Origin of the sequence: Bacillus jepli, assembly GCF_047238305.1 — a bacterium.
Taxonomy (GTDB): domain Bacteria; phylum Bacillota; class Bacilli; order Bacillales; family Bacillaceae_L; genus Ferdinandcohnia.
In genome coordinates this window covers 3,574,690-3,805,375 of sequence record NZ_JBDFMO010000001.1, presented here as the reverse complement: position 1 = coordinate 3,805,375, position 230,686 = coordinate 3,574,690, and the positions used below count along the sequence as shown (strand labels likewise).

Sequence of the window (230,686 nt, the reverse complement as noted above, 5' to 3'; positions counted from 1 at the left end):
AACATGTTAGTAGGCCCAATTAGATGATCTCCTTCAACGTAGATGCTACCAAGTGGAGGGGTAATCAGTGGACCGAAAAATGGAATTTGGATTTGGCCACCATGACTATGACCCGATAGTTGCATATGTGCTCCCACTTCTTCAGCGCGCTCGGCAATATCCGGCTCATGCGCAAGCAAAATAGTAAAACTAGAAGAATCCACATTCTTAAAGGCTTGTTCAAAATTAGGGCGACCAAGCATGACATCATCTAGCCCAACAATTGTAATCTTAGACTCCTCTACAAAAATTTCCTCCGAGCTATTCATTAAAAGGGTAAAACCAGTTTGAGCCATCAGCTTTTTATATATTTCCGAACCAAAGCCACCATGGTCATGGTTCCCGTAAATGGCAAACTTTCCAAGTGGTGCTTCTAATCGTTCAAGAATTGGAATAAGGTGATTGGTAGCAGCGTATTTATTAGGCTCATCCATTAAATCACCAGTAAAGAACAGTAGGTCAGGTTTGAGATCATTTATTTTATCGACTATATGATTCAATTGCTTCAAAGAAAAATAGTGCCCAACATGTGTATCACTAAATTGAACTATTTTTATTTGATCGAATTTTTTCGGAATGGTAGGATGCTCGATGATGTGACTCGAAACTTCTAGCTGCCTCGGTTCAATATAGCGGGCATAGCCATACCCGATTGAAGAAGCGATAATAGCTGTTGAAGTAGTCGCTAATGCTCTTTTTAAAAATTGTCTTCTTGTATATTTCTTAGACATCCTAACCGCCAACCTATCTATTAAATCATTTGAAGTCATGAGACTAGTGTAGCATATTCATATTCAAATAATTTTTAAATATGTATTACACATGTTAAAATGGTATAATAAAAAATGAATAGTCATTCACTTTTTGGAGGGGATAGGATGAAGGGGAAAGTTGTAATTGTTACAGGGGCATCAAGTGGTATGGGAAAATATATGGCAAAGAGGTTTGCTAGCGCCGGGGCGTTTGTTGTTATTACAGGGCGGACTCTTGAGAAATTGGAAGAGACGAAAAAAGAAATTGAAACCTTTCCAGACCAAGTTCTTATTGTTCAGATGGATGTAAGGGAGCCGGAGCATGCCGAGCATATGGTTAAGATAACCAATGAAGCATTTGGTCGGATTGATTTTCTTGTAAACAATGCTGCAGGGAACTTTATATGTCCTGCTGAAAAGCTATCGGTGAATGGGTGGAATGCTGTCATCAATATTGTATTAAATGGAACATTTTATTGCAGTTCGGCAGTTGGAAAGTATTGGATCGAAAAGAATATCAAGGGAAGTATAATTAATATGGTCGCTACATATGCTTGGGGTGCTGGTGCGGGGGTGATTCATTCTGCAGCAGCAAAAGCGGGTGTGTTATCCATGACGCGTACACTTGCGGTTGAATGGGGAAGTAAATATGGAATTCGTGTGAATGCAATTGCACCTGGGCCGATTGAACGAACAGGCGGAGCGGAAAAACTTTGGGAATCAGAAGAAGCGGCAAAACGAACGCTTGGAAGTGTGCCATTAAGACGATTAGGAACACCTGAAGAAATCGCAGAACTCGCCTATTTTTTATTGTCCGATCATGCAGCCTATGTGAATGGGGAGTGCATTACGATGGATGGCGGTCAGTGGCTAAATCAGCATCCATTTTAATAGATTCATAAATGATTAAAAAAGATCACAAACTTGTGGTCTTTTTTTAGAATGTAGTATTCTTGTCAAAATTCTTTCTTTTTTTCACTTGGTCATTGAATGAATTGTTTGTATAACGTTTATTGTGTCAAAATATGCAACTATTTAACGAACGATTCATACACACCAGAAACAGAGAAATTGTTAAAATGGTGGTACTTGTACAATGAAAGACTAGCAAGGAAGGGATGATATTTTGAACAAGCGAATCGTACTACTACTCATAATCATTTGTTTACTCGGACTCGTTACTGTTCCAGCGGCTACAGCATCATCAAATCAACCTTTATCAAAAGAACAAGTGTTTACACTTCTACAAGAAGCCTTTCAAGCTCAATCTTCACTGACATTAGAATTTCGTACATATGATGAGGTAGAGCAAATTCTCGCACCTTATTTTCATGAGGACTATGCAGCAACCTTTTTAGAGGAGAACTTGATCAAGGAAGAAGAGGGCTATATTGTATATGGCTCCGATTTTGCAATATACTTTGTTCCGTTTTATTCCTATACAGACGAAACGAAAATTCTATTTGATCAGGAAAAAAATAAAATGTACGTCTATGAATTATTCAAAGCTCCCGATTCAGGACCAGTTTCGTATAAAGATCATTATGAAGTCATCACGCTTGAAAAAATGAATTCAAATTGGGTGATTACTGAACTAGCTATGGAAGATGAGCCCCCTTCTGTAAAAAAGGCTACCGAAAAGAAAAATGAAGCGGCTAAAACGGATACTTCGTTTCTAACTTGGAATCCGTATAAAACGACGATTTATTCCTTGCTTGAAATGGACAATCGCACCCCGTTACAAGCTGGCTGCTTCAATGGAATATTTTGAAATCCTAAAAAATAGAAATCCCAGATGGGATTTCTATTTTATTTTTAAGAGGTAATCAACAATTCCCATCGAACATATATCAAGGTCAAGTCCAATTATTTCGTATACGTCATGATTCCTTGGCACATTCCGTTCATCAAGATAGGAGGTAACCTCATTAAGAATCAGTTCCTTGATTCTTTTTTTATGCTCAATTGGACTTGCTGATGGATGTTCAGCAAATGATTGTTTCCCAGCATTAACAAAAATAGGTAACCAAAACGAGAGTTGTTTATATACTTCATTCACATTTGTAGTCATCCCATAATGACCAAAATAAATAGTTGTAACTCCTAGCGATTTTATTTTTTCAGCAGATTCTATCATGGCATCAGGTCGGAATTGATTAGGTGTGGTAGATGGTAAAATGAGTTCAATATCATCTTTTACAAGCTCATGATAATAAACACCGATTGTATCACCAGTAAAAATACCGTTACTAACAGGGTCAAAAATGCTGAAATGATGATTAGCATGGCCTGGTGAATCATAAAAAACAAGTGTGCAATTTGATCCAATTGTAAGTTCTTCCTGATCTTCTTTCACAAAAAGCTTTTCCTCAGGAATTGGTAAAATTGGATTAAATAACGTATCAAAGTCCTCTCCATAAACCGCTCTGGCACCTGCAATTAAACGGCTGGGATCAGCTAAGTGCCTAGCTCCTTTTGGATGAACAACCACCTTTGCATTTGGGCAATGCTGTAAGAGGAGTCCAGCACCTCCTGCATGGTCTAAATGAATATGAGTGACAATAATATATTCAACTTCATATGGGTGGATTTCAAGTTCTTTTAACCCCTCTAAAATGTAAGGGATGGATGGGCTTGCACTCGTTTCAACTATTGTAATTTTTCCCTCTTTTATTATGTAAGAACCAGTTCGTGCTTTTCTTCCCAAATCATGTGCATCAATTAAAAATATTCGCTCATTTAGTTGCGTAAGATTTGACATGTTTTCCTCCCACTTTTTTATTGTTTCATAGCTAATTTTATTGTATTGTTACATAGTAGTTATGTAAAGGTATTGAATACAATATTCTGATAATATTGCTCCGTTCGAAAAATGTGGATAGAAGAATGGATATTGCTCAATCCTAAAATGAAATAGGCTTTATGCATACGAAAGGAGAGGCACTTATGTCACAGTTGCAAGGAATTATTTCTCGCCTTATAAGTCTTCAGGAAAATGCAAATGGTGGGGAGCCACCTCAACGTTTTTTTGAAGTGAATGGTGAAAGAAAGTGCAGTGTAAAATATTTTAACAAAACAAGTACTTTTGAACTTGAAGTATACCAGCAAGGGGAAAAACCCAAAACATATCAATTCGATAATATCGATATGATCGCAATCGAAATTTTTGATTTAATTAGCTAAAACATCACCGTAAAGGTTCGGCGCATTGCCGAACCATTTTTTTTAGCAACCTTTCATAATACCCAGTTGCAAAATAATACAAGTTATCCATATTAAATTATGGTAAAATAGAGGTGGAGCATGAATAATAGAAATCTGGGAACATATGAAAAATAATTACGATGTGAGGTTGTGAGGCTTACATGTTTGGTCTTCAAAGTGAAAATTTGTTTGAAACAACAATTAATAACATGCTTATTCCTGCAGATAAAGTTGCGCACGTTCAAATTGGAAATAACCTAGAGCACGCACTTTTAGTCCTTACGAAAACCGGTTATACCGCCGTTCCAGTATTAGATCCAAAATATAAACTACACGGATTAATCAGCTCAACTCATATCCTAGACTCAATCCTTGGATTAGAACGAATTGAATTTGAACGTCTAGAGAAAATGAAAGTTGAAGAAGTAATGAATAGGGAAATTCCACGGTTGAACCTTAATGACAATGTTTTAAAAGGTCTTCATTTAGTCATTGATCACCCATTTGTATGTGTGGAAAATGATGAATTAGTATTTGAGGGTATTTTTACCCGTCGTGCAATCTTAAAACAATTGGATAAACAACTTAAAATCAAATAAAGTTTCAAAAACCTCCATATTGAAAATGGAGGTTTTCTTCTGTTATTAATGAAATTTAGCGTTATATAAATTATACTATAAGTAAAACTTATACCTGTAGTCAGGGAGGAACAAGTGTGCAATTTTCCGAATTTCAATTATTAGTTGTACTATCATCTGAATTAAATATGCGAAAAGCTTCTGAGCGTTTATTTGTAACACAGCCAGCGCTATCTCAACGTCTTCAAACGATTGAAAAAGCGTGGAATACAAAGATTTTTATTCGTTCCCAGAAAGGGCTAACGCCCACACCTGCGGGAGAAAAAATTATTGATTTTGCAAAAGAGGTTGTAGAAAAAGAGGAGAAAATAAGGGAGCAGCTTCAAGGATTAAATCAAGAAGTGCATGGGACTTTAAAAATTGCGTGCGCATCCATCATCGGACAAAATTGGCTTCCCAAGGTTTTAAAGAAATATGTAAATAAATATCCACATGCAAAAATTTCGTTAATTACTGGCTGGAGTAGTGAAATTTTAAAAAACCTTTATGATGACACTGTACATATAGGAATCATTCGTGGTAAACCTGACTGGAAGGGTGCAAAACACCATTTATTAACAGATACCATGTATATGGTCGATAAAGAGATCCAAAAAATTGAACAGGTATGGGAAACCGATCGGCCGTTTATACAATTTAAAAGTGACTCAACCTATTATCAAGAAATTCAAGAATGGTGGCATCGAACCTTTCAGTCAACACCACGCCGAACAATAGTGGTTGATCAAATTGAAACATGTAAACAAATGACTTTAAATGGAATTGGCTATGCGATCTTGCCGTCAGTCACTTTAAATGATGAGGAAACGAAAAATATCTATAAAATTCCGTTAATGAACGAAAACAATGAACCAATGAAACGGGATACATGGCTCGTTGGTTATGATTATGCATTTGAACTTAAACAGGTTCAAGCCTTTGTGGAAATGATCAAGGAAAACGTAGATACTTTATAAATTTGCCCTTACTATGAATGCAATCTTCAAATATGTGTAGAATAATCACAGTGTGATTGTGACAAATTACATATATGAGGAGGTGGATGATTAATGGCGAAAATTGGAGTTGAAGGCTCTCTAACAAATGTTCAGCAAGCTCTTCAAGAAAAAGGCTATGATGTTGTTCAGTTAAAACAGGAAAGTGATGCACAAAACTGTGACTGTTGCGTTGTTACAGGTTTAGATTCGAATGTGATGGGTATGGCTGATACTGTTATGAAAGGTCCGGTTATTGAAGCAAATGGCCTATCTGCTGATGAGGTTTGTCAGCAAGTGGAGAGTCGTTTAGGACAAGCGTAAATGACAATTATAGAAGAAGAAAACAAGACTAGGTACATCACCTAGTCTTTTTAATGAGGTTTTTTGTAATTTTAAAAAGCTTGTTAAGATTAATTAATTTTTAAAATACGACAACATATTGGTTGAATCGACAGCGGTTTCTTTGTTAACACTTATCATGTTTAATCCAAGCCTTATTTGGTTATACAAGATATGGATATGGACGTTATCAATCTACTTATAAAAATAGTTGGAGGTCTTACATATGGCAGAACGTATGGTAGGTAAACAAGCACCGCGTTTTGAAATGGACGCTGTTATGCCAAACAAAGAATTTGGTAAAGTAAGTCTTGAAGAAAATATGAAAAATGACAAGTGGACTGTATTATTCTTCTATCCAATGGATTTCACTTTCGTCTGTCCAACAGAAATCACTGCAATGTCTGATCGCTTTGACGAGTTTGATGATTTAGATGCAGTTGTTATTGGCGCTTCTACTGATACAATTCACACACACTTAGCTTGGATTCACACAGACCGTAAAGACAATGGCTTAGGTGATCTTAATTATCCATTAGCTGCTGACACGAACCACGCTGTTTCTAAAGAATATGGCGTTCTAATCGAAGAAGAAGGTGTTGCACTTCGTGGTCTTTTCATCATCAGCCCAGAAGGTGAAATGATGTATTCAGTCGTAAACCACAACAACATCGGTCGTGACGTTGACGAAACTTTACGTGTTCTCCAAGCTCTTCAAACTGGTGGACTATGCCCAGCTAACTGGAGACCAGGTCAAGCTACACTAAATGTGTAAGGGTACCGTTAGCATGGACTAACATTCTGTTAAGCCCTTTATTCCATAAGTTTGGAGGAAATAAGCTATGAAATTACGTGAACAAATGCCTGAGCTTGAAGGTGCAAAGGCTTGGTTTAACGGTGATGTCAGTAAGTCTGACCTAGTTGGTGATAAGCCTACGCTCATTCATTTCTGGTCAATCAGCTGTGGTCTTTGTAAAGAAGCTATGCCGCAGGTCAATGAATTCCGCGACCAATATAAAGATAAATTAAATGTTGTTGCTGTTCACATGCCAAGATCTGAAAATGATCTTGATTTAGATGAAATCAAGCAAGTAGCCCAACAACATAACATCACCCAGCCCATTTTCGTTGACAGTGAGCTTAAACTAAATGATAAATTTGAAAATCAATATGTTCCTGCTTATTATGTGTTTGATAAAGAAGGTAAGCTTCGTCACTTCCAAGCCGGTGGTAGTGGAATGAAGATGCTAACAAAACGTGTTAATCGTGTTCTAGAGGAAACTTAAGAAGGCAGACCAAAAATAATAATAGCAAACAAGACCAAGATTTTTTGACTTGGTCTTGTTTTTTTATCTCTTTATAGAAAAAATTTAAGATTTTCAGATAATACACTAGTAATTTATTTCGAAAACCGATATATTATATGTTACGTAGTTTTTTAACATTTTCTTCATGTTTTTGTAAACAGCAAGGGGGGAGTTTAATGGAGACCTTTAAGAAATTAAGGGGGTTTTATTGGCCGTATCGAAAGTATTTTTTCTGGTCATTATTTGCAATGATTTTTGTGACAGGAATTACAGTTGTGTATCCAATTGTGCTTCAGTTAACCATTGATGAAGTTTTCCGAGCAGGCAACTATCAGCTTGTACCATATCTTGCTCTAGGTTTCATTGCCATTATGGTTATTAAGGGGGTAGCTACATATTTCAACCAATATCTAGGGGATTTATTTGGAATAACTACTGTATATAAGGTAAGAAATGCATTATATGAAAAGCTTCAACGATTATCGTTTAGCTACTATGACAATGCGAAAACAGGGGATCTCATGTCACGCTTAACAGCAGATGTTGAAGGGTTTCGATTCTTCCTATCATTTGGATTTGCGGAATTACTTCGCTTTACACTTTTAATTGTCTTCAGCTTAATGGTCATGTTTTCCTACTCTGTTCCACTCACTTTCGTAACAATTATGGCATTGCCATTTTTAGCGATTGTTGTCTATCGCTTTGACAAACGTGTTCACCCAGCTTTTCGAAAGGTTCGAAAAACCTTTGGGCGCTTGAATACAAATGTCCAAGAAAATATTAGTGGAATAAATACAGTTAAATCATTATCACGTGAAGAGTTTCAAATCAATAAATTTAATCAATCTAACGAGGGATATCGCGATGTTTCACTTGCAACTTCTAAGATTTGGGCGAAATTCTTCCCATTAATGGAGTTTATCGGTAATGTCTGTGTCGTTGCACTTCTTTCATATGGAGGATATTTAGTTATTGATGGTGCAGTTTCACATGGTGAACTTGTCGCCTTTTTTAGTTTAGTGTGGTATTTACTTAATCCAATCATGAACCTTGGATTTATTATCAACATGTTTTCCCAAGCAAAAGCTTCAGGAGAACGCCTTTTAGAAATTCTTGAGGTCGATGAGAAAATTGTTGACGGTGAAGATGTGCTCACGCAAGAAAAATTACAGGGTCATGTTGAATTTAAAGATGTTACCCTAAAATACACTGAGGATGATGAGACAGCCCTTGAGTCCATTTCCTTTACAGCTGAACCAGGTAAGGTAGTTGGCTTAATTGGGGCTACTGGCTCTGGAAAAACAAGTATTACTCAGCTGATGACGAGATTTTATGAACCGGTACAGGGGCAAGTATTAATTGATGGTAGAAATATAACCGATTATTCCATTCACACCTTACGAAGTAATATTGGTTTTGTAATGCAAGAATCGTTCTTATTCTCGTCAACAATCCGTGCTAATATTGCCTATGGAAAGCCGAATGCATCCATGGAAGAAATTATTGATGCAGCAAAACGAGCACAAGCACATGAGTTCATCATGGAGCTACCAAATGGTTATGATACGATGTTAGGTGAACGCGGTATGGGATTATCAGGAGGACAAAAGCAACGGATTGCAATTGCTCGTTCCATTTGCATTGATCCAAGTATTTTGATTCTAGATGATGCCACAAGTGCGGTCGATATGGAAACAGAATTCAAGATACAGCAAGACTTAAAGGAAGTTATGAAAGGACGCACAACCTTTATCATTGCTCATCGAATCTCTTCTTTGAAACATGCTGATGAAATTTTAGTATTAGATAATGGGGTCATCGTGGAACGTGGAACACACGAAGAATTATTGAAAAATGAGGGACCATATCAACGTATTTATGAAATTCAATATAAGGATCAAAAAGTGGTCCTAGAGTCACAAGTCGGATAGGTAGGTGAGATGAAATGTCCCAGGAAGAAAAACAAGATATAAAACATCGCTTCCATTATTCAAGCGATACAGTAATTGAAAAACCGTTTAACTGGAAGCAAATGCTTCGATTACTAGCGTATATGAAACCATATTCTAAGACTTTATTACCACTCGCTATTATCATGGTATTACTTACAACTGCGGTAAGGTTAATTGCCCCGATTTTAATCGGTAAGTATACAATCGACCATGCAATTGCAAATAAAGATACGAATTTATTAATTATCTTAGTTGTGACGATTACTGGCTTATATGCAATCAATTATGTAGCCAATATTTATAGAATTAAATGGACGAATATGTTAGGTCAAAATATCATTTACGATTTACGAAAACATCTCTTTACACATGTCCAAGGACTTTCACACCGCTTTTTTGACAAGCGATCAGCGGGTTCTATATTAGTGCGAATCCTTAATGATGTAAATTCCCTTCAAGAATTATTCACCAATGGGGTTATCAATCTATTAATGGACTTTGTTCTTTTATTTGGTGTTATTTTTATTCTTTTTGGATTAAGTCCAAAACTTACACTGGCTATCTTGATTATTCTACCTTTGATGGTCTTAATCACAACAAAATTAAGAAGAAATATTAGAAGATCATGGCAGACAGTGCGGATAAAACAATCTATGCTTAACTCCCATTTGAATGAAAGTATTCAGGGGATACGGGTAACACAAGCGTTTACGCAGGAAAGAGAAAATATAGAATTCTTTGATGGTATTAACAATGAAAACTTTGAAAGTTGGAGAATGGCAACTCAGAAAAACGCAATGTTCCGTCCGTTTGTTGAAATGACGAATGCGGTTGGAACAGCGATTCTCATTTGGTTTGGGGCAATGTTGATTCAGGACAATGGATTAACTGTTGGGGTTTTCGTTTCTTTTGCCTTTTACTTAGGGATGTTCTGGGAGCCGATTTCTCGTTTAGGTCAAGTGTATAATCAACTATTAGTAGGGATGGCTTCATCTGAACGCATTTTTGAATTTATCGATGAAAAGCCAATCGTTGGTGAAAAAGAAAATGCGATTCACCTAACCGATATGAAAGGAAAGGTTGAATTTAATAATGTTGAATTTTCATATGACGATAGCCGAAAAGCGTTAAAAGGTATTTCTTTAACGATGGAAGCGGGTCAAACAGTTGCTCTAGTAGGACATACCGGATCGGGTAAAACAACAATAGCCAATTTAATAAGCCGTTTTTACGATGCGACAAGCGGGGAAGTTCGAATTGATGGAATTGATATTAAAGAACTATCGCTTCAAAGTGTTCGTTCCCAAATAAGTGTTGTACTTCAGGATACATTTATTTTTTCAGGTACAATTAAAGATAATATTCGCTTTGGTCGACCAGATGCAACCGATGAAGAGGTTATCGAAGCTGCAAAAGCAGTGGGAGCTCATCAGTTTATTGAGAAGCTTATTAATGGGTATGATACAGAAGTTGAGGAGAGAGGAAATATCTTATCAGTGGGTGAACGACAATTATTATCTTTTGCCCGAGCACTTCTAGCAGATCCGAAAATATTAATACTAGATGAAGCTACAGCTAGTATCGATACAGAAACTGAGGTGAAAATCCAACAGGCTCTGAAGCAACTATTAAAGGATCGGACGGCAATTATTATCGCCCATAGACTTTCAACGATTCGTGAAGCTGACAATATTTTTGTATTAGACCATGGCGAAATTATTGAACAAGGAAACCATGACGAACTTATGAAACAACAAGGAGAATATTTCGGTTTAGTCAAGGCGCAATTTAAGATGCTTGAAGCAATATAAACAAAAGAATGAAAGGACGATAAAAATTGTCCTTTCATTTTTTTAACTTGTGGATAAGGGAAGGAATATATGGTGCTTCCACAATAGTAAATAATTATGTTACAATCAATGGTATCATCAAATTGATGGGGGAATAGTAGTGAATAAAAAGGAATTTGCGGTCATTGGCCTAGGGCGTTTCGGAGGAAGTATATGCCGGGCATTAAGTGAAGAAGGCATGGAAGTTATGGCCATGGACATTGATGAAGATAAAGTGAACGAGTATTCAACAATCGCCTCTCATGCGGTTGTAGGGGATTCCACCGATGAAACTGTCCTCAAAAGCATTGGGATTCGTAATTTTGACCTTGTCATTGTGGCAATCGGGGATAACTTAAAGGCAAGTATATTAACTACCATTATCCTAAAAGAATTAGGGGTTAAACAAATTTGGGTAAAGGCACAAAACGATTACCATGAGAAAATCTTAAGTAAAATTGGTGCAGATCGAATTGTCCACCCAGAACGTGATATGGGGAAACGAATTGCTCATAATATCATTTCAAATAATGTACTAGATTATTTAGAGCTTTCAGATGAGCATAGCATTATTGAAATTGTTGCAGGGCAGAAAATTGATGGGAAATCTTTAATTGAATTAGATGTTCGTGCAAACTATGGGGTAACCATCGTAGCGATGAAAAGAGGAAGGGATATTATTGTTTCTCCTCAAGCAACCGAACAAATTCATAAAGGAGATATTTTAATCATTATCGGAGCTGATACAGACATCAGTCGTTTCGAAAAAAACTTAATCGAAGAATAAACGTCTCATTTGAGGCGTTTTTTTTATTTAAAAACCCACTGAGGATACCTCAGTGGGAGATCAACATTGAATATAAGGGTACATGAAAACGAATTAAACTTCCATAATGATTGGTAATATCATCGGACGGCGTTTTGTCTTTTCATATAGGAAAGGAGCAAGAGTATCTGTGATTTCATTTTTAATCTCAGACCATTGTGTTGTACGGCGCTCCATTACTTTGTTTAAATGCTTAGATATCAAGCTTTGCGCATCATTGATTAAATCTCCAGATTCACGCATGTACACAAATCCACGAGAAATTAAATCAGGACCTGCTGCAATCTTAAAGTCTTTCATATTAATACTTACCACAACAATAACAAGACCTTCTTCAGAAAGGATGCGGCGGTCGCGTAAAACGATGTTACCAATATCACCGATTCCACTACCATCTATATACACATTGCCTGAAGGGATTTTACCAGCTACAGACGCTTCATTCTCGCTTAGCGCAAGAACTTCACCATTATCCATAATGAAGCAATTTTCCTTAAATACACCACAATCTACAGCGGATTTTGCATGCATGATTTGCATACGATATTCGCCGTGAATTGGCATAAAGTATTTTGGTTGCATGAGACGAAGCATTAATTTTTGCTCTTCCTGCCCTCCGTGTCCGGATGTATGGATGTCGCTAAGCGGTCCATGAATCACATCGGCTCCTGCACGATAAAGCATATTAATGATACGACTAACACTCAATGTATTTCCAGGAATAGGGGAGGATGAAAATACAACTGTATCCCCAGGATTGATTTGAATTTGTCGGTGAGTACCATTTGCAATTCTTGAAAGGGCTGCCATTGGTTCACCTTGACTTCCTGTACATAGAATAACCACTTTATTAGCAGGAAGGCGGTTGATTTGGTTTGCATCTACAAAAGTGTCTTTTGGGCATTGGATATAACCGAGATCGTACCCAATTGTGATTGCCGATTCCATACTTCTTCCGAAAACCGCAATTTTTCGGTCGTTTTTAACCGCAGCTTCAACCACTTGTTGAAGACGATGAATATTGGATGCGAAAGTCGCAAAAATGATCCGACCATCAACCTTACGAAAAATATCTTGAATACTTTCGCCCACACGTCTTTCAGACATCGTGAAATTAGGAATCTCCGCATTCGTACTATCAGACAGTAAACATAGAACCCCATCCTTACCTATTTCCGCCATTTTTTGGAGGTTTGCAGGTTCCCCGACAGGTGTGAAGTCAAACTTGAAATCTCCTGTATGTACGATTTGTCCAGGAGGAGTTTTTACCACAATCCCGTAAGAGTCAGGAATACTATGAGTTGTTCTGAAAAAAGTAACCGATGTTTTACGGAACTTTATGATGTCATCCTCTTTAATCTCGATTAGCTTTGCCTGACGGAGTAGCCCGTGCTCTTCTAATTTGTTTCGAATTAAACCGAGGGCAAGCTTTCCACCATATATGGGTATATTTATTTCACGTAGTAAATAAGGAATACCTCCAATATGGTCTTCATGACCATGAGTAATAAATAAACCCTTAATCTTTTCTTCGTTCTTAACAAGATAGCTGTAATCAGGAATCACATAGTCGATTCCCAACAGCTCGTCCTCTGGAAACTTAATTCCAGCATCGATCAGGATAATTTCATCCTGGAACTGCACGCCATAAGTGTTTTTACCGATTTCCCCAAGTCCACCTAAGGCGAAAACAGCTGTTTGATCGTTCTTAACAAATTTCATCATTCATCAAATCTCCAATACTTTATAATCTTCATTTAGTTTTTCATATTCAAGAAAGGCCCCTTCCACCCGTTGAATATATTCAATGTTAATTTTCCGTTCCTTTAATTTTTGGCGAACCTCAACTTGTGATTCTGCTTCAATAAACATTGTTTTTGTATTTTCTCTTACAGGAACTTCATAAGCATCTTCTTGGTAGTAAACTTTAAATATCATTGCCAAATCTCTCCTTAATTTCCGAAAGTTAGAGTAACTTTTTCTATTATATAAAAATATAACATGATTTTCATGTTTTTTCTTTCTTTTCCTAAATATTTCTTATCAAATGTATACCTGATAGGTAAATAGAGGATGTAGCTTAGGGGGAAAGACTATGAATTTTCGAATAAAACTAATTGGAAATCGAAGATTTAATCCACCGTACACCTAAAAATATATTATATCATTAATATTAATTGTAGTACATAACAAGCCCTCCGAAACACGAAGGGCTCTATTGTCTTTCTCTTTAATGAAGACTCATTTCTAAAAGATTGTTGCTTTTAAAACGTAGGGTGATTTCCGCTCCTGGTACTCGCTTTCCGCGGGCGATCCGCAAGCCTCCTCGCTTCACTGCGGGGTCTCGCTTGGCTCGCTATTCCCGCAGGAGTCTCGTACCATCCGCTGAAATCACAGGAAGGTCATTAATTACTGTGTCCCTTCGCACAATCATATCCAAAAACAACAAAGTTTACGAAAATAGCCTTTATGAATTACGCAATTGACTTCCTTTTTAATAAATCCTGCCATTGCTTTATTAATTTTTTCCGTAACTTTTTAAGCATGACTATCATCTCCTTTTTTCTCAGACTTTAAACATTTCAAAAACGATGCGATGGTTTTAAAGTTTGTCTTTAGTATGTGGAAAAAAAGGATGTTTATCATGGAAAAATACTGGAAGTGAACAAAAAAACATCGACATGCTTGGCATATCGATACTTCAAATTAACGTTCAATTGGAATTGCATTTTCTGGTTCTGCAAAAGGATTTTCCATATTAATATGATCATAAAACATAACACCATTTAAATGATCAATCTCATGTTGAAAACAAATGGCTGGAAGACCTTTAAGCTCTACAATAATTTCTTCGCCATCTAAACTAGTTCCTTTGACCTTAATTTTTGCGTAACGGGGAACATAGCCTGGTACAGCACGGTCAACGGATAAGCAGCCCTCACCGGCTGTTAAATAACTCTTTTTAACTGAATGACTGATAATCTTTGGATTGAACAAAGCAATGCTATAAAGCACTTCATCTTCTCTTAAATGTACGGCAATCATACGCTTTGACACATTAATTTGTGGTGCTGCAAGCCCAATTCCAGGTCTTAAGCCATATTTTTCTGCCATTTCTGGGTCCTGACTGTTTTTTACATATTGGAGTAGTTCTTCCAAAATTTTTCGGTCATCAGGTGATGGAGGTAAAGCCACTTCTTTTGCGATTTGACGCAATGTTGGGTGTCCTTCACGGATTATATTATCCATTGTAATCATTGTAATCACTTCCTGCTCTTGATGCTTTTTGTAGTATTAGTTTAACAAAGGTCTTAGGATTTTGAAATAAAAAAGAAGAGGACAACCTTGTTCTAAAGCTTTCGCGACTAAATATAATTAAAATATATGCAAACCCAAAATTTATGTTATGAAAACCTATTATTATATAGTATATTGTAAGTAGCTAAGGGGGAACAGATCGTGAAAAATAAAACGTTTAAATTGTCATTTGTTTTACTTTGTATGATTTTTCTCTTAATGGGATGTGTAAATGGACCATCACCTGAAGAACAAATTTATGAGGCCTTAGAAAAAGTTGTCACAGTTGAGAAGGACTTTGAAGAACAACAAGAACCATTAGTCGAATTAGAGAAAAGAGAAAAAGAGCTTTATGATGAAATTTTAACATTGGGAATGAAAGAATTTGATCAAATTGTTACGTTATCTAAAGAAGCTCTAGGTATTGTGTCTGAACGTGAAACAAGAATTAACAATGAACATGAAAGCATCAAGGCATCTAAAAAAGAGTTTCAAAAAGTGGATTCTTTTATTTCTGAGATAAAGGAAGAAAGTGTTAAGGAAGAAGCAGATGATTTAGTTTCGGTTATGAATCAGCGGTATGAGAGCTATGAGGAATTGTACTCATCTTATACAGAAGCCATTGGATATGATAAAAAATTATATGAAATGTTTCAAAATGAAGAATTGACATTAGATGAGCTAGAGCAACAAATCAATCTCATTAATGAGACCTATGAAAAGGTGGTTGCGGCAAATGAGGCTTTTAATAAACTCACTGACCAATACAACAACACAAAGGTTTCATTTTATAAAAATGCAGGACTAGAGGTTGTTTTTAAAGAGAAAGAATAAGATACTGTGTGAAAGGGCTACCAATGTTGGTAGTCCTTTTTCTTAGGGCGTTTTTAGAATTTTAAGGTGGGAATTTCATTTTTTATGATACAGATGACAAATGTGTACTGGTACAGTTTTTAAAAATGGATAATAATCCCAAAATATATTTTTTTGTGGACAAGAGATAAAACAGTAAACAAACAATTTGACGACTCTCTTACATTGTTGTAAACTTGGAAATGGATAAAGAGCAGTTGTATTAATTGCTTTACCAAAATAATTAATACAGCTTCATTTAGGAAACAGAATATCCTTTTCGAGCATTACTGAAAGTCATTACATCTAAAGACCATGTCCATTCGGATAAAAAATGTCTTTGAAAAGATATATTTTTGGGTAACCTAATGCTGTATGTTTTGTATCATTCATAACTTTATAAATGGTTTTTCACCATAATAAAGTTGCAGCACCTTGGTGTTAGGCACAAAGGCGCATTCGAATAAGAAAATAGGGTAAGAAAGGAAGCGAGAAGAAGATGGCTGTTAAAGCGAATGTCTTTGATTTACAAGGGCAACTGAATAAGGTTGCTGAAAACTTTCCTATGTTTCAGATCTTAAATGAAGAAGGAGAAGTGGTAAATAAAGCTGCTGTTCCTGATTTAAGTGATGATCAATTAAAAGAATTAATGAGAAGAATGGTCTATACACGAATCCTTGACCAACGCTCTATTTCATTAAACCGTCAAGGGCGCTTAGGTTTCTATGCACCTACTGCTGGTCAAGAAGCATCTCAACTTGCATCTCAATATGCTTTAGAAAAAGAAGATTTCATTTTACCAGGTTACCGTGATGTACCTCAAATCGTTTGGCATGGATTACCATTATACCAAGCATTCTTATTCTCACGTGGACATTTCCATGGGAACCAAATGCCTGAAGGAGTAAATGTAATTTCTCCACAAATTATCATTGGCGCACAATACATACAATGTGCTGGTGTAGCATTGGGAATGAAAAAACGCGGTAAGAAATCAGTTGCGATTACTTATACTGGTGACGGTGGAACTTCACAGGGTGATTTCTATGAAGGAATTAACTTTGCTGGAGCATTCAAAGCACCTGCAATATTTGTGGTTCAAAACAACCGTTTTGCAATTTCTACACCTGTTGAGAAACAATCAGCGGCACATACTTTAGCTCAAAAAGCTGTAGCAGCTGGTATTCCTGGAATTCAAGTTGATGGAATGGATCCACTAGCTGTTTATGTAGCTGTTAAAGAAGCTCGTGAGCGCGCAGTTAATGGTGATGGTCCAACATTAATTGAGACTATGACTTACCGTTATGGTCCACATACAATGGCTGGGGATGACCCAACTAGATATCGTACTTCAGAGCTTGACAATGAATGGGAAAAGAAAGATCCACTTGTTCGTTTCCGTAAGTATCTTGAAGGAAAAGGAATTTGGAACGAAGAAATTGAAAACCAAGTCATTGAAGAAGCAAAAGAAGACATCAAGAACGCAATCAAAAAAGCTGACGAAACACCAAAGCAAAAGGTTACTGACCTTATTTCACATATGTTCGAAGAGCTTCCTCAAAATTTAGAGGAGCAAATGGAAATCTATAAAGCGAAGGAGTCGAAGTAAGCCATGGCGCAAATGACTATGATTCAAGCAATCACTGATGCGTTACGCACAGAATTAAAAAATAACCCAGATGTCTTAGTTTTCGGTGAAGACGTTGGAGTTAACGGCGGCGTGTTCCGTGCTACTGAAGGTCTTCAGGCTGAATTCGGTGAAGATCGCGTGTTTGATACACCACTTGCTGAATCAGGTATTGGTGGACTTGCAGTTGGTTTAAGCTTACAAGGCTACCGTCCAGTACCAGAAATCCAATTCTTCGGATTTGTATACGAAGTAATGGATTCAATTAGTGGTCAATTAGCTCGTATGCGTTATCGTTCAGGTGGTCGTTACACTGCTCCTGTAACGATTCGTTCACCATTTGGTGGAGGGGTACATACTCCAGAACTTCACGCAGATAGCTTAGAAGGTTTAATTGCTCAACAGCCTGGTGTGAAGGTTGTTATTCCATCTACACCATTTGATGCAAAAGGACTTTTAATTGCTTCCATTCGTGATAATGACCCAGTTGTATTCCTTGAGCACATGAAGCTTTATCGTTCATTCCGTCAGGAAGTTCCTGAAGGTGAATACACAATTGAGCTTGGAAAAGCTGAAGTGAAGCGCGAAGGTACTGATCTTACTATGATTTCGTATGGTGCAATGGTACATGAGTGCTTGAAAGCTGCAACTGAATTAGAAAAAGAGGGCGTTTCTGCAGAGGTTATTGACCTACGTACTGTTAGCCCATTAGATATTCCAACAATCATTGCTTCTGTTGAAAAAACAGGACGCGCAATCGTTGTTCAAGAAGCTCAAAAACAAGCTGGTATTGCAGCAAACGTAGTAGCTGAAATTAACGATCGTGCCATTTTAAGCTTAGAAGCACCAGTATTACGAGTAACTGCACCTGATACTGTATATCCATTCTCACAAGCAGAATCAGTTTGGTTACCAAACTTCAAGGATGTATTGGAAACAGCTAAGAAAGTATTGAACTTCTAATTAGACAAGGGAATAATATCCCTTATTAATAAACAGCCTTTGGTGTACGAGAGAAGAATGATTACATCATATGTATAGCCGTACACCAGGGCATATTTAACTTTATTCAGAAAAGATCTCTCTTTTTTACGAAAGGGAGAATCATGAAATTAATTTTGTAGGAGGCGAAAACCGTGGCATTTGAATTTAAGTTGCCAGATATCGGTGAAGGTATCCATGAGGGTGAAATCGTAAAATGGTTTGTAAAACCAGGCGATGAAGTAAATGAGGACGATGTTCTTTGTGAGGTTCAAAATGATAAAGCAGTAGTAGAAATTCCTTCTCCTGTAAAAGGAAAAGTACTTGAAGTACTAGTTGAAGAAGGTACTGTTGCAATTGTAGGAGATACACTTATTAAATTTGATGCTCCTGGATATGAAGACCTTCAATTTAAAGGTAGTGAATCTGAGGAAGCTCCTAAAGAAGAAGCTCAAGCTGAGCAAGCTACAGCGACTGCACCGGAAGTAAATGCACCTGCTGCAGAAGTTGATGAAAACCGTCGTGTTATCGCAATGCCTTCTGTTCGTAAATATGCACGTGAAAAAGGCGTGGATATCAAAAAGGTTGCAGGTAGCGGTGATAATGGTAGAATAATGAAGTCGGATATTGATGCGTTTATTTCTGGCGGTGCACCAGTTGCTGCAGAAACACAAGCAACCGAGGCTCCAGCTACGGCTACTCAAGAAGCAGAAAAAGCTCCTGCAAAACAACCAATTCCTGCTGGCACATATCCAGAGACTCGTGAAAAGATGAGTGGAATCCGTAAGGCAATTGCAAAGGCAATGGTAAACTCAAAACATACTGCTCCTCACGTTACATTAATGGACGAAGTAGATGTGACAGAGTTGGTTGCACACCGTAAGAAATTTAAAGCTGTTGCAGCTGAAAAAGGTATTAAGTTAACATATCTACCATATATCGTTAAAGCTTTAACAGCAGCGTTACGTGATTTCCCTGCGTTAAATACATCACTTGATGATGCTACTAACGAAATTATTCATAAGCACTACTTCAATATTGGTATTGCTGCAGATACAGAAAAAGGTCTACTTGTTCCAGTTGTCAAAGATGCGGATCGTAAATCTATCTTCAATATCTCAAATGAAATCAATGAATTAGCAGGTAAAGCTCGTGACGGTAAGCTTGCACCAGATGAAATGAAAGGTGCTTCATGTACAATCAGTAATATTGGTTCTGCTGGTGGACAATGGTTCACTCCAGTAATTAATCACCCTGAGGTTGCTATCTTAGGAGTAGGACGAATTGCTGAGAAGCCGGTTGTTAAAAATGGTGAAATTGTTGTAGCTCCAGTTCTTGCTTTATCATTAAGCTTTGACCACCGTATGATTGATGGTGCTACTGCACAAAACGCACTCAACCAAATCAAACGTTTGTTAAATGATCCACAATTATTATTAATGGAGGCGTAATTCAACATGGTAGTAGGAGATTTCCCGATTGAAACAGACACAATAGTCATTGGTGCTGGACCTGGTGGGTATGTTGCAGCTATTCGTGCGGCACAACTAGGACAAAAAGTTACCATTGTAGAAAAAGACACAGTTGGTGGTGTTTGTCTTAATGTTGGATGTATCCCATCTAAGGCATTGATCTCCGCAGGACACCGTTTTGACACAGCTAAACATTCTGATTCAATGGGAATCAAAGCTGAAAATGTTACACTGGATTTTTCAAAAGTTCAAGCATTTAAAGATGGTGTTGTTAAAAAGTTAACTGGTGGAGTTGCCGGACTTCTTAAAGGTAACAAAGTTGATGTTGTTAAAGGCGAAGCATATTTCGTTGATGGAAACTCTTTACGTGTGATGAGTGAAAACTCTGCACAAACTTACAATTTCAAAAATGCAATCATTGCAACAGGATCTCGTCCAATCGAGATACCAACTTTTAAATATTCAAAACGTGTACTTGATTCAACAGGTGCATTAGGGCTTAAAGAAGTACCAGAAAAAATCGTTATTATCGGTGGCGGTGTTATCGGTATTGAACTTGGTGGCGCTTATGCAAACTTTGGAACACAAGTAACGATCTTAGAAGGAGCAGATGACATCCTTCTTGGTTTTGAAAAGCAAATGACTACACTTGTGAAGAAGAACCTAAAGAAAAAAGGTGCAGAAATCATCACAAAAGCATTAGCTAAGGGTGTAGAAGAAACAGATACTGGTGTAACAGTGAAGTATGAATCAAAAGGTGAAGAACAATCAATTGATGCAGATTATGTATTCGTAATGGTTGGACGTCGTCCTAATACTGATGAGCTTGGTTTAGAGCTTGCTGGTGTTAAAATGAATGAAAGAGGCGTAATTGAGATTGATAAACAATGCCGTACTAGCGTAAGTAATATATTCGCAATCGGTGATATTGTTCCAGGACCTCAATTAGCACACAAAGCATCTTATGAAGGTAAAATTGCAGCAGAAGCAATCGCTGGTCACCCATCTGAAATTGACTACTTAGGAATTCCTGGAGTTGTGTTCTCTGAACCTGAACTTGCAACTGTTGGTTACACTGAGCAGCAAGCTAAAGATGAAGGAATTGAAATTGTAGCAGCTAAGTTCCCATATGCTGCAAACGGTCGTGCCCTTGCTCTTGAAGCAACTGATGGTTTCGTGAAGCTCATTACTCGTAAAGAAGATGGACTTCTAATCGGTGCTCAGGTAGCTGGTGAAAGTGCGTCAGATATTATTTCAGAATTAGGTCTAGCTGTTGAAGCTGGAATGACAGCTGAGGATATCGCTATGACTATTCATGCTCATCCAACACTTGGTGAAATTACAATGGAAGCAGCAGAAGTTGCTTTAGGAACTCCAATTCATATTGTAAAATAATGAATAGAATGAAAATCGCCCCATTTTAGGGGCGATTTTTTTGAACTTTTTTTGTTATCTAGTTATTGGAAGTTGTAGAAGAGGATAGTATGCTTTCTAGAGGGGTGATGATTTCGTCTTTGTCCACATTCCCTTCAATTTTTTGAAGAATTTTATCTTCCTGGACGACTAATAAAGATGGATATTTCTCAATCTGGTATTTCGTATAAAGTCTATTTTCGTCAGAAGAAACAACTTTCATGTTTTCAATTTCAGTCGGAAATTTATTTTTAAGTTCTAATAAAGCATCATAGTAGCTGCTTTCATTACGAAGATTATCCTCATCCGAAAAAAAGATAATTTGCTTTTCATCGGTTTCCGGTATAAGCGGCTGCGCCTTGTACGAAGAACACGAGGAAAGTATAAAAAAAGAAAGTATGATTAGAGTATATGCTTTCATTTTTATAATCACTCTTCCATAAAATAGTTAAATGTATAGGTCTTTACAGCTAATAAAACTAATACAAAACACCTATTTTTTCATTCCAGTTTATTTTATCATGTATTCGAAAAATTCTTTCCGATGTAATCGATTTGTTACATAAATGAAAAATACTACCATCTAACTGTGCATATTAATTAATATAGTAAATAGAAATTTATAGAAGACAAGCTTATGCTCGCGCCAAATGGGGTAAAAAGACGTTGCAACTTGAGAAACTGCTTTCTTAGTTTATGTTCTCTTATTGTAAATAAAGGAGAGTTTTCTAATGAGGGTATATGTAATTGGGTTGATCCAGGTTTTAATTTGGAGTACTTTTTCTTTAGTGACATGGTTGTCAGGATCTGATAGCCTACTTGCGAGAGGCGTATTATTGATTATTTTTTGTTATGTCGCTTTCGTAATCGCAACGAAAATCGGTTTGACGCGAAAAGGATCCATACTGATAACAGCTATCTCATTTTTTTGTTTTTTCTCGTTTGAAAGGGTGTTTTGGTTCCTTACGTAAAAATAGACCACATCTAACCGATATGGTCTATTTTTATTTTACCTATTTTCGTTTGTAAAAGTACATAATCCGTCCATTGAATAAATGTAATTCACCTTCCAGTTTTTTTGCTAAAAACTTACAAAATTCATTTGCTTTGCCTTTGTCTCCTGCAGTTGAAATTTCGGGAAGAGTGACTTGGATATAGCTTTGATCTGTGTTTTCACCAGTTTCGCTTACGATATTCTCCTGACCCACACCTACTATGATGCCCTTGTATTTTTGATGATCAGATTTTAAGTAAAACCAATTCTTTTCATGATTCACTTCTTTTATTTGGTAGGGAAATGCAGCGTTATCGTAATCCCAATTAAGCTGTGTGCCTGTTTTACCAGTGATTTCTTTGTAATAGTTAAAGAGGTCTTTGACATCATCAAGTGAAATATGTTGTGCATTTGAATTAGTAACAAGTTTTATGTATGCGTTTTCCAAACTTTTCACTCCTACTCCAGTAAGTATTCGGTATTTATCTCTTATTCTATGTAAATTCACTTCTATTCTAGCATTTAATCGATAAGACTTACAACTTCATATTGTTTGTGATACATGTATACATTCTTTAATATGGGATCATAAAAACAAATAAAAAATTAATAATGTTACACAATTAACCATTGACTAATTAAATGTGACATACTATTATATAAATAACATATCATAAAACGTTTTCATCGAAGGAAAAATCTACTTTTCGAAAGGGGCTTTGAATAATGGGTACAATCATCTGTCAAAACTGCAGCGAGACAATTGAGCACTTTGAATACGAGAAGGTTACAACACTTTATTCAACATGCGACCACTGTGAATGTAATCACGAAGAGAATTAATCCTTATTAAAAAATATGAAAAAAGCATGCAGATTTTGCATGCTTTCTTTTTTTGCTGTTAGCGAATTGCTCTGTGTTCTTTAATGACACGTAGGAATTTTAACTCATAATCCTCAGGTCCTTGGACAGGGAGGCCTGCTTCAATATTTGTTTGAATATAGGTTAAGTTCTCCTCAGTAATAATTTCTCCCGGGATAAAGATGGGAATACCTGGTGGGTATACCATTACAAATTCTGCGATTACACGACCTGCAGATTCTTCAAATGGAATTACTTCCGTTTCAGAGTAAAATGCATCTCTTGGTGATAAAGCGAGAACAGGAATGTCTGGAAGTAATACTTCAGGTATGATTCTTGATTCTGATAGATGGGATACTTCATCAGACAGATTAGCAAGTGCCTCAATCAGTAGATCGGCCTCTTTTTGGGAATCACCAGGCGTGATAATACATAGGATGTTATAGAGATCGGACATCTCCACTTCTATATTGTATTTTTCGCGTAGCCAAACTTCTGCATCAGATCCTGTAATGCCAAGATCTTTTACAGAAATGATTAATTTTGTTGGGTCAAAATCATATGTCGCTTTGGAACCTAAAATTTCTCGTCCGACACAATAAAGTTTTTCGATTTCGTTAATTTTATCTCGAATATAGTTGGATAAGGCAATCGTTTTTCCGATAAGGTCATGGCCTTCTGTTACTAAACGCTTTCTAGCAACGTCTAAGGAAGCCAATAATAAATATGATGTAGACGTTGTTGTAAGCATACTTAAAATCGATTGCACTCTGTTCGCCGATACTAAACCTTCTTTTACATTTAAAATTGAGCTTTGTGTCATGGAACCGCCAAGTTTATGGACACTTGTGGCTGCCATATCTGCACCGGCTTGCATAGCTGATAGGGGAAGTTCTTCGTGAAAGTGAATATGAACACCATGTGCTTCGTCAACAAGAACCGGAACTTCATAGGAATGAGCAATATCTACAATTCTTTTTAAGTCTGCAGCTATCCCAAAATAGGTCGGATTAATCACAAGCAAACCTTTTGCATCTGGATGCTGGTCAAGTGCTTTTTCAACGGAGTCAGTTGTGATTCCATGAGAAATTCCTAATGTATTGTCAATTTCGGGATGGATGAAAATAGGAACTGCCCCGGAAAAAACAATGGCTGACATAACTGATTTATGGACGTTTCTAGGTACAATGATTTTATCACCAGGGCCACAGACAGCCATGACCATTGTCATGATTGCTCCACTCGTCCCTTGAACTGAAAAAAACGTATGATCAGCACCAAATGCTTCTGCAGCGAGGTCTTGTGCCTGTTTAATAATACCTTTAGGTTGATGTAAATCATCTAAAGGTCCAATATTGATTAAATCGATGGATAGGGCATTATCACCGATAAAGTTTCGAAATTCGGGATCAATCCCAGCTCCTTTTTTATGTCCAGGAATATGAAATTGGGTTGGATTTTTTTTTGCATGTTCAACAAGACCAGTAAATAATGGTGTTTCATTTTGCGACAATTGATAACCACACCTCTTTATTTAAATAATTTTCCTTATTTCAAAATGTCTTTTTTGCATAAAACAAGAGAATTATAGCACTACTTTTACAGTTTGCATATAAAAATATTTCTTTCTTTTAAAGTGTCACAGGTAGTGGATTATTAAACATTTTTAAGGTTGTTAAACTTTACTGTATATTACATGAGACGAGATGTAAAAAAGAGGAGTTTTAGGTTGTCATCTCGAAATGAATATTTGAAAGGTGGGAGTTTAATGAATTGGGAAACAAGAGTGTCAACTTTATTAGGAATTAAATATCCAATCATTCAGGGAGGACTTGCTTATTTAGCTTATTCTGAGCTTGCGGCAGCTGTTTCAAATGCAGGAGGATTGGGTCAAATTACAGCAATGTCACTTCATTCACCAGAAGAACTTCGGAATGAAATTAAAAAAGTAAAAGAATTAACTAAAAATCCATTCGGGGTTAACTATGCAATTGGACAGCATGGTAGACCATTTTCTGACATGCTTGAAGTTGCGATTGAGGAAGAAGTACCTGTTATTACAATGACTGGAGGAAACCCTGCACCCATTTTTGAACAATTAAAAGGGGTTAATACGAAGAAACTCGTTCTTGTTGCAGCAAGAAGGCAAGCGCAAAAAGCCGAAGAACTAGGAGCAGACGCTGTGATGGTAGTTGGTCAAGAGGGTGGAGGTCACCTTGGAAGACAGGATATCGGAACAATGGTTCTTATTCCGCAGGTAGTTGATGCGGTGTCTATTCCGGTTATCGCATCTGGTGGTATTGGTGATGCACGTGGTTTAATGGCAGCATTAAGCTTAGGGGCTGAAGGAATTGAAATGGGTACACGTTTTATTGCCACGAAAGAATGTGTCCATGCCCACCAAGGCTATAAAGACGCATTGATTAAAGGAACTGAAAATGATACAGTTGTGATTAAACGATCACTTGGAGCCCCAGGTCGAGCGATTTCGAATGAATGGACCTCGAAAATTCTTCAGTTGGAAGAAGAGAACACTGCATATGAGGGATTGAAAGAATACATAAGTGGTCAAGCTAATATAAACTATATTTATGATGGGAAAGTAGATGGTGGATTTGCCTGGGCGGGTCAGGTTATGGGCCTGATTAAAGATGAACCAACAGTTGCTGAGCTTTTTGAGCGGATGATTACTGAGTCCGAGCAAATCCGAAACAGGTGGAGCAAATAGGGGTGAATAAATTGGATTATCAATATCCTATTTCTTTTGATTGGAGCACAGATGAAGTAGTTGATGTAATCTCCTTTTTTGAATGTGTTGAAAAAGCATATGAGAAGGGAATTGCAAGGGAAAGAATGATGCAGGCTTATAAGCGTTTTAAAGAAATTGTTCCAAGTAAACTAGAGGAAAAACAGGTTTGTGGGGAATTTGAGGAAACAAGTGGATATTCTGCATACCGTGTTATCCAAAAAGCAAAAGAAAATAAGGAAATCATCAAAATGTAGATTAAAAGGATGTCTTATCATGAATAGGACATCCTTTTAGCTTGTCGAAAAATGCTTCTATTTCAAAACTTACTTTGAACTTTTTTGCGCTAGCTGATATAATGGAAGTAACTTTCTGAAAGTTCCATCAATTGTTTGTATTAATTCTTCGCCATTCATATTAACTACTTTATCTCGAGAAATGTTAATTCCACAAAGAATTTCAGCCTTTTTGACTGATTGTAGTCGTGTGAACATCGATTCAAGTTCTTGGTAGTTCAACTTATGATGAATACTGGTATCTGGTTTTGTATGATCGACTGACCATAAAAAGTGGTTTGGTACACTTTCTCTAATTTGTTTCGCATGCTCCAATAAAATGTTTCCGAACTCAGCTTTAATTGGTGCTTCATATATCACTGCAAACCAAACGAAAAGATGAGTATTCCACAATCCGATTTGAAAATGAGGAAGCATTTTATATCCACGCTTATTATTTGCAAAAGCAACCCAAGTATCTTTAGGTGGATTGATTGTCCTTCTCGCATGTTTTGCGACATGTGCAAACATCTCGTCTCCTGTTAGGCTTGAAAGTGTAGGTGCAAAATAATTCCCTAAATCCTCAAATTTAGGCCGAACATGTGAAATTAATGCATTCATTCGATTTTCAAGACCATCTATTGTAAACACATCAAAGTCTTCGTTTGTAAACCCTGTAAAAGTCATTATGTATCCTCCTATTGATATTCCTATAGTCATTTTACCAAAAACATAAGAAATTCTGTACTAGTCTGCTTTGAATAGATCCGATGCTTCTAGGTATACGCACATATTTGTTACAATGCTCCCGCTTTTTCATAAGATAGTTGTAACAAGTGGAATTGTTATTTTAGGGAAAGTGAAGGATTGAAATAAACGAAAGGGGTGCGAAAATTGAAACAAGTGATAAATGATTTAAAGCGAAAAGACGGAGAGAAACGCTTAGCAGTGTTACGTCTAGAAGTAGACTATGAATTGGCAACCCTTTATGATGCGATGATTGAAAATGATGAAGTGAAAAAAGCAGAATGTAAAAAGAAACTACAAAAACTAAGCAAAGAAATAATTAAACTTGAAGCATAAAGGAATAAAACGAAAAGCGCTGACTTGGAAACACCTCTTAAATATCCATAATGATCATTTCCTAGAACAGCACAAAGGCGAACCAAACTTGGTTCGCTTTCCTTATTGCTTGCATTTCAGTAAAAAAGTGAAGTAAGCTTTTAAAGAATAATACTTAGCGTATACTATCCGATGAGATAAAAAAGTGAGGTACTTACAATGATAAATTGGAATGAAATAGAAGACTACGCCAAACATTGGATAAGAGAAGCAGGGGAACGGATAAGAGATTCGTTTCAAACAAAGCTTGTGGTTGAGACAAAATCAAATCCTGATGATTTGGTGACAAATATGGATAAAGAAACTGAACAATTTTTTATCGGAAAAATACATAAAACCTTTCCTTCACACCAGATTCTTGGAGAAGAAGGCTTCGGAGATAAACTTCAGTCATTAAAAGGGATCACATGGATTATTGATCCGATCGATGGCACAATGAATTTCGTTCATCAACAGCGCAATTTCGCGATTTCCGTTGCTGTATACGAAGATGGAGTAGGGCAAATTGGCCTTATCTACGATGTCGTCCATGACGAACTTTATCATGCACGTAAAGGTCAAGGTGCCTATTTGAATTCGACAAAAATTGAACCATTAGGGGATGTCCCTCTCGAAAAAGCCATCGTCGCGATAAATGCTACATGGGTTACCGAGAATAGACGAATTGATCCAAAAATTTTGATTCCAATCGTCAATGCTGTTCGCGGAACGCGTTCATATGGTTCTGCTGCTTTGGAATTGGCTTATCTCGTAACAGGAAGAATTGATGTATACATCACCATGCGCCTATCGCCGTGGGATTTTGCAGCAGGAGTTGTCCTTTTACAGGAGGTTGGGGGAGTGATCACGACACTTGATGGGGAGCCCTTAAACTTTTTGAAGGAAAACAGTATTTTTGTTGCAAGACCTAATTTACATAAAGAGATTTTTACCAAATTTTTAAAAAGAAAATAAAAAAGCGTGAGAAGGCAGAATCAGAGCCTGCCATTCTCACGCATTTTTTTCTTTGTCGTAAATCCTAAACCTGTAACAATAATTACTGCAATAATAGACAAAATAATACCTAATAGACTTTTTTCAGCTATTGATACACCAATCAGCATAATACAAACAGCTGTGGCAATCGCAAATAGAAGCATTGGGATATTCACGTTTTTCAAAGTAATTTGCCCCTTTCCATAATTTATTTTACAGATAAATATATATTATTTCTAGACTTTGGTATATAATATTTTAGTTGCGACTCTTTTCGGAAGTAAAAAAATGTAAAAAGAAATTAAAATCCTTAATTTGATAATAGGAGATGTGAAATAGTGACAACACGTAATGACTTACGAAATATAGCGATTATTGCACACGTAGACCATGGAAAAACAACCCTTGTAGATACTCTGCTTCATCAATCAGGAACATTCCGCTCAAATGAGCATGTAGATGAACGTGTAATGGACTCAAATGATATTGAACGTGAACGTGGTATCACCATTCTTGCCAAAAATACAGCAATTAATTATAAGGATACCCGTATTAATATTATGGATACTCCAGGACATGCTGACTTCGGTGGAGAAGTTGAACGTATTATGAAAATGGTTGATGGAGTACTATTAGTTGTCGATGCTTATGAAGGCTGTATGCCACAAACTCGCTTTGTATTGAAAAAAGCATTGGAGCAAAATCTTACACCGATTGTAGTTGTAAACAAAATTGACCGTGACTTTGCAAGACCTGAAGAAGTTGTTGACGAAGTAATCGACTTATTTATCGAGCTAGATGCTTCTGAAGAACAATTAGAATTTCCGGTTGTATATGCATCTGCAATCAATGGAACAGCAAGTACAGACCCACATCAACAAGATGAAAACATGGAATCTTTATTCCAATGTATTATCGAGAACATTCCTGCTCCAATCGATAATAGTGAAGAGCCATTACAATTCCAAGTAGCGTTACTTGATTATAACGATTATGTTGGAAGAATTGGAATCGGACGAGTATTTAGAGGAACCATGCATGTTGGACAGCAAGTTGCGTTAATGAAATTAGATGGCAGTGTAAAACAATTCCGTGTTTCAAAAATCTTTGGTTTCTCAGGATTAAAACGAATTGAAGTCCAAGAAGCAAAAGCGGGAGACCTTGTTGCTGTATCCGGTATGGAAGATATCAATGTTGGTGAAACAGTTTGTCCAATCGAACACCAGGATGCTTTACCAATTCTTCATATCGATGAGCCAACTTTACAAATGACATTTTTAGTAAATAATAGCCCATTCGCTGGCCGCGAAGGTAAATATATCACATCACGTAAAATTGAAGAACGTCTTCGTGAACAGCTTCATACCGATGTAAGTTTACGCGTGGATAATACAGATTCTCCTGATGCATGGATTGTTTCAGGACGTGGTGAGCTTCATTTATCAATATTAATTGAGAATATGCGTCGTGAAGGCTACGAGCTTCAGGTTTCTAAGCCAGAGGTTATTGTAAAAGAAATTGATGGAGTTCGTTGTGAACCAGTTGAACGAGTTCAAATCGATGTACCTGAGGAACACACTGGTTCCATCATGGAATCTATTGGTGCACGTAAGGGTGAAATGTTAGACATGATTAACAATGGGAATGGTCAAGTCCGACTTATTTTTATGGTCCCTGCACGTGGACTTATCGGTTACACAACAGAATTTTTAACGTTAACAAGAGGTTTCGGTATTATTAATCATACCTTTGATAGTTACAAGCCAATGGCACAAGGCCAAGTTGGTGGACGAAGACAAGGTGTGCTTGTTTCGATGGAAACTGGTAAAGCAACTCAATACGGAATTACTGGTGTTGAAGACCGTGGTACGATTTTTGTTGAGCCTGGTACAGAGGTTTATGAAGGAATGATCGTGGGTGAACATACCCGTGAAAATGACTTAACGGTTAATATCGTGAAAGCCAAACAAATGACAAACATGCGTTCAGCCAATAAAGACCAAACAACAACGATGAAAAAGCCACGCATTATGTCATTAGAAGAATCACTGGAATATTTAAACGATGATGAGTACTGTGAGGTTACTCCAGAATCTATCCGTTTACGTAAAAAGGTTCTCGATAAAAATGAACGTGAAAAAGCAGCAAAACGAAAAAAACTTGCTGAAGTAAATCAATAAGGTTGTGAACCTTGTCCCTTTCTGATACTTTTATGATAGATGTGTGAGAAAGAGGGGTATAAATAGTTATGGATGTCTATGAACACATGTGGCCGATTGCAAGAACAATCTATAGTTCGACAACACCTAATGTCGGGTCAAATATATTGTATGCAGTCATTTTACTCCTAACGATTATCGTGTTTCGTTTAGGATTTGCGAAAAAACTGCCATTGTTAAAAAATATTGTTATTTATGTATGTCTTGCCTTAGGCTGCACCATTTTAACGTTTTTAGGCGCATTCTTACCGATTGCGGAAGGATTAGCGATTACCGCAGGAATATTGCTTATTTATAAATTACGTCTTCACCAGACAAAAAAACGGGAAGCGTAAGGAGGTAATCTGATGAAATCCCTACAGGATGCGATTTATAATTGGTTAACGATTAAAATTGTAGCTGAAGCAAGACCTGATGATAAAGCAGCTAAGGAAACATTCGATTTATTTGAAGATATTCTGGTTAATGAGTTTAAGTTGAAGGACATCAATATTCAAAAAGATGAAGTGATGTATCTTGTGAACTATACGATTGATGGGGAAGCGAAAAGTGCCAGGTTTCCGACAGAGTTAATTGAAGTCATGCACAACCAAATTAATCAACATCCAGAGAGATATCAGAATTACGAATAAAACAAAAAGCCGAGCGTACGAGCTCGGCTTTTTTATTTTTTTTTCTGGCGTCTGAATTTACCACCAATCGTCCTCAGTTTTCTTTTTGCGATAGAGCTTGAATTTATTTGTTGCGATTCTTTCGTTTGTCCTCGTTTCAATTCGATCATGGCAATCTTGACACATATATGTATGGATTGGGCGGTTTCTTAGTCGTTTAGCGAGGCTGGATTCATCCTCAATGTCCTCAATCTTATCACAAATTACACACTTTACTTTCATTTTTTATAAACCCCTCAAATGTTATCTAGTATCTATTTTTCCATTATACAACATTACTTACTTTTCTGACAAAGTTTGTCTTTTTAAGAGGAATATTTAAACACAAAAAACAGCGCAGGACACCTTGATGTATCCGTACGCTGAACAATAACAGTAAGTAATATTTTATTTATTACCCATCTTACCATTTGACTGATCTTGTTGTTCTTTATCTATTTTTTGTTGTTCTTTTTGATTTAGCTGCTTATCATTTGTCTTGGTTGGTTCAGTGTTTTGATTGTCAATTAAATCACTTGGAACATCTGGTACTAGTCTCCCGACGATTTGAGCCAATTCATCTAAAATACCTGTAACAGGTCTTCCGTCTTCAATTTGTTTCTTCATTTGCTTCAAACGTTCAAATGTATCGGCATCAGCGATTACAATTGCGTTAGCGCCATGAGGGTCATGCTGTAAACTCTCAGCAACCGAATATTTAATCGTCTGTACCCTTGAACGCTCCAATTTTGAATCAACATCAATGCCAACGACGGCAAACTTTCCTAGTACAACAGCTGTGGCATCATTTACCTTAGGTACACTACTTGCAAGTTCGACAAGATGACTCGCGATTTCTTGCCCTGTTTTTCTGTCAATATTGTTTTCCACTGTATTTTGAACCTTTACACGAGTATCTTTTTCATTTTCACTGGCATTATTGTTGCCACCACAACCAGAAACCAAAAATAGTATACTTGAGAACAGAAGGATATAAATATGTCTCACCGTTTTGCCTCCCATCGTTCTATATGTTTTCTTTTTTTATTGTTTAATTATTCTTCTATCTTTATTCATTCCTACATATATTTTTATCAATGGTCGTCCTTACACGAACAAAAAATGGGATTGGCTAATATAATATAAAAAAATTCTCGTACGAAAGGATTATCCTGTTTCACTCCTAAAACAAAAATTGAAACCCACTTGAGTAGGAGGCGTGATTTTGGGGAAAATTTATGTATTAGACACAAATGTATTACTGCAAGATCCTAGATCAATTTTTTCATTTGAAGATAATGAGGTTGTTATACCCGCAGTAGTGTTAGAAGAGGTTGACTCAAAAAAACGTTATATGGATGAAATAGGAAGAAATGCGAGGCATGTATCAAAGCTTATCGATAATTTACGACAAACTGGAAAGTTACACGAAAAAATTCTGCTTGAAACAGGTGGAAGCCTGCGGATTGAATTAAATCATAGATCCTTTCATGAACTACAAGAGATCTTTGTTGAAAAAACAAACGATAACCGCATTTTAGCAGTTGCCAAAAATCTCTCATTGGAAGAACAATCAAAAGAAAATGGGAAACAGGTCATTTTAGTTAGTAAGGATGCATTAGTTCGTGTAAAGGCTGATGCATTAGGGTTACAGTCTGAAGATTTTTTAAGTGATCGTGTTGTTGAGGTTGACCATATATATTCGGGGTTTCTCGAAATTTATATAAACCGTAACCTTCTTGATCTCTTTTATGAAAAAGGAGAACTTCACGTAACAGAGTTAGTCAATCACCCATTCTATCCAAATCAATTTATTCTCTTAAAAGATGCATTAGGAGGCTCATCATCTGCGATTGGGATTGTTGATAAGACAGGTAAAGTGGTAAAAAAGCTCCATTTTAAACAGGATCATATTTGGGGTATAAAACCAAGAAATGTACAGCAAACAATGGCATTTGAGCTGTTATTAAGAGATGATATACCATTGGTGACATTAATAGGCAAGGCTGGGACAGGAAAAACATTATTAGCTCTTGCAGCTGGACTTATGCAGACGGAAGATTTAGGGCAATATAAAAAGCTTTTAGTCGCCCGTCCAATTGTCCCAGTAGGAAAAGATATAGGCTTTTTACCTGGAGAAAAACAGGAAAAGCTCAGGCCGTGGATGCAGCCAATCTTTGATAATCTAGAATATTTATTTAATACGAAAAAGCCTGGTGAATTGGATGCGATCCTAGCTGGAATGGGCTCAATCGAGGTTGAGGCTCTGACCTATATCAGAGGGAGAAGCATACCAGAACAATTTATCATTATTGATGAGGCTCAAAACTTAACCAAGCATGAGGTTAAAACCATACTCACGAGAGTCGGGGAAAAGAGTAAAATCGTATTTATGGGAGATACCGAACAAATAGACCACCCATATTTAGATGAATACAATAATGGGTTAACGTATGTGGTAGAGAAGTTTAAGGACCAAAAAATTGCTGGCCATATTCGATTAGTAAAAGGAGAACGGTCAGGGCTTGCACAATTAGCGGCCGATATTCTGTAAAAAAATGAGCCTGTTGCTAATCCGATAAAGGGTTAGTTACAGGCTCTATACTCAAGTTATTCGATGATAAAACGATCGATGTTTTTTATAGGATTCTCCCGATTAGAGCCATCTCCGAAATAGAAATGGACAGGTCCGTCTTCACGTAAAGGCTTACCTTCTTTTGAAAATCCAAGAACAGCCTCATATGCTTCGCTAAGAGGAACTAATGTTTCTTGATCCTTATGTAAGATCTTTAATGTAGTAGCTTCTTCAAAGGGTTCAGCATTTTTAATGAAATCCGATAATGGGATTCCAAATGTACCAGTTAATACCTTTTCTTTTAAAAACTTTTTCTCTGTTTTTAATGTAGGAGGGTAAATCGCACCTTCACGAATTTCGCGATCCCAATGCTTGGAAACGGATTTTGTGTATTCGCTTAAGTCTTCCTGGGTGACTTGATCTGACTCAAAATATGTAAGTAAATCCACTCTACGATCATCAAAAATCCACACACTTGGATCAAGTGTAATTTTATACTTTGTCTTTCCTTCAATCTGAATAATTGAGTTCATCGATGCATCAATCCTTTCATTCATATTATAGTGCTTTTGAAACATAATAGGAAGTATAAGCTCAATTATTGTCTATATTAACGATTTTTTTAAGGAAATCGAAATTAAAGAATAATAGTCTTATCTATTTATTCTTGCAATTTTATTGTATACAGGTTAATATTTATAGATAGGATTAGGTATCGCTTCTGAACGGAGGGGTTATAAATTGACTTCAGAGATTTCGATTAATCATCGTGAAAAGGCATTATCTTTACTACAAGCAGATGCTGAAAAAATATTAAAACTTATAAAAGTTCAAATGGATAATTTAACCATGCCTCAATGTCCACTGTATGAAGAAGTACTTGATACGCAAATGTTCGGATTATCCAGGGAGATAGATTTTGCAGTACGATTAGGCTTAATAGACGGGCTTGAAGGAAAAGAGCTCCTAAACCAACTTGAGCGTGAATTATCCGTTCTTCATGAAGCTTCAACTCGAAAATAGGTAACCTATAGATAAATCAACTCAAATTATCCGGTCAATAGGATAATTTGAGTTTTTTTATAAGAAGGGTTTACAGCATTTCTTTTTTACTGTAATTTTATAAAAAGGTTTTTATGTTGTAGATATTAAATACACCTAAATAGGTTGAAAGATTTGAAGAAAAATGCAGGACTTTTACGATATAATCCGAAAAAATATAGTACAATGAATAATTATATCCTGTATTTAGAGGAAGATGCCGATGCTTAAGAAAATTTTAAAATCATATGATTACACCCTAGTTGTTGCTATGTTTCTTTTATGTTCCTTTGGACTCGTCATGGTCTATAGTGCAAGCATGGTCATTGCCTCAGCCCCAAAGTTTGGAGAAAACCCGTCCTTCTTCTTTGATAGACAGAAAGTAGCTTTACTCGCTGGTACAGCTGCATTTTTCGTTACCATGATCTTACCTTATAAAATATATGCATCTAAAAAAATTCTACTCACTATTGTTTTAAGTTCAGTTGCAATGCTCTTATTAGTATTTGTTGTAGGTCATACAGCAAATAATGCACAAAGTTGGATTATGGTAGGGGCAAGGGGAATTCAGCCCTCTGAGTTTACTAAACTTAGCGTTATCATTTATCTTGCTGCCGTTTATTCGAAGAAACAAGCGTATATCAACCAATTTGGAATAGCAGTCATGCCACCTATCATTTTTACCCTTGCCTTATGTATGACAGTAGCGATACAACCAGACTTCGGAACAGCCTTTATTATAGGGTTAATTGCATTGACCATCATTTTATGTTCAGGTATGGGGATTAGAAGCCTTGGAAAACTTATCTTACTGGGCTTTGTAACAGCGGTACTTTTATCACCGTTACTATACATATTATCAGGTGGGATCCTATCTGAGGGCCGTATGGGGCGTTTTTTAGGGTTTATGAATCCTTTTGAAGATGAAAAGAATGGCTACCAATTAGTTAACTCCTATATAGCTTTAGGTGCTGGTGGATGGAAGGGCCTGGGCTTAGGACAGAGTATACAAAAGTTTAATTATCTTCCAGAAGCCCATACAGATTTCATTATGGCAATAATTGCTGAAGAATTAGGTTTATTTGGAGTCTTATTTGTATTATTATTGTTAGCATATATTGTTTTGCGAGGATTCCAAATTGCAAGAAAATGTACAGACCCTTTCGGAAGTTTGCTTGCGATTGGCATATCCTCCATGATCGCCATTCAAACCTTTATAAATCTAGGAGGATTAACGGGGTTAATTCCGATCACAGGGGTTACCTTACCTTTTATCAGCTATGGAGGCTCATCCCTATTGTTATTAATGGCTTCTATGGGAATCCTAATAAATATTTCTATGTTTACAAACTATCAATCTATGTATCTCACAAAAGAAAAACAACCGCAAAGCCAACCGGCTAGGTCTTTTCAAAAAAACTATGTCTCTTATAGATAAAAATATCTATATGTTGATGATAAAATGTATTATACTTTTTAAACTATGTAATTATTAGAAGGAGGATTTATATGGACAAGCACATCAAGAAGGTACTAGTTGCCAATCGTGGTGAAATCGCGATACGTGTTTTCAGGGCATGTACGGAGTTGCATATTCGTACAGTTGCCGTCTATTCCAAGGAAGATGCAGGCTCTTATCATCGTTATAAAGCGGATGAGGCTTACTTAATTGGTGAAGGAAAAAAACCGATAGATGCCTATTTGGATATTGAAGGAATTATTGAGATTGCAAAAGCAAATGATGTAGATGCCATTCATCCAGGTTATGGTTTTTTATCTGAGAATATTGATTTTGCTAGAAGATGTGAAGAAGAGAATATTATTTTCATCGGTCCTAAAACTGACCATCTCGATATGTTTGGTGACAAGGTAAAAGCAAGACACCAAGCAGAAAAAGCAGAAATTCCGGTCATTCCTGGTAGTGATGGGCCACTAAAAAGCTTAGAAGATGCAGTGCGATTTGGTGAAGAACACGGTTATCCTGTTATCATCAAGGCATCACTTGGTGGTGGTGGACGCGGAATGCGTATTGTTCGCAATAAGGCGGGAATTAAAGAATCGTACGAACGTGCTAAATCAGAAGCGAAGGCTGCATTTGGTAGTGATGCAGTATATATTGAAAAGTTAATTGAGAATCCTAAACATATTGAAGTCCAAATTATTGGTGATAGTCATGGAAATATCGTTCATCTCTATGAGCGTGATTGTTCTGTTCAAAGACGTCATCAAAAAGTGGTCGAAGTAGCACCTAGTGTTTCTTTATCTGAACAATTACGTCAAGACATTTGTGATGCTGCGGTAAAATTAATGAAAAATGTACAGTATGTGAATGCTGGAACCGTTGAATTCTTGGTAGCCAATGATGAATTCTACTTTATTGAAGTAAACCCACGTGTACAGGTTGAACATACAATCACAGAAATGATTACGGGCATTGATATTGTTCAAACACAAATCCAGGTTGCAGAGGGTCTTTCATTACACAGTAATGAAATCGGTATACCGGCACAGGAAGATATCAAAACTCATGGATATGCAATCCAATCCCGTGTAACAACAGAAGATCCATTAAATAATTTCATGCCTGATACTGGAAGAATTAGTGCATATCGAAGTGGTGGCGGATTTGGTGTTCGACTAGACGCAGGAAATGGATTCCAAGGTGCGGTTATTACACCATATTATGATTCATTACTAGTGAAACTTTCTACACAAGCTTTAACCTTTGAGCAAGCTGCATCAAAAATGGTCAGAAACTTGAAGGAATTCAGAATCCGCGGAATTAAAACAAACATTCCTTTCTTGGAAAATGTTGTAAAACATGATAAATTCTTATCTGGTGAATATGATACATCTTTTATTGATTCATCACCTGAATTGTTTATTTTTCCTAAACCAAAGGACCGTGGAACGAAGATGCTTTCCTATATTGGAACAGTAACAATCAACGGTTTCCCAGGTGTTGAAAAGAAAAGAAAGCCAGTATTTGATAAACCATTCTTACCTAAAGTAAGACATGATGAGCCAGTCCCAACTGGTACAAAACAAATTTTAGATCAACATGGACCTGAAGGGGTAGTGGATTGGGTAAAAGAACAAAAACAAGTTCTTTTTACTGATACAACATTCCGTGATGCTCACCAATCACTACTTGCAACAAGAATTAGAACAAATGATATTAAACATATTGCAGATCCAACCGCTAGATTATTACCAGAGTTATTCTCACTCGAGATGTGGGGTGGAGCAACATTTGATGTGGCATACCGTTTCTTGAATGAGGATCCTTGGGAGCGTCTAGCAACATTAAGAAAACAGGCTCCAAATATTCTATTCCAAATGCTACTTCGTGCTTCAAATGCAGTAGGTTATAAAAACTATCCGGATAATCTGATCCGTGAGTTTGTGAAAGAATCAGCACAATCTGGAATTGATGTATTTCGTATCTTTGACAGCTTGAACTGGGTAAAAGGGATGACACTAGCAATTGATTCTGTTCGTAACAATGGAAAAATAGCTGAAGCGGCCATTTGTTATACAGGTGATATTAGTGATCCAGCACGAACAAAGTATGATTTGCAATATTACAAGGACCTAGCAAAAGAACTAGAGCAATCTGGTGCACATATTCTGGGAATCAAGGATATGGCAGGCTTACTAAAGCCTCAAGCAGCATATGCATTAATTTCTGAATTGAAAGAAACAGTTTCAATTCCAATTCACTTACACACACATGATACCAGTGGCAATGGGCTATTCACTTATGCTAAAGCAATTGAAGCAGGTGTAGACATTGTTGACGTAGCGGCGAGCTCTATGGCAGGTCTAACATCTCAACCAAGTGCAAACTCATTATTATATGCATTAGAAGGTTCTGAAAGAAAGCCTGAACTTTCAGTTAAAGCATATGAAGAGATTGCGCGATACTGGGAAGGTGTTCGTAAATATTATCAAGATTTTGAGAGTGGTATGAATGCACCACATACTGAAGTCTATCAGCATGAAATGCCAGGCGGACAATATAGTAATCTTCAGCAACAGGCAAAAGGAGTTGGCCTTGGCGCAAGATGGGAAGAGGTTAAAGAAATGTATCGTCGTGTAAATGATATGTTCGGCGATATAGTCAAGGTAACACCGTCTTCAAAAGTTGTCGGTGATATGGCATTGTACATGGTTCAAAATAACCTAACGGAAGATGATATTTACGAAAGAGGAGAAACGCTTGATTTCCCGGATTCTGTAGTCGAGCTATTTGAAGGATATTTAGGTCAACCACATGGTGGATTCCCTAGAGAACTTCAACGTATTATTTTAAAGGGACGCGAGCCGATTACCGTTCGTCCTGGTGAATTACTAGAGTCTGTTGATTTCAGTGATGTAAAAGATACCTTAACTCACAGTCTAAATCGTGAGGTAACGAATAAAGATATGGTTTCTTATGCGTTATATCCTAAGGTATTCTTGGACTACCAGAAAACATTTGAACAATTTGGCAACATTTCTGTGTTAGATACACCAACTTTCCTATACGGAATGAGACTTGGCGAGGAAATTGAAGTGGAGATTGAACAAGGGAAGACATTAATTGTTAAACTTGTGTCAGTTGGTCAAGCTCAGCCGGATGGTACAAGGATTATCTATTTTGAATTGAACGGACAACCTCGTGAAGTGATCGTTAAGGATACAAATATTAAATCAACCGTTGTTGCGAAGCTAAAAGCAGATCGTGATAACGAAAACCATATTGGTGCTACCATGCCAGGTACAGTGATTAAGGTATTAGTAGAAAAAGGCGATAAAGTAAATAAAGGGGATCATCTCATGATTACAGAAGCAATGAAGATGGAAACGACTGTTCAAGCGCCATTCTCAGGTGTAGTAAAGGATATTCACGTCGCAAACGGTGAAGCAATCCAAACTGGTGACCTTTTACTAGAACTTACAAAATAAATACCTTGAGCCCCAAAAGCGAAAGCTTTGGGGCTCTTTTATGCCAAAAAAAAACCCGAGGAACAGCTTCCTCAGGTTTAGTGTTTTATCGAATTGGGACTGTTCGACTTGAACTAATTGGTTCCTCGTTTGTGTTTTGTGCTTCTGCTTTTAATGCCAATTCATTTTTATTACTTCTAGAAGATAATAAAATAAAGTAACTAAAAACGCCAAATAGGCAAGCGATAAATAAAGCATGTGCAAGAGCGATATAAAGATTTATCTCTGATAAAACAACAATGGCACCTGAAATAACTTGCAACGAGATGAAGCTTAATGCAATCATCCAACCATGATAAAGAACTTTTTCGTGCTTATAATGCTTGTAAATTTGTACAAAAAGTAACAATACCCAAATAAATAATATGCCTGCTAACATCCTATGCCCCATTTGAATCCATTCGTGCATTTGAGTGGGAAGACCAATATTATTATATGTACATACTGGCCAATCAGGGCAGGCGAGTGAAGCACCAACGTGCCGAACCAAAGCGCCCGTATAGACAACAACTAAACTATAAATTGTTATGGCGTAAAACTGTGTTCGTAGTTTTTTGTCTATTACTAGTGAATCAGCATCAAATTTTTTATCCACTTCAAAAATAAGCAAAGTCAATAACAAAACAGATGCAAAGGAGATGAGTGAAATTCCGAAATGAAGAGCTAGTACGAGATCAGATTGTCCCCACATAACTGCTGCCGCACCAATCAGTCCTTGTAAAACTAAGAAAAAGAATGATATAAAGGCCAAAAACTTCGTTTCTCTAATATGACCGATTGCTTTCCAAGACCAAATTGAAAGTGCTAGAACTAAGATTCCAACAACTCCGGAAACGACCCTGTGGCTAAGTTCAATCACAAGTTCAAACGTTATCTTATCAGGGATCAATTGGCCGTGACAAAGTGGCCATGAATCTCCACATCCAGCACCTGATTCAGTTTTTGTTACAAGTGCCCCACCGATTAACACAAACAGCATACCGATCGTAGTTAGAACCGATAACCATTTTAATAGACGGTTCAAAAAATCACCTTCTTACTAATTAAAACGTTATTTCTATTTTTCATGTTAAATTTCTTGATATTGATCTTATCTAAATAATAGATAAAATTCAAAGAAACGCTCTCCTCGATATTACACAATTTACGAATTGTTTACAACCCACTTGAATTTGAAAAAAATTTATTATTGTAGTAAAAAAGGTTGAATATTATGAAGGAGTTTGCTAGAAATAGATAGGAGGGATGAAATGAATTTTAACAACTTCCCCAAAACAAAGGTTTAACACTATTATTATAGTGAAAATAGTATTTATATAGCGGTTTTGATGTTGGTGTAAGGTCACAAAATAGTCATAAATTCTTAACAAAATGTTCACAAAAAATATAAAAAATGTGATTTAATATACAGAAAGGATAGTTTTTAATATAATTTATAATATATACAGTATAATAACCTTGATAAGATAAAAATGTTCTCATCTTACATACTTCGTAACCCGAAAACGCTTTATTTATATGATTGCGTTTTTTAACGCTGATATTAGTGAAAAATGGTTAAAGAGGATTACTTTTTACATATACAGAATGAGGTTGAGCAGGTTCCTGTATTCAAGCGATATATTGTAATGTATTTGAATGGATGTACGAAAATGATAAGGAGGCTTCTCGATGACGACGACAAGGTCTGTACTTGGTACAGATGAAAAAATACAAAATAAAGAAATTCGTGATCAGGAAAATGTAACGACTGCCTATAAGGATTTCCTTGCACTTATTAAAATTGGGATTGTCAATTCCAATCTAATAACTGCTTTTACTGGTGTTTGGCTTGCTTTGTTTTTTACAGAAAAAAGCTTTTTGCAGGAAATAGATATCGTCCTATATACGCTTATAGGTTCAGCGTTAGTAATAGCTGGTTCCTGTGCAGTGAATAACTACTATGATCGTGATATTGATCATGTAATGGAACGTACTAAAGTACGCCCGACAGTAACTGGTAGGATCAATCCAAAACATGTTTTAGGATTGGGAATAATACTAATACTAATAGGAACTGGATTTTTACTCCTAACTACAGTTACAGCTGCTGTAATTGGTTTAATTGGAGTTTTCTCCTATATATATTTATATACAATTTGGTCAAAACGCAGATATACAATTAATACCGTAATCGGAAGTATATCCGGGGCTGTACCTCCACTTATCGGTTGGGCAGCGATTGACCCAGAATTACACGTAATCGCGTGGCTCTTGTTTTTGATTATGTTTATCTGGCAACCCCCTCACTTTTTAGCACTTGCAATGAGGAGGGTTGAAGAATACCGTGCAGCAGGAATTCCAATGCTGCCAGTTGTTCACGGGTTTGCGATGACAAAGAGACAAATCATGATTTGGGTTCTTTGCTTGCTTCCACTTCCTTTTTATATGTTTTCTTTAGGAGGTATATTTGTTTCAATCGCTACTCTCCTAAACCTCGGATGGTTAGTCCTTGGATTTAGGGGATATAAAACGAACGATGATATCAAATGGGCAAAACAAATGTTTGTTTACTCGCTTAACTATTTAACGATTATGTTTGTAACAATGATTATCGTTACATTAGTATAAGTGGGTTTCAAAATATACATAATTCTTCTATTTTCAAGTAGGGGGATTTAATATCTTTTTCATAAAGATAGTAGCAAAATATTATTGAAAGAGGGGTTTGAATAAGCTATGAAAAAATGGCTACCAAAAGTGCGCTTGTTTACACTGTTTAGTTTCATGGCGCTGCTGTTAGCGGGGTGTGGGGAACCATTCGTATCTGCACTAAGTCCGGCAGGGGAAGTTGCAAAAATGCAATATGACTTAATGATTCTCGCAACATTAATCATGGTAATCGTAATTGCAGTTGTTACAATTATCTTTATCATTGCCTTAGTCAAGTTTAGACGCACAAAAGTTGGTGAGGACAAAATTCCAAAGCAAGTTGAAGGAAATCACACCTTAGAAATCATTTGGACTACTATTCCAATTCTTTTGCTTTTGATACTTGCAATTCCAACAGTATCGGCTACATTTAAATTAGCTGATGTAAAAGCGATGGAACAAGATGAAGATGCAGTTGTTGTCAATGTTACTGCAAACCTATATTGGTGGGAATTTGAGTACCCTGATCAAGGGGTTGTAACTGCACAGGAGTTAGTTGTTCCTATGGATGAAAAAGTCTATTTTAACCTAATAGCTGCAGATGTAAAGCACTCATTCTGGATCCCAGCAGCTGGTGGGAAAATGGATACGAACACAGATAACGTAAACAAATTCTGGTTAGAGTTTGACTCAGAAAGTACTGAAAAAGCAGGTGGTTTACTATATGGTAAATGTGCTGAGCTTTGTGGACCTTCACATGCTTTAATGGATTTTAAAGTAAAGCCAGTTCCACGAGCTGAATTTGATCAGTGGATGGACAAAATGGTAGCTGCTAAAGACGCTGAACATGTACCAGCAAACGATGTTGCTAAAGCCGGTGAAGAATTATTTACTTCTAATGGCTGTATCTCATGTCACGCAATAAACCCTGGTGAAAAGCGTCCGACTGCACCAAGTTTAGCTAATTTCGGTGATCGCTCAAGCATTGCTGGTAAATTAGAATTTAGTGAAGATAATTTAAAAGATTGGTTGAAGGATCCTGAATCAATTAAGCCAGGTAATAATATGACTGGAACTTATGATAATAAAGGTTTATCCGACAAAGACTTGGATGCTTTAGCTGAATATCTAATGGGACTTAAAATCGAAGAGTAAGATTAAGGAATAAGGAGGTCACATTGTGAGTACTTTAACTCAGAAAAAAGGGTTTGGTGCTGTTTTATGGGATTATCTAACTACTGTTGACCATAAAAAGATTGCTAAACTTTATATAATGGCTGGTGGCTTTTTCTTCCTACTTGGTGGAATCGAAGCCCTCATTATCAGGATTCAGCTTGCTATACCTGATAATAACTTTGTAAGTGCTGGCTTTTTTAATGAAATTTTAACGATGCATGGTACAACCATGATTTTCTTGGCAGCCATGCCGCTTTTACTTGGATTTATGAATGCCGTCATGCCACTTCAAATTGGTGCACGTGACGTTGCATTCCCATTTGTTAATGCTTTAGGTTTCTGGTTATTCTTCTTCGGAGGAGTATTTCTGAACTTAAGTTGGTTTATGGGTGGTGCACCTGATGCAGGTTGGACTTCTTATGCATCACTTGCATTACATTCAGAAGGTCATGGTATTGATTTCTATGTACTAGGTCTTCAAATTTCAGGTATTGGTACTTTAATTGGTGGTATTAATTTCTTAGCAACAATTATCACAATGAGAGCACCAGGAATGACTTATATGCGTATGCCATTATTTACCTGGACTACTTTTGTGGCATCAGCATTAATTTTATTTGCATTCCCTCCATTAACAGTAGGGTTATTATTAATGATGTTTGACCGTATCTTTGGTACAGCATTCTTCGTTCCTTCAATGGGCGGAAACACAATCATTTGGGAGCACTTATTCTGGATTTTCGGTCACCCAGAAGTATATATCTTAATTCTCCCAGCGTTTGGTATTTTCTCAGAGATTTTTGCTACATTCTCAAGAAAAAGACTTTTCGGATACTCATCAATGGTATTCGCTACCGTATTAATTGGTTTCTTAGGATTCATGGTGTGGGCTCACCACATGTTTACTACAGGTTTAGGTCCAATTGCGAACTCTATTTTCGCCGTTGCTACAATGGCAATTGCCGTTCCAACGGGTATTAAAATCTTTAACTGGCTCTTCACAATGTGGGGCGGGTCCATGAAATTTACTACACCTATGTTATATGCAGTTGCATTTATTCCATCTTTCATCATGGGTGGGGTAACTGGTGTTATGTTAGGTTCTGCTCCAGCAGACTATCAGTATCACGATTCGTATTTCGTAGTTGCTCACTTCCACTACGTTATTGTCGGTGGAGTTGTATTAGCAGTATTTGCGGCTACTCACTACTGGTGGCCAAAAATGTTTGGTAAAATGCTAAACGAAACTTTAGGAAAAGTTACTTTCTGGTTGTTCCTAATTGGTTTCCATTTAACATTCTTTATTCAGCACTTTTTAGGTCTAATGGGAATGCCACGTCGTGTGTTCACATTCTTACCAAACCATGGATGGGAACTTGGAAATTTAATCAGTTCAATCGGTGCTGCATTTATGGCTGCAGGGGTACTCGTTCTTCTATATAACGTTGTAATTACATCTATTAAAGGAGAAAAAGTTACTGGAGATGCATGGGGAGATGGCCGTACACTTGAGTGGGCAATTTCATCACCACCACCAGAATATAACTTTAAGCAATTACCTTTAGTTCGTGGCTTAGATGCGTTTTGGGTAGAAAAAATGCAAGGCAAAAAAGAAATGACTCCTGCAGAACCACTTGGAGACATTCATATGCCGAACAGTTCTTTCTTACCTTTCATGATTTCTTTAGGACTTTTTGTTGCTGCATTTGGTTTCTTACACCATCCAGATGGTGTAAGTTGGTCAGTTCCAGTGATGATTATTGGAGGAATCATTACTTTCGGTTCTATGTTCTTACGTTCTATCATTGATGATCATGGATACCACATTCACAAAGCAGAATTAATGGATGATGATGACAAGAAAGGGGTTGAGGCATAATGCACGTGGAAGAAAAATTAACAGCTGAAACATTTCCTGCAGAGCCTGAAAAAGCGACCCTAGAAGGAAAAAATAAATTTATTGGTTTTTGGCTCTTTCTTGGAGGCGAAACCGTATTATTCGCTTCCCTTTTTGCAACATATTTAGCATTAAACAAAAGCAATGGTACGGGTCCATCATCACAGGATTTGTTCGAAATACCACTTGCTTTTGCAATGACAATGATCCTGTTAACTAGTTCATTAACTAGCGTGTACGCAATGTATCATATGAAGAATTTTAATTTCAAGAAAATGCAACTTTGGTTAGGTCTAACTGTATTACTTGGTGCTTCTTTCTTAGGATTAGAAATCTATGAGTTTCAACATTATGTACATTTAGGACATACAATCACAGGAAGTGCATTTGGATCTGCATTCTATTTATTAGTTGGGACACACGGTGCTCACGTACTATTTGGATTATGTTGGGCTCTTACACTTATGATTCGAAATGGAAACCGTGGTTTAGACTTATATAATGCACCTAAGTTTTATGTCTTTAGCCTTTACTGGCACTTTATTGACGTAGTATGGGTGTTCATCTTTACTGTTGTATATCTAATGGGAATGGTGGGATAAACACATGGCAAATAATTCGAATAACACTAATGTTGATTTAGCCTATCGTAGAAAAAAAAGTGCGGAAGAAATGAAACATCATGTTATTTCTTTTGCTCTCATGATTTTTCTTACTATCATTGCCTTTATTGCAGTTGGATCTGAACAATTTTCACCTTGGTTTGTAGTACCATTTATTCTACTTCTAGCTGTGATTCAGGTTATCTTACAATTGTATTACTTCATGCACATGAATCATAAAGGACATGAAGCACCCAAAATGTTCATGTTTTCAGGAGTATTAATTGCTTCTGTAACAGTTCTATGCTTTATGACAATTATTTGGTGGTAAGGTTCAGAAAAAGTCGGTGTAAAAGCCGGCTTTTTTCAATTTCTAGTATTTTTTTATTTAGACAAGAAATGTTCATAATTGGTTTGTTTGCAAGGCTATTTCCCGAAGAGTATAATTAATAGTATCTGTATAATGACTATATTACTAAAAGGGGTGAGATGGAGATGTCTATAGATATCTTTGGTTTTCGGGCATTATGGAGTCCCTATTTTTTAGCTTCACTATTAATCATAACGATTTTATATTTTATGATTGTTGGTCCATGGAGACATCGATTTGCTCATTCTGAACCTACATCGTTTAAAACGAAAATATTATTTGTAATTGGGATGATCTTACTTTATACATGTAAAGGAAGTCCGATTGATCTATTAGGTCATATGACCATGACCGCTCATATGACACAAATGGCGATTCTTTATTTAATTGTACCGACATTTTTCATTTTAGGTGTCCCAAATTGGTTATGGAGAAAGTTCATAAATCTCAAAGGAATAAAACCAATTTTTAAATTTCTTACAAAGCCATTAATTGCTTTAGTTCTGTTTAACGGTTCATTTTCTATGTATCACATACCACTCGTTTTTGACTATGTTAAAACTGGTGTATATATACATGCTGCAACGACAGTTTTTATTTTTATAGCTGCCTTCTTTATGTGGTGGCCATTAATCAATAAACTAGAAGAGTGGAACACTTTGAGTGGTCTCAAAAAAGTTGGGTATATCTTTGCAGATGGAATGTTATTAACACCTGCATGTGCGCTCATCATTTTTGCAGATACAGCTATGTATGCAACCTATACCGAGCTGGGGTCGTGGATGAATGCACTTGCACTTTGTGTACCTGAATCTATGTTGTCAAGTATTAACCTAACAGGTCCGGAGATGTTTAACTTTATGCCACCGCTTGAAGACCAACGTACTGGTGGTGTCATTATGAAAATTATTCAAGAGTTCGTATATGCGATTTTACTAGGCAAAGTATTCTTTGAATGGGTTCGTAAAGAACGTGAAGATGAAAAATTACTAGATGAACAATTGCTAAAACCACAAACAAATTAAAGAAGAGAAACTGTGAGAGAGGTTTAACATGAATTTACCGATTCTGCCTACTATAAGCACCACTTTTATCGTATTAAGTGCAGTAACTGTTGCCATAGGTTGGTATTTAATCAAACAGAAAAAAATTGAGGCTCATAAAAAAGCGATGACAACTGCTGCGATTTTTGCTTTGATTTTCTTCATTATTTATATGTCAAGAACAGTGTTTGTCGGAAATACTTCATTCGGTGGTCCTGACGATGTGAAAGTCTACTACACGATTTTCTTAATCTTTCATATCTTTTTGGCAACCACTGGTGCGATATTTGGAGTGATTACATTATATCTTGGCTTTAAAAATAATATCGCAAAGCATCGCAAGCTTGGACCGATTACAAGCATCATTTGGTTTTTTACAGCTATAACAGGTGTAGCAGTATACTTCTTACTCTATGTCTTTTATAAGGGTGGGGAAACAACATCCATGTTAAAAGCAATATTAGGCTTTTAACAAACGACAAATAGGATTGTTTGTAATATGTATAAGGTGTTCTAGAATACAATATTCTAGAGCACCTTTTTATTTTGTAATTCGTTTCACATAATTAACACCTTAGCCATTTTTCATTTTCGTAAGAGGGGAGTGTTAAGGATGATTGAAATCTTTACAGAAAACTTATTATTGGTTCCATGTTCGTTGGATATTGCCAAATCGTTAGTATTTCATCGCATAGAACTTGAAAAACGATCACCTATAACGATTCCACAAAACTGGCCATCTCCATTAATAACAGGTATTCTTCCGTTTTATATAGAGAAGCTTGAGAAGGATGAGAGTTATTATGGATGGGGATTATGGCTAATCATTAATTACGCTGATAAACGGATTATTGGCGATATTTATCTTCATGGCAAACCTGATAAAAAAGGAAATGTTCAATTGACGTATACGATGAATCGAGATTACCAGAAGTCAAATTTAACTTATGAAGCCGTTGATGCTTTAATTGATTGGTTAGTTACCCAAGCCGATGCGAAAAAGGTATTAATGGAATGTAGTGATAGTAATTATCAATCTATTCGATTGTTTGAAAAACTGGGGATGAGATGTACGAGGAAGGATGGTAGATTTTTAACTTGGGAGCTTCGTAAGGTCATTTAATAAGTGATTATTGTAAAGAAATTTTCTAGACTAGTGCCCAATTCAGCTCTTCTTGCATATGGTAGGAGTAACCTTTGTGGCTTTGAAAATGAGAAGGAGTGTGGTTGGGGTGGTTCGTAAATCATTGGAAAATGGCTCTCTTTATATTAAGAATGATGTGTTGGCAATGATTGCATCCATATGTGCTGAGGAAACAGAAGGAGTAACAATTGTTTCTGGATTGAAGGATGGTGTTTCCGGCATTCTGAATCGAAAATTCCATAAAAACGGGATAACGGTTATTGAAGAAGAGGAAGGGATTGCCCTTGAGGTTAAAATTGCCGTTGAATACGGTTTAGAAATTAGAAAGACCTGTGAACAATTACAACAAGCAATTTTACATGAGATAAAAAGTATGACTGATATTAGTGTTTCAAGTCTAACTATAAAGGTAGAAGGACTTACAAATTCAAAAATACTTGTGACAAACTAACAAAAAAGGAACAGCAACGGCTGTTCCTTTTTTGTGCATTCTTGTTTAGCTCCACCACTTGTTAGGGTTAAGCAAAGTGCATGCGTTTTGCTTTTATGCGTTTACAACTGCGTCAACATCTTCTTTTACTTTTGCAAGGATGCGGTTGCATTGATCAACTAGGGTAGTAGGGAAGTTTTCATCTTCACCATATTCAACTCCATGTGGGTAATAGTACTTACCAACAAATGGAGTAAGTAGTTTAATGACTGCATCTTTTGCATTTTCTTCGATAATTCCTTCAACCGCATAACCTTGAACACGAAGGTAATAAATATCCCCTTTGATTTCAAACTTACGGTCGTATGTAATTCTTTCATAATCCCACTGACCTGCGAGAATAAATCCTTGTGATCTCATTATGTCAGTTAATCTTGGTAATTCGATTGTGACGTTCTCAATCCCCGTTTTTTCAAATCTCATATAAAAAATCCCTCCAAAAACCGTCAAGCAACGATTTATATGTTCTCAGTATAATAATAGTACGAAAAGATACAAGTTGCAACGTTTGACATTAATATGTCACGAAAAATAAAAAATATTTTGGTGAAATTTTTCTATTTTGGTCAAACTAACATCGAAAGGAGGGACAAGATTGAAAAAAATACTTATTATTTTTATGAGTTTAATGTTTGTTTTAAGTCTACCATTTATAGCGCATGGACAAGGAACAACTACATACACCGTACAGCGAGGGGACTCGCTATGGAAAATTGCTGTACGCTACCAGGTTGGTTTGTCAGAAATTATTTCAGCGAACCCGCAGTTTAAAAATCCCAACCTGATCTATCCTGGTCAAAAAGTTACGATTCCAATCTTAGATAATGTCAAAAGTATTGAAAATCAGGTTATTTCATTAACCAATCAACAACGTACCAAATATGGTTTGCCGGCATTAAAGACTGATTGGGAACTGTCACGCGTAGCACGCTATAAATCCATAGATATGAGAGATCGAAACTATTTTGAACATACTTCACCAACATACGGTTCTCCATTTACAATGATGCGAAACTTTGGTATTTCATATCGTACGGCTGCAGAAAATATTGCTGCTGGACAAAGAACACCACAAGAAGTTGTGAATGCTTGGATGAACAGCCCAGGACACCGTGCGAATATTTTAAAGCGAGATGTTACACATATCGGTGTTGGATATGCAGAAGGTGGTTCAAAAAGACATTACTGGACACAAATGTTTATTGGAAAATAGGAGGTTACAATGGATTCTGTACGCGATGTAATGAGCACTGATGTTGAATATTGTACGCCCCTTGATAATGTTTATGAAGTAGCTGTAAAAATGAAGGATTTAGATGTCGGTGTGATTCCAATCTTAGAAGATAAAAAATTAATTGGAATGATCACTGATCGTGATTTAGTGGTTCGTGGATATGCAGAAAAAAGATCTGGATCAAATAAAGTGACAAATGTGATGAGTGATGACTTAATTACATGTACACCGGATACTTCTCTAGAGGAAGCATCTCAGCTAATGGCGAAACATCAAATTAGACGCTTACCAGTTGTAGAAAATGACCAATTAGTTGGAATGTTATCACTTGGTGATTTATCAACGAATGAAACATCTGATAACTTTGCAGGTGAAGCTTTAAGTGATATTTCCGAACAAGATCAACTTCATTAAACGCAGGCACCAGATGGGTGCCTGTTTATTTTTTCCCCAACAACGCATAACTCTAGCAAAGTTTTAATATACATAGTAGAAATACCTTCGATGTTAGGAAGTGGTTATTCTGAAATTGACTAAGATTGCAGTAACCATCTTACTATTGGCTTCTAGCTTTTATTATATTTCTATCAATCATGGAAGAACAGGACTAGTGAACGGTGTTGAGCATACACCAACCAAACTAAAAGAGACAAGCATAGCGAAACAAAATATCCCTCTTCAAAAAGAAATTCACCAATATAATGGCCTATTCTCTTTCATTGGTATGGATAGCACGCAAATAAAAGAAAAATTAGGGGAACCCCATCGCATTGATCGCTCATCCTATGATTATGAATGGTGGGTGTATAACACAAATTCTCAAAATTATATCCAGGTGGGAATTGAAAATGGTAGAGTTGTTACCGTATTTGGAACGGGCAATGACGTTCTCGTTGAACCCTTTGCAATTGGACAATCGGTATCGGAAATCCAATCAAAAGGGCTAATTAAGCCTAAAATTTCATTAAACGTTGATAAGAATCCTTATCGATTTGAGCTAACAGACAAGGAAATGGAAGTAAGACCATTAATCGCAATGGGAAATGTCTATGTTCAACTATACGTGGATACATTCACGGACAAAATATCAAGTATTCGTTTTTTAGACGGGAGAACTTTAATCAAACTTCGTCCCTATGAATTAGCCTACCGAGGAGAATTACTCTCCGCAAAAGAGATCACTCCAGCAGAGTGGAAAGAAATTGAACAGGGTAACAAAGCGCAAATCCTCGATATTACGAATGTCATCCGGATAAGACATGGAATAAAACCATTAAAAAGCGACGAACAATTAGCTGAAGTTGCTTATTTACATAGTAAAGATATGCGAGCAAATCAATATTTTGACCATGTTTCCCCAACAAAAGGTGGTCTTGCGGACAGACTAGAAGATGGGGAGGTAAGGTATCAATTGGCAGGAGAAAATATTGCAGCAAAATATGTGGACGGAATTGCTGCTGTCGAAGGCTGGCTAAATAGTGAAGGTCATCGTGAAACCCTTTTAAATGAAGAATACAATTACCTAGGGGTTGGGGTGTATGAAAAATACTACACACAAAACTTTATACAAGCATGGGACGAAGAAGACCAGTAAGCGATCCTGACAAGGTTTCGCTTACAGGTCTTTTATATCGTGTTTAATTTGTTGCAGGTCGATCAATAATAAAGAAACTTCCGGTCGCATGTGCGATTAATCTTCCGTCATCACGGTATACCTTTCCTTCGGTTACACATATTTTTGTTCCTTTATGAATCATGTGTGCTACACATCGTAATTCTTTTCCGATTCCTGGTGCCACGTAATTTATTTTCATTTCGGTTGTTACAGCGGCTTTTTCTCGAGGGAGGACATGGTGTACTACCGAACCCATTGCAGAGTCAAGTAAAGTGGCAGTGATACCACCATGGACAATTTGTAATGGATTTTGAATAAGTTCCGTATTTGGAATAATAATTTCATAGGTTTCGTCATCAACAACACGCCGGTTTGTTTGCAATAAGGCTCCAATATAGGAGCCATTTTCTTTTGTTTGTTTACGAATCACCGCATCGATTACATGTTCCATTGTTTGTTTTTCTTTTTCATCTGCTTCTAGGAAAAATGTTTGTAATTTATGCAAAATCCGATCTTCCATTATCATAACCTCAAATCCATAATATTTTTATTATTCTCATTTTATCAATATACATATCGTTTTGGCAATTTGGGCGAACCATTCAATTTAATAAAGATAAACTATAGTAGGCAATTGTATGAATATCGAGGTGATTTATATGGGGAGAAAACTTCATCCAACCGTTCAGGAATTTAAAGCCTTCGTCAAAAAACATCCTTTACTTGTTCAGGAAGTGAGAAAAGGAACACTTAAGTGGCAGGAAGTATATGAAGACTGGTATATACTCGGTGAGGAAGATGAGAAGTGGAAAAAGTTTAAAGATAAAGATAGTAAAAAAGAGGATAGTGGAAAAGGAGATTTTATTGGAAAAATATTTTCATCCATCAAAAATGCTGATATGGATAATCTCCAGCAGACTATCACAAATGTTGGCGAAGCCATTTCCACCATTCAGGCTGTTATTCACCAGTTTCGTGGGGATGAAAATCAACAGCAAGTGAACCCTACCCAAAAGCATCAACATCCTTTTGCTTTTCGCAAAGATTAGGTGAGAAGGGAGTTTAGGATGCGACAAGAAACATACGAATACCTCAAATCCAAAAAACAATTACAAGCGTTTGTCCGTCAAAATCCAGTTTGGTACCGTAAATTAACGAGAAATCCAAGAGACTTTCACATCTTGGAAAATGAGGCAAAGGCTTATTTCAAACAAACCATTCCACATAAAGTACAAAAAATAAACCAGTCTTTAGAGATGGCCTCATTTATGCTACAGATGTATCAAGGGATGCGACAAAGTGATTAAGGATGGAGCCGCACGATTTTTGGGCTCCTTCTTTTTAATGCTCAAGGATATTTAAAGGGTTCAAGGAAAAACTAGGAAAAAAGGAGTTGAAGAATGTGTGCAAGTTTTTTTTACTTTTTTCTTTTCTATGCTCCCTGATTCACATAAATGAAATATCCGTTGCAGCCGAGAACATTAACCAACCCTATTTCAGCGAAACCAGTGAGGTGGAAATCGAGCGATCCTTTGAAGTTGAGCATCAAGTTAGAGGTAATGATGTATATCTAGAGTGCATAATTTCGAATTTTACATTTAAACAAAGTGGTGGACAAAAAAGAGATGGAGAGGGTCATCTTAATGTCATGGTCGATGGGAAGAGGATAGAAAAAATTTCGACAGCAGCCTTTATTATTCGAGGTCTTTCTAAGGGAGAACATACATTAACGATTCAAGTTGTACATAATGACTTAACTAAATATCCTCTTGAACATAAAATTCATGTCCAAATTTACTAAATTTTATTAGCTTTTCGTTTTTGCAGTAGATGCGATTCGTAAAAATTCGTGGTATAGTGAATATGGAGGTGTTAATTTTGATTGCCACAATTGAAAAAATTGAAATTCTTGACGAGGCTCAAGAAATTTCATCAATGATTCTACATTCAGAACTAGCAGAGGAATACCGAAGCTGTTTATATAATTTACAACAAGATAGAGAAGCACAAAAGTTAATCGCTGATTTTCAAAGAATGAAGGAAAAATATGATGAGGTTCAACGATTTGGGAAATACCATCCTGATTTTCGAACAGTTTCAAAGGAGACTAGGGAATTAAAAAGAGAGCTTGATCTTCAAGAATCCATTGCTAATTTTAAAAAGGCTGAGGATAATTTACAAAAGGTGCTTGATGAAATTAGCGTACTACTAGGTGGAGCTGTATCAAAGCATATTAAAGTCCCAACTGGGAATCCTTATTTTGATTCCATCTCGAGCTGTGGTGGAGGCTGTGGAAGTGGTGGAGCTTGCGGTTGTAAATAATGCTATTAAAAATAGCACATGCTAAGGTCATTTTCAGAAAAAGGTAAGTTTTCTACTTTATTTCATATTGTAAAATTTTAACTTGTTATGCTACACTATTAAATAATCTAATGTAATCTAATGAAATAAGGAGAAAACACAATGATTGGACAACGCCAAGGAATTATCGTTTGGCTACATTCGCTCAAACATTCAAAAATGCTGCGTAAATTTGGCAATATTCATTATGTGTCTAAACGACTAAAATACGTGGTCCTCTATAACGATATGGAAAATACGGATTCAATTGTAGAAAAATTAAATTCACTTGCCTTTGTAAAAAGGGTGGAGCCGTCTTATAAACCATTTTTGAAGATTGAATTTGAGAATAAAAAACCAGATCGTGCAAAGGAATACGACTATAAGATTGGTTTATAAAAAAGCTTATCAAAGGCATCTTGCTTTTGATAAGCTTTTTTTGCTTATTTCATCGGCGGGAGATAGCGGTTCATTCGTAAAATCCCGATTAAATGCTGATAATAGAGTTCTTTTTCATGGAACATCGTAGAAGGCTTTACTTCTAGTGTGATGATTTGTAAATCTAGTTTCTTCGCTACCTCCTCAAAAAGAGTGTAGCGTTGATTTGGTTTGACATCAGGATTTGGAATTCCTTCTCTACAAATATAGACCGCTTGGAAATCCCCAGGAATTGTCGGTTGAAATGCCACAGCCAAAGAGGTAACCTGTTTATCCTGGATAGTTGTGTGAAATGCAAATAGCTTAGAAACTCGGTGCCTATTTCCTCTTATAAGCTCAAGGAGTTCATATATATCTGAGTATCCTTCACCTATCTCAATAAAACGTTGTATCATACTAAATTCCCCTCAAATTCATATTTACCATGTCTACTTTATCATGAATAGATTTGAATTAACAATTAAAACAAAAAAACCCTGCAAGTCTGCAGGGTCCTTCCATTCCATGTTTTTCGTTACCGTTCACATGGAAGAAGGCAAAGGGAGAGGAGAAACCGGAGGAAGAACTTATGGGGAAACGTAAGTCTTCTCCGCGGTTGGCAACAACATCCTCGAATGATGTTGTTATTACTAATTATGACCAATTGAAAATTGTGTATACATCATGTTACATATTTTTATTATCCGAGTAAAATTTTTGCTAGACATAAGACCTAGAATTTTTCGTATTTCATTAACAAACGTTTACGTTTATGATAGGATTATGATATTCAATTTACATAGACAGTGGTGATAGAAGTGAGAGTCGTATCCGGGTCGAAAAAAGGTATTCACTTGAAAGCGGTACCAGGGGTGTCTACTAGACCAACAACAGACAAAGTGAAAGAAGCCATCTTTAATATCATCGGGCCATATTTTGATGGAGGGAATGGACTTGATTTATTTGGAGGAAGCGGAGGACTTGGAATTGAGGCTCTAAGCCGTGGAATCGATAAGGTCATATTTGTTGACCGTGATCAAAAAGCAATTCAAACGATTAAAGGAAATTTAGAAACATGCCGACTTGTTGACCATGCAGAGGTGTATCGAAACGAAGCCTTCCGAGCATTAAAGGCCATTGTAAAACGGGATATTCAATTTAATGTAATCCTTTTAGACCCACCTTATAAACAACAAAAATTAACAGAGTTAATTGAAGAAATTAGCAAACATCAGTTGTTAACGAAACAAGGTTATATTGTAGCGGAACATGGGTCAGATGTTTTGTTAGAGCAATCCATTGGCAACCTCCGTTTAGTTCGTCATGAAGTGTATGGAATCATTGGGGTATCTATATATAGACATGAAGAGGAATAGAAAGGGGAAACGAAATGACTAGAATTGCCGTCTGCCCAGGGAGTTTTGATCCAGTAACAAATGGGCACCTCGATATTATCAAAAGAGGAGCAAGGGTGTTTGATAAAATGTATGTGTGTGTATTAAATAATTCTTCTAAACAACCTTTGTTCACAGTAGAAGAACGAATACAACTGCTACAGGAAAGTACGAAAGATTTACATAATATTGAAGTTGAATCCTTTTCAGGCCTATTGATGGACTATGCGAGCCAAAAGAATGCGAATGCAATTTTACGAGGCCTTCGTGCTGTTTCGGATTTTGAGTACGAAATGCAAATAACTTCAATGAATCGTATCTTAAATGAAGAAATTGAAACTTTTTTTATGATGACAAATAATCAATATTCCTTCTTAAGCTCAAGTATTGTGAAGGAAGCTGCTAAATATCATGGAGAAATTTCCGAACTTGTACCAAAGCCCGTTGAGTTGGCGCTCAAAGAGAAATTCAAAAGCCCTGCAAATTAAATGCGAGGGCTTTTCATTTTGGTTGAGTATACGACAATATAACCTAACAACGAAATAATCGTCACGAGTGGTCCGTACGTTAATAACCCGTTCCATAACGATTCGATCCAAACGGAAGTCTGTTCCGAAACGAATGGAGAGAAAACACCGAGAGTTTCCTCTGAGCCAGCATTTTTTGCGTAAAGTGGATCCCATAAAAGAAATGTAAGGACCCCTGCTAAAAATCCGTGCATAATTCGCGCAATAAAAAATGGTTTAAACCTAACATCTGTTTCTGCTAAAATGCTTGCAACCTGTGCTTGAACAGAAAGTCCACAAAATCCTAGGATAAAACTTACTGTAATTACTTTAGGGAGTAAGTCAATATGTTCCAATTTACTTGTCATCATTGAACCAGTGGTTATTTCAAAAATTCCAGAAATAAGTGGGATGCTAAGTTCTGTAGGCAATTGAAAGAGTTTTAATAAAATGGATAGTCCAGCCCCAACTAATGCAATCACATTAATGAGTGAAAGGAGCTTGTTAAAAACAGAAAATAGAATGATAAATCCGCCGATCATTAACAATGTATGAATAGAGGTAGTTACAGCGTCACCTAATAATTGACCAAATGGTCTTTTTTCCTTTAGTCTGGTTCGGTGAAGCTCCTGTAAAGCTTTTACAATGATGCTTTTCTTATCTTCATCTTTAGGTGTTTGTTCATCCCCTTTTTTACCATGGAATCTCATGATTAAACCCACACAAAAATTGCCAACATAATGGCTGACTGCAAGTAAGATGCCTAACTCTGGATTTTCAAAAAAACCGACGGAAATAGCGGCAAATATAAAAAGGGGATTTGAAGCATTTGCGAAGGAAACAAGTCTTTCTGCTTCAACCCTCGTAATCTGTTTCTCCTGTCTTAGTCGTGCAGCCAATTTTGCTCCTGCCGGAAATCCTGAAGCCATCCCCATAGCCCAGGCAAATCCACCCACACCCGGGACTCGGAATAGAGGTCTCATTAATGGCTCAAATAGAACGCCGATGAATTTAACAATCCCAAAACCAATTAATAACTCTGATAGTATTAAGAAAGGGAGTAAGGAAGGAAATACAATCTTCCACCACATTTCCAGACCAACCCTCGAAGCTTCCAGTGATTCTTTTGGAAAATAAATAAGTGCAATTGTTAATAATGAAATTCCTGCTGCAATTGTTACTGTTTTAAATCTAGAACGTATCAATGGTACTCCTCCTACTGAAGTCTTCTTTTTATACAGTGAGATCATATAAGTGATAGATTAAAAGAGCCCACAATTTTCACAATCCCCTATAGTTTTCTAGAATGCTCATTAGAAAAAATGAAAAATGCAAAAACAACCGTATGGTTTGTGCATCTATTTAAATATACGTGGACAGGTAGCAAATTTAGACCAAAAGAATGTACAAGTTTTCAATTCTTTTTTCATATAATGATATCAATTTAATAAAATTCACTCAGGGGATGATTCGAATGAACAAACCTATAATTGGATTGGCACTTGGGTCGGGTGGTGCAAGAGGATTCGCCCATTTAGGTGTCATTAAAGTACTTTTAGAAAATAAAATTCCAATCCATCTTATTGCAGGAACAAGCATGGGTTCATTGGTTGCAAGTTTCTATGGAGCGGGATTAGATATCGATCGACTGTATAAGCTTGCACTTGCTTTTAAGCGGAAGTATTATTTGGATTTCACTGTACCGAAGATGGGTTTTATTGCAGGAAAAAGAGTAAAGGAATTAATTCGTGTCTTTACCCATGGGAAAAACATCGAGCAACTAGATATTCCTATAGGTATTGTTGCAACTGATTTATTGACTGGTGAAAAAGTAGTGTTTCGAGATGGACCTGTCGCAGATGCAGTTCGAGCAAGCATTGCCATCCCCGGAATTTTTGTTCCTGAAAAAATAGAGGGTCGAATTCTTGTAGATGGTGGTGTAATTGATCGGGTTCCTATTTCCGTGGCAAAAGATATGGGAGCTGATATAGTTATTGCGGTTGACGTCTCACATGTTAAAATAAATGAAGAGGTTACTTCAATTTTTGATGTGATTTTACAAAGTATTGATATTATGCAAAAGGAGCTTGTGAAGTATGGTGAATTTTCTTCTGATATTATGATCCGACCACATGTTGGACATTATAGTGCACGTGCTTTCACAAATATTGAGGACATTATCCTAGCTGGGGAAGAAGAAACGAGAAAACATCTTCCCGCAATCCAAGAGGCAATTTCAAAGTGGAAGGAGTCTTTGTTGAATGAAGAAAAAGAGAAATAAGGCTTATTTAAAAGCTCTTGCAGTTGGGGTGGTGCTAGCGATTCTAGGCACCTTTATCCAACTCCCATATTACGTGACTAAGCCTGGAATGGCGACAGAGCTTGCTCCAATTATTGATGTGGAAAATGGCTTTAAAGATGAAGGTGAATTCATGTTAACGACGATTCGCATGGGGCAAGCAAATATTTTTAGTTATGGATTTGCGAAGTTACAAAAGTATCATGAAATTTTACCGATTAATCATGTAAGACGTGAGAATGAAAGTGATGAGGAATATACCAATCGACAACTGTTTTATATGGAGGACTCACAGGAATCAGCAATCACTGTTGCTTATCAGCATGCAAACAAGCCTGTAACTGTCAAAAATCATGGAATTTACATAATGGGAATCGTTGAAGGGATGCCTGCGGAAAAAGAACTAAAAGCAGGTGATCGAATTTTTGAAGTGGATGGAAAGCCAATCGAAGAACATACAGAATTTATGGAGTATGTAGCCGGAAAGAAAGAAAATGAAGTCATTAAAATCTCAGTCGAACGAAATGGAGAAGAGAAAACAGTTTCTGTTCCACTTGCTCCATTTCCAAAAAATCCTGATAAAATTGGAATTGGAATTGAATTAATTACAGATATTGAAGTGGTGACCGACCCGAAAATCGAAATAGATACCAAAAAAATTGGAGGTCCTTCTGCCGGACTTATGTTTACTCTTGAAATCTATAATCAATTAACTGAAAAGGACCTAACCCACGGATTGCGTATTGCAGGTACAGGTACAATTAATATCGATGGACAAGTTGGTCCAATCGGTGGAATAGGTCAAAAAATCGTAGCTGCCAATAATTCCGATGTGGATATTTTCTTTGCACCAAATGAAAATGGGGCAGCAGATTCAGATTATCGCCAAGCCTTAGCGACGGCGAAGGATATCAAGAGTGATATGAAAATCGTACCTGTTGATACATTTGAAGACGCACTCCACTATTTAGAGAATCTTGATAAGAATAAATAATGAAAAAAACAGTCGCTTCCAATTGGTGCGACTGTTTTCTTTTTATAGGTATATCTGTTGTTCTTCATTAAATCGTATTGGTGGTTTGGCGTAGTCCTGTCGTAGAAGTTGGGTGCGAAGAGGTTCAGGGAAAATAGCTAAATAGGTTTGTGCAGCCTTCTGGTCAAGTGTAAAGAGGTCATCAGAAAAGCCTGTCGCCTTTGAGAGAATGGGTAGTTCAACATCCTTCTTTACATGATTTAAAAAGCTCTGTCCTTTTTGGGACATCCCAAGCAAACGAATATAGGTTGCAACAGGGTTTTCATTGATCTTTTTTAGCTGTTCCTTTGTTGTATTTGTTAAGATATGTACGCATAATCGTTGTAATCTGGTCCATGTGTAGCGTTTTGTTTTAATTTTTTCCATAAAGTCTTGGAAAGAAGTTGATTCTGAAATAAATGCAAGCAGCCTATTTTCAATTCCTTCTTCTGCTTCATAAATATTTGCCAACTCGGATGGTGTAGATGTGAGAAGTTTGTATTTTAATAATGTAAAATATTCCTCCCACCGATGGAAAAGCTTATACTCCTCGAAATAAGCTGAAAGCCATTTGGTAGTGGACAGGGGGAGATAGTTTTGGATTTCTTTGATGTTCTTTTCAGCAGAAAATAATGATTTGCGAATGCTAGTTGCACTAGCAATGGATTCGTGTGAAAAACTTTCGTCATGATAGCCAGCAGATGACCTCATGATGGTTTCTGCTTTTAGTGAACTATTTTGGTCGTGGATGGCTTTAACGTAATGATAGCCCAAAATATTATTTGGTTTTGATAAATCCACATATGTATCATGATTGGTAAGTGAAGAATAAGCAAGCGATGCTGATTTTGGATAGCTATATCCTTCTTTCAAGTATTGTCGGGTGGTGTGGTCATAGACTTGTTGATTCCTTTTCATAAATGAAACAGTAGATGTAAAGTCGTCGATCGTTCCATTTTCACTGCCGAAACAAACTTCATCACAGTGAAGTGCACTCAAAAGTGATATTGCTCCGTTTGCAAAGGTTTCTGCTTTTTGAGTCGCAAATGCATATGGTAATTCAATAACAATATCAATGCCAGCTTCCAATGCCATTTTCGTTCTTGCCCATTTCGAAACTAAGGCAGGCTCTCCACGTTGTAGAAAGTTTCCACTCATTACTGCAATCATACAATCCGGGTTTGTCTTCCTCTTCGTTTCATCAAGATGGTACTTATGTCCATTATGGAATGGATTATATTCAACAATTACACCAACTGCCTTCATTATTTCACCTATTCATCCTTTATTATTAAAATCTTACTTTTAAATATCATTTTTTCCCGCATTAACGGGCAGTAAGTCCCCACCTCAAAACTTTAATATAAATAAAAAATTTAGTTAGGTGACGACAACTGCCCGTAAAAGCCCGATTGCCCCAACTAACAATCAGTGGGGTTAGCGATACTAAAAGTGTGACGTCTAGTCGCAAAGTCTAATTAGCGCTTCTTTTATTTTAAAAAAACCACTGATTGAAGTTTCACTTTAATGGAAAAGCTGATATAGTAGAAAAGTAACTTACACTAAGTATAGTGTAAAGAAAAAATATTGACAAATGTAATCTGCAAAGCTATAATTACCTTTGTTGCGCTTCGAGGTGATTTCAATTGAAATGGACAATTAATCAATTAAATCAGTTGGCTCGAAAAGGCCTAACGATTGATGAAACTGTTGATGTACAAGACATAATGGAGCTTGAAAAAACGATACGAGACATTTCGCCGGTGCAAGTAACCGGTCGTGCTGATCTTAGTTCTACAAAAGCGAGCTTTCATATAACAATTTCAGGATCAATGATTCTGCCTTGTTCTCGAACATTGGTTGATGTAAAATTTCCATTCGAGATCCGAACAACTGAAACGTTTCTACTCAAAGATACATCTGTTTATGACCTAGAGTCGGACGAGGATGTTCATCAAATTCGAGGCGAAGTAATTGATTTACTTCCGATAATCAAGGAAAATATTTTACTTGAAATTCCGATGCAGATTTTTTGTGATGATTCGAACTCAGAAGATGCTGCGCCACAATCAGGACAAGATTGGGAAGTTATCACCGAAGATGACCAAAAGAACAAGATTGATCCTCGATTGGCAGGACTAGCAAAATTCTTTGAAGACGAATAAAGTCCATCTTTATCTATTCATTTTTTTAAGGAGGTGGGAATAATGGCTGTACCTTTTAGAAGAACATCTAAGACAAGAAAAAGATTACGTCGTACACATTTCAAATTACAAGTGCCAGGTATGGTGGCTTGCCCAAACTGTGGTGAAATGAAATTAGCACACCGCGTATGTAAAGAATGCGGTACTTACAAAGGAAAAGAAGTTGTTAGCAAATAATTTTTGTTAACAAGTTAAAAGCGTATGAATAACAATGTTATTCATACGCTTTTTAATTTGTCTAAGTTGCGAATTCTTGATTTTTACCAGTACAATTAGTGTAAAAGGGATAAAGGAGAATACGATGTCTAAATACATAGTTAACCGGGATGCACAAGGGGTTGTTTGGTTTACTATCAATCGTCCTGAAAAATGGAATGCAATTGATTATGACGTAATGGATGGACTTTTACAGACGATTACAGAGGTAGAAGAGAGCAAGGATGATCGGATTTTCGTAATAACAGGAGCAGGGCACAAAGCGTTTTGTTCAGGCGGGGATTTATCGGTTTTTCAAAACCTTCAAACGGTAGAAAAGTCATATCGAATGCTTAGCAAGATGGGCATGATCTTATACAAACTTGCAACATTGTCCAAACCTACGATTGCTCTATTGAATGGACTAGCAATTGGTGGGGGATGTGAGCTTGCAACAGCCTGTGATTATAGACTAGCATCCCGTCAAAGTAGATTTGGTTTTGTTCAAGGGAAGCAAGGGATCACGACAGGGTGGGGTGGTGCAACACTCCTACTAGAAAGAGTATCTATTGATAAAGCATATCATCTTCTTATGACTGGAGAAGTTATTTCTGCTGAAGACGGAAAAGAGCTTGGCTTTATTCAACACGTCCTATCAGGCGACAATGTGATGAAGGATTGTGAAGAATATATATCAAAAGAATTCTTGCATACTACAAAAGTAGTAAAAGCTTATAAAAAGGTAGTGATTAGAAAATGGTTGGCAACAGGATTGAAGGAGAGAATGCTTAAAGAAATTGAGGAATGTTCAGCTTTGTGGGTAACGGACGAACATTTTGAGGCGGTTCGGAAAATCATGCGTAAAGAATAATTATTTTCTTACTAGAGTGAGAGTAGTCTATCTTTTCTACTACATGCATATGTATAAGTAAAAAAGTATAGGAGGGAAAGATATGACTTCAACACGTCAAGATGCATGGACTCAAGATGAGGATTTATTACTCGCTGAAGTAGTATTGCGCCACATCCGTGAAGGAGGAACTCAATTAGGCGCTTTTGAAGAGGTAGGTCGTACACTTTCACGTACTGCGGCTGCCTGTGGTTTTAGATGGAATTCGTATGTGCGCAAACAATATAAATCAGGAATTGAACTTGCGAAAAAACAGCGTAAAGAATTAAAAAAGCAAAATAATGGTGAACAGCTTCAGGAAAAACAAGCAGAACCTGAAACTACTGAAATCACTAACAGCAAATCATCTGAGCTACAACTAAGGGACGTCATCCGTTTCCTTGAGGAATATGAAAAAACAGAAAAAGAGCTCCAGGCTGTTGTTAAAGAAAATCAGAGCTTAAACAACCAAATAAGCAAACTCCAAGATCAAGTGAAGGCCTTGAAGGCAGAAAATCATACATTAGAAAATAATATTCAATTAATTGAAGAAGATTATAAGGCATTAATTGAGATTATGGAACGTGCCCGCAAAATGGTGGTTCTTCAAGAAGATGAACGAAGTAAAAAGGTACAATTTCAAATGGACAGAAATGGAAATCTTGAAAGAGTTGAAAAATAAAGAAAAAAACAGCTGACATGATGTTCAGCTGTTTTCTTATTTTAGCATCTAGCTAGAGGTCCATTTGTTTAGTCGATTTCATGTACACCTTCAGGAAACCAAAGTAGTGGATTTTCCCCAAGGTCACGTTCCATATTATATGCTGCAGGTATAAAACCCATTTTCTCCCAAAACTCAGAAGATTTTACACGTGGATTTGTTTTGATCGGTAGATTATAGGATTTTGCATAATCCACTAGTGCCTTACCAAAGCCTTTTTTCTGATAATCAGGAAGTACTTCAAGTTTCCACAGTTCTAAGTAGTCCTGTGCGGGTTCAAAGTATTTGTTGAATTTTTTATCAACACGATAAAGGCTCATCCGTGCCACTAATTTATCACCAAAGAATATCCCATAAAAAGGTGAAACGCTATCATTTTCAATAATATTTGATTCAAGGTCTTCTAGCATAGAAAGCTCCTGAAGACCGTATTCCTTAAAAGCTTTAAATTCTTCAAGAGTTTTATAGTTTACTAATAATTTTTCAACCTTTGCCGTATACATTTGATATCCCCCTTGCGATTCTACTATAAAAAACTGTTTTATTTTAATCTTACATTCATTATATAACAAAAAAACAAAAAATTCTGTAGAAAAATATAGAAAGCGTTTTCGATTCGGTGCAGGAATATGTAGATGTGTGTAGAAATTATATATTGCACCTTTTAACTAATGGCGAAAGGGGAAATGGGCTTGAAAAAAGTGTTGGTTGCAAACAGAGGCGAAATCGCATCAAGGATTATAAAAACATGCCATGAGATGGGGATTGAAACAGTCGCTGTCTATTCAGATGCGGATCAAGAATTACCGTTTGTAAAAAAAGCAACTGTAGCTCATCGAATCGGCGAGCCGCCGGTTATGAAATCATATCTTCAAATGGATAAGATTATTGAAATTGCAGAAAAAGAGCAAGTTGATGCAATCCATCCTGGCTATGGATTTTTATCCGAGAATGCAACCTTTGCAAAAGCAGTAGCTAAGAAAGGGATTGTTTTTATTGGACCACCTCCCGAGGTCATCTCCTTAATGGGGGATAAGGTAAAAGCAAGACAAACCATGATTGATGCAGGTGTACCTGTAGTGCCAGGCAGCGAAAAGGACGTTCAGACCTTAGAGGAAGCCTTGAAGCTTGCAAAAGGATTTGGTTATCCTGTCATGTTAAAAGCAAGTGCTGGTGGAGGCGGAATTGGAATGGTTTGTTGTCAATCTGAAGAAGAATTACAGAAAGCCTTTCAAACAACAAAGACAAGGGCGAAATCGTATTTTGGAAATGATGACATGTTTATTGAAAAATTCATCCCGAATGCAAGACATATCGAGGTCCAAATTTTTGGTGATCAGCATGGAAATATTGTCCATCTTTTTGAAAGAGATTGTTCCATACAACGCCGCAACCAAAAAGTGATTGAAGAAACACCATCTCCTTTTCTTACGGAAGCGGCACGTGAAAAAATCTGTCATGCTGCAACAATGGCTGCAAAATATGTAGGCTATACAAACGCCGGAACAATCGAGTTCATTGTGGATGAACAGGAAAATTTCTATTTTTTAGAGATGAATACGAGGCTTCAAGTTGAGCATGCGATTACAGAGATGATTACCAATCTTGATCTAGTAAAATGGCAGTTGCTTGTTGCACGGGGAGAAAAGCTTCCATTGGCCCAGAGTGAAATCATGCCATCAGGGCATTCAATTGAATTTCGCTTGTATGCGGAAGACCCGATAAAGTTTTTACCTTCCCCTGGGAAAATTGAGGAATTTACGTTGCCTGAAAACAAGAAAGGTGTCCGAATTGATAGTGGTTATGAAGCAGGGACAACGGTTACACCATTTTACGACCCAATGGTTGCCAAAATAATTGTGAAAGCAGACAATCGTCCAGAAGCAATTCAATTAGCTAAGGAATATTTTAATGAAATTATGATAAAAGGAATAAAAACAAATATCCCTTTAATTCAAGAAATTATAGATGAAGTATTTTATACCAAAGGCGAATATAACACGAACTACATTTCTTTGATGAAAAAACACTAGGAGGAATGAAAATGAATGAAATCACAGCAACCATGGCAGGGACTGTTTTACAGGTATTAGTTTCAGAAGGTGATGAGATTTCAGAAGGTCAAGTAGTTGCCATGCTGGAATCAATGAAAATGGAAATTCCTATTGAAAGTGAGCTAAACGGAAAGATAGCTAGAATAAAAGTAAATAGTGGTGATTTTGTAAATGAGGATGATGTATTACTTGTACTAGAATAAACAAAAAGGAGGGTAATCATGCTTCGCACTACTAAGGATTTAGACCAAAAGCTCGTTGAAAAAAGTAAAGAAATCGAAGCAGGAGGACATCAAAAATACCATCAAAAGCTGAAGGAACAAAACAAATTATTTGTTCGTGATCGTCTAGCACTTCTATTTGATAATGGAGTTTACCAAGAAGATGGAAAATTTGCGAACAATATAGCAGGAGACCTTCCGGCTGATGGTGTCGTTACCGCGATTGGAGATATAAATGGACAAAAAGTATGTGTGATGGCGAATGATTCCACCGTAAAGGCGGGATCATGGGGCGCACGTACAGTTGAGAAAATTATTCGAATCCAAGAAACGGCAGAAAAGTTACGCGTACCACTATTATATTTAGTAGATTCAGCTGGGGCGCGAATTACAGACCAACTTGAGATGTTCCCGAATCGACGCGGAGCGGGGAGGATTTTTCATAATCAGGTAAGATTATCAGGTATGATTCCTCAAATCTGTATTTTATTTGGTCCATCAGCAGCGGGTGGAGCCTACATACCTGCCTTTTGCGATATAGTCATCATGGTTGAAAAAAATGCATCCATGTATTTGGGATCCCCACGGATGGCTGAAAAGGTCATTGGTGAAAAGGTTACGTTAGAGGAAATGGGTGGTGCTAGAATGCACTGTACCGTTAGTGGATGTGGTGATGTGCTTGCTGAAAATGAAGAGCAAGCAATCCAGAGTGCGCGGGATTATTTGAAATTTTTTCCTGCTAACTATTTGAACAAACCGGTGATTACAGATGCAGTTTCACCAAAGGAAGGAAAGAGCCTACAAGAAATAATTCCTGTTAATCAGAATGCTCCTTTTAATATGTATGAAGGGATTGATGCCCTCATTGACGAAGGAAGTTTCTATGAGATAAAAAAACTATTTGCCCCTGAAATGATTACAGGTCTTGCTCGTATTGATGGTAGACCAGTCGGAATCATTGCAAATCAGCCTAAGGTGAAGGGTGGCGTCTTGTTTGTAGATTCAGCAGACAAAGCAGCTAAATTTATCACTTTATGTGACGCGTTCCATATCCCTTTAGTGTTTTTGGCAGATGTTCCAGGATTTATGATTGGTACAAAGGTTGAAAGAGCAGGAATCATTAGACATGGTGCAAAGTTAATTGCAGCTATGAGCTCTGCAACTGTTCCGAAAATCTCAGTCATAGTCAGAAAAGCATATGGTGCAGGTCTTTATGCAATGGCAGGTCCTGCATTTGAACCTGATTATTGCGTTGCGCTACCAACTGCTCAAATTGCGGTTATGGGGCCAGAGGCGGCGGTGAATGCCGTTTATTCAAATAAAATTAATGAAATTGAAGATCCGAAAGAACGCATTGCTTTTGTACAGCAAAAGCAACAAGAGTATAAAGAGACAATCGATATCTATAAATTAGCCTCCGAGCTTATCATTGATGATATCGTTCCGGCTGCTGAACTGAGGAATGTCCTCATTAACCGCTTGTCTATTTATGAAACAAAGGAACTCAATGTGACACAAAAGAAACACCCTGTTTATCCGGTTTAGACAATTGGTACAAAACCCCAAAGAAGGAACTTTGGGGTTTTGTCATGTTAATACGTTTTTACACATTTATTTTTATAGTCGATGTACTAGGCATTTTGTCGGACTTTTTGGTAAAATAAAGGGAGAACAAACTATGGAGTTGGGGCAATGAAAATTGGAATCATTGGTGGTGGGTCCATCGGATTGCTTTTTGCGGGATATTTGGCAGAACAACATGAAGTAACCATCTATACACGAACCGAACACCAAGCAAACGAAATAAACCAAAATGGTGTAACCATTGATCAACAAAATACGTCAAAAACATATAGAGTACAAGCTGTTACAAGCTCAACATCTGTAATACAAGAAGACATGGTTATCTTTGCAGTAAAACAATACATATTAGAAGAAATTTTATCAAAAACCCTGGACTTAGAGAAAGTACATACGGTCTGCTTCCTTCAAAATGGAATGAGCCACATCGACATCGTTGAAAAATTGAGGAACCCTAGGATTCTTGTGGGTGTTGTTGAACATGGAGCACTAAAAGTAAGTGAAAACCGAGTCATCCACACAGGTGTCGGTCGGACGAAAATAGCTGCAATTAAAGGTGAAAATAAGGCATTCAGCCTTAACCTCAATGAGTTTTTAATTGAATACCATGACAATTGGTATGAGATAGTAACATCGAAGCTAATTGCAAATGCTGTCATCAACCCATTAACGGCCATTTATGGTGTTAAGAATGGGAGGTTGCTAGAAAATACTTATTTTCAGAACCAAATGAAAGCATTATTCGATGAAATCATCTCTGTCATACCTTCTAATCATGAAAAAATGTGGAAACTTGTGAAGACGATTTGTGAAAATACAGCCCAAAACAAATCATCCATGCTGCGCGATATTGAAGAAGGAAGAAGAACAGAAATAGATGCCATTCTAGGTTATGTTTTAGCAGAAGCAGTAAAAAAGAACGTGGAAGTAGCGATTACACAATTTTTATATTATTCTATAAAAGGTTTTGAAACTGAAGGGGGATAAGGAATGGTCGACTTTTTTGCCGGAATAGCTGCGACGTTTGTAACAATTCCACTACTAGGATTCATCCTAGTCTATTTGATTAGTAGATTCATTATAAAAAACACCCGAAAATCTTTTTTTCTATCGGTTGATGTTACGACCGTATTTTTTCTTATTGCAGTGCATTATTTATTACTTGTGATTGTTGGCAAAAGCTTGCTTTGGCTAATCCTCTTAATCCTCCTTATGACCGTTTTGTTTATTGGCTATATTACTTGGAGGAAAAGCCATGCAATTGAAACAGTGAAAGTGTTAAGGAAGTCTTGGCGTTTCGTTTTCCTTGCTTCCACGGTTGCGTATTTTCTTTTACTACTTATCGGACTCGTTCAACGAATTTTTGTGACAGCATAAATTTACAAATCATTGAGCAGTAATTTTTGGATTCTCAAAAAAGCGTGCTATACTCAACTAAGATATAAACTGGATAGGAAAGGAAGAACAAGAATTTATGGAGGTTTTGGATCTCTCATTGCCATCTTCAAATCGATTAGTGAACGATTATCTTTCTAATAAAATGGATATACATAAATTTTTTGATTGCGATATCCAATCTCCCCTTATGTATGAGGTGAGAAAAAAAGAGTTAGAAAAGAGACATTTTGAACGTGAGAAACTAGTAGAGCATTTAGTTTCTTTTAATAGACGATTAAATTATCATCCGAATACGATAGAGAATATACACAAGCTATTAGACCCACAGAGTGTTGTGGTGATTGGCGGACAGCAAGCAGGTGTATTGACTGGCCCGTTATATACGATACATAAAATAGTTTCTATTATTAAGCTTGCAAAAGAACAAGAGGAAAAATTAAATGTGCCTGTTATACCGGTATTTTGGATTGCTGGAGAGGACCATGATTTTGCAGAAATCAATCATCTCTATGTCAATCTTCAAAGTGGCATTCGAAAAAGAGCAGTTCCACAATATCACAACCGTAAGACAATGGTCTCTTCAATAGAAATTGAACAGAATGGCTTCATGGAATGGATTGAAGAAGTGTTTGAGACGTACGGTGAAACCAATCATACGAATCGTCTTTTAGAACTTTTGAATGGATTTGTGGAAAAATCAAAGACATACGTTGATTTTTTTATACAGATTATCAATGAACTTTTTGGAGAAGCCGGACTGGTTCTTGTGGATTCAGGTACAAAAGAAATTAGAGCCCTTCAATCACCTTATTTTAAAAAGATGATTGAAAAAAACAGAGAGATTCATGATTCATTGTTAGTGCAACAGGAAGTTTTATCAACTTATCAATACCCTAAAACAATTGATATGAATGAATCCAGTGCAAACCTTTTTTATACGCAAAATGATGAACGGATTTTGCTTGAGTACAATGTGGAACATGATATTTTCAGTGGGAAAAATAATGAGTGTATCCTTTGTGGCAACGAATTGCTTGAAATTGCGAAAGAAAAACCGGAATTACTAAGCAATAATGTAGTAACAAGACCAGTTATGCAGGAGTTCTTATTTCCAACACTTGCTTTTATTTCAGGACCCGGTGAAGTATCTTACTGGGCAGAACTTAAAAAGGTATTTGAAGTGATGGAAATAAAGATGCCACCTGTCGTTCCACGGTTAATGATGACAATCGTAGAAAGAGCAATTGAATCTAATATAGAAGAAATTGGCTTGACAATTCAAGCGGTGTTGTCAGGGGAGCTTGCAAAAGCGAAAGAAACATGGATGGAAAAACAAACAGCTGATGTCGACGGGATCATCTCAGAAGCAAAAAAAGAAGTCGAGCAAATTCATAAAAAGGTTAGAAATGTGGGGCTAGAAGTGGATCCTGGGCTGGCCGATCTTTTATTAAAGAACGCCCAGAATATTCAATCACAATTAGATTTCCTAAAAAAAACATTCAGCCGAAGTATTTTAAAACGTAATGAAATTGAATTGAATCGTTTTGAACGAATTGAAAAATCACTTCTACCACTTGGCTCCCCACAGGAGAGATTATGGAATGTTTTTTACTATTTAAATAAATATGGCGACGATTTTATCAAAGATTTATTAGCTCTTCCGTTTGAATTTAACGGAAAACATAAAGTGATAAAGATGTAGTTCGTATTGAAAATCCTCGGAATTTCCGGGGATTTTTTTTATTTGGTAAAAAATTATAAAAACTGGTGGTGGAAAGTGGGGGATTGTGGTAAGATAAATACAGAAAGTGGGGACAATGGATATGTTCATGGGAGAATACCATCATACTGTTGATATGAAAGGCCGAATGATTATACCTGCTAAGTTCCGAGACAATCTTGGTGAAACATTTGTCTTAACGAGAGGGCTTGATCAGTGTTTGTTCGGTTACCCACAATCAGAATGGAAAATACTTGAAGAAAAGTTAAAGACACTCCCTTTAACTAAAAAAGACGCCCGTGCTTTCACACGATTTTTCTTTTCTGGAGCCATTGAATGTGAACTTGATAAACAAGGAAGAGTGAATATTGCATCACCCCTTCTTTCATATGCAGGACTTGAAAAGGAATGTGTGGTTCTAGGAGTATCAAACCGTATAGAAATATGGAGTAAGGATAAGTGGGAAGAATATTTCGCCGCTTCTGAGGAATCTTTTTCTGATATAGCTGAAAATATGATCGGTTTTGATATATAATTATTCTTTGTGAAATGCTAGTAAGGATATTACACAGATGATTATAAGAGGTGCTAACATGTTCGAACACAAAACTGTTCTATTAGAAGAGGCTGTAAATGGATTAAAGATTGACCCAGATGGCATTTATGTAGACTGCACACTTGGTGGAGCAGGACATAGCTCATACATAGCTTCAAAGCTTTCAACCAAAGGTAAGCTATATGCGTTTGATCAAGATGATATTGCGATCGAAAATGCAAAGGACAAGCTTGCGAAATATGGTGATATTGTTACGATCATCAAAAGTAATTTTGCAAACATAACTGAAAAATTACATGAACAAGGTGTAACAGCTGTTGATGGCATTTTGTTTGATTTAGGTGTTTCATCCCCACAATTGGACACCCCGGAAAGAGGATTTAGCTATCACCACGATGCCCCACTTGATATGCGCATGGATCAAGATGCAGCATTATCTGCGTATGACATCGTAAACCATTGGTCATATGAGCAAATGGTAAGGATCTTTTTTCAATACGGTGAAGAGAAGTTTTCAAAACAAATTGCTAGAAAAATAGAGGCTGCACGAGAAAAGAAAACAATTGAAACCACTGGAGAATTGGTGGAATTAATTAAAGAAGGTATTCCGGCTGCAGCAAGAAGAACTGGTGGACATCCGGCAAAAAGGATTTTTCAAGCAATTCGAATTGCGGTTAACGATGAGTTGAAAGTATTTGAAAATGCGATTCAACAGTCAATTGAACTACTTGCAACAGGAGGGAGAGTGAGTGTTATTACTTTTCACTCACTAGAGGACAGAATTTGTAAAGTTACTTTTAAAAAGGCAAGTGAAGGTCCGCCCCTACCACCTGGGATTCCGATTATTCCTGATGAATACAAACCGAAATTAAAACTTATTACAAGAAAGCCGATATTACCTACAGAAGAAGAAATTGAGGCGAACAAGAGGGCTCGTTCTGCAAAGTTAAGAATCGCGGAAAGGCTTTAAACAATATATTACGATAGGTACTTGAGGAGGGATATGATGGGTAATTTAGCATACAAAGTAAGGCAAACAGAAAACTACCAACCAGATCAGACACCGAAGACACGACCAACAATTAGAAAGAAGTTTCGATTTACGTTAGGAGAAAAGGTATTAGGGATTATATTCTCCGCAGCTGTAATGTTCTGCGCAATTCATATCATATCTAATCAAGTATCGATCTATCATACAAACATCGAAATCCAACAAATCGAAGCATCAATTAGTCAACAAACAAAAACAAATAATGACCTTTATGTACAAGTCCAAGAATTAAGTGAATACGAACGTCTTTGGGAAAAAGCGAGAGAACTTGGCCTTGTTTTAAATCAAAACAATGTGAAAGTTGTTCAAGGGAACTAAACCATGAAAATGAAGGTTAAAAATAACAATATAAATAGAGGAGCAGCATTTATTAGTATAATATTTGCTTTGCTCTTTTTTACATTAATAGCAAGATTTGTGTATATCCAAGGTACTGGTAAGGTTGATGGTGTAGTTTTAGCGGCGTTAGCAGAGGAAAAGTACACGAAACAAAGAACAATTGAAGCACAGCGAGGAACGGTTTTTGACCGTAACGGAAATCCAATTGCTGAGGATACTTCTTCTTACACTGTTGTCGCGATCCTTGATAAAGATTTAACCGTAGATAAAGATAACCCACAACATGTTGTTGATCCTGAAGAAACGGCTCGCAAACTTTCACCTCTCTTGAATATTGATGAGAATGAGATGTATAAAATATTAACAAAACCCGAAAGAAAACAAGTTGAATTTGGGACTTTTGGCCGTGATATTAGTACATCACTCAAACAGGAAATTGAAAGTTTAGAATTACCTGGTATTGCGTTTAGAAGAGAATCAAAACGCTACTATCCGAACGGAACCTTTGCCTCACATGTTGTTGGCTATGCTCAGATGGTGACTGATCCCAAAACGAAAGAGACGGAAACGGTCGGAAAGATGGGGATTGAACAAAGTCTTGATAAGTACCTTCGAGAAAAAGATGGTTACATGAAATTCCAGAGTGATACGAAAGGCTTTAAATTACCGGATGCAAAAGAGCAGATTGTCGCTCCTGACAATGGAAGTGATGTTTATTTAACAATTGATCAAACAATTCAAACGTTTTTAGAGGACGCCATGAACACGACTATGAAGGAATATGAACCTGAAAAAATCATTGGCGTTGTTGCAAATCCAAAAACGGGTGAAATCTTAGCAATGTCGTCCAGACCGAGCTTTGACCCAAATGTTCGTAACATCGAAAACTACTTGAATGATGTGATTGCCTATCCGTTTGAACCGGGTTCAACGATGAAAATCTTTACCTTAGCAGCAGCGATTGAAGAAGGAGTATATAATGGGAATGCACCCTTTGCTTCAGGAAGCTATACGGCTGGAGGAGAAACAATTCGTGACCATAATAGGAGAGGTTGGGGAACAATTACCTATGATGAAGGTGTTCTTAAATCCTCAAACGTTGCGTTTGCAAAGATAGCTAATGAACAATTAGGAACGGATAAATTATTGGAGTATTTGGGACGTTTTGGACTTGATCGACCAACCGGCATCGATTTAGCAGGTGAAGTTCAAAACACGATCAATTTTAAATGGGAGATTGATAGAGTCTCAACTGCATTTGGTCAAGCATCCTCTGTTACTCCAATTCAGCAGATTCAAGCAGCAACCGCAATCGCTAATGGCGGTAAGATGATGAAACCATATGTTGTTGATAAAATCGTCGACCCTGATACAGATAAAACAGTTTCTGATCACAAGCCTCAAGTCGCGGGACAACCTGTTTCCGCAGAAACGTCTAAAAAAGTGTTGAATTTATTACGCCAAGTTGTAACAGATGGTACAGGAAAAGCCTATGATCTTGAAGGCTATCAAGTTGCTGGGAAAACAGGTACTGCCCAAATACCAAGTCCACATGGTGGGTACTTATCGGGAAGGGGTAACTTTTTATACTCATTCCTAGGTATGGCACCGATGGATGACCCAAAATTAATAGTGTATGTAGCTGTAGAGAAGCCTAAGCTTAAAGATACAGACATTGGTCACGAACCTGTTGTGATGGTATTTAATCATGTGATGAAAAACAGCTTACAATATTTAAATATACAACCAATTGAGCAAAAAACAGAAAATAATGTGAATGTAGATAAAGAAGTTGAAGTTGATTCTTATGTAGGAAAGTCAATTGAAGAGGCTAAAGCTTCAATAGAAAAGCTAAAGCTTAAAGCAACTGTTATTGGTAAAGGTAAGAATATTATCGCTCAAAGTCCAAGTCAAGGTGAAAAAATACTACCTAACGAGCAGGTCATTCTACTTACTGATCAGGAAGCGACCTTGCCAGATATGACAAATTGGTCAATTAGAGATGTTATGAGAATTGCTGATTTAACAAATATTAAAGTTTCATATAGTGGTAATGGGTATGTCGTACAACAAAGCTTAGAACCAGGGGCTATCATTAAAGACGGTGATACATTATCAGTCAAATTAGAACGACCGTACACTCCACAAAAGGAAACAGCAGAAGAACCAGCAGATGAAGAGAATAGTGAGAAGGAACAAGAAAGGAACTGATTTTTCAGTTCCTTTTTTTATGGCCAAGTAATCTAATATCGATACGATCGTTCTATTCATTCTTGTACAAGCATATATTTAGACGAGCCTTGATTTGTAAGTTTAATAGGAGGTACATCTATATGCGTGTTTCGAATGTTACTGTACGAAAAAGACTCTCATTAGTACTATTTATAGGGTTTTTATTATTTTTGATTATTGATGTTCGACTGGGATATGTTCAATTTTTCGTTGGGAATAAGCTAACGGCACTGGCAAAGGATTCATGGAGCCGGGATATTCCATTTGAGCCGGAGCGAGGAAAAATCATTGACCGAAATGACGTTGTCCTTGCAACGAACCAGAGTGCACCAACTGTTCTAGTCGTTCCTCGGCAAATTGAAAATCCTGCAGAAGCAGCAGAAAAACTTGCTGCTGTTTTGAATATGTCAAAAGAAAAAGCGTATAAAAAAATAACTGAAAATGAATCAAAAGTCTATATCAATCCAGAGGGAAGAAAGATTTCTCACGAAAAAGCGAATGAAGTTCGAGCACTTGGAATTAAGGGTGTATACATAGCTGAGGACTCGAAACGTCATTATCCATTTGGTAGCTATCTTTCGCATGTATTAGGTTTTGCTGGGATTGATAATCAAGGGCTAACAGGACTGGAGAAAAGTTATGATGAAGAGTTAAAGGGTGAAAAAGGAAGTGTGCAATTCTATTCCGATGCAAAAGGAAGAAGAATGCCAGATATCGCTGATGACTATATACCGCCTAAGGATGGTCTTGACTTAAAGCTAACGATTGATACGAGAATTCAATCCCTTATTGAACGTGAACTCGATAATGCCGAAGCACAATACAATCCAGATGGGATCATTGCGATTGCCATGAATCCCAATAATGGTGAAATCTTAGGAATGTCTTCAAGACCTGATTTTGATCCAGCAAACTTTCGAAATGTTCCACAAGAAGTATACAACCGTAATCTCCCTGTTTGGAGCACCTACGAGCCAGGATCTACCTTTAAGATCATAACTCTAGCTGCTTCATTAGAAGAAGGGAAAGTAAATCTAGATAATGATCATTTTAATGACCCAGGTTTTGTAAAGGTCGGGGGAGCTACACTTAAATGTTGGAAACGAGGCGGACATGGCCATCAAACATTCCTAGAGGTTGTTCAAAACTCTTGTAACCCTGGTTTTGTCGAGTTAGGAACAAGATTAGGGAAAGATACATTGTTTAAGTATATTCGTGATTTCGGATTTGGACAAAAAACAGGCATTGATCTTCAGGGAGAAGGTACTGGAATCCTCTTTAAACCAGAAAATGTAGGTCCAGTTGAATTAGCAACAACGGCCTTTGGTCAAGGGGTGTCCGTAACGCCGATTCAACAGGTAGCAGCGGTTTCTGCAGCTGTAAATGGTGGAACCTTATACCAGCCATATGTCGCGAAGGAATGGATCGATCCTATTTCAGGAAAAGTGGTGAAAAGTAATTCTCCTATTGCGAAACGCAAAGTCATTTCCGAAGAAACGTCTAAACAAGTAAGATATGCACTAGAAAGTGTTGTAGCAAGAGGTTCTGGAGGAGGCGCATATGTGGATGGATACCGTGTAGGTGGAAAGACTGGTACAGCTCAAAAATCCAAAAAGGGTGGCGGCTACCTTCAAAATAACCATATTGTATCATTTATTGGCTTTGCACCTGCAGATGACCCGCAGATTGTCGTCTATATAGCTGTTGATAATCCGAAGGGTACTGTTCAATTTGGTGGGGTTGTTGCAGCACCAATCGTTGGAAATATCATGCGTGAAAGCCTACCGTTGCTAGGAATTGAGAAGAGAGATAATCAGATTGAAAAAGAAATCAGATTGTGGACGGATAAAAAATATCTCGAGGTTCCAAATGTAATTGGATTAACAAAACGGGAATTACAGCAGCAATTAATGAATATCAAATTAGATATAAGTGGAGAAGGAAATGTGGTTGTTGACCAGGCACCAAATGCAGGAGAACGGGTTCAAGAAGGGACAACATTACGGATCCACCTTGGCGAAGCAACAGACCAGAAAGAAACAAAAGAAAATAACTAAGAAGTTCGGAGGGATTTCCCCCTTTCAAGCTTCTTTTTTCTGTAAAAAGGAATACCTTTAATATAGAAGAATAAAATTTTTGGTAAGGTGTCCTTTTTAACCAATTGATTTATAGGAAAATAGGGTACTAGACAACACACGGGGACTAGCGTATTATGTTAATCTGATACAATTCCTGAGTGAATTTTTCGAGAGGGAATGGTAAAATTCATGATGAAATTACAGGACTTATTAGCGAACCTGCATGATTTTACGGAAAAAGGTAATGCCAATCCTTTTATCACATCTCTTGAAATGGACTCGAGGGAGGTAGAAAAGGGAAGTTTATTCTTTTGTGTAAAAGGTAGTACATTCGATGGTCATGCATTTGCATCAGATGCTGAATCAAAAGGTGCAGTTGCAATCATCGCTGAAAAAGATGTGGGGGTATCCATTCCTGTTATCAAAGTGAAGGATACAAGAAGAGCAATGGCTGTAATGGCAGATGCTTTTTATCAGCAGCCGACACATAAACTCCAGCTAATAGGGGTTACCGGGACAAATGGGAAAACATCAATTAGCCATATTGTTGAAAAAATTTTTAAAGAGGCAGGCGAAAAAACTGGTCTCATTGGAACGATGTATACGAAAATCGGAGAGAAAACAATTGAAATGAAGAATACGACTCCGGAATCAGTAACACTCCAAAAGCTTTTTCATCAAATGGTGTCTGATAACGTAACTAGGGCTGTAATGGAGGTCTCTTCCCATGCCCTCGATATTGGCAGGGTACACGGATGTGATTTTAACATTGCGGTGTTTTCGAATTTGACACAGGATCATTTGGATTACCATCGAACAATTGATGAGTATCGAAGAGTGAAAGGTTTATTGTTTGCTAGTTTAGGTAATCGCTTTGATAAAGATAATCCGAAATACGCGGTTTTGAATAGTGATGACACTGCTTCAGAGGAATACACAAGATCCACTTCAGCAACAATCGTTACATATGGAATCCGACAGACGGCAGATATTATGGCTGCTAACATTCGTATGACTGCCTCTGGGACAGAATTTGATTTAAAAACGCCGATTGGTTCATATGAAGTGAAGATGAATTTAATTGGACAATTTAGTGTTTATAACGTATTGGCGGCAGTTGCTACTTGTATCGTGTCTCGAATCCCGATTTCAACAATCATTCGTGCAATCAAAAAGGTAAAGGGTGTACCTGGAAGGTTTGAAATCGTAAACGGAGGGCAAAATTTTACTGTAATTGTAGATTATGCACACACGCCTGATAGCTTAGAAAATGTATTAAAAACGGTTAAACAGTTCGCGAAAGGGAAAATCAACGTAATTATTGGATGTGGTGGAGACAGAGACCGTTCAAAGCGTCCAATCATGGCCAAAATTGCAACAGATTTCGCGGATGTCCCCATTTTTACATCTGATAATCCTCGCTCGGAAGACCCTCTCGAAATTCTAAAGGAGATGGAAGCGGGGGTAGAAGGAAAATTTTATATCACCATCCCGGATCGTGAAAAAGCCATTTTTTATGCTATTTCAAATGCGGGTGAGAATGATATAATAATCATTGCTGGAAAAGGACATGAAACCTATCAAATCATTGGGAATAAAACTCATTCATTTGATGACCGCCTTGTTGCTGCTCGTGCAATTAAGGAGTTGAATTAATTGTTATCGAATCAAGATATGTGGACTCTTTTTGAAGAAGCGTACGGGTTTAATCATCAGAATTTTGATTTTGAGGAAGTGATAACTGACCCAAAGATTGTAACGAAAAGAGGACTTTATATTTCAATTGAACAAGAAAAAAGGGATGAATTTTTAAAACTAGCACTTTATAATGGTGCTGTTGCAACAGTTTGGCCAAAGAATGAAAAATTACCCCTGTTTCTTCCCAATCATTTCCCTGTATTCATAGTAAAAGATCCACTACCAGCACTCAATCAAATCTTGGAATTCTATCTTAAAAAAATCGAAGAAAATGGGTATGATACAATGACAAAATTTAAACTATTTACAAACGAAGTTAAAAGTATGAAGCAAAACGATCAAACAGTAGAACAAATAAAAATGATTGTAAGAAAATTAGCAACGCTCGAAAAAGGGAGGGGATAAAGATGATCGAAGAAGTAGTCATATATTCGATTGCCATAGGGTTTATCATAAGCGTCATTCTCTCCCCCATTTTTATCCCTTTCTTACGTAGATTAAAATTTGGACAAAGTATCCGTGAGGAAGGTCCTAAATCGCATCAAAAAAAGTCGGGAACACCTACGATGGGTGGAATCATTATTTTAGTGTCGATTTCACTAACGACGATTTTAGTGTCGACTCGACTTGGGGAAATGTCGGTTACGACGTATTTACTATTATTTGTAACATTGGGATACGGGGTATTAGGTTTTTTAGATGATTTTATTAAAGTAGTACTAAAGAGGAATCTCGGTTTGACCTCCTTACAAAAATTGCTTGGTCAAATCGTCATTGCCATCATTTTTTATTTTATTTTTAAACAGAATAATTTCTCGACTGCCATTTCAATTCCAGGGACAGATTTTGAATTTGATTTAGGAATTCTATATGTCTTCCTTTTAATTATTTGGTTAGTTGGATTCTCCAATGCTGTCAATTTAACAGATGGTTTAGATGGATTAGTATCGGGGACAGCTGCAATAGCGTTTGGTGCGTTTGCCGTATTAGCTTGGAATCAAGCCCAATATGATGTTGCCATCTTCTCTGTGGCTGTGGTCGGGGCAGTACTTGGGTTCCTTGTATTTAATGCAAACCCAGCAAAGGTATTCATGGGTGATACGGGTTCACTTGCACTTGGTGGGGCGATTGCAACGGTTGCCATTACCCTAAAGCTTGAAATCTTACTGATTTTAATTGGCGGTGTTTTTGTAATTGAGACATTGTCTGTTATTATTCAAGTTATCTCTTTTAAAACAACGGGTAGACGTGTCTTTAGAATGAGTCCTTTACATCACCACTATGAATTGGTGGGATGGTCTGAATGGCGGGTTGTTGTTACATTTTGGACGGTAGGATTATTATGTGCGATTCTTGGAATTTATATCGAGGTGTGGATTTAATTGAAAAATGTAAATAAATTTTCTAACAAACATATTTTAATACTTGGTCTTGCCAAAAGCGGCTTCGCTGCAGCTAAGGTTCTTTATAATATTGGCGCACGCCTGACAGTGAATGACCAGAAGCCATTTGAAGAAAACGAGCCCGCACAGGAACTCGAAAAATTGGGAATAAAGGTAGTATGTGGAGGTCATCCAATCGAAATTTTGGATGATCATTTTGACTTTATTGTTAAAAATCCAGGAATCCCATACAGCAACCCCCTTCTTGTAAAGGCGAAAGAAAAAGGAATTCCCGTCATTACGGAGGTTGAACTTGCCTATCATATTACTCCTGCAGAGTTTATTGGAATTACAGGATCCAATGGAAAGACAACTACAACGACATTGATTTTCGAAATGTTAAAGTATGGTGAGAAATCTCCTTTAATCGCTGGAAACATTGGAACAGTGGCCTGTGAGGTCGCACAAGGTTCAAAGAAGGAAAATATGATTGTGACTGAACTATCCTCATTCCAATTAATGGGAATTGAAAATTTTGCACCAAAAATTGCCGTTATACTAAATATTTTTGATGCGCATCTTGATTATCATGGAACGAAGGAAGAATATGTGAAAGCAAAGGCAAGAATCTTTGAAAATCAAACGGAAGATGATTACAGTGTGATCAATGTTGATGACAAAGATGTTCTATTTGCAGCAGAGGGTAGCAAAGGTAAGAAAATACCATTCTCCACTACGAAGGTATTACAAACGGGTGCCTATATGAAGGAGCAAAGTATTTATTTTGATGAAGAAAAAATCATTGAAATTAAGGATATTGTTTTACCTGGCGTCCATAATCTTGAAAATATTTTGGCTGCTGTTGCGGTTGCGAAGCTTGTCAATACACCAAATAGTGCCATTACCCATGTGCTAACAACCTTTACGGGGGTAAAGCATCGATTACAATATGTTACTTCGATTCAGAATCGCAAATTTTATAATGATTCTAAGGCAACTAATATCCTAGCAACGAAAAAGGCAATATCCGCTTTTGAACAACCGATTATATTGTTAGCTGGCGGGCTAGATCGAGGAAATGAATTTGATGAACTCGTTCCTGAACTAACCCGTGTGAAAGCAATGGTTCTGTTTGGTCAAACAGCGAAAAAGCTTGAACGCGCGGGGAGACTTGCCGGAATAGAAATGATAAAACTGGTCGATAATGTTGAAGCAGCGGTTAAAGAAGCTTATACTCTTTCAAATGAAGGTGATGTCATTTTATTATCACCTGCATGCGCTAGCTGGGATCAACATAAAACATTTGAAGAAAGAGGAGACATTTTTATAAACGCCGTGCATAAGCTTAAGTAAGGGCTTGGACAATCTAGAGCTCTGAATCTAGAATGTAGAGGTGTTTTGATTGTGACCCAAAGAACGACTCCGGATATTATCTTAATTATTACTACTCTTACACTTTTAGCAGTTGGATTGATCATGGTATACAGTGCCAGTGCAGTATGGGCTACATATAAATTCGATGATTCATTTTTCTTTGCTAAAAGACAGCTCCTGTTTGCGAGTGTTGGAGTCATTGCAATGTTTTTCATTATGAATGTAGACTATTGGACATGGAGGACGTGGGCGAAAGTCTTAATCATCATTTGTTTTGTATTATTGGTAGCTGTATTAATTCCTGGAATCGGTATGGAACGTAATGGTTCCCAAAGTTGGATTGGAGTCGGTGCATTTTCCATTCAACCTTCCGAATTTATGAAATTAGCGATGATTGCGTTTTTGGCCAAATTCCTATCTGAAAATCAAAAGAAAATCACATCCTTCAAAAAAGGTTTAATGCCCTCACTGTCTATTGTTTTTTTAGCATTTGGAATGATCATGCTGCAGCCAGATTTGGGGACAGGAACGGTTATGGTAGGTACTTGTATTATCATGATTTATGTGGCTGGAGCAAGAATCTCCCACTTTGTTGGTTTGGGTCTAATTGGTGTGGCGGGGTTTGTTGCCTTAATTTTATCAGCTCCATATCGTATTAAACGAATTACATCCTTTTTAGATCCGTGGGAAGATCCGTTGGGAACGGGGTTTCAAATCATTCAATCGCTTTATGCAATTGGTCCTGGTGGATTATTCGGTTTAGGATTGGGGCAAAGCAGGCAGAAGTTTTTCTATTTGCCAGAACCACAAACTGACTTTATTTTCGCTATCCTAGCTGAAGAATTGGGCTTTATTGGTGGTTCGTTTGTCATCATATTGTTTAGTATTCTACTATGGAGAGGCGTACGAATTGCTTTGGGTGCACCTGATTTATATGGAAGTTTTCTTGGGATTGGAATTATTGGAATGATTGCAATCCAAGTTATTATTAATATCGGAGTTGTTACAGGTCTAATGCCAGTAACTGGAATTACCCTTCCATTCTTAAGTTATGGAGGTTCTTCCTTAACCTTAATGCTTATGGCGGTCGGAGTCCTTTTAAATATTAGCAGGTATTCAAGGTATTAACCCAAAATCACATGAATATATGTTATACTATAAAATGGTTTAACCCTGTTTACATGAACAGGGTTAAACTACTTTTAACGATAAACTTCCAAATGGGAGGAAAAAAACCTTGAAGATTGTAGTAAGTGGTGGAGGTACAGGAGGTCATATTTATCCTGCACTTGCCTTAATCAAAGAAATAAAAAAGGTTAACCCTTCAGCTGAGTTTCTTTATATCGGTACCGAAAAAGGGCTAGAAAGTGGAATTGTGGTTCGTGAAGGGATTCCTTTTAAAACGATTCATATCACAGGGTTTAAACGAAAGCTCTCCTTTGATAACATTAAAACAATCACACGTTTTTTAAAAGGAGTAAATCACAGCAAAAAAATAATCAAGGATTTCAAACCTGATGTGGTGATTGGTACAGGCGGGTACGTTTGTGGACCCGTTGTATATGCAGCATCAAAATTACATATCCCAACCATTATTCATGAACAAAATAGTATTCCAGGACTTACCAATAAATTTTTAAGCCGCTATGTTGATAAAGTGGCAATCTGTTTTGAAGAAGCTGAAGGCTTCTTTCCTAAGGAAAAAGTTGTTCTAACAGGAAATCCAAGGGCTTCTGAAGTCATTGGTAAGGATGGTCGAGCAGGCAGAGAATCTGTTGGGCTTAACAGTTCCCAAAAGTCCGTTTTATTAGTGGGAGGAAGTAGAGGGGCTAGACCGTTAAATGACGCTTTTTTACATGCTTTATCTGAAGTAAAAGAGAAGGATTATCAATTCCTTTATGTAACAGGTGAGGTTCATTATGAAAATGTACTTAAAAAGGTAAAAGCAGTTGGAAATCCTGATAATGTCATCATTAAGCCGTTTATTCATAATATGCCAGAAGTATTAGCGGGTGTAGACCTTGTTGTTGCCCGAGCAGGTGCGACAACATTGGCTGAATTAACTGCTCTGGGCATGCCAAGTATTTTGGTACCTAGCCCATATGTGACAAATAATCACCAAGAGAAAAATGCGAGGTCCTTAAGTGATAAAGGGGCTGCAATTTTACGACTTGAAAAGGACTTAACTGGCCCTCAGCTTCTTGAGGACATTGACTCAATCCTTTTAAATCAAATCAAACTTGAAGAAATGAAAAAAGCATCTTCTCAAATAGGTATCCCAGATGCCGCAAGACGGTTGTACGATGTTATGAAGGATTTAATGTAGAAAAGATGTTTTTGTACACTTTAAGAAACTAAGTCAAATATAGGCAAATGTACCATGAAGCATACGTGGAGCATATACTACATTATATTTTGTTCCAAGTGGAAATGCTGATAAAGGAGGTTAATATGGACAATATTGTAAAGGAACTTCAAGAGGCAAATGTTGGCAAGGTTTTAGTGAATGAACCTTTATCAAAGCATACAACAATAAAAATTGGTGGTCCGGCTGACGTATTCATTGAACCAGATAGTATTGAATCATTAAAAAAGACGCTTGAAATTATTAAAAAGCATGGCATCAAGTGGCGTGCAATCGGTAGAGGATCGAATCTCCTCGTATCTGATAAAGGAATTGAGGGTGCTGTCATTAAAATTGGCAATGGCCTTAACCATATGGAACTTGATGGTACCACACTTACTGTTGGGGCAGGGTATTCAATTGTAAGTCTTGCTGTTCAAATTGCAAGAAAAGGATTATCAGGACTTGAATTTTCGAGCGGGATTCCTGGTTCCATCGGTGGAGCTGTTTATATGAACGCCGGGGCACATGGTTCTGATGTATCTAAAGTTTTAACAAAGGCTCATATATTATTTGAGGATGGTACCTTTGAATGGTTATCAAATGAGGAAATGGAATATTCATACCGCACCTCTATTCTACAAAAAAAGCGACCAGGGATTGTGGTTGAAGGAACATTTCAATTAACAGAAGGGGATAAAGCAGATATCTCGGCAGTTATGAAGAAAAATAAAGAGTATCGAAGAGATACACAACCATGGGATCTTCCATGCGCCGGAAGTATTTTCCGTAATCCACTTCCAAATTACGCAGGACAGTTAGTTGAAAAATCGGGCTTGAAAGGTCATTCTATCGGTGGAGCGAAAATTTCTGAAATGCATGGGAATTTTATTGTCAATGCTGGCAATGCAAAAGCTCAGGATGTGCTTGACCTGATTCAATTTGTAAAAGAGAAAATCTATACTTTACATGGTGTACGAATGGAAACGGAAGTTGAAATAATTGGTCGAATCTAGACAGTTTCTACACCCATTTCTTAGGAAAATATGATATAATACAATAACATGTATGTGTTACTGTACTGGTTGAATAAACGGCATGTATACATGCCGTTTATTCTTTCGTTCTACCCATTTTTTTATAATTGGAATAATGACTAATTTAACATACATACGATTTTATTTTTATAGGCTCTCATAGAGCGGGGTGAATGTATTTGGCGAAGCAAAAGGTTGTTACAATAGAAGACCGAATTCCAAAGCTTAAGCAGAGGAGAAAACAAAAGGCGAATCGACGACTGATTATGTATATTACGTTTTTCTTTTTTTTGCTTTCAGGAATACTTTATTTCCAATCTCCTTTTAGTAAAATTGGCGAAATTACCATTACTGGCAACCAAAATATCATTTCCGATCAACTTTTAAAGCTTAGTCAATTAAAAGTTGGGACAAGCTTTTGGAAGGTCAATCAAGATATAGTAATCCAAAATATAAAAAAACACCCTGAAATTAAGGAAGTATCGATTGAAAAAAGACTACCAAATCATATTAAGTTAAATGTTAGCGAATTGAAAAGGGTAGGATATATAAGTGGGTCTACTACTTTTTATCCGATCCTTGAAAATGGTGAAATTATCGAAAAACCACAGGAGTACGGTTCAAAGGCGATACCAGTTGATGCACCAATCTTAGTTGACTGGAAGGATGAAGCATTAACAATGCTCGCAAAGGAACTTAATAAAGTTCAACCGTCAATTTCAAAACTTATCTCTGAAATTCATCATACACCCACAGAATATGATCCTCTACAGATGACACTGTATATGGTTGATGGGTATGAGGTGAAAGCAACGGTAAGAAATTTCGCGAAAAATATAACGGCTTATCCAACAATCATTAGTGAATTGGATCCGTCTCTTAATGGATATATTGAACTAGATGTTGTACCAACATTTATTCCATACGAATACGAGAACACCAATGAAGATGAGGAGATGGTAACAGATGAAGGTGAAGGGTAAGCACGTCATTCTTTCATTTGTTTGCTTAGTCCTGGGCTTTATGATTTCATTCTCGTACCAATTTACTAAGGAACAATTGGAATCAAATCAGGTGACTGAACAACAATGGAATGAAGAAGCTAAAATTCGAACAGAGTTGAATGAACAGAATGAAAAGAATAACGAACTTCAATTAAAGTTAAAAGAAAAGCAAAATCAAATTCAAGCAATTGAAGAAGAGCTCGCAAAAGAAGAACAGGAACAAATTTATTTCAATCTCGTCGAGGAAGTCGAAAAATACCGTATGGTTGTTGGCGAGATTAGTGTCAAGGGTCCGGGAGTTGTCGTTACACTTGAAGATGCCTCTTACGTACCTTCGGGGCAGGATGTGAACAATTATTTAGTTCATGAGAGCCATTTATTCAAGGTTATTAATGAACTTTATGTATCTGGTGCCCAAGCTGTTTCTATTAATGGTAAAAGACTTCAGTCTAATTCTTATATTTATTGTAATGGTCCTGTTGTTGTTGTAGATGGTGCTCCTTTTCCTGCTCCATTTGTAATTTCAGCAATCGGTGACCCAGATGTACTGGTGCCTGCCTTAAATATGAATGGAGGAATCACTGATCAATTGATACAGGATAATATTGTTGTGAAAATTGAAAACAAGGCACAAATTGAAATGGATCCATTAATTAACGCGAAATAGGTGGTTTTATTGGACAAAAAAACAGGCATTAGCTTCACGGTCATTACGTGTATAATAGGGTTTATGGTTGCTGTCCAATTCCAAACCATTAAAGAACCTGAAGTGCGTGATACCCGTGATTTATGGGAGTTGCGAGAGGATTTAAAACAATCCCAAGAATTATATACGGATCTTTTAACAAAAATTTATACATACGAGGCAAAGGTAGAGCAATACGAAAGTCAACGTGATGATAGCAAAATAATGATCCTTAAGGATACCCTTGATGAGTTAAAGAAAGAGGCTGGGCTTACACAAGTTTCAGGTCCTGGAATCACGATAACAGTTGAACAATCGTTCAATGAGGTTGGCAAACAAGCAACAACCATCACCCCTAGTTTGTTGAGATGGTTAATAAATGAATTAAATTCTTATCAAGCAAAGGCGATTTCAATTGATGGTCACAGGGTGATTGCCACCACAGTGATTCGGGAAATTCAAGGAAGACCGAAAATTGATTCATATTCAATCAGTCCATTGCCAATTGAAATAAAAGTTATCGCTGATGATGCAGAACGACTTTACAATAAGTTAAAAGCATCGGAAGCGGAACGGCAATTTTTCATTGATAATTTACGCTTGAAAATTTCAAAGCCAAGTAAAGTCGTAACAATACCTGCGTATGACGACCCAATTAGGATTACGGAAATGCAACCTAATATGGAACCAGATAAAAAGTGATAAAGGTGGAACATAGATATGTGGCTCCCAATCTTCGGTCTTATAGTCGGAATCATTCTCGGACTGCTATCGGAATTTAAAATTCCGGCAGAGTATTCAAATTATTTATCAATTGCGGTATTGGCAGCACTTGATACATTGTTTGGTGGCATTCGTGCACACCTGCAAAATATTTATGATCAGTCCGTCTTTGTTTCTGGTTTCTTTTTTAATATTTTATTGGCAGCAAGTTTAGCTTTTCTAGGTGTACATCTTGGTGTAGACTTGTACTTGGTAGCCGTTTTTGCATTCGGAGTAAGGTTATTCCAAAATATTGCGGTTATCAGACGAATAATTTTATCCAAATGGAGCCTTTCTCGTGATAAAATAGAAAAAAATTGATTTTTTATAAAGGGAAAATCCCTATGATTGTTGAATATTTTTCATATGTGAAAATTCATATGAAAATAGCAGTTGTTGTTCGAAATGATATTTATGTGTTTATGTAAAAAAGGGAGGTGCCACAGAATGAACAGCAATGAAATATGTGTTAGTCTTGACATCGGTACATCCAGTGTTAAGGTGATTATCGGGGAAATGGTTGATGATTCCCTTAACATAATAGGTGTGGGTAATGTTAAATCAGAAGGTTTGAAAAAAGGTTCAATTGTAGACATAGATGAAACCGTTCATTCTATTAAGAAGGCAGTTGAGCAAGCAGAAAGAATGGTAGGCATTTCTATTAATCAAGTAGTCGTATCTGTTCCTGCGATTAACGTACAGTTACAGGATGCCCACGGCGTGGTGGCAGTTTCTACTGAATCTCGTCAAAATCGTGAAATTAGCAATGAAGATGTTCTACGTGTAATCGATGCCGCACAATTTATTTCTCTACCTCCAGAAAGAGAAATTATCGATATGATTCCTAATCAATTTATTGTGGATGGATATGATGAAATTAGTGATCCGCGTGGTATGTTAGGTGTTCGACTTGAAGTGGAAGGTACGATTATTACTACTTCACGTACAATCTTACATAACCTGCTTCGTTGTGTAGAAAAAGCAGGACTTGATATCACAGCAATTTCTTTACAACCTCTTGCATCGGGTTCAATCTCTTTATCTGATGATGAGAAAAATCTAGGTGTTGCTCTCGTTGATATTGGTGGAGGTTCTACGACCGTTGCTCTTTTTAATAATGGTTATTTGAAAGCAACAAGTGTTGTACCTGTTGGTGGAGACCATATTACAAAAGATTTGGCAATTGGATTGCGATCTTCTACTGAAGATGCAGAGAAAATTAAAATTAAACATGGACATGCCTTCTATGATGATGCTTCTGACGAAGAAGTATTCAATGTTTCAATTATTGGCAGTGATCAACAAGAACAATTTACCCAATTACAAATTTCTGAAATCATCGAAGCAAGATTAGAAGAAATTCTACTATTAGTTCAAAAGGAAATTAAGAAAATGGGTGTAGGAGATCTTCCTGGTGGCTTTGTTCTTACAGGTGGAGTAGTTAATATGCCTGGAGTATTGGAGTTATCTCAACTTGTATTACGTAGCAATGTTAGAATTGCAAAACCTGACTATATTGGAGTTAGAGAACCTCAATATGCAACAGGTGTAGGCCTATTGCAGTTCGCTTATGAACAAGCAAGAGTTCAAGGAAGAAAAATTAGCACGACGGTCCAAGTAGAAAATGCTGAGAAAAGACCGTCAAGACAGCCTCAAGCGAAAAGTCACCATAAAAACTCAAAAGAAGAACAAAATATTGGGAATAAGGTTAAGAGGTTTTTTGGTCTCTTCTTTGAATAACACACAGTTACAAGAGTAGTATATTTGCAAATTAGGAGGATCTTATAATGTTAGAGTTTGATACAAATGTTGATCAATTAGCTACAATAAAGGTAATAGGTGTAGGTGGCGGTGGGAATAACGCGGTTAACCGAATGATTGAACATGGTGTTCAAGGTGTCGAATTTATCGCAGTTAATACCGACGCTCAAGCTTTAAATCTTTCAAAAGCAGAAATTAAAATGCAAATCGGTGGGAAATTAACCCGTGGTTTAGGTGCTGGAGCAAATCCAGAAGTAGGTAAAAAAGCTGCGGAAGAAAGCAGAGAACAAATCGAAGAAGCTCTTAAAGGGGCAGATATGGTATTCGTAACAGCTGGTATGGGCGGTGGAACAGGTACAGGTGCTGCTCCTGTGATTGCACAAATTTCAAAAGATTTAGGTGCTCTTACAGTAGGTGTGGTAACAAGACCGTTCACATTCGAAGGCAGAAAGCGTCAAACACAAGCAGCTGGTGGTATCGCTGCAATGAAAGAATCAGTAGACACTTTAATCGTCATTCCAAACGATCGTCTTCTTGAAATTGTGGATAAAAACACACCTATGCTTGAGGCTTTCCGTGAGGCTGATAATGTATTACGTCAAGGTGTACAAGGTATTTCTGATTTAATCGCTGTTCCTGGATTAATCAACCTTGACTTTGCTGACGTTAAAACAATTATGTCTAATAAAGGTTCTGCACTTATGGGTATCGGTGTTGCAACAGGTGAAAACCGTGCTGCAGAAGCAGCTAAAAAGGCAATTTCAAGTCCATTGCTTGAAACATCTATTGATGGTGCACAAGGTGTCCTTATGAACATCACGGGCGGAACAAATTTAAGTCTTTATGAAGTTCAAGAGGCTGCCGATATTGTTGCATCAGCTTCAGACCAAGAAGTTAATATGATTTTTGGATCTGTTATTAATGAAAACTTGAAAGAAGAAATTGTTGTTACTGTGATTGCTACAGGCTTTAAAGAGACTGAGCTAGACCCAACTCGTCCATCTCGTCCTTCTTTTAATGTTAAACCACAACCACAGGTTCAGGCTGCACCAAGAAGAGAAGTAAAGCGTGAGGAGCCAGTACAAGAAGTAAATACACGTGGCGCAGTTCATGTTGAAGATGAAATCGATGTACCAACATTCTTACGTAATCGTAAAAGAAGAGGTTAATCAATACACTTATTCAAAATCAAAAGGCATTTGACAACAAGATTGTCGAATGCCTTTTTTTGCGGTCAAGTCTAGCTCCAGCGCCTAGCCCCTCGAGGTCATAAGCAAATCTGTCAAGAAGGATAAAATACATCCTTCTCGCCATCTTTTCTTATGCTAGTCGGACTTGCACAGGACAAGGAAAACTTCGACAGCATAATCATCGCACGAAGAAAATGCATTGCATTTTCGAGGAAGTGCTGACTTCGACGTTTGCCACAGGACGTGGCAGTAGTTAGTCGATGTTCCAATTTCAAGGCGCTTACGCTTTTTAATATTCCCTCGTTTTATTCCACACTTTCCTCATATACAGGGGAACTGACAAAATAAGATCTAATCTTTCAAAATTTCTCTTTTATTATCGGCATGAAGTGACAGACTCCATATAAGATGTACTATATACTATTTTTTAAGCTAACTAGTTTACGTTAATTGCGTTGAAAAAGAGCAGTGACTATTGGTGAAAGGAGAAATAGGTTGTCCATTTATTTAGATGTAATCTGGTTATTAAACTTTTTCTTTGACACCTTGTTATTACTTTTAACAGCGCTAATACTTAAGCGTAAAATTGTTAAATGGCGCATCTTAGTAGGTGCTTTTATCGGATCTTTAGTAGTCCTGATCGTGGTTTCTCCTTTTGCGGTTATCGGGTCACATCCTCTTACAAAACTCCTTTTTTCAATCGCAATCGTAGGAGTAGCTTTTGGGTATAAACGATTCAAATATTTTATACAGGGGCTATTAACCTTTTATTTTGCTACTTTCATGATTGGAGGTGGAATGATAGGGGTCCATTATTTCTTAGAATTTGATGTTCAAGCATTTGATGGTACAATCCTTACGCAATCTAGAGGTTTTGGTAATCCAATTAGTTGGGGATTTGTATTAATTGGGTTTCCTCTTTTATGGTATTTTTCTAAAAATAGAATAGCTGACATCGAAACGAAACAAGTTTTCTATGACCAGATTGTCGACGTGAAGCTTGAAATAGATGATGTTACCCTAAGATTAAAAGGTTTGGTTGACAGTGGAAATCAATTATTTGATCCGATTACAAAAAGCCCGGTTATGATTTTAGATACGACGAAATATGAGGAGCTATTTCCTAAATCATTAATCGAACAGTCTAAAAATATTGAGTTATTAACCAATGATACTACAACTGAATCCCATAAATGGGAAAGCCGAGTAAGGCTTATTCCATATCGGGGCGTTGGACAAGAGCACCAATTTTTACTTGCAATTAAACCAGACCGAATAACGATTTTCCAAGGAAATGAAGAAAACATCGTGAAAAAAGGCCTTGTTGCATTCAACCATACAACATTGTCTACTGATGGAGAATATGATTGTATCGTCCATCCGAAAATGCTTATTTCATCCTCCATTAAGTCAGCTTCATGATGGGGAAAAGGAACGATTACATTCCTATAAATATCATACTCACACTTTTTACAAATTAGAAGGGAGAACTTACCTGTGGCTAAATTAAAATTAAAACTTACATATTGGTGGTATAAACTTTTAATAAAATTAGGCTTAAAAACGGATGAGATCTATTATATTGGTGGGAGTGAGGCATTGCCACCGCCCTTATCTAAGGATGAGGAAGAAGTCCTATTAAATAAGCTTCCTAGCGGCGATAAGGCAGCAAGGTCAATCTTGATTGAAAGAAATTTAAGACTTGTGGTATACATTGCTCGAAAATTCGAAAATACCGGGATTAATATAGAGGATTTAATTAGTATTGGAACAATTGGTTTAATTAAAGCAGTGAATACATTTAATCCTGAAAAGAAAATTAAACTCGCTACGTATGCTTCAAGATGTATTGAAAATGAAATTTTGATGTATCTACGTCGTAATAATAAAATTAGGTCTGAGGTGTCATTTGATGAACCATTAAATATCGATTGGGATGGCAATGAATTATTACTATCTGATGTTCTAGGTACAGAGGATGACATCATTACAAAGGATTTAGAAGCAAATGTTGATCGTAAATTATTAGTAAAAGCTCTCCATCAGCTTAATGATCGTGAGAAACAGATTATGGAGCTTCGATTCGGACTAATTGGTGGTGAGGAAAAGACACAAAAAGACGTTGCTGATATGCTTGGAATTTCACAGTCCTATATTTCAAGATTGGAAAAGCGAATCATAAAACGTCTTCGAAAAGAATTTAATAAAATGGTGTAAAAAATTTTTTATACTTTGTAGTTATTGATTTATCTGTTTTTTTGCATTTGTTTTGGAAATAGCTGTGAATTCAAAATGCATATTTTTCCCTCTAACGGAGATACTTAACTTTGTACAGCAACTCCTGTTAGGAGGGAAAGAATTGACTCGAAATAAAGTAGAGATTTGTGGTGTTGATACTTCAAAGCTTCCAGTATTAAAAAATGAAGAGATGCGGGAATTGTTTAGACAAATGCAAAGTGGAAATGATTTGTCAGCCCGTGATAAGCTTGTAAATGGAAATTTACGACTTGTTCTCAGTGTAATTCAACGTTTCAACAACAGAGGAGAATTTGTGGACGATTTATTTCAAGTTGGCTGTATCGGCCTAATGAAATCAATCGATAATTTTGACCTCAGTCAAAACGTAAAATTCTCCACCTATGCAGTTCCGATGATCATCGGTGAAATTCGGCGCTATTTACGAGACAACAATCCTATCAGGGTGTCGCGCTCACTAAGGGATATTGCTTATAAGGCCTTGCAGGTAAGAGAGCGTTTAATGAGTGAAACCTCGAGGGAACCCACAGCAGAGGAAATCGCAAAAGTCCTAGAAGTGCCACACGAGGAAATCGTCTTTGCACTTGATGCAATTCAAGACCCTGTATCATTATTTGAGCCAATATATAATGATGGCGGGGATCCTATTTATGTGGTGGACCAATTAAGTGATGAGCGAAATCGAGATTCAAATTGGATTGAAGAGATTGCATTAAAAGAAGGAATGAGACGATTAAATGATCGCGAGAAACTCATTCTTCGGAAACGATTTTTTCAAGGGAAAACACAAATGGAGGTTGCTGAAGAAATCGGTATCTCTCAAGCCCAAGTTTCACGTCTTGAAAAAGCAGCCATTAAACAAATGAATAAGAATATCCAAAATTAATAATGGGGGGTAAACCCATTTTGTGGACAAGTAATTGTCCAAAGAGAAGATAAAATAACTAGACATTCGTATGATTCGAATGTCTTTTTTTCGTTATTGCTCTTATGTATTCCACTCTCTCTATTTTTTGTCACATAAAACGTAATGAGACAGTCATATAGTTAGTATAAGGAGGCGGAGGACATGGTGAAAATTTCTGATTTTCAGGCAAAGGATGTTGTAAGTGTTGTTGACGGAAAAAGACTTGGCAATATTGGTGATATCGATATTAACTTAACAACTGGTAAAATCGATTCCATTATTATTGGCGGCTATGGAAAAGTATTAGGTTTATTTGGTCGTGATGAAGAGGTAGTGATTCCATGGAGAAATATTATAAAAGTCGGTAAGGATGTTATTTTAGTTAGAACACAAAATAATATTGAATAAACACGGCTAAATTTTGACATTTTTCCTAACATATTCTCCTTTCTTTTGCTAAGATGTGATAAAATAGGCAGGAGAAGGGTTCATTTTTCGAAAAAAATAATCTATTGTCAGCCTTATCGCAGATATGGTTGAAATATGTATAAAGGATGTTGTTATGAAGCTTGAACCATTTATTGAGGATACAAAACAGGTTTTAATGGCCCGAGCTTGGAGCCAGTACTCCGAAAACCTAGTTGTAGGGTTTTCAACCAAAAATGGGGGAGTAAGTGAAGAACAATTTGAATCCCTAAATCTAGGGCTGCATGTACATGATGAATCCGACTCTGTTATCTCAAATCGAAAAAAACTTGCAGACATTCTTCATTTTCCACTAGAATCCTGGGTATGCTCTGAACAAACACATAAAAATAAAATTGCTAAGGTCACTAAAAAGGATCTCGGTGCAGGGGTTTTTACATATGAGGAAGGCATCAAAGATACTGATGGATTATATACCGATGAGAAAAATATTCTGTTAACCCTTGGTTTTGCGGACTGTGTTCCACTCTATTTTTTTGCACCGTCAAAACAACTGATTGGAATTGCGCATGCGGGCTGGAAGGGAACTGTTCAGGATATTGCAGGTGAGATGGTTCGGGCTTGGGAAATAGAAGATGTCAATCCAAATGAAATCCAAGCTATCATCGGACCTTCTATTGGTAAATGCTGCTATATCGTTGATGATTATGTTATGAATTTCGTCAAAGATTTGGACAATGTAGATTCAAAGCCATATGAGCAAATAGGTGATAATCAGTATCGATTGGAGCTAAAAGAGCTCAATTATCAACTAATGATAAGAGCAGGAATTCCTCCTGAAAATATACAAGTTTCCTCGTATTGTACATCTTGTGAGAAGCAGCTTTTCTTTTCGCATCGAAGGGATAACGGGAAAACGGGTAGAATGATGAGTTTTATTGGGTTAAAGGAGGACTAATTTTTAAATGAGTGTGAAAGAAAATCTTTTAAACATACAAGAAAAGATAGAACAAGCATGCACGCGGGTAAACCGTTCTGTTGCTGATGTTTCGATCATTGCTGTTACCAAATATGTAAGTGTTGAAACTGCGAAAGAAGCGATAAATGCAGGAGTTCAGCATATTGGAGAAAATCGTGACGACGGTCTAATAAAGAAACGAGAGGAACTTGGAGATGAGCCGACTTGGCATTTTATCGGTTCACTTCAAACAAGAAAGGTAAAAAACATTATTGATAAGGTGGACTACATTCACTCGCTTGACCGCATTAGTTTAGCTGAGGAAATACATAAGCGGGCAAGTGGAAAAATAAAATGTTTTGTACAAGTAAATGTCTCAGGAGAAGAGTCCAAACATGGAATGTTACCCGAACAACTTGATCCTTTCATTAAGGATTTAGAAAAATTTCCTTTGATTGAGGTTGTCGGATTAATGACGATGGCGCCATTAACTGAAGACAAAAACATTATTCGTAAATGCTTCCAAAGACTTCGAAAGCTAAGAGATGATGTACAAGCCCTTGGATATTCATATGCACCATGCACAGAGTTATCTATGGGAATGTCTAATGATTACGATATCGCAATAGAAGAAGGAGCAACGTTCATTCGGATAGGTACTTCGCTAGTCGGAAAAGAATTCTAAAAAGAGAGGTGTTATAAATGAGCATAAAGTCAAAATTTAAAAGTTTTTTTGCATTAGAAGATGAATATGATTATGATGAGGAAGAATATTTTGAAGAAGAGGAAGTTGAACCTACAAGGCCTACAAGATCTGCTGCAAAGCAAAATGTGGTAAGCTTGCAAAGTGTTCAAAAATCATCGAAGGTTATTTTATTCGAACCTCGAGTGTATGCAGAGGCTCAAGAAATTGCAGATCATTTAAAAAACAGACGAGCAGTCGTTGTTAACCTACAACGAGTTCAACATGATCAAGCAAAACGAATTGTTGACTTTTTAAGTGGAACTGTATATGCAATCGGTGGAGATATTCAACGCATAGGATCAAATATTTTCTTATGTACTCCTGACAATATTGATGTCTCTGGAAATATCTCTGAGATTGTTTCCAACGAAGAATACGCTGAAAAGGGGTGGTAGTCGAAAATGAGTATTATTTTCGGGATTATCGGTAATGTGATCGTACTTTATTCGTATGCACTAATCATTTATATATTAATGTCGTGGTTTCCAAATGCACGTGAATCAGGAATTGGACAATTTTTAGCAAGAATTTGTGAACCCTATCTAGAACCTTTCCGCAGATTTATTCCGCCATTAGGGATGATTGATATTTCTCCAATCGTCGCAATCTTAGTTCTTAATTTTGCGGGTAGAGGAATTGACGCACTACAATTCATGTTCTAAGAAAATTGGACCTCTTTTGCTAGGTCCCTTTCTTATTTCAACTTGAGGTAATATACATATGAATTTATATCAACATTTTCGAAAAGAAGAGCATGCATTTATTGATCAAGTTTTGGAATGGAAGCAGGCTGTAGAGAACCAATATAGTCCAAAAATAACGGATTTTCTTGATCCACGTGAACAAGAAATTGTAAAACAAGTGATTGGAACAAATGGAGAAATCCTTGTTGATTTTTTTGGTGGTAAAGAAGGACTTGAACGAAAACGAGCACTATTGTATCCGACTTATTTTGAACCCAATGAAGAAGAGTATAATCTTGCCTTTTTTGAAGTGAAGTATCCAGTAAAATTTGTTACAGTCGATCATCGGAAAGTACTCGGTTCATTAATGTCTCTTGGTCTAAAACGTGCCAAATTTGGCGATATTTTAACACAAGATGAGCGGATTCAAATTGTAGTAGCAAGCGAAATTGCAGACTACGTACGTATGAATTTAACGGCAGTTGGAAAAGCATCTATTTCACTTTCAGAAATAATATCGACTGATTTGCTAGAGGTAAATGAAGAATGGACAGAGCAAACCGTCACTGTTTCTTCCTTACGATTAGATGTGGTTCTGTCTTCCATTTTGAATTTGTCCAGACAAAAGGTTCAAGTCTTAATTGAAAATGGTCTTGTAAAAGTGAATTGGAAAAAAATCGAACAAACTTCATTTGAATGTAAGGAATCGGATGTCCTCTCAGTTCGAGGATATGGAAGAAGCAAACTTCATTCAATTGAAGGAAAAACGAAAAAGGAAAAATGGCGAATTAATGTTGGAAGACAAAAATAATTGAAAAGAGTGCAGGATTTTCTTCTTTTTTGTCGAATTGTAAAGTATCATACATATAGGTAATGATTTCTAATTTTAATAATTTACTAATATTTGGAGGTGGCATTCGTGCCTTTAACGCCATTAGATATTCATAATAAGGAATTTAATAAAGGGTTTCGCGGCTACGATGAGGACGAAGTAAATGAGTTTCTCGATCAGGTCATTAAAGATTATGAAATGGTTATACGCGAGAAAAAAGAACTTGAATCAAAACTTTCAGAGCTCAATGAAAAACTAGGACATTTTACTAATATTGAAGAAACATTAAATAAATCCATTTTAATTGCTCAAGAAACAGCAGAAGAAGTGAAACGTAACGCTTCAAAAGAAGCAAAGCTCATTATTAAAGAAGCCGAGAAAAATGCAGATCGTATTATTAATGAATCTTTAGCTAAATCTAGAAAAATAACAATTGAAATCGAAGAATTGAAGAAACAATCAAAAGTCTTTAGAAACCGATTTAAAATGTTAATTGAAGCACAATTGGATATGCTTAATAATGATGATTGGGATCATCTTATGGAATACAATATCGAGCCAGTATTTGCAGAATCAGATGAAAACTAACTTCTAGACTTGACTCTTTTGTTTAATACGCATATAATTTTAAAACAACTAATTAAACTTAAATAATTACAAGCAGCTATGAAGGGGACAGTAGTTCTTAAAGACTTATAAAAAGGTGTTTAATAAGGAGAATGAACCGTACTTTTTAAACAACCTCTAAAAGCGAGTCAGGGATGGTGGAAGCCTGATATAAGTGTTAAGAATGAAGATCACCCCGGAGTTCGGTGCTGAACACATATAAATGGTTAAAGGTTGTCTTTTAATCATTTCTAAGTAAGCATACCGCGAATTATTCACGTTACGAATGTCGAGTGGACGAAAGAGAAATCTTCGTCTATAAGGGTGGTACCGCGAGAGACCTTCTCGTCCCTTTCTGGGATGAGAAGGTCTTTTTTGTATTATATGATTAACGGTAGCCGCATACTGTAAGAAGCTGCAATTAAGTTGGAACTATTATTAGGAGGAAATGGTAATGGAATACAAAGACACGTTATTAATGCCAAAAACGGATTTTCCTATGCGTGGGAATCTCCCAAACCGAGAACCACAGATTCAAGAAAAATGGAATGAAATGAATATTTATCAAAAAGTTCAAGAACGTACAAAAGGGCGTCCACTATTCATCCTGCATGATGGACCACCATATGCCAATGGAGATATTCATATGGGGCATGCTCTAAATAAAATTATCAAGGATATGATTGTTCGTTTTAAGTCAATGAATGGCTATTGTGCACCATATGTGCCAGGTTGGGATACGCACGGACTGCCAATTGAAACAGCCCTTACAAAGAATAAAAAGGTTAATCGTAAGACGATGAGCGTTGCAGAATTCCGTAAACTATGTGAGGAATATGCATATGAGCAAATCAATAACCAAAGAGAACAATTTAAACGTCTTGGTGTTCGTGGTGACTGGGAGAACCCATATATCACATTAAAACCAGCATATGAAGCACAGCAAATCAAAGTATTTGGAGAAATGGCTAAAAAAGGCTATATCTACAAAGGACTTAAACCTGTTTATTGGTCTCCGTCAAGTGAGTCAGCACTTGCAGAAGCTGAAATTGAATATCAAGATAAACGTTCACCGTCTATCTATGTTGCGTTCCCTGTTAAGGATGGCAAAGGTGTATTAGAGGGCGACGAAAAAATTATCATTTGGACAACAACACCTTGGACAATTCCAGCTAACCTTGGAATTAGCGTACACCCAGATCTTGAATATAGTGTAGTCAGTGTTGACAATCAAAAATATGTCGTGGCATCCGCACTTTTAGAGGCGGTAACAAAAGAAATCGGCTGGGAAGATGTTTCAGTAGTGAAAACGTTCAAAGGTCGTGAATTAGAAAATGTTGTTGCAGCCCATCCAATCTATGGACGTGACTCATTAGTGATGCTTGGTGAACACGTTACAACGGATGCAGGTACTGGATGTGTTCATACAGCTCCAGGACATGGGGAAGACGACTTTATCGTTGGTCAAAAATACGGAATCGGCGTTCTTTGTCCGGTTGATGAAAAAGGATATATGACAGCGGAAGCAGAAGGGTTTGAAGGCTTATTCTATGATGAGGCTAATAAACCTATTACAGAAAAATTAAATGAAGTAGGAGCACTTTTAAAACTTTCCTTCATCACTCACTCCTATCCACATGATTGGCGTACTAAGAAACCTACCATCTTTAGAGCAACAGCTCAATGGTTTGCGTCAATTAAGGATTTTAGAAATGAGCTAATGGAAGCTGTGAAAGAAACGAAATGGGTTCCAGCATGGGGAGAAACTCGACTATATAATATGGTTCGTGATAGAGGAGATTGGTGTATTTCACGTCAACGTGCATGGGGTGTTCCAATTCCGGTCTTTTATGGTGAAAATGGTGAACCAATCATCACAGACGAAACCATTAACCATGTATCTGAGTTATTTAGAGAATATGGGTCAAACGTTTGGTTTGAACGTGAAGCGAGAGATTTATTGCCTGAAGGATTCACGCACGAATCTAGCCCAAATGGCCATTTTACAAAAGAAGTAGATATTATGGATGTATGGTTTGATTCTGGTTCTTCCCACCAAGCTGTTTTATTAGAAAGAGACGACTTACAACGTCCAGCAGACCTATATTTAGAAGGTTCAGACCAATATCGTGGCTGGTTTAACTCGTCATTATCTACTGCAGTAGCGGTAACCGGAAAAGCGCCATATAAAGGCGTACTAAGTCATGGTTTTGCACTAGATGGTGAAGGTCGTAAGATGAGTAAGTCACTTGGTAATGTTGTTGTTCCTGAGAAGGTTATGAAACAACTTGGAGCAGACATTTTACGTCTTTGGGTAGCTTCAGTTGATTATCAAGCAGACGTTCGTGTATCTGATGCAATCTTAAAACAGGTTGCTGAGGTGTACCGTAAAATTAGAAATACATTCCGATTCTTACTTGGAAACTTAAATGATTTTAATCCAGAAACGGATGCAGTTTCTGTAAACGAATTACGTGAAGTAGATCGTTATATCCTTGTTAAGTTAAATAAATTAATTGATAAGGTCAAAACATCCTATGAGAATTACGAATTTGCGGGTGTTTATCACTCCGTTCATAATTTCTGTACAATCGAGTTAAGCTCTTTCTATCTAGATTTTGCGAAGGATATTTTATATATCGAACCAGTTAATCAACATGATCGCCGTTCGATTCAAACAGTGTTATATGAGGCATTATTAAGTTTAACTAAGCTTGTTACTCCAATTCTTCCACATACAGCAGACGAGGTATGGTCTCATATCGATTCTGTTAATGAAGAGAGTGTTCAATTGGTTGATATGCCTAATTCGGTTGAAATTCCAAATGCTGATCAAGTAGAAGCAAAATGGGATTCATTCATGGAGCTACGTGATGATGTTCTTAAAGCACTAGAAGCAGCAAGAAATGAGAAAGTAATTGGAAAATCGTTAGCTGCTAGCATTACACTATATCCAAATAAAGAAACAAAAGCCCTTTTAGATTCTGTTGAAGAAAACTTGAAGCAATTGTTCATTGTATCAGGTTTTGAAATTGGTGGCTCATTTGAAGAGGCACCAGAAAATGCACAAGCTTTTGAACAAGTAAAGATCGTTGTAGGTGTAGCAGAAGGCGAAACATGTGATCGTTGTTGGGTTGTAACACCAACTGTTGGCGAAGACAAAGATCACCCAACTCTTTGCTCACGATGTGCAACTGTTGTAAAAGAAAATTACGAAAACTAAGTTAGGAAAAATGCCATGAATCTTGAGGTTCATGGCATTTTTTTGCGGTCTAAAGCCCATCTTGAAATATTCCATTAATATAACTGTAAACTGAAAAATGGCTTGCCAACCGTCAATTCTATATAAGAAAAACGTATTATGTAATTAGAAACAATCAATAAAATATTGAAATAGGATGGAATTATGAGCGTCATTTTTTTAACCTACAGGAAAAAGTTGTTGGCTTTAACACAAACCTTTATCGGTAACACTAACTTTACTACCTTATAGAAATAGAAATGTTCTTATGCATTTAATCAAAAGCATGATGAAGGAGGCGTTCCAATGAACGGTCAGTATGCAGAGATTAAAGCGGAGTTAGAATTAACGAAGAAGGAACTATTATCAAGGTTGAGGCAGTCAACACAATATGAGGTAAGTCAAGAATTTCTCTTTCAGAATCAGCAATCTGAAAAAGAAAAAATTATCATCAATCATATAAAAGAAGACCTATATGATGTCGAAAGAGCATTAAATAAAATGAATTCCGGAAGCTTTGGAATCTGTGAAGAAACAGGTGCTGAAATTCCAATTGAAAAATTAAGGATTCTTCCAACAGCTCGAACCATTTTTGAATTTTCCTTCACTGATTTATATGACAGAAATAAAGTCATATCTCCTCAACGTGAAAACCATCTATATTTAGTGTAGCAGAAGTGAAGGGTCACCTTCTGCTTCTGCTTGCGTTATCCCTCAAAAAATTGTACAGCCGTCCAATCATGTGCTAAAATGCAGAAAGGTAAAGTTTGTTAACATGGGGGCGTTTACGTGTATTATTATTTAATAGCTTTGTTTGTGATTTTATTAGATCAGGTTACAAAATGGGTAATTGTCCGTTTTATGGAACTTGGAGACTCAATTGAAATTATTCCAAACTTTTTGTACATAACCTCGCATCGTAACCGTGGTGCAGCGTGGGGGATTTTACAAGGACAAATGTGGTTTTTCTATATTATCACCATAGTCGTTGTTGTTATGCTCGTTCTGTACATTCGACGTCTCAAACCAAACCAGCGTTTATTTGGCATTGCGCTTTCATTGATGCTAGGAGGTGCAATTGGTAATTTTATCGATCGTATCTTTCGTAAAGAAGTTGTCGACTTTGTAGATACTTACATTTTTACATATAACTTCCCAATATTTAATATTGCCGATTCCGCACTCGTTATAGGTGTTGGTTTAATCCTAATATTAACATTGTTTGAAGGGAAATTAGAAAAGGAGAAATCAAATGAATCAATTCGAACTAACGATTGAGGAACATCAGCAAAATGACCGAATTGATAAAATTGTCTCTGCCTTTAATTCAGAATGGTCAAGAACTCAAGTTCAGACTTGGATTAAGGATGGAAACATCACGGTTAATGGAAATAAAACAAAACCCAATTATAAGGTAAATCTTGATGATGAAATTCAAATTGTCATCCCAGATCCAGAACCACTTGATGTGGTTCCGGAAGAGATGAATTTAGATATTTATTATGAAGATGCGGACGTTCTTGTCGTCAATAAACCGAAGGGGATGGTCGTCCATCCTGCTCCAGGTCATGTCAGTGGAACACTTGTAAATGGTCTTATGGCGCACTGCAAGGATTTATCGGGAATCAATGGCGTTCTTCGTCCGGGGATTGTCCATCGGATTGATAAAGATACTTCAGGTCTGTTAATGATTGCAAAAAATGATGTTGCCCATGAATCTTTAGTAAATCAATTAGTCGAAAAAACGGTAACTCGTAAATATAAAGCAATTGTTCATGGAGTCATACCACATGACCAAGGAACCATTGATGCACCAATTGGAAGAGATAAAAAGGACCGTCAAAGCATGACAGTTACAGATGAGAACAGTAAAGTAGCTGTTACTCATTTTAATGTTCTAGAGCGTTTTGAAGATTTTACCTTTATTGAATGTCAGCTTGAAACAGGAAGGACCCATCAAATTCGTGTGCATATGAAATATATTGGATATCCGTTAGCAGGTGATCCAAAGTATGGACCTAAGAAAACACTTGAACTTGGCGGACAAGCATTACATGCAGGACTACTAGGCTTTGTTCACCCAAGAACGAAAGAGTATCTTGAATTTGAAGCACCACTACCTGCTTATTTTGAGGAGCTTCTTGAAAAGCTTCGTCATTAAAATTTTGTCACATAAAAGGATTGACAAAATTCGATATGAACATTAGAATTAACTTAATTAAATGAGCCCCTTTAAAATCAGTCCCGTGAGGCTGAGAAGGAAACGGAAATTACATTGGGATATTTATAGCTATATCTCTGTGTAAAAATCTCTTTGTCCTCTCACTAGCGGTGAGAGGACTTTTTTCGTTATAAAAGGGAGTTATCAATGTAAGTGAGGTGGAACAAATGGCGGATACTGAAAAAGCTGTAGTATTAGACAATCAGGCAATTAGAAGAGCATTAACAAGAGTAGCTCACCAAATCATTGAAAAAAATAAAGGAATCGAGGATTGTGTGATCGTTGGAATCAAGACTAGAGGAATTTACTTGGCGAAGCGTATTGCAAGTCGTATCGAACAAATTGAAGGTAAAAAGATTGCCATCGGTGAACTTGATATTACATTATACCGAGATGATTTAACAACAAAGACAGCAGATCGAGAACCGATTGTCAAAGGGTCTGATATACCAGTTGATATCACCAATAAAAAAGTCATCCTCGTTGATGATGTATTATATACTGGGAGAACAGTACGAGCTGCATTAGATGCACTAATTGATATCGGACGGCCCGCACAAATTCAACTAGCCGTTTTAATTGATAGAGGTCATCGAGAGTTCCCAATTCGAGCTGATTATGTTGGAAAAAACATTCCAACGTCCAACTCAGAAAAAATAGTGGTGGAACTAGAAGAAATTGATCAAACAGACCAAGTAACCATTCATAAAAAATAAAATGAAATGCGTAAGCGCCTTGTTCAGAAACGAGAAAACTGGAGACTCCGACAAAAGAAGCGTTCTTTGCTTCTGAAGGAGGAGTTAAGTTTCTCGAGTTTCTAGGCGCTGAAGCTAGACAAATAAATACCCTTTAATTGTAGTCCAGAGAGGCTAACAAAGGGGTTACATTCCTTCTCTACATGTAAGGATTTGTGTACCTCTTTGTGTAAAAAACACAAAGATTTTTTTGTTTTGGGTATGTTAAAAATGAGGAGGAAATAAGGTAATGAATAATAACCAAAAGGTTGTTTTAGGCATAAAAGAAAAACCATCAGCAGGTCTCTTCGCAATACTTAGTCTGCAACATTTATTTGCAATGTTCGGTGCAACAATTCTGGTACCGTATCTAGTAGGAATTAGTCCTGGGGTTGCGCTAATCTCCAGTGGATTAGGTACACTCGCATTTTTACTTATTACAAAGGGTCAGGTTCCTGCATACTTAGGATCTTCCTTTGCTTTCATCATCCCACTTCAAACAGCAATCGCAGCTGACGGTCCAGGCGCTGCAATGATGGCAAGTTTACTAGCTGGTTTAGTATATGGGGTTGTAGCACTCATCATTAAAGCAACAGGACATAAATGGCTTGTCCGAATACTACCACCTGTGGTTGTTGGTCCGGTCATTATCGTTATCGGATTAAGCCTAGCGGGTACAGCAGTAGGAATGGCAATGAATGATGCAAGTGGCGCATATAGCCTACAGCATTTTTCAGTAGCCTTAGTTACATTAGCAATCGTGATTATCGCAACCATCTTCTTTAAAGGTTTCTTTAATTTAATTCCAGTGTTAATCGGAATTATCGGTGGATATGTATATGCACTGGCAATTGGATTAGTTGATTTTACAGCCGTAAAACAAGCAAAATTGTTTGAGATGCCAGATTTTATTATCCCGTTTGTTTCATACACACCACATTTTTCAATGGACATGATTGCCTTAATCGTTCCAGTGGCAGTTGTGACCTTGTCAGAGCATATTGGACATCAAATGGTGTTAAGTAAAGTAATTCAAAAAGACTTGATAAAACAGCCGGGGTTACATCGCTCGATTATGGGGGATGGAGTCGCAACAATGATTGCATCACTTCTTGGTGGCCCGCCAAACACAACTTATGGGGAAAACATTGGCGTCCTTGCGATCACTCGTGTATTCAGTGTTTATGTAATCGGTGGTGCAGCGGTTGTCGCGATTTTCTTCGGATTCAGTGGAACAATCAATGCGTTAATCAGTTCGATACCAACTCCGGTTATGGGAGGAATTTCCATCCTGTTATTCGGAATCATCGCTTCCTCAGGTTTACGAATGTTAGTGGATAGCAAGGTAGACCTTAGTGAAAACAGAAATTTAGTCATTTCTTCAGTCATCCTTGTCGTTGGAATTGGTGGAGCCTTCATTGAAGTGTTAGGTTTTGAAATTCACGGTATGGCACTGGCTGCAATTATTGGTGTGTTACTAAACGTCATTCTTCCTGGTGGAAAAGTGAAGGAAGACGAAGATATTTATGAGACTCATCTTGAGGATGATGACTCTGTTGCATAATGCAACACCTTTTAAAATAACCCAGAGAGGTTATTAAGGGTGTAAGGTTTTGCGAAGGAGGGGTATCATTTCTGTACCCTTTTTTAACCAAAACCAGATTTCATACACCCTTACCTGATATAGGTAAGGGTGTTTTTTTATAGAATCGGACTTAATTAGGAGGAGAGAGAATGACTCATTTACTTACGATGACCGAATTAAGTATTGAAGATATTGACCGTATTCTTTTTGATGCAGAGCTGTTTGCCCAAGGGAGTAAATGGAAGCTTGAAAAACAAACATTTGTAGCTAACCTTTTCTTTGAACCAAGTACGCGCACACGCTTTAGTTTTGAAGTTGCAGAAAAACGATTAGGTGCAGATGTATTACATTTAGAGGCAATGACCTCAAGTGTTCAAAAAGGTGAAAGTCTTTATGACACCGTAAAAACACTTCAATCAATCGGTGCTAATGCAGTGGTGATTCGTCATCCAAACGATGAATATTTCAACGAACTTAAGACTGGAATCACCATTCCAATCATTAATGCAGGTGATGGATGTGGTCATCACCCTACACAATCTCTCCTCGATTTATTAACGATTAAACAAGAGTTTACTAGATTCAAAGATATAAATGTTCTAATAGTAGGTGATATTCGTCATAGCCGGGTTGCAAGATCAAATGCGGAAACATTAACAAGACTTGGTGCAAAAGTTAATTTTTCAGCTCCATTAGAGTGGCAGGATCATACAAATCCATATGGTGAATATGTGGACCTTGACGAAGGCCTTAAACAAGCCGATGTCGTAATGCTTTTACGGATCCAGCACGAACGTCATCAATCGTCCATGGGCCTAACGAAAGAAGAATACCATGAACAATACGGTTTAACGCTAAAACGGGGCAAAAACTTGAAAAAAGGAAGCATCATCATGCATCCAGCACCAATTAATCGGGGTGTTGAAATGGCAAGTGAATTAGTCGAAGCGAAAGAATCGAGAATTTTTAAGCAAATGGAAAATGGTGTATTTGTAAGGATGGCCGTACTTAAAAAAGTTTTACAGCAGGTAGAAGGAGGAATTTTAATATGAGCACATTACTAAAAAACGCAAAGATTCTAAATGAACATGGTGAGTTAATAGCTGCAGATATCAAAATCAGAGACGGTTTAATTGAAGCAATTGGTATGGATCTAGATCAAACCAATTGTGAGGTTATTGATGTAGAGGGGATGTTTGTATCAGCTGGACTCGTTGATGTCCATGTTCACCTTCGCGAGCCTGGTGGGGAACATAAAGAAACAATTGAAACAGGAAGCCTTGCAGCTGCAAAAGGTGGGTTTACAACGATTGCGGCAATGCCAAATACAAGACCAGTTCCAGATACAGTAGAGCAAATGAACTGGCTACAACAAAGAATTAAGGATACGGCTTATGTTAATGTCCTTCCATACGCGTCTATCTCCATTCGTGAGCTTGGTGAAGAGTTAACAGATATGAAAGGGTTAAAAGAAGCTGGAGCATTCGCATTTACAGATGACGGTGTTGGAATTCAATCAGCAGGAATGATGCTTGAAGCAATGAAGCAGGCAGCAGCTATTGATATGCCAATTGTTGCTCATTGCGAAGAGAATACGCTCATTAATAAAGGGGCTGTTCATGAAGGTGAATTTTCGAAAATGCATGGAATTAATGGAATTCCTTCTGTGTGCGAATCTGTACATATTGCAAGGGATGTCTTATTGGCTGAAGCTGCAGGCTGTCACTACCATGTATGTCACGTAAGTACAAAGGAATCTGTACGAGTCATTAGAGATGCGAAGCGAGCAGGAATTCATGTAACGGCTGAGGTTACTCCACATCACTTACTGCTATGTGAAAACGATATTCCAGGCCTTGACACAAATTATAAAATGAATCCTCCATTGCGTGGAAAAGAGGATTTGGAAGCACTTATTGAAGGTCTTCTTGATGGAACAATCGATTTTATTGCAACCGATCATGCTCCACACTCTAGTGAGGAAAAGGCACAAGGGATGGCCTTAGCACCATTTGGCATTGTTGGCTTAGAGACAGCTTTCCCACTTCTTTACACTCATTTTGTCGAAACGAATAAAATCACTTTAAAACAATTAGTAGACTTTTTAACTAGCAAACCAGCAAACACATTTAAGCTACCATTTGGAAGCTTAGAAATTGGGAAAAGTGCAGATTTAACTATCATTGATTTAGATGCAAAAGAAACAATTAATCCTGATAACTTCGTATCAAAAGGTAAGAATACACCATTTGTAGGTTGGGAATGTAAAGGTTGGCCAGTCATGACATTCGTAAATGGCAGCATTGTTTGGCAGAAAGGAAGTGTTCTAGCATGAAACGACAACTAATCTTAGAAGACGGAACCATTTTGGTTGGAGAGGGATTTGGAAGCGAGGAAGACACATTTGGAGAGATTGTTTTCAATACTGGCATGACAGGGTATCAAGAAATTTTATCTGACCCATCCTATTGTGGACAAATCGTAACCTTAACGTATCCCTTGATTGGAAACTACGGCATAAATCGGGATGATTTTGAATCAATCAATCCAGCTATAAACGGTTTTATCGTAAATGAAGTGTGTGACCACCCTTCAAATTTTAGGAGTCAATTTAGTCTAGACGATTATTTTAAATTAAAAAACATTCCAGGTCTTTCAGGAATTGATACAAGAAAACTGACAAGAATCATCCGTCAATATGGAACATTAAAGGGATCCATTTGTGGAATGGAAGTCAATGTAAATGAAGTTATCAACCAATTAAAAGATAGAGCATTACCTACTGATCAGGTGAAACAGGTTTCTACAAAAGGCTCTTATCCTAGTCCAGGTAGAGGACAGCGTGTTGTATTAGTTGATTTCGGAATGAAACATGGAATTTTACGAGAATTAAACAATCGCGATTGTGATGTAATTGTCGTTCCTTATAATGTGACAGCAGAAGAAATTCTCCGCTTAAATCCTGATGGAATCATGTTAAGTAACGGCCCTGGGGATCCGAAAGATGTCCCTGAAGCAATTACAATGATTAATGAGGTTTTAGGAAAGGTTCCGCTCTTTGGGATTTGTTTAGGACATCAATTATTCGCGTTAGCATGTGGAGCGGACACTGAAAAAATGAAATTTGGACATAGAGGCTCTAACCATCCAGTTAAGCACCTAGCTTCGGGCAAGGTTGCCATTACCTCTCAGAACCATGGATATACAGTAAAAGAAGAATCATTAGCATCTACTAGACTTGAAGTAACACATCTAGCACTTAATGATGGAACTGTAGAAGGACTGCGCCATTTGGATTATCCAGCTTTTACAGTTCAGTATCACCCTGAGGCTTCACCGGGACCAGAGGATGCAAATAGCTTATTTAACGACTTTTTACAGATGATTGAAAACTTCAAGAAAGAAGGCGAAGAGCTATGCCAAAACGTTTAGACATTAACTCTATATTAGTAATCGGTTCAGGCCCAATCATCATTGGGCAAGCAGCAGAATTTGATTATGCAGGAACACAAGCCTGCTTAGCACTCAGGGAAGAAGGTTATAAGGTTATCTTAGTTAACTCAAACCCTGCAACCATTATGACAGATGTTGAAATTGCAGATAAGGTTTATATAGAGCCATTAACTTTAGAATTTGTAAGTAAAATTATTCGAAAAGAAAGACCTGATGCAATCCTACCAACACTCGGAGGGCAAACGGGTTTAAATATGGCTGTAGAGCTTTCAAAATCAGGGGTACTAGAAGAGTGTGGGGTAGAAATATTAGGAACGACTCTTTCAGCAATTGAGCAAGCTGAAGATCGTGATTTATTCCGTAGTTTAATGAATGAGCTTAATGAGCCAGTCCCAGATAGTGAAATCATCCATAATTTAGAAGAGGCATATGGGTTTGTTGAACAAGTTGGCTACCCCGTAATTGTAAGACCAGCCTTCACATTAGGAGGCACTGGCGGCGGAATTTGTAATAACGAAGAAGAATTGATTGAAATTGTATCAAGTGGTTTAAAAAATAGTCCTGTAACCCAATGTCTTTTAGAAAAAAGCATTGCAGGCTATAAAGAAATTGAATATGAAGTAATGCGGGACTCGGCTGATACTGCGATCGTTGTTTGTAATATGGAAAACATCGACCCGGTTGGTATTCATACTGGTGATTCAATTGTTGTCGCACCAAGTCAAACATTGAGTGACCGTGAGTATCAGCTTTTAAGAAATACATCCTTAAAAATCATTCGTGCATTAGGGATTGAAGGGGGCTGTAATGTGCAGTTAGCCCTTGATCCTCACAGCTTTAATTACTATATTATCGAGGTAAATCCACGTGTAAGCCGTTCTTCGGCTTTGGCTTCTAAAGCAACTGGTTATCCGATTGCAAAGCTTGCGGCAAAAATTGCAGTAGGGTTAACACTTGATGAAATGATTAACCCAGTTACAGGAAAAACATATGCTTCTTTCGAGCCTGCACTAGACTATATCGTTACAAAGATTCCACGTTGGCCATTTGATAAGTTCGAGTCAGCAAATCGAAGACTAGGGACACAAATGAAGGCTACTGGTGAAGTAATGGCGATTGGAAGAAATTTTGAAGAATCCATTTTAAAAGCCGTGCGTTCTCTTGAAGCAGGCGTGTACCATGTAGAACTTGAAGATGCAACAAATGCTGATATAGCTACAATTGAAAAAAGAATTCGCAAAGCAGGAGATGAACGTCTATTCTATCTTGCAGAGGCCATTAGACGAGGGATCACGATCCAACAAATTCATGAATGGTGTGAAATTGATTTATTCTTCCTGCAAAAATTTGAAAATATTATTAAGCTTGAAGCCACTTTACGTCAAAATGTTGGTGACCTAGAAACATTACAACTTGCGAAAAAGAAAGGCTTTGCTGATGCCATCATTGCAAAGCTTTGGAATACGACGGAAATTGAAATATATGAAACCCGTAAACATGCTGGAATCCTTCCAGTTTATAAAATGGTGGATACATGTGCAGCTGAGTTTGAATCTGCAACCCCTTATTATTACGGAACGTATGCAGATGAAAATGAGTCAATTGTTACGGAACGTAAAAGTGTCATCGTTCTTGGTTCTGGACCAATCCGGATTGGTCAAGGTGTGGAGTTTGATTATGCAACAGTTCACTCAGTTTGGGCAATTAATCAAACAGGCTATGAAGCAATCATTATTAACAACAACCCTGAAACAGTATCAACGGATTTCAGTATTTCAGATAAGCTTTATTTTGAGCCACTCACAATCGAAGATGTCATGCACATCGTTGACCTTGAACAACCTGAAGGAGTGGTTGTCCAGTTTGGTGGTCAAACGGCTATCAATCTAGCAAGTGCTTTAGCTGAACGTGGCGTTAAAATTTTAGGTACATCATTGGAAGATCTAGATCGTGCAGAAAACAGAGATAAATTTGAACAAACGGTTATTTCACTTGGGATTCCGCAGCCAAAAGGAAAAACTGCAACATCAGTAGAAGAAGCAGTAGTGATTGCCGAAAATATCGGTTACCCTGTACTTGTAAGACCATCCTATGTTTTAGGTGGAAGAGCAATGGAGATTGTATATCAAACAGAAGAGCTCCTTCACTATATGGAAAATGCGGTCAAGATTAATCCGCAGCATCCGGTCCTTATTGATCGCTATTTAACGGGTAAAGAAATTGAAGTGGATGCAATTTCTGATGGGGAAACAGTGTATATTCCAGGAATCATGGAACATATCGAACGTGCTGGAGTCCACTCTGGTGACTCTATTGCTGTATATCCACCTCAAACATTATCTGAGCATGTAAAACAACAAATCATTGACCATACAATCGCACTTGCAAAAGGTTTAAATATTATCGGTCTATTAAACATACAATTTGTTGTTTATAACGAAGAAGTATTCGTAATCGAAGTAAATCCAAGATCCAGCCGTACAGTTCCATTTTTAAGTAAAATTACCGGTGTACCAATGGCAAATATCGCAACAAAGGTTATTCTCGGCAACTCCTTACCTTCATTAGGATACAGAACTGGATTACACCCTGAAAGTGAAGGAGTGTACGTGAAAGTTCCAGTCTTCTCATTTGCGAAGCTTCGCAATGTGGATATTTCCCTCGGTCCTGAAATGAAGTCGACAGGGGAAGTAATGGGTAAAGATTATACGCTAGAAAAAGCACTATATAAGGGGTTAGTAGCATCAGGCATCACAATTCCAACATACGGATCTGTGTTATTAACGGTTGCAGATAAAGACAAGGAAGAAGCTCTTGAAATCGCGAAACGATTCCATACGATTGGTTATCAACTTCTCGCAACAAGTGGTACTGCTAGCTATTTACAAAAGGCAAACATCCCAGTTACGGTTGTGAATAAAATTGGTTCAGAAAAACCAAATTTAATTGATGTCATCCGACAAGGAAAAGCACAATTCGTCATTAATACATTAACGAAAGGTAAGCAGCCTGCAAGAGATGGCTTTAGAATTCGCCGTGAAACCGTTGAAAATGGAGTTGCATGCTTAACTTCATTAGATACAGCAAAAGCAATTGTGAAAGTGTTAGAATCAATGACATTTTCAAGTGAATCAATGGGTTCTCACGTGCAAAAGCGTGAGGTGGTACACTCATGATTAAAAAGGAACAAATGAAAGTTGTAAGCCACACACAAATTGCAGAGGATATTTTTGAGCTTACATTAGTGGGAGATTTGGTGCAGGAAATGGGCGAACCAGGGCAATTTGTCCATGTAAAGGTAAGCGATGGAATTGACCCATTGCTAAGAAGACCGATTAGCATTGCAAATATTAATCCTCACAGCCAGGAATGCACACTTATTTACCGAAAGGAAGGACTCGGCACAAGAGTCCTTTCTGAAAAAAAGAGCGATCAATCAGTCGATGTTCTAGGTCCCCTTGGACATGGTTTTCCGGTAGATGAAGTCAGAAAAGGTGAGACCGCATTGCTTGTCGGTGGAGGAATTGGTGTTCCACCTCTTTATGAATTATCAAAGCAATTAGCTGCAAAAGGTGTAAATGTCATCCATGTCCTTGGATTTCAATCAAAATCTGCAGTCTTTTATGAAGAAAAATTTAATAAATTAGGAAAAACTTATATTGCCACAGTCGATGGGTCCTTCGGCACTAAAGGGTTTGTGACAGATGTTATAAATAATTATGGAATCACATTTGATACTCTTTATTCCTGTGGACCGACACCGATGCTTAAGGCACTTGAAAATAAATATCCAGATCGAAATGCATATATCTCTTTAGAGGAACGAATGGGCTGCGGTATTGGCGCTTGTTTTGCTTGTGTTTGTCATCTTCAAAGTGATCCTGACGGGTCTTCCTATAAAAAGGTTTGCAGTGATGGTCCAGTATTTAAGGTGGGAGAGGTTGTACTATGAATAGACTTCAAGTTGAACTACCAGGTTTATCATTAAAAAATCCCATTATGCCAGCATCTGGTTGTTTTGGATTCGGAAAAGAATACTCAAAGTTTTATGATCTAAGCAAGCTAGGTGCGATTATGATCAAAGCAACAACCGTTGAACCACGATTCGGAAATGCAACTCCACGAGTAGCAGAAACGAGTGCAGGAATGTTGAATGCCATCGGATTACAAAATCCAGGGCTTGAAAAGGTATTGTCTGAAGAGCTGCCATGGCTTGAACAGTTTGATGTACCAATTATCGCCAATGTTGCTGGTTCACAAATTGAAGACTATGTCGAAGTAGCAAAAGAAATTTCAAAAGCACCTAATGTTCATGTAATTGAATTAAATATTTCGTGTCCGAATGTTAAAACAGGAGGAATCGCCTTCGGTACGATTCCAGAGGTTGCGTCAGAGTTGACGAAATATGTGAAAGAAGCATCCAGTGTACCGGTATATGTAAAATTATCTCCAAATGTTTCAAATATTGTTGAGATGGCAAAAGCAATAGAAGAAGCGGGGGCAGATGGTTTAACGATGATTAATACATTAATTGGAATGCGAATTGACCTTAAAACGGGACATCCGATTTTAGCGAATAAAACAGGTGGATTATCAGGTCCAGCAATCAAACCAGTTGCCATTCGAATGATTCATGAAGTAAGTCAGGCAGTGTCTATTCCGATTATTGGAATGGGAGGGGTTCAAACAGCTGAAGATGTACTAGAATATTTCTATGCTGGTGCAAGTGCTGTTGCAGTAGGTACCGCGAACTTCGTTGATCCATTTGTTTGCCCTACAATCATTGAAGAGCTTCCAAGTTTACTAGATAAATATGGAATTAATCATATATCTGAAAGTAAAGGAAGGAGCTGGAAATAATGCAACGACCACTCATAATCGCTCTTGATTTTCCAAGTCTATCAGTTGCGAAAGATTTTCTAGCAGACTTTCAAGATGAACAGCTTTTCGTTAAGGTTGGAATGGAATTATTTTATCAAGAAGGCCCATCAGTGATTCATTTTTTAAAAGAGCAAGGCCACTCTATTTTTCTTGATTTAAAGCTTCATGATATTCCAAATACGGTATATTCAAGCATGAAGCGTCTTGCTGGTCTTGGTGTTGACCTAGTCAATGTGCATGCTGCAGGTGGAAAGAAGATGATGGAAGCAGCTAGAGAAGGACTTGAAGCGGGAACATCCATTGGGCAATCAAGACCTAAGTGCATTGCCGTCACTCAACTTACAAGTACAACTGAAGACGTAATGAGAAACGAAATATTAATAGAACGTAATCTACTAGATGTAGTTGTTGAATATGCCACATTAACGAAAAGAAGTGGATTAGATGGAGTTGTCTGCTCGTCTCTTGAAGTTCCAGTCATCAACAACCATCTAGAAAACGAATTTATGACAGTCACACCAGGAATTCGTCAGGCATTTGATGAAGTTGGTGATCAAGCACGGGTTGTTACACCTGAAAAGGCACGAGAATTAGGAGCTTCTGCAATTGTTGTCGGTCGTTCGATCACAAGAGCGAATAACCCATTACAAGCATATAAACAAATGAAAGCAGCATGGGAAGGGGTACAAGTATGAGTAAAGAAATAGCTGGACATTTATTAGAGATTGGTGCAGTATTTTTACAGCCAAATGAACCATTCACGTGGTCTTCAGGACTGAAATCTCCTATTTATTGCGACAATCGTATGACCCTTTCATTCCCACATGTTCGTAGAGAAATAGCAAAGGGATTATCCGAATTGATTCAAGCTCACTATCCAGATGTGGAAGTAATAGCTGGAACTGCAACAGCAGGAATTCCTCACGCAGCCTGGGTAAGTGATTTATTACATTTACCGATGTGCTATGTTCGCAGTAAAGCAAAAGCACATGGCAAAGGAAATCAAATTGAAGGCAAGGTAATGAAGGGACAAAAAGTAGTGGTGATTGAAGACCTTATTTCAACTGGTGGAAGTGCGATTACTGCAGCTGAAGCCCTTCGTGAAGCAGGATGTGAAGTAGTAGGTATTGTGGCTATATTCTCGTATCAGCTTCCAGCAGCTGCAGATCGTTTACAAGCAGCAAAACTTTGCGCACATACATTAACGGATTATCCTACATTAATCGAAGTAGCATTAGAAAAAAATGTCGTAACTGAAAATGATATCGACAGTCTTCAAAGCTGGAGAGAAAACCCGGTTGAATGGAATACAAGTAAAGGCTAAAAAGAACCCTAGGAATTCGTTCCTAGGGTTTTCTAAGTTTTAGTATTACATCCTCTTCTGGAGTTACATATACAGTTTGTTGATTGTCATAGATTACATAGCCTGGCTTTGAGCCATTAGGTTTTTTGACATGACGAACCAATGTGTAATCTACCGGTACGGAGGATGAATTTTTTGCCTTGCTGAAATACGCTGCAATGGTTGCAGCCTCTAGGATCGTTTCATTTGTTGGTTGCTTACTTCTAATAATGACATGTGAACCTGGAATGTCTTTTGTATGAAGCCAAATATCGTCTCTAGCTGCTAATTTATTGGTTAAATAATCATTTTGTTTATTATTTTTACCAACGAGGATGTCGGTCCCATCACTCGCTTGATAATGCTCAATGGACGGTTTCGTCGGTTTTACTTTTTTATGCCCTTTTTGTTGTTTGTTCTTAAGGTAGCCTTCCTCCATAAGTTCCTCACGAATTTCCTGTAAGTCCTTTGGTGCAGCAGATTCAATTTGTTGTAACAGAGAGTCAAAATAAGCAATTTCTTCGTTTGCTTTTTCTATTTCATGCATTACATACGCAACAGCATTCTTTGCCTTCTGGTACTTTGAAAAATAGCTTTGAGCATTTTCAGATGGCGTTTTTTGCGGACTTAAAGGGATTGTGACCATCTCATTTTCTTCGGAATAGTAATTTAACACTCGTGCTTCCTTGTCGCCCCGAGAAATTGCATACATATTGGCAGTCAATAGCTCACCAAATAGTTTATATTTTTCAGCTTTTTCGGATTCCACTAAAGTTGCTTCAAGCTTTTTAATCTTCTTTTCATTTTTCGATTTTTCATTCGCGATAAACCGTTCCAAATCGTTTCCTTGCTGCTTTACCCTATCTCGTTCTGCCTTTCCAAAATAATAACGATCAAGCATTTCACTAATTGAAGCGAATTCTTTAGCTTCACCGCCAATATGCTGTAAAGGAAGGATATAGAAAAAGTCCTTCTGACCTTTTGTAATGATTTGTGGAGTAATTTGATGTTGCATTAAGGCAGCAATCATCGATAAAAATGGTCCAGGCAATGTTTTACGATTGGCGATCCCAGCTCGAAATACGACTTCTTTAGCAAATAGCGGAGAAATGCCAGAAAACTTATTCACAATTTGCTGATCTAATTTACCAGCATTAAAATCGATTTTTGACAAAAATAACTCTTCGTCGACTGTATAAGGATCAGTCTTTTCTTGTGCTGGTGGTGCAACATATGTATACCCAGGTAACACAGTACGGTGTCGATTGACCGCTGGTGAAACATGCTTGATGCTATCTAAAATGGTTTGTTTTTGGGCATCAACAAGAATGATATTGCTATGTCTACCCATAATTTCAATGATAAGTTGTTTAAATGAAACATCACCAAGTTCATTTCGACCCTTAATATCAAAGATGATAATTCTGTCCATGTCTACCTGACGAATATTTTCGATGATGCTACCCTCAAGATGTTTACGCAGTAGCATACAGAACATCGGTGGTTCATGTGGATTATCGTATAATTCATTTGTCACATGAATACGCGCGTAACTAGGGTGAGCTGAAAGCAATAGCTTTTGATTCCTACCATTTGAACGAACCTGAAAAATTAATTCATTTTTATACGGTTGATAGATTTTTGAAATTCTTCCGTTTTCTAGTGTTTGTTGTAATTCATTCACGATTTGATTAGTGAATATCCCATCGAATGTCATCTCAATATCCTCTTTTCTATATCAATAGAAGGCCGACCTTCTACATCTCATTAACAATTGTACCAACAAAACGGTAACTTAGAAAAAGTATAGCATTTTTTGGGACGAGACTGAATAAGCTTTCATAGATAGAACATTATTCATCAGAAGTTTTCCACTTCTAATGATTTTGTTCAAGCCTCCGGCGGATGCCACGATTTTTCAAAGGAAATTTTTCAATCGTAAGACCAAAGACTAGGAACGCCACTTCCTGTGGCAACGTCTTTGTGACCCACATCGTGTGGGCCGAAAAAAATCGGGCGGCAAATACGCCAAGGCGCATTTGATTTATTGTGAGGGGTGTGTAAAAGACGGATGAAGTGGTATGAGCTTAGGTCAGAAGAAGTCGAAAAAAAAGTTAATACAAGCCTTTCCAGCGGTCTTTCCGACCAAGAAGTGAAACAGCGACAAAAGCAATTTGGATATAATGAATTGAAGGAAGCAGAACGCCCTTCAGCACTTTTGCTTTTTTTAGCTCAGTTTAAGGATTTCATGGTTCTTGTATTACTTGCTGCAACCCTTGTTTCCGGGTTGTTAGGGGAATACATCGATGCTATTGCTATAATGGCGATTGTCTTAATCAACGGGTTTTTAGGTTTTTTTCAGGAACGAAAAGCAGAAAAATCGCTTGAAGCCTTAAAGGAGCTTTCAGCACCTCAAGTGAATGTATTCCGAAATCATGAATGGGTACGAATTCTTTCTAAAGAACTTGTGGTAGGGGATATTATCAAATTCACTAGTGGCGACCGGATTGGTGCAGATATCCGATTAGTGAATGTGAAAAGCTTAGAAATTGAAGAATCTGCATTAACAGGGGAATCTGTTCCAGTTACAAAACACGTTGAACCTATTCGTGATGATGATGACGTTTCACTCGGGGACCAAGAAAATATGGCGTTTATGGGTACAATGGTAACGCGTGGTAGTGGTGTCGGAATTGTAGTGGGTACAGGTATGAATACCGCAATGGGTCAAATTGCTGAGCTTCTTCAAACAGCACAAGGGATGATCACGCCATTGCAAAGAAGATTAGAGCAGTTAGGGAAAATCTTAATAACAGTTGCATTATTTTTAACTCTTTTAGTCGTCATTGTAGGTGTGATAAATGGACATGAAGTTTATGAAATGTTCTTAGCGGGAGTTTCATTGGCTGTTGCTGCTATACCTGAAGGACTTCCTGCAATTGTTACGGTTGCCCTTTCATTAGGTGTTCAACGGATGATTAAGAAAAATGCAATTGTCCGTCGTTTACCAGCTGTTGAAACATTAGGCTGTGCATCCGTCATTTGCTCCGATAAGACAGGAACAATGACACAAAATAAAATGACGGTTACACATTTATGGTCTGGCGGCAAAACGTGGACCGTTTCAGGTACAGGCTATGATATAAATGGAAAATTTTTTGCAGGAGAAACCGAAACCAAACCTTCCGATCATAAAACTCTACAACAATTATTAACTTTTGGAGTTTTATGTAACAACGCTTCATTAAAACGAACGGGTGATGACATTATTGTTGATGGTGATCCGACTGAAGGAGCTCTTCTTGTAGCGGGTATTAAGGCTGGGTTCTCGAATGAATTTTTAGCAAACCAATTTGATATCGTTGAAGAATTCCCATTTGATTCTGCAAGAAAAATGATGAGTGTCATTGTTAAGGATCGTTCAGGAAATCAATTTGTGGTGACAAAAGGTGCACCAGATGTCTTACTTGGTGTAAGTAAATCGGTCCTTTGGGACCATAAACAACAAATATTATCACGAGATTACGAGAATAAGATTAAAGATGCGATTGAAGGACTAGCTTCAAATGCACTTCGTACAATTGCGGTTGGTTTTAAACCACTACGTCCAAATCAACAAATAGTATCTGAACGCGAGGCAGAAAGGGATTTAACCTTTATTGGAATTCAAGGGATGATTGACCCTCCACGTCCAGAAGTAAGAGCAGCTGTTAAAGAGTGTAAGGATGCAGGTATAAAGACAATCATGATCACAGGTGACCATCTCATTACAGCTAAAGCAATTGCTACTCAGCTTGGAATTCTACCAGCAGGTGGTCAAGTGCTAGATGGAAATGCTCTTTCAAAAATGGATGTTGAAGAGCTAGAGAACATTGTTGATGATGTCTACGTATATGCAAGGGTATCTCCTGAACATAAACTAAAAATTGTTAAAGCGCTTCAAAGCAGAGGTCATATTGTTGCAATGACGGGTGACGGGGTAAACGATGCTCCTGCAATTAAAGCTTCTGATATCGGAATTGCGATGGGGATTACCGGAACAGATGTTGCGAAAGAAGCTTCATCACTAGTATTGCTTGATGATAACTTCGCAACCATTCGTGCAGCGATTAAGGAAGGTAGAAATATCTATGAAAATATTAGAAAGTTTATCCGATATTTATTAGCTTCAAATGTTGGGGAAATTCTAGTAATGTTGTTTGCGATGCTAATGGCTCTTCCATTGCCACTCGTACCAATTCAAATTCTTTGGGTCAACCTTGTGACAGATGGATTACCAGCGATGGCTCTTGGACTTGACCAACCAGAGGGTAATTTAATGAAACATGGTCCCCGACATCCAAAAGAAGGAGTATTTGCAAGAGGCCTAGGTTGGAAAATCATAAGTCGCGGTTTCTTAATCGGTATTGCTACACTAGCTGCCTTTATGGTAGTGTATCATCGAGACCCTAATAATCTGGGTTATGCACAAACAATCGCGTTTGCAACACTTGTCCTGGCTCAGTTAATCCATGTATTTGATTGTCGAAGCGAGCGTTCTATTTTTCATCGAAACCCATTCCAAAATATGTATTTAGTATGGGCGGTTATCTCATCTATTCTTTTAATGTTAATTGTCATTTATTATCCGCCACTACAACCAGTTTTCAAGACATATGCGATCGAACCAAGAGATTGGCTTCTAGTAATTGGAATGTCTGCAATACCAACATTCCTACTTGCAGGATCGTTATTAACAAGCAAAAGGTCCGAAGCTCGTGCATAAATTCGAGCAAGACTTGGAATTTAAACATAAAACTGTGTTATAATTCATGAGGTGATGGAGTTCAAACTCTATTACCTTTTTTCATTGGTTTAAAACTATTCGCTTTTAAAAAACAATGGTAAAATAAAAATTGTTATGATGAACGTGTACATATAAAGAAATACCTGTTATGAAGGAATGGATGTGATATGATGATTGCAAGTATGACAGGTTTTGGACGTGCCATAAAAGAATCCAATGCATTTTCCGTACAGGCTGAGTTGAAATCTGTAAACCATCGATTCTGTGAAATCAATGTAAGATTACCTAGACAACTACTGTTCCTTGAGGATAAAATAAAAAAAGCAATAGGCGAGTATGTAAAAAGAGGGCGTGTGGAGGTATTTCTTACAATCGAAGGTGAAGGACTTGTTACAAAAACAGTCTCCATTGATTGGGAATTATTAGAAGCCTTAGTAACATCAACAAAGCAAATCCAAGATAAATACCAGCTTACTGATCAAATCACAACCGGGCAGCTGCTTTCAAATGAAGATATTCTCTCCATTGAAGAAAAAGAAACGGAAAACCAGGAACTGGAAACCGTCGTTCTAGAGGTTATTGAAAGTGCAGCACTGCAGTTGAGACAAATGAGAGAAGTTGAAGGTAAGGCGTTAATCGAAGATATTTTTTTATTTCTTGGGCAAATTGAAGAGAACATACATACGATCAAAGAATATGCACCAAACGTAGTTTCTCATTATCGTGACCGTATCGAAAAAAGAATTAAAGAGTATATCGGTAATGAATTTGATGATAATCGAATTCTTACAGAAGTTGCATTATTTGCGGAAAAAGCGGATATCAGTGAAGAATTAACACGACTTGAAAGCCATATAAGTCAATTCAGGGAAACTGTCCAAACAAATGAGCCTATTGGTAGAAAGCTTGATTTTATCGTTCAGGAAATGAATAGGGAGATCAATACAATTGGTTCAAAAGCAAATGATTCTTTAATTGCAAAACATGTAGTGGAAATGAAAAGCTTATTAGAGAAAATAAAAGAGCAAGTTCAAAATGTTGAATAAGCTTGATTAGTAAGCCATTTTCGCGGCAAAAATAGAGGGGTACATAATGGGGGAGATTAAGTGCAAATCAAATTAATAAATATCGGATTCGGGAATATTGTCTCGGCCAACAGAATTATTTCTATTGTTAGTCCTGAATCTGCTCCGATTAAGCGAATTATTCAAGATGCAAGGGATCGAGGGATGCTCATTGATGCTACATATGGAAGAAGGACTCGCGCTGTTATGATTATGGATAGTGACCACATTATACTATCTGCAGTCCAGCCTGAGACAGTTGCACAAAGACTATCAAAAGAAGAAGAGCTAACAGACGAAGGGTAGGGTTAAGGACGAATGAAAGAAAGAGGTTTACTAATTGTTCTATCAGGGCCATCTGGTGTGGGAAAAGGAACTGTTCGAAAAGCCATTTTTTCACAGCCTGATACAAAATTTCAATACTCCATTTCAATGACCACGAGAAAACCTCGAGAAGGTGAAGTGGATGGTGTCGATTATTTCTTTAAATCGAAAGAGGAGTTTGAAGAATTAATCAAAAATAACAAGCTTCTTGAATGGGCAGAGTATGTGGGGAACTATTATGGAACTCCAATTGATTATGTCGAATCAACCTTACAAGAAGGGAAGGATGTATTTCTAGAAATTGAAGTTCAAGGTGCACTTCAAGTAAGAAAAGCGTTCCCAGAAGGTTTATTCATTTTCTTAGCTCCACCTAGTCTGAAAGAATTAAAGAACAGAATCGTTACGAGGGGTACTGAAACTGATGATTTAATTCTTAACAGAATGAAGGTTGCAAAAGAAGAAATTGAAATGATGGACGCTTATGATTATGTGGTTGAAAATGATCAAGTTGAGCTTGCCTGCGATCGGATTAATGCAATCGTTACTGCTGAACATTGTCGACGCGACCGTGTGGCAAGACGCTATAAACAAATGCTGGAGGTTGATTTTTAATGTTAGACCCATCTATTGACTCATTATTAAATAAATTAAATTCCAAATATACGCTTGTGACAGTTGCTGCTAAAAGGGCAAGAGTCATGCAAGAAAAAAATGATGGAATGGTACAGAATCCTGTATCCTTTAAGTCAGTTGGTAAAGCACTAGAAGAAATCGATGCGGGTCTTCTTTTTTATTCAACTGATAAGAAGACTGATGTTGATACAACACCAACAATTAATGAATAACCGAAAATAACAACCTCTCTTGTAGGTTGTTATTTTTTTACAAAATATGCTTTTTGTTAAGGGGGATTCAAATGCTCAATAAAAATATACTACTCTGTGTTAGTGGTGGGATTGCTGTATATAAAGCTGCAGCATTAACAAGCAAGCTAACTCAAGCTGGGGCTAATGTAAAAGTGATCATGAGTGAATCTGCAATGAAATTTGTCACTCCGCTAACATTCCAAGCACTATCAAGAAGTGATGTGTACTTTGATACCTTCGATGAAAAAAATCCTGCAGTTATTGCTCATATTGACCTTGCTGATTGGGCTGATCTTGTCGTTGTTGCACCTGCAACAGCAAATTCAATCGGTAAGCTTGCAAATGGAATTGCAGATAATATGATTACTACCACATTGCTTGCAACCACGGCTCCTGTCTGGATTGCTCCGGCGATGAATGTCCATATGTATGACCATCCAGCAGTAAAACGCAATATCGAAATTTTAGCTAAGGATGGGTATCAATTTATTGAACCGTCAGAAGGTTATTTAGCCTGTGGATATGTTGGAAAAGGGCGACTTGAAGAGCCAGAAAAAATAGTCGAACTCATAACTGCTCATTTTTCGGAGCTACCATTACTTCAAGGTAAAAAGATCTTAATTACGGCAGGACCAACTCGCGAAAGGCTTGACCCCGTTCGTTTCTTTACAAATCGTTCTACTGGAAAAATGGGTTATGCCATAGCTGAAGCAGCAAATAATATGGGTGCAGAAGTAACCTTAATTTCTGGTCCGACTACTCTTCCGGCACCCCCTAATGTAAGAGTTATTCGTGTTGAATCTGCAGAAGAGATGTTTACACAAGTCATGGCCTTTTATAAACAAAGTGATATTGTCATTAAATCAGCAGCTGTTGCAGATTATCGTCCAAAGCAAGTCTATGATGGGAAAATGAAAAAAAAGAGCGGGGATCTCGTTTTAGAGCTTGAAAGAACAACTGATATTTTAAAAACATTAGGTAAACAAAAGGAACACCAATTTTTAGTCGGTTTTGCAGCGGAGACAGACAATATTGATGAATATGCAAAACGGAAACTATCATCCAAAAATCTTGATATGATTGTTGCAAATAATGTAACCACACAAGGAGCGGGATTTGGTACGGATACAAATCTTGTAACAATCTACAAAAAGGATGGAACCTTCAAAGAACTTCCGTTGATGACAAAGCTTGATGTTTCTAAAGCATTACTTCGTGAAGTGAAGTTGATGATGGATGGCGAAATATAATGAAAATTGCTAGCATTATAGTCGATGTTCCTGCCATGCAAACAGATAAACCATATGATTACATCGTTCCTGACAAATGGAGTGACATGATTGTGCCTGGGATGAGGGTAGTCGTGCCATTTGGTCCTCGTAAAGTACAGGGGTTTGTTATGAGTCTATCAAACAAGGCCGAAGTAAATAAGCTGAAGGAAATTCACACCGTGCTTGACCTCACACCTGCTTTGAACGAAGAGCTTCTTCATATTGGCAAATGGTTAACGGAAAAAACACTATGCTTTACAATATCTGCTTTACAAGCAATGCTTCCATCCGCCATGCGGGCGAAATATGAGAAGGAAATAAGACTTCTTGACTCATCAAAAAGACAGGATTTAGATCCGGCGATTCAGGCTTCTTTTGAAAAGAATGATGAGGTTCATTGGGAAGAGGCTGAAAAAAATGATTTATTGCATATTTACCAAAAAGATATTAAAAAAGGACTTCTCGAGGTTGTCTACAAGGTAAAAAATCGTAGCAATAAGAAAACAATGAAACAGGTGCAGCTATCACTCTCGATAGAAGAAACTGAAAATGTGGTCCAGGAGCTACCGGCGACAGCAAAAAAACAAAAACAAGTACTTGAATTTTTTCTGAAAAATAATCAGCCAATCTTTTTAAAGGAACTTTTGCAAGAGGTTGGTGTAACGGACAGTACAATTCGAACAATGGTGAAGAAAGGGTATATTTCCGAACAAAATGTTGAAGTTTATCGAGATCCTTATGCGGACAAGCATTTTGAGCAAACGACACCAATGCCCTTGACAAGTGAACAGCAAAAGGCCATCTCTCCGGTTCTTGCTTCAATCGAAGATGTCCTCCATAAGGTATTTTTAATGTATGGTGTTACCGGAAGTGGAAAGACCGAGGTTTATATGCAGGCTATTGACGCTGTCCTAAAAAAGGGAAAAGAAGCGATTGTCCTTGTTCCTGAAATTTCCCTAACGCCACAGATGGTAAGTCGATTCAAGGGACGCTTTGGTTCCCGCGTTGCTGTGATGCATAGTGGACTCGGTATTGGCGAGAAATACGATGAATGGCGAAAAATTTATCGTAAGGAAGTAAGTGTTGTAGTTGGAGCAAGATCTGCGATATTTGCTCCGTTTGAAAATATTGGGATCATTATCATTGATGAAGAACATGAGTCAAGCTATAAGCAGGAAGATAATCCAAGATACCATGCGAGAGACGTCGCGATTTTTCGTGGTCAGTTGCATAATGCTCCTGTCATTTTAGGAAGTGCAACACCCACTCTTGAATCCTTTGCACGTGCTTCAAAAAATGTCTATGAACTTCTTACATTAAAGGAGCGAGTCAATCATAGACCGTTGCCGACTGTTGAAATTGTCGATATGCGTGAGGAGTTACGTAATGGAAATCGTTCGATGTTTTCAGGTGCCCTTTTTGAAAAATTAACAACAAGACTTGAACGAAACGAACAGTCGGTTTTATTTTTAAATAAACGTGGACACTCTTCTTTCGTTATGTGTAGAGATTGTGGCTATGTCGCAAATTGCCCGCATTGTGATATTTCATTAACTTATCACCGACCACATCACCGCTTGAAATGTCATTATTGTGGCTATGAAACATTCATGCCTAATACATGTAATGAATGCGGTAGTGAACATATCCGTTTTTTTGGAACGGGTACGCAAAAGGTCGAAGAAGAACTTGCAAAAGTTTTACCTGAAGCAAGGGTAATCCGAATGGACGTCGATACAACGAGTCGAAAAGGGTCCCATGAGAAATTATTGAAGGAATTCGGTGAAGGAAGAGCGGATATTTTATTAGGAACACAAATGATTGCAAAGGGATTAGATTTTCCGAATGTCACATTAGTTGGCGTACTCACTGCAGATACGATGCTCAATCTACCCGATTTTCGTTCCTCAGAAAAAACATTTCAGCTTCTCACACAGGTTAGTGGAAGAGCGGGACGCCATGAGTTACCTGGTGAGGTTGTCATTCAAAGCTATACACCTGAGCATTATAGCATCGAACTTGCAAGTCATCATAATTATGATGGATTCTATCAAAATGAAATGCGCATAAGGAAGGCTCATGCTTATCCACCTTTTTACTATTTGGCATTAGTCACAATAACTCATCCCGAGCTTACGAAAACGGTGGATGTTGCTGAGAAAATTGCAATCTATTTAAGAAATTCTTTATCCAATCAATCCATCATCTTAGGTCCGGTGACCTCACCGATTGCCCGAATTAATAATAGATATCGATATCAATGCATGATAAAATACAAAAATGAGCCAAATCTGAATAAGCTTTTAAAAGGGATTTTGGATCGTTACCAAAGAGAAATTGCACAAAACTCACTCACATTATCAATTGACTTAAACCCATATATTATGATGTAGTTTAAAGTTGAGAAAAAAGAGAGAGACTAGTAAAAAAGTAGAATGTTGGAGGAACTCGCTTGTCTTTATTACCAATTGTTAAATATCCAAATGAAATACTCGAAGTAGAATGTGAAAAGGTGACAACCTTTGATCGAAAATTATCGAAATTAATCAAAGATATGTATGATACAATGCTTGAGGCGGACGGTGTTGGCTTAGCAGCTCCTCAAGTTGGAGTTGCAAAACAAATCGCGATCGTTGATATAGGAGACGAGAGTGGACTCATTGAATTGATAAATCCCGTGATCCTTGAGCAAAAAGGGGAACAGGTTGGTCCAGAAGGCTGTCTAAGTTTTCCGGACCTTTTTGGTGAAGTAACCCGTTATGATTACATTAAGGTGAGAGCTCAAAACCGAAGAGGAAAAATATACGTATTTGAGGCAAGAGATTTCTTAGCTAGAGCCATTCAGCATGAAATTGATCATCTTCACGGTATTTTATTTACCTCAAAGGTGAACCGTTTTTATGAAGAAGGAGAAATTGAAGGGTAGGTAATGATATGGAACGTATTGTATTTATGGGTACCCCGGACTTTTCAGTACCTGTTTTACGTCAAATAATAGAGGATGGCTACGAGGTTGTAGCTGTTGTGACACAACCGGATAGACCAGTAGGAAGAAAAAGAGTGTTAACACCACCACCTGTTAAAGTTGAGGCGTTAACACATAATATCCCAGTCCTACAACCAAATAAAATAAGAGAACAACAAGAAATCGAACAAGTGTTAAGCTATAAGCCCGATTTAATCATAACTGCGGCATTTGGGCAAATCCTTCCAAAAGAACTACTGGAAGCTCCTAAGTATGGATGTATAAATGTACATGCATCTTTACTACCTGAGCTAAGAGGAGGAGCGCCGATTCATTATTCACTCCTTCAAGGAAAGAAAAAAACAGGTGTTACCATTATGTATATGGTTGAAAAGCTTGATGCAGGGGATATTTTAACACAAGTAGAAATCCCAATTTTAGAGACAGACCATGTTGGTTCATTACATGACAAATTAAGTGTGGCTGGTTCCAAGCTTTTATCGGAAACCCTGCCTTTACTTTTAGATAATAAAATCACGCCGATAAAGCAGGATGATTCCAAGGCAACATTTGCTTCAAACATTAAACGCGAACAGGAAAAGATAGATTGGACTAAAGATGGAGAGGATATTTATAACCATATCCGCGGGCTCCACCCTTGGCCTGTTGCATATACCACATTACATGGAGAGGTCATGAAAATCTGGTGGGGAGAAAAGATACCATCCTCTACATCAAAACCCTGCGGTACTGTTGCTTCAATTGAAAAAGATGGCTTTATTGTTTCGACTGGGAATACTACTTTTATAAAAATCACTCAACTCCAGCCTGCCGGAAAGAAAAAGATGACTGCAGCGCAATTTTTAATGGGGGCAGATTTACAGGTAGGGACTCAGTTAGGAGACAACGATGACGAAGACTAATGTTCGAAATGTAGCACTTGAAATATTATTACAAATTGAGAAAAACCAGGCATATAGCAATATCCTCTTGAACCAAATGATTAAAAAGCATGAGGTAAAAGGGAAAGATGTAGGGCTGCTCACCGAGATTGTTTACGGTACGATCCAACGTCGCGATACACTCGATTATTATTTAGCTCCATTTTTAAAGAAGAGTAAAAAGCTTGATCAATGGGTAAGAATCCTATTAAGGCTTTCCCTCTACCAAATGGTTTTTTTAGACAGAGTACCAGAACGGGCGATCTTTTTTGAAGCGGTCGAAATCGCCAAAAAAAGAGGACATAAAGGAACGGCTTCACTTGTAAATGGAGTGCTACGTTCCGTCCAACGCGAGGGTTTGCCTTCACTAGATCAACTTAAAGATGATGTGGAACGACTCGCAATTGAAACGAGTCACCCACTATGGCTTGTTAAGCGATGGGTCCGGCAAATTGGAATGGAAGAAACTCGAAAAATGTGTGAGATCAATTGTACTCCTCCAGAACAAACTGCCCGTGTCAATCGTGTATTGACAACGCGAGACGAGCTTATTCAAATGCTTAAAGAAGATGGAATCGAAGCGGAAGAGGGTACCGTTTCTGTTGATGCTATTAAAGCTACTCGAGGAAATCTAGTCCATGCAAAAGCCTTTAAGGAAGGCTATCTTACCATCCAGGATGAAAGTTCCATGCTTGTGGCCCGTGCTCTTGGTGTTGAAAAAGACGATCAAATTCTTGACAGCTGCGCTGCACCTGGTGGTAAAACAACACATATTGCTGAATTACTGGACAATACAGGTAAGGTTTTTTCGATAGATCTCCATAAACATAAAGTTAAATTAATAAATGAAGCCGTAAACCGCTTGGGGCTTGAAAATGTGGAGACAAAAGCACTTGATAGTAGAAACGCAAGCGAAGTTTTCAAAGCACAACGTTTTGATAAGATTCTCGTTGATGCCCCTTGTTCAGGTTTTGGGGTTATTAGAAGAAAGCCAGACATAAAATATGCAAAATCAGAATTAGACAATGGAAACCTTGCAAAAATACAATTAGACATTTTAAATGAGGTTTCAACTTTATTAAAAAAAGATGGTATACTCGTGTATAGCACATGTACAATAGAGTACGAAGAAAATGAAGGTGTCATTAAAGCCTTCCTTGAACAAAATGGAGATTTTATGTTAGATGAAACAATAGAAAATTACCTGCCTGAAATAGTGAAGCCATATCTTAAAAATGGACAACTTCAGCTTTATCCACATTATTTTGGAACGGATGGATTTTATATTGCAAGATTAAGAAAGCGGGTGTAAAGTATTGGAAGAAGTACAAACAACTAGAAGAAAAAAACAAAACTTACCAAATTCGAAACCATCCATTTATTCTCTTCAATTAGAAGAAATCGAAAACTGGCTCATTGAAAACGGTGAGAAAAAATTTCGAGGAAATCAGATTTTTGAATGGCTCTACACAAAGCGGGTAACATCATTTGATGAGATGACTAACTTATCAAATGTACTAAGACAAAAGCTTGCTGAACATTTTACAATAACAACACTTAAAACAATCATCCAGCAAACATCGGCTGATGGAACGATGAAGTTTTTATTTGAACTACATGATGGATATTCGATTGAAACAGTTCTTATGAGACATAGCTATGGGAACTCAATTTGTGTGACAACACAGGTTGGTTGCCGTATCGGCTGTACCTTCTGTGCGTCAACATTAGGTGGCCTAAAGCGAAATCTTGAGGCTGGCGAAATTGTTGCCCAAGTGGTAAAGGTTCAAAAAGCATTGGATGAACTTGGTGAGCGAGTAAGTCATTTAGTCATTATGGGTATTGGTGAACCATTTGATAATTACGATCAAATGCTTTCATTCCTAAAAATTATTAATCATGATAAAGGACTAAATATTGGGGCACGTCATATTACCGTTTCTACAAGTGGAATCATCCCAAAAATCTATAAGTTTGCAGATGAAAAATTACAAATAAATTTTGCAATCTCTTTACATGCACCTAATACAGAAATTAGAAGCAGATTGATGCCAATTAATCGCGCATATAAACTGCCAGATCTAATGGACGCAGTACGCTACTATATTGAAAAAACAGGGAGAAGAATTAGCTTTGAATACGGGTTGTTTGGTGGTGTCAACGATCAAGTTGAACATGCTGAGGAACTTGCGGAGCTATTAAAGGGAATTAAGTGTCATGTTAATTTAATTCCCGTCAATTATGTTCCTGAACGCGATTATGTGAGAACACCAAGAGAGCAGATCTTTGAATTTGAAAAGACATTAAAGAAGCATGGTGTGAATGTCACAATTCGACGTGAACAAGGTCATGATATCGATGCTGCCTGTGGTCAATTACGAGCAAAGGAGCGTAAAGAGGAGACGAGGTGAACCAAATGAAGTCGTTCTTTTTGACAAACCGGGGAAAAGTAAGGCAAATCAATGAAGATAGCTGTGGTGTTTACCATAATAAGGATGGACAAATATTAGCGGTTGTAGCTGATGGTATGGGCGGGCATTTAGCTGGTGATGTTGCAAGTCATATGACAACATCACAGCTCCAGTCCTACTGGGAAGCAAGCGAAAAGCTCACCACATCCGAATTAGCTGAAAGATGGCTAGAAGAGCATATCTTAAAAATTAATTCCAACCTATTCACACATTCCCAAGAAAATGAGGAATGCAAAGGTATGGGAACGACTATTGTTGCTGCAATATGTACGGACCTATTTACCACAGTAGCTCATATCGGTGATAGTCGTTGCTATTGTTTGAATAGTCATGGATTCCAACAAATTACGGAAGATCATTCACTCGTGAATGAACTTGTTCGTTCAGGTCATATTTCTAAAGAAGATGCAGAGCATCATCCACGAAAGAATGTTGTTTTACGTGCATTAGGTACGGAAGCAAATGTCCAAATGGATTTAAAAACATTAATATTAGAAGAAGGCGATATGCTTTTAATCTGCTCAGACGGTTTGTCTAATAAAGTCTCGGAAGTGGAATTAAAAAGTATTCTCGAAAGTGACGATTCAATCGAAAAAAGATGCGAAAAACTTGTTCAATTGGCCAATGACAATGGCGGAGAAGATAATATAACACTCGTAATCGTCGATTACACGTCTGAAAGTGAGGGAGAATAATCCTATGCTTATTGGTAGACGATTAAGTGGCCGTTATAAAATTCTCGAAGTCATTGGTGGGGGCGGAATGGCAAATGTCTATCTTGCACGTGACGTAATTCTCGAACGAGATGTCGCCATTAAAGTTCTCCGGTTAGATTTTTCAAATGATGAAGAATTTATCAAGCGCTTTAGACGAGAAGCCCATGCGGCTACAAGTTTGGCTCATCCAAATATTGTAAGTATTTACGATGTTGGTGAAGAAGAGGATATTTATTATATCGTAATGGAATATGTTCCAGGCCAAACCTTAAAACAATACATACAACGAAATGCACCGCTTCATCCAAAAGAAGCAATAAATATTATGTTGCAGCTTACTTCTGCAATCACACACGCACACCAAAATCAGATTGTTCACCGTGACATTAAGCCTCAAAATATCTTAATTGATCACGACGGCACAGTAAAGGTAACTGATTTTGGGATTGCAGTTGCACTTAGCTCAACAACGATAACCCAAACAAATTCTGTGCTAGGTTCAGTTCATTATTTGTCACCAGAACAAGCAAGAGGCGGCATGTCAACCCGAAAGTCCGACATCTATTCTCTAGGTATTGTGATGTTTGAGCTCTTAACAGGTCGTGTTCCTTTTGAAGGTGAATCTGCTGTATCGATTGCACTCAAGCATTTGCAAACAGATACTCCGTCACCAAAAAGATGGAATGCTACAATCCCACAGAGTGTTGAAAATATTATTTTAAAAGCGACTGCAAAAGACCCATTCCATCGCTACGATACAGCTGAAGAAATGGAAGAAGATTTGCAGACAGCGCTTTTCCCTAATCGTTTAAACGAAGAAAAATTTGTTATACCCGATATGGATGATGAAGTGACAAAAGCTATTCCAATTATCAAGGAAAATAGCCCATTATCAACTGAAACACTAGTCAGAGACTCTCAGAAGAACAATAATCAGACTGAGAAGGACGAGCCAAAACCAAAGAAAAAGAAGAAAAATAGGCTTTTAGTAACACTTGCCATCATCTTTTTCTTTATCATAGGCGCTGGTGTAGCAGCAGTTACGGTTTTTCCAGCTTTATTTTTACCGAAGGATGTTGAAGTACCTAACGTTTCAAATATGGATTATGATCGAGCCGTTACCAAATTGAAGGAAGCTGGATTTACGATTGGTGACACCATTGAAATCAGTGATCAAGACATCCAAGAAGGATATATTGTTCGGACAGACCCCGAAGCAGGAGCTTCTGTAAAGGAAGGCGCCACGATTGATTTATACGAAAGTACCGGCAAAAAGAAAGTGGCATTTAAGGATTATATAGGTAAAGATTTCGAGGAAGTTAAGGCCAAATTAGATAAAGAAAATTATTTTTATGTAAAAAAGGAAGAAGAATTTAATGAGAGTGCTCCTGGAACCATTCTTAAACAATCAATTGAAGCAGGAGAAGAAGTTGTTCCAGAAGAAACTGAGGTTACCTTTACGATAAGTAAAGGACTCGAAACTATTAAACTTGCTGATTTAACATATTATCCAACAAAAGCACTTGATGAATATTCAAGGACAACGGGGCTCAATATTGACTACAAAGAAGAACAATTTTCAAATGATATTCCAGCAGGTCAAGCGATTTCTCAATCACCAGAACAAGGGGCAGAGGTAACGAAGGGCGCTAAGGTCAAAGTAATTATGTCAAAAGGTCCTGAACCTAAAAAGCCGGCAACGGTTAAACGTACTTTAACAATTGAATATACACCTGATGAAGAAGGCAATCCACAGTTGGTGAAAATTTATATTGAGGATGCAGATCATAAAATCACGGAAGTATATAAACAGATTGAAATCAAGGAAACACAAAAAATTGATATTAATTTTGTCATTAATCCAGGAGAAACTGCAGAATACCTGGTGTATATTGATAATGAACCTTCTATGAAAGAGGAAATTCCTTATCCAGAAGAATAGGTTGAAAATGGGTTGCGTACATTGAGTTCCCTGATATGTCGAAACGAATGAAATGAAAACAAGGAGTGAAACTATGCCAGAAGGCAAAATTATTAAAGCATTAAGCGGTTTTTATTATGTTCAAGACGAAAATGGAGAACTGATTCAATGTCGTGGTAGAGGGGTCTTTCGCAAAAATAAAGTCACCCCATTGGTAGGCGATCATGTTCTATTTCAGGCAGAAAATAGCACGGATGGCTATATTTTAGAAGTGTTGGAACGGAAAAATGAATTGGTTCGTCCGCCAATTGCAAATGTTGATCAAGCTATTTTAGTTTTTTCAGCGATTAAACCCGATTTCAGTCCATTGTTGTTAGATCGCTTTCTGGTTTTAGTTGAATCCAACGATATAGAACCTATTATTTGTATTAGTAAAACGGATTTAATATCGGATGAGGCGGTTCAAGAAATAAAAGAATATGCAAGAAACTATCGAGAAATCGGTTATCATGTCCTATTAACGTCGACGAAGGAAAAAGAAGGGCTTGACCAGCTTCTACCGTTATTGGAAAATCGAATTTCAGTATTTGCTGGTCAATCCGGTGTAGGGAAATCTTCCTTGTTAAATTCGCTTCGACCAGATTTAGAACTAGAAACAAATGAAATTTCAATGTCATTAGGCAGGGGGAAGCATACGACAAGACATGTTGAATTAATTGAAATCGGCAATGGGCTTGTTGCAGATACCCCGGGATTTAGTTCGTTAGAGTTTCTTACAATTGAAGCTGAGGAACTTGCATATTGCTTCCCGGAAATATATGAAGTAGGTGCAAATTGTAAATTTCGTGGTTGCACCCATATTTCTGAGCCGAAGTGTGCTGTCAGACAAAGCGTAGAGGATGGAAGTATCGAACAATTTCGGTATAACCACTATGTAAGTTTTTATGAGGAAATAAAGGAAAGAAAGCCGAGGTATTAATCATGATTAAAATTGCACCATCCATTCTTTCAGCAGATTTTGCAAAGCTTGGAGAAGAGATCAAGGATGTTGAAAATGGGGGAGCAGACTATATTCATGTAGATGTCATGGATGGTCACTTTGTTCCAAATATTACAATCGGTCCACTTATCGTAGAAGCGATTAGACCTATTACGAAATTACCATTAGATGTTCATTTGATGATTGAAAATCCCGATCAATATATTCCAGCTTTTGCAAAAGCTGGCGCGGACTTTTTAACGGTTCATGTAGAGGCATGTCCACATCTGCATCGCACCATTCAGCTAATTAAATCTCATGGTGTAAAGGCTGGTGTTGTTTTAAACCCAGCCACCCCTGTTGATTCGATTAAGCATGTGATTGAGGATATTGATTTAGTGTTATTAATGACAGTAAACCCTGGATTTGGTGGGCAAAAATTCATCCATTCTGTCCTTCCTAAAATTGAGGAAGTTGCACAGATGGTCAAAGAAAAGAATTTGAATGTAGAGATCGAAGTTGACGGAGGAGTCAATCAAGAAACGGCAAGACTTTGTGTCCAGGCAGGTGCAAATGTTCTTGTTGCTGGATCAGCAATCTATGATCAAGAAGATCGGAAGGCAGCAATCGAGAAAATACGTAGTTTGTAGAAAGAGCAGAAATTCCTGCTCTTTTTTTTATGCTTGGTTGTATATTGATTCTAAGTGAAACCGATGTTTTAGTAATAATCTTCAATTGAATTGTACTTTTTTTCATCGAAAGGGCATAAGAATGTTTTAAGAGGTTTCCATGAAATTGCTTTTATTTATATGTACTTTGGTACTATTTTTTTTCATTTGAATATTAATAATAAGGTAGACCGTGTGAATTCAAAGAAAGTACGTGGATATTGCATTGAGGAGGGAAAGTATGAAATTTTATACAATTAAGTTACCAAAGTTCTTAGGCGGTATCGTCCGTGCGATGTTAGGTTCATTTAAAAAAGGATAAAAAAAGCACCGTCCATAGGTGCTTTTTTTGTGCGAATTTTTAGCTCTTACGATTTGTAAGAGCTAATGCGCTTCTTTATTGTCTGGCTCCAGGCACCATTGGCTCACGGGTCTAAGCCAAGCCCTTCGGAAGGCAAATAACGCCTTCGGTCAGGTCTTTTCTTATGCTTGTCGCCGATAGACGGGCGCCTTGCGCTTTTCTTTATTACACGCGTTCTACTTTACCAGATTTTAATGCTCTTGCAGAAACGTATACGCGTTTTGGTTTACCATCAACTAAAATACGAACTTTTTGTAGGTTAGCTCCCCATTTACGTTTTGAAGCGTTCATTGCATGGGAACGAGCGTTACCAGTAGTAGTTTTTCTACCTGTGATTACACATTTACGTGCCATTCTATTTCCCTCCTAACTTACATAGCAACAATCTAACATATCGCTTTCTTCATAGAAATACTTATATAATTTATCATAACTGATGGGATATTGCAATACTTCAAAACCTGCGTTTAAAGGAAAAATACTTGTCATGACATAGATATTTTTAAAAGTTATATACTAAATCATAATGAATCCATAATAGAACCCGACGAATTACTTTTAAAATATGCGATATTATAGTAAAATGACTGTAGCCAAGGTGAACAATTATAAGGGGGAGTCTCTCATGTCCATCGAATTAAAAACAAAGTACGGACAAATTGATATATCAAACGATGTAATTGCAACAGTTGCTGGTGGAGCTGCTATCGATTGTTACGGTATCGTCGGAATGGCGTCACGAAAGCAAATAAAAGATGGTATCTCTGAGCTTTTACGAAAAGAAAATTTTGCCCGTGGTATTGTTGTTCGTCAAGAAAATGATGAAGTGCATATCGACATGTACATAATTGTAAGTTATGGCACGAAAATTTCTGAGGTTGCCCACAATGTTCAATCTAAGGTGAAATATACATTAGACCAAACAGTAGGACTTGCTGTAAGCTCGGTTAATATTTACGTGCAAGGAGTTCGTGTTACGAACCCATAAAGAGGAGGAAAATTGCGTGTCAATTACTACATTAGATGGAAAACGTTTTGCAAAAATGGTGTTATTAGGAGCTACTCATTTATCTAATAACGCAAAAATGGTAGATGCCCTTAACGTTTTCCCTGTTCCAGATGGTGATACCGGAACGAATATGAATCTTTCCATGACATCTGGTGCAAAGGAAGTAAAAAATAATGTTACCCCACATATTGGTAAAGTCGGAGCATCATTAGCGCGAGGATTATTAATGGGTGCCCGTGGTAACTCTGGGGTTATTCTATCTCAGCTTTTCAGAGGCTTTTCCAAGGCTATCGAACAAAAGGAAACGTTGAATGCTAATGAATTTGCCCATGCTTTTGAAATGGGTGTAGAAACAGCATATAAGGCTGTTATGAAACCTGTGGAAGGAACGATTCTAACAGTTGCAAAAGATGCTGCTAAACGTGCGGTTGCAGTTGCGAATAACGAGTCTGATATCATTATTGTGATGGACGAACTTTTAAAAGAAGCAAAGGCGTCATTAAATCGTACACCTGATCTATTACCTGTATTGAAGGAAGTTGGGGTTGTCGATAGTGGCGGACAAGGATTAGTCCTTGTTTACGAAGGATTCCTATCAGAATTAAAGGGTGAAACAATTGAGAACATGTCAATTGCAGCACCATCAATGAATGAACTTGTTAATGCAGAACATCATAAAAGTGTTCAAAGTCATATGAATACTGAGGATATCGTATTTGGTTACTGTACAGAATTTATGGTGAAGTTTGAAGAGGAAAAAACGAGCAAACATCCATTTTCTGAAGAACAGTTCCGAAATGATTTAAGTCGTTTTGGTGATTCTTTATTAGTGATCTCTGACGATGATATTGCGAAAGTACATATCCATTCCGAGCAGCCTGGTGAGGTTTTATCCTATGGCCAACGTTATGGAAGCTTAATCAAAATGAAGATAGAAAATATGCGCGAGCAGCATACGGCTATTCTAAATGAAGATGAAGCACATGCTCCAGTACAGGAGAAACCTAACAAAGAAAAAGAGAAATTTGCGATCATCACTGTTGCTATGGGTACGGGAATTACCGAGTTGTTTAAGAGTATCGGTGCACATGTTGTGATTGAGGGTGGCCAAACGATGAATCCAAGTACTGAGGATTTTGTAAAAGCAATTGAATCAGTACATGCGGAAAACTTTATCCTTCTGCCTAATAACAAAAATATCATAATGGCAGCTGAACAGGCAGCTTCTGTCGTTGAAGGAAATGTGATTGTTGTTCCTTCACGCACCGTGCCTCAAGGGATGTCTGCATTACTTGCATTTAACCCATCGGGTGAATTAGATGCAAATAAAGCAACTATGACAAGTGCATTAAGCAATGTAAAGACTGGTCAAATCACATATGCAGTACGTGATACGAATATAGATGGAATCGACATTGCCAAAGATGATTTCATGGGAATTGCAGATGGAAAAATTGTCGTTACCGACAAGGATAAGTTAAAAGCGGCTAAAGACCTTTTAGCAAAGATTATTTCTGATGATGACGATGAAATTGTAACTATTATTTATGGTCAGGACGCTTCAGAAGATGAGGTACATGCAATTGTCCAATATCTTGAAGAAGAGTATGAGGACATAGAGGTTGAAGCACATAATGGTGAGCAACCACTTTACGCATTTATTTTCTCAGTTGAATAAAGGTACAAAATAGAAGGGATTTATCCCTTCTATTTCAATGTCTGGGGACAATTTCCTGTAGATAAAAAAGTCACAGACAAATAGAGTAATATGTAGGAACATAGTTTTGCCTTACTCCATATAAATTATCGTAAGTAAGGGGGAGAGTAGATGAAATTTAGAAGTGTTTTTGATATTATTGGTCCGGTTATGATTGGTCCTTCAAGCTCGCATACAGCAGGTGCGGCTCGTATCGGGAGGGTGGCTAGAAGTTTGTTTGGGCGTGAACCTAAATGGGCAAACATCTCATTTTATGGATCTTTTGCCGAGACGTATAAAGGCCACGGTACAGATGTGGCGATCATTGGTGGTTTGCTTGATTTTGACACATTTGATGAAAGAATAAAGACATCATTGGAAATTGCCAATGATGCAGGTATTAAGATAAAGTTTGTTGAAGAGGAAGCTATTCCAGAACACCCTAATACCGCACGAGTTTCAATCGGTGATGATGAAGGGGAATTGGAGCTTGTTGGAATTTCTATAGGTGGCGGAAAAATTGAAATTACTGAATTGAATGGGTTTGAGCTTCGTTTATCTGGAAATCATCCAGCCATACTTGTCGTTCACAATGACCGCTATGGTGCTATTGCTGGTGTTGCAAATGTGCTTGCGAAATTTGCCATCAATATTGGACATATGGAAGTGGCGAGGAAAGAAAAAGGAATGCAAGCTCTTATGACAATTGAAGTGGATCAAAACATCGACGAGCATGTTTTAGATGAACTTTCTACCTTACCCAATATCTTAAAGGTTACTAAAATTGTCGAATAGGCACCATTTATAAAACGTTTGCACGTTATCAATGTCTAGCTCCAGGCGCCATCGGCTCACGGGTCATAAGCCAATCGCTTCGGAAGGTAAAATGCACCTTCTGTCAGCGCTCGTCTTATGCTTGTCGCCGATAATCGGGCACCTTGCACTTTTCTGACAGGAGGTTTTTATATGTTTCGTAATGTTGCTGAGTTAGTAGAACTTGCTACAACTAAGAAAATGAAAATAGCAGATGTGATGATTGAACAAGAGGTTGAAGTAACAGGAAAAACTCGTGAAGTAATCATTGCTCAAATGGAACGTAATCTAGAAGTAATGGAAAAAGCTGTTGAAAGAGGGTTAGCCGGTGTTTCATCTCATTCTGGTTTAACAGGTGGAGATGCGGTTCTCTTACAAAATTATATAAAAAAAGGTAACTTCTTAACTGGTAAAACCGTTTTAGATGCTGTCAGTATGGCTGTTGCAACAAACGAGGTCAATGCTGCAATGGGAACGATATGTGCAACACCTACTGCTGGTTCTGCTGGTGTTGTGCCAGGGACTTTATTTGCGGTTAAGGAGAAATTAAATCCGACAAAAGAGCAAATGGTTCAGTTTTTATTTACTGCTGGGGCCTTTGGATTTGTTGTTGCAAACAATGCCTCGATTTCAGGTGCTGCAGGTGGCTGCCAAGCAGAAGTTGGTTCTGCTGCTGGAATGGCTGCAGCGGCAATTGTTGAAATGGCAGGAGGATCTCCACAGCAATCTGCTGAAGCCATGGCGATTACATTAAAAAACATGCTTGGACTCGTTTGTGATCCAGTTGCTGGGCTTGTCGAGGTGCCATGTGTAAAGCGTAATGCAATGGGAGCAGCAAATGCGATGGTAGCTGCAGATATGGCATTAGCAGGTGTTACCAGTCGAATCCCATGTGATGAAGTAATCGATGCAATGTATAGAATAGGTCAAACCATGCCGACGGCGTTAAAAGAAACAGCACAGGGAGGGCTAGCGGCAACTCCAACAGGTCGTGCCCTTGAGGCAAAGATCTTTGGGATTTCGCTAAACAAAAGTGAATAGTCATTTACAGCAGCCTGTCACTGAAATAAAAGGAATCGGTGAAGAGACAGGTCTACAGCTTAATGAGATGCATATTTTCACTATTTCAGACCTACTTTTATACTTTCCATATCGATTTGAAGATTATAGTTTGCGAGACCTTGCGGAGGTCAAGCATGAGGAGAAAATTACGATTGAAGGTAAGGTTCATAGCGAACCACTGTTAACCTATTATAATCGGAAACGATCTCGCTTAACCTTCAGGGTCTTAGTAGGTCGCTATTTAATAACAGCGACCTGTTTCAATCGCCCGTACTATAAAAACAAAGTCTCCTTAAACGATACTGTAACGATAACAGGAAAATGGGATCAGCATCGGCAAACCGTAACTGTAAGTGAGATTGTTTTTGGTCCGATGATAAAAGATAACCGAATCGAACCGGTCTATTCAATTAAAGGAAAAATCACGATAAAAGGAATGAAGCGTTTTATTGCGCTTGCCCTTGGACAGTTTGGCGATCAAATTGAGGACAATCTTCCTGAACAATTATTAGCGACATATCGGCTTTTACCTAAGAAAGATGCAATTAAAATTATGCATCATCCAACTAGTCATCAGGATTTAAAACAAGCGAGACGGCGTTTTGTGTACGAAGAGTTTCTGCTTTTTCAATTAAAAATGCAAGCATTAAGAAAGTTTGAGCGAGAACAATCTGCTGGTGCAGCCATGGAGTTTCAGGTGGATAAATTAGAAGATTTTATGAATAGACTGCCATTTCCGTTGACAAATGCCCAAGATCGAGTTGTTACTGAGATTATGAATGACTTACGTTCTCCGTATCGAATGAATCGATTACTTCAAGGTGATGTTGGGTCAGGGAAAACTGTAGTAGCCGCTATCTCTTTGTATGCTGCCATCCTTTCGGGGTATCAGGGAGCATTAATGGTGCCTACAGAAATTTTAGCTGAACAGCATGCTCAGTCACTTGTTGAGCTTTTCTCGGATTATGGGTTAAATATTCAACTGCTAACAAGTTCTGTAAAGGGTAAACGAAGAAGAGAAATACTTGAACAGCTTGAAGCGGGAGATATTCATATTTTAGTAGGTACACATGCTCTTATCCAGGATGAAGTCAATTTCCATAAGCTTGGGCTCGTTATAACGGATGAGCAGCACCGCTTTGGTGTTGAACAACGGAGGATTTTAAGGGAAAAAGGTGAAAGTCCTGATGTCCTTTTTATGACTGCAACCCCAATCCCAAGAACACTTGCAATTACGGTTTTTGGTGAGATGGATGTTTCGGTAATCGACGAAATGCCAGCAGGACGTAAGAAAATTGAAACGTATTGGGTAAAGCATGAGATGCTTGAGCGGATTTTGGCATTTATTGAAAAAGAACTTGCTAAAGGGAGACAAGCCTATGTCATTTGCCCACTGATTGAGGAATCCGATAAGTTGGATGTTCAAAATGCAATCGATGTTCATACCATGCTCTCTTTTCATTTTCAAAACAAAGCGAAAGTTGGCTTAATGCATGGTCGATTATCAGCGGATGAAAAAGAAGATGTAATGCGACAATTTAGTGAAAATAAAGTTCAAATTCTCGTCTCCACAACTGTTGTTGAGGTAGGTGTGAACGTCCCAAATGCGACTATGATGGTCATTTATGATGCAGAACGTTTCGGTCTTTCACAGCTACACCAATTACGAGGACGTGTCGGAAGAGGTAGTGAACAGTCCTATTGTATTCTTCTCGCTGATCCAAAGTCTGAGGTTGGGAAAGAAAGAATGCGGATCATGACAGAGACAAATGATGGCTTTGTTCTTTCGGAAAAAGACTTGGAGCTTCGTGGACCTGGGGACTTCTTCGGTCGTAAACAAAGTGGTGTTCCTGAATTTAAGGTAGCAGATATGGTTCATGATTATCGTACCTTAGAGGTAGCGCGAAATGATGCTGCGAAATTAATTAATTCTAAGGCGTTTTGGGAGGATTCCTCTTACAAACACCTACGGGACGATTTGTTACAATCCGGTATTTTAGATGGAGAAAAATTGGATTAAACCATTTGTATTTAGAGGTGGATTGTAAGGATATTTTTTCTTGCAATCTGCTTTTTTTAATTATATACTTACTATTAGTACCTAGTCATAAGAGTGCGGACGGTGTATTTTTAATGAGAAGAAATAAAAAAGAACGGCAGCGACTGCTTCAGGAAACGATCGAGATGAATCCATTTATTACCGATGAAGAGTTAGCCGAAAAATTTAAGGTCAGTGTTCAAACGATTCGTTTGGACCGATTGGAGTTATCGATTCCTGAACTTCGTGAACGAATCAAAAATGTTGCCGAGAAAAAACTAGATGATGAAGTAAAAGCTTTGCCAATTGAAGAAGTCATTGGTGAAATTATAGATATTGAACTAGACCAAAGTGCTATTTCAATCTTTGATGTTACAAATGAGCATGTATTTAAACGAAACCAAATTGCTCGTGGGCACCATCTTTTTGCTCAAGCAAACTCATTAGCGGTTGCTGTGATTAATGATGAACTTGCGCTTACTGCTAAAGCTAATATTCGGTTTACGAGACAGGTAAAAGTAGGGGAACGGGTCATCGCGAAAGCAAAAGTGAAGGGCACCCAAGAAAAAGATAGAACAATTGTAGATGTAAATAGCTATGTTGGTAACGAACTCGTATTTTCCGGTGAATTTACAATGTATCGTTCTAATAAACAAGTTAAAACTGATTGATAATAGAGAACGAAACGTGTAGACAACTACCTAATAGCAAACAAAGGAATGAGACAAGATGAGACTTGCAATAGATGCAATGGGTGGGGATCATGCCCCAGAGGAAATTGTTAATGGTACAATGACTGCATTAAAGCATTATAAAGACCTTGAAGTAACTCTAATTGGTGATGAAGAAAAAATTCGTCAATACATAACGGAAGAAGATAGAATTACGATTATACATACAACCGAAGTAATTGAAGGCACAGATGAACCTGTTCGGGCTGTAAGACGGAAAAAGAATGCATCCATGGTCTTAATGGCGAAAGAAGTTAGTGAGGGGCGTGCTGATGCATGTATTTCAGCTGGAAATACAGGAGCTCTCATGACGGCAGGCCTTTTTATCGTCGGTAGAATTGAAGGAATTGACCGTCCAGCATTAGCACCTACTCTTCCTACTTTAGATAAAAAGGGTTTTCTTATGTTGGATGTGGGCGCAAATGTGGATGCGAAGCCTGAGCATTTGCTTCAATATGCGATCATGGGATCCATCTATTCGGAAAAGGTTCGAGGAGTGGTAAATCCAAGAGTGGGTTTATTAAATGTCGGTACGGAAGATAAAAAAGGAAATGATCTTACTAAGCATGCTTTTGAATTAATCAAAGCTACAAATCTCAATTTCGTTGGGAATGTAGAGGCAAGAGATTTACTAGACGGAGTGGCAGATGTAGTTGTTACAGATGGATTTACAGGAAATGTAGCCTTGAAAACAATCGAGGGTACTGCTCTTTCCATGTTTAAAATGCTCAAAACCGCTTTTACAAGCAATCTAAAAAGTAAAATTGCGGCAGGGCTTTTAATGCCAGAGTTAAAGGTTTTAAAAAAGACGCTCGATTACTCAGAATATGGTGGAGCCGGATTATTTGGCTTAAACGCACCTGTTATTAAAGCACATGGTTCTTCAGATGCCAATGGGATATTTAGTGCAGTTAGACAAACATACGAGATGGTTGAAAAAGATGTTTCAGGAACAATACGTAAAACACTAGAGGATATCAATCCAAAAGTAGATGAATAGGGGGAATATAGAATGAGTAAGATTGCATTCGTTTTTCCAGGACAAGGATCTCAAGTTGTAGGAATGGGGAAGGAATTAGCTGATTCTTCAGAGGTAGTTCATGATATTTTTACAAGAGCTGACAAAGCATTGGAAGAGGAGCTTTCCTCTTTGATTTTTAACGGACCACAGGACACGCTCACATTAACGGTGAACGCACAACCGTCTCTGTTAACAACAAGTATTGCCATTCTAGAAAAATTCAAAGAAGCAGGTATAACACCTCAATATGTTGCTGGTCATAGTCTTGGTGAGTACACAGCATTAGTCGCTTCTGGTGCACTAAGCTTCGAGGATGCTGTACGTACGGTTCGTAAACGCGGTGAGTTTATGGAGGAAGCCGTTCCTGCAGGTCAAGGAACAATGGCAGCAATCCTTGGAATGGGTAGCGATGACTTACAAGCAGTAACAGATGAAATTTCAGCAGCAGGACATCCTGTTCAGCTTGCTAATATCAATTGTCCAGGTCAAATTGTGATCTCAGGTGCTGCCGAAGGTGTTCAGCAGGCTTGTGAGTTGGCCAAGGAAAAAGGTGCGAAACGCGCGATTCCACTCGAGGTTAGCGGACCATTCCATTCATCATTAATGGAGCCTGCAGCTGAAAAGCTACGTTCGGTACTCAATCAAATTGAAATTAGTGATGCATCTATTCCTGTTGTAGCAAATGTGAATGCTACGGAAATGACATCTGCTGAACAAATCAAAGAAAATTTAGTGAAGCAATTATATTCTCCTGTACTATGGGAAAATTCAGTTCAATACATGCTTGATCAAGGAGTAGACACCTTTATCGAAATTGGACCTGGTAAGGTTCTCTCTGGATTAATAAAGAAAGTAAATCGCAGAGTTACCACATATGCAATCAGCGATTTAGGAACACTCGAAGCAACCATTCAAGCGTTAAAGGAGGGACAATAGAATGTTAAATGGAAAGGTAGCATTGGTGACCGGCGCTTCACGTGGCATCGGACGTACGATTGCAATTGAACTTGCAAAAGCAGGTGCGAAGGTAGCGGTAAACTATTCCGGTAGTGAGCAAAAAGCGAATGAAGTAGTTGATGAAATCAAAGCATTAGGACAAGAAGCGTTTGCGATTCAAGCGAATGTATCGGATGCAGATTCAGTTGCGACAATGGTGAAAGAAGTTATAGCAACATTTGGTAGTCTTGATATCCTTGTTAATAATGCAGGAATTACACGCGACAATTTATTGATGAGAATGAAAGAAGAAGAATGGGACGATGTTATTAATATCAACCTAAAAGGTGTATTTCTCTGTACAAAAGCTGTTACAAGACAAATGATGAAGCAGCGTTCTGGTAAAATTATCAATGTCGCCTCTATCGTAGGGGTTAGTGGTAATCCTGGACAAGCTAATTATGTTGCAGCTAAAGCAGGTGTGATCGGATTCACCAAAACTGCTGCTAAAGAATTAGCGAGTCGCAATATTAACGTTAACGCAGTTGCACCAGGGTTTATTACGACAGATATGACGGATAAACTTCCTGAAGATGTAAAAAACGAAATGCTAAAATTAATTCCTCTTGCAAGATTCGGTGAAACAACTGATATTTCTGGAGTTGTTTTATTCCTAGCATCCGACCAAAGCAATTATATGACAGGTCAAACCCTTCATATTGACGGCGGAATGGTTATGTAAAAAAGAAAAAGCGCGAAATTGATATCCTTTTGGCTAAACGTGCTTGCGCTTTTCTAGTAAAACCAAATATAATACCTTGAGGGGAGGTGAATGGAAATGGCAGATGTTTTTGAGAGAATTACAAAAATCGTGGTTGACCGCTTAGGTGTTGAAGAATCAGCAGTTAAATTAGAGGCTTCTTTTAAAGATGATCTTGGAGCGGATTCACTAGACGTTGTTGAACTAGTTATGGAACTTGAAGACGAGTTTGACATGGAAATTTCAGACGATGAGGCTGAAAAAATTTCTACAGTTGGTGACGCTGTTAATTACATAAAAAGCCAGCTATAATTCTTAAAATGCAAAAGTCCCGTTATATAGACGGGGCTTTCTCCTTGGGAGGTTACGTAAGGTGAAGCGGATAAATAAAGACAAAGGCAATAAGTTTACGCCAAAATTTAAAGCTTTTCAGGAGCGACTAGGGGTTCATTTTCATAATGAAAGTCTACTTATTCAAGCATTTACACATTCATCTTATGTGAATGAGCATCGAAAAAAGCCGCATGAAGATAACGAACGGCTTGAATTTTTAGGAGATGCTGTTTTAGAGCTAACCATTTCCCAGTTTTTATTTAAAAAGTTTCCAATTATGAGCGAGGGTGAATTAACAAAGATGCGGGCAGCTATTGTATGTGAACCGTCTCTAGTTACATTTGCAAATGAGCTGAATTTTGGGGAACTTGTTTTACTTGGAAAAGGTGAGGAAATGACTGGTGGGAGAGAACGACCAGCCCTGCTTGCAGATGTGTTTGAAGCATTTATCGGGGCATTATACCTTGATAAAGGCTTAGAGGTAGTTAACCAGTTTTTAGATGAAACAGTAATTCCTAAAATTAATGCGGGTGCTTTTTCTCATGTGATGGATTATAAGAGTCAGCTACAAGAGCTCGTGCAACGAGATGGGACCGGAATTATCGAATATAAGGTGCTTCAAGAAAAAGGACCTGCCCATAGTCGTGAATTCATTTCGAGGGTATCCCTAAATGGTGAGGAACTAGGGACAGGTACAGGTAGATCGAAAAAAGAAGCTGAGCAGCATGCAGCAGAAATTGCTTTGAAAAAGTTAAAAAGCAAACAACAATAAGCTAGTGTACCCCACGTTTTCGTGGGGTTATATTTTTGCCAAAAAGTTATGCTGTAAAAAGTAATCCAATAAACAGTAGTTTGTGTTAAAATATGTAGGACTTGAATTTCGAATTGAGGGGGAAGCTTATGTTCCTCAAACGTTTAGATATAGTAGGATTTAAATCGTTTGCTGAAAGAATTGCGGTAGATTTTGTACCTGGTGTGACGGCTGTCGTTGGACCAAATGGAAGTGGGAAAAGTAATATTACCGACGGGATTCGTTGGGTTCTTGGAGAACAGTCTGCAAAATCACTGCGTGGTTCGAAAATGGAAGATATCATTTTCGCGGGAAGTGACAGCCGGAAAGCATTGAATGTGGCTGAAGTAACATTAACATTGGATAATGAGGACCACTTTTTACCAATCGATTATCATGAAGTGAGCGTAACACGCCGCGTCTATCGGTCTGGTGAAAGTGAATTTTTTATAAATAAACAAGCATGTCGACTAAAGGATATTGTAGATTTATTTATGGATTCCGGACTTGGTCGTGAAGCTTTTTCAATCATCAGTCAAGGGAAAGTAGAAGAAATTTTAAGCAGTAAAGCTGAAGAACGAAGAAGCATATTTGAAGAAGCAGCAGGCGTTTTAAAATATAAAACCCGTAAAAAGAAAGCAGAATATAAGCTTGCTGAAACACAGGAAAATTTAAATCGAGTTAATGACATTATTCATGAACTTGCATCGCAAATTGAACCATTGCAAATGCAGTCTTCGATTGCAAAAGACTATTTGGAGAAAAAAGAAGAGCTGGAAAAAATTGAAGTCGGCTTAACTGTATTTGAAATTGAAGATCTTCACGATAAATGGGAGAAACTTGCTCAGGTTGTTGAAGAGCATAAAGAACAGGAACTTGCTTTAAACACAAAGCTACAAAGCAAGGAAGCGAAAATCGAGGAGCTGAGAAGTGGAATCGAGGCGACAGATTCATCGATTCATGAGCTCCAACAGCTTCTTTTACGTACCAGTGAGGAACTAGAAAAGTTAGAAGGTCGAAAAGAAGTCTTAAAAGAACGCAAAAAAAATGCGACGCAAAATAAAGGTCAACTTGAAAACTCAATTTTTGAGTTGTCGCAAAGGTTAGAGAGCCTGAGCGAGAAAAAGCAAACTGAGCAACATGAACTAACAAAACTTAGTGAAGAAGTAAAAAAGCTTGAACAAGAGCTGAAAGAGAAACAAATTTTACTTGCTTCGTATGATCAAAACATAGAAGAAAAAATTGAGAATTTAAAAAGCGATTATTTTGAGTTGTTAAATAAGCAAGCCTCATATCGTAACGAAACGGGCTATATAAAGGAACAATTAGCACAGCAAGATGCGAAAGTAAATCGTTTAAATGAATCAAATCAAAAATATCTTATGGAGCGCAAGGAAATACTTGATGAAAAAGTACTACTCCAAACAAAACTTTCTGTTATTGAGCAGGAAATTAACCATCAAATTGTTTCATTTAGAGAAATACAAACAAAGCTAGAGAATAATAAGAAAAACTATCAGAAGCAAGAGAGTATGCTTTACCAGGCTTATCAATACCTACAACAAACGAAATCAAGGAAAGAAATGCTAGAAGAAATGCAGGATGATTATTCTGGATTCTTTCAGGGTGTTAAGGAAGTTTTAAAAGCAAGAAACGACCAACTTGAAGGTATTGAAGGGGCAATTGCAGAACTTATTCATGTGCCAAAGGAATATGAAACCGCGATTGAAATTGCATTAGGTGCAGCAACACAGCATATTGTTGTGGATAATGAAAAAAATGCAAGAACAGCGATCCAGTATTTAAAGAAAAATTCTTTTGGTCGCGCGACATTTTTACCAATGAATGTGATTAAGGAACGTTCGATTTCGGCAACACAGCTTGTTTCGATCAAAGGGCATCCAGCATTTATTGGTGTAGCTTCTGAATTAGTTACCTTTGAAGGAAGATATCGCTCGATTATCGCAAATCTGTTGGGAACCATTTTGATTACGACAGATTTAAAAGGTGCGAATGAACTTGCTTCCCTTGTAGGACACAGGTATCGAGTTGTTACCCTTGAAGGTGATGTTGTCAATCCAGGTGGTTCAATGACCGGTGGAGCTGTTAAACAGAAATCAAATTCTTTACTAAGCCGTGGTAGGGAGCTTGAGACCATTACAGAGAAGCTTTCTGATATGGAAGCGAAAACTGCTGAACTTGAAAAAACAGTCAAGGATAAGAAAAAGCAAATCGCAGAACAAGAAAGCATGCTTGAAAGCTTGCGTCAAGCTGGTGAAACATTACGTTTAAAAGAACAAACCATTAAAGGTGAATACCGTGAAGTGGCTTTAAAAGAGCAAAATGTGAATGAGCATTTGGAATTGTATGATGATGAAAAGCAACAGTACCAAGTTGATAAGGAAAGAATGACTGGTCGACTAGAAGAGTTAAAATCTGAATTAGCCACTCTTGAAGAAGAGCTCAACACATTGGATGAGACCATCAATCAGCTTAATTCCAAAAAATCTGACCAACAGACTTCACGAGAAACGGTCCAAACAGAAATTACAGATCAAAAGGTTATTTTAGCAAGAAAAAAACAAGCGCTTGAACATCAACAAGAGAAAATGAATCGGATAGAAGAAGAAGTGACTGAAGGGCTTGCTAAGCTAACAGATTTGAAAGAAGATTTATCGCTTCTGGATAATGAAATGACCTCAAGTAATTCTGGAGAAATGGAACTCGAAGAAGCAGCAAAACAAAAATTTAATGATAAAAATAATACAATTCAAATGATCAGCAATAAAAGAGAGAATCGCCTGAAACTACAAACGACACTTGAAGATCTTGAACGTGAATTAAAGGAATCAAGACGTCAACATAAGCAACTTGTAGATATTTTAAAGGATGAAGAAGTCAAAGTGAATCGTTTGGATGTTGAATTGGAAAATTGTTTAACTCATCTTCGTGAGGAATATTTATTAACCTATGAAGCTGCAAAAGAACAATTCCCACTTCAAATTGAAGTTTCCGAAGCTAGAAAGAAGGTAAAACTAGTAAAGCTTGCAATTGAAGAACTTGGTACAGTGAACCTTGGCGCAATTGATGAGTATGACAGAGTTTCGGAGCGTTATACATTCTTAACTGAACAGCAAAATGACTTGCAGGAAGCGAAGGATACTTTGTTCCAGGTCATAGACGAAATGGATGACGAAATGAAAAAAAGGTTTGAAACAACTTTTACAAGTATTCGCTCACATTTTGAAACTGTTTTTCAAGCGCTTTTTGGTGGTGGACGAGCAGACCTTCGCCTAACAGACCCAAATGATCTTTTAAATACAGGTGTTGAAATTGTCGCACAACCACCAGGAAAAAAATTGCAAAACTTAGGACTTTTATCTGGTGGAGAAAGGGCATTGACGGCAATAGCGTTGTTATTTTCAATCCTGAAAGTTCGACCGGTTCCATTCTGCGTATTGGATGAGGTTGAAGCAGCGCTTGATGAGGCGAATGTATTCCGATTTGCGCAATATTTAAAGAAATATAGTAAAGAAACTCAATTTATTGTGATCACTCACCGAAAAGGTACGATGGAAGAAGCAGACGTATTATATGGTGTGACCATGCAAGAATCAGGCGTTTCTAAACTTGTTTCAGTTCGCCTTGAAGAAACAAAAGAATTGGTTACCCAAAACTAGATTGAAAGGGGATTTACATGAGCTTTTTTAAGAAATTAAAAGAAAAGATTACAAATCAGACGGATGCGGTTACTGAGAAATTTAGGGATGGTTTATCTAAAACACGTAATTCCTTTTCCGAACGAGTGAATGATTTAGTTGCTCGCTATCGTAAGGTTGATGAGGACTTTTTCGAAGAACTCGAAGAAATTTTAATTGCAGCAGACGTCGGTGTTTCAACTGTTATGGAACTAATTGATGAATTAAAGATGGAAGTAAAGAAAAGGAACATTCAGGACACAAAAGAGGTCCAAGGTGTCATTTCGGAAAAACTCGTCGAAATTTACCAAGGTGGTGAAGAAAAATCACCAAAGCTTAATATTCAGGATGAAGGACTCACAGTCATTTTAGTAGTCGGTGTTAATGGTGTTGGTAAAACGACATCTATTGGAAAAATTGCAAATCGCTTGAAAAATGAAGGGAAATCAGTCCTATTAGCAGCAGGAGATACCTTCCGTGCCGGTGCAATTCAGCAACTTGAAGTGTGGGGCGACCGTGTGGGTGTCGATGTGATTAAGCAATCGGAAGGGTCAGATCCTGCAGCGGTAATGTATGATGCGGTTCAAGCGGCAAAATCTCGTAATGTTGATGTATTAATATGTGATACAGCAGGACGTCTTCAAAACAAAGTGAACCTAATGAAAGAGCTCGAAAAAGTAAAACGTGTAATCGAACGTGAATTACCAGGTGCTCCGCATGAAGTGTTGCTTGTTCTTGATGCCACAACTGGACAAAACGCTTTAACACAAGCGAAAACATTTTCGGCGGCTACAAATGTAACAGGTATTGTATTAACAAAATTAGACGGAACTGCTAAGGGCGGAATTGTCCTTGCGATTCGAAATGAACTAAATATTCCTGTAAAACTGGTTGGATTAGGAGAAAAAGTTGACGACCTCCAAGAATTCGATGCACAAAACTACGTCTATGGTTTATTCGCAGATTTAGTCGAAAAAACAGAAGAATAATACGTTTTAAAAAGAGCCTTCGCCAAAGGCTCTTTTTTAAGTAAAGTAAATTAGCTTGACAACGCTTTGTAAAGTAGGTAAACTATTGAATTGTAAAGGTATTTCACTTAACAAGGGGGAGATACTATGATTGAAAAAACAATGAGAATGAACTATCTCTTCGATTTCTATCAATCGTTGTTAACACCAAAGCAACGAAACTATATGTCTTTATATTATTTAGATGACTTTTCCCTTGGTGAAATAGCAGAGGAATATGAGATTAGTCGTCAAGCAGTCTATGACAACATCAAGCGTACAGAGACGATGCTTGAAGAGTATGAGGAAAAACTGTTACTATTTCATAAATTTCAAGAGCGCAGAAAACTGTTTGCTGAGCTTAAACGACTTTCACATCAATATGATGATAGCGTAGAGCTTCAAAATGTGATACAGTTGCTTGAGAAATTAGAATAGGAGGCGGCAAGAATGGCATTTGAAGGATTAGCCGACCGACTGCAAGGAACACTACAGAAAATTCGCGGTAAAGGAAAAGTATCAGAATCCGATGTAAAGGAAATGATGCGTGAGGTTCGTCTGGCCTTGCTTGAAGCAGACGTTAACTTCAAAGTTGTTAAGGATTTTGTAAAGCGTGTTAGTGAAAGAGCCGTTGGACAAGAAGTGATGAAAAGTTTAACTCCGGGACAGCAAGTTATTAAAGTCGTTCAGGAGGAACTTACTGCATTAATGGGTGGCGAGCAAAGTAAAATTGCGGTTGCCAAAAGACCGCCAACTGTTATTATGATGGTTGGTTTACAAGGTGCAGGTAAAACAACTACTACTGGTAAGCTTGCGAATCTATTACGAAAAAAACATAATCGTAAACCGTTTCTTGTGGCTGCAGACATCTATCGACCAGCTGCGATTGATCAACTGCAAACTTTAGGAAAACAACTGAATATGCCGGTCTTTTCTCTTGGAGACAAAGTGAGTCCTGTTGAAATTGCAAAGCAGGCAATTGAAAAAGCAAAAGAAGAGCATCATGACTACGTAATAATCGATACAGCCGGTCGTTTACACATCGATGAAGAACTGATGGACGAGCTCAAGCAAGTCAAAGAAGTTGCTCAGCCTGATGAGATTTTCCTTGTTGTGGATGCAATGACGGGACAGGATGCAGTCAATGTGGCACAAAGCTTTAATGATTTATTAGGTTTAACTGGCGTTGTTTTAACAAAGCTTGATGGAGATACCCGTGGTGGTGCAGCGTTATCTGTTAAGGCTGTTACAAATACACCAATTAAGTTTGTGGGTCTTGGTGAAAAGCTAGATGCGCTAGAAGCATTCCATCCAGAACGTATGGCTTCACGTATTTTAGGGATGGGGGATGTTCTGTCACTCATCGAAAAAGCGCAAGCTTCAGTTGATGAAGATAAAGCAAAAGAGCTTGAAAAGAAATTTAAGTCCATGTCTTTCACATTCGATGATTTCCTTGAGCAGTTAGCACAGGTGCGTAAAATGGGGCCTCTTGATGAGATCCTCGGTATGCTACCAGGCGCTAACAAAATGAAGGGATTGAAGAATGTTCAGGTTGATGATAAACAGATTGGCCATGTTGAAGCGATCATTCGCTCGATGACAAAAGTCGAAAGAGAACAACCTGAAATCATTAATTCAAGTCGTAAAAAGCGAATTGCAAAAGGTAGCGGACGAACTGTGCAAGAAGTAAATCGTCTATTAAAGCAATTTGAAGACATGAAAAAGATGATGAAGCAAATGACAAACATGTCAAAAGGTAAGAAAAAAGGATTTAAGTTTCCTTTTATGTAAATTAAAAACTCAAGGAAAACCATGTTTTTACTTGATTAAATGTAGTAATAATAACCATTTCACAGATGTAAAGAAAAAACACTTTACAAACAGATGTGGAACAGTTAATATTATATCTTGTTGAAATATTTTCGGAGGTGCTATTTAAAATGGCAGTAAAAATTCGTTTAAAACGTATCGGAGCAAAAAAATCTCCTTTCTATCGTATCGTTGTAGCTGATTCTCGTTCACCACGTGATGGACGTCAAATCGAAACAGTTGGAACTTATAATCCAGTTGTTCAACCTGCAGAGGTTAAAATTGATGAAGAATTAGCATTAAAATGGTTACAAAATGGTGCAAAACCATCTGATACTGTTCGTAACTTGTTCTCAAAACAAGGTATTATGGAAAAATTCCATAACGCAAAAAACGGTAAGTAATGGGTAACTCACAGATGAAAGAGTTAATTAAAACAATTGTGCAGCCGCTTGTTGATCATCCTGAAGACGTCGAAGTCACTGAGACTTCTGACAACCGTAATATCACCTATTTGCTAAGTGTAAATAAAGACGATATGGGTAAAGTAATCGGGAAACAAGGCCGTGTCATTAAGGCGATTAGAACTGTTGTCTATGCAGCAGGAACAGGCCATAATAAACGAATTCATCTAGAAATTAACGAATGAAAAGAAAAGTGAAGGCGGCTTGGTCAGAAACGAGAAATCTGGAGACTCCGACGAAGAAGCGTATTTTGCTTCTGCTGGAGGAGTTGAAGATTCTCGAGTTTCTAGCCGCTGGAGCTAGACAGAGTAGAGGAAAAGGGAGAGGGTAACCTCCCCTTTTTTTCTGTATAAATGATCAACACTTTTGCAAAGTCCTATGAATTATATGGTGAGGGTTGTGTGGTGTGTGAAAATCATCCAGACAGTTGAAGTGAAACAAATTTTAACGGAAAATAGTAAAGCAAAGCTCATTGGTTCTTTACAAACAAACAAAGACCAGCTTCTCAAAGAGTGTGACCAGCTTAAATTTGAACATAAAAAGATGGAAAGACAGAAGAAATTCGATTCAGCTAAAATCAAACTATATTTTACAAATGAAATTGACCTCAGACAGGAAAAAATCAAACATCTCGAGTTTCAAATTGAACAAATACATATGCTACCATTAGGCATTGAAATAAAAGAAAAGGAAGTCCAATCCCTTATTGACATAAATGTAGGAGACAACTGGGACGAAGCAACATCTGCACGAACAATCGTAATCAAAGAAGGTATAGTTGAAGAAATTCGTTAGGGGTGAACAGAAATGGATAAATGGTATAATGTCGGAAAAATTGTGAATACACATGGAATCAAAGGTGAGGTTCGCATTATCTCAAGAACGGATTTTCCTGAGGAACGCTACAAGATAGGAAACACATTATATATCTTTATGGAAGATAAAGACCCGATTGAGGTGAAAGTCCAATCATACCGAACACATAAAAATTTTGATTTAGTTACCTTTAAGGGCTATGAGAACGTAAATGAAGTAGAACGATTTAAAGGTGCACTAGTTAAGGTTCATGAAAGTCAGTTAGGGGAATTAGATGACGGAGAATACTACTTTCATGAAATTATCGGCTGTATGGTTGTAACAGAAGAAGGCGAAGAATTAGGTGCAATCAAAGAAATCTTAACACCAGGTGCAAACGATGTTTGGGTTGTTAAGGGAGCAAAAGGTAAAGACATTTTAATTCCGTATATTGATGAGATTGTGAAGGAAATTGATGTGGAGGATAAAAGAATTACCATTCACCTCATGGAAGGATTAATTTAACATGAAAATTGATATCTTAACTTTGTTCCCTAACATGTTTAATGGTGTACTTGGTGAATCTATTTTAAAAAAGGCTCAAGAAAAAGAAAAGGTTTCGTTCCGAGTTGTTAATTTCCGTGAATACGCGGATAACAAACATCAAAAAGTTGACGATTATCCATATGGTGGCGGGGCTGGAATGGTATTAATGCCACAGCCGATTTTTGATGCGGTTGAGGATTTAACGACACATACCGAATCTAAGCCGAAAGTGATTCTTCTTTGCCCTCAGGGTAAAAGATTTGACCAGCAAAAAGCGGAAGAACTTGCAAAAGAAGAGCACCTCATTTTTATCTGTGGCCATTATGAGGGCTATGATGAGAGAATTCGTGAACACTTAAGTACAGAAGAAATTTCAATTGGGGATTTTGTCTTAACTGGTGGCGAGCTTGCTGCAATGGTGATCTCAGATAGTGTCGTAAGACTTTTGCCAGGTGTGCTGGGAAATGAGGATTCACCAGTACAAGATTCCCACAGTACTGGATTATTGGAGCATCCCCACTATACTAGGCCAGCAGATTTTAGGGGAATGACAGTGCCGGAAGTGTTATTGTCCGGAAATCATATGCATATTGAAGAATGGCGAGAAAAAGAATCACTTCGACGTACCTTCAAAAGAAGGCCAGATTTACTTGAAAACTACCAGTTATCACCTAAGCAAGAGAAGTGGGTAGAAGAATTTAAAATAGATGAAGAGTAGCTATTGCAACAATGAAAGGATTATGGTAATATACTCTTTGTGACTTAGGACTTATTGTCCGTTGTCTTATTAAGATGTTCCGCTGCAATGAATGAATATTGGTAAGAGCATCTGTTGGAAGGAGTTGAAAAGACGATGCAAAACATTATTGAAGAAATCACAAAAGAACAATTAAGAACTGACCTTCCTGTATTCCGTCCTGGAGATACTGTACGTGTACACGTGAAAGTTATCGAGGGTACTCGTGAACGTATTCAGGTTTACGAAGGTGTTGTGATTAAGCGTCGTGGTGGTGGAGTTAGCGAAACATTCACTGTTCGTAAGGTATCTTACGGAGTAGGTGTTGAACGTACATTCCCAGTGCATACACCAAAAATTGCGAAGCTTGAAGTAGTACGCCGTGGTAAAGTACGCCGTGCGAAATTATACTACTTACGCGAACTTCGTGGTAAAAAAGCACGTATTAAAGAAATTCGATAATAAAAAAGAAAGGAGCTTGTATAAAAATAACAAGCTCCTTTTACATTTGCGTGGGTAATTATTATAATAAGAGAATAATACATAATGATTTAGATAAATTCTGATTGGTAGTTGAGAAAAGAATAGGTGGAGGAGCAATGATGGCCAAACAAAAAAATGAACTTTGGGAATGGATTAAAGCGTTAGCGATAGCTGTTATTTTAGCAGCTGTTATCCGTTATTTTTTCTTTGCACCGATTGTAGTAGACGGGCTATCAATGATGCCAACTCTTCATCACCAAGACCGTATGATCGTCAATAAAATTGGCTATAAGGTTGGTAAACCGGAACGCTTTGACATTGTTGTCTTCCATGCAACAGTAGAAAAAGATTACATCAAGCGCATAATTGGATTACCTGGTGATCGAATTGAATACAAAGACGATATTCTCTACATCAATGGTAAACCGTATGATGAACCGTATCTAGAGGATTATAAGAAAAATCTAATCGATGGTCCACTTACAGATCCATTTGTATTTGAAGAAGTTCCAGAAGGGCATCTGTTTGTGATGGGGGACAATCGTCGCTACAGTAAAGACTCACGCCATATAGGTCCAGTCCCTATAAGCGAAGTCCTCGGAGAAACAAGCCTAATCTACTGGCCACTATCTGACTTTGGTATTGTGAAATAATTCCAAAGCAAAAATATTCATAAATTAAACCATATAAGTTGGTGAAGCATTTTGACAATTCAATGGTTTCCAGGCCACATGGCAAAAGCAAGGAGACAAGTAACAGAAAAACTCTCACTCATCAACATCGTATTCGAACTTGTGGATGCTCGAATCCCAGCATCATCAAGAAATCCAATGATCGATGAAATCATTAAAAATAAGCCGAGACTACTCCTTTTAAACAAAGCTGATATGGCTGATCCGAAGATAACAAAGGAATGGATTGAATACTTTAAAGAAAATGGTATACACGCCCTAGCTATAAATTCACAAGCAGGAAACGGCATGAAACAAATCGTGAGTGAAGCAAGGGGAATTTTAAAAGAAAAATTCGATAAAATGGCTGCCAAGGGAATTCGACCGCGTGCCATTCGTGCGTTAATCGTTGGTATCCCAAATGTCGGAAAATCGACTTTAATTAATCGCTTAGCCAAGAAAAATATCGCGCAAACAGGTGATCGCCCTGGTATAACAAAGGCGCAGCAGTGGATCAAGGTAGGAAAAGAACTAGAACTCCTTGATACTCCTGGTATTTTATGGCCAAAATTTGAGGATCAAGAAGTGGGTTTGAAACTCGCCACAACTGGTGCGATTAAAGATACAATTTTAAACTTACAAGATATCGCAGTATATGCTCTTAGATTTTTAGAGGACAATTATCCAGAAAATTTTAAGGAACGTTATTCTCTTGAAGAAATTCCGGATGATATTGTATTGCTTTTTGACGAAATTGCAAAGCGTCGTGGAACTAGAATGTCTGGTGGGGTTACCGATTACGATAAAACAGCTGAATTAATTATTCGAGAAATCAGAACTGAAAAACTAGGTAGGCTCACATTTGAAAAACCGTAAAGGTTCGCATAATGCGGGCCTTCATTTTTTTGTAAAAATGACGATATTAAATACATAGAGCGTAAGAAATAGAAGGTGAAGGCATGTCACAATTAACAATTAAAGATATCGAAAAGAAGTTAGTGACGATTACTGATGAACAGGATTCGTTTCTAAAAGACTGCGAACAAGATAGCCGGAAAGGCGTTCAAGTTCTGTTGCAGCGTTGGAAAAAGAAAAAGGCAGAAGAAAAGGCGTTAGAGCAACAATATAAAGAAATGACCCAATATGAACAATCTCTTTATAAAAAAGGTTTTACATATATTGCAGGTGTTGATGAAGTTGGTCGTGGCCCATTGGCAGGACCTGTTGTGGCTGCTGCGGTTATTTTGCCTCAAGACGCCTATTTACCTGGCTTGAATGACTCAAAGAAACTATCTGAACAAAAAAGAGAGGAATTATTTCAACTAATAACAGATCGTGCTACTTCCGTTGGAATCGGGATCATACCTGCTGATGTTATTGATGATGTAAATATATATCAAGCTACAAAGCAGGCGATGAAAAAGGCCTTATTAGGTTTGTCTGTTAAGCCTGATCATCTTTTAGTCGATGCAATGGAAATTCCAATTGATATTCCACAAACATCTATCATAAAAGGGGATGCGAAAAGCGTGTCCATCGCTGCCAGCTCTATCATTGCAAAAGTAACGAGAGATCGTCTTATGGTACGATTAAGCCACGAGTTTCCACAATACGGATTTGAAAAGCACATGGGATATGGAACGGCATACCATCTAGAAGCACTTAAAAAATATGGTGTTACAAGTGAACATCGTCGTTCATTTGCTCCAGTACGAGAGTTAATCGAGGTAAAATAATGATACCAATTCATATACTTCAAATCTTAATGAAGAGTGAAGCCTTTCAAAAGCTTCACTCATTATCAAATGCAAATCCAATTGGACAAAAGACACAAAATGCTACCACTCATCTTTCTAATTTATTACCAACAGTAGAGGGAGAAATAGCAGACAAAGCAGTCAATCCAAGCCGTTTACTTCAAACAGATACTGTTGAATTAACATCTAATGATTCAACTCAATTTCTCCAGCAACAAATCACTTTTCAAAACTCAGCTAATCAAACTATATCGATTCGTATGGATGGTAAGAAGAAAAACGGGAAAATCGATCCTGATTTTTGTCATCTCCTTTTTTCTTTAGAACTAAATGAATTAAATGAGGTGGTCATTGATGTTAAAGTTCAAAACCGAATTCTATCCATGTCCATCTTTAATGACAGAGAAGGAATCGAGTTTCTAGTTGAAGAACTAAAGCCCTCTCTTCAAACCAATCTGGAAAAACAAGGATATTTGCTTTCGTCAATTAAAATCATAAACCCAACTGCACAAGACCATCAATATGAGAAAACCAGATGTGAAGAAGGACATGAAAAAGTGGATGTGAAAATATGAAAAAGGCATCGGAAGAAAAAGGGCTGAAGGCAGTTGCCCTGTCATACGATCAAAAGCTAGATTCTGAGCCAAAAATTATTGCAAAAGGTAAAGGGATCATTGCTCAAAATATCATTGAGATGGCTGAGACCCATAATATCCCCATAGAGGAGGATCGTGCATTAGTAGAGCTATTAGGTGAACTCAAATTAAATGAGGGGATTCCTGAGGAATTGTACCAGGTAATCGCGGAAATCTTTGCTTTTATTTATAAAATGGATAAAAGTTTTGAAAATCGAGATGAATAGTTTTTCGATATAGTATTTTTATAATTAGAGAAAAAAGAATAAATTCATGCGAAATGGTAGACAAGTAGTATTTTCAGTTATAAAATGAAAGCGCAGTCTAATTTTTGTCTAGTTTGCGTCATTATGATTTGGGTTAATTCCCGGTCATTTAAATGATGTCCTTTTCTATGCGCATATGATTTTTCTGAAAAATTATAATTGTCATAGAAAGATTTAAAAAGAAAATGTATAATAACATTTGGACTGACAAAAAATTCTTTGCTTTTTTTACATAAGAATGGAGGATGGGAAATGAATATCCATGAGTATCAAGGAAAAGAGATCCTCAGAAAATATGGGGTAGCTGTTCCAAATGGTAAGGTTGCATTCACAGTTGACGAGGCTGTAGAAGCTGCAAAAGAACTTGGAACCCAAGTTTGTGTTGTTAAAGCGCAAATTCATGCAGGGGGTCGTGGTAAAGCTGGTGGTGTTAAAGTTGCGAAAAACCTAGAAGAGGTTCGTACATATGCTAACGAAATTCTAGGTAAAACTCTTGTTACACACCAAACAGGTCCAGAAGGAAAAGAAGTAAAGCGTCTTCTAATTGAAGAAGGCTGTGATATTAAAAAAGAGTACTATGTTGGACTTGTACTAGATCGTGCAACTTCTCGCGTTGTTTTAATGGCTTCTGAAGAAGGTGGAACAGAAATCGAAGAGGTTGCTGAAAAAACTCCTGAAAAGATTTTCAAAGAAGAAATCGATCCTGTTGTTGGATTATTGCCATTCCAAGCACGTCGAATTGCATTTAATATTAACATTCCAAAAGAATTAGTGAATCAAGCCGTTAAATTCATGACAGCTTTATACACTGCATTCGTTGAAAAAGATTGCTCAATTGCTGAAATCAACCCTCTAGTGGTAACTGGCGATGGCAAAGTAATGGCTCTTGATGCGAAATTAAACTTCGATGCTAACGCATTATATCGTCAAAAAGATGTATTAGAGTATCGTGACTTAGACGAAGAGGATGCAAAGGAAATTGAAGCATCCAAATATGATTTAAGCTATATTTCACTTGATGGAAACATCGGCTGTATGGTTAATGGTGCAGGACTTGCGATGTCAACAATGGATATCATTAAACACTACGGTGGAGATCCTGCGAACTTCCTTGATGTTGGGGGCGGCGCAACAGCTGAGAAAGTAACTGAAGCATTCAAAATTATTCTATCTGATGAAAACGTAAAAGGTATTTTTGTAAACATTTTTGGGGGCATTATGAAATGTGATGTTATTGCAGAAGGTGTTGTAGCTGCAACAAAAGAAGTAGGTTTGGAAATTCCTCTAGTAGTACGTCTTGAAGGAACAAATGTAGATTTAGGTAAAAAGATTTTACAAGAATCTGGTCTAAACATCACGGCTGCTGAATCAATGGCAGACGGTGCACAAAAAATCGTATCACTAGTAGGGTAAGAAAGGCAGGGGACAAACATGGGTGTTTTTGTTAATAAAGATACAAAAGTAATTGTTCAAGGGATAACAGGTGCTACGGCGCTTTTCCATACAAAACAAATGCTTGAATATGGTACTAAAATTGTTGGTGGTACTTCACCTGGTAAAGGTGGTACTGAGGTTGAAGGTGTTCCTGTATTCAATACGGTTAAAGAAGCAGTTGATCAAACAGGTGCAACAGCATCAGTCATTTATGTACCTGCTCCATTTGCTGCGGATGCAATTATGGAAGCAGTTGACGCAGAACTAGATCTAGCAATTTGTATTACAGAGCATATTCCAGTATTAGACATGGTTAAAGTGAAACGCTATATGGAAGGTAAGAAGACTCGTCTAGTCGGTCCTAACTGCCCTGGTGTGATCACAGCTGACGAATGTAAAATTGGTATCATGCCTGGATATATTCATAAAAAAGGCCATGTAGGTGTTGTATCACGTTCTGGTACGTTAACATATGAGGCTGTACACCAATTAACACAAGCTGGTATTGGTCAAACAACAGCAGTAGGTATTGGTGGAGACCCTGTTAACGGAACAAATTTCATCGATGTATTAAAAGCGTTTAACGAAGATGAAGAAACATATGCGGTTATCATGATTGGTGAAATCGGTGGAACAGCTGAAGAAGAAGCTGCAGAGTGGGTTAAAGCAAACATGACAAAACCAGTTGTAGGATTTATCGGTGGACAAACTGCACCTCCAGGAAAGCGTATGGGACATGCTGGCGCAATTATTTCTGGTGGTAAGGGTACGGCAGCCGAAAAGATCAAAACAATGAATGAATGTGGGATTAAGGTTGCTGAAACGCCATCTGTAATGGGTGAAACGTTAATTTCTGTTCTAAAAGAAAAAGGTTTATACGAAAAGTGTAAAACTCACTAATAAAATATAGAAATGAGACAGTTCTATCCTGTGGAACTGTCTCTTTCTGATGAAAAAAGGAGAATATATGGAAAAAATTCGTGAAAATTTAATACATCTTCACCATTGTCGGGGAATAGGCTGGAAATCTATTTTTCGAATTCTACAGCATGATCCAACACTTTCTTCTATTTATAATTATCCCTCATCATTTTATGAAAAAATCCTTCCTTTAACAAAAATTCAAATCAATATTTTTTTAAAAGATTTGCATTCTTTATCAATCCAAAGTATGCTAAAACAATATAGCAATAAAAGTGTGGGCATTATTACCATATTTGATCAAGAATATCCTCGTCTTCTGAAACAAATTTATGACCCACCATGGGTGTTATATACTGCAGGGGACAAGGCATTATTAAACAGTGAAAAATTAATAAGCGTAGTTGGCTCCCGTACACCTACCGCATCGTGCAGGCAAAGTATGACAAAGGTGTTGGTGCCCTTACTCAAGCAAAATTGGGTATTGGTTAGTGGTTTGGCGCGTGGAATAGATACAATGGCTCATAGACTAGCAATCGCTCATAATGGGAAAACCATAGCGGTCATTGCTGGCGGCCTTCAACATATTTATCCCCTTGAAAACAAAGAGTTGGCAACTACTATCACTCAAAATCATATACTTATATCTGAATATCCCCCTTTTACAAAGCCAGAAAAATGGCAGTTTCCGATGCGGAATCGAATAATTAGCGGTTTGACACATGGCACATTAGTTGTAGAAGCAAAAGAAAGAAGTGGTTCGTTAATCACAGCAGATCAAGCACTAAACCAGGGTAGAGAAGTTTTTGCCATCCCAGGGTCTATTCTAGAACCTTCATGTGTTGGAACGAATAAATTAATTCAATCAGGAGCAAAACTGGTGCTTAGCAGCGAGGATATTTTATCAGAAATTCACACTTTTTCTTAAAAAATGAATGAAAAATGTATAAAAATTATCATAACAGTTTGACAAACTGTCCATTAATATTTAATAATATGGAGGATTTATTTTAATTCAGAATTTAACCTCTAAGGAGGAAACGATACATGTCGGACTATTTAGTCATAGTTGAATCACCAGCAAAAGCAAAAACAATTGAAAGATATTTGGGAAAAAAATATAAGGTGAAGGCTTCAATGGGTCACATCAGAGACCTCCCAAGAAGTCAAATGGGTGTTGATCCAAAAAATCATTACGATGTGAAATATATAACAATCCGCGGCAAGGGACCCGTATTGAAGGATTTAAAAACCGCCGCAAAAAAGGCAAAAAAAGTTTATCTGGCAGCTGACCCGGATCGTGAAGGGGAGGCAATTGCATGGCATCTCGCCCATTCGTTAAATTTAGATATTGAATCAGACTGTCGAGTTGTTTTTAACGAAATTACGAAAGACGCTATCAAAGAGTCCTTTAAGCATCCGCGCCCGATTAATCAGGATTTAGTAGATGCACAGCAAGCAAGGCGTGTTCTTGACAGATTAGTAGGCTATAATATTAGTCCTCTCCTTTGGAAGAAAGTAAAAAAAGGCTTAAGTGCGGGACGAGTTCAATCTGTTGCTGTCAGATTAATCATTGATAGGGAAAAAGAAATTCAAAATTTTGAGCCTGAAGAATACTGGACAATTAAAGCTGACTTTTTAAAAGGGAATGCACAATTTGAAGGCCAATTTTACGGTGTAAAGGGCAAAAAACGAGAATTAACAAATGAAGCAGAGGTAAAAGAGATTCTTTCAAAAATTGAAGGTAACTCATTTACGATTGCTTCTGTCACAAAAAAAGAACGAAAAAGAAACCCGGCACCGCCTTTCATTACTTCTTCTTTACAACAAGAAGCAGCTCGTAAGTTGAATTTTCGTGCTAAGAAAACCATGATGCTTGCACAACAATTATATGAAGGGATTGACCTGGGTAAAGAAGGAACAGTTGGTCTAATCACATATATGCGTACTGATTCGACACGAATATCAGAAACAGCAGTTGTAGAAGGATCACAATATATTGAGAAAACGTTTGGTCAACAATTTTTAACAGATACAAAAAGAAAAGAGAAAAAAGGCATGAATACCCAAGATGCTCATGAAGGGATTCGTCCAACCTCTGTCTTTAGAGAGCCAAATAGTGTGAAACAGTATTTAAGCAGAGACCAATTAAGATTGTATAAACTTATTTGGGAGCGTTTTGTTGCTAGTCAAATGGCTTCTGCGATTATGGATACAATGAGTGTTGATTTAAATAATGGGGATGTTGTATTTCGAGCAACAGGCTCCAAAGTTAAATTTCCAGGGTTTATGAAGGTGTATGTTGAGGGTAATGATGATAATGTTGAAGAAAAAGAAAATATGCTCCCTGTGCTAGAAGAAGGAGATCAAGTATTTTCGAAAGATGTTGATCCTAAGCAACATTTTACCCAGCCACCTCCACGCTATACGGAAGCACGACTTGTTAAAACTCTTGAGGAATTAGGAATAGGCAGGCCTTCTACTTATGCGCCAACGCTAGATACCATTCAAAAAAGAGGGTATGTTGCATTAGATAACAAACGTTTCATACCAACGGAACTTGGAGAAATCGTAGATGAATTAATGCTCGAGTTTTTCCCAAGAATTTTAGATGTCGAGTTTACTGCGAAAATGGAGCATGACCTTGATGAAATCGAAGATGGAAAAACAGAATGGATTAAGATTATAGATGATTTCTATCAAGATTTTGAAAAGAGATTAGAAATTGCTGAAGCAGAAATGCAGGAAGTTGAAATAAAGGATGAGCCTGCAGGTGTGGATTGTGAAAATTGTGGACATCCGATGGTTTATAAGATGGGACGTTATGGAAAGTTCATGGCGTGCTCCAATTTCCCTGATTGCCGCAATACAAAACCAATTGTAAAAGAAATCGGGGTTCCTTGTCCGAAATGTGAAAAAGGAAATATTGTTGAAAGAAAAAGCAAGAAAAAACGAATTTTTTATGGCTGCGATCAATACCCTGAATGTGATTTTCTTTCTTGGGATAAACCCCTACCAAGGAAATGTCCAAAGTGCGAGAACTTGCTCGTTGAGAAAAAACTCAAAAAAGGAATTCAGGTACAGTGTGTTGAGTGTGACTACAAAGAGGAACCTCAAAAATAACTTGTGTGGTGGGTTATTATTATGACTCACCACTTTCCATGTTAACGTATATGGAAATAGACGTGATTTCTTACGCAATTCAGAATTTTGTAAAAAAATCAGAGTTTTTATTTGCAAGGGCTACTAAATTGTGATAATATTTAGTAGCCCTTGTGAGGTGAAAATAATGGAAAATGTGAACAAATCGTTACAGTTGTTCAAGGAATATTTACAAATCGAGAAAAATTATTCAGAATATACAATTGTCCATTATGAACAATCAATCGAACATTTTTTCTTATTTCTGAATCAAGAATCCATCTCTAATTTATCGGATGTGACATACTCGGATGTACGACTGTATCTAACAGAGCTTTACAAGAAACAATATGCAAGACGTACTGTTGCAAAGAAAATCTCAACATTGCGCAGTTTTTTTAATTTCCTTCTTCGGGAAAAGCTTCTTTCTCAGAATCCATTTTTGTTGGTTTCATTGCCAAAAAGGGAACAAAAGCTTCCGCATTTTTTATATGAAGAAGAATTGGAAAAACTTTTCAAAGTTTCGGATGTTTCTACAAGCTTAGGACAGCGGGATCAGGCTTTACTTGAATTGCTTTATGCGACAGGAATTCGTGTAAGTGAGTGCTGTAAACTTACACTTCAGGATCTCGACTTTTCAGTAGGAACTGTGTTTGTTCATGGAAAAGGAAATAAACAACGCTATGTTCCTTTTGGAAGCTATGCCGAACAAGCACTTACAAACTATATACAAAAAGGTCGTAAGGAATTGCTCGAAAAAGCATCAGTACATACAAACAGTCTTTTCCTTAATTTTCGTGGTGGACCTTTAACAACTAGGGGAGTCCGGTTAATCCTAAATAATATGATTAAAAAGACTTCATCTACGATACATATTAGTCCACACGTATTGAGACATACATTTGCTACACACCTTTTAAACGAGGGCGCTGATATGAGGTCTGTACAAGAACTGCTCGGGCACGAAAATCTGTCGTCAACACAAGTCTACACGCATGTTACAAAGGATCATTTGCGGAATATTTATTTATCCTCACATCCACGTGCATAAGGAGGTTGTTCTAAAAAATGTCAAATTTTCATGCAACAACAATATTTGCTGTAAAGCATAATGGTAAATCTGCGATGGCAGGAGATGGCCAAGTAACCTTTGGTAATGCTGTTGTAATGAAGCACACAGCAAGAAAGGTCCGAAAGCTTTTTCAAGGAAGAGTCATTGCAGGGTTTGCGGGTTCCGTTGCAGATGCATTTACCCTTTTTGAAATGTTTGAAGGACGCCTTGAGGAGTTTAATGGGAATTTACAAAGGGCGGCGGTGGAGCTTGCAAAAGAATGGAGGAGTGACAAAGTTCTTCGCAAATTAGAAGCCATGCTCATTGTGATGGACGAAAAGGATTTGCTTCTCATATCAGGAACAGGTGAAGTGATTGAACCAGATGATGGAATTCTTGCCATTGGCTCTGGTGGAAATTACGCTCTTTCAGCTGGTCGGGCATTAAAAAAATATTCGGGTGATCATTTAACGGCAAAAGAGATTGCAAAAGCTTCATTAGAAATTGCAAGTGAGATTTGTGTGTATACTAATGAAAATATTATAGTTGAAGAACTATAAGGAGGGGATTACTTTGAAAACGAATTTAACCCCAAGACAGATTGTTGAAAAATTAGATCAATACATTATTGGCCAAAACGAAGCTAAACGAGCAGTATCAGTGGCTTTAAGAAATCGATACCGCCGCAGTCTTCTTAACGAAAAGCTGAAAGACGAAATCGTACCAAAGAATATACTGATGATTGGGCCAACAGGCGTTGGAAAAACCGAAATTGCAAGACGACTCGCAAAGCTTGTAGGGGCTCCGTTTATTAAGGTAGAGGCTACAAAATTTACAGAAGTAGGTTATGTTGGTCGAGATGTAGAATCAATGGTCCGCGATTTAGTCGAGACATCTGTTCGCCTTGTGAAAGAGGAAAAAATGGTGGAAGTGTCTGAACGAGCAGGAGAAAATGCCAATAAGCGTATTGTCGAATTGCTTGTCCCAGGTTCAAAAAAGCAAACAACATATAAAAACCCACTTGAAATGTTATTTGGTGGGAATACTAATGAACAAGAGGCGGAAAAGCCTACAGAAGAAGAAAGTGTAAGCGAAAGAAGAAAGCGAATGGCTCACAAGCTTGCACTTGGAGAACTTGAAGATTATTATGTTACAGTAGAAGTAGAAGAACAGCAGCCATCTATGTTTGATCTTTTCCAAGGATCCGGTATGGAGAATATGGGAATGAATATGCAGGATGCGTTAAGCAATTTAATGCCGAAAAAACGCAAAAAGCGTAAATTAACAGTAAAAGATGCTAGGAAAGTTTTGACAAATGAGGAAGCAGCTAAGCTAATTGATATGGATGAGGTTACTCAAGAAGCAGTTAATCGAGCTGAACAATCAGGAATTATTTTTATAGATGAGATTGACAAAGTAGCAGGAAAAAGTCATAATTCTTCTTCGGCAGATGTTTCCAGAGAAGGAGTTCAACGTGATATTTTACCGATTGTGGAAGGTTCAACCGTTGTAACGAAATATGGCTCCGTTAAAACAGATCATATGTTATTTATTGCTGCTGGGGCATTCCATATGTCAAAGCCTTCGGATTTAATCCCAGAATTACAAGGTCGTTTTCCGATTCGTGTAGAGCTTACTAAACTAACTGTCGATGATTTTTATCGAATCTTAGTTGAGCCAGATAATGCGCTATTGAAACAATATTCAGCATTATTAGAAACGGAAGGTATACAACTTGAATTTTCTGACGATGCTATTCGTAAGATAGCTGAAGTTGCCTTCCAAGTGAATCAGGACACAGATAATATCGGAGCACGTCGCCTACATACAATTTTGGAGAGACTGTTAGAGGATTTATCATTTGAAGCACCAGATATTACAATGGAAAAAATCACGATTACTCCACAATATGTGGATGAGAAATTAAGTACGATCGTGAAAAACAAAGATTTAAGTCAGTTTATTTTGTAAGATTATCAGGAGGAACAAGAAAAATGCCATTATTAGAAAGAACACGAAAAATTAATGCTATGCTGCAAAATGCAGCTGGTAAACCAGTTAACTTTAAGGAAATGTCTGAAACACTACGCGATGTGATTGGAGCAAATATTTTCTTATTAAGTCGCCGTGGAAAACTTCTTGGATATGCGATCAATCAACAGATTGAAAATGAAAGAATGAAGAAAATGATTGAAGATCGTCATTTCCCAGAGGAGTACACACAAAGCCTATTCAATATTCAAGAAACCTCATCTAACCTTGATATTGAAAGTACTTATACTGCTTTCCCAATTGAAAACAAAGATTTGTTCAAGAGTGGATTAACAACAATCGTACCAATTATCGGCGGTGGTGAACGATTAGGTACACTTATTCTTTCAAGACTTGATCAAAGCTTTGAAGATGATGATTTAATTTTAGCTGAGTATGGTGCAACGGTTGTTGGTATGGAAATTCTTCGTGAAAAAGCAGAAGAAATTGAAGAAGAAGCACGAAGTAAAGCGGTTGTGCAAATGGCGATCAGTTCATTATCATATAGTGAATTTGAGGCTATTGAACATATTTTTGAAGAATTAAATGGAAACGAAGGGTTATTAGTTGCAAGTAAAATTGCAGACCGCGTTGGTATCACTAGATCAGTTATCGTTAACGCTTTAAGAAAGCTTGAAAGTGCAGGCGTAATTGAATCCCGTTCATTAGGAATGAAGGGAACTTACATTAAGGTACTGAATGATAAGTTCTTATTGGAATTAGAAAAGCTGAAATCACATTAAGTATAAAAAAGCGAAGATGGAATAAACCATCTTCGCATTTTTTATGTTAAATGATAAAAGATAAAATGTACAAACCGCAGGAAATACATTTCTATCATAATATGTCGATTTCTTATAGTGGAAATAAGTTCTTGTCTTTTTTTGTAAAAATCACATGAAAAATCGCAACTTAAAACCTATAATTAAGATTGGATTCTATAGGGAAAAAGACCTATATTGTCGAAAAACATCACTTTTTATCGTAAGCTTCATAGACAGATAGATTTAATTTCATTACAATAATAAAGAGCTAACACAATACGTTATATATATTCGAAGAAACAATTTTTTTTGTGAGGGGATAAGATGAAACTTTTTGCTAATACCATTCATTCACTAGAGAAAGCTTTAGATTATTCAGCTCTACGACAGAAGGTAATTTCAAATAATATTGCAAATGTTGATACACCAAATTACAAAGCACAAGACGTTAGCTTTAAGAACCTTCTTTCGAATGAAATGAATAGTCAATTGAGAGCAAATCGGACGAATGAAAAGCATTTCGAATTTACTAGTAGCAAACGCCTAAAAAGCCCACTCGTTACAAAGAATGATACAGCATATAACCATAACGGTAATAACGTAGACATAGATAAAGAAATGGCACTATTAGCAGAGAACCAAATTTACTATAATGCCGTTACAGAAAGAATTAGTGGGAAATTCAATACATTAAAAACAGTGATTAAAGGAGGGAACTAAGAGTGTCGATTTTTCATAGCCTTAATACAAGTGCTTCTGCACTAACTGCAGGAAGACTTAGAATGGACGTTATTTCTTCAAATATGGCAAATGTAGATACAACAAGGGGAAAACTTGTTGATGGCCAGTGGCAGCCATATAGAAGAAAAATGGTTGTTCAGCAACCACTAGGTAATAGTTTTTCCTCACATCTATCAAAAGCGATGAATCAATCGAATGTTGGAAATGGGGTAAAGGTGACCGGAATCGTTAAGGATAACACTCCATTTCAGCTGGTCTATAACCCAGATCATCCTGATGCGAATGATGAAGGCTATGTCGCACTTCCGAATGTAGACCCTCTAAAGGAAATGGTCGATTTGATTAGCGCCACAAGATCGTATGAGGCGAATGTGACAGTCCTTAATGCCTCTAAAGGAATGCTAATGAAGGCTTTAGAAATTGGAAAATAGGTGATGAATTGTGATTGAAAAGATTAATCTTGCAACACCCCAGGTAATCTCGAACCCCGGGGTACAACCAAAAACAGCAAATGCTGTTCAAAAGGAATTTAGCCATTTTTTTAAAGACGCCATCAATAATGTGAATGAATCACAAAAGACATCGGATATCATGACCGAAAAGCTGATTAAAGGCGAAAACGTTGATTTGCACCAAGTAATGATAGCTTCTCAGAAAGCGAGTGTTTCCTTACAGGCGACACTTCAAATTCGAAATAAAGTAGTAGAGGCATACCAAGAAATCATGAGGATGCAGGTTTAATCCGAAATAATAACAGCTTGATAGGGGTATGTAAATGAAAGAGAAACTTCTTTTATATAAAACGAAGATAAGTGAATATTGGAAGAATCAATCCGGCCTTCAAAAGGCCACAATTATTGGATTGCCTTTACTTTTAATTTTCGTTATTTCGCTTACCGTGTTCTTCACAACAAAATCAACCCTTGTTCCTTTGTATAGCAACCTTACACCACAGGAAACAGGGCAAATAAAAGCAACTTTAGATTCTCGGGGAATTCAATCAGAAATAGCGGATAATGGATCAACCATTAAGGTGCCAGAAGAAGTGGTCGAAACCTTAATGGTTGAACTTGCGGCAGAAGGAATACCAGATAGTGGTAATATCGATTATTCATTTTTTGGTCAAAATGCGGGTTTTGGGATGACTGATAATGAATTTAATATGCTTAAACTCGAGTCCACTCAAACTGAATTAGCTAACCTAATTAAGGGCATCGATGGGATAAACGATGCGAAGGTTATGATTAGCATGCCGAACGATGGAATTTTTGTTAAGGATAGCCAAGCAGAGGCATCCGCTTCTATCGTTCTAAACACGAAACCTGGATATAGATTTGAACAACAGCAAATAAAATCTTTATATCATTTGGTTTCAAAAAGTATTCCTCATCTACCTACTGATAATATCGTCATAACCAACCAAAACTTTGAGTATTTTGACTTGGAAACTGAAGAAAATTTAGCTGTTGTTGGAAATGTTGCGTCACAGCTTGAATTAAAACGTGAAATTGAAAGAGATCTACAAAGACAGGTCCAGAAAATGCTTGGAACAATGATGGGACCGGATAAAATTGTCGTGTCGGTTACAACGGATATTGACTTTACACAAGAAAACCGTCAGGAAAACCTTGTAACACCAGTTGACCCTGAAAACATGGAAGGTATTGATATCAGTGTTGAAAGAATAACCGAGACCTTTACTGGTGATGGTGCCCAAGCTGGTGGGTTAAGCGGAACTGGAGAAAATGAAGTCCCGGCTTACAATACTGGTGGACAAACTGGTAGTGGCGATTACGAACGTATTGAAGAACGTGTTAATAAAGATGTGAATCGGATCACAAAGGATATTGTAGAAGCTCCTTATAAAATAAGAGATTTAGGAATTCAGGTTATGGTCGAAGCACCAGACCCTAAGAATCCTGCATCGATGCCACAAGAGCGTGTCGATGATATTGAAAGAATACTAAGTACGATCGTGAGTACTAGTATTAATCAGGACGTTAATAATCAGTTAACACAACAAGAAATTCAAGATAAGATTGTTGTCTCTGTTCAAGAATTTAATGGGAAATCAACTACAGTTAATGAAACACCTGTAATTTCAACGATTCCATTATGGGTTTATATTGTGGGTGGTCTTTTAGTACTTGGACTTATCATTCTCTTATTCTTATTTTTACGCAAAAAGAAAGAACCAATTTTCGAAGAGGAAGTCCCTCAAACAGAACCTGTTTTCTTTGATCATATTCCTGATGTTAATGAAGAAAAAGAATCAGAAGCAACGGTTCGAAAAAAGCAATTGGAGAAGCTTGCGAAGGATAAACCAGAGGATTTTGCAAAATTATTACGTTCATGGTTAGCAGATGAGTAGGGGGTGGCAAAGTGGCAAAACGAGATAGTAATAGTGGTCTTACTGGCAAACAAAAAGCAGCCATTCTCCTCATTTCACTAGGTCCAGATGTCTCGGCTTCGGTGTATAAGCATCTGTCAGAGGAAGAAATTGAAAAGTTGACGTTGGAAATTTCTGGTGTTCGAAAGGTCGAAGCAAATACAAAGGAACAAATTATGGAAGAGTTCCATCAAATTGCCATTGCCCAGGATTATATCACCCAGGGTGGGATTGGATATGCAAAGACAGTACTTGAAAAAGCACTTGGGGAAGAACAAGCAGGAGTCATCATTAATCGATTAACGTCTTCTCTACAGGTTAAACCGTTTGATTTTGCAAGAAAAGCGGATCCTGGACAAATCTTGAACTTTATTCAAAATGAGCATCCACAGACAATTGCATTAATACTATCTTATTTAGATTCAAGACAAGCGGCACAAATTTTATCGGAGTTGCCACAAGAAGTTCAAGCAGATATCGCAAGAAGAATCGCAATAATGGATCGAACTTCACCTGAAATTATCAATGAGGTCGAACAAATCCTCGAGCGCAAGCTTTCAGCTACCGTAACACATGATTATACCCAAACCGGTGGAATTGAGGCTGTTGTGGAAGTGTTAAATGGAGTCGATCGTTCAACAGAAAGAACGATTTTAGATGCACTTGAGATTCAAGATCCAGAGCTTGCAGAGGAAATCAAAAAGCGGATGTTTGTCTTTGAAGACATTGTTACTCTTGATAACCGCGCTATTCAGCGAGTCATTCGTGATGTGGAAAATGAGGACCTCATGTTATCACTTCGTGTTGCAAGTGAAGAAGTGAAAGAAATTGTCTTTAAAAACATGTCCAAACGGATGGTTGAAACATTTAAAGAGGAAATGGAATATATGGGACCAGTTCGCTTACGTGATGTGGAGGAAGCTCAATCACGTATTGTAGCTGTTATAAGAAGACTTGAGGAAGCTGGGGAAATCGTCATCGCTCGTGGCGGAGGAGATGATATCATTGTCTAACGTTATAAAGTCAAATTCGACTCTGTCTAAGGATACTCCAAAAAGAGTAATCGGGCTTAAAGTGTTACAAACCAAAGAAAACAATCAAATTGAGGTAGAACAAGAAGATTTACAGATTGTTTCAAAAAAAATGCTAGATGAAGCAAAAGAACAGGCTGATAAAATTGTCAAGGATGCCATTGCCTATTCCAATTCAATGAGACAACAAGTATTAATTGAAAAGCGCAATTGGGAAGAAGAGCAACAACAACTTTACCGTCAAACATCGGAAGAGGGCTTTCAAGCCGGGATGACTGAAGGTAGAGAACGGGGCTATCAAGAATATTCTGATTTACTAACTGAAGCTCGTCAAATTATTGATGCATCAAAGCATGATTACAATCAATATCTGGATTCTTCAGAAGAGGTTATTTTAAAGCTTGCGATGACGGTAGCAGAAAAGGTTATCGGAATTCATTTATCACAGCAACCAGAAGACTTTACACACCTTGTCAAAAAAGCGATTAAAGAAGTAAAGGAACATTCTGATATAACGATTCAAATACACCCACATTTTTACCCTATTGTGATTGAGCAAAAAGAGGACTTGACCGCTATTCTTAACCGGGAAACCAATCTTTTTGTTTATCCGAATGATGATCTAGGAGAATCAGATTGTGTAATTGAATCTTCCTTTGGAAAGATTAATGCAAGTGTTGATACTCAGCTTTCTGAGATTAAAGAAAAATTACTTTCTTTGCTATTGGAGGAATAGGCTGTGAAAGCAATCGAGCTTCTTAATGAAATACATTCAATCGATTCGTATAAAAGGTACGGTAAGGTATCAAGAGTCGTTGGCTTAATGATTGAATCGCGCGGACCAGAATGTTCGATTGGAGATTTGTGCTTTATATATGTTGGTTTTACTCATAAAAGATGTATTCAAGCTGAAGTTGTGGGTTTTCGTGAAGAGCATGTCATCCTTATGCCATTTTCTAATGTGAAGGATATTTCACCGGGAAGCATTGTGGAAGCTACTGGAAAGCCGCTTGATATAAAGGTTGGCGCTGGCTTAGTCGGAAAAGTATTAGACCCACTTGGCCATCCGCTTGATGGAAGCGGGCTACCTAGGGGGTTATCTTCTGTACCTACTGAACAAGATCCTCCAAATCCATTATCTCGCCCTCCTATTGATGAGCCAATTGAAGTTGGTGTGAAAATGATAGACACCCTGTTAACTGTTGGAAAAGGACAGCGTGTCGGTATTTTTGCAGGTAGTGGCGTCGGGAAAAGTACACTTTTGGGTATGATTGCTCGTAATACGAAAGCGGATATAAATGTGATTGCACTTGTTGGAGAACGTGGGCGCGAGGTACGAGAATTTATTGAAAAAGATTTAGGTGAGGAAGGTCTTAAAAGATCCATATTAGTTGTGGCAACTTCCGATCAGCCAGCACTACTTCGTATCAAAGCAGCAATGACAGCAACAGCAATAGCTGAACATTTCAGAGACAATGGGCTAGACGTCATGTTAATGATGGATTCCGTCACTCGTGTTGCGATGGCAAGTCGCGAAATTGGCCTAGCTATTGGTGAGCCACCGACAACAAAAGGATATACACCTAGTGTTTTTACAACACTTCCTAGACTGTTGGAGAGAACCGGGACGAATCATTTAGGCTCGATAACTGCTTTTTACACAGTTCTAGTGGATGGAGATGACATGAATGAGCCGATTGCAGATACGGTCCGAGGGATCCTTGATGGACATTTCGTGCTTGATCGAAGTCTTGCAAATAAAGGACAATATCCAGCCATTAATGTTTTAAAATCAATCAGTCGTGTTATGAGCCAAATTACAACTAGTGAACATAAGGCATATGCTGAAAAAATTAGAGGGATTATGGCAACCTATCTTAATTCAGAGGACTTAATTAATATTGGCGCCTATAAAAGGGGATCCTCCATTGAAGTTGATGAAGCCATTAGGTATTATCCAAAAATTATATCGTTTATAAAACAACAAACGGATCAGAAATTTACGTTTGAAGAAAGTTTGCACTTATTGGCACAATTAGCTGAAAAAGGTGAATGAATCAAATGAGCTACAAGTTCAAATTTCAAAAAGTGATGTCGATAAAAGAAAATGAGAAAAATCAAGTTCTAGCAGATTATAAATCTTCAGTTAAAGAATTTGAAGAAGCCGCTAAAAGCTTATATGAATCATTAAAGAAGAAGGAAACATTAGAAGAAGCTCAAAGACAGCAGCTACGAGGTGGCTTATCTATACAAAGCATACGGCATCAGCAGTCTTTCATTACTGGCTTAGAAAAAACAATTATGTATTACCAACAACTTGTCATTAAAGCAAGAAATAAAATGCAGCAGTTGCAAGCAATGTTAACCGAAAAAAATATTGAGGTTAAAAAATATGAGATCATGCATGAAAAGGACTTTGCAATTTATGAAGGACAAATAAAAATGCAGGAAAGCCAGATGATGGATGAAATTTCAATTCAACAATACATGTCAAAAGGAAGATAGGTGATCAAATGGAGCCCAATGATAAAGAATACAGCAAATTCCAATGGTTTCTGTTTGTCGTACTAATTCCATCTTTCTTTACATTGGTTGTCATCTTTGTTCTATTATCTGTGGCTGGATTTAATCCAATTGGAACTGTTAAGGATGTTGCGTCCAAGGTTCCCGGTATTTCTTCCTTTTTTAATGATGCAGAAGATTCAAAGGTACAAAAAGAGGATGAAGTATCGGTTTCAGATTTAGAGGCAGAAATTCAGGCAAAGGAATCAAAAATTACACAACTTGAAAGTGAATTGGAAACAAAAGACGGCGAAATCCAGTCATTAGAGCTTGAAATCGAAAATCTTTCTGATGAGATAGTCAAACTTCAGGAAGAGCGATTAGCGAAAAGTAAATCATTAGAAGATTTAACTAAAATGTATGAACAAATGTCTCCCAAAAATGCAGCAAAGATTATTCCAAATCTAAAAGATGATGAAGCAAGAGAAATACTTTCTAGTATTAATACTGAAAAACTTGCTGCCATCTTTGAAAAAATGTCACCTGAAGATGCTGCACGATTTACGCAATTGATTACCCAATGAAGCATTTTAACCGCTTGAAAGGAGGTGAAATGACGTGAACATGGTGGCAAACTTCGATCCCTCAATGGGTTCCATTCGAAATACCGTCGAAACCGAGTCAGTAGGTATTAGAAATCTACTAGGAAATGGTTCATCACAAATATCTTTTCGGGAAAGCTTAGAGGCATTAGTAAAAGAACAGCAACCGAACGAAAAGACTATTTCAAGTGGTTCAAAAAGCGTGGTAGAAGAAGTTGGAGAAGATGAATCAATTAAGAATTTATTAGCTGACATCGAAACGTATACAAAGGAGTCCATCGACCTACAAGATAATGAAGATGTATTTATAACACTTCCACCTGATTTGGTAGATCAAATTAAAGCATTTATTACGGATATTCAAAATGGTGATAAAAAGTTGGAAACTGATCAGGAATTTGGTAAAGCGGAGCTCATAGGAATCCTTATGGCAACAGCAAAATATGCAGAGGAATCCTCAAACACCAATAAGGAAGGGCTTATCAATCTGCTAAAACAATTGAAAATGACTTTTAACGAGAGTTTACCAACATCAACGAGTGGGCTTGCTGATAAAGAACCGACTGATTTAAGGTTTAACAAAATTGTACAGACTTTGATACAAACACTAGAAAACAAGCTATCCGATAAGCCATTAACAGAATCACAAAACAGGCATCAATATTTGCAAGTAGTCCATGCAAGGTATTTCTCTACACCTAAAGGAATGGAAACACCGCAAACGATAATAACGGAAAAGCTCTTGCAAAAGGCAAGCAATACAACTCAGGTTATAACAACAACGCCAGAGAGTACAGCCTTAGGTGATGTAAGTTCAAATCAATTATCCAAAGTGGAACAATTTTCATTGTTTGTTGAACAAAGTGGAAAACAGTTACCAAATCAGCAACAATTTATTAAGCAATTTCAAAACATCCTAGCGAAAAGCAACTTTTTTAATAGTGGTGGGCAGCAAAAACTATTAATCAACTTATATCCTGAACATCTCGGTTCACTACGAATTGAACTTCTTCAAAGTGAATCAGGAATGATTGCTAGAATTATGGCTTCTACAACACAAGCAAAGGAATTAGTTGAATCACAACTAACGAACCTAAAACATACTTTCTTAGCACAAAACATTTCAGTGGAAAAAATTGAGGTCTCATCACAACTTCAATATCAGGCTGAGAGAAGTTTACAAAGAGAAAGTGAACAGCAACAAGGACAACAATCAGGAAGACAACCAAAAGAGAATAACCAACAAGAAACCAATGAAGATCACTCTTTTACTTCCGTTCTACTTGATGAACTTGTCAATTTAAAAGTATAGGTGGTGAATAAAGTGGCGACTAAAATTGATTCAAATCTTTATCTGTCAAATTTAAAGCCTGAAAGAAAAACGAGTAATGACATATTAGGTAAAGATGATTTCTTGAAGATCTTAATGACTCAGCTCCAAAATCAAGACCCAATGAATCCAATGGAGGATAAAGATTTTATCGCTCAAATGGCGACCTTTACTTCATTAGAGCAAATGACAAATATGAATAGTACTTTAGAGAAATTTGTGAATAGCAATCAGGGTGAGCAACTCTTAAAATACAGCAATATGATTGGAAAAGAAGTAGAATACAGCTTTAAAACGGAAGATGAGGATGGCAAAGAAGTCATAAAAAATGGACAAGGAATTGTCACATCCGTTTCACAAAAATCCGGTTATATTGAGCTAGAGTTGAAGGATGGAACGAAGATTTATAGTGATGAAATTTTGAAAGTGAAGCAACCTTCTAACGAAGAAGAATAGGAGGTGAATACATGGACCATCGAATTTTTCAAATACAAAATCATCCATTATCATTACAAACTCGTATAAAGGTGCAGCATGCTGAACCACCTAAAATATCATTTAAAGAAACACTTGAAAAAGAGACAAGTCTGGTTATTAGTAAGCATGCACAAAAGAGGTTAGACGAAAGAAATATTAATATTCAAGATTCAAAGTGGAAAGAAATTCAAATGAAAATAACTGAAGCTAAAACAAAAGGAATCCGAGATTCATTGGTTGTTACGAATAATGCGGCATTAATTGTAAATGTCCCAAATAACACGGTCATTACCGCAATGAATCGAGATGAGGCAAATTCACAGATATTTACGAACATAAATGGAACGATTATTTTAGATTAATAGGCTGGACCTTAACAGGAAGCCGAGGTGTGCGGACCGACAGAAGCCACCTACATTCGAAAGGGGAAAATGAAATGTTACGTTCAATGTACTCAGGAATCAGTGGAATGAAAAACTTTCAAACCAAACTAGATGTGATTGGTAATAATATTGCAAACGTAAATACGTACGGCTTTAAAAAAGGTAGAACCATCTTTAATGACATCATGAGTCAAACAATCAATGGTGCAACCGCACCTGGACAATCGCTCGGTGGTGTTAACCCGAAACAGGTTGGACTAGGTTCATCTTTAGCAGCGATTGATACAATCCACAACAGTGGAAGCACGCAAACGACTGCTAGAATTTTAGACTTAGCAATTGCTGGCGATGGGTTTTTCCAGGTATCACCAACAGATACACCAACTACTGGATTTTCACAAGACGCAGTATACACAAGAGCTGGTAACTTCTATATGGATCAGGAAGGCTATCTGGTAACAAGTGCTGGTATGTATGTTCAAGGTTTTTCACCAAATGCAGTTATTGAACCAACTGATGTAAATTCAGGGTTATTCGATTTTAATGTATCTCCACCTGAATATAATCCAACTAATATTGCGGGAGAACCAGCGATTGATTATAAACCAATCCAAATTCCAACTGATGCGAAAAGCATGAGCATCGGTAAAGATGGTTCAGTTACTTATGTAGATGCAGCTGGAACATTACGTTGGGCTGGTCAGCTTGTGTTAGCGAAATTCCCAAATACAGGTGGTTTAGAAAAAGTGGGAGGGAATCTCTTCCAGCAATCATCAAACTCAGGTATTCCAGTCGTCAATTTTGCTGGTGAATCCGGACTCGGATCAATCGAATCGGGTGCACTTGAAATGTCAAACGTTGACCTTTCTGAGGAATTTACAGAAATGATCGTAGCACAGCGTGGATTCCAAGCAAATACTCGGATCATCACAACATCTGATGAAATCCTACAAGAACTCGTAAACTTAAAACGTTAAGGGGGCAGGGGTTTTAGTACTTTCCTAAAACCCCGATAAATCTTGATTACTTTGACGAAATTAAATAACAAAGAATTTACATTAAATGCAATATATATTGAGCAGGTTGAATCTTTTCCTGATACAACAATCACATTAACAAATGGCAAAAAATTTGTTGTAAAGGAAACAGAAGAGGATGTACAAGTGAAGGTTCTTGAATTTTATCAAAAAATAAATGTGCTTGGCCTTCGTTAAAGCTTGGGGGGAAAAGGTACTATGAAAAATAAGCTGCTTGTAATAATGGTCATCATTTTAAGTACGATAACTTTAGTCGGTACCACTGCTTTTGTCATCTTAACTAAGGTAACCGCAAGTGAAAGTCAAAAGGAACCGTCAATCGACCAAGTTCTAAAAGCGACCGTCGAAATTCCAGAAATCACAACTAAATTACTTAGTGATGACTATATTCGTATATCCTTTAATATTCAGACAGATGGTAAAAAGGGAAAAGAGGAATTAGAAAAACGACAATTCCAGGTTAGCAATATCATTATTAAAGAGCTTTCCAACATGACATCTGAGGAATTTAAAGGTGAAGAAGGAATCGTCAATCTTGAAAACAGATTGAAAGATCGAATTAATGAATTAATGCAAGATGGAACTATTATCAAAGTTTATGCGACATCCTTTCTTCCGCAATAACCAATAATATGATGAATGAAGTATGTAATGAGCGGAGGTGGAACCTTGCCTGGAGAAATATTATCCCAAAGTGAAATAGATGCATTACTTTCAGCTCTATCGACTGGTGAAATGAATCCAGAAGAACTTAAGAGAGAAGAAAGTGAACGCCGTGTAAAAGTTTACGATTTTAAAAGGGCACTTCGTTTTTCGAAGGATCAAATTCGGAGTATCACTCGAATCCATGAAAACTTTGCACGATTATTAACAACCTATTTTTCGGCTCAACTTCGAACCTATGTACAAATTACAGTAGGTACAGCCGACCAAGTACCATATGAGGAATTTATACGTTCCATTCCAAATATGACGATTTTAAATGTATTTGAAATGCCTCCTTTAGATGGGCGTATTATTTTGGAGGTTAATCCTAATATTGCGTACGCCATGCTTGATCGAATGCTTGGGGGAAGAGGGACAGGTCTTAATAAAATTGAGAATTTAACTGAAATTGAAACAAAAATCATGAGCAATATGTTTGAAAGAGCTTTTGAACAAGCGCGGGATGCATGGGCTAATTTGGTTGAGGTAGATCCAATTTTAACCGAATTTGAGGTGAATCCACAGTTCCTTCAAATGTTTTCGCCAAATGAAACTGTGGTAGTCATCTCACTCAATACCCAAATCGGAGAAACAAGTGGAATGATCAATATTTGTATTCCTCATGTGTTCCTTGAACCGATTATTCCGAAATTATCAGCACATTATTGGATGCAATCAACACCTAAAAAGGAACGAAATCATGAAGAAATTACTTATATCCAAAACAATCTTAAGGATACAAAATTGCCAATTGTAGCAGAGTTAGGAACTACAAATATCGCTATCCAGGAATTCCTGTTATTGGATATTGGGGATACCATTCAACTTGATAAAATGATTCAACAACCAATCGAGTTGAAAGTTGAGGGAGTACCTAAATTCTATGCACAAGTTGGTAAGGTGAATAAAAAACAAGCCGTACAAATCTTAGAAGAGATTAAAGGGGGGGACCGTGAAAATGAATAATGGAAATATGCTATCACAAGACGAAATTGATGCACTATTAAGAGGTACCGCTGACTTAGACAACGAAGAACCGGTAGCGAATGTGAATAAACCCCTTGTAGAAGATTTTTTATCTTTAATTGAACAAGATGCGCTTGGGGAGATTGGAAATATCTCTTTTGGAAGTTCAGCAACTGCACTTTCCACATTACTCAATCAAAAGGTTGAAATTACGACACCAAACGTCTCGCTTGTTTTAAGTTCTGAGCTAGCTGATGAGTTTCCGCACCCGTATGTTGCAATCTATGTTAATTATACAGCTGGTTTTACAGGGACAAATCTATTAGTCATCAAACAAAGTGACGCAGCGATCATTGCCGATTTAATGCTCGGTGGAAATGGCCTTGCAGCACCGGAAAACTTGGGAGATTTGCAACTGAGTGCTGTACAAGAAGCAATGAACCAAATGATGGGTTCTGCCGCAACTTCAATGTCAACTGTTTTTAGTAAGAAAATTGATATCTCTCCACCGAGTATAGATATTCTTGACATAAAACAAGGTGAAGGAGCTGAAAACCTTCCAGCTGATGACATTTTAGTGAAAATATCGTTTCGTTTAACTATTGGTGAATTAATTGATTCAACAATCATGCAGTTGGTTCCAGTTGGATTTGCAAAAGATCTTGTTGGAGAACTTTTATCTCCTCAGCCGGAAAATAAAGGTTCAGAAATGGTGACTCCAACTCAACATGTGGATATTGAAATGCCAGTTCAGCAATCGAACTATACCTTGCCAAATGTTGAACAACAAATGGAAACACCATATCAAACGACACAGCCAAATCAACAACCTGATTTTAATCAACCAATGACAAACAGTGCTCCACAGCATCTAGGTGGTACGCAAGCAAGACATCCTGAAATTCAACCTGCTGTATTTTCAGAGTTTGAATCTGTTCATTTACAAGAAGCTGAATCAAGAAATCTAAATATGTTATTAGATATTCCGCTTCAAGTGACGGTTGAATTAGGCAGGACAAAACGCTCTATTAAAGAAATTCTTGAATTATCAACCGGTTCGATTATTGAGTTAGACAAGCTTGCGGGCGAGCCTGTAGATGTTTTAGTAAATGGAAAGCTTATCGCACAAGGTGAGGTAGTTGTAATTGAAGAAAACTTTGGTGTCAGAATTACTGATATCATTAGCCAAAGTGATCGAATTAAAAAATTGAATTAATGTAGGGGGCAATACAAATGGCAAATAGAATTCTTATTGTTGATGATGCAGCATTTATGAGAATGATGATAAAGGACATCCTAACTAAAAATGGTTACGAGGTTGTTGCCGAGGCAGCAGATGGAGCACAGGCCGTTGAAAAATATAAAGAACACCAACCAGACCTTGTAACAATGGATATTACAATGCCTGAAATGGATGGGATTACAGCGCTTAAAGAAATTAAAAAAATGAACCCAAATGCAAAAGTAATTATGTGTTCAGCTATGGGGCAACAGGCGATGGTCATTGATGCAATCCAAGCGGGGGCAAAGGATTTTATTGTTAAGCCATTCCAAGCAGACCGAGTCATTGAAGCTATCAGTAAAACTTTAAGCTAATAATCCAGGAGAGTGGCAACAAAGTGAAACATATAAAAAAAGTCTTTATAGCCATCATTTTCTTTCATACATTGCTTGTCACTTTTCCTGTTCAAGCAGAAGATGGCCAAATTGAGAAAAGTATTTACAACCAGTATAATCCAGAAAACCAATCAGAGCCTGGGCAAGAGAATGATGTGACAGAACTCACACAGCCTGTCAATGAACTAACAGCCGGCGACTTTCTTAAAATGATTTTTACAACTTTATTTGTTATTGCACTTATTTATTTTTTATTAAGGTTCTTGAATAAAAGAAATCGCATGTTTAACCAGCATAGGTTTATTGAAAACCTTGGTGGAACCAGTCTAGGTAATAACCGCTCGATTCAAATTGTAAAGGTTGGAGAGCGCATTTTAGTTGTGGGAGTTGGAGATTCCATTCAGCTTCTTAAGGAAATCGAAGACACAGATGAAATAAATGAAATACTTGAACAACATAATTCGTCATTAGAATCCATGATTCAACCAAAAGATATCATCAATCGTTTTCTCGAAAAACGAAAAGCAGCAAAGGATAAAGATCAGGCTCTTTTTTCCTCAATTCTGCAAAAACAATTGACGGAGTTAAAACAAGGGAGAAAGAAAATTGTCGAGCAACTTGAAAATAAGGAGTCTAGCAAAGAATGAACGAATTTATGGAATTTTTTAATACTAGCGCCCCTGAAAATGTCTCGACATCAGTTAAGCTGCTTCTCCTTCTAACTGTTCTTTCAGTTGGACCTGGTATTTTAATGTTAATGACGAGCTTCACAAGAATTATTGTTGTTCTTTCATTTGTGAGGACATCTTTGGGGACACAGCAAATGCCGCCCAATCAGGTTTTAATTGGACTAGCATTGTTTTTAACTTTTTTTGTAATGGCTCCAACATTTAGTGAAGTGAATGAACAAGCTTTAACTCCGTTATTTAATGAAGAAATAAATTTAGAGGAAGCCTACACGAGGGCTGCCGTACCGTTTAAGGAATTTATGAGTGTACATACTCGACAAAAGGACTTGGAGTTGTTTTTAAATTACTCTGGAGCAGACAGACCTGAGACCATTCAAGATATTCCTTTAACCGCATTAGTACCAGCTTTTGCAATAAGCGAACTAAAGACAGCATTTCAAATCGGATTTATGATCTTTATTCCATTTCTTGTGATTGATATGGTTGTTGCGAGTATCCTCATGTCAATGGGGATGATGATGCTTCCACCTGTTATGATTTCCTTGCCATTCAAAATACTGTTATTTGTTCTTGTGGATGGATGGTATTTGATCGTAAAATCCCTGTTACAAACCTTCTAGAAGTAGGTGAACCGTGTTGAATCCTGAAGTAGTTATATCGTTGGCAGAAAAAGGTGTATATACGACATTAATGATTTGTGGTCCACTATTATTGGTTGCACTTGTAGTCGGGCTAATTGTGAGTGTGTTTCAGGCAACCACACAAATACAGGAACAAACCTTGGCTTTTATTCCTAAAATCATTGCTGTCCTTGTTGGCTTGGTATTCTTTGGACCTTGGATGCTTTCTAAGATGCTTGCGTATACCCATGATATTTTTAGTAATTTGACGAGATTTGTAGGTTGAAAAAATGACAGAGGTATATACCTATTTTCCTGCTTTTTTGCTGGTCTTAGTTAGAGTAACCAGCTTTTTTGTAACGATGCCGTTGTTTTCCTATCGAACTCTGCCCGCTTCCCATCGGATCGGAATTGCATTTTTTATCTCTTGGATTATGTTCCTAGCCATGGAAAAGCCGATTCTTCAAATTGATGGCTATTTTATCATGTTGATTTTTAAAGAGGCCATGGTAGGACTTTTAATTGGTTTAGTTGCCTATATGATTTTTGCTGCAATCCAAATTGCAGGAGGATTTATTGATTTCCAAATGGGATTCGCCATAGCCAATGTAATCGATCCTCAAACTGGAGCACAAAGTCCGTTAATGGGTCAATACTTATATACATTTTCACTTCTCTTTTTACTAGCTATCAATGGTCACCATCTATTGTTAGACGGGATTTTTTATAGCTATGAATTCATACCAATGGAACAAGCAAAATTACCGTTTGGAAATGAAAATGTAGTTGAATTTGTTTTAAAAGCTTTTAGCACCATGTTTATTATTGCATTTCAAATGTCCATGCCAGTCGTGGGTGCTTTGTTTTTAGTAGATATTGCCTTAGGGATCATCGCAAGAACTGTTCCGCAGTTGAATGTGTTTGTTGTCGGACTGCCATTAAAGATTGGGGTTAGTTTTGTTGTTATGTTAATCGCAATGTCGATGATCTTCATGCTTGTCGGAAAACTAGTAGACAATATGTTATATACGATGCGAGGATTAATGGAACTTTTAGGAGGAAGCTAGATGTATTTTGTTCGTCTAAACCTACAATTTTTTGCAGGTGAAAAAACAGAAAAAGCAACTCCTAAAAAACGTCAGGAAACAAGAAAAAAAGGACAGGTCGCAAAAAGTGCGGATGTAAATACAGCCATTTTGTTGCTTTCCATCTTTTTTACTCTTCTTGTTTTTGGTGGATTTATTTTTGATCGGATGATGACGTTTTTAAAACATTCATTCAGTCATTATTTATCAGTTACACCAACTGAACAAAGCGTTCAAGAAATTTTTATCGAGTTATCTTTAGAAGCGGCAATTATTTTAGCACCAATTATGCTAGTAGCTCTTATTGCGGGAATAGCAGCAAACCTGATGCAGGTTGGTTTTTTATTTTCACCAGAAGCAATTCAAATGAAGCTAAAAAAGCTTGATCCAATTCAAGGATTCAAACGTATTTATTCGATTAGGGCGCTTGTTGAGATGATTAAATCTATCTTAAAAATTGTCATTGTAGGTGGCGTGACCTTTGCCATTCTTTGGTTCCGTCTGGAGGATATCTTGTCCTTATCACAAAAAACGGTCGGGGCAGCACTAATTATTCTGGCAAAACTGACCGTTCAGATGGGGCTATTTGCAGGTGGGGCACTTTTATTCTTATCTTTCTTAGATTATCTTTATCAACGCTTTGATTATGAAAAAAATATAAGGATGTCAAAGCAAGATATTAAAGACGAATTTAAGAAGACTGAAGGAGATCCATTGGTTAAATCAAAAATTAAGCAAAAACAACGTGAAATGGCAATGAGTCGTATGATGCAAGAAGTGCCAAAAGCTGATGTTATCATTACAAACCCAACTCATTATGCAGTCGCATTAAAATATGACGAGGCAAAAATGGATGCACCGTTTGTTGTTGCGAAGGGTGTAGACTTTGTAGCTCAGCGAATTAAGGAAATTGCCAAAGAACATGAAATTACAACCATTGAAAACAGACCACTTGCAAGAGCTCTTTACGCAGGGACAGATATTGGGGATGCAATTCCTGAAGATTATTTCAAAGCGGTAGCTGAAATTCTTGCCTATGTGTACCGCTTAAAAGAGAAGGTTTAAATTAAATGCTTTTAAACCTTCTGATCATCACTTGTGCTTTTTTGACTTAAAGGAGAGAAAAAATAATGCGAGCAAGAGATTTATCCGTTTTACTAAGCGTAATTTTAATAGTTGCGATGCTTATTATCCCATTTCCATCTTGGATGCTAAGTATCTTAATTATCATCAACATTTCTCTTGCACTCTTGGTCCTCTTAACTTCAATGAATATGCAAGAACCACTTCAATTTTCAATCTTTCCATCATTATTACTTCTTCTAACTCTATTTCGATTAGGGTTAAATGTTTCAACGACAAGATCGATACTTTCTACAGGGGATGCCGGTGGAGTGGTCCATACCTTTGGTACCTTCGTTGTTGGAGGAAATGTTGTTGTTGGATTCGTCGTCTTTTTAATCCTCGTTATTATTCAATTTGTTGTAATAACAAAAGGTTCTGAACGTGTTTCGGAAGTGGCTGCACGTTTTACTTTAGATGCAATGCCAGGAAAGCAAATGAGTATTGATGCAGATTTAAATGCAGGGATGATTTCTGAAACAGATGCCCGAGAACGCCGCGATAAGGTAAGTAGAGAAGCTGACTTTTACGGGGCTATGGATGGGGCGAGTAAGTTCGTAAAAGGGGATGCAATAGCTGGTATCATTATTGTCCTTATTAACCTAATATTTGGTTTTATTATTGGAATGACTCAGCATGGGCTAGGTTTCCAAGAAGCCCTTTCAAAATTTACTCTTTTAACCGTAGGAGACGGAATCGTAAGCCAAATTCCTGCACTATTAATTTCCACTGCAACAGGAATTGTCGTTACACGTGCAGCTTCAGAGGGAAATTTAGGAACAGATATTACAAAGCAATTATTTGCTTATCCTAAAATGCTGTATGTAACAGCCGGTACCATTTTCCTGCTAGGGTTGTTTACACCGATCTATGATTTATTAACCATTTCAATTTCAAGCTTTTTAGCGATCGGTGGCTTTATGATTTCTAAAAGTAAGGATCAGGAAATTCAGTTAGAACCAGATACGGAAGAAGAAGTACAAGTTGAGGACTTAAAAAGTCCTGAAAGTGTTGTTAATTTGTTAAATGTAGATCCGATTGAGTTCGAGTTTGGCTATGGCTTGATACCTTTAGCCGATACCAACCAGGGTGGGGATATTTTAGATCGAATCGTTATGATCCGTAGACAATTGGCGATTGAGCTAGGTTTAGTCATTCCGGTCGTTAGGATTAGGGATAATATTCAATTGCAACCCAATGAGTATCGCTTGAAAATAAAGGGGAGTGAAATGGCTAGAGGAGAACTCTTGCTTGACCATTACTTGGCAATGAGTCCGGGCTATGAGGATGACTCGATTGAAGGGATTGATACAGTTGAGCCGTCATTTGGCCTTCCAGCAAAATGGATTTCTGAAGATATGAAGGATCAGGCTGAAATGATCGGGTATACAGTGGTTGACCCACCATCTGTTGTATCTACGCATATTACAGAGGTCATTAGAAGGAATGCTTTTGAATTACTCGGAAGACAAGAGACAAAGCAATTAATTGATCATTTAAAGGAATCATACCCAATTTTAGTGGATGAAGTTACACCAAATCCACTATCCGTTGGAGATGTTCAGAAGGTATTGGCAAAATTATTAAAAGAAAGTGTTTCAATTCGAAACTTACCGATCATATTCGAAACATTAGCCGATTTTGGCCGGATGACAACTGATACTGATTTATTAACGGAATATGTAAGACAAGCCCTGGCTAGACAGATTACAAACCAATACATCGTACAAGGAGAGACTATGAAGGTTGTGACTCTTTCTGGAAGAGTTGAAAAGTTTGTCGCGGATGGTGTTCAGCAAACAGAGCATGGAAATTATTTATCCATCGACCCAAGTGTGTCACAATCAATCATTGAATCGATTGCAAAGCAAATCGAAACTGTGAGTATCCAAGAGCAATCACCGATTTTATTATGTTCTCCTGCTGTCAGAATGTATGTAAGGCAATTAATAGAACGATACTTCCCACAGGTTCCTGTTCTTTCCTATAATGAGCTTGAGGCTAATGTGGAAGTTCAAAGTGTTGGGGTGGTGAATATAGATTGAAGGTAAAAAAATATATTGCGCCTTCTATGCCGGAAGCGATGAAAATGATCCGTGCAGAATTAGGTAGTGAAGCGGTTATTTTAAACTCAAAGATTGTTCAAACACAAGGATTTTTGGGCTTTTTTCGGAAAAAGAATTTTGAGGTAATTGCAGCTGTAGACCCTGAGGCTCCAAGAAAACAAAAGGTGCAACCTAAAGAAAAGGAACGAAAAGTACCGGTAATCACCAAACAAATTGAACCACAACAACCTGTTGTTCATGAAACGTTTAATAAATACAACACAACGGAATCTCATAGCCCTGCTCCAGAGTTTCTTAAAGAAATTCAAGAATTAAAAGCGGCAATGAAGGAATTATCCTCTGATATTAGCCCGTATACTGGTTATCTGCAGGAAATGAATCAAATGTTAATGAATCAAGAAATAGACCCATCGATTCGAAAAGAAGTCATGTCAAGTCTACTTGAAAAATGGTATCTAGCGTCTGAAAATGCTTCACTTGCCGAGGTTCAAAATTGGACGAAAAAATGTATCATTTCAAAAATATCTAATGTTGATTACGGTGGCTTAACCTATCAAAAAAAGTATATTAATGTAGTCGGCCCCACAGGGGTTGGAAAAACGACAACCATTGCAAAAATTGCGGCTGACTGTATGTTAAAGGATAAAAAGAAAATTGCATTTATTACAACCGATACGTTTCGGATTGCGGCGATTGAACAGTTGAAAACATACGCAAAAATCCTAGGGGCACCTGTTGAAGTTTGTTATTCCTTTGAAGATTTTAAAAAAGCAAAGGAAGTCTATAAAGATTATGATGTTGTTTTCATTGATACCGCGGGGAGAAACTTCCGTAACGAAAAATATATAGATGATTTAAATCAATTAATTCACTTTTCAAATGACATGGAGACGTTTTTAGTTCTCTCTTTAACTTCAAAAATAACGGATATGAATGTAATCTATAAACAATTTTCGAAAATTAAAATATCGAAATTTATTTTTACAAAAGTAGATGAAACGGCAAACTATGGGGCAATGGTGAATTTAATCGTTAATTCTGGCATTGGTGTTGCCTATTTAACGACTGGACAAAATGTGCCTGATGACATTGTCATTGCATCCCCTTCCTTAATCGCTAATACTATCCTTGGAGTCGATGAATCATGATGGACCAAGCTACAGCTCTTCGTAAAAAACTAGCATCGATGAATAATGGCGAACAAGAACAACCGAAGACAATAGCTGTGATCAGTGGAAAAGGTGGCGTTGGGAAATCTAATCTCTCCCTTAATTTTTCCATTGCTCTTTCTAGATTTGGTAAGAAGGTTTTGCTATTTGATATGGATATCGGAATGGGAAATATTGATATATTGATGGGAATAACCGCCCATCATTCAATTGTTGATTTATTTGAAAAGAATCTTACCATGAAAGAATTGCTCATCAAGGGTCCTGAAGGTATTGATTATATCGCAGGTGGAAATGGGTTGCCAAATCTATTTAAGCTTGATGAAGAGAAATCAGAATATTTAATGGAACAATTGCAATTCATCCTTAATGAATATGATTACGTTATTTTTGATATGGGTGCAGGAATGACAGAGGAAAATGTGAAATTTCTTTTGGCCATGGATGAAATCTTTGTCATTACAACATCAGAGCCAACCGCAATTACAGATGCTTATTCCGCAATGAAATATATCTGTTTGTTTGACCAATCTATTCCATTGTACCTTATTGTTAATCGTGCTGAAAATGAGTCAGAAGGGATGCAGACCCTTAAAAGAGTAAAGCAAGTGGTGTTGCAGTTTTTAGTAAAAGAAGTCAACTTATTAGGAGTTTTACCAGATGATAAAGCAGTTCAAAAGGCTGTGAGTCACCAAGAACCATTTTTGCTATATGCACCAAAAGCTTTAATAAGCAAAAACTTGTTTGATATTTGCAAAAAATATCTTGATGAAAATAATGAACAAATTCAAGAAAAGAATCAAGATACGTCCTTCATATCAAAGTTACAGCGTTTTTTCGTACGTGGTAGATAGGAGCTTTAAAATGGATAAAATCAATGTTCTTATTGTAGACGATTCGGCATTCATGAGGAAACTCATTTCCAACTTTCTTCAGGAAGATTCAAGGATTCATGTTGTTGGCACTGCAAGAAACGGAATGGATGCATTGGACAAAATTAAAAAACTTAATCCGGATGTTGTCACTTTAGATATTGAGATGCCTGAAATGAATGGCATTGAAGCCTTACAGCGAATTATGAATGAAAGTCCACGACCGGTTGTGATGCTCTCAAGCACAACGAAAGAAGGAGCAGAGAACACATTACTTGCGATTCAAAATGGTGCTGTCGACTTTATACAAAAACCATCAGGTTCAATATCCATTGACCTTCATCTAATTAAGAACGAACTTGTGTCAAAAGTACTACAAGCAGGTAGAGTAAATATGGCTTTATTAAAAAAGCCATTGAAAATACAAGAAAATAATACTAGTAGAAACACAGATTATAGTAAAATAGAACTAGAACCAAATAGGAATATTAAAAAAATTGTTTGTATCGGTACCTCTACAGGGGGACCCAGAGCATTACAACAAGTTCTCCCTAGATTTCCTAAAAATTATCCTGCACCAATTGTAATTGTTCAACATATGCCTGCAGGTTTTACGAAATCGTTGGCTAATAGACTTAATAGTTTATGTGAAATTACCGTTAAAGAAGCTGAGAATGGTGAAGTTTTGAAGGCTGGAATAGCTTATATCGCACCTGGTGGTCATCATATGAAAATCAAAAAGATTGGCACTTCATTAGCTGTGAATATTGATGAGAGCGAAATTAGAAATGGACATAGACCATCCGTTGATGTCCTATTTGAATCAATAAGTGAAGTCAAAGGTATTCAAAAAATATCCGTTATTATGACTGGAATGGGCACAGATGGTTCCTATGGTCTGAAGAAATTAAAAGAAACCGGACAAGCTGTTGCCATTGCAGAATCACAAGAAACTTCAATCGTTTTTGGAATGCCGAAGTCGGCAATTGAGACACATTTAGTTGATCGTGTTGAAAAGTTAGAGGAAATAGCTGATACCATAATTAGCCTTACATAAGTAAAGGGGTGTTGTTTGATGGAAATGGATCAATATTTAGAAGTCTTTATTGAAGAAAGTAAAGAGCATCTCCAGGCTTGTAATGAGCATTTATTAGAATTGGAAAAAGAACCTGAAAATATATCAATCGTCAATGAAATTTTCCGCTCGGCCCATACATTAAAGGGAATGTCAGCGACAATGGGATATGATGATTTAGCTAACCTTACTCACCAAATGGAAAATGTCCTTGATGGCATTCGAAATTTGAAAATTAAGGTTACACCTTCACTATTAGATATTGTTTTCAAAGCAGTAGATTATCTGGAAGAAATGATTTTTTCGATTGCTGACGGAGGCGATGGAAAAAAAGATGTTTCAGATATCGTGTTTTTATTGAAAAAAATTGAAAGTGGAGAAGTAATCAAGGATGATGATACACCTGTCATTGTAAACCCAAAAACCGAAAAAGAGGCTGTAAAGTCTAATTATGATGATTTTGAATTAACAGTCATCCAACAATCAAAAGAACAAGGATTTAATTGTTATGAAATTTCAATTGTTCTTAGAGAGGATTGTTTATTAAAGGCTGCTCGTGTATTTATGGTATTTGAGGTTCTCGAACAGATTGGTGAAATCATTAAATCCATTCCTTCGGTAGATCAGTTAGAGGAAGAGCAGTTTCAAAGTGAGTTTACTGTAACCCTCGTATCAACCGAATTAGCCGAAAATATCGAAAAACGTATTATGAAAGTATCTGAAATAGATAGAGTAACAGTACTAGATGTACAACTTGATTCATTGAAGGCTGTAACTATTGAACATAGTCAGGCTGAGGCAGAAGTTGCCCCTACTCTTGCTATTCGAGATGAACAACCGAAATCTGAAAAAGAAGACCAACATCCTGCTAAATCAAGCAGTAAGCATGGTGGTAATCACAAGACAATTAGGGTCAATATTGAACGACTTGATATTCTGATGAATTTATTTGAAGAACTAGTCATTGATAGAGGGCGTTTAGAGCAAATCTCTCGTGACCTAAATCATTCTGAATTAAATGAAACAGTAGAAAGAATGTCTAGAATTTCAGGGGATTTACAAAACATTATCCTTACAATGAGAATGGTTCCTGTTGAAACAGTTTTTAATCGTTTCCCACGTATGGTACGCCAATTAGCCAAGGATTTACATAAAAAAATTGACCTTCAAATTATTGGCGCAGAAACGGAATTAGATCGGACAGTCATCGATGAAATTGGTGACCCACTTGTTCATCTTTTACGTAATGCTCTAGACCACGGAATCGAAACACCAGAAATTCGGGTGCAAAATGGTAAACAAGAAGAAGGTACTGTTATTTTACGTGCCTATCACAGTGGAAATCATGTCTTTATTGAAATTGAAGATGATGGTGCTGGTATTAGTCGCGATAAAATTATTCAAAAAGCGATTAACAAAGGGTTGATTACTCTGAAATCAGCCGAGACCTTAACCGATAGCCAAGTATTTGATTTCATTTTCTCTTCTGGTTTTTCAACTGCTGAAAAAATATCGGATGTTTCTGGCCGCGGGGTTGGGCTAGATGTTGTAAAGAATACAATTGAATCACTCGGTGGCTCGATTACGATTCAATCTGCGATGGGAAAAGGATCTGTTTTTTCCATCCAGTTACCATTAACTTTATCCATCATATCGGTCATGCTCGTTGAAGTTCAAAATGAAAAATATGCAATACCACTTTCTTCGATTATTGAAACGGCTATTATCAAAAAAAGTGAGATCCTACATGCTCACAATCAAAAAGTAATAGATTTTAGAGGCAAGGTTGTTCCGCTAGTAGACTTGAAGGATATTTTTGAAATACCTGCTGCCACAGATGAGGATGAGTACCTTTCAGTTGTCATTGTGAAAAAGGCAGATAAATCCGCAGGACTTATTGTTGATTCGTTCATTGGCCAACAAGAGATTGTGTTGAAGTCGTTAGGAAACTATTTATCAAATGTGTTTGCCATTTCTGGAGCAACCATCTTAGGTGATGGCCAAGTAGCTTTAATAGTTGATTGTAATGCATTGATCAAATAAATTTTTATAGGTAATAGGGGGAGGAAACATGACTGAACAAGCAGCTGTGTTAAAAGTAATTGTATTTTCACTCCATGATGAGGAATACGGAATACCGGTTTCTCAGGTGCGTTCTATTGAAAAAGTGCAGCACATTACTCGTGTACCTAGAACAGCATCCTTTGTAAAGGGTGTTATTAATCTAAGAGGGGTTGTTACTCCAATTATTGATTTAAGAACACGTTTTGGTATGGGTGAATCTGAGTATACGGACAGCACAAGAATTATTATTGTTGCGACGGATGATGCTGAAGTTGGATTAATTGTAGATACGGCAAATGACGTAATGGATATTCCAGTTGACACAATTGAGCCACCACCCGAGATTGTAGGTAATGTTGAAGTGGAATACCTAGAAGGAGTAGCGAAGCTGGAGAAACGGCTACTTATTTTATTAAATCTAGATAAGGTCCTTAATCCAAGACTAGTAAGGGAAAAGATGGAAGGGTAATCAATATGTCATTTTTCAAACGTATTAATTCCACACATTTAGATATTTTAAAAGAGATTGGAAATATTGGGGCTGGACATTCTGCAACCGCTTTGTCGAAGCTATTGCAGCGAAAAATTGATATGCAGGTGCCAAATGTGAGAATCGTTTCGTTTGATGAAATGATGGAGTTTGCAGGTGGGGCTGAAAATATTGTTGCAGGTATTTTCCTACGTATAGAAGGGGATTTAACCGGAAATATGTTTTTTATTTTGCAGCTTCCACAAGCTACTACCTTAATCCAGGATGTCGTCGGTGATAAAAGCTTCTCTTTTGAAAGTGACTCTCAAAACGAAATGGGGATATCAGCGTTTCAGGAGGTTGGAAATATTCTATCAGGCTCCTATCTTACATCATTATCAGATTTTACTGGGTTGAATTTGTATCCATCCGTTCCAGGTTTTTCGATCGATATGGTAGGTGCCATTATCGGCTATGGGTTACTGGAACTTTCCCAAGTAAGTGATTTTGCGATTGTCATCGAAACAGAAATTAAAGAAAATGAAAATCCAGAAAACAACAACATAAATGGGCATTTTTTGCTGTTGCCGGATCCTGATTCATTCGAAAAAATCTTCACTGCATTAGGAGTTCAAATTCATGATTGACTCTTCTCAAGTCATTAAAGTTGGGATAGCTGACATGAATGTTATTACTGCACCTGACTTAATCCGAACCTCTGGATTAGGTTCCTGTGTGGGAGTGGTCATTTATGATCAAGCAAAAAAGGTAGCAGGACTAGCCCATATCATGTTACCAAGTTCGGCATCGACAAAAGCAGGAAACATCAATATTGCCAAATATGCAGATACTGCAATAGAGGAGCTCATTTATAAAATTACTGGAATCGGTGGTCGGGAAAAGAGTTTAAAAGCCAAAATTGCTGGCGGAGCCCAGATGTTTCAATTTCAATCAGGCAGTGATATTATGAGAATTGGTCCGCGCAACATTGAAGCGGTGGAGGCAGAGCTAAAGCGCTTGAACATCACACTTGTTGCATCAGATGTTGGTGGGAGTAATGGTCGAACGATTGAATTTAATCCAGAGACAACCATTTTAAAAATCCGCACAGTTAACAAAGGGATTAAGGAAATTTAAGTAGGTTAAAATAAAGTTTCTTAAAATCAACGAAAAGGAGGAGTAGAATGTCCAGATTATCATCAACTGATCATGAGGAATATTGGCAGAAATGGACCGACTCACGAGACCCAGATGCAGGGGATGCGCTTGTTAGAAAATACATGCCGCTCGTATCATACCATGTACAGAGAATCTCAGTCACACTACCGAAAAGTGTGAATAAAGATGATTTAAAAAGTCTTGCGATGATTGGGCTATATGATGCTCTGGAAAAATTCGATCCTTCTCGTGACTTAAAATTTGATACATATGCTTCCTTTCGAATTCGAGGAGCCATATTAGACGGGCTCAGAAAGGAAGATTGGTTACCTAGAAGTTCAAGAGAAAAAACGAAAAAAGTTGAATCTGCCATCGAAAAGCTAGAACAAAAGCTGATGAGAAATGTAACAATTTCAGAAATCGCCGCTGAAGTTGAGATGAGTGAAGAGGATGTTTATCAAACCATGAATGAAGGCTTCTTTGCAAATGTACTTTCCATGGACGATCATCAACATGATGACGAGGGCATTGATAAATCAGCTTTTACGATAAAGGATTATGCGACCTTAACACCGGAAGAACATGTTGTAAAAAAAGAAGTACTACATCAATTAATGAATGTCATCCAAAAGTTAAATGAAAAAGAGCAGTTGATTTTAAGTTTATTTTATAAAGAAGAGCTTACATTAACTGAAATTGGACAAGTTATGGGATTATCAACATCGAGAATATCACAAATTCACTCGAAGGCCCTCTTTAAATTAAGGGATATCTTACAAAAAAACATCCATTAAAAAATGTCATCAAAAAGGCGGGAGGATTGTGTCAGAATTAGAATTATTAGTATCCAAGGATAAATTAACTGTACATATAAATGTCATTAGAGATTCTACACCTCTTCAAATTGAAGAGTCTGACGTCTATTCTTTACTGTCTAAACATGGAATTTCGTATGGGATAAAACGAGATGTCATTTCAACAATGATTTCGAATATAAATGACTTGTTTTTTCCCTTATTAATTGCAGAGGGCGAGGCTTCTAAAAAAGGCGATGATGGTTTTATAAAGCTAGCATCTGTAGAACAGAAACACGATATTCATTCTAACGAGGTATTAAACTTTCGGAATGTAAGGCAAATACCGTCCGTTAGAGCGGGACAGGTTGTTGCAACCATTTTTCCAAGCAAACCCGGGATTCCAGGAAGAAACGTATTCGGACATCCAATTACAGCTGCAAATGGAAAACCAAATCCACCTGTGGCGGGTAAAAACATTGTGGAGACAAATGGGAAGTTATACGCCACAATAGACGGACAAATTAGCCTATCAGATAAAAAGATTAACGTTCTCCCTGTTTTTGAAGTAGATGGAGATTTAAATCTAAAAACCGGAAATATTGACTTCGTTGGGAATGTGACAATTAGAGGGAATGTCCCTAGCGATTATGTTGTAAAAGCAGGTGGTGACATCTCAATTTATGGCATTGTAGAAGGTGCACAATTAGAGGCTGGAGGTTCCATTTTTATATCTGGCGGGATTGTTGGGTTTACAAAAGCATTAATTCGTGCCGAAGGGGATATTATTGCATCCTATTTGAATCAATGTCAGGTATATGCAGGAAAAAATATCGAAACAACAGGTTCGATTTTACATAGTATCTGTTTTGCTAAAGAAAATGTTCATGCCATTACTGGGAGTATCATTGGAGGACTAATCTCGGCAGGGAATCATGTAACGGCGAAGGACATAGGCAATGCATCACATACAAAAACAGAGATACAGATTGGAACAACTGAACGTAATAGTGAAGAAGAACAAAGGATCCGTACGGAAATAGATTCAACAAAAGCTCATCTTCAAAAGGTTTTACTTATACTGCAGAAATTAGCAGAAAAATACAAAAGGACTTCCGTTCTAACAGAGGATGAAGTCTTACTTCTCAAAAGAGACAAACTCACACAAACAGAGCTAACCAAAAAGCTAGAGTTACTTGAGTCAGAATTACTTGAACTTTCTTCAAAACAGAAAGAAGTGACTGCATATATAATAGCTACTGGAAATCTATATCCGAATGTCAATATTCAATTTGGCAAATACAAAAGAATCACCAACCAACTCTTTCACCATGTAAAAGCGCAACTAGTTCATAAAGAGATTTCAATAGACATCTATTCTGAAAAATAAAAATCGGAAGAAGTGATAATCATTGAGTCTAAAATTAGTCGAATTACAAGTTGCGATTCCAAGAACTCAGGATGCAGGAAAGATCCAGGAACAAGTAATAAACCGTGGACAGCATATGCAAGACCATATCACTGCAGAAAATGAGAAATTGGAGAAAAGAAACCGAACAAAAGTCAACGAAAACAACAAATCTGAAAACGCACAAATACATAAGGATGCATCATCAAACTCTTTTTCTAAACAGCCTTCAAATGGAACTAAACATGCTGAACAAGAAGAGAAAGAGCAACATCCATACAAGGGCAATTTTATTGATATTGTGGGATAGAGGGAATTGAGAATGACAACCATATTATTTATACTTAGTTTTGCGTTACTTGCAGTTGCCTTTTTTTTCATCATTCTTTTATATCTTAAGATAACGCAACTAAAAGATGTTGAAATGAAACAAGAACGTTTACTAAAGGAATTTGAAAATGTGATCACTTCATATGTCATGGAAATCAAAGAAGAAAATGAAGTGTTTTTAAATAGAATTAAAGATATGAAACATGAACAAGAAGAAGGCCATAAGGATTCCATCCATATTAAAGAGCCGGAATTGACTACTGATGAACTTCAAGACCTTCTTCCTTCTTATATAGAAAGGGAGGAAGCTGGGAAGGTAAATGTAGAAGAAAATGAAATAATACAAGAAACACACGGAAATGATGAAAATAGTAAAGACACTATTGTTAGAGACATCGAACATCTTATGAAACTGGGCCTTTCATATGAAGAGATTGCAAGAAAACTAAATAAGGGGAAAACTGAAATCGAACTTTTACACAAATTTCGTCAAAACCACTAATTTTTCTTGACCCACTGATTTCGATTGTGGTATATTAATTTTTGGTGTTATCACACACGTTCATAGATTTGAGCATTGGTGCTGTTCACACAGTTTTGCTTAAAGATGATATGAACGGAGGACAAAAAACCATTAGGAGGATTTATCCATGTCAGTAATTTCTATGAAGCAATTGCTTGAAGCTGGTGTTCACTTCGGTCATCAAACTCGCCGTTGGAACCCAAAAATGAAGCGTTACATCTTTACAGAGCGTAACGGAATCTATATCATCGACCTTCAAAAAACAGTTAAGAAGGTTGAAGAAGCTTATAATTTCGTTAAGGAATTAGCCGGTAACGGTGGAACAATGCTTTTTGTTGGTACAAAAAAGCAAGCTCAAGATTCTGTTAAAGAAGAAGCTGAGCGTTCTGGAATGTACTTTGTTAACCAACGTTGGTTAGGTGGTACTTTAACAAACTTTGAAACAATTCAAAAGCGTATCAAGCGTCTTAAAGACATTGAAAAAATGCAAGAAGACGGTACTTTTGATGTTTTACCTAAGAAAGAAGTTGTTCAGCTTAAGAAAGAGTTAGAACGTCTTGAAAAGTTCTTAGGCGGAATTAAAGATATGAAGCAATTACCAGATGCTTTATTCATCATCGACCCTCGTAAAGAGCGCATTGCGGTTGCAGAAGCACATAAATTAAACATCCCGATCGTAGGTATCGTTGATACAAACTGTGATCCAGATGAAATTGATTATGTAATCCCTGCAAACGATGATGCAATTCGCGCGGTTAAGCTTTTAACAGGAAAAATGGCAGACGCTATCCTAGAAGCTAAACAAGGTGAAGAAACATCTGCTTAATGAGCGAAAGGTGATAAGAGGGTTATGCCTTTTATCACCTTTTTTAAGAACTATATATTTTTGCCGTTTTTAAGTCATAATAGAAACAGAATGTCTAAAGAATTAATATTCGTTCAAGTACATAGTGGCAAATAAGGAGGAAAACATAATGGCAGTTACTGCACAAATGGTAAAAGAGCTCCGTGAAAAAACTGGAGCAGGTATGATGGATTGTAAGAAGGCTCTTACAGAAACTGATGGTGATATGGACAAAGCAATCGACTACCTTCGTGAAAAAGGTATTGCGAAAGCTGCGAAAAAAGGTGACCGTATCGCTGCTGAAGGTTTAACTTCTATTGAAGTTTCAGGTAATGAAGCAGTTATTTTAGAAGTAAACTCTGAAACAGATTTCGTTGCAAAGAACGAAGGCTTCCAAACATTAGTAAAAGAATTAGGTGCTCATCTTTTAGCGAAAAAGCCAGCTAATGTTGAAGAAGCATTAGAACAAAAGATGGACAACGGTTCAACTGTTTCTGAATATATTAATGGTGCAATTGCAAAAATCGGAGAAAAGCTTTCACTTCGTCGTTTCGAAGTTGCTACAAAAGAAGACGGTGATGTATTTGGTGCTTACCTTCACATGGGTGGACGTATTGGCGTTCTATCTGTTTTAGGTGGTACAACAGACGCTGATGTAGCAAAGGATGTAGCGATGCACGTAGCAGCTGTAAACCCTAAATATGTATCACGTGACCAAGTTTCTTCTGAAGAAGTTGAACATGAGCGTGAAGTTTTAACACAACAAGCATTAAATGAAGGTAAACCAGAAAATATCGTAGCAAAAATGGTTGAAGGACGTCTTGGTAAGTTCTTCGAAGATATCTGTCTTCTTGACCAAAGCTTCGTTAAAGACCCAGATCAAAAAGTTCGTAAGTTTGTTGAATCTAAAGGTGCTACAGTGAAGAGCTTCGTTCGTTACGAAGTTGGTGAAGGTATTGAGAAACGTCAAGATAACTTCGCTGAAGAAGTAATGAGCCAAGTGAAGAAGTAAAAAGAAAACAGGGAACACGTTATGTGTTCCCTATTTTTGAAATGTTTAGTATTGCGCCATTAATAAAGGTGCTAGTACTTTTTTTGTGTCTAGCACAAGGCGAATCGGCTCTCTGGTCTAAGTCAATTGCTTCTGAAGGTAAAATGCACGTTCAGAAGCCCGTCTTATGCTTGACACCTAGGGCTGAGCGCCTTGTACTTTTCTTAAAAGATGGAGGTTTTTTATTCGATGAGTGGTGCCAAATATAAACGTGTAGTGTTAAAATTAAGTGGAGAAGCATTAGCGGGTGAGCAGGGATTTGGCATAAATCCATCTGTAATCCAGTCTGTAGCAAAACAAGTGAAGGAAGTTGCTGAACTAGGTGTAGAAGTTGCTGTAGTTGTCGGTGGCGGAAATATTTGGAGAGGTAAGATTGGCAGTGAAATGGGGATGGATCGTGCAAATGCTGACTATATGGGAATGCTTGCAACGGTAATGAATTCCTTAGCTTTACAAGATAGCTTAGAAAATCAAGGAATTCAAACTCGTGTCCAAACATCTATTGAAATGCGTCAAGTCGCTGAACCATACATAAGAAGAAAGGCGATTCGTCATCTTGAAAAGAAACGAGTTGTTATATTTGCAGCAGGTACAGGAAATCCTTATTTCTCAACAGATACAACTGCCGCTCTACGTGCTGCTGAAATCGAGGCAGAGGTTATCTTAATGGCTAAAAACAATGTAGACGGTGTCTATAATGCTGATCCATCGAAAGATAAAACAGCTGTGAAATATGACACATTATCCTATCTCGATGTTATAAAAGAAGGACTAGCTGTCATGGATTCCACTGCATCTTCACTTTGCATGGACAATGATATTCCGTTAATTGTTTTTTCAATTATGGAAGAAGGCAATATTAAACGTGCCGTACTAGGAGAAAATATCGGAACAATTGTAAGGGGGAAATAACTTTATGGCGAATAACACATTAAATCAAGTGAAAGATAAAATGTCTAAAGCAATCCAAGCATTGTCTCGTGAACTAGCAACTGTTAGAGCTGGTAGAGCGAACCCAGCAATCCTCGATAAGGTATCAGTTGATTACTATGGCGCACCAACGCCTTTAAATCAGCTTGCATCTATCAATGTACCTGAAGCTAGAATGCTTGTTATCCAACCATATGACAAGTCTGTTTTAGGAGATATGGAAAAAGCGATTCAGAAGGCCGATTTAGGTTTAAATCCAACTAATGATGGGTCCATTATTCGTATTTCAATCCCACCACTAACAGAGGAAAGACGTCGTGAGTTAGTGAAGTTGGTAAAGAAATATGCGGAAGAATCTAAAGTTGCGGTTCGTAATGTCCGTCGTGATGGGAACGATGAATTGAAAAAGCTTGAGAAAAATGGTGAAATCACTGAAGACGAATTACGCAGCCTAACCGATGATGTTCAAAAGATCACGGATGAATCTATTAATAAGATTGATTCCATTGCAAAAGAAAAAGAAAAAGAAATCATGGAAGTTTAATCCATTTCAATGTACAATATATTGTAAAAAGACCCTCTAACGTTTACAGGGGGTTTTTTTGTTAATACTGACTACTAATTAGTTACCTTGACCGATATAAAAATGGTAAAATAAAACTGGTCTGGGTGCAAAAACACCAAGGCGCATTTGATTCGGGTGTTGGAGGACTTGTGAATGTTTGAAAAATTTAAAAAAACGAATAAAAAGCCAGTTTCTATTTCTGAAGAAGAAATAGTAAAAGGGTCAATTCCTAATCACATAGCGATTATAATGGATGGTAACGGGAGATGGGCAAAAAAGCGTTCATTGCCCCGAACTGCTGGTCACCATGAAGGAATGAAAGTAGTTAAAAGAGTGACCAAGCTTGCCAGTAGACTTGGTGTAAAGACTTTAACAGTCTATGCGTTTTCAACAGAAAACTGGAAGCGTCCAGAGGATGAGGTTAATTATTTATTAAGACTTCCCCAAGAATTTTTGGGAACATTTCTACCTGAGTTAATTGAGGAAAACGTTCGGGTTCGTATCATGGGGAATAAAGAAGCAATTCCTGCGCATACTCAAAAAGCGGTAGATAAAGCTGTAAATGATACGAAGCATAATACCGGCTTAGTATTAAACTTCGCACTTAATTATGGAGGTCGTGCAGAAATTTTAGATGCTGTAAATCACATTCTTTTGGACTATCAAGAGGGAAACCTACATAAAAAAATAGACGAGGATGTATTTGACCAATATTTAATGAGTGCTGGATTACAAGATCCGGATTTATTAATCCGTACAAGCGGGGAAATACGATTAAGTAATTTTATGCTCTGGCAGCTTGCATATACTGAATTTTGGTTTACAGATGTATTATGGCCTGATTTTAAAGAGAAACATTTATTAGAGGCCATCCACGCATATCAAAAGAGAGGTCGGCGATTTGGGGGCGTATAAGACCCAATCGCATTTGAAAAAGGAATGATAAGATGAAGCAAAGAATTATTACGGCAATAATTGCAGCAGCAATCTTTCTACCGATTGTAATTATTGGTGGCATCCCATTTACCATTTTGGTTTATGTAATGGGTGCTATAGCAATTTTTGAGCTTTTACGAATGAAGCAAATTAAAATCGCATCAATCCCAGGCTTAATTTCTATCATATTGTTATGGATTATTTTAATTCCAAGTCAATACAATGATTTATTTACAATCCTTCAATTTACGAAAATTGAAATCGTCCTTCTGATTGTTTTATTAATCTTAACGTATACGGTTGTTTCTAAAAATAGTTTCAACTTTGACGATGCTGGACTAGTTATCCTTGCAGCACTCTATATTGGTTTTGGTTTTTATTATATGATTGAAATAAGAGCGCTGGGATTAGCATATATATTTTATGCATTCGTTGTTATTTGGACTACTGATTCTGGGGCTTATTTTGTTGGGAGAAAGCTTGGTAACAAAAAACTTTGGCCGGAAATTAGTCCGAATAAAACAATAGAGGGTTTCTTAGGCGGAATTGTTACAGCTATCATATTTGCGTTTGTATTTAACTTGATCACGGATTTATTTGATTCCTTCTTATCCCTTCTTATCGTGACATTGTTTGTGTCTGTTTTTGGACAAATTGGGGATTTAGTAGAATCCGCGTTAAAGAGACATTATAATGTGAAGGATTCGGGGACATTGCTACCTGGTCATGGAGGAATATTAGACCGTTTTGATAGCATGATATTTATCCTACCGATTTTATATTTTTTAAGTGCTATTATTCAGTAGTGGTTGTGTATTGGGAGTGAGTTTGTGAAGAAAATTAGTTTATTAGGAGCTACGGGCTCAATTGGGCAACAAACATTAGATGTGATCGAACAGCATCCGGAAAAGGTAATGCTTGTTGCTATGTCTTTGGGGGATAATGTGACCTTAGGACGTGAAATTATACATAAGTTTTCACCAAAACTTGTTTCTGTGAAATCAAAAGAAACATGTGAATTATTGAAAAGTGAGTTTTCTAGTAACATTCAGTTTGTATATGGTGATGAAGGTTTAATTGAGGTTGCTACATATGATGAAGCAACAATTGTTCTTAATGCTGTAGTTGGGAGTGTAGGCTTATTACCAACTTTAAAAGCGATTGAAGCGAAAAAAACAATTGCACTAGCTAACAAAGAAACATTAGTTACTGCAGGGCACCTTGTTATGGAAGCCGCGAAGCAACATGGTGTTGACATATTACCTGTAGATAGTGAGCACTCTGCAATTTTTCAATGCCTACAGGGTGAAAATGAAAAGAACGTGGAGAAACTCATTTTAACTGCTTCAGGCGGAAGTTTCCGTGATCGCACTCGTGATGAGCTTAAGGATGTTACGATTGAAGATGCACTTAACCATCCGAACTGGTCGATGGGTGCTAAAATAACTATTGATTCAGCTACCATGATGAACAAAGGGTTAGAAGTGATTGAAGCTCATTGGCTGTTCAATCTTCCGTATGAACAAATCGATGTTCTTCTTCATAAAGAAAGCATTATTCATTCTATGGTTGAGTTTCATGATAGCAGTGTCATTGCCCAGCTTGGAACACCAGATATGAGGGTTCCTATTCAATACGCCTTTTCATTTCCAGATCGTTTTCCAATGCCTGCATCTAAGGAGAGATTACGCCTTTGGGAAATCGGAAAACTACATTTTGCAAAGCCAGATTTTGACAGATTTAGATGCCTTGGATTTGCTTTTCATGCGGGTAAAACAGGTGGGACCCTTCCAACTGTATTAAATGCTGCAAATGAAGAGGCGGTGTCTGGATTTTTAAATGGTAAAATCTCATTCTTAGAGATTGAGGAAATCATAGAAGAAGCATTGGAAAAACATGATACCATCCAAAATCCAAGTTTGGATATCATCCAACAAGTAGATCAACAAACTCGAGTTTTTGTTCGTGACTTGGTAGATAAGAAATAATTCTTTACGTCTAGCTTCAGGCGCCATCGGCTCGAGGTCACAAGTCAATAGCTTCTGAAGGCAAAAAGTGCCTTCAGACAGCTCTCGTCTTGTGTTTGTTGCCCATTAGTGGGCGCGCTTAATGCTTTTGGCTTAATCTAACAAAAGGTGGTTAAATATGTGGAGACTGTGATAGCCTTTATCATTATATTTGGTGCACTTGTATTTTTTCATGAGTGGGGGCATCTCGTTTTAGCTAAGCGAGCCGGAATTCTCTGTCGTGAATTTGCAATTGGGATGGGACCAAAGGTATTTACCTTTAGAAAAAATGAAACACTTTACACAATTCGTCTCCTTCCGATTGGTGGATATGTTAGAATGGCTGGCGAAGACCCGGAAATGGTTGAAATTAAACCAGGTCATAACATCGGGTTGTTATTTAATAAAGATGGGAAAGTCGATAAAATAGTTTTAAATAATAAGGACAAATATCCAGATTTAAAGGTAGTTGAGGTTGAGGAAGCCGACTTAGAACACGACTTATTTATTACTGGATATGAAGATGGAGAAGATGAGGTTCTAAAAAGATATGAGGTTAGTGAGACTGCTTTTTTTGTAATGGATGGACTAGAAACGCAAATCGCCCCATATAATCGCCAATTCGCTTCTAAAACATTAATGCAACGTACATTGGCAATCGCTGCTGGTCCAGCAATGAATTTTGTACTAGCTTTTATTATATTAATTGTAATCGGCTTATTACAAGGGACACCGGTTGATAAACCGATCCTTGGAAAATTAACGGAAGATGGAGCGGCACTTCAAGCTGGACTCCATGAGGGTGATATTGTTCGTGAAATAGATAATGAACAAGTTTCGACATGGAATGACATTGTAACCATCATTCGCTCACATCCCGAAGAAGAAATTGGCTTTGTGGTCGAACGAAATGGTACCCTTCATGAAATATCGGTAACCCCGAAAACTCAACAACTAGAGAAAGAAACAATTGGGGTCATTGGTGTTTATGGTCCAGTTGAGAAATCTGTTTTACCTTCATTGAAATATGGGGTTTTGGAAACCTTTATGTGGACAAAGGAAATATTACTCGGCCTTGGAAAGCTTATTACAGGTCAATTCTCAATTGACATGCTATCAGGACCGGTTGGAATATATGTATCGACCGATACAGTTGTTCAATCTGGAATCTTTTATGTGATGAAATGGGCTGCTATTCTCAGCATTAACTTAGGAATTGTGAATCTTTTACCACTGCCAGCTCTTGATGGTGGACGATTAGTATTCTTTGCGTTAGAAGCTGTACGTGGAAAACCGATTGACAAGCAAAAGGAAGGTATGGTTCATTTTATTGGATTTGCCTTACTAATGCTTCTAATGTTGGTTGTAACATGGAATGATATTCAACGATTCTTTTTATAAATTGAAGTTCAATAAAACGAGGTGCAAGATATGAAACAAAGTATGACGCTTATACCTACACTACGAGAAGTACCTGCTGATGCTGAAATCAAAAGTCACCAACTTTTAATACGTGCAGGTTTTATTAGACAAAATGCAAGTGGGGTTTATAGTTATCTTCCATTAGCAAGACGAGTTTTACAAAAAATCGAAACTATTGTCCGTGAGGAAATGGAGCGGGCTGGTGCTGCAGAACTTCTTATGCCTGCTTTAACAGCTGCAGAGCTCTGGCAGGAATCTGGACGTTGGTATTCGTATGGTCCAGAACTAATGCGCCTGCATGATCGTCATCAGCGTGATTTCGTATTAGGACCAACACATGAAGAAGTAATTACGAGTCTTGTTCGTGATGAAATTAAATCATATAAAAGACTACCGATTACACTTTATCAAATTCAAACAAAATTCCGTGATGAAAAACGACCTCGTTTCGGGCTTCTACGTGGTCGAGAATTCATCATGAAGGATGCATATTCCTTTCATGCTGATCAAGAGAGTCTTCATGAGGCATATGAAAAAATGTATATGGCCTATTCAAATATTTTTGCGCGTTGTGGATTAAACTTCCGTGCCGTTATTGCAGACTCTGGTGCAATGGGTGGTAAAGATACCCACGAATTTATGGTTCTATCGAAAGTTGGAGAGGATACGATTGCGTATTCTGACACTTCTTCATTTGCGGCAAATATTGAAATGGCACCAGTTGTTATGGAATATCCAAAAAGCGATGAACCGATGAAGGAACTAGAAAAAGTAGAAACAATCGAGAAGAAGACAATTGAAGATGTGGCTGCTTTCCTTGATGTTTCAAAGGAAAAATGTATTAAATCACTTCTTTTTGAGGTGGACGAAAAATTTGTTCTTGTGTTAGCTCGCGGTGACCATGAAGTAAATGATATAAAAGTGAAAAACCTGCTAGAGGCTACAACTGTAGAATTAGCTAGTGCTGAAGATACAGAACGAATGATGGGCTGTACGGTTGGTTCGTTAGGTCCAATTAATGTGACAAATGAAATCACTATAATTGCTGACCATGCCGTAGCATCAGTTGTTAATGGAGTCTGTGGTGCAAACGAAGAGAATTATCATTTTATAAATGTTAACCCGGATCGTGATTTTGCAGGAATTCAATTTGCGGACCTTCGTTTTATTCAAGAAGGGGATCCATCACCTGATGGGCAAGGTACGATTGTGTTTGCAGAAGGTATCGAAGTCGGTCATATCTTTAAGCTCGGTACTCGATATAGTGAAGCGATGGGCGCAACCTTCCTCGATGAAAATGGAAGATCACAGCCAATGATTATGGGATGCTATGGTATCGGTGTATCTAGAACTCTTTCTGCTGTTGCAGAGCAATCGAATGATGAAAATGGTCTAATCTGGCCTGAAAATTTAGCGCCATATGATCTTCACCTCATTCCAGTAAACATAAAGAATGAAGAACAAAAAGCTCTATCTGAATCTTTATATGTGGCTCTAAAGGAAAGCGGCTTTGACGTATTATTCGATGACCGAATTGAACGCCCAGGGGTAAAATTTGCAGATTCAGATTTAATCGGATTGCCACTACGGATCACTGTTGGAAAACGTGCTAGCGAGGGCATTGTTGAAGTGAAGATTCGTAAGTCAGGGGAAACATTGGAAATAAATATTGAAAATCTTATCGAGACAATTAAGAAATATGTAGTAAAATAAATAATAGAAAAGAAGAGGGTACCTCGGTAATATGAGGTACCTTAAATTATTCTGTCTGAAGAGGGGGAACGAGGATGGAATTATCGCCACAGCAAAAAGAACGTTTTAAAGTATTGCTGCAACAACTTGAATTAACTGACGATGCACTGGTGACACACTTTGATAATGCAGGTATTGTAAAACTGATGATTGACAAAGAAAACAAAGCATGGCATTTTTTATTTTCTTTTGAAAATGTGATTCCTGCTGATGTCATGAGAATTTTTTCGACCCAATTACGAACAAAATTCGCTCATATTGCATCTGTAACCTTCTCTTTACATGTCGGGTCTCAGCAAGTGACTGAGGAAATGGTCCAAGCATACTGGCCGTTATGTATACAAGAATTAGATGGAATTGCACCGCCAATTTTATCGTTATTGCATAATCAACTTCCAACCCAGCAGGGTCTTAAACTTCATATCAAAACAAGAAATGATACTGAATCTGTTGCGATTAAGAAAAAATACAGTCAATTGATAGGAAATGTGTATCAATCCTATGGTTTTCCAATGTTCACTCTTGAAACAGAAGTAGAGGTTTCAAATAAGGAGTACGAACAGTTTCTAGAGAAAAAACAACAAGAAGACCAGGAAAGAGCATTGTTAGCTGTTGCTGACATGCAGAAGAAAGAAAAGGATAAAGAACAAGCGAACGCCGTTTCTGGACCGATTACCATTGGTTATACAATTAAGGAAGATGAAGACTTTAAAGAAATTAGTTCAATCCTTGACGAAGAGCGGAGAATTGCGATTCAAGGCTATATCTTCTTTGCTGAGACTAGGGAGTTACGCAGTGGTAGAACACTTCTAACTTTCAAGGTTACCGATTATACGGATTCTATTTTAGTAAAAGTATTCTCTCGTGATAAAGAAGATGTTCATCTTTTACAGTCGATTAAAAAAGGTATGTGGGTACGAGTACGCGGAAGTATCCAGAATGATACTTTTGTTAGAGACTTAGTTATGATTGCAAATGATATTAATGAAATCCAGCCGATGAATGAACGAAGAGACACTGCTCCTGAGGGAGAAAAACGTGTCGAGCTTCACTTGCATACACCAATGAGTCAGATGGATGCTGTCACTTCAATTAGCCAATTAGTTGGACAAGCTAAAAAATGGGGCCACACAGCTATTGCCTTAACAGACCATGCCGGTGCTCAATCATTCCCAGAAGCATATTCAGCGGCTAAGAAAAATGGGATAAAGATGATCTATGGTGTGGAAGCCAATTTGGTCGATGATGGTGTCCCAATTGCATATAATTCACAGCATCGTAATTTAGAAGAGGATACGTATGTTGTTTTTGACGTTGAAACAACAGGTTTATCTGCTGTCTATAACACGATTATTGAGTTGGCTGCTGTTAAAGTAAAAAATGGTGAAATCATTGATCGTTTTGAATCATTTGCCAACCCACATCATCGCTTAAGTGCAACGACAATCGATCTTACTGGCATCACAGATGACATGGTGAGTTCAGCGCCTGAAGTGAGTGAAGTCTTAGTAAAATTCAAGGATTGGGCTGAGGATGCCATATTAGTAGCTCATAACGCAAGCTTTGATATGGGGTTCCTGAATGTAGGTTATAAAAAGTGCGGATTTGAGCAAGCAACCAATCCGGTCATTGACACACTCGAACTTGCTAGATTTTTATATCCGGATTTAAAAAACCACCGTTTAAATACATTGTGTAAAAAGTTTGATATTGAATTAACCCAGCATCACCGTGCGATATATGATGCGGAGGCAACAGGATTTTTAGCAGTAAAATTGTTAAAAGATGCGGCTGAAAAAGAAATTAACTACCATGATCAATTAAATGATTACATGGGTCAAGGTAAATCATACCAACGTTCTAGACCATATCATGCGACATTACTAGCCCAAAATGATGTGGGTCTTAAGAACTTATTTAAATTAATTTCGTTAGCACATATTAATTATTATTACCGTGTACCTCGTATTCCAAGGTCCCAACTCCAAAAATATCGCGAAGGTATTTTAGTTGGTTCCGCTTGTGATAAAGGGGAAGTATTTGAAGGCATGATGCAGAAGTCACCTGAGGAAGTAGAGTCTATAGCTCAATTTTATGACTATCTAGAAGTTCAGCCACCTTCAAATTATAAGCATTTATTAGAATTAGATTTGATTCAAAACGAGCGTGAGCTTAAGGATATTTTAAAGAATATTGTCAGCCTTGGTGAAAAGATGAACAAACCGGTAGTTGCTACTGGGAATGTACATTATCTAAACCCAGAGGACCATATTTACCGAAAGATTTTAGTAAGGTCTCAAGGGGGAGCCAATCCTCTAAATCGACACTCGCTACCAGAGGTTCATTTTCGAACAACAAATGAGATGTTAGACTGTTTCTCTTTCCTTGACAAAGCGAAAGCAAAAGAAATTGTTGTGACAAATACACAAAAAGTGGCAGATATGATTGATGAAGTGAAGCCGATTAAAGATGATCTGTACACCCCTAAAATCGAAGGCGCAGAAGATGAAATCAGGGATATGAGCTATAGCATGGCAAGAAGCATTTATGGTGAGGAATTACCTGAAATCGTAGAAAAGCGTTTGGAAAAAGAACTTAAAAGTATCATTGGACATGGATTTGCGGTTATTTACTTGATTTCCCATAAACTTGTAAAAAAATCACTTGATGATGGGTATCTAGTAGGTTCTCGTGGTTCGGTTGGTTCATCGTTAGTCGCTACGATGACGGAGATTACAGAGGTTAATCCTTTACCACCACATTATGTGTGTCCGGACTGTAAGCATTCCGAGTTCTTTAACGATGGTTCTGTCGGTTCTGGATTTGACCTACCAGATAAGGAATGTCCAAATTGCGGGGCTAATTATAAAAAGGACGGCCATGATATTCCTTTCGAAACGTTCTTAGGATTTAAAGGAGACAAGGTGCCGGATATCGACTTAAACTTCTCTGGTGAATACCAGCCGCGTGCTCATAACTATACAAAGGTGCTATTTGGTGAGGAGTATGTATATCGAGCTGGAACCATTGGTACCGTTGCTGAAAAAACAGCCTATGGGTATGTAAAAGGATATGCGAATGATCATAACTTAACAATGAGAGGTGCCGAAACAGATCGGTTAGTTGCAGGTTGTACCGGTGTTAAACGAACAACCGGACAGCACCCTGGTGGTATTATCGTTGTACCAGACTACATGGATATTTATGATTTTTCACCAATTCAATTTCCTGCAGACGATATTAATTCTGAATGGCGAACAACCCATTTCGATTTCCATTCTATCCATGATAATGTGTTAAAGCTAGATATTCTTGGGCACGATGATCCGACAGTTATCAGGATGCTCCAGGATTTAAGTGGAATTGATCCAAAAACGATCCCAACAGATGACCCTGAGGTTATGAAAATTTTCAGTGGGACAGAATCTCTTGGTGTAACCGAAGAGCAGATTATGTGTAAAACAGGTACGCTTGGGATTCCGGAATTCGGTACACGGTTTGTACGCCAAATGCTTGAGGATACAAAGCCGACTACTTTCTCTGAATTAGTTCAGATTTCAGGATTATCGCATGGTACCGATGTTTGGCTAGGAAATGCACAGGAGCTTATCCAAAACAATATTTGTACGCTTAGTGAAGTTATTGGTTGTCGTGACGATATAATGGTATATCTTATCTATAAAGGATTAGATCCTTCGATGGCATTTAAAATCATGGAATCAGTCCGAAAAGGTAAAGGATTGACAGATGAATTTATCGAAGAAATGAAGAAAAATGATGTCCCTGATTGGTATATCGATTCATGTTTGAAAATAAAATATATGTTCCCAAAAGCTCATGCTGCAGCTTATGTACTAATGGCAGTAAGGATTGCTTATTTTAAGGTACATTTGCCATTACTCTATTATGCAGCATACTTCACTGTTCGTGCAGACGATTTCGATGTCGAGGCAATGGTACGTGGTTCCAGTACAATTCGTGCGCGTATGGAAGAAATCAATGCTAAAGGGCTTGATGCTTCACCTAAAGAAAAGAACCTACTTACAGTTCTTGAGTTAGCACTTGAAATGTGTGAGCGTGGATTTGCTTTTAATAAGATTGATTTGTACCGCTCAAGTGCAACTGAATTTATCATCGACGGAGATGCTCTCATTCCTCCGTTCAATTCGATTCCTGGACTTGGTACCAACGCCGCTATTAATATTGTAAAAGCAAGAGAACAAGGTGAATTTTTATCAAAAGAAGATTTACAAAAGCGTGGTAAAGTATCGAAGACAATCATGGAATACCTTGAGAACCATGGTTGCCTAGAAGATATGCCAGAACAAAATCAATTATCATTGTTCTAATTATTATCGATATCTAGCTCCAGCGCCTAGCCCCTCGAGGTCACAAGCTATTCCGTCGAGAAGGTTAAAGGGCAACCTTCTAGCCGGCCTGTCTTGTGCTTGTCGGACTTGCACAGGAAGTGCTGACGTTTACGTTTGCCACAGGACGTGGCAGTTATTAGTAAACGTTCAACTGCAAGGCGCTTGCTCTTTTAAATTTATTTGCATATAAACAGCGGTTATGTTATAGTTTTTATGGAAATGCTATGTATAATTACTGATGAAAGAGTGGGGCTTCCCACTCTTTATTCTTTGGCTGAGGCTAAAATGTGTAACAACTTTTTCTAAAGATGGAACTTCTCTATATTTTCCAACTGCCTCCCTGCTACTATAGCAGGGTGTTTTTACACTACTTAGGAAATACTAAAGAACAAAAACGAAAATTCCTTTTCAGCTTAGGAGGAAAAACATGAGTAAAAAGGTAACACAAATAGTGGAAGAATTAGTGATACCTATATTAACTGAATTACAGATGGAACTTGTAGATGTTGAGTATGTTAAGGAAGGAAAAGACTGGTTTCTTCGGGTCTTCATCGACTCTGAAAAAGGCGTTGATATAGAAGATTGTGGAACAGTTAGTGAAAAGTTAAGCGAAAAGCTTGATGAAATTGATCCGATTCCTTATAACTATTTTCTCGAGGTTTCAAGTCCCGGTGCTGAACGTCCGTTGAAAAAAATGAGCGACTTCGAAAAGGCTATTGGAAAACAGGTATATGTGAAGACATATGAACCAATCGATGGTGAAAAGATTTTTGAAGGAGAGCTTGCATCCTTTGATGGAAGTTTAATTACAATCAACATAATGGTCAAAACACGCAAAAAATCTGTAGAAATTCCGTATGAAAAAATTGCAAATGCAAGACTTGCTGTTACTTTTCATTAATAGTTAGAATTCGTAAGGGGGATTAGAAGACAAATGAGTAGTGAATTATTAGATGCCTTAACATTGCTCGAGAAAGAAAAAGGCATTAGTAAAGATGTAATTATTGAAGCAATTGAGGCAGCACTAATTTCTGCATATAAGCGGAATTTTAATCAGGCTCAAAATGTAAGAGTTGATTTAAACTTAGCAAACGGTTCAATGCGTGTGTTTGCTAGAAAAGATGTAGTAGATGAAGTGTTTGACCCTAGACTCGAGATTTCCATTGAAGAAGCTAGAACCATTAATCCAAATTACCAAGTAGAAGACGTTGTGGAAATTGAAGTAACTCCAAAAGATTTTGGTAGAATTGCTGCTCAAACTGCAAAGCAGGTTGTCACTCAACGTGTACGTGAAGCTGAAAGAGGAGTTATCTATTCCGAGTTTATTGACCGTGAAGAAGATATCATGACGGGAATTGTTCAACGTTTAGATTCCAAGTTTATCTATGTTAGCTTAGGAAAAATCGAAGCATTGCTACCTGTAAACGAACAAATGCCAAACGAACATTACAAGCCACATGACAGAATTAAAGTCTACATAACAAAGGTTGAAAGAACTACAAAAGGACCACAAATCTTTGTTTCTAGAACACATCCTGGATTATTAAAACGCCTTTTTGAAATCGAAGTTCCGGAAATCTATGATGGAACAGTAGAAATTAAGTCGGTTGCGAGAGAAGCAGGAGATCGTTCAAAGATTTCTGCTCACTCTGATAACTCAGAGGTAGACCCAGTTGGCTCATGTGTTGGTCCTAAGGGACAACGTGTTCAAGCAATCGTGAATGAATTAAAAGGTGAAAAAATTGATATTGTCAAATGGTCTGATGATCCAGTTGTTTTTGTGGCAAACGCCTTAAGTCCATCGAAAGTACTTGATGTTATTGTTAAAGAGGAAGAAAAAGCAACAACTGTAGTTGTTCCTGACTATCAATTATCATTAGCAATCGGAAAACGTGGGCAAAATGCACGTTTAGCGGCAAAATTGACAGGATGGAAAATTGACATTAAGAGTCAAACAGAAGCAGAGCAAGCGGGAATTTTCCCTAGAGCCGGTTTTGGATTATTTGACGATAATGATGAAGAAGAACTAGAGGTTGAAGCATTCGATTTGCAATCTGAAGAAATCGAGTGAGGTGAAGGAAATTGGTAGGTAATAAAAAAATACCACTTCGTAAATGCATAGCTAGTGGTGAAATGAAACCAAAAAAGGAACTTGTAAGAATTGTACGATCCAAAGATGGTGAAGTTTCAATTGACTTGACTGGAAAAAAGTCGGGACGTGGTGCGTACCTCAGTAAAGACAAAGAATGTATTTTACTTGCAAAGAAAAAGAACATTCTTTCAAGTCAACTGAAAGCAACAATTGATGATTCAATTTATGAAGAATTACTTCAGTTGGTAGATAAGGAGTAGCCTTTATAGATGGAAAACAAAGAATGGATGTCATTATTGGGTCTTGCCAATCGAGCGAGAAAAGTCATTTCAGGTGAAGAACTTGTTGTAAAGGAAATCCGCAATGGAAACGCAAAGTTAGTTCTGTTATCTGAAGATGCGTCAGCAAACACTACAAAGAAAATTACGGATAAAAGCACGTATTATCAGGTTCAACTTCGTACTGTAAGCGACCGCTATACATTGGGTCATGCGATCGGCAAAGATGCCAGAGTAGTTGTCGCAATAACAGACAGTGGGTTTGCAAAAAAGATGAGTCACTTGCTCGATTAACATATTTGGGGGTGAACATATGAGTAGAATGCGTGTATACGAATATGCAAAAAAACAAAATATCTCAAGCAAGGAAGTTATTACGAAGCTTAAAGAGATGGACATTGAGGTAAAAAATCATATGGCAACAATTGAGGGAGATATTTTGAAAAAACTAGATCAATCATTCGAAAAGAAGTCAGAACAGGTTAAGCCTGCAAAGGAACAAACGACGAATAATAAACCAACACCACCTGCTAATGACGATAAAGTAGTGGTTGACAAAAAAGAAACAAAGAAAAAGCCTGTACCTCCTAAAAATCGTGATGGTAAAAAGACGGATAACCAAGGTCAGAAAAAGCCATTTCAACCAAGGGATAATAGGAGAAATAAGAACAAACAAAAAGGTAATCATCGTTCTAACAACAATCACCAACCAGTTCAACCAAAGCCAGAAAAGAAATTGCCTGAAAAAATTACGTTTGTCGGTTCATTAACGGTTGGCGAATTAGCTAAAAAACTTGGTAAAGAACCTTCAGAAATTATTAAGAAGCTTTTCATGCTAGGTGTTATGGCAACAATTAACCAAGAACTTGATAAAGATTCAATCGAACTAATTGCATCTGATTATGGTGTAGCTGTAGAAGAAGAAATTGTCTTCGATGTTACAGAATTTGAGCAGTATGTTGAAGAAGATAACAATGAAGACCTTATCGAAAGACCTTCAATTGTAACAATTATGGGACATGTCGACCATGGTAAAACAACTACCCTTGATTCAATCCGAAATACTAAAGTAACAGCTGGCGAAGCTGGTGGTATTACGCAGCATATTGGTGCCTATCAAGTAGTTGTAAATGGTAAGAAAATTACTTTCCTGGACACTCCGGGACATGCTGCGTTTACAACAATGCGTGCTAGAGGTGCTCAAGTTACAGATATCACAGTATTAGTTGTTGCGTCAGATGACGGTGTAATGCCTCAAACAGTTGAAGCAATTAACCATGCAAAAGCTGCCGAGGTACCAATCATCGTAGCTGTGAATAAAATGGATAAGCCAACAGCGAATCCAGACCGCGTTATGCAGGAATTAACAGAGCATGGTTTAATTCCTGAAGCTTGGGGCGGAGACACTATCTTTGTACCAATTTCTGCGTTAACAGGAGAAGGTATCGACAATCTACTAGAAATGATTCTTCTCGTTAGTGAGGTAGAAGAATATAAAGCCAATCCAAAGAGAAGAGCTACAGGTACAGTAATTGAAGCCAAGCTTGACAAAGGAAGAGGTTCTGTTGCGACATTATTAGTTCAAAACGGAACGTTACGCATCGGTGACCCAATTGTAGTTGGAAACACATTTGGTCGTGTCCGTGCAATGGTTAATGATGTAGGTCGCCGAGTGAAGGAAGCTGCTCCTTCAACTCCAGTTGAAATTACAGGGTTAAATGATGTTCCACAAGCTGGAGATCAGTTTGTTGTCTTTGAGGATGAAAAGAAAGCACGTCAAGTTGGGGAAGCTAGAGCTCAAAAGCAATTAGTTGAGCAACGTGGCGATAAAGTAAAAGTTAGTCTCGAAGATTTATTCGAACATATTAAACAAGGTGAAATGAAGGAAATTAATCTTATTGTTAAAGCTGATGTTCAAGGTTCTGTTGAAGCTTTAGCGGCATCTCTTCAAAAAATTGATGTTGAAGGTGTTAAAGTTAAGATTATTCATACCGGAGTCGGTGCAATTAATGAATCAGATATTACCCTCGCATCAGCATCAAAAGCGATTGTAATCGGCTTTAATGTACGACCTGATGTGAATGCAAAGCGCACCGCTGAAGCAGAGGAAGTTGATATCCGTCTTCACCGAATTATCTATAAAGCAATCGAAGAAATCGAATCTGCAATGAAGGGTATGCTTGACCCTGAATTTGAAGAGAAAGTAATCGGGCAAGCAGAAGTTCGTACGACCTTTAAAGTATCGAAGATTGGTACAATTGCTGGTTCTTACGTAACTGATGGTAAAATCACTCGTGACAGCGGTGTTCGCCTAATTCGTGATGGAGTCGTTATCTTTGAAGGAGAAATTGATACATTAAAACGTTTCAAGGATGATGTAAAGGAAGTTGCGCAAAACTATGAGTGTGGTATAACAATTGCGAAATTCAACGATATTAAAGAAGGAGATATCATTGAAGCATTCGTGATGCAAGAAGTTGATCGTCATTGATCGGCTATGTGGAGTGCGAATGTGTCATTTATGATGCAAACTCTTTAAAAGCAAAACGAGCTGTATTGCAAAGTGTCATAACTCGACTTAAACAAAAGTTTAATGTTTCAGTGGCAGAGGTAGACTATCAAGATACATGGCAACGTACCAAGCTAGCAATCGTTACTGTATCATCGAGTCGAAAGCATTCTGAACTCGAATTAAACAATGCGCTAAAGTTTATTGATTCTTTCCCAGAATTAGATCGAACAATAACCGACTTTGAGTGGTTATAAGAGGTGAAAGCTAGATGAGTTTACGACCGAATCGTGTTGGAGAACAAATGAAAAAGGAATTAAGTGACATCATTGGACGGAAGATCAAGGATCCTCGGATTGGATTTGTGACTGTAACCGACGTCCAAGTTACTGGAGACCTCCAGCAAGCTAAAGTTTTTATTTCGGTTTTAGGTGATGAAGAACAAAGGCAGAATACGTTAAAAGGTCTCGCGAAAGCGAAAGGCTTTATCCGGTCAGAAATCGGTCAGCGTATTCGTTTACGTAAAACGCCTGAGATTCTATTTGAATTTGATGAATCAATTGATTATGGGAATCGAATTGAATCGATCCTTCATGAAATAAATAAGCAATCAAATCAAGAATCAAACCGAGAATAAGGGAGTGGATAGACTTTTTTATAAAGTCTATCCCTTTTTTCAATTGATTGAAAAAATAATGAACAGAACTATGGTAGAAAATAAGATACGGGAGTGGCTCTGAGTGGATGGAATTTTACTTCTCAATAAACCAAAAGGGATGACTTCCCATGATTGTGTTTTTAAGGTTCGAAAGTTGCTAAAGATGAAAAAAGTGGGCCATACTGGTACGCTAGACCCAGATGTCTCAGGAGTCTTACCAATTTGTCTAGGAAGAGCAACGAAAATCGTTGAATATGTAACAGCCGCAAATAAAACCTATGAAGGTGAAGCAACCATAGGGGTTTCAACGACTACTGAAGATGCATCTGGTGAAATAGTCGAAGAAAAAAGAGTAGACCGTCCAATTACAAAAGCTGAGGTCCTAGATGTGCTTCATTCATTAACCGGTGAAATTATTCAAACACCACCTATGTATTCTGCGGTTAAAGTAAATGGAAAACGCCTTTATGAGTACGCAAGACAAGGACTGGTAATTGAAAGGCCATCTCGTAAAATAACCATTCAACATCTAGAACTACTCAGTGATATTGTTCAAAATGATGGAACTGTCTCTTTTTGTTTTCGTGTAAAGTGCAGTAAGGGCACCTATGTACGCACGTTAGCTGTTCAAATGGGGGAGAAACTAGGTTTTCCATCACATATGTCTGATTTAAAAAGGACCTCTTCAGGTGAATTTACCCTTAATCAATGCATGACATTAGAAGAAGTCGAACATCATGTTCAGAATGGAACAATCGGGGAACATCTTCTAACGATTGAAGACGCGCTTTCCCATTTGCGCAAAATTTTAATTAATGATAAAGTAGCAGAGAAAGTAAAAAATGGGTCTGTTTTTCCGGTTCCAAAAGAGCTAAATGAGATTTCAACCGGGGAGCCTATTGCGATCCTACATAATGGAGAAATCCTAGCAATATATCAAAGACATCCAGAAAAACCACAAATGATAAAACCTATTAAGGTGTTAGTTAATAACCAAGAATTAAAATAGGTGATTCGATAAGAAAAGGTGAAATAGAAGTGAAAACAATTCATATCACACACCCACATTCTTTTAATCAAACAGATTTACCACCAACTGTTTTAGCTTTGGGATATTTTGATGGTGTTCATCTTGGACATCAAAAGGTTGTTGAAACTGCAAAGAAGGAAGCAGAGGTTCAAGGCATCGCGTGCTCTGTCATGACATTCGATCCCCATCCATCAATTGTCCTTAAAAAGGATGTTACAAACGTTGAATATATTACGCCATTACATCATAAACAAGAGTTATTTGAAGAAACGGATATTGATTATTTATACATTGTGAATTTCTCATCTGAGTTCGCAAGTTTATCACCACAAGAATTTGTGGATCAATACATTATTGGTCTGAATGTGAAACATGTTGTCGCAGGATTTGACTTTACATTTGGACGATTTGGCAAAGGAACAATGGAAACTCTTCCTGAACTTGCCGCTGGACGATTCACTCAAACAACGGTTGAGAAATTTACGTTCAAGAATGAAAAAGTGAGTTCAACTGTTATCCGAGATATGATTCAAAAAGGAGAAGTGGATCAACTTGCACCACTTTTAGGTAGATTCTATACAGTAAAAGGAATCGTAGTTGATGGGGAAAAACGTGGAAGAACGATCGGCTTTCCGACAGCTAATGTAAAAACAAGTGCGGACTATATTATTCCTAAAATGGGAGTCTATGCAGTTCGTTTAAAAGTCGGTTCAACATGGCATAATGGTGTTTGTAACCTTGGTGTTAAACCTACCTTTCATGAAAACGAGACTGTGCCTTCGATAGAAGTCCACCTGTTTGATTTTAATGAAGACATTTATAAAGAAGAAGTTATTGTTGAATGGCATAAAAGAATTCGTTCTGAAAAAAAGTTCTCGTCCATCGATGATTTAATTAAACAAATTGGACGAGATAAGGAACAAGCAAAGGAATATTTTGAGAAAATAGACGAACATACTTGCTTTTTATCATAAAAAGATGTATTCTATTTAAGTATGAAAAAGAACCATTGCGTGGCAGTCCGAATCACCAACGTCTGCTAGGTAATTGGGGATACTATTATAGGAGGTGAATAGGATGGCTATCACACAAGAGCGAAAGAATGAAATTATCAGCGAGTTCAAAACTCACGAAAATGACACTGGTTCACCAGAAGTTCAAATCGCTGTCCTAACTGAGCAAATCAATAAGTTAAATGATCATTTACGTACACACAAGAAGGATCATCATTCACGTCGTGGTCTATTAAAGATGGTTGGTAAACGTCGTAATTTATTAACATATCTTCGTAATAAAGACGTAACTCGTTACCGTGAATTAATCAACAAGCTTGGACTACGTCGATAATCTACGAAAAAGCGGGAGCATTCCCGCTTTTTTATTAGGTTAAAAACGGAGGGAATTTTTTCCTTTCGTTTTTAGCAAATTTCAACAAAATTCACTTTACATATTGAACGAGTATTGATATGTTCGAATAAATTAGTTCATACTATTAATACATAATATACATTTGAATGTGATTTAGAGAGGGGTACTATTATATGGAACAAGGAAAGCAAGTTTTCTCCATGGACTGGGCTGGTAGGCAACTGACCGTAGAAATTGGTCAATTAGCGAAACAAGCTAACGGAGCTGCATTAGTTCGCTATGGAGAAACGGCTGTCTTAAGTACAGCAACCGCATCAAAAGAGCCAAAACCATTAGATTTCTTTCCACTTACTGTAAATTACGAAGAACGATTATATGCAGTTGGAAAAATCCCTGGAGGATTTATTAAACGTGAAGGTAGACCAAGTGAAAAGGCAATTCTAGCAAGTCGTTTAATAGACCGTCCAATTCGACCTTTATTTGCTGATGGATTCAGAAATGAAGTACAAGTAATAAGCATTGTCATGAGTGTAGATCAGGATTGTTCTTCTGAAATGGCTGCAATGTTTGGTTCATCACTGGCACTATCTGTTTCAGATATTCCATTTGAAGGTCCAATTGCAGGTGTAACAGTTGGTCGAGTAGACAATCAATTTATTATTAACCCTTCAGTAGCAGACCAAGAAAAAAGCGATATCCATTTAGTTGTTGCTGGTACAAAAGATGCAATTAACATGGTTGAAGCTGGTGCTGATGAGGTTCCTGAAGAAGTGATGCTTGAAGCAATTATGTTTGGACATGAGGAAATCAAGCGTTTAATTGCATTCCAAGAAAAGATCGTTGCTGAAATTGGTAAAGAAAAAATGGAAATTCCTCTTTATGAGCTTGATGCAGAATTAGAAGCACAAATTCGAGCAAAAGCAGAACAGGACCTTAATAAAGCAGTACAAGTTGCCGAAAAACATGCTAGAGAAGCTGCCATTAATGAAGTAAAAGCAGCAATTGTTGCAGAATACGACCAACAGGAAGCAGAAGAAGCAACTATTAAGCAAGTAAAAGAAATTCTTAATAAACTTGTAAAAGAAGAAGTTCGACGCTTAATCACAGTTGAAAAGGTTCGTCCGGATGGAAGACAAATCGATGAAATTCGTCCGCTTTCATCAGAAGTAGGAATCCTCTCTCGTACCCATGGTTCAGGATTATTTACACGTGGACAAACCCAAGCATTAAGTATTTGTACACTTGGTGCATTAGGGGATGTGCAGATCCTTGATGGATTAGGTATTGAAGAGACAAAACGATTTATGCATCACTATAATTTCCCACAATTTAGTGTAGGTGAGACTGGTCCAATGAGAGGTCCAGGTCGTCGTGAAATTGGACATGGTGCTTTAGGTGAGCGTGCTTTAGAGCCTGTTGTTCCTTCAGAAAAGGATTTTCCATATACAATCCGTCTTGTTTCTGAAGTTTTAGAATCAAATGGTTCTACTTCACAAGCAAGTATTTGTGCAAGTACACTTGCCATGATGGACGCGGGTGTACCGATTAAAGCTCCTGTAGCTGGTATCGCAATGGGACTTGTTAAATCAGGCGAGCATTATACCGTCCTAACAGATATTCAAGGAATGGAAGACCATTTAGGAGATATGGACTTTAAGGTTGCTGGTACATCAAAAGGTGTTACAGCCTTACAAATGGATATCAAAATTGAAGGTCTATCTCGTGAAATTCTTGAAGAAGCCTTACAACAAGCGAAAAAAGGTCGTATGCAGATTCTTAATTCGATGTTAGCAACATTAACAAATCCTAGATCTGAGCTTTCTAAATATGCACCTAAGATCTTAACAATGGCGATTAATCCAGATAAGATACGAGATGTTATTGGACCAAGTGGTAAGCAAATCAATAAGATCATTGATGAAACTGGTGTAAAAATTGATATTGAACAAGATGGTACAATCTTCATCTCTTCTGTTGAAGAAGCCATGAATCAAAAAGCCAAGAAAATCATTGAAGATCTTGTTCGTGAGGTCGAAGTTGGCCAAATGTACCTTGGTAAAGTAAAACGCATTGAAAAATTCGGCGCTTTTGTTGAAATTTTTAGTGGTAAGGATGGACTTGTTCATATTTCTGAACTTGCTGAAGAACGAGTTGGAAAAGTTGAGGATGTTGTCGCTATCGGGGATGAAATCCTTGTCAAAGTAACAGAAATTGATAAACAAGGCCGTGTAAACTTATCTAGAAAAGCTGTTTTACGTGAACAAAAGGAAAAAGAACAACAACAACAATAATACACAATTCGAAAGCCTGGTAAACCGGGCTTTTTAGGTTTTTTAACAGTTCCTTTAAATTTTCGATTTGAGTTCTACCTTGTCCCTCCTTTACATATTTTCTAGTAAAGAGGGGGATAGCTATGAAAAAACAGTACATACAATTTTTAGTTTTTATTTGTATTTTATTGATTTCCATTGGTTCATTACATAATCCATATACAAATGATTACGTGAAGGGATTAAAAGAGAGTGCTGACGCAATCCCTGTTAGTAAAGGTGATCAGCTTTTAAATGAAATTGAAAAAAGGGCAATTGAGTATAGTATTCCAGCTGAAGATGCTAAAATAGACCCTGTTTGGAAAGCAACTCCTGGCTTAAATGGCCTTGAAGTGGACATTCAAGCTTCATATGAAAAGATGAAAAAAAATTGGGATTTTGATGAGAACAAGCTTGTGTTTAAGCAGATTTCACCAAAGGTTCATTTAGAGGATTTACCTACATCCGCTATTTATCGTGGGAATCCGAACAAACCGATTGTTTCATTTTTAATCAATGTAGCATGGGGGAATGAATATATTCCAGATATGCTTGAGACCCTAAAAAAACATAATGTAAAAGCAACTTTTTTCTTAGAAGGAAGATGGGTTAAGGAAAATCCAGATTTAGCAAAAATGATTGTAGACGCTGGCCATGAGGTTGGCAATCATTCTTATACACATCCCGATATGAAAAAATTATCATCTGAGCTTGTGAGGGAACAATTAATCAAAACAAATCAGGTCATAGAGGCAGCAACTGGTATAAAGCCGACCCTTTTTGCTCCTCCAAGTGGAAGTTACCGTGACGAAGTTGTTACAATAGCGGATGAGCTGGGTATGAAAACAATTATGTGGAGTGTTGATACAATTGATTGGCAGCGTCCACAACCACATGTTTTGGTCCAAAGAGTAATGGGTAAAATCCACCCTGGAGCCATGGTTTTAATGCATCCGACATCACCAACTGCTCAAAGCCTTGAAAGATTAATTCTATCAATTAAACAAAAAGAACTTGTAATCGACAATGTTTCTACATTATTAAACGAAGAACGAATCATACTAAAGAAAAAGTAATCCGTTGTTTTTAGAACAGGAGGAATACAGCCTTGATCAAAAAATATACTTGTCAAAATGGTGTAAGAATCGTATTAGAAAACATCCCAACTGTTCGATCAGTTGCAATAGGCGTCTGGATTGGGACAGGGTCACGAAATGAAAACCCGGAAAACAACGGGATTTCACATTTTCTAGAGCACATGTTTTTCAAAGGAACAAAAACAAGGACTGCTAGAGAAATTGCAGAGTCTTTTGATAGCATAGGTGGACAGGTAAATGCTTTCACATCTAAGGAATATACCTGTTACTATGCAAAGGTGTTAGATGAACATGCAAAATTTGCATTAGATGTCCTAGCTGATATGTTTTTTCATTCAACCTTTGATGAAGAAGAATTGAAAAAAGAAAAAAATGTCGTCTTGGAAGAAATCAAAATGTACGAAGATACGCCTGATGATATCGTCCATGACATATTAAGTAAAGCGAGTTATGAGAACCATCCTTTAGGTTATCCGATACTCGGCACGGAAGAGACGTTGGAAAGCTTTAATGGTGATAAGCTTCGTCAATATATGAATGAAATGTATACACCGGATAAAGTGGTTGTATCAATTGCAGGTAATATTGAAGAAAACTTTATTTCTGAAGTTGAATCGTATTTTGGTAGTTATTCTGGTAATCAAACAAAACAGGAGCTCCAAAAGCCATCATTCCATACAAATAAAATCACACGTAAAAAAGAAACTGAACAAGCCCATCTCTGCTTAGGCTTTAATGGATTACAAATTGGGGATAAAGATGTATATGATTTAATTGTGTTAAATAATATTCTTGGAGGAAGCATGAGCAGTCGACTTTTCCAAGAAGTTCGTGAGCAAAGAGGCCTTGCTTATTCTGTTTTCTCCTATCATTCTTCTTATAAGGATACAGGAATGGTGACAATCTACGGGGGAACAGGTAGCAAACAATTGAATCTTTTATTTGAAACGATTCAGGAAACGTTAGCAAAGCTGAAAGCTGAGGGTATTACTGAAAAAGAATTAAAGAATAGCAAGGAACAAATGAAAGGTAGCCTGATGCTTAGCCTTGAAAGTACAAATAGCCGGATGAGCCGTAACGGTAAAAATGAATTATTATTAAAAGCACATAAGAGTCTTGATCAAATTATAGACGAAATTAATGCAGTAAATGAAAATAGTGTGAATGCAATGGGAAAACAAATATTCACCGATGATTTTTCACTAGCGTTAATTAGTCCTACTGATGATTTACCAATTAAGCTTTCAAACTGAATTTACTTCTAAAAAAGTGGACTACTCCATAGAATGTACAAAGGACATTGAAGGGGTGGTCACTTTTGAGGTTGAGTGAACTAAGTGGGAAAGAAATTGTTGATGTCAAACGTGCTGAAAGATTGGGTGTTTTAGGTCAAACCGATTTAGAAATTGATGAAAGAACAGGTCAAATTAAGGCGCTTATTATTCCTTCTTTAAAATGGTTCGGTTTCAAAAAGCAAGGAAATGAAGTTCGTGTGTCGTGGCAACATATTCGTAAAATCGGAACAGATATGATCATCATTGATATGCCAGAAGAAAATGGATCAGAGGAAATTGAATAGAGAAAAGTTAAATCCACGGTATTCCGTGGGTTTTTTTTATTCCTCGAAAAAAATGTTATGGTGAGCAAATTTAATCTTGTTCATTCACCTATTTTTACGATGGCTCATAGTATGGTGGAGTAGATAAAGTTATGGTGATTTTATCAAAAGCCTTTGAGGGTTATCCTCCTTCAAAAGTATAGGAACAAGAAGTCGAAGTTTCCTGATGTGAGGCATTCAACAATTCTCACTTTCATTCGATTTCATTTTAGGAAAAAGAAGGTGATAAAGCGTATGTTAACCGATATGCATATAGCAATCATTGGTGGAGATGCACGACAGTTAGAAGTGATTCGTAAACTAATTGAATTAGATGCAAGGCTATCTTTAATTGGATTTGATCAATTAGATCATGGATTTACAGGGGCCTCAAAAGAACGATTAGACGAAATCGACTTTACAGATATAGATGCTATAATTTTGCCGGTATCTGGCACAAACAGTGAAGGTGAGGTTGAAACGATTTTTTCAAATGAAACGGTGGTCTTAACAGAAGAAATCCTATCACAAACACCTGAACACTGTGTTGTTTTTTCGGGAATAAGCAACACTTTTTTAGATGGTATCACAAATGCAACAAATCGAGAATTAGTACGTTTATTTGAAAGAGATGATGTTGCAATTTATAATTCGATTCCCACGGTTGAAGGTACCATTATGATGGTTATCCAGCATACGGATATTACGATTCATAATTCGAACGTTGCGGTACTCGGACTAGGAAGGGTTGGAATGAGTGTGGCAAGAAGTTTTGCTGCATTAGGGGCACATGTAAAAGTAGGTGCCAGAAAAACAGAGCATATTGCAAGAATTACAGAAATGGGATTAACTCCTTTTCAGCTCTCTAATCTGGCTGAAGAGGTTAAGGATATCGATGTTTGTATTAATACCATTCCTAAATTAATTGTTACCGCAAGTATTATTTCAAAAATGCCAGCCCACACGTTGATTGTTGATTTAGCATCAAAACCAGGGGGAACTGATTTTAGATATGCAGAAAAGAGAGGAATTAAAGCATTATTAGCACCAGGATTGCCGGGTATTGTTGCCCCAAAGACCGCTGGACAGATCGTTGCGAATGTATTATCACAACTACTTCTTGAGTTATTACAACAAAGAGAGGAGAACGAATAATATGACTTCATTAAAAGGTAAAAGAATCGGATTTGGTGTTACAGGATCCCATTGCACGTATGATGCAGTAATGCCTGAAATTATAAGACTTGTCAATGAGGGTGCTGATGTAATTCCTGTTGTATCATGGACTGTACAGTCGACAAATACCCGGTTCGGAGAAGGGGCAGACTGGATTGAAAGAATTGAAAAAGCAACAGGTAATCAGGTCATTGATTCGATTGTAAAAGCAGAACCATTAGGTCCTAAAATGCCTCTGGATTGCATGGTCATTGCACCGCTCACAGGGAATTCAATGAGTAAATTCGCTAATGCTTTAACGGATTCTCCTGTCTTAATGGCTGCGAAGGCAACATTACGTAATCAACGTCCCGTTGTTTTAGGGATTTCAACGAATGATGCTTTAGGCTTAAATGGTGTTAACCTTATGAGACTAATGGCAACAAAAAATATTTATTTTATCCCATATGGGCAGGATGATCCGGAAAAGAAACCTAATTCGATGGTTGCCCGTATGACCATGCTTAAGGATACTGTTGCAGCCGCAATTGAGGGAAAACAGTTACAGCCGGTACTTGTTGAAAGATTCCGTGACGACGAAAAATAATAAAATTTTCATAATAAAGGGGAAAGAATGAAAATTCTTCTCTCCTTTAGTACTTGTATGTGGTAAAATAAAAATCATTAAACGTAAATTAGACGTTCTAGTAATTCTAGGAAGGGGAATGTATCAAATGACAGTAGAAAAAGAATTGCATGTTGCGGTTGTAGGCGCTACAGGTGCAGTAGGAATGCAAATTATCAAAACACTTGAAGAAACAAATTTTCCATTAACAAAACTAACTTTATTATCATCAGAGCGGTCTGCTGGTAAAAAGATTACGTATAAAGGTAAAGAAGTGATCGTGGAGGTTGCAACACCAGAAAAATTTGAAGGTGTTGATATTGCCTTGTTTAGTGCAGGTGGTGGCGTTTCGAAAGAGCTAGCTCCAGAAGCTGTAAAACGTGGTGCGATTGTTGTAGATAACACAAGTGCTTTTAGAATGGATGAAAATGTACCACTGGTTGTTCCAGAAGTTAACGAAAATGACCTTCTTCATCACAATGGTATTATCGCAAATCCAAACTGTTCAACCATTCAAATGGTTGTAGCCTTAGAGCCAATTCGTAAAACCTTTGGATTATCAAAGGTTATTGTTTCAACGTATCAAGCAGTTTCAGGTTCTGGTGTAGCTGCCATCACAGAAATGAAAGAGCAGACTAAGGACATCATTGAAGGAAATGAATTCACTCCACAGGTTTTACCAGTAAAAGGGGACAAAAAGCATTATCAAATCGCCTTTAATGCGATTCCACAAATTGATAAATTCGAGGATAATGGCTTTACTTTTGAAGAGATGAAAATGATTAACGAAACAAAGAAGATCATGCATTTACCAGAACTACCTGTTGCTGCTACTTGCGTTCGTTTACCAGTTGAAACTGGGCATTCTGAATCTGTTTATTTTGAAACAGCTCAAAATGGAGTTTCTGCACAGGACGTAAAGGATTTATTAGCATCTGCACCAGGTGTAGTATTAGAGGACAATCCTGCTGAGCAAGTATATCCAATGCCGATTCATGCAGTTGGTAAAAAAGATGTATTCGTAGGAAGAATTAGAAAAGACTTAGACCAAGATAATGGATTCCACATGTGGGTAGTATCTGACAACCTATTAAAAGGTGCTGCATGGAACTCAGTTCAGATTGCTGGCAGTCTATTAAAGCTAGGTTTAGTTGCAAAATAATCCGTTCAACCAAACATGAGGTGGTTTCATGAATATTGTTGTACAAAAATTTGGCGGAACCTCAGTTCGAGATGAGGAATCTCGTGAAAGAGCAAGAAACCATATTGCAAGTGCTATTTCAGATGGATATAAAGTAGTTGTCGTTGTATCTGCTATGGGGCGCATGGGTGACCCATATGCTACAGATACACTGTTAAGCTTAGTCGGGGATCAAAACTCCAGTATCAGCGGTAGGGAAATGGATATGTTAGTGTCCTGCGGTGAGATTATTTCAAGTGTTGTTTTTACCAATATGTTAAATCAATCCGGAATCTCTACAGCTGCCTTAAACGGAGGTCAGGCTGGCTTCCGTACAAATAATGATCATACAAATGCACGAATTACTGAAATGAAGTGTGAAAGATTACTTCAAACGCTTGAAGAACATGACGTAGTAGTCGTCACAGGCTTTCAAGGCATCTCTAAATTAGGTGATATTACGACTTTAGGTAGAGGTGGAAGTGATACATCTGCAGCTGCTCTTGGCGTTGCACTGCAAGCAGAATGGATTGATATTTTTACAGATGTAGAAGGTGTCATGACCGCGGACCCACGCATCGTTGGGGATGCAAAGCCTTTATCTGTTGTCACATACAACGAAATTGTAAATATGGCATACCAGGGTGCGAAAGTCATCCACCCACGTGCAGTTGAAATTGCGATGGAAGCCAAGGTGCCTATTAGGGTGCGTTCAACTTACAGTGATGCACCAGGTACACTTGTAACAACAATAGAAAAGCGCAGAGTCGTTGAAGTCAAAGAAAGATTGATCACAGGTATTGCTCATGTAACCAATGTTACGCAATTAAAGGTTCAAGCCAAAAAAGGCCAATACAATCTTCAAACAGAAGTGTTTAAGGCTATGGCGAATGAAAAAATTAGCGTGGATTTTTTTAATATTACGCCCAACGGAGTTGTTTACACCGTTTCAGGGGAAATGACAGCCCGTGCAGTTAATAAACTAAAAAAAATGGGATATGAGCCTCTTGTGACCGAAAAATGTGCAAAGGTAGCGACAGTTGGAGCGGGTATGAACGGGGTACCTGGAGTAACAGCCAGAATCGTAACTGCCCTTTCCGAAAAAGGCATTCAAATTCTACAATCTGCTGACAGCCTTTCTACAATTTGGGTACTTGTAAAAGAAACTGAAATGAAGGAAGCGATTAATGCCCTACACAAGGCATTCCATTTATCCGATGGACCAGTTGGAGCAGAAGTGATAGACTATTAAATGGGAAGAAGTAGGGATCCTTACAATTGTAAGGTGTCCCTTTCTTATTCAATACAATATTTTTTAAAATTTTGATCAAGCCTAGCTGTCTTGGAATCACTGGGCATAATTGATGGGAGTAGGTGTAAAAGCATGATTGATTTTGGAAGAATCTCAACGGCGATGGTGACACCATTTGATAATAAAGGTAATATCGATTTTGGAAAAACAACTCAGCTGATTAATTATTTAATAAATAATGGTACAGAATCACTTGTTGTAGCAGGGACAACAGGTGAATCTCCCACATTATCGTCAGAGGAAAAAGTGGCGCTTTTTCGTCATGTTGTAAAAGTGGTTGACGGTCGAGTTCCGGTCATCGCTGGAACAGGCAGTAATAATACGTACGCATCAATGGAGTTAACTAAAAAAGCACAAGAAGCTGGTGTTGATGCTATTATGCTAGTTGTACCGTATTACAACAAGCCTAATCAGGAAGGACTTTATCAACACTTTAAAACGATTGCTGAAAGTACTAACTTACCTGTTATGCTATACAATATCCCTGGTAGATCGGTTATTAATATGTCTGTTGAAACCACTATTACATTATCTAAGATTCCAAATATCGTAGCTGTAAAAGAAGCGAGCGGAAGTTTAGAGGCTATGACTGAAATTATAGCAAAAACCGAGGATGATTTTGCAGTATATAGTGGAGATGATGGTATTACTTTACCAGCACTTTCAGTTGGTGCTAAAGGTGTCGTGTCAGTTGCTGCTCATGTAATTGGCAATGAAATGCAGCTAATGGTGAATGCATTTTTAGCCGGTAATATTACGGAAGCTGCTAACTATCATCAGAAGTTATTACCAATCATGAAAGGACTATTCACAGCTCCAAATCCTGTACCTGTAAAAACAGCTCTTCAGATAAAGGGATTAGATGTTGGATCGGTTCGCTTGCCACTTGTCCCATTAAGTGAGCAAGAACGAATTCAATTATCAAATTTACTTTCAAATTCATAATAGATAGTAAAAAGCCAATCTTATTTATGGTTGGCTTTTTTTCTTTCAACCATTTACAGAATGAAATAATGTCATGTGTTTATACTAAATGGTAAATGGGTTGAAAGGAGATTACAATGAGTAATAATCAATACATAAATGAAGAACAACCACAAGGGGATCACGATAAGAATGAATCGAAGGGTTCATCACTAGTAGATAAAATACAGCAATTAGGACAAACGAACGTTCCTCAAATGTCAAATGACAGTAAGATCCATTGCCTCACAATTGTCGGTCAAATTGAAGGTCATATTCAATTGCCACCGCAAAATAAAACAACAAAATATGAACACGTTATCCCGCAAATTGTTGCTATTGAACAAAATCCGAAAATTGAAGGTTTGCTTGTTATTTTAAATACGGTTGGAGGAGATGTAGAAGCAGGACTTGCCATTTCTGAAATGTTAGCATCACTCTCTAAGCCGACTGTTTCGATTGTTTTAGGAGGAGGGCATTCGATTGGTGTACCAATTGCTGTGGCCTGTGATTATTCTTTTGTTGCCGAAACGGCCACAATGACGATCCATCCAGTTAGACTGACAGGTCTTGTTATTGGAGTGCCACAGACGTTTGAATATCTTGATAAGATGCAAGAACGTGTTGTCAATTTTGTAATAAGTCACTCAAACATTAAAGAAGAGAAATTCAAGGAATTGATGTTTTCAAAGGGCAATTTGACAAGAGATATTGGGACGAATGTAATTGGGTCCGAAGCTGTTGAATATGGTCTCATCGATGATATTGGTGGGGTAGGCCAGGCATTAAAGAAATTAAACGAGTTAATTGAAGAGAAAAATCTTTCAGACGAAAGTGGGCAGATGATCCAATGATTTTATACACAATGATGCCGCAGGAATTAATTTATCCTAACACCGAAATGGAGGATAATCAATTAAAATATGTAGATCTAAATGGGGTTCCTTTGGCCGTAAGCCAATCTCAAAATGGGGAATATACGATTGAAAGAGTGATGAGCACAAACCCTCAGCACTATCTAGATGGAAGATATTCACCCGGGCAGAAAATAAGACTTTGAGCCAGTTTGGTATAATGTGCTATAATTTAAGTAGATTTTCATTACATAGGCAGCCATGAAATGGCTGCTTTCCTTTATTGATAGGTAGAGTAGGTGTAGTATGGCAAAACGAAAACGAAGACAGTCGAAGCGAAAAGATGAGTGGAAAAAAACA

Annotated in this window: 240 protein-coding genes (2 of these 240 running past the window's edge); 218 read left to right on the top strand and 22 right to left on the bottom strand. The window is 37.4% G+C overall.

The features are described from left to right. Window positions 1-770 carry the 5' portion of a metallophosphoesterase gene (locus ABC371_RS19475; RefSeq protein WP_412898302.1) on the bottom strand. 94 nt of this gene lie to the left of the window's left edge, so 770 of the gene's 864 nt are visible here — the first part of the coding sequence; its start codon is at window positions 768-770; its stop codon lies beyond the left edge, outside the window. A 147-nt stretch (window positions 771-917) separates the two neighbouring features. Here ABC371_RS19475 and fadH point away from each other — a divergent pair, with 147 nt between their 5' ends. Further along, window positions 918-1,682 carry a 2,4-dienoyl-CoA reductase gene (gene fadH / locus ABC371_RS19470; RefSeq protein WP_412898301.1) on the top strand — a complete coding sequence of 255 codons (765 nt, stop codon included), beginning with the start codon at window positions 918-920 and terminating at the stop codon, window positions 1,680-1,682. A 235-nt stretch (window positions 1,683-1,917) separates the two neighbouring features. Continuing rightward, window positions 1,918-2,562: a DUF3993 domain-containing protein gene (locus tag ABC371_RS19465; RefSeq protein WP_412898300.1), complete on the top strand. Its 645-nt coding sequence runs from the start codon at window positions 1,918-1,920 to the stop codon at window positions 2,560-2,562. Window positions 2,563-2,595: 33 nt separating this feature from the next. Here ABC371_RS19465 and ABC371_RS19460 read toward each other — a convergent pair whose 3' ends face one another. Next, on the bottom strand, window positions 2,596-3,552 hold the full coding sequence (locus ABC371_RS19460) for an MBL fold metallo-hydrolase (RefSeq protein ID WP_412898299.1): 957 nt from the start codon (window positions 3,550-3,552) through the stop codon (window positions 2,596-2,598). A gap of 185 nt (window positions 3,553-3,737) precedes the next feature. Here ABC371_RS19460 and ABC371_RS19455 point away from each other — a divergent pair, with 185 nt between their 5' ends. The 9 genes from ABC371_RS19455 (at window position 3,738) to ABC371_RS19415 (ending at window position 11,824) form a co-directional block, all read left to right on the top strand. Further along, window positions 3,738-3,974, top strand: a complete 237-nt coding sequence (locus ABC371_RS19455; protein WP_121445041.1) for a YkuJ family protein — start codon at window positions 3,738-3,740, stop codon at window positions 3,972-3,974. A 182-nt stretch (window positions 3,975-4,156) separates the two neighbouring features. After that, the gene (gene cbpB / locus ABC371_RS19450; RefSeq protein WP_412898298.1) at window positions 4,157-4,594 is read left to right on the top strand and encodes a cyclic-di-AMP-binding protein CbpB; all 438 of its coding nucleotides are present in this window, start codon (window positions 4,157-4,159) and stop codon (window positions 4,592-4,594) included. 116 nt (window positions 4,595-4,710) lie between these two features. Then, complete coding sequence (gene ccpC / locus ABC371_RS19445) at window positions 4,711-5,589, top strand: transcriptional regulator CcpC (RefSeq protein WP_412898297.1); 879 nt, start codon at window positions 4,711-4,713, stop codon at window positions 5,587-5,589. A gap of 93 nt (window positions 5,590-5,682) precedes the next feature. After that, window positions 5,683-5,931 (top strand): YkuS family protein, encoded by a 249-nt coding sequence (locus tag ABC371_RS19440; RefSeq protein WP_412898296.1) that lies wholly within the window; start codon window positions 5,683-5,685, stop codon window positions 5,929-5,931. A 244-nt stretch (window positions 5,932-6,175) separates the two neighbouring features. Beyond that, window positions 6,176-6,724 (top strand): peroxiredoxin, encoded by a 549-nt coding sequence (locus tag ABC371_RS19435; protein WP_412898295.1) that lies wholly within the window; start codon window positions 6,176-6,178, stop codon window positions 6,722-6,724. Between the two features lie 67 nt (window positions 6,725-6,791). Next, window positions 6,792-7,235 (top strand): TlpA disulfide reductase family protein, encoded by a 444-nt coding sequence (locus tag ABC371_RS19430; RefSeq protein WP_412898294.1) that lies wholly within the window; start codon window positions 6,792-6,794, stop codon window positions 7,233-7,235. 197 nt (window positions 7,236-7,432) lie between these two features. After that, window positions 7,433-9,187, top strand: a complete 1,755-nt coding sequence (locus ABC371_RS19425) for an ABC transporter ATP-binding protein (RefSeq protein WP_412898293.1) — start codon at window positions 7,433-7,435, stop codon at window positions 9,185-9,187. Window positions 9,188-9,201: 14 nt separating this feature from the next. Beyond that, the gene (locus ABC371_RS19420; RefSeq protein ID WP_412898292.1) at window positions 9,202-11,019 is read left to right on the top strand and encodes an ABC transporter ATP-binding protein; all 1,818 of its coding nucleotides are present in this window, start codon (window positions 9,202-9,204) and stop codon (window positions 11,017-11,019) included. 139 nt (window positions 11,020-11,158) lie between these two features. After that, entirely contained in the window at window positions 11,159-11,824 is a 666-nt protein-coding gene (locus ABC371_RS19415; RefSeq protein ID WP_412898291.1) for a potassium channel family protein, read from the top strand. Between the two features lie 93 nt (window positions 11,825-11,917). Here the strand turns inward: ABC371_RS19415 and rnjA are convergent, their stop codons facing one another. From rnjA to def (ABC371_RS19400), 3 genes are all read right to left on the bottom strand, one after another. Then, window positions 11,918-13,585 (bottom strand): ribonuclease J1, encoded by a 1,668-nt coding sequence (gene rnjA, locus ABC371_RS19410; protein ID WP_412899397.1) that lies wholly within the window; start codon window positions 13,583-13,585, stop codon window positions 11,918-11,920. A 6-nt stretch (window positions 13,586-13,591) separates the two neighbouring features. Then, on the bottom strand, window positions 13,592-13,801 hold the full coding sequence (locus ABC371_RS19405) for a DNA-dependent RNA polymerase subunit epsilon (protein WP_136380595.1): 210 nt from the start codon (window positions 13,799-13,801) through the stop codon (window positions 13,592-13,594). Window positions 13,802-14,569: 768 nt separating this feature from the next. Beyond that, entirely contained in the window at window positions 14,570-15,121 is a 552-nt protein-coding gene (gene def, locus ABC371_RS19400) for a peptide deformylase (protein WP_412898290.1), read from the bottom strand. A gap of 201 nt (window positions 15,122-15,322) precedes the next feature. Here def (ABC371_RS19400) and ABC371_RS19395 point away from each other — a divergent pair, with 201 nt between their 5' ends. The 5 genes from ABC371_RS19395 (at window position 15,323) to lpdA (ending at window position 21,487) form a co-directional block, all read left to right on the top strand. Beyond that, the gene (locus ABC371_RS19395) at window positions 15,323-15,994 is read left to right on the top strand and encodes a YkyA family protein (RefSeq protein ID WP_412898289.1); all 672 of its coding nucleotides are present in this window, start codon (window positions 15,323-15,325) and stop codon (window positions 15,992-15,994) included. Window positions 15,995-16,511: 517 nt separating this feature from the next. Next, complete coding sequence (gene pdhA, locus ABC371_RS19390) at window positions 16,512-17,621, top strand: pyruvate dehydrogenase (acetyl-transferring) E1 component subunit alpha (RefSeq protein WP_412898288.1); 1,110 nt, start codon at window positions 16,512-16,514, stop codon at window positions 17,619-17,621. Window positions 17,622-17,624: 3 nt separating this feature from the next. Continuing rightward, on the top strand, window positions 17,625-18,602 hold the full coding sequence (locus ABC371_RS19385; protein ID WP_412898287.1) for an alpha-ketoacid dehydrogenase subunit beta: 978 nt from the start codon (window positions 17,625-17,627) through the stop codon (window positions 18,600-18,602). Between the two features lie 173 nt (window positions 18,603-18,775). Further along, window positions 18,776-20,071 carry a dihydrolipoamide acetyltransferase family protein gene (locus tag ABC371_RS19380; protein ID WP_412898286.1) on the top strand — a complete coding sequence of 432 codons (1,296 nt, stop codon included), beginning with the start codon at window positions 18,776-18,778 and terminating at the stop codon, window positions 20,069-20,071. Window positions 20,072-20,077: 6 nt separating this feature from the next. Then, window positions 20,078-21,487 carry a dihydrolipoyl dehydrogenase gene (lpdA, locus tag ABC371_RS19375; protein ID WP_412898285.1) on the top strand — a complete coding sequence of 470 codons (1,410 nt, stop codon included), beginning with the start codon at window positions 20,078-20,080 and terminating at the stop codon, window positions 21,485-21,487. Between the two features lie 58 nt (window positions 21,488-21,545). Here the strand turns inward: lpdA and ABC371_RS19370 are convergent, their stop codons facing one another. Continuing rightward, a complete protein-coding gene (locus tag ABC371_RS19370; RefSeq protein WP_412898284.1) occupies window positions 21,546-21,926 on the bottom strand; it encodes a thioredoxin domain-containing protein in 381 nt (126 codons plus the stop codon). Window positions 21,927-22,518: 592 nt separating this feature from the next. Next, window positions 22,519-22,947: a DUF1885 family protein gene (locus ABC371_RS19365; RefSeq protein WP_412898283.1), complete on the bottom strand. Its 429-nt coding sequence runs from the start codon at window positions 22,945-22,947 to the stop codon at window positions 22,519-22,521. A gap of 278 nt (window positions 22,948-23,225) precedes the next feature. On the opposite strand from ABC371_RS19365, the gene ABC371_RS19360 reads away from it, so the two are divergent. Continuing rightward, a complete protein-coding gene (locus tag ABC371_RS19360) occupies window positions 23,226-23,342 on the top strand; it encodes a GapA-binding peptide SR1P (RefSeq protein WP_412898282.1) in 117 nt (38 codons plus the stop codon). A 58-nt stretch (window positions 23,343-23,400) separates the two neighbouring features. On the opposite strand, the gene ABC371_RS19355 is transcribed toward ABC371_RS19360, so the two are convergent. Continuing rightward, window positions 23,401-24,873: an aminotransferase class I/II-fold pyridoxal phosphate-dependent enzyme gene (locus ABC371_RS19355; protein WP_412898281.1), complete on the bottom strand. Its 1,473-nt coding sequence runs from the start codon at window positions 24,871-24,873 to the stop codon at window positions 23,401-23,403. 255 nt (window positions 24,874-25,128) lie between these two features. Here ABC371_RS19355 and ABC371_RS19350 point away from each other — a divergent pair, with 255 nt between their 5' ends. Further along, window positions 25,129-26,088: an NAD(P)H-dependent flavin oxidoreductase gene (locus ABC371_RS19350; RefSeq protein WP_412898280.1), complete on the top strand. Its 960-nt coding sequence runs from the start codon at window positions 25,129-25,131 to the stop codon at window positions 26,086-26,088. An 11-nt stretch (window positions 26,089-26,099) separates the two neighbouring features. Further along, window positions 26,100-26,363: a UPF0223 family protein gene (locus ABC371_RS19345; RefSeq protein WP_412898279.1), complete on the top strand. Its 264-nt coding sequence runs from the start codon at window positions 26,100-26,102 to the stop codon at window positions 26,361-26,363. 69 nt (window positions 26,364-26,432) lie between these two features. Here ABC371_RS19345 and ABC371_RS19340 read toward each other — a convergent pair whose 3' ends face one another. After that, window positions 26,433-27,068: a YktB family protein gene (locus ABC371_RS19340; RefSeq protein WP_412898278.1), complete on the bottom strand. Its 636-nt coding sequence runs from the start codon at window positions 27,066-27,068 to the stop codon at window positions 26,433-26,435. Between the two features lie 207 nt (window positions 27,069-27,275). Here ABC371_RS19340 and ABC371_RS19335 point away from each other — a divergent pair, with 207 nt between their 5' ends. Beyond that, complete coding sequence (locus ABC371_RS19335) at window positions 27,276-27,464, top strand: hypothetical protein (RefSeq protein WP_309534850.1); 189 nt, start codon at window positions 27,276-27,278, stop codon at window positions 27,462-27,464. Window positions 27,465-27,662: 198 nt separating this feature from the next. Beyond that, entirely contained in the window at window positions 27,663-28,457 is a 795-nt protein-coding gene (locus ABC371_RS19330) for an inositol monophosphatase family protein (RefSeq protein ID WP_412898277.1), read from the top strand. Window positions 28,458-28,477: 20 nt separating this feature from the next. Here the strand turns inward: ABC371_RS19330 and ABC371_RS19325 are convergent, their stop codons facing one another. Next, window positions 28,478-28,663: a YlaF family protein gene (locus tag ABC371_RS19325; RefSeq protein ID WP_136380580.1), complete on the bottom strand. Its 186-nt coding sequence runs from the start codon at window positions 28,661-28,663 to the stop codon at window positions 28,478-28,480. Window positions 28,664-28,816: 153 nt separating this feature from the next. Between ABC371_RS19325 and typA the strand changes: the two genes are divergently transcribed. From typA to ABC371_RS19310, 3 genes are all read left to right on the top strand, one after another. Then, complete coding sequence (gene typA / locus ABC371_RS19320) at window positions 28,817-30,658, top strand: translational GTPase TypA (RefSeq protein WP_412898276.1); 1,842 nt, start codon at window positions 28,817-28,819, stop codon at window positions 30,656-30,658. Window positions 30,659-30,726: 68 nt separating this feature from the next. Then, entirely contained in the window at window positions 30,727-31,032 is a 306-nt protein-coding gene (locus tag ABC371_RS19315; protein ID WP_412898275.1) for a YlaH-like family protein, read from the top strand. 12 nt (window positions 31,033-31,044) lie between these two features. Continuing rightward, window positions 31,045-31,329, top strand: a complete 285-nt coding sequence (locus ABC371_RS19310; protein ID WP_412898274.1) for a hypothetical protein — start codon at window positions 31,045-31,047, stop codon at window positions 31,327-31,329. A gap of 57 nt (window positions 31,330-31,386) precedes the next feature. Here the strand turns inward: ABC371_RS19310 and ABC371_RS19305 are convergent, their stop codons facing one another. Beyond that, window positions 31,387-31,590 carry a YlaI family protein gene (locus tag ABC371_RS19305; protein WP_412898273.1) on the bottom strand — a complete coding sequence of 68 codons (204 nt, stop codon included), beginning with the start codon at window positions 31,588-31,590 and terminating at the stop codon, window positions 31,387-31,389. A 165-nt stretch (window positions 31,591-31,755) separates the two neighbouring features. Next, window positions 31,756-32,370 (bottom strand): YhcN/YlaJ family sporulation lipoprotein, encoded by a 615-nt coding sequence (locus tag ABC371_RS19300; protein WP_412898272.1) that lies wholly within the window; start codon window positions 32,368-32,370, stop codon window positions 31,756-31,758. 202 nt (window positions 32,371-32,572) lie between these two features. Here ABC371_RS19300 and ABC371_RS19295 point away from each other — a divergent pair, with 202 nt between their 5' ends. Then, entirely contained in the window at window positions 32,573-33,901 is a 1,329-nt protein-coding gene (locus ABC371_RS19295) for a PhoH family protein (RefSeq protein WP_412898271.1), read from the top strand. 56 nt (window positions 33,902-33,957) lie between these two features. On the opposite strand, the gene ABC371_RS19290 is transcribed toward ABC371_RS19295, so the two are convergent. Further along, window positions 33,958-34,455, bottom strand: coding sequence for a peptidyl-prolyl cis-trans isomerase (locus ABC371_RS19290; protein WP_412898270.1), 498 nt, complete (start codon window positions 34,453-34,455; stop codon window positions 33,958-33,960). A gap of 208 nt (window positions 34,456-34,663) precedes the next feature. Here ABC371_RS19290 and ABC371_RS19285 point away from each other — a divergent pair, with 208 nt between their 5' ends. From ABC371_RS19285 to pyc, 3 genes are all read left to right on the top strand, one after another. Further along, a complete protein-coding gene (locus tag ABC371_RS19285; protein ID WP_136380573.1) occupies window positions 34,664-34,945 on the top strand; it encodes an Fpa/YlaN family protein in 282 nt (93 codons plus the stop codon). A gap of 241 nt (window positions 34,946-35,186) precedes the next feature. Then, a complete protein-coding gene (locus ABC371_RS19280) occupies window positions 35,187-36,401 on the top strand; it encodes an FtsW/RodA/SpoVE family cell cycle protein (RefSeq protein WP_412898269.1) in 1,215 nt (404 codons plus the stop codon). Between the two features lie 71 nt (window positions 36,402-36,472). After that, window positions 36,473-39,913: a pyruvate carboxylase gene (gene pyc, locus ABC371_RS19275; RefSeq protein WP_412898268.1), complete on the top strand. Its 3,441-nt coding sequence runs from the start codon at window positions 36,473-36,475 to the stop codon at window positions 39,911-39,913. Between the two features lie 85 nt (window positions 39,914-39,998). Here pyc and ABC371_RS19270 read toward each other — a convergent pair whose 3' ends face one another. Continuing rightward, the gene (locus ABC371_RS19270; RefSeq protein ID WP_412898267.1) at window positions 39,999-40,976 is read right to left on the bottom strand and encodes a COX15/CtaA family protein; all 978 of its coding nucleotides are present in this window, start codon (window positions 40,974-40,976) and stop codon (window positions 39,999-40,001) included. A gap of 647 nt (window positions 40,977-41,623) precedes the next feature. Between ABC371_RS19270 and cyoE the strand changes: the two genes are divergently transcribed. The 9 genes from cyoE to ABC371_RS19225 all read left to right on the top strand — a co-directional run bounded on the left by cyoE (window position 41,624) and on the right by ABC371_RS19225 (window position 49,266). Beyond that, window positions 41,624-42,562: a heme o synthase gene (gene cyoE, locus ABC371_RS19265; RefSeq protein ID WP_412898266.1), complete on the top strand. Its 939-nt coding sequence runs from the start codon at window positions 41,624-41,626 to the stop codon at window positions 42,560-42,562. Between the two features lie 108 nt (window positions 42,563-42,670). Beyond that, window positions 42,671-43,738: a cytochrome c oxidase subunit II gene (gene coxB, locus ABC371_RS19260; RefSeq protein WP_412898265.1), complete on the top strand. Its 1,068-nt coding sequence runs from the start codon at window positions 42,671-42,673 to the stop codon at window positions 43,736-43,738. Window positions 43,739-43,763: 25 nt separating this feature from the next. Continuing rightward, a complete protein-coding gene (ctaD, locus tag ABC371_RS19255) occupies window positions 43,764-45,638 on the top strand; it encodes a cytochrome c oxidase subunit I (protein WP_412898264.1) in 1,875 nt (624 codons plus the stop codon). After that, window positions 45,638-46,258: a cytochrome (ubi)quinol oxidase subunit III gene (locus ABC371_RS19250; RefSeq protein ID WP_116350707.1), complete on the top strand. Its 621-nt coding sequence runs from the start codon at window positions 45,638-45,640 to the stop codon at window positions 46,256-46,258. Before ctaD ends, ABC371_RS19250 begins: the two co-directional genes overlap by 1 nt. A gap of 4 nt (window positions 46,259-46,262) precedes the next feature. Beyond that, the gene (gene ctaF / locus ABC371_RS19245; protein ID WP_412898263.1) at window positions 46,263-46,589 is read left to right on the top strand and encodes a cytochrome c oxidase subunit IVB; all 327 of its coding nucleotides are present in this window, start codon (window positions 46,263-46,265) and stop codon (window positions 46,587-46,589) included. 158 nt (window positions 46,590-46,747) lie between these two features. Then, a complete protein-coding gene (gene ctaG, locus ABC371_RS19240; protein ID WP_412898262.1) occupies window positions 46,748-47,653 on the top strand; it encodes a cytochrome c oxidase assembly factor CtaG in 906 nt (301 codons plus the stop codon). 28 nt (window positions 47,654-47,681) lie between these two features. Further along, on the top strand, window positions 47,682-48,143 hold the full coding sequence (locus tag ABC371_RS19235) for a DUF420 domain-containing protein (protein ID WP_412898261.1): 462 nt from the start codon (window positions 47,682-47,684) through the stop codon (window positions 48,141-48,143). A gap of 141 nt (window positions 48,144-48,284) precedes the next feature. Next, a complete protein-coding gene (locus ABC371_RS19230; RefSeq protein ID WP_412898260.1) occupies window positions 48,285-48,794 on the top strand; it encodes a GNAT family N-acetyltransferase in 510 nt (169 codons plus the stop codon). A 76-nt stretch (window positions 48,795-48,870) separates the two neighbouring features. Continuing rightward, the gene (locus tag ABC371_RS19225; RefSeq protein ID WP_412898259.1) at window positions 48,871-49,266 is read left to right on the top strand and encodes an Asp23/Gls24 family envelope stress response protein; all 396 of its coding nucleotides are present in this window, start codon (window positions 48,871-48,873) and stop codon (window positions 49,264-49,266) included. 93 nt (window positions 49,267-49,359) lie between these two features. Here ABC371_RS19225 and ABC371_RS19220 read toward each other — a convergent pair whose 3' ends face one another. Then, window positions 49,360-49,728 (bottom strand): YugN family protein, encoded by a 369-nt coding sequence (locus ABC371_RS19220; RefSeq protein WP_412898258.1) that lies wholly within the window; start codon window positions 49,726-49,728, stop codon window positions 49,360-49,362. Window positions 49,729-49,924: 196 nt separating this feature from the next. Between ABC371_RS19220 and safA the strand changes: the two genes are divergently transcribed. The 3 genes from safA to ABC371_RS19205 all read left to right on the top strand — a co-directional run bounded on the left by safA (window position 49,925) and on the right by ABC371_RS19205 (window position 52,133). Next, window positions 49,925-50,518, top strand: coding sequence for a SafA/ExsA family spore coat assembly protein (safA, locus tag ABC371_RS19215; protein ID WP_412899396.1), 594 nt, complete (start codon window positions 49,925-49,927; stop codon window positions 50,516-50,518). A gap of 9 nt (window positions 50,519-50,527) precedes the next feature. Continuing rightward, window positions 50,528-50,953, top strand: a complete 426-nt coding sequence (locus tag ABC371_RS19210; protein ID WP_412898257.1) for a CBS domain-containing protein — start codon at window positions 50,528-50,530, stop codon at window positions 50,951-50,953. 115 nt (window positions 50,954-51,068) lie between these two features. Continuing rightward, entirely contained in the window at window positions 51,069-52,133 is a 1,065-nt protein-coding gene (locus ABC371_RS19205; RefSeq protein WP_412898256.1) for a CAP domain-containing protein, read from the top strand. A gap of 43 nt (window positions 52,134-52,176) precedes the next feature. Here ABC371_RS19205 and ABC371_RS19200 read toward each other — a convergent pair whose 3' ends face one another. Continuing rightward, the gene (locus ABC371_RS19200) at window positions 52,177-52,674 is read right to left on the bottom strand and encodes a PaaI family thioesterase (RefSeq protein ID WP_412898255.1); all 498 of its coding nucleotides are present in this window, start codon (window positions 52,672-52,674) and stop codon (window positions 52,177-52,179) included. A gap of 118 nt (window positions 52,675-52,792) precedes the next feature. Here ABC371_RS19200 and ylbD point away from each other — a divergent pair, with 118 nt between their 5' ends. The 5 genes from ylbD to ABC371_RS19175 all read left to right on the top strand — a co-directional run bounded on the left by ylbD (window position 52,793) and on the right by ABC371_RS19175 (window position 54,893). Further along, complete coding sequence (ylbD, locus tag ABC371_RS19195) at window positions 52,793-53,203, top strand: spore coat protein YlbD (RefSeq protein ID WP_412898254.1); 411 nt, start codon at window positions 52,793-52,795, stop codon at window positions 53,201-53,203. An 18-nt stretch (window positions 53,204-53,221) separates the two neighbouring features. After that, on the top strand, window positions 53,222-53,461 hold the full coding sequence (locus ABC371_RS19190; protein ID WP_412898253.1) for a YlbE-like family protein: 240 nt from the start codon (window positions 53,222-53,224) through the stop codon (window positions 53,459-53,461). A gap of 95 nt (window positions 53,462-53,556) precedes the next feature. Beyond that, window positions 53,557-53,955 carry a hypothetical protein gene (locus ABC371_RS19185; protein WP_412898252.1) on the top strand — a complete coding sequence of 133 codons (399 nt, stop codon included), beginning with the start codon at window positions 53,557-53,559 and terminating at the stop codon, window positions 53,953-53,955. Window positions 53,956-54,032: 77 nt separating this feature from the next. Next, complete coding sequence (locus tag ABC371_RS19180) at window positions 54,033-54,476, top strand: YlbF/YmcA family competence regulator (RefSeq protein ID WP_412898251.1); 444 nt, start codon at window positions 54,033-54,035, stop codon at window positions 54,474-54,476. A 141-nt stretch (window positions 54,477-54,617) separates the two neighbouring features. After that, on the top strand, window positions 54,618-54,893 hold the full coding sequence (locus ABC371_RS19175) for a YlbG family protein (RefSeq protein ID WP_412898250.1): 276 nt from the start codon (window positions 54,618-54,620) through the stop codon (window positions 54,891-54,893). Between the two features lie 44 nt (window positions 54,894-54,937). Here ABC371_RS19175 and ABC371_RS19170 read toward each other — a convergent pair whose 3' ends face one another. Next, window positions 54,938-55,327: a DUF7147 family protein gene (locus tag ABC371_RS19170; protein ID WP_412898249.1), complete on the bottom strand. Its 390-nt coding sequence runs from the start codon at window positions 55,325-55,327 to the stop codon at window positions 54,938-54,940. Between the two features lie 402 nt (window positions 55,328-55,729). Here ABC371_RS19170 and rsmD point away from each other — a divergent pair, with 402 nt between their 5' ends. Together rsmD and coaD are read left to right on the top strand one after the other, a co-directional pair. Next, entirely contained in the window at window positions 55,730-56,287 is a 558-nt protein-coding gene (gene rsmD / locus ABC371_RS19165; RefSeq protein WP_412898248.1) for a 16S rRNA (guanine(966)-N(2))-methyltransferase RsmD, read from the top strand. 14 nt (window positions 56,288-56,301) lie between these two features. Further along, window positions 56,302-56,793 carry a pantetheine-phosphate adenylyltransferase gene (gene coaD, locus ABC371_RS19160; protein ID WP_412898247.1) on the top strand — a complete coding sequence of 164 codons (492 nt, stop codon included), beginning with the start codon at window positions 56,302-56,304 and terminating at the stop codon, window positions 56,791-56,793. Here the strand turns inward: coaD and ylbJ are convergent. After that, complete coding sequence (gene ylbJ, locus ABC371_RS19155) at window positions 56,790-58,016, bottom strand: sporulation integral membrane protein YlbJ (RefSeq protein ID WP_412898246.1); 1,227 nt, start codon at window positions 58,014-58,016, stop codon at window positions 56,790-56,792. The two genes, coaD and ylbJ, sit on opposite strands and share 4 nt — an antisense overlap. Window positions 58,017-58,285: 269 nt before the next feature. Between ylbJ and ABC371_RS19150 the strand changes: the two genes are divergently transcribed. After that, the gene (locus tag ABC371_RS19150) at window positions 58,286-59,092 is read left to right on the top strand and encodes a patatin-like phospholipase family protein (protein ID WP_412898245.1); all 807 of its coding nucleotides are present in this window, start codon (window positions 58,286-58,288) and stop codon (window positions 59,090-59,092) included. Then, window positions 59,073-60,104, top strand: coding sequence for a SepM family pheromone-processing serine protease (locus ABC371_RS19145; RefSeq protein ID WP_412898244.1), 1,032 nt, complete (start codon window positions 59,073-59,075; stop codon window positions 60,102-60,104). The genes ABC371_RS19150 and ABC371_RS19145 overlap by 20 nt, the downstream gene beginning before the upstream one ends. A gap of 42 nt (window positions 60,105-60,146) precedes the next feature. On the opposite strand, the gene ABC371_RS19140 is transcribed toward ABC371_RS19145, so the two are convergent. Beyond that, the gene (locus ABC371_RS19140) at window positions 60,147-61,388 is read right to left on the bottom strand and encodes a nucleotidyltransferase (RefSeq protein ID WP_412898243.1); all 1,242 of its coding nucleotides are present in this window, start codon (window positions 61,386-61,388) and stop codon (window positions 60,147-60,149) included. Window positions 61,389-61,768: 380 nt separating this feature from the next. Between ABC371_RS19140 and ABC371_RS19135 the strand changes: the two genes are divergently transcribed. The 4 genes from ABC371_RS19135 to gerR all read left to right on the top strand — a co-directional run bounded on the left by ABC371_RS19135 (window position 61,769) and on the right by gerR (window position 64,092). Continuing rightward, a complete protein-coding gene (locus ABC371_RS19135) occupies window positions 61,769-62,287 on the top strand; it encodes a YceD family protein (RefSeq protein ID WP_412898242.1) in 519 nt (172 codons plus the stop codon). Between the two features lie 42 nt (window positions 62,288-62,329). After that, window positions 62,330-62,503 carry a 50S ribosomal protein L32 gene (gene rpmF, locus ABC371_RS19130; protein ID WP_116350684.1) on the top strand — a complete coding sequence of 58 codons (174 nt, stop codon included), beginning with the start codon at window positions 62,330-62,332 and terminating at the stop codon, window positions 62,501-62,503. A gap of 124 nt (window positions 62,504-62,627) precedes the next feature. Further along, window positions 62,628-63,392, top strand: a complete 765-nt coding sequence (locus tag ABC371_RS19125) for an enoyl-CoA hydratase/isomerase family protein (RefSeq protein ID WP_412898241.1) — start codon at window positions 62,628-62,630, stop codon at window positions 63,390-63,392. 82 nt (window positions 63,393-63,474) lie between these two features. Continuing rightward, on the top strand, window positions 63,475-64,092 hold the full coding sequence (gerR, locus tag ABC371_RS19120) for a sporulation-specific transcriptional regulator GerR (RefSeq protein ID WP_412898240.1): 618 nt from the start codon (window positions 63,475-63,477) through the stop codon (window positions 64,090-64,092). Between the two features lie 68 nt (window positions 64,093-64,160). Here the strand turns inward: gerR and ABC371_RS19115 are convergent, their stop codons facing one another. Then, window positions 64,161-64,634 (bottom strand): N-acetyltransferase, encoded by a 474-nt coding sequence (locus tag ABC371_RS19115; protein WP_412898239.1) that lies wholly within the window; start codon window positions 64,632-64,634, stop codon window positions 64,161-64,163. Between the two features lie 189 nt (window positions 64,635-64,823). Between ABC371_RS19115 and ABC371_RS19110 the strand changes: the two genes are divergently transcribed. The 48 genes from ABC371_RS19110 (at window position 64,824) to pyrE (ending at window position 115,450) form a co-directional block, all read left to right on the top strand. Continuing rightward, on the top strand, window positions 64,824-66,164 hold the full coding sequence (locus ABC371_RS19110; RefSeq protein ID WP_412898238.1) for an acetyl-CoA carboxylase biotin carboxylase subunit: 1,341 nt from the start codon (window positions 64,824-64,826) through the stop codon (window positions 66,162-66,164). Between the two features lie 11 nt (window positions 66,165-66,175). Further along, window positions 66,176-66,388 carry a biotin/lipoyl-binding carrier protein gene (locus tag ABC371_RS19105; protein WP_412898237.1) on the top strand — a complete coding sequence of 71 codons (213 nt, stop codon included), beginning with the start codon at window positions 66,176-66,178 and terminating at the stop codon, window positions 66,386-66,388. Between the two features lie 18 nt (window positions 66,389-66,406). Then, window positions 66,407-67,951, top strand: a complete 1,545-nt coding sequence (locus ABC371_RS19100; RefSeq protein ID WP_412898236.1) for an acyl-CoA carboxylase subunit beta — start codon at window positions 66,407-66,409, stop codon at window positions 67,949-67,951. A 147-nt stretch (window positions 67,952-68,098) separates the two neighbouring features. Further along, complete coding sequence (locus tag ABC371_RS19095) at window positions 68,099-68,974, top strand: 2-dehydropantoate 2-reductase (RefSeq protein WP_412898235.1); 876 nt, start codon at window positions 68,099-68,101, stop codon at window positions 68,972-68,974. Window positions 68,975-68,977: 3 nt separating this feature from the next. After that, window positions 68,978-69,364, top strand: a complete 387-nt coding sequence (locus ABC371_RS19090) for a DUF3397 domain-containing protein (protein ID WP_412898234.1) — start codon at window positions 68,978-68,980, stop codon at window positions 69,362-69,364. Window positions 69,365-69,461: 97 nt separating this feature from the next. After that, window positions 69,462-71,087, top strand: coding sequence for a bacillithiol biosynthesis cysteine-adding enzyme BshC (gene bshC, locus ABC371_RS19085; protein WP_412898233.1), 1,626 nt, complete (start codon window positions 69,462-69,464; stop codon window positions 71,085-71,087). A 121-nt stretch (window positions 71,088-71,208) separates the two neighbouring features. Beyond that, window positions 71,209-71,640 carry a division/cell wall cluster transcriptional repressor MraZ gene (gene mraZ / locus ABC371_RS19080; protein ID WP_136378406.1) on the top strand — a complete coding sequence of 144 codons (432 nt, stop codon included), beginning with the start codon at window positions 71,209-71,211 and terminating at the stop codon, window positions 71,638-71,640. Between the two features lie 58 nt (window positions 71,641-71,698). Then, window positions 71,699-72,631 (top strand): 16S rRNA (cytosine(1402)-N(4))-methyltransferase RsmH, encoded by a 933-nt coding sequence (rsmH, locus tag ABC371_RS19075; RefSeq protein ID WP_412898232.1) that lies wholly within the window; start codon window positions 71,699-71,701, stop codon window positions 72,629-72,631. Between the two features lie 36 nt (window positions 72,632-72,667). Then, the gene (ftsL, locus tag ABC371_RS19070; protein ID WP_412899395.1) at window positions 72,668-73,030 is read left to right on the top strand and encodes a cell division protein FtsL; all 363 of its coding nucleotides are present in this window, start codon (window positions 72,668-72,670) and stop codon (window positions 73,028-73,030) included. 3 nt (window positions 73,031-73,033) lie between these two features. Then, window positions 73,034-75,262 (top strand): penicillin-binding protein, encoded by a 2,229-nt coding sequence (locus ABC371_RS19065; protein ID WP_412898231.1) that lies wholly within the window; start codon window positions 73,034-73,036, stop codon window positions 75,260-75,262. 122 nt (window positions 75,263-75,384) lie between these two features. Continuing rightward, on the top strand, window positions 75,385-77,340 hold the full coding sequence (locus ABC371_RS19060; protein WP_412898230.1) for a stage V sporulation protein D: 1,956 nt from the start codon (window positions 75,385-75,387) through the stop codon (window positions 77,338-77,340). 213 nt (window positions 77,341-77,553) lie between these two features. Further along, window positions 77,554-79,017 (top strand): UDP-N-acetylmuramoyl-L-alanyl-D-glutamate--2,6-diaminopimelate ligase, encoded by a 1,464-nt coding sequence (locus ABC371_RS19055; RefSeq protein WP_412899394.1) that lies wholly within the window; start codon window positions 77,554-77,556, stop codon window positions 79,015-79,017. Continuing rightward, complete coding sequence (locus tag ABC371_RS19050; RefSeq protein ID WP_412898229.1) at window positions 79,018-79,464, top strand: hypothetical protein; 447 nt, start codon at window positions 79,018-79,020, stop codon at window positions 79,462-79,464. A 2-nt stretch (window positions 79,465-79,466) separates the two neighbouring features. Then, window positions 79,467-80,441, top strand: coding sequence for a phospho-N-acetylmuramoyl-pentapeptide-transferase (mraY, locus tag ABC371_RS19045; protein WP_412898228.1), 975 nt, complete (start codon window positions 79,467-79,469; stop codon window positions 80,439-80,441). Continuing rightward, window positions 80,442-81,794 (top strand): UDP-N-acetylmuramoyl-L-alanine--D-glutamate ligase, encoded by a 1,353-nt coding sequence (gene murD, locus ABC371_RS19040; protein ID WP_412898227.1) that lies wholly within the window; start codon window positions 80,442-80,444, stop codon window positions 81,792-81,794. 48 nt (window positions 81,795-81,842) lie between these two features. After that, complete coding sequence (gene spoVE / locus ABC371_RS19035; RefSeq protein ID WP_412899393.1) at window positions 81,843-82,943, top strand: stage V sporulation protein E; 1,101 nt, start codon at window positions 81,843-81,845, stop codon at window positions 82,941-82,943. A 109-nt stretch (window positions 82,944-83,052) separates the two neighbouring features. Further along, on the top strand, window positions 83,053-84,141 hold the full coding sequence (gene murG, locus ABC371_RS19030; RefSeq protein WP_412898226.1) for an undecaprenyldiphospho-muramoylpentapeptide beta-N-acetylglucosaminyltransferase: 1,089 nt from the start codon (window positions 83,053-83,055) through the stop codon (window positions 84,139-84,141). Between the two features lie 125 nt (window positions 84,142-84,266). Continuing rightward, window positions 84,267-85,175, top strand: a complete 909-nt coding sequence (gene murB / locus ABC371_RS19025) for a UDP-N-acetylmuramate dehydrogenase (RefSeq protein ID WP_412898225.1) — start codon at window positions 84,267-84,269, stop codon at window positions 85,173-85,175. Window positions 85,176-85,375: 200 nt separating this feature from the next. Next, window positions 85,376-86,179: a cell division protein FtsQ/DivIB gene (locus ABC371_RS19020; RefSeq protein ID WP_412898224.1), complete on the top strand. Its 804-nt coding sequence runs from the start codon at window positions 85,376-85,378 to the stop codon at window positions 86,177-86,179. Then, on the top strand, window positions 86,163-86,867 hold the full coding sequence (locus ABC371_RS19015; RefSeq protein WP_412898223.1) for a DUF881 domain-containing protein: 705 nt from the start codon (window positions 86,163-86,165) through the stop codon (window positions 86,865-86,867). Before ABC371_RS19020 ends, ABC371_RS19015 begins: the two co-directional genes overlap by 17 nt. 9 nt (window positions 86,868-86,876) lie before the next feature. Then, the gene (locus ABC371_RS19010) at window positions 86,877-87,587 is read left to right on the top strand and encodes a DUF881 domain-containing protein (protein ID WP_412898222.1); all 711 of its coding nucleotides are present in this window, start codon (window positions 86,877-86,879) and stop codon (window positions 87,585-87,587) included. An 18-nt stretch (window positions 87,588-87,605) separates the two neighbouring features. Next, entirely contained in the window at window positions 87,606-87,968 is a 363-nt protein-coding gene (locus ABC371_RS19005) for a small basic family protein (RefSeq protein WP_010282644.1), read from the top strand. 126 nt (window positions 87,969-88,094) lie between these two features. Further along, window positions 88,095-89,387 (top strand): cell division protein FtsA, encoded by a 1,293-nt coding sequence (ftsA, locus tag ABC371_RS19000; RefSeq protein ID WP_412898221.1) that lies wholly within the window; start codon window positions 88,095-88,097, stop codon window positions 89,385-89,387. Between the two features lie 47 nt (window positions 89,388-89,434). Beyond that, entirely contained in the window at window positions 89,435-90,577 is a 1,143-nt protein-coding gene (gene ftsZ, locus ABC371_RS18995; RefSeq protein ID WP_412898220.1) for a cell division protein FtsZ, read from the top strand. Between the two features lie 516 nt (window positions 90,578-91,093). Beyond that, the gene (gene spoIIGA / locus ABC371_RS18990; RefSeq protein ID WP_412898219.1) at window positions 91,094-92,020 is read left to right on the top strand and encodes a sigma-E processing peptidase SpoIIGA; all 927 of its coding nucleotides are present in this window, start codon (window positions 91,094-91,096) and stop codon (window positions 92,018-92,020) included. A 75-nt stretch (window positions 92,021-92,095) separates the two neighbouring features. Then, window positions 92,096-92,815, top strand: coding sequence for an RNA polymerase sporulation sigma factor SigE (gene sigE, locus ABC371_RS18985; RefSeq protein ID WP_136378270.1), 720 nt, complete (start codon window positions 92,096-92,098; stop codon window positions 92,813-92,815). 142 nt (window positions 92,816-92,957) lie between these two features. Then, a complete protein-coding gene (gene sigG, locus ABC371_RS18980) occupies window positions 92,958-93,740 on the top strand; it encodes an RNA polymerase sporulation sigma factor SigG (RefSeq protein WP_116350658.1) in 783 nt (260 codons plus the stop codon). Window positions 93,741-93,923: 183 nt separating this feature from the next. Beyond that, window positions 93,924-94,169, top strand: coding sequence for a YlmC/YmxH family sporulation protein (locus tag ABC371_RS18975; RefSeq protein ID WP_136378271.1), 246 nt, complete (start codon window positions 93,924-93,926; stop codon window positions 94,167-94,169). Window positions 94,170-94,323: 154 nt separating this feature from the next. Continuing rightward, the gene (pgeF, locus tag ABC371_RS18970) at window positions 94,324-95,145 is read left to right on the top strand and encodes a peptidoglycan editing factor PgeF (protein ID WP_412898218.1); all 822 of its coding nucleotides are present in this window, start codon (window positions 94,324-94,326) and stop codon (window positions 95,143-95,145) included. 7 nt (window positions 95,146-95,152) lie between these two features. Further along, on the top strand, window positions 95,153-95,830 hold the full coding sequence (locus tag ABC371_RS18965) for a YggS family pyridoxal phosphate-dependent enzyme (RefSeq protein WP_412898217.1): 678 nt from the start codon (window positions 95,153-95,155) through the stop codon (window positions 95,828-95,830). 17 nt (window positions 95,831-95,847) lie between these two features. Beyond that, window positions 95,848-96,285: a cell division protein SepF gene (locus ABC371_RS18960; protein WP_136378274.1), complete on the top strand. Its 438-nt coding sequence runs from the start codon at window positions 95,848-95,850 to the stop codon at window positions 96,283-96,285. Between the two features lie 6 nt (window positions 96,286-96,291). Next, the gene (locus tag ABC371_RS18955) at window positions 96,292-96,552 is read left to right on the top strand and encodes a YggT family protein (protein ID WP_116350653.1); all 261 of its coding nucleotides are present in this window, start codon (window positions 96,292-96,294) and stop codon (window positions 96,550-96,552) included. A gap of 58 nt (window positions 96,553-96,610) precedes the next feature. Then, entirely contained in the window at window positions 96,611-97,384 is a 774-nt protein-coding gene (locus ABC371_RS18950) for a YlmH family RNA-binding protein (RefSeq protein WP_412898216.1), read from the top strand. A gap of 108 nt (window positions 97,385-97,492) precedes the next feature. After that, window positions 97,493-97,993, top strand: coding sequence for a DivIVA domain-containing protein (locus tag ABC371_RS18945; protein ID WP_412898215.1), 501 nt, complete (start codon window positions 97,493-97,495; stop codon window positions 97,991-97,993). Between the two features lie 472 nt (window positions 97,994-98,465). Beyond that, the gene (gene ileS / locus ABC371_RS18940) at window positions 98,466-101,234 is read left to right on the top strand and encodes an isoleucine--tRNA ligase (RefSeq protein ID WP_412898214.1); all 2,769 of its coding nucleotides are present in this window, start codon (window positions 98,466-98,468) and stop codon (window positions 101,232-101,234) included. 324 nt (window positions 101,235-101,558) lie between these two features. Next, window positions 101,559-101,924: a TraR/DksA C4-type zinc finger protein gene (locus ABC371_RS18935; RefSeq protein WP_412898213.1), complete on the top strand. Its 366-nt coding sequence runs from the start codon at window positions 101,559-101,561 to the stop codon at window positions 101,922-101,924. A 117-nt stretch (window positions 101,925-102,041) separates the two neighbouring features. Further along, window positions 102,042-102,530 carry a signal peptidase II gene (gene lspA / locus ABC371_RS18930; RefSeq protein WP_412898212.1) on the top strand — a complete coding sequence of 163 codons (489 nt, stop codon included), beginning with the start codon at window positions 102,042-102,044 and terminating at the stop codon, window positions 102,528-102,530. Further along, window positions 102,505-103,413: an RluA family pseudouridine synthase gene (locus ABC371_RS18925; protein WP_412898211.1), complete on the top strand. Its 909-nt coding sequence runs from the start codon at window positions 102,505-102,507 to the stop codon at window positions 103,411-103,413. Before lspA ends, ABC371_RS18925 begins: the two co-directional genes overlap by 26 nt. 227 nt (window positions 103,414-103,640) lie before the next feature. Further along, window positions 103,641-104,189 (top strand): bifunctional pyr operon transcriptional regulator/uracil phosphoribosyltransferase PyrR, encoded by a 549-nt coding sequence (gene pyrR / locus ABC371_RS18920; RefSeq protein WP_412898210.1) that lies wholly within the window; start codon window positions 103,641-103,643, stop codon window positions 104,187-104,189. Window positions 104,190-104,457: 268 nt separating this feature from the next. Continuing rightward, window positions 104,458-105,771: a solute carrier family 23 protein gene (locus ABC371_RS18915; protein ID WP_412898209.1), complete on the top strand. Its 1,314-nt coding sequence runs from the start codon at window positions 104,458-104,460 to the stop codon at window positions 105,769-105,771. Window positions 105,772-105,941: 170 nt separating this feature from the next. Further along, window positions 105,942-106,844 carry an aspartate carbamoyltransferase catalytic subunit gene (locus ABC371_RS18910; protein ID WP_412898208.1) on the top strand — a complete coding sequence of 301 codons (903 nt, stop codon included), beginning with the start codon at window positions 105,942-105,944 and terminating at the stop codon, window positions 106,842-106,844. Continuing rightward, window positions 106,841-108,127, top strand: a complete 1,287-nt coding sequence (locus ABC371_RS18905) for a dihydroorotase (protein WP_412898207.1) — start codon at window positions 106,841-106,843, stop codon at window positions 108,125-108,127. Before ABC371_RS18910 ends, ABC371_RS18905 begins: the two co-directional genes overlap by 4 nt. Next, on the top strand, window positions 108,124-109,224 hold the full coding sequence (locus tag ABC371_RS18900) for a carbamoyl phosphate synthase small subunit (RefSeq protein ID WP_412898206.1): 1,101 nt from the start codon (window positions 108,124-108,126) through the stop codon (window positions 109,222-109,224). The genes ABC371_RS18905 and ABC371_RS18900 overlap by 4 nt, the downstream gene beginning before the upstream one ends. Continuing rightward, the gene (gene carB, locus ABC371_RS18895) at window positions 109,209-112,421 is read left to right on the top strand and encodes a carbamoyl-phosphate synthase large subunit (RefSeq protein ID WP_412898205.1); all 3,213 of its coding nucleotides are present in this window, start codon (window positions 109,209-109,211) and stop codon (window positions 112,419-112,421) included. The genes ABC371_RS18900 and carB overlap by 16 nt, the downstream gene beginning before the upstream one ends. Continuing rightward, window positions 112,418-113,197 carry a dihydroorotate dehydrogenase electron transfer subunit gene (locus ABC371_RS18890; RefSeq protein WP_412898204.1) on the top strand — a complete coding sequence of 260 codons (780 nt, stop codon included), beginning with the start codon at window positions 112,418-112,420 and terminating at the stop codon, window positions 113,195-113,197. The genes carB and ABC371_RS18890 overlap by 4 nt, the downstream gene beginning before the upstream one ends. After that, window positions 113,194-114,105, top strand: coding sequence for a dihydroorotate dehydrogenase (locus tag ABC371_RS18885; protein WP_412898203.1), 912 nt, complete (start codon window positions 113,194-113,196; stop codon window positions 114,103-114,105). The genes ABC371_RS18890 and ABC371_RS18885 overlap by 4 nt, the downstream gene beginning before the upstream one ends. After that, window positions 114,105-114,821: an orotidine-5'-phosphate decarboxylase gene (pyrF, locus tag ABC371_RS18880; protein WP_412898202.1), complete on the top strand. Its 717-nt coding sequence runs from the start codon at window positions 114,105-114,107 to the stop codon at window positions 114,819-114,821. The genes ABC371_RS18885 and pyrF overlap by 1 nt, the downstream gene beginning before the upstream one ends. Next, complete coding sequence (pyrE, locus tag ABC371_RS18875) at window positions 114,818-115,450, top strand: orotate phosphoribosyltransferase (protein WP_412898201.1); 633 nt, start codon at window positions 114,818-114,820, stop codon at window positions 115,448-115,450. Before pyrF ends, pyrE begins: the two co-directional genes overlap by 4 nt. 22 nt (window positions 115,451-115,472) lie before the next feature. On the opposite strand, the gene ABC371_RS18870 is transcribed toward pyrE, so the two are convergent. Continuing rightward, window positions 115,473-117,185, bottom strand: coding sequence for an Rqc2 family fibronectin-binding protein (locus ABC371_RS18870; RefSeq protein ID WP_412898200.1), 1,713 nt, complete (start codon window positions 117,183-117,185; stop codon window positions 115,473-115,475). A 354-nt stretch (window positions 117,186-117,539) separates the two neighbouring features. Here ABC371_RS18870 and ABC371_RS18865 point away from each other — a divergent pair, with 354 nt between their 5' ends. From ABC371_RS18865 to spoVM, 16 genes are all read left to right on the top strand, one after another. Beyond that, window positions 117,540-120,233 (top strand): calcium-translocating P-type ATPase, PMCA-type, encoded by a 2,694-nt coding sequence (locus ABC371_RS18865; RefSeq protein WP_412898199.1) that lies wholly within the window; start codon window positions 117,540-117,542, stop codon window positions 120,231-120,233. 191 nt (window positions 120,234-120,424) lie between these two features. Then, window positions 120,425-121,300: a YicC/YloC family endoribonuclease gene (locus ABC371_RS18860; protein ID WP_412899392.1), complete on the top strand. Its 876-nt coding sequence runs from the start codon at window positions 120,425-120,427 to the stop codon at window positions 121,298-121,300. A 60-nt stretch (window positions 121,301-121,360) separates the two neighbouring features. Then, on the top strand, window positions 121,361-121,624 hold the full coding sequence (remA, locus tag ABC371_RS18855) for an extracellular matrix/biofilm regulator RemA (protein WP_116350633.1): 264 nt from the start codon (window positions 121,361-121,363) through the stop codon (window positions 121,622-121,624). Window positions 121,625-121,636: 12 nt separating this feature from the next. After that, entirely contained in the window at window positions 121,637-122,254 is a 618-nt protein-coding gene (gene gmk, locus ABC371_RS18850) for a guanylate kinase (protein WP_412898198.1), read from the top strand. After that, a complete protein-coding gene (gene rpoZ / locus ABC371_RS18845) occupies window positions 122,254-122,487 on the top strand; it encodes a DNA-directed RNA polymerase subunit omega (protein ID WP_412898197.1) in 234 nt (77 codons plus the stop codon). Before gmk ends, rpoZ begins: the two co-directional genes overlap by 1 nt. Before the next feature lie 71 nt (window positions 122,488-122,558). Further along, window positions 122,559-123,758 carry a bifunctional phosphopantothenoylcysteine decarboxylase/phosphopantothenate--cysteine ligase CoaBC gene (coaBC, locus tag ABC371_RS18840; protein ID WP_412898196.1) on the top strand — a complete coding sequence of 400 codons (1,200 nt, stop codon included), beginning with the start codon at window positions 122,559-122,561 and terminating at the stop codon, window positions 123,756-123,758. Next, window positions 123,758-126,172: a primosomal protein N' gene (gene priA, locus ABC371_RS18835; RefSeq protein ID WP_412898195.1), complete on the top strand. Its 2,415-nt coding sequence runs from the start codon at window positions 123,758-123,760 to the stop codon at window positions 126,170-126,172. The genes coaBC and priA overlap by 1 nt, the downstream gene beginning before the upstream one ends. A 59-nt stretch (window positions 126,173-126,231) precedes the next feature. Continuing rightward, a complete protein-coding gene (def, locus tag ABC371_RS18830) occupies window positions 126,232-126,705 on the top strand; it encodes a peptide deformylase (protein WP_412898194.1) in 474 nt (157 codons plus the stop codon). 8 nt (window positions 126,706-126,713) lie between these two features. Beyond that, entirely contained in the window at window positions 126,714-127,667 is a 954-nt protein-coding gene (fmt, locus tag ABC371_RS18825; protein ID WP_412898193.1) for a methionyl-tRNA formyltransferase, read from the top strand. Then, window positions 127,654-128,997, top strand: a complete 1,344-nt coding sequence (gene rsmB, locus ABC371_RS18820) for a 16S rRNA (cytosine(967)-C(5))-methyltransferase RsmB (protein ID WP_412898192.1) — start codon at window positions 127,654-127,656, stop codon at window positions 128,995-128,997. The genes fmt and rsmB overlap by 14 nt, the downstream gene beginning before the upstream one ends. A 4-nt stretch (window positions 128,998-129,001) precedes the next feature. Continuing rightward, window positions 129,002-130,096, top strand: coding sequence for a dual-specificity RNA methyltransferase RlmN (gene rlmN / locus ABC371_RS18815; protein ID WP_412898191.1), 1,095 nt, complete (start codon window positions 129,002-129,004; stop codon window positions 130,094-130,096). Window positions 130,097-130,101: 5 nt separating this feature from the next. Continuing rightward, window positions 130,102-130,851 carry a Stp1/IreP family PP2C-type Ser/Thr phosphatase gene (locus tag ABC371_RS18810; RefSeq protein ID WP_412899391.1) on the top strand — a complete coding sequence of 250 codons (750 nt, stop codon included), beginning with the start codon at window positions 130,102-130,104 and terminating at the stop codon, window positions 130,849-130,851. A gap of 4 nt (window positions 130,852-130,855) precedes the next feature. Further along, window positions 130,856-132,814 (top strand): Stk1 family PASTA domain-containing Ser/Thr kinase, encoded by a 1,959-nt coding sequence (gene pknB / locus ABC371_RS18805; protein WP_412898190.1) that lies wholly within the window; start codon window positions 130,856-130,858, stop codon window positions 132,812-132,814. 73 nt (window positions 132,815-132,887) lie between these two features. Then, the gene (rsgA, locus tag ABC371_RS18800; RefSeq protein ID WP_412898189.1) at window positions 132,888-133,772 is read left to right on the top strand and encodes a ribosome small subunit-dependent GTPase A; all 885 of its coding nucleotides are present in this window, start codon (window positions 132,888-132,890) and stop codon (window positions 133,770-133,772) included. Between the two features lie 2 nt (window positions 133,773-133,774). Beyond that, complete coding sequence (gene rpe, locus ABC371_RS18795; protein ID WP_412898188.1) at window positions 133,775-134,422, top strand: ribulose-phosphate 3-epimerase; 648 nt, start codon at window positions 133,775-133,777, stop codon at window positions 134,420-134,422. A gap of 259 nt (window positions 134,423-134,681) precedes the next feature. Further along, window positions 134,682-134,762, top strand: coding sequence for a stage V sporulation protein SpoVM (spoVM, locus tag ABC371_RS18790; RefSeq protein WP_010282530.1), 81 nt, complete (start codon window positions 134,682-134,684; stop codon window positions 134,760-134,762). Window positions 134,763-134,966: 204 nt separating this feature from the next. Here the strand turns inward: spoVM and rpmB are convergent, their stop codons facing one another. Continuing rightward, on the bottom strand, window positions 134,967-135,155 hold the full coding sequence (gene rpmB, locus ABC371_RS18785) for a 50S ribosomal protein L28 (RefSeq protein ID WP_010282529.1): 189 nt from the start codon (window positions 135,153-135,155) through the stop codon (window positions 134,967-134,969). A gap of 271 nt (window positions 135,156-135,426) precedes the next feature. Here rpmB and ABC371_RS18780 point away from each other — a divergent pair, with 271 nt between their 5' ends. From ABC371_RS18780 to ABC371_RS18280, 101 genes are all read left to right on the top strand, one after another. Beyond that, window positions 135,427-135,789 carry an Asp23/Gls24 family envelope stress response protein gene (locus ABC371_RS18780; protein ID WP_116350621.1) on the top strand — a complete coding sequence of 121 codons (363 nt, stop codon included), beginning with the start codon at window positions 135,427-135,429 and terminating at the stop codon, window positions 135,787-135,789. A gap of 16 nt (window positions 135,790-135,805) precedes the next feature. Next, a complete protein-coding gene (locus tag ABC371_RS18775; RefSeq protein ID WP_412898187.1) occupies window positions 135,806-137,488 on the top strand; it encodes a DAK2 domain-containing protein in 1,683 nt (560 codons plus the stop codon). Between the two features lie 150 nt (window positions 137,489-137,638). Beyond that, complete coding sequence (sdaAB, locus tag ABC371_RS18770) at window positions 137,639-138,301, top strand: L-serine ammonia-lyase, iron-sulfur-dependent subunit beta (protein ID WP_412898186.1); 663 nt, start codon at window positions 137,639-137,641, stop codon at window positions 138,299-138,301. Window positions 138,302-138,472: 171 nt separating this feature from the next. Further along, window positions 138,473-139,360 (top strand): L-serine ammonia-lyase, iron-sulfur-dependent, subunit alpha, encoded by an 888-nt coding sequence (sdaAA, locus tag ABC371_RS18765; protein ID WP_412898185.1) that lies wholly within the window; start codon window positions 138,473-138,475, stop codon window positions 139,358-139,360. Next, complete coding sequence (gene recG / locus ABC371_RS18760) at window positions 139,353-141,401, top strand: ATP-dependent DNA helicase RecG (RefSeq protein ID WP_412898184.1); 2,049 nt, start codon at window positions 139,353-139,355, stop codon at window positions 141,399-141,401. Before sdaAA ends, recG begins: the two co-directional genes overlap by 8 nt. Before the next feature lie 113 nt (window positions 141,402-141,514). After that, the gene (gene fapR, locus ABC371_RS18755; protein WP_412898183.1) at window positions 141,515-142,090 is read left to right on the top strand and encodes a transcription factor FapR; all 576 of its coding nucleotides are present in this window, start codon (window positions 141,515-141,517) and stop codon (window positions 142,088-142,090) included. Between the two features lie 58 nt (window positions 142,091-142,148). Next, the gene (plsX, locus tag ABC371_RS18750; protein ID WP_412898182.1) at window positions 142,149-143,150 is read left to right on the top strand and encodes a phosphate acyltransferase PlsX; all 1,002 of its coding nucleotides are present in this window, start codon (window positions 142,149-142,151) and stop codon (window positions 143,148-143,150) included. Between the two features lie 12 nt (window positions 143,151-143,162). Further along, window positions 143,163-144,107: an ACP S-malonyltransferase gene (gene fabD, locus ABC371_RS18745; RefSeq protein ID WP_412898181.1), complete on the top strand. Its 945-nt coding sequence runs from the start codon at window positions 143,163-143,165 to the stop codon at window positions 144,105-144,107. 1 nt (window position 144,108) lies between these two features. Next, a complete protein-coding gene (fabG, locus tag ABC371_RS18740; protein ID WP_412898180.1) occupies window positions 144,109-144,849 on the top strand; it encodes a 3-oxoacyl-[acyl-carrier-protein] reductase in 741 nt (246 codons plus the stop codon). A 96-nt stretch (window positions 144,850-144,945) separates the two neighbouring features. Then, on the top strand, window positions 144,946-145,179 hold the full coding sequence (locus tag ABC371_RS18735) for an acyl carrier protein (protein WP_136378312.1): 234 nt from the start codon (window positions 144,946-144,948) through the stop codon (window positions 145,177-145,179). 61 nt (window positions 145,180-145,240) lie between these two features. Next, on the top strand, window positions 145,241-145,972 hold the full coding sequence (gene rnc, locus ABC371_RS18730) for a ribonuclease III (protein WP_412898179.1): 732 nt from the start codon (window positions 145,241-145,243) through the stop codon (window positions 145,970-145,972). Between the two features lie 128 nt (window positions 145,973-146,100). Next, window positions 146,101-149,670 (top strand): chromosome segregation protein SMC, encoded by a 3,570-nt coding sequence (gene smc, locus ABC371_RS18725; RefSeq protein ID WP_412898178.1) that lies wholly within the window; start codon window positions 146,101-146,103, stop codon window positions 149,668-149,670. Between the two features lie 17 nt (window positions 149,671-149,687). Next, a complete protein-coding gene (gene ftsY, locus ABC371_RS18720) occupies window positions 149,688-150,677 on the top strand; it encodes a signal recognition particle-docking protein FtsY (protein ID WP_309534754.1) in 990 nt (329 codons plus the stop codon). Window positions 150,678-150,803: 126 nt separating this feature from the next. Further along, entirely contained in the window at window positions 150,804-151,133 is a 330-nt protein-coding gene (locus ABC371_RS18715; protein ID WP_412898177.1) for a putative DNA-binding protein, read from the top strand. 12 nt (window positions 151,134-151,145) lie between these two features. Then, on the top strand, window positions 151,146-152,486 hold the full coding sequence (gene ffh, locus ABC371_RS18710; RefSeq protein ID WP_412898176.1) for a signal recognition particle protein: 1,341 nt from the start codon (window positions 151,146-151,148) through the stop codon (window positions 152,484-152,486). Between the two features lie 149 nt (window positions 152,487-152,635). After that, on the top strand, window positions 152,636-152,908 hold the full coding sequence (gene rpsP / locus ABC371_RS18705; protein ID WP_309534751.1) for a 30S ribosomal protein S16: 273 nt from the start codon (window positions 152,636-152,638) through the stop codon (window positions 152,906-152,908). Between the two features lie 14 nt (window positions 152,909-152,922). Next, window positions 152,923-153,153 (top strand): KH domain-containing protein, encoded by a 231-nt coding sequence (locus tag ABC371_RS18700; RefSeq protein ID WP_412898175.1) that lies wholly within the window; start codon window positions 152,923-152,925, stop codon window positions 153,151-153,153. Between the two features lie 223 nt (window positions 153,154-153,376). Continuing rightward, on the top strand, window positions 153,377-153,763 hold the full coding sequence (locus ABC371_RS18695) for a YlqD family protein (RefSeq protein WP_412898174.1): 387 nt from the start codon (window positions 153,377-153,379) through the stop codon (window positions 153,761-153,763). 12 nt (window positions 153,764-153,775) lie between these two features. Continuing rightward, window positions 153,776-154,288 (top strand): ribosome maturation factor RimM, encoded by a 513-nt coding sequence (gene rimM / locus ABC371_RS18690; RefSeq protein WP_412898173.1) that lies wholly within the window; start codon window positions 153,776-153,778, stop codon window positions 154,286-154,288. Between the two features lies 1 nt (window position 154,289). Further along, complete coding sequence (gene trmD, locus ABC371_RS18685) at window positions 154,290-155,027, top strand: tRNA (guanosine(37)-N1)-methyltransferase TrmD (protein ID WP_412898172.1); 738 nt, start codon at window positions 154,290-154,292, stop codon at window positions 155,025-155,027. A 135-nt stretch (window positions 155,028-155,162) separates the two neighbouring features. Next, window positions 155,163-155,507, top strand: a complete 345-nt coding sequence (gene rplS, locus ABC371_RS18680; RefSeq protein ID WP_057996892.1) for a 50S ribosomal protein L19 — start codon at window positions 155,163-155,165, stop codon at window positions 155,505-155,507. Between the two features lie 140 nt (window positions 155,508-155,647). Continuing rightward, complete coding sequence (lepB, locus tag ABC371_RS18675) at window positions 155,648-156,181, top strand: signal peptidase I (protein WP_309536259.1); 534 nt, start codon at window positions 155,648-155,650, stop codon at window positions 156,179-156,181. Window positions 156,182-156,232: 51 nt separating this feature from the next. After that, window positions 156,233-157,075, top strand: coding sequence for a ribosome biogenesis GTPase YlqF (gene ylqF, locus ABC371_RS18670; protein ID WP_412898171.1), 843 nt, complete (start codon window positions 156,233-156,235; stop codon window positions 157,073-157,075). Window positions 157,076-157,158: 83 nt separating this feature from the next. Next, the gene (gene rnhB / locus ABC371_RS18665; protein WP_412898170.1) at window positions 157,159-157,935 is read left to right on the top strand and encodes a ribonuclease HII; all 777 of its coding nucleotides are present in this window, start codon (window positions 157,159-157,161) and stop codon (window positions 157,933-157,935) included. Beyond that, a complete protein-coding gene (locus ABC371_RS18660; RefSeq protein ID WP_412898169.1) occupies window positions 157,935-158,531 on the top strand; it encodes a hypothetical protein in 597 nt (198 codons plus the stop codon). Before rnhB ends, ABC371_RS18660 begins: the two co-directional genes overlap by 1 nt. Continuing rightward, a complete protein-coding gene (locus ABC371_RS18655) occupies window positions 158,528-158,818 on the top strand; it encodes an EscU/YscU/HrcU family type III secretion system export apparatus switch protein (RefSeq protein ID WP_412898168.1) in 291 nt (96 codons plus the stop codon). Before ABC371_RS18660 ends, ABC371_RS18655 begins: the two co-directional genes overlap by 4 nt. Window positions 158,819-159,109: 291 nt before the next feature. Further along, window positions 159,110-160,270, top strand: coding sequence for an ADP-forming succinate--CoA ligase subunit beta (gene sucC / locus ABC371_RS18650; RefSeq protein ID WP_412898167.1), 1,161 nt, complete (start codon window positions 159,110-159,112; stop codon window positions 160,268-160,270). An 18-nt stretch (window positions 160,271-160,288) separates the two neighbouring features. After that, on the top strand, window positions 160,289-161,191 hold the full coding sequence (sucD, locus tag ABC371_RS18645; RefSeq protein WP_136378328.1) for a succinate--CoA ligase subunit alpha: 903 nt from the start codon (window positions 160,289-160,291) through the stop codon (window positions 161,189-161,191). 67 nt (window positions 161,192-161,258) lie between these two features. Beyond that, entirely contained in the window at window positions 161,259-162,140 is an 882-nt protein-coding gene (gene dprA / locus ABC371_RS18640; RefSeq protein ID WP_412898166.1) for a DNA-processing protein DprA, read from the top strand. A gap of 119 nt (window positions 162,141-162,259) precedes the next feature. Continuing rightward, on the top strand, window positions 162,260-164,335 hold the full coding sequence (topA, locus tag ABC371_RS18635) for a type I DNA topoisomerase (protein ID WP_412898165.1): 2,076 nt from the start codon (window positions 162,260-162,262) through the stop codon (window positions 164,333-164,335). 166 nt (window positions 164,336-164,501) lie between these two features. Beyond that, window positions 164,502-165,404: a tyrosine recombinase XerC gene (xerC, locus tag ABC371_RS18630; protein ID WP_412898164.1), complete on the top strand. Its 903-nt coding sequence runs from the start codon at window positions 164,502-164,504 to the stop codon at window positions 165,402-165,404. A 17-nt stretch (window positions 165,405-165,421) separates the two neighbouring features. Beyond that, window positions 165,422-165,964, top strand: a complete 543-nt coding sequence (gene hslV, locus ABC371_RS18625) for an ATP-dependent protease subunit HslV (protein WP_412898163.1) — start codon at window positions 165,422-165,424, stop codon at window positions 165,962-165,964. Window positions 165,965-165,977: 13 nt separating this feature from the next. After that, window positions 165,978-167,375 (top strand): ATP-dependent protease ATPase subunit HslU, encoded by a 1,398-nt coding sequence (gene hslU, locus ABC371_RS18620; protein ID WP_412898162.1) that lies wholly within the window; start codon window positions 165,978-165,980, stop codon window positions 167,373-167,375. 23 nt (window positions 167,376-167,398) lie between these two features. Next, window positions 167,399-168,178, top strand: coding sequence for a GTP-sensing pleiotropic transcriptional regulator CodY (codY, locus tag ABC371_RS18615; RefSeq protein ID WP_412898161.1), 780 nt, complete (start codon window positions 167,399-167,401; stop codon window positions 168,176-168,178). Between the two features lie 345 nt (window positions 168,179-168,523). Beyond that, the gene (gene flgB, locus ABC371_RS18610) at window positions 168,524-168,919 is read left to right on the top strand and encodes a flagellar basal body rod protein FlgB (protein ID WP_412898160.1); all 396 of its coding nucleotides are present in this window, start codon (window positions 168,524-168,526) and stop codon (window positions 168,917-168,919) included. A 2-nt stretch (window positions 168,920-168,921) separates the two neighbouring features. Further along, a complete protein-coding gene (flgC, locus tag ABC371_RS18605) occupies window positions 168,922-169,371 on the top strand; it encodes a flagellar basal body rod protein FlgC (protein WP_412898159.1) in 450 nt (149 codons plus the stop codon). A 10-nt stretch (window positions 169,372-169,381) separates the two neighbouring features. Beyond that, entirely contained in the window at window positions 169,382-169,681 is a 300-nt protein-coding gene (gene fliE / locus ABC371_RS18600) for a flagellar hook-basal body complex protein FliE (protein ID WP_412898158.1), read from the top strand. Window positions 169,682-169,715: 34 nt separating this feature from the next. Further along, entirely contained in the window at window positions 169,716-171,311 is a 1,596-nt protein-coding gene (gene fliF / locus ABC371_RS18595; protein ID WP_412898157.1) for a flagellar basal-body MS-ring/collar protein FliF, read from the top strand. 11 nt (window positions 171,312-171,322) lie between these two features. Continuing rightward, the gene (fliG, locus tag ABC371_RS18590; RefSeq protein ID WP_136378337.1) at window positions 171,323-172,342 is read left to right on the top strand and encodes a flagellar motor switch protein FliG; all 1,020 of its coding nucleotides are present in this window, start codon (window positions 171,323-171,325) and stop codon (window positions 172,340-172,342) included. After that, a complete protein-coding gene (gene fliH / locus ABC371_RS18585) occupies window positions 172,335-173,096 on the top strand; it encodes a flagellar assembly protein FliH (protein WP_412898156.1) in 762 nt (253 codons plus the stop codon). Before fliG ends, fliH begins: the two co-directional genes overlap by 8 nt. Window positions 173,097-173,099: 3 nt before the next feature. Continuing rightward, entirely contained in the window at window positions 173,100-174,416 is a 1,317-nt protein-coding gene (gene fliI / locus ABC371_RS18580) for a flagellar protein export ATPase FliI (protein ID WP_412898155.1), read from the top strand. A gap of 5 nt (window positions 174,417-174,421) precedes the next feature. After that, window positions 174,422-174,865, top strand: coding sequence for a flagellar export protein FliJ (fliJ, locus tag ABC371_RS18575; RefSeq protein WP_412898154.1), 444 nt, complete (start codon window positions 174,422-174,424; stop codon window positions 174,863-174,865). A gap of 8 nt (window positions 174,866-174,873) precedes the next feature. Beyond that, window positions 174,874-175,446 (top strand): MotE family protein, encoded by a 573-nt coding sequence (locus ABC371_RS18570; protein WP_412898153.1) that lies wholly within the window; start codon window positions 174,874-174,876, stop codon window positions 175,444-175,446. Between the two features lie 40 nt (window positions 175,447-175,486). Further along, a complete protein-coding gene (locus tag ABC371_RS18565) occupies window positions 175,487-176,776 on the top strand; it encodes a flagellar hook-length control protein FliK (protein WP_412899390.1) in 1,290 nt (429 codons plus the stop codon). A 12-nt stretch (window positions 176,777-176,788) separates the two neighbouring features. Further along, window positions 176,789-177,250 (top strand): flagellar hook assembly protein FlgD, encoded by a 462-nt coding sequence (gene flgD / locus ABC371_RS18560; protein ID WP_412898152.1) that lies wholly within the window; start codon window positions 176,789-176,791, stop codon window positions 177,248-177,250. Window positions 177,251-177,261: 11 nt separating this feature from the next. Beyond that, window positions 177,262-177,633 carry a TIGR02530 family flagellar biosynthesis protein gene (locus ABC371_RS18555; RefSeq protein WP_412898151.1) on the top strand — a complete coding sequence of 124 codons (372 nt, stop codon included), beginning with the start codon at window positions 177,262-177,264 and terminating at the stop codon, window positions 177,631-177,633. Window positions 177,634-177,707: 74 nt separating this feature from the next. Further along, a complete protein-coding gene (locus tag ABC371_RS18550; RefSeq protein ID WP_412898150.1) occupies window positions 177,708-178,631 on the top strand; it encodes a flagellar basal-body rod protein FlgG in 924 nt (307 codons plus the stop codon). Between the two features lie 42 nt (window positions 178,632-178,673). Beyond that, window positions 178,674-178,868 (top strand): flagellar FlbD family protein, encoded by a 195-nt coding sequence (locus tag ABC371_RS18545; RefSeq protein WP_412898149.1) that lies wholly within the window; start codon window positions 178,674-178,676, stop codon window positions 178,866-178,868. Between the two features lie 21 nt (window positions 178,869-178,889). Next, the gene (fliL, locus tag ABC371_RS18540) at window positions 178,890-179,315 is read left to right on the top strand and encodes a flagellar basal body-associated protein FliL (protein ID WP_412898148.1); all 426 of its coding nucleotides are present in this window, start codon (window positions 178,890-178,892) and stop codon (window positions 179,313-179,315) included. A 45-nt stretch (window positions 179,316-179,360) separates the two neighbouring features. Next, window positions 179,361-180,362: a flagellar motor switch protein FliM gene (gene fliM / locus ABC371_RS18535; RefSeq protein WP_412898147.1), complete on the top strand. Its 1,002-nt coding sequence runs from the start codon at window positions 179,361-179,363 to the stop codon at window positions 180,360-180,362. Then, window positions 180,355-181,578, top strand: a complete 1,224-nt coding sequence (fliY, locus tag ABC371_RS18530) for a flagellar motor switch phosphatase FliY (RefSeq protein ID WP_412898146.1) — start codon at window positions 180,355-180,357, stop codon at window positions 181,576-181,578. Before fliM ends, fliY begins: the two co-directional genes overlap by 8 nt. Window positions 181,579-181,595: 17 nt before the next feature. After that, window positions 181,596-181,958: a chemotaxis protein CheY gene (cheY, locus tag ABC371_RS18525; protein ID WP_412898145.1), complete on the top strand. Its 363-nt coding sequence runs from the start codon at window positions 181,596-181,598 to the stop codon at window positions 181,956-181,958. A 23-nt stretch (window positions 181,959-181,981) separates the two neighbouring features. Then, window positions 181,982-182,626, top strand: a complete 645-nt coding sequence (gene fliO, locus ABC371_RS18520) for a flagellar biosynthetic protein FliO (protein ID WP_412898144.1) — start codon at window positions 181,982-181,984, stop codon at window positions 182,624-182,626. After that, the gene (gene fliP / locus ABC371_RS18515) at window positions 182,623-183,288 is read left to right on the top strand and encodes a flagellar type III secretion system pore protein FliP (protein ID WP_412898143.1); all 666 of its coding nucleotides are present in this window, start codon (window positions 182,623-182,625) and stop codon (window positions 183,286-183,288) included. The genes fliO and fliP overlap by 4 nt, the downstream gene beginning before the upstream one ends. 16 nt (window positions 183,289-183,304) lie before the next feature. Further along, window positions 183,305-183,574: a flagellar biosynthesis protein FliQ gene (gene fliQ / locus ABC371_RS18510; RefSeq protein ID WP_116350572.1), complete on the top strand. Its 270-nt coding sequence runs from the start codon at window positions 183,305-183,307 to the stop codon at window positions 183,572-183,574. A 4-nt stretch (window positions 183,575-183,578) separates the two neighbouring features. Further along, entirely contained in the window at window positions 183,579-184,355 is a 777-nt protein-coding gene (gene fliR / locus ABC371_RS18505; RefSeq protein WP_412898142.1) for a flagellar biosynthetic protein FliR, read from the top strand. Beyond that, window positions 184,356-185,438, top strand: a complete 1,083-nt coding sequence (gene flhB / locus ABC371_RS18500) for a flagellar biosynthesis protein FlhB (protein WP_412898141.1) — start codon at window positions 184,356-184,358, stop codon at window positions 185,436-185,438. A 65-nt stretch (window positions 185,439-185,503) separates the two neighbouring features. Beyond that, window positions 185,504-187,540: a flagellar biosynthesis protein FlhA gene (flhA, locus tag ABC371_RS18495; RefSeq protein ID WP_412898140.1), complete on the top strand. Its 2,037-nt coding sequence runs from the start codon at window positions 185,504-185,506 to the stop codon at window positions 187,538-187,540. Then, the gene (gene flhF, locus ABC371_RS18490; RefSeq protein ID WP_412898139.1) at window positions 187,537-188,709 is read left to right on the top strand and encodes a flagellar biosynthesis GTPase FlhF; all 1,173 of its coding nucleotides are present in this window, start codon (window positions 187,537-187,539) and stop codon (window positions 188,707-188,709) included. Before flhA ends, flhF begins: the two co-directional genes overlap by 4 nt. After that, complete coding sequence (locus ABC371_RS18485; protein WP_412898138.1) at window positions 188,706-189,584, top strand: MinD/ParA family protein; 879 nt, start codon at window positions 188,706-188,708, stop codon at window positions 189,582-189,584. The genes flhF and ABC371_RS18485 overlap by 4 nt, the downstream gene beginning before the upstream one ends. Before the next feature lie 10 nt (window positions 189,585-189,594). Continuing rightward, window positions 189,595-190,659 (top strand): protein-glutamate methylesterase/protein-glutamine glutaminase, encoded by a 1,065-nt coding sequence (locus tag ABC371_RS18480; RefSeq protein ID WP_412898137.1) that lies wholly within the window; start codon window positions 189,595-189,597, stop codon window positions 190,657-190,659. 18 nt (window positions 190,660-190,677) lie between these two features. Next, window positions 190,678-192,720, top strand: a complete 2,043-nt coding sequence (locus ABC371_RS18475) for a chemotaxis protein CheW (RefSeq protein ID WP_412898136.1) — start codon at window positions 190,678-190,680, stop codon at window positions 192,718-192,720. A 28-nt stretch (window positions 192,721-192,748) separates the two neighbouring features. Beyond that, window positions 192,749-193,210, top strand: coding sequence for a chemotaxis protein CheW (locus tag ABC371_RS18470; protein WP_412898135.1), 462 nt, complete (start codon window positions 192,749-192,751; stop codon window positions 193,208-193,210). A 5-nt stretch (window positions 193,211-193,215) separates the two neighbouring features. Beyond that, the gene (locus ABC371_RS18465) at window positions 193,216-193,857 is read left to right on the top strand and encodes a chemotaxis protein CheC (RefSeq protein WP_412898134.1); all 642 of its coding nucleotides are present in this window, start codon (window positions 193,216-193,218) and stop codon (window positions 193,855-193,857) included. After that, entirely contained in the window at window positions 193,850-194,347 is a 498-nt protein-coding gene (locus ABC371_RS18460) for a chemotaxis protein CheD (protein ID WP_412898133.1), read from the top strand. Before ABC371_RS18465 ends, ABC371_RS18460 begins: the two co-directional genes overlap by 8 nt. 47 nt (window positions 194,348-194,394) lie before the next feature. After that, complete coding sequence (locus tag ABC371_RS18455; protein ID WP_412898132.1) at window positions 194,395-195,162, top strand: FliA/WhiG family RNA polymerase sigma factor; 768 nt, start codon at window positions 194,395-194,397, stop codon at window positions 195,160-195,162. Window positions 195,163-195,190: 28 nt separating this feature from the next. Further along, window positions 195,191-196,552 carry a flagellar assembly protein A gene (locus ABC371_RS18450; RefSeq protein ID WP_412898131.1) on the top strand — a complete coding sequence of 454 codons (1,362 nt, stop codon included), beginning with the start codon at window positions 195,191-195,193 and terminating at the stop codon, window positions 196,550-196,552. A 22-nt stretch (window positions 196,553-196,574) separates the two neighbouring features. After that, window positions 196,575-196,880, top strand: coding sequence for a hypothetical protein (locus ABC371_RS18445; RefSeq protein ID WP_412898130.1), 306 nt, complete (start codon window positions 196,575-196,577; stop codon window positions 196,878-196,880). A 12-nt stretch (window positions 196,881-196,892) separates the two neighbouring features. Further along, entirely contained in the window at window positions 196,893-197,402 is a 510-nt protein-coding gene (locus ABC371_RS18440) for a hypothetical protein (RefSeq protein WP_412898129.1), read from the top strand. 148 nt (window positions 197,403-197,550) lie between these two features. After that, window positions 197,551-198,249 (top strand): 30S ribosomal protein S2, encoded by a 699-nt coding sequence (rpsB, locus tag ABC371_RS18435; RefSeq protein ID WP_010282364.1) that lies wholly within the window; start codon window positions 197,551-197,553, stop codon window positions 198,247-198,249. Between the two features lie 148 nt (window positions 198,250-198,397). Then, window positions 198,398-199,279, top strand: coding sequence for a translation elongation factor Ts (tsf, locus tag ABC371_RS18430; protein WP_412898128.1), 882 nt, complete (start codon window positions 198,398-198,400; stop codon window positions 199,277-199,279). 228 nt (window positions 199,280-199,507) lie between these two features. After that, window positions 199,508-200,230 carry a UMP kinase gene (pyrH, locus tag ABC371_RS18425; RefSeq protein WP_412898127.1) on the top strand — a complete coding sequence of 241 codons (723 nt, stop codon included), beginning with the start codon at window positions 199,508-199,510 and terminating at the stop codon, window positions 200,228-200,230. A gap of 4 nt (window positions 200,231-200,234) precedes the next feature. Continuing rightward, entirely contained in the window at window positions 200,235-200,792 is a 558-nt protein-coding gene (gene frr, locus ABC371_RS18420; RefSeq protein WP_412898126.1) for a ribosome recycling factor, read from the top strand. Window positions 200,793-200,966: 174 nt separating this feature from the next. Further along, window positions 200,967-201,728, top strand: a complete 762-nt coding sequence (gene uppS, locus ABC371_RS18415) for an undecaprenyl pyrophosphate synthase (protein WP_412898125.1) — start codon at window positions 200,967-200,969, stop codon at window positions 201,726-201,728. Between the two features lie 32 nt (window positions 201,729-201,760). Next, window positions 201,761-202,555 (top strand): phosphatidate cytidylyltransferase, encoded by a 795-nt coding sequence (locus ABC371_RS18410; RefSeq protein WP_412898124.1) that lies wholly within the window; start codon window positions 201,761-201,763, stop codon window positions 202,553-202,555. 24 nt (window positions 202,556-202,579) lie between these two features. Beyond that, window positions 202,580-203,737 carry a 1-deoxy-D-xylulose-5-phosphate reductoisomerase gene (locus ABC371_RS18405; protein ID WP_412898123.1) on the top strand — a complete coding sequence of 386 codons (1,158 nt, stop codon included), beginning with the start codon at window positions 202,580-202,582 and terminating at the stop codon, window positions 203,735-203,737. 159 nt (window positions 203,738-203,896) lie between these two features. Next, window positions 203,897-205,156, top strand: a complete 1,260-nt coding sequence (gene rseP / locus ABC371_RS18400) for an RIP metalloprotease RseP (protein ID WP_412898122.1) — start codon at window positions 203,897-203,899, stop codon at window positions 205,154-205,156. A gap of 30 nt (window positions 205,157-205,186) precedes the next feature. Continuing rightward, window positions 205,187-206,890, top strand: a complete 1,704-nt coding sequence (locus ABC371_RS18395) for a proline--tRNA ligase (protein WP_412898121.1) — start codon at window positions 205,187-205,189, stop codon at window positions 206,888-206,890. Between the two features lie 74 nt (window positions 206,891-206,964). Further along, the gene (locus ABC371_RS18390; RefSeq protein WP_412898120.1) at window positions 206,965-211,278 is read left to right on the top strand and encodes a PolC-type DNA polymerase III; all 4,314 of its coding nucleotides are present in this window, start codon (window positions 206,965-206,967) and stop codon (window positions 211,276-211,278) included. Window positions 211,279-211,726: 448 nt separating this feature from the next. After that, on the top strand, window positions 211,727-212,200 hold the full coding sequence (gene rimP / locus ABC371_RS18385; RefSeq protein WP_412898119.1) for a ribosome maturation factor RimP: 474 nt from the start codon (window positions 211,727-211,729) through the stop codon (window positions 212,198-212,200). A gap of 33 nt (window positions 212,201-212,233) precedes the next feature. Next, window positions 212,234-213,370 (top strand): transcription termination factor NusA, encoded by a 1,137-nt coding sequence (gene nusA / locus ABC371_RS18380; RefSeq protein WP_412898118.1) that lies wholly within the window; start codon window positions 212,234-212,236, stop codon window positions 213,368-213,370. 11 nt (window positions 213,371-213,381) lie between these two features. Further along, window positions 213,382-213,651 (top strand): RNase P modulator RnpM, encoded by a 270-nt coding sequence (rnpM, locus tag ABC371_RS18375; RefSeq protein WP_412898117.1) that lies wholly within the window; start codon window positions 213,382-213,384, stop codon window positions 213,649-213,651. 9 nt (window positions 213,652-213,660) lie between these two features. Continuing rightward, entirely contained in the window at window positions 213,661-213,963 is a 303-nt protein-coding gene (locus tag ABC371_RS18370) for a YlxQ family RNA-binding protein (RefSeq protein WP_412898116.1), read from the top strand. Window positions 213,964-213,982: 19 nt separating this feature from the next. After that, the gene (infB, locus tag ABC371_RS18365) at window positions 213,983-216,160 is read left to right on the top strand and encodes a translation initiation factor IF-2 (protein WP_412898115.1); all 2,178 of its coding nucleotides are present in this window, start codon (window positions 213,983-213,985) and stop codon (window positions 216,158-216,160) included. Continuing rightward, the gene (locus ABC371_RS18360) at window positions 216,157-216,435 is read left to right on the top strand and encodes a DUF503 domain-containing protein (protein ID WP_116350543.1); all 279 of its coding nucleotides are present in this window, start codon (window positions 216,157-216,159) and stop codon (window positions 216,433-216,435) included. The genes infB and ABC371_RS18360 overlap by 4 nt, the downstream gene beginning before the upstream one ends. A gap of 14 nt (window positions 216,436-216,449) precedes the next feature. Further along, entirely contained in the window at window positions 216,450-216,815 is a 366-nt protein-coding gene (gene rbfA, locus ABC371_RS18355; protein WP_116350542.1) for a 30S ribosome-binding factor RbfA, read from the top strand. A gap of 103 nt (window positions 216,816-216,918) precedes the next feature. After that, entirely contained in the window at window positions 216,919-217,845 is a 927-nt protein-coding gene (gene truB, locus ABC371_RS18350; RefSeq protein WP_412898114.1) for a tRNA pseudouridine(55) synthase TruB, read from the top strand. Window positions 217,846-217,874: 29 nt separating this feature from the next. Next, on the top strand, window positions 217,875-218,840 hold the full coding sequence (ribF, locus tag ABC371_RS18345; RefSeq protein ID WP_412898113.1) for a bifunctional riboflavin kinase/FAD synthetase: 966 nt from the start codon (window positions 217,875-217,877) through the stop codon (window positions 218,838-218,840). A 103-nt stretch (window positions 218,841-218,943) separates the two neighbouring features. Continuing rightward, window positions 218,944-219,213, top strand: coding sequence for a 30S ribosomal protein S15 (rpsO, locus tag ABC371_RS18340; RefSeq protein WP_136378383.1), 270 nt, complete (start codon window positions 218,944-218,946; stop codon window positions 219,211-219,213). A 194-nt stretch (window positions 219,214-219,407) separates the two neighbouring features. Continuing rightward, window positions 219,408-221,525 (top strand): polyribonucleotide nucleotidyltransferase, encoded by a 2,118-nt coding sequence (pnp, locus tag ABC371_RS18335; protein WP_412898112.1) that lies wholly within the window; start codon window positions 219,408-219,410, stop codon window positions 221,523-221,525. A 122-nt stretch (window positions 221,526-221,647) separates the two neighbouring features. Then, window positions 221,648-222,619 (top strand): polysaccharide deacetylase family protein, encoded by a 972-nt coding sequence (locus ABC371_RS18330; protein ID WP_412898111.1) that lies wholly within the window; start codon window positions 221,648-221,650, stop codon window positions 222,617-222,619. 32 nt (window positions 222,620-222,651) lie between these two features. After that, window positions 222,652-223,893: a M16 family metallopeptidase gene (locus ABC371_RS18325; protein ID WP_412898110.1), complete on the top strand. Its 1,242-nt coding sequence runs from the start codon at window positions 222,652-222,654 to the stop codon at window positions 223,891-223,893. Between the two features lie 65 nt (window positions 223,894-223,958). Beyond that, a complete protein-coding gene (locus tag ABC371_RS18320; protein WP_412898109.1) occupies window positions 223,959-224,219 on the top strand; it encodes a YlmC/YmxH family sporulation protein in 261 nt (86 codons plus the stop codon). 273 nt (window positions 224,220-224,492) lie between these two features. Then, entirely contained in the window at window positions 224,493-225,392 is a 900-nt protein-coding gene (gene dpaA / locus ABC371_RS18315) for a dipicolinic acid synthetase subunit A (protein WP_412898108.1), read from the top strand. A 1-nt stretch (window position 225,393) separates the two neighbouring features. Next, window positions 225,394-225,999 carry a dipicolinate synthase subunit B gene (gene dpaB, locus ABC371_RS18310; protein ID WP_412898107.1) on the top strand — a complete coding sequence of 202 codons (606 nt, stop codon included), beginning with the start codon at window positions 225,394-225,396 and terminating at the stop codon, window positions 225,997-225,999. Between the two features lie 127 nt (window positions 226,000-226,126). After that, the gene (gene asd / locus ABC371_RS18305) at window positions 226,127-227,179 is read left to right on the top strand and encodes an aspartate-semialdehyde dehydrogenase (protein WP_412898106.1); all 1,053 of its coding nucleotides are present in this window, start codon (window positions 226,127-226,129) and stop codon (window positions 227,177-227,179) included. A gap of 28 nt (window positions 227,180-227,207) precedes the next feature. Beyond that, the gene (dapG, locus tag ABC371_RS18300) at window positions 227,208-228,449 is read left to right on the top strand and encodes an aspartate kinase (RefSeq protein ID WP_412898105.1); all 1,242 of its coding nucleotides are present in this window, start codon (window positions 227,208-227,210) and stop codon (window positions 228,447-228,449) included. A gap of 132 nt (window positions 228,450-228,581) precedes the next feature. Beyond that, window positions 228,582-229,454 (top strand): 4-hydroxy-tetrahydrodipicolinate synthase, encoded by an 873-nt coding sequence (gene dapA / locus ABC371_RS18295; protein ID WP_412898104.1) that lies wholly within the window; start codon window positions 228,582-228,584, stop codon window positions 229,452-229,454. A gap of 116 nt (window positions 229,455-229,570) precedes the next feature. Next, window positions 229,571-230,326: a ClpP family protease gene (locus ABC371_RS18290; RefSeq protein ID WP_412898103.1), complete on the top strand. Its 756-nt coding sequence runs from the start codon at window positions 229,571-229,573 to the stop codon at window positions 230,324-230,326. Continuing rightward, window positions 230,323-230,532 (top strand): YlzJ-like family protein, encoded by a 210-nt coding sequence (locus tag ABC371_RS18285; RefSeq protein WP_412898102.1) that lies wholly within the window; start codon window positions 230,323-230,325, stop codon window positions 230,530-230,532. The genes ABC371_RS18290 and ABC371_RS18285 overlap by 4 nt, the downstream gene beginning before the upstream one ends. Window positions 230,533-230,632: 100 nt before the next feature. After that, window positions 230,633-230,686 carry the 5' portion of a DNA translocase FtsK gene (locus tag ABC371_RS18280; RefSeq protein ID WP_412898101.1) on the top strand. 2,277 nt of this gene lie beyond the right edge of the window, so the window shows 54 of its 2,331 coding nt (coding positions 1-54); the start codon lies at window positions 230,633-230,635; its stop codon lies beyond the right edge, outside the window.

Excerpts from the sequence above, each read along its gene's own strand:
- ABC371_RS18485 (WP_412898138.1), top strand. The coding sequence starts at position 188,706 with ATGATGGACCAAGCTACAGCTCTTCGTAAAAAACTAGCATCGATGAAT.
- ABC371_RS19005 (WP_010282644.1), top strand. The coding sequence starts at position 87,606 with ATGTGGCTCCCAATCTTCGGTCTTATAGTCGGAATCATTCTCGGACTG.
- pyrH (WP_412898127.1), top strand. The coding sequence starts at position 199,508 with ATGAGTGGTGCCAAATATAAACGTGTAGTGTTAAAATTAAGTGGAGAA.
- ABC371_RS18555 (WP_412898151.1), top strand. The coding sequence starts at position 177,262 with ATGGACCATCGAATTTTTCAAATACAAAATCATCCATTATCATTACAA.
- mraZ (WP_136378406.1), top strand. The coding sequence starts at position 71,209 with ATGTTCATGGGAGAATACCATCATACTGTTGATATGAAAGGCCGAATG.
- ABC371_RS18565 (WP_412899390.1), top strand. The coding sequence starts at position 175,487 with ATGGTGGCAAACTTCGATCCCTCAATGGGTTCCATTCGAAATACCGTC.
- dpaA (WP_412898108.1), top strand. The coding sequence starts at position 224,493 with ATGTTAACCGATATGCATATAGCAATCATTGGTGGAGATGCACGACAG.
- ABC371_RS19305 (WP_412898273.1), bottom strand. The coding sequence starts at position 31,590 with ATGAAAGTAAAGTGTGTAATTTGTGATAAGATTGAGGACATTGAGGAT.
- mraY (WP_412898228.1), top strand. The coding sequence starts at position 79,467 with ATGATCGAAGAAGTAGTCATATATTCGATTGCCATAGGGTTTATCATA.
- dprA (WP_412898166.1), top strand. The coding sequence starts at position 161,259 with ATGGAAAAAATTCGTGAAAATTTAATACATCTTCACCATTGTCGGGGA.
- pnp (WP_412898112.1), top strand. The coding sequence starts at position 219,408 with ATGGAACAAGGAAAGCAAGTTTTCTCCATGGACTGGGCTGGTAGGCAA.
- sucC (WP_412898167.1), top strand. The coding sequence starts at position 159,110 with ATGAATATCCATGAGTATCAAGGAAAAGAGATCCTCAGAAAATATGGG.
- plsX (WP_412898182.1), top strand. The coding sequence starts at position 142,149 with ATGAGACTTGCAATAGATGCAATGGGTGGGGATCATGCCCCAGAGGAA.
- ABC371_RS18865 (WP_412898199.1), top strand. The coding sequence starts at position 117,540 with ATGAAGTGGTATGAGCTTAGGTCAGAAGAAGTCGAAAAAAAAGTTAAT.
- ABC371_RS19090 (WP_412898234.1), top strand. The coding sequence starts at position 68,978 with ATGGTCGACTTTTTTGCCGGAATAGCTGCGACGTTTGTAACAATTCCA.
- pdhA (WP_412898288.1), top strand. The coding sequence starts at position 16,512 with ATGGCTGTTAAAGCGAATGTCTTTGATTTACAAGGGCAACTGAATAAG.
- ABC371_RS19330 (WP_412898277.1), top strand. The coding sequence starts at position 27,663 with ATGATAAATTGGAATGAAATAGAAGACTACGCCAAACATTGGATAAGA.
- ABC371_RS19055 (WP_412899394.1), top strand. The coding sequence starts at position 77,554 with ATGAAATTACAGGACTTATTAGCGAACCTGCATGATTTTACGGAAAAA.
- ABC371_RS19360 (WP_412898282.1), top strand. The coding sequence starts at position 23,226 with ATGGGTACAATCATCTGTCAAAACTGCAGCGAGACAATTGAGCACTTT.
- ABC371_RS18960 (WP_136378274.1), top strand. The coding sequence starts at position 95,848 with ATGAGCATAAAGTCAAAATTTAAAAGTTTTTTTGCATTAGAAGATGAA.
- ABC371_RS18735 (WP_136378312.1), top strand. The coding sequence starts at position 144,946 with ATGGCAGATGTTTTTGAGAGAATTACAAAAATCGTGGTTGACCGCTTA.
- ABC371_RS18465 (WP_412898134.1), top strand. The coding sequence starts at position 193,216 with ATGTCATTTTTCAAACGTATTAATTCCACACATTTAGATATTTTAAAA.
- ABC371_RS19060 (WP_412898230.1), top strand. The coding sequence starts at position 75,385 with ATGCGTGTTTCGAATGTTACTGTACGAAAAAGACTCTCATTAGTACTA.
- rnhB (WP_412898170.1), top strand. The coding sequence starts at position 157,159 with ATGTCACAATTAACAATTAAAGATATCGAAAAGAAGTTAGTGACGATT.
- ABC371_RS19230 (WP_412898260.1), top strand. The coding sequence starts at position 48,285 with ATGATTGAAATCTTTACAGAAAACTTATTATTGGTTCCATGTTCGTTG.
- ABC371_RS18370 (WP_412898116.1), top strand. The coding sequence starts at position 213,661 with ATGGAAAACAAAGAATGGATGTCATTATTGGGTCTTGCCAATCGAGCG.
- murB (WP_412898225.1), top strand. The coding sequence starts at position 84,267 with ATGGACAATATTGTAAAGGAACTTCAAGAGGCAAATGTTGGCAAGGTT.
- dapA (WP_412898104.1), top strand. The coding sequence starts at position 228,582 with ATGATTGATTTTGGAAGAATCTCAACGGCGATGGTGACACCATTTGAT.
- ABC371_RS18860 (WP_412899392.1), top strand. The coding sequence starts at position 120,425 with ATGATTGCAAGTATGACAGGTTTTGGACGTGCCATAAAAGAATCCAAT.
- ABC371_RS18455 (WP_412898132.1), top strand. The coding sequence starts at position 194,395 with ATGTCCAGATTATCATCAACTGATCATGAGGAATATTGGCAGAAATGG.
- ABC371_RS18700 (WP_412898175.1), top strand. The coding sequence starts at position 152,923 with ATGAAAGAGTTAATTAAAACAATTGTGCAGCCGCTTGTTGATCATCCT.
- pyc (WP_412898268.1), top strand. The coding sequence starts at position 36,473 with ATGGACAAGCACATCAAGAAGGTACTAGTTGCCAATCGTGGTGAAATC.
- lepB (WP_309536259.1), top strand. The coding sequence starts at position 155,648 with ATGGCCAAACAAAAAAATGAACTTTGGGAATGGATTAAAGCGTTAGCG.
- ABC371_RS19105 (WP_412898237.1), top strand. The coding sequence starts at position 66,176 with ATGAATGAAATCACAGCAACCATGGCAGGGACTGTTTTACAGGTATTA.
- fmt (WP_412898193.1), top strand. The coding sequence starts at position 126,714 with ATGGAACGTATTGTATTTATGGGTACCCCGGACTTTTCAGTACCTGTT.
- ABC371_RS19425 (WP_412898293.1), top strand. The coding sequence starts at position 7,433 with ATGGAGACCTTTAAGAAATTAAGGGGGTTTTATTGGCCGTATCGAAAG.
- ABC371_RS19340 (WP_412898278.1), bottom strand. The coding sequence starts at position 27,068 with ATGACTTTTACAGGGTTTACAAACGAAGACTTTGATGTGTTTACAATA.
- cheY (WP_412898145.1), top strand. The coding sequence starts at position 181,596 with ATGGCAAATAGAATTCTTATTGTTGATGATGCAGCATTTATGAGAATG.
- bshC (WP_412898233.1), top strand. The coding sequence starts at position 69,462 with ATGGAGGTTTTGGATCTCTCATTGCCATCTTCAAATCGATTAGTGAAC.
- ABC371_RS18660 (WP_412898169.1), top strand. The coding sequence starts at position 157,935 with ATGATACCAATTCATATACTTCAAATCTTAATGAAGAGTGAAGCCTTT.
- ABC371_RS18950 (WP_412898216.1), top strand. The coding sequence starts at position 96,611 with ATGAATTTATATCAACATTTTCGAAAAGAAGAGCATGCATTTATTGAT.
- ABC371_RS18900 (WP_412898206.1), top strand. The coding sequence starts at position 108,124 with ATGAAACGACAACTAATCTTAGAAGACGGAACCATTTTGGTTGGAGAG.
- ABC371_RS19190 (WP_412898253.1), top strand. The coding sequence starts at position 53,222 with ATGCGACAAGAAACATACGAATACCTCAAATCCAAAAAACAATTACAA.
- ileS (WP_412898214.1), top strand. The coding sequence starts at position 98,466 with ATGGAATACAAAGACACGTTATTAATGCCAAAAACGGATTTTCCTATG.
- tsf (WP_412898128.1), top strand. The coding sequence starts at position 198,398 with ATGGCAGTTACTGCACAAATGGTAAAAGAGCTCCGTGAAAAAACTGGA.
- rsmB (WP_412898192.1), top strand. The coding sequence starts at position 127,654 with ATGACGAAGACTAATGTTCGAAATGTAGCACTTGAAATATTATTACAA.
- ABC371_RS19430 (WP_412898294.1), top strand. The coding sequence starts at position 6,792 with ATGAAATTACGTGAACAAATGCCTGAGCTTGAAGGTGCAAAGGCTTGG.
- ABC371_RS18550 (WP_412898150.1), top strand. The coding sequence starts at position 177,708 with ATGTTACGTTCAATGTACTCAGGAATCAGTGGAATGAAAAACTTTCAA.
- lpdA (WP_412898285.1), top strand. The coding sequence starts at position 20,078 with ATGGTAGTAGGAGATTTCCCGATTGAAACAGACACAATAGTCATTGGT.
- ABC371_RS19220 (WP_412898258.1), bottom strand. The coding sequence starts at position 49,728 with ATGAGATTTGAAAAAACGGGGATTGAGAACGTCACAATCGAATTACCA.
- rpsO (WP_136378383.1), top strand. The coding sequence starts at position 218,944 with ATGGCTATCACACAAGAGCGAAAGAATGAAATTATCAGCGAGTTCAAA.
- ylbD (WP_412898254.1), top strand. The coding sequence starts at position 52,793 with ATGAATATCGAGGTGATTTATATGGGGAGAAAACTTCATCCAACCGTT.
- ABC371_RS18285 (WP_412898102.1), top strand. The coding sequence starts at position 230,323 with ATGATTTTATACACAATGATGCCGCAGGAATTAATTTATCCTAACACC.
- frr (WP_412898126.1), top strand. The coding sequence starts at position 200,235 with ATGGCGAATAACACATTAAATCAAGTGAAAGATAAAATGTCTAAAGCA.
- infB (WP_412898115.1), top strand. The coding sequence starts at position 213,983 with ATGAGTAGAATGCGTGTATACGAATATGCAAAAAAACAAAATATCTCA.
- spoVM (WP_010282530.1), top strand. The coding sequence starts at position 134,682 with ATGAAATTTTATACAATTAAGTTACCAAAGTTCTTAGGCGGTATCGTC.
- fliL (WP_412898148.1), top strand. The coding sequence starts at position 178,890 with ATGAAAAATAAGCTGCTTGTAATAATGGTCATCATTTTAAGTACGATA.
- pknB (WP_412898190.1), top strand. The coding sequence starts at position 130,856 with ATGCTTATTGGTAGACGATTAAGTGGCCGTTATAAAATTCTCGAAGTC.
- rpoZ (WP_412898197.1), top strand. The coding sequence starts at position 122,254 with ATGTTAGACCCATCTATTGACTCATTATTAAATAAATTAAATTCCAAA.
- ABC371_RS18460 (WP_412898133.1), top strand. The coding sequence starts at position 193,850 with ATGATTGACTCTTCTCAAGTCATTAAAGTTGGGATAGCTGACATGAAT.
- cbpB (WP_412898298.1), top strand. The coding sequence starts at position 4,157 with ATGTTTGGTCTTCAAAGTGAAAATTTGTTTGAAACAACAATTAATAAC.
- ABC371_RS18655 (WP_412898168.1), top strand. The coding sequence starts at position 158,528 with ATGAAAAAGGCATCGGAAGAAAAAGGGCTGAAGGCAGTTGCCCTGTCA.
- rsgA (WP_412898189.1), top strand. The coding sequence starts at position 132,888 with ATGCCAGAAGGCAAAATTATTAAAGCATTAAGCGGTTTTTATTATGTT.
- coxB (WP_412898265.1), top strand. The coding sequence starts at position 42,671 with ATGAAAAAATGGCTACCAAAAGTGCGCTTGTTTACACTGTTTAGTTTC.
- ABC371_RS19200 (WP_412898255.1), bottom strand. The coding sequence starts at position 52,674 with ATGGAAGATCGGATTTTGCATAAATTACAAACATTTTTCCTAGAAGCA.
- ABC371_RS18925 (WP_412898211.1), top strand. The coding sequence starts at position 102,505 with ATGAATCAATTCGAACTAACGATTGAGGAACATCAGCAAAATGACCGA.
- def (WP_412898290.1), bottom strand. The coding sequence starts at position 15,121 with ATGATTACAATGGATAATATAATCCGTGAAGGACACCCAACATTGCGT.
- ABC371_RS19170 (WP_412898249.1), bottom strand. The coding sequence starts at position 55,327 with ATGATACAACGTTTTATTGAGATAGGTGAAGGATACTCAGATATATAT.
- fliY (WP_412898146.1), top strand. The coding sequence starts at position 180,355 with ATGAATAATGGAAATATGCTATCACAAGACGAAATTGATGCACTATTA.
- ctaG (WP_412898262.1), top strand. The coding sequence starts at position 46,748 with ATGGAGATGTCTATAGATATCTTTGGTTTTCGGGCATTATGGAGTCCC.
- pyrE (WP_412898201.1), top strand. The coding sequence starts at position 114,818 with ATGAGTAAAGAAATAGCTGGACATTTATTAGAGATTGGTGCAGTATTT.
- ABC371_RS19095 (WP_412898235.1), top strand. The coding sequence starts at position 68,099 with ATGAAAATTGGAATCATTGGTGGTGGGTCCATCGGATTGCTTTTTGCG.
- pyrR (WP_412898210.1), top strand. The coding sequence starts at position 103,641 with ATGGCGGATACTGAAAAAGCTGTAGTATTAGACAATCAGGCAATTAGA.
- ftsZ (WP_412898220.1), top strand. The coding sequence starts at position 89,435 with ATGTTAGAGTTTGATACAAATGTTGATCAATTAGCTACAATAAAGGTA.
- ABC371_RS19385 (WP_412898287.1), top strand. The coding sequence starts at position 17,625 with ATGGCGCAAATGACTATGATTCAAGCAATCACTGATGCGTTACGCACA.
- flgB (WP_412898160.1), top strand. The coding sequence starts at position 168,524 with ATGAAACTTTTTGCTAATACCATTCATTCACTAGAGAAAGCTTTAGAT.
- ABC371_RS18915 (WP_412898209.1), top strand. The coding sequence starts at position 104,458 with ATGAATAATAACCAAAAGGTTGTTTTAGGCATAAAAGAAAAACCATCA.
- ABC371_RS18905 (WP_412898207.1), top strand. The coding sequence starts at position 106,841 with ATGAGCACATTACTAAAAAACGCAAAGATTCTAAATGAACATGGTGAG.
- ABC371_RS19250 (WP_116350707.1), top strand. The coding sequence starts at position 45,638 with ATGCACGTGGAAGAAAAATTAACAGCTGAAACATTTCCTGCAGAGCCT.
- dapG (WP_412898105.1), top strand. The coding sequence starts at position 227,208 with ATGAATATTGTTGTACAAAAATTTGGCGGAACCTCAGTTCGAGATGAG.
- ABC371_RS19420 (WP_412898292.1), top strand. The coding sequence starts at position 9,202 with ATGTCCCAGGAAGAAAAACAAGATATAAAACATCGCTTCCATTATTCA.
- cyoE (WP_412898266.1), top strand. The coding sequence starts at position 41,624 with ATGACGACGACAAGGTCTGTACTTGGTACAGATGAAAAAATACAAAAT.
- safA (WP_412899396.1), top strand. The coding sequence starts at position 49,925 with ATGAGTTTAATGTTTGTTTTAAGTCTACCATTTATAGCGCATGGACAA.
- smc (WP_412898178.1), top strand. The coding sequence starts at position 146,101 with ATGTTCCTCAAACGTTTAGATATAGTAGGATTTAAATCGTTTGCTGAA.
- ABC371_RS19350 (WP_412898280.1), top strand. The coding sequence starts at position 25,129 with ATGAATTGGGAAACAAGAGTGTCAACTTTATTAGGAATTAAATATCCA.
- fadH (WP_412898301.1), top strand. The coding sequence starts at position 918 with ATGAAGGGGAAAGTTGTAATTGTTACAGGGGCATCAAGTGGTATGGGA.
- gmk (WP_412898198.1), top strand. The coding sequence starts at position 121,637 with ATGAAAGAAAGAGGTTTACTAATTGTTCTATCAGGGCCATCTGGTGTG.
- gerR (WP_412898240.1), top strand. The coding sequence starts at position 63,475 with ATGACTTCAACACGTCAAGATGCATGGACTCAAGATGAGGATTTATTA.
- ABC371_RS18955 (WP_116350653.1), top strand. The coding sequence starts at position 96,292 with ATGAGTATTATTTTCGGGATTATCGGTAATGTGATCGTACTTTATTCG.
- ABC371_RS18470 (WP_412898135.1), top strand. The coding sequence starts at position 192,749 with ATGACTGAACAAGCAGCTGTGTTAAAAGTAATTGTATTTTCACTCCAT.
- topA (WP_412898165.1), top strand. The coding sequence starts at position 162,260 with ATGTCGGACTATTTAGTCATAGTTGAATCACCAGCAAAAGCAAAAACA.
- ABC371_RS19405 (WP_136380595.1), bottom strand. The coding sequence starts at position 13,801 with ATGATATTTAAAGTTTACTACCAAGAAGATGCTTATGAAGTTCCTGTA.
- rpsB (WP_010282364.1), top strand. The coding sequence starts at position 197,551 with ATGTCAGTAATTTCTATGAAGCAATTGCTTGAAGCTGGTGTTCACTTC.
- fabG (WP_412898180.1), top strand. The coding sequence starts at position 144,109 with ATGTTAAATGGAAAGGTAGCATTGGTGACCGGCGCTTCACGTGGCATC.
- dpaB (WP_412898107.1), top strand. The coding sequence starts at position 225,394 with ATGACTTCATTAAAAGGTAAAAGAATCGGATTTGGTGTTACAGGATCC.
- rpmB (WP_010282529.1), bottom strand. The coding sequence starts at position 135,155 with ATGGCACGTAAATGTGTAATCACAGGTAGAAAAACTACTACTGGTAAC.
- ABC371_RS19455 (WP_121445041.1), top strand. The coding sequence starts at position 3,738 with ATGTCACAGTTGCAAGGAATTATTTCTCGCCTTATAAGTCTTCAGGAA.
- ftsL (WP_412899395.1), top strand. The coding sequence starts at position 72,668 with ATGGGTAATTTAGCATACAAAGTAAGGCAAACAGAAAACTACCAACCA.
- ABC371_RS18290 (WP_412898103.1), top strand. The coding sequence starts at position 229,571 with ATGAGTAATAATCAATACATAAATGAAGAACAACCACAAGGGGATCAC.
- rbfA (WP_116350542.1), top strand. The coding sequence starts at position 216,450 with ATGAGTTTACGACCGAATCGTGTTGGAGAACAAATGAAAAAGGAATTA.
- rimP (WP_412898119.1), top strand. The coding sequence starts at position 211,727 with ATGAGTAAAAAGGTAACACAAATAGTGGAAGAATTAGTGATACCTATA.
- rpsP (WP_309534751.1), top strand. The coding sequence starts at position 152,636 with ATGGCAGTAAAAATTCGTTTAAAACGTATCGGAGCAAAAAAATCTCCT.
- ABC371_RS19115 (WP_412898239.1), bottom strand. The coding sequence starts at position 64,634 with ATGTATACGGCAAAGGTTGAAAAATTATTAGTAAACTATAAAACTCTT.
- flhB (WP_412898141.1), top strand. The coding sequence starts at position 184,356 with ATGTATTTTGTTCGTCTAAACCTACAATTTTTTGCAGGTGAAAAAACA.
- rpmF (WP_116350684.1), top strand. The coding sequence starts at position 62,330 with ATGGCTGTACCTTTTAGAAGAACATCTAAGACAAGAAAAAGATTACGT.
- ABC371_RS19140 (WP_412898243.1), bottom strand. The coding sequence starts at position 61,388 with ATGAAGGCAGTTGGTGTAATTGTTGAATATAATCCATTCCATAATGGA.
- flhA (WP_412898140.1), top strand. The coding sequence starts at position 185,504 with ATGCGAGCAAGAGATTTATCCGTTTTACTAAGCGTAATTTTAATAGTT.
- ABC371_RS18390 (WP_412898120.1), top strand. The coding sequence starts at position 206,965 with ATGGAATTATCGCCACAGCAAAAAGAACGTTTTAAAGTATTGCTGCAA.
- ABC371_RS18910 (WP_412898208.1), top strand. The coding sequence starts at position 105,942 with ATGACTCATTTACTTACGATGACCGAATTAAGTATTGAAGATATTGAC.
- fliJ (WP_412898154.1), top strand. The coding sequence starts at position 174,422 with ATGAGCTACAAGTTCAAATTTCAAAAAGTGATGTCGATAAAAGAAAAT.
- ABC371_RS18870 (WP_412898200.1), bottom strand. The coding sequence starts at position 117,185 with ATGACATTCGATGGGATATTCACTAATCAAATCGTGAATGAATTACAA.
- ABC371_RS18810 (WP_412899391.1), top strand. The coding sequence starts at position 130,102 with ATGAAGTCGTTCTTTTTGACAAACCGGGGAAAAGTAAGGCAAATCAAT.
- trmD (WP_412898172.1), top strand. The coding sequence starts at position 154,290 with ATGAAAATTGATATCTTAACTTTGTTCCCTAACATGTTTAATGGTGTA.
- ffh (WP_412898176.1), top strand. The coding sequence starts at position 151,146 with ATGGCATTTGAAGGATTAGCCGACCGACTGCAAGGAACACTACAGAAA.
- ABC371_RS18475 (WP_412898136.1), top strand. The coding sequence starts at position 190,678 with ATGGAAATGGATCAATATTTAGAAGTCTTTATTGAAGAAAGTAAAGAG.
- rimM (WP_412898173.1), top strand. The coding sequence starts at position 153,776 with ATGGATAAATGGTATAATGTCGGAAAAATTGTGAATACACATGGAATC.
- priA (WP_412898195.1), top strand. The coding sequence starts at position 123,758 with ATGAAAATTGCTAGCATTATAGTCGATGTTCCTGCCATGCAAACAGAT.
- ABC371_RS18480 (WP_412898137.1), top strand. The coding sequence starts at position 189,595 with ATGGATAAAATCAATGTTCTTATTGTAGACGATTCGGCATTCATGAGG.
- ABC371_RS18890 (WP_412898204.1), top strand. The coding sequence starts at position 112,418 with ATGATTAAAAAGGAACAAATGAAAGTTGTAAGCCACACACAAATTGCA.
- ftsA (WP_412898221.1), top strand. The coding sequence starts at position 88,095 with ATGAACAGCAATGAAATATGTGTTAGTCTTGACATCGGTACATCCAGT.
- ABC371_RS19100 (WP_412898236.1), top strand. The coding sequence starts at position 66,407 with ATGCTTCGCACTACTAAGGATTTAGACCAAAAGCTCGTTGAAAAAAGT.
- ABC371_RS19290 (WP_412898270.1), bottom strand. The coding sequence starts at position 34,455 with ATGAACTCAATTATTCAGATTGAAGGAAAGACAAAGTATAAAATTACA.
- hslV (WP_412898163.1), top strand. The coding sequence starts at position 165,422 with ATGTCAAATTTTCATGCAACAACAATATTTGCTGTAAAGCATAATGGT.
- sdaAB (WP_412898186.1), top strand. The coding sequence starts at position 137,639 with ATGAAATTTAGAAGTGTTTTTGATATTATTGGTCCGGTTATGATTGGT.
- ABC371_RS18935 (WP_412898213.1), top strand. The coding sequence starts at position 101,559 with ATGAACGGTCAGTATGCAGAGATTAAAGCGGAGTTAGAATTAACGAAG.
- ABC371_RS19145 (WP_412898244.1), top strand. The coding sequence starts at position 59,073 with ATGAAGAAAAAGAGAAATAAGGCTTATTTAAAAGCTCTTGCAGTTGGG.
- ABC371_RS19210 (WP_412898257.1), top strand. The coding sequence starts at position 50,528 with ATGGATTCTGTACGCGATGTAATGAGCACTGATGTTGAATATTGTACG.
- xerC (WP_412898164.1), top strand. The coding sequence starts at position 164,502 with ATGGAAAATGTGAACAAATCGTTACAGTTGTTCAAGGAATATTTACAA.
- rsmH (WP_412898232.1), top strand. The coding sequence starts at position 71,699 with ATGTTCGAACACAAAACTGTTCTATTAGAAGAGGCTGTAAATGGATTA.
- uppS (WP_412898125.1), top strand. The coding sequence starts at position 200,967 with ATGTTTGAAAAATTTAAAAAAACGAATAAAAAGCCAGTTTCTATTTCT.
- ABC371_RS19125 (WP_412898241.1), top strand. The coding sequence starts at position 62,628 with ATGTCTAAATACATAGTTAACCGGGATGCACAAGGGGTTGTTTGGTTT.
- ABC371_RS18440 (WP_412898129.1), top strand. The coding sequence starts at position 196,893 with ATGACAACCATATTATTTATACTTAGTTTTGCGTTACTTGCAGTTGCC.
- ABC371_RS19280 (WP_412898269.1), top strand. The coding sequence starts at position 35,187 with ATGCTTAAGAAAATTTTAAAATCATATGATTACACCCTAGTTGTTGCT.
- rplS (WP_057996892.1), top strand. The coding sequence starts at position 155,163 with ATGCAAAACATTATTGAAGAAATCACAAAAGAACAATTAAGAACTGAC.
- fliF (WP_412898157.1), top strand. The coding sequence starts at position 169,716 with ATGAAAGAGAAACTTCTTTTATATAAAACGAAGATAAGTGAATATTGG.
- ctaF (WP_412898263.1), top strand. The coding sequence starts at position 46,263 with ATGGCAAATAATTCGAATAACACTAATGTTGATTTAGCCTATCGTAGA.
- ABC371_RS19370 (WP_412898284.1), bottom strand. The coding sequence starts at position 21,926 with ATGAAAGCATATACTCTAATCATACTTTCTTTTTTTATACTTTCCTCG.
- ABC371_RS18975 (WP_136378271.1), top strand. The coding sequence starts at position 93,924 with ATGGTGAAAATTTCTGATTTTCAGGCAAAGGATGTTGTAAGTGTTGTT.
- ABC371_RS18715 (WP_412898177.1), top strand. The coding sequence starts at position 150,804 with ATGATTGAAAAAACAATGAGAATGAACTATCTCTTCGATTTCTATCAA.
- fliR (WP_412898142.1), top strand. The coding sequence starts at position 183,579 with ATGACAGAGGTATATACCTATTTTCCTGCTTTTTTGCTGGTCTTAGTT.
- ABC371_RS19150 (WP_412898245.1), top strand. The coding sequence starts at position 58,286 with ATGAACAAACCTATAATTGGATTGGCACTTGGGTCGGGTGGTGCAAGA.
- ABC371_RS18330 (WP_412898111.1), top strand. The coding sequence starts at position 221,648 with ATGAAAAAACAGTACATACAATTTTTAGTTTTTATTTGTATTTTATTG.
- ABC371_RS19235 (WP_412898261.1), top strand. The coding sequence starts at position 47,682 with ATGAATTTACCGATTCTGCCTACTATAAGCACCACTTTTATCGTATTA.
- carB (WP_412898205.1), top strand. The coding sequence starts at position 109,209 with ATGCCAAAACGTTTAGACATTAACTCTATATTAGTAATCGGTTCAGGC.
- sucD (WP_136378328.1), top strand. The coding sequence starts at position 160,289 with ATGGGTGTTTTTGTTAATAAAGATACAAAAGTAATTGTTCAAGGGATA.
- ABC371_RS18570 (WP_412898153.1), top strand. The coding sequence starts at position 174,874 with ATGGAGCCCAATGATAAAGAATACAGCAAATTCCAATGGTTTCTGTTT.
- ABC371_RS18965 (WP_412898217.1), top strand. The coding sequence starts at position 95,153 with ATGAGTGTGAAAGAAAATCTTTTAAACATACAAGAAAAGATAGAACAA.
- ABC371_RS19315 (WP_412898275.1), top strand. The coding sequence starts at position 30,727 with ATGGATGTCTATGAACACATGTGGCCGATTGCAAGAACAATCTATAGT.
- codY (WP_412898161.1), top strand. The coding sequence starts at position 167,399 with ATGCCATTATTAGAAAGAACACGAAAAATTAATGCTATGCTGCAAAAT.
- ABC371_RS18410 (WP_412898124.1), top strand. The coding sequence starts at position 201,761 with ATGAAGCAAAGAATTATTACGGCAATAATTGCAGCAGCAATCTTTCTA.
- ABC371_RS19300 (WP_412898272.1), bottom strand. The coding sequence starts at position 32,370 with ATGGGAGGCAAAACGGTGAGACATATTTATATCCTTCTGTTCTCAAGT.
- pgeF (WP_412898218.1), top strand. The coding sequence starts at position 94,324 with ATGAAGCTTGAACCATTTATTGAGGATACAAAACAGGTTTTAATGGCC.
- fabD (WP_412898181.1), top strand. The coding sequence starts at position 143,163 with ATGAGTAAGATTGCATTCGTTTTTCCAGGACAAGGATCTCAAGTTGTA.
- ABC371_RS18885 (WP_412898203.1), top strand. The coding sequence starts at position 113,194 with ATGAATAGACTTCAAGTTGAACTACCAGGTTTATCATTAAAAAATCCC.
- ABC371_RS19440 (WP_412898296.1), top strand. The coding sequence starts at position 5,683 with ATGGCGAAAATTGGAGTTGAAGGCTCTCTAACAAATGTTCAGCAAGCT.
- ABC371_RS19460 (WP_412898299.1), bottom strand. The coding sequence starts at position 3,552 with ATGTCAAATCTTACGCAACTAAATGAGCGAATATTTTTAATTGATGCA.
- nusA (WP_412898118.1), top strand. The coding sequence starts at position 212,234 with ATGAGTAGTGAATTATTAGATGCCTTAACATTGCTCGAGAAAGAAAAA.
- rnjA (WP_412899397.1), bottom strand. The coding sequence starts at position 13,585 with ATGAAATTTGTTAAGAACGATCAAACAGCTGTTTTCGCCTTAGGTGGA.
- ABC371_RS19175 (WP_412898250.1), top strand. The coding sequence starts at position 54,618 with ATGATTGGACAACGCCAAGGAATTATCGTTTGGCTACATTCGCTCAAA.
- ABC371_RS19065 (WP_412898231.1), top strand. The coding sequence starts at position 73,034 with ATGAAAATGAAGGTTAAAAATAACAATATAAATAGAGGAGCAGCATTT.
- pyrF (WP_412898202.1), top strand. The coding sequence starts at position 114,105 with ATGCAACGACCACTCATAATCGCTCTTGATTTTCCAAGTCTATCAGTT.
- fapR (WP_412898183.1), top strand. The coding sequence starts at position 141,515 with ATGAGAAGAAATAAAAAAGAACGGCAGCGACTGCTTCAGGAAACGATC.
- rpe (WP_412898188.1), top strand. The coding sequence starts at position 133,775 with ATGATTAAAATTGCACCATCCATTCTTTCAGCAGATTTTGCAAAGCTT.
- ftsY (WP_309534754.1), top strand. The coding sequence starts at position 149,688 with ATGAGCTTTTTTAAGAAATTAAAAGAAAAGATTACAAATCAGACGGAT.
- coaBC (WP_412898196.1), top strand. The coding sequence starts at position 122,559 with ATGCTCAATAAAAATATACTACTCTGTGTTAGTGGTGGGATTGCTGTA.
- ABC371_RS19310 (WP_412898274.1), top strand. The coding sequence starts at position 31,045 with ATGAAATCCCTACAGGATGCGATTTATAATTGGTTAACGATTAAAATT.
- sdaAA (WP_412898185.1), top strand. The coding sequence starts at position 138,473 with ATGTTTCGTAATGTTGCTGAGTTAGTAGAACTTGCTACAACTAAGAAA.
- asd (WP_412898106.1), top strand. The coding sequence starts at position 226,127 with ATGACAGTAGAAAAAGAATTGCATGTTGCGGTTGTAGGCGCTACAGGT.
- coaD (WP_412898247.1), top strand. The coding sequence starts at position 56,302 with ATGACTAGAATTGCCGTCTGCCCAGGGAGTTTTGATCCAGTAACAAAT.
- ABC371_RS19015 (WP_412898223.1), top strand. The coding sequence starts at position 86,163 with ATGAAGGTGAAGGGTAAGCACGTCATTCTTTCATTTGTTTGCTTAGTC.
- fliP (WP_412898143.1), top strand. The coding sequence starts at position 182,623 with ATGAACGAATTTATGGAATTTTTTAATACTAGCGCCCCTGAAAATGTC.
- ABC371_RS18395 (WP_412898121.1), top strand. The coding sequence starts at position 205,187 with ATGAAACAAAGTATGACGCTTATACCTACACTACGAGAAGTACCTGCT.
- ABC371_RS19435 (WP_412898295.1), top strand. The coding sequence starts at position 6,176 with ATGGCAGAACGTATGGTAGGTAAACAAGCACCGCGTTTTGAAATGGAC.
- ABC371_RS18780 (WP_116350621.1), top strand. The coding sequence starts at position 135,427 with ATGTCCATCGAATTAAAAACAAAGTACGGACAAATTGATATATCAAAC.